At 63.3% G+C, this 199,480-nt stretch carries 195 protein-coding genes, 2 tRNA genes, 2 pseudogenes and 1 riboswitch (1 of these 200 cut by a window edge); of the genes and pseudogenes, 109 read left to right on the forward strand and 90 right to left on the reverse strand.

The genetic code is table 11. The features are described from left to right. The 7 genes from AC1DX6_RS24080 to phoB all read left to right on the forward strand — a co-directional run. Window positions 1-995 carry the 3' portion of a PAS domain-containing protein gene (locus tag AC1DX6_RS24080; RefSeq protein ID WP_477317954.1) on the forward strand. The gene continues 3,586 nt to the left of window position 1, outside the view, so 995 of the gene's 4,581 nt are visible here — the last part of the coding sequence; its start codon lies off the left edge, out of view; its stop codon occupies window positions 993-995. A gap of 513 nt (window positions 996-1,508) precedes the next feature. Then, window positions 1,509-2,537: a PstS family phosphate ABC transporter substrate-binding protein gene (locus AC1DX6_RS24085; protein ID WP_477317956.1), complete on the forward strand. Its 1,029-nt coding sequence runs from the start codon at window positions 1,509-1,511 to the stop codon at window positions 2,535-2,537. Between the two features lie 96 nt (window positions 2,538-2,633). Beyond that, window positions 2,634-4,100 (forward strand): phosphate ABC transporter permease subunit PstC, encoded by a 1,467-nt coding sequence (gene pstC, locus AC1DX6_RS24090; RefSeq protein WP_477317958.1) that lies wholly within the window; start codon window positions 2,634-2,636, stop codon window positions 4,098-4,100. Then, entirely contained in the window at window positions 4,097-5,413 is a 1,317-nt protein-coding gene (pstA, locus tag AC1DX6_RS24095; RefSeq protein ID WP_477317960.1) for a phosphate ABC transporter permease PstA, read from the forward strand. Before pstC ends, pstA begins: the two co-directional genes overlap by 4 nt. A gap of 17 nt (window positions 5,414-5,430) precedes the next feature. Continuing rightward, window positions 5,431-6,255 (forward strand): phosphate ABC transporter ATP-binding protein PstB, encoded by an 825-nt coding sequence (gene pstB / locus AC1DX6_RS24100; RefSeq protein WP_202299037.1) that lies wholly within the window; start codon window positions 5,431-5,433, stop codon window positions 6,253-6,255. A gap of 41 nt (window positions 6,256-6,296) precedes the next feature. Further along, on the forward strand, window positions 6,297-7,004 hold the full coding sequence (phoU, locus tag AC1DX6_RS24105; protein WP_477317962.1) for a phosphate signaling complex protein PhoU: 708 nt from the start codon (window positions 6,297-6,299) through the stop codon (window positions 7,002-7,004). A 19-nt stretch (window positions 7,005-7,023) separates the two neighbouring features. Further along, entirely contained in the window at window positions 7,024-7,713 is a 690-nt protein-coding gene (phoB, locus tag AC1DX6_RS24110) for a phosphate regulon transcriptional regulator PhoB (RefSeq protein ID WP_010911896.1), read from the forward strand. A 147-nt stretch (window positions 7,714-7,860) separates the two neighbouring features. Here phoB and AC1DX6_RS24115 read toward each other — a convergent pair whose 3' ends face one another. Then, window positions 7,861-8,334 (reverse strand): hypothetical protein, encoded by a 474-nt coding sequence (locus tag AC1DX6_RS24115; RefSeq protein ID WP_477317964.1) that lies wholly within the window; start codon window positions 8,332-8,334, stop codon window positions 7,861-7,863. Window positions 8,335-8,539: 205 nt separating this feature from the next. After that, window positions 8,540-9,787, reverse strand: a complete 1,248-nt coding sequence (locus AC1DX6_RS24120; RefSeq protein ID WP_477317966.1) for an ROK family protein — start codon at window positions 9,785-9,787, stop codon at window positions 8,540-8,542. 270 nt (window positions 9,788-10,057) lie between these two features. On the opposite strand from AC1DX6_RS24120, the gene xylF reads away from it, so the two are divergent. The 4 genes from xylF to AC1DX6_RS24140 all read left to right on the forward strand — a co-directional run bounded on the left by xylF (window position 10,058) and on the right by AC1DX6_RS24140 (window position 15,199). Next, on the forward strand, window positions 10,058-11,098 hold the full coding sequence (gene xylF / locus AC1DX6_RS24125; RefSeq protein ID WP_477317968.1) for a D-xylose ABC transporter substrate-binding protein: 1,041 nt from the start codon (window positions 10,058-10,060) through the stop codon (window positions 11,096-11,098). Window positions 11,099-11,248: 150 nt separating this feature from the next. Next, window positions 11,249-12,580, forward strand: a complete 1,332-nt coding sequence (locus AC1DX6_RS24130) for a sugar ABC transporter permease (RefSeq protein ID WP_477317970.1) — start codon at window positions 11,249-11,251, stop codon at window positions 12,578-12,580. Between the two features lie 12 nt (window positions 12,581-12,592). Further along, on the forward strand, window positions 12,593-13,393 hold the full coding sequence (locus AC1DX6_RS24135; RefSeq protein WP_477317972.1) for an ATP-binding cassette domain-containing protein: 801 nt from the start codon (window positions 12,593-12,595) through the stop codon (window positions 13,391-13,393). Window positions 13,394-13,576: 183 nt separating this feature from the next. After that, window positions 13,577-15,199 (forward strand): CHASE domain-containing protein, encoded by a 1,623-nt coding sequence (locus AC1DX6_RS24140; RefSeq protein WP_477317974.1) that lies wholly within the window; start codon window positions 13,577-13,579, stop codon window positions 15,197-15,199. A 69-nt stretch (window positions 15,200-15,268) separates the two neighbouring features. On the opposite strand, the gene AC1DX6_RS24145 is transcribed toward AC1DX6_RS24140, so the two are convergent. From AC1DX6_RS24145 to AC1DX6_RS24170, 6 genes are all read right to left on the reverse strand, one after another. After that, the gene (locus AC1DX6_RS24145) at window positions 15,269-15,511 is read right to left on the reverse strand and encodes a YMGG-like glycine zipper-containing protein (protein WP_477317976.1); all 243 of its coding nucleotides are present in this window, start codon (window positions 15,509-15,511) and stop codon (window positions 15,269-15,271) included. A gap of 83 nt (window positions 15,512-15,594) precedes the next feature. Then, a complete protein-coding gene (locus AC1DX6_RS24150; protein ID WP_477317978.1) occupies window positions 15,595-15,921 on the reverse strand; it encodes a hypothetical protein in 327 nt (108 codons plus the stop codon). Between the two features lie 113 nt (window positions 15,922-16,034). Then, window positions 16,035-16,217, reverse strand: a complete 183-nt coding sequence (locus AC1DX6_RS24155; RefSeq protein ID WP_477317980.1) for a hypothetical protein — start codon at window positions 16,215-16,217, stop codon at window positions 16,035-16,037. Between the two features lie 136 nt (window positions 16,218-16,353). Continuing rightward, complete coding sequence (locus tag AC1DX6_RS24160; RefSeq protein ID WP_477317982.1) at window positions 16,354-17,388, reverse strand: sensor histidine kinase; 1,035 nt, start codon at window positions 17,386-17,388, stop codon at window positions 16,354-16,356. A 188-nt stretch (window positions 17,389-17,576) separates the two neighbouring features. Further along, complete coding sequence (locus tag AC1DX6_RS24165) at window positions 17,577-17,744, reverse strand: DUF1328 domain-containing protein (RefSeq protein ID WP_013529282.1); 168 nt, start codon at window positions 17,742-17,744, stop codon at window positions 17,577-17,579. 199 nt (window positions 17,745-17,943) lie between these two features. Next, the gene (locus AC1DX6_RS24170) at window positions 17,944-18,738 is read right to left on the reverse strand and encodes a response regulator (protein WP_477317984.1); all 795 of its coding nucleotides are present in this window, start codon (window positions 18,736-18,738) and stop codon (window positions 17,944-17,946) included. Window positions 18,739-18,960: 222 nt separating this feature from the next. Here AC1DX6_RS24170 and AC1DX6_RS24175 point away from each other — a divergent pair, with 222 nt between their 5' ends. Together AC1DX6_RS24175 and AC1DX6_RS24180 are read left to right on the forward strand one after the other, a co-directional pair. Continuing rightward, window positions 18,961-19,164 carry a NepR family anti-sigma factor gene (locus tag AC1DX6_RS24175; protein WP_477271483.1) on the forward strand — a complete coding sequence of 68 codons (204 nt, stop codon included), beginning with the start codon at window positions 18,961-18,963 and terminating at the stop codon, window positions 19,162-19,164. 3 nt (window positions 19,165-19,167) lie between these two features. Continuing rightward, entirely contained in the window at window positions 19,168-19,719 is a 552-nt protein-coding gene (locus tag AC1DX6_RS24180; protein ID WP_258607097.1) for a sigma-70 family RNA polymerase sigma factor, read from the forward strand. A 32-nt stretch (window positions 19,720-19,751) separates the two neighbouring features. Here the strand turns inward: AC1DX6_RS24180 and AC1DX6_RS24185 are convergent, their stop codons facing one another. Further along, window positions 19,752-20,072 carry a response regulator gene (locus AC1DX6_RS24185; RefSeq protein WP_477318299.1) on the reverse strand — a complete coding sequence of 107 codons (321 nt, stop codon included), beginning with the start codon at window positions 20,070-20,072 and terminating at the stop codon, window positions 19,752-19,754. Window positions 20,073-20,280: 208 nt separating this feature from the next. Here AC1DX6_RS24185 and AC1DX6_RS24190 point away from each other — a divergent pair, with 208 nt between their 5' ends. From AC1DX6_RS24190 to AC1DX6_RS24200, 3 genes are all read left to right on the forward strand, one after another. Beyond that, entirely contained in the window at window positions 20,281-21,042 is a 762-nt protein-coding gene (locus tag AC1DX6_RS24190) for a Crp/Fnr family transcriptional regulator (protein ID WP_477317986.1), read from the forward strand. Between the two features lie 132 nt (window positions 21,043-21,174). Further along, complete coding sequence (locus AC1DX6_RS24195; RefSeq protein ID WP_477317988.1) at window positions 21,175-21,501, forward strand: ElaB/YgaM/YqjD family protein; 327 nt, start codon at window positions 21,175-21,177, stop codon at window positions 21,499-21,501. A gap of 11 nt (window positions 21,502-21,512) precedes the next feature. Next, the gene (locus AC1DX6_RS24200; protein ID WP_477317990.1) at window positions 21,513-21,977 is read left to right on the forward strand and encodes a hypothetical protein; all 465 of its coding nucleotides are present in this window, start codon (window positions 21,513-21,515) and stop codon (window positions 21,975-21,977) included. 4 nt (window positions 21,978-21,981) lie between these two features. On the opposite strand, the gene AC1DX6_RS24205 is transcribed toward AC1DX6_RS24200, so the two are convergent. Beyond that, window positions 21,982-23,514 (reverse strand): sensor histidine kinase, encoded by a 1,533-nt coding sequence (locus tag AC1DX6_RS24205; protein WP_477317992.1) that lies wholly within the window; start codon window positions 23,512-23,514, stop codon window positions 21,982-21,984. A 151-nt stretch (window positions 23,515-23,665) separates the two neighbouring features. On the opposite strand from AC1DX6_RS24205, the gene AC1DX6_RS24210 reads away from it, so the two are divergent. Continuing rightward, window positions 23,666-23,875: a hypothetical protein gene (locus AC1DX6_RS24210; protein ID WP_477317994.1), complete on the forward strand. Its 210-nt coding sequence runs from the start codon at window positions 23,666-23,668 to the stop codon at window positions 23,873-23,875. On the opposite strand, the gene AC1DX6_RS24215 is transcribed toward AC1DX6_RS24210, so the two are convergent. Both AC1DX6_RS24215 and AC1DX6_RS24220 read right to left on the reverse strand, forming a co-directional pair. Then, window positions 23,857-24,777: a diacylglycerol/lipid kinase family protein gene (locus AC1DX6_RS24215; protein ID WP_477317996.1), complete on the reverse strand. Its 921-nt coding sequence runs from the start codon at window positions 24,775-24,777 to the stop codon at window positions 23,857-23,859. The genes AC1DX6_RS24210 and AC1DX6_RS24215 overlap by 19 nt on opposite strands. 110 nt (window positions 24,778-24,887) lie before the next feature. Then, entirely contained in the window at window positions 24,888-26,465 is a 1,578-nt protein-coding gene (locus tag AC1DX6_RS24220; RefSeq protein ID WP_477317998.1) for an alkaline phosphatase family protein, read from the reverse strand. A gap of 234 nt (window positions 26,466-26,699) precedes the next feature. Here AC1DX6_RS24220 and AC1DX6_RS24225 point away from each other — a divergent pair, with 234 nt between their 5' ends. From AC1DX6_RS24225 to AC1DX6_RS24245, 5 genes are all read left to right on the forward strand, one after another. Continuing rightward, window positions 26,700-27,632: a VOC family protein gene (locus tag AC1DX6_RS24225; protein ID WP_477318000.1), complete on the forward strand. Its 933-nt coding sequence runs from the start codon at window positions 26,700-26,702 to the stop codon at window positions 27,630-27,632. Between the two features lie 4 nt (window positions 27,633-27,636). Beyond that, window positions 27,637-28,269, forward strand: a complete 633-nt coding sequence (locus AC1DX6_RS24230; RefSeq protein WP_477318002.1) for an alpha/beta hydrolase — start codon at window positions 27,637-27,639, stop codon at window positions 28,267-28,269. Further along, entirely contained in the window at window positions 28,262-28,561 is a 300-nt protein-coding gene (locus AC1DX6_RS24235) for a GNAT family N-acetyltransferase (protein WP_477318004.1), read from the forward strand. Before AC1DX6_RS24230 ends, AC1DX6_RS24235 begins: the two co-directional genes overlap by 8 nt. Window positions 28,562-28,719: 158 nt before the next feature. Continuing rightward, on the forward strand, window positions 28,720-29,778 hold the full coding sequence (locus tag AC1DX6_RS24240; protein WP_477318006.1) for a dipeptidase: 1,059 nt from the start codon (window positions 28,720-28,722) through the stop codon (window positions 29,776-29,778). A 57-nt stretch (window positions 29,779-29,835) separates the two neighbouring features. Then, on the forward strand, window positions 29,836-30,252 hold the full coding sequence (locus AC1DX6_RS24245) for a VOC family protein (protein ID WP_477318008.1): 417 nt from the start codon (window positions 29,836-29,838) through the stop codon (window positions 30,250-30,252). Window positions 30,253-30,262: 10 nt separating this feature from the next. Here the strand turns inward: AC1DX6_RS24245 and AC1DX6_RS24250 are convergent, their stop codons facing one another. The 4 genes from AC1DX6_RS24250 to AC1DX6_RS24265 are packed head-to-tail and all read right to left on the reverse strand — an operon-like array spanning window position 30,263 to window position 34,960. Next, window positions 30,263-30,523: a hypothetical protein gene (locus tag AC1DX6_RS24250; protein ID WP_477318010.1), complete on the reverse strand. Its 261-nt coding sequence runs from the start codon at window positions 30,521-30,523 to the stop codon at window positions 30,263-30,265. Between the two features lie 2 nt (window positions 30,524-30,525). Continuing rightward, window positions 30,526-31,785 carry an aminomethyl transferase family protein gene (locus tag AC1DX6_RS24255; RefSeq protein WP_477318012.1) on the reverse strand — a complete coding sequence of 420 codons (1,260 nt, stop codon included), beginning with the start codon at window positions 31,783-31,785 and terminating at the stop codon, window positions 30,526-30,528. Window positions 31,786-31,788: 3 nt separating this feature from the next. Further along, a complete protein-coding gene (locus AC1DX6_RS24260) occupies window positions 31,789-33,354 on the reverse strand; it encodes a phytoene desaturase family protein (protein WP_477318014.1) in 1,566 nt (521 codons plus the stop codon). Continuing rightward, a complete protein-coding gene (locus tag AC1DX6_RS24265) occupies window positions 33,341-34,960 on the reverse strand; it encodes a phytoene desaturase family protein (RefSeq protein ID WP_477318016.1) in 1,620 nt (539 codons plus the stop codon). The genes AC1DX6_RS24260 and AC1DX6_RS24265 overlap by 14 nt, the downstream gene beginning before the upstream one ends. A 200-nt stretch (window positions 34,961-35,160) precedes the next feature. Between AC1DX6_RS24265 and AC1DX6_RS24270 the strand changes: the two genes are divergently transcribed. The 5 genes from AC1DX6_RS24270 (at window position 35,161) to AC1DX6_RS24290 (ending at window position 40,257) form a co-directional block, all read left to right on the forward strand. Next, window positions 35,161-35,961, forward strand: a complete 801-nt coding sequence (locus AC1DX6_RS24270) for a class I SAM-dependent methyltransferase (RefSeq protein WP_477318018.1) — start codon at window positions 35,161-35,163, stop codon at window positions 35,959-35,961. Window positions 35,962-35,976: 15 nt separating this feature from the next. After that, window positions 35,977-36,654, forward strand: coding sequence for a transcriptional regulator BetI (gene betI / locus AC1DX6_RS24275; RefSeq protein ID WP_477318301.1), 678 nt, complete (start codon window positions 35,977-35,979; stop codon window positions 36,652-36,654). 45 nt (window positions 36,655-36,699) lie between these two features. Next, on the forward strand, window positions 36,700-37,782 hold the full coding sequence (locus AC1DX6_RS24280; protein ID WP_477318020.1) for an ABC transporter substrate-binding protein: 1,083 nt from the start codon (window positions 36,700-36,702) through the stop codon (window positions 37,780-37,782). A gap of 112 nt (window positions 37,783-37,894) precedes the next feature. Further along, window positions 37,895-38,971 (forward strand): extracellular solute-binding protein, encoded by a 1,077-nt coding sequence (locus AC1DX6_RS24285; protein ID WP_477318022.1) that lies wholly within the window; start codon window positions 37,895-37,897, stop codon window positions 38,969-38,971. Continuing rightward, window positions 38,968-40,257: a flavin monoamine oxidase family protein gene (locus AC1DX6_RS24290; RefSeq protein WP_477318024.1), complete on the forward strand. Its 1,290-nt coding sequence runs from the start codon at window positions 38,968-38,970 to the stop codon at window positions 40,255-40,257. The genes AC1DX6_RS24285 and AC1DX6_RS24290 overlap by 4 nt, the downstream gene beginning before the upstream one ends. Before the next feature lie 39 nt (window positions 40,258-40,296). Here the strand turns inward: AC1DX6_RS24290 and AC1DX6_RS24295 are convergent, their stop codons facing one another. The 3 genes from AC1DX6_RS24295 to AC1DX6_RS24305 are packed head-to-tail and all read right to left on the reverse strand — an operon-like array spanning window position 40,297 to window position 43,146. Next, entirely contained in the window at window positions 40,297-41,370 is a 1,074-nt protein-coding gene (locus AC1DX6_RS24295; RefSeq protein ID WP_477318303.1) for an ABC transporter ATP-binding protein, read from the reverse strand. Window positions 41,371-41,407: 37 nt separating this feature from the next. Continuing rightward, window positions 41,408-42,232, reverse strand: a complete 825-nt coding sequence (locus AC1DX6_RS24300; RefSeq protein ID WP_477246416.1) for an ABC transporter permease — start codon at window positions 42,230-42,232, stop codon at window positions 41,408-41,410. Continuing rightward, a complete protein-coding gene (locus tag AC1DX6_RS24305) occupies window positions 42,229-43,146 on the reverse strand; it encodes an ABC transporter permease (RefSeq protein WP_477318026.1) in 918 nt (305 codons plus the stop codon). Before AC1DX6_RS24305 ends, AC1DX6_RS24300 begins: the two co-directional genes overlap by 4 nt. A 272-nt stretch (window positions 43,147-43,418) precedes the next feature. On the opposite strand from AC1DX6_RS24305, the gene AC1DX6_RS24310 reads away from it, so the two are divergent. Continuing rightward, on the forward strand, window positions 43,419-44,834 hold the full coding sequence (locus AC1DX6_RS24310; RefSeq protein ID WP_477318028.1) for an aminotransferase: 1,416 nt from the start codon (window positions 43,419-43,421) through the stop codon (window positions 44,832-44,834). 210 nt (window positions 44,835-45,044) lie between these two features. Here the strand turns inward: AC1DX6_RS24310 and AC1DX6_RS24315 are convergent, their stop codons facing one another. Next, entirely contained in the window at window positions 45,045-46,247 is a 1,203-nt protein-coding gene (locus tag AC1DX6_RS24315; RefSeq protein WP_477318030.1) for an aromatic ring-hydroxylating oxygenase subunit alpha, read from the reverse strand. Window positions 46,248-46,689: 442 nt separating this feature from the next. On the opposite strand from AC1DX6_RS24315, the gene AC1DX6_RS24320 reads away from it, so the two are divergent. After that, the gene (locus AC1DX6_RS24320; RefSeq protein WP_477318032.1) at window positions 46,690-47,100 is read left to right on the forward strand and encodes a hypothetical protein; all 411 of its coding nucleotides are present in this window, start codon (window positions 46,690-46,692) and stop codon (window positions 47,098-47,100) included. A gap of 189 nt (window positions 47,101-47,289) precedes the next feature. Here AC1DX6_RS24320 and AC1DX6_RS24325 read toward each other — a convergent pair whose 3' ends face one another. Together AC1DX6_RS24325 and AC1DX6_RS24330 are read right to left on the reverse strand one after the other, a co-directional pair. Beyond that, entirely contained in the window at window positions 47,290-49,323 is a 2,034-nt protein-coding gene (locus AC1DX6_RS24325; protein ID WP_477318034.1) for a GAF domain-containing sensor histidine kinase, read from the reverse strand. A 115-nt stretch (window positions 49,324-49,438) separates the two neighbouring features. Beyond that, window positions 49,439-50,167, reverse strand: a complete 729-nt coding sequence (locus AC1DX6_RS24330; protein ID WP_477318036.1) for a response regulator — start codon at window positions 50,165-50,167, stop codon at window positions 49,439-49,441. A 97-nt stretch (window positions 50,168-50,264) separates the two neighbouring features. On the opposite strand from AC1DX6_RS24330, the gene AC1DX6_RS24335 reads away from it, so the two are divergent. Continuing rightward, window positions 50,265-50,966, forward strand: a complete 702-nt coding sequence (locus AC1DX6_RS24335) for a winged helix-turn-helix domain-containing protein (protein WP_477318038.1) — start codon at window positions 50,265-50,267, stop codon at window positions 50,964-50,966. 77 nt (window positions 50,967-51,043) lie between these two features. On the opposite strand, the gene AC1DX6_RS24340 is transcribed toward AC1DX6_RS24335, so the two are convergent. Beyond that, a complete protein-coding gene (locus tag AC1DX6_RS24340; RefSeq protein WP_477318040.1) occupies window positions 51,044-51,211 on the reverse strand; it encodes a hypothetical protein in 168 nt (55 codons plus the stop codon). Between the two features lie 34 nt (window positions 51,212-51,245). Beyond that, window positions 51,246-51,578, reverse strand: a complete 333-nt coding sequence (locus AC1DX6_RS24345; protein WP_477318042.1) for a hypothetical protein — start codon at window positions 51,576-51,578, stop codon at window positions 51,246-51,248. Between the two features lie 355 nt (window positions 51,579-51,933). Here AC1DX6_RS24345 and AC1DX6_RS24350 point away from each other — a divergent pair, with 355 nt between their 5' ends. Further along, window positions 51,934-52,398, forward strand: coding sequence for a L,D-transpeptidase (locus tag AC1DX6_RS24350; protein ID WP_477318044.1), 465 nt, complete (start codon window positions 51,934-51,936; stop codon window positions 52,396-52,398). 159 nt (window positions 52,399-52,557) lie between these two features. Here AC1DX6_RS24350 and AC1DX6_RS24355 read toward each other — a convergent pair whose 3' ends face one another. After that, entirely contained in the window at window positions 52,558-55,641 is a 3,084-nt protein-coding gene (locus AC1DX6_RS24355; RefSeq protein WP_477318046.1) for an efflux RND transporter permease subunit, read from the reverse strand. Next, window positions 55,641-56,906 carry an efflux RND transporter periplasmic adaptor subunit gene (locus tag AC1DX6_RS24360; protein WP_477318048.1) on the reverse strand — a complete coding sequence of 422 codons (1,266 nt, stop codon included), beginning with the start codon at window positions 56,904-56,906 and terminating at the stop codon, window positions 55,641-55,643. Before AC1DX6_RS24360 ends, AC1DX6_RS24355 begins: the two co-directional genes overlap by 1 nt. Window positions 56,907-57,055: 149 nt before the next feature. Here AC1DX6_RS24360 and AC1DX6_RS24365 point away from each other — a divergent pair, with 149 nt between their 5' ends. The 10 genes from AC1DX6_RS24365 (at window position 57,056) to AC1DX6_RS24410 (ending at window position 65,890) form a co-directional block, all read left to right on the forward strand. Beyond that, a complete protein-coding gene (locus AC1DX6_RS24365) occupies window positions 57,056-57,592 on the forward strand; it encodes a TetR/AcrR family transcriptional regulator (RefSeq protein WP_477318050.1) in 537 nt (178 codons plus the stop codon). Window positions 57,593-57,827: 235 nt separating this feature from the next. Beyond that, the gene (locus AC1DX6_RS24370) at window positions 57,828-58,616 is read left to right on the forward strand and encodes a 3-hydroxybutyrate dehydrogenase (RefSeq protein ID WP_477318052.1); all 789 of its coding nucleotides are present in this window, start codon (window positions 57,828-57,830) and stop codon (window positions 58,614-58,616) included. A gap of 156 nt (window positions 58,617-58,772) precedes the next feature. After that, window positions 58,773-59,591 (forward strand): chromate resistance protein ChrB domain-containing protein, encoded by an 819-nt coding sequence (locus AC1DX6_RS24375; RefSeq protein WP_477318054.1) that lies wholly within the window; start codon window positions 58,773-58,775, stop codon window positions 59,589-59,591. Continuing rightward, the gene (gene chrA, locus AC1DX6_RS24380; protein ID WP_477318056.1) at window positions 59,588-60,973 is read left to right on the forward strand and encodes a chromate efflux transporter; all 1,386 of its coding nucleotides are present in this window, start codon (window positions 59,588-59,590) and stop codon (window positions 60,971-60,973) included. Before AC1DX6_RS24375 ends, chrA begins: the two co-directional genes overlap by 4 nt. 108 nt (window positions 60,974-61,081) lie before the next feature. After that, window positions 61,082-62,044: a metallophosphoesterase family protein gene (locus AC1DX6_RS24385; protein ID WP_477318058.1), complete on the forward strand. Its 963-nt coding sequence runs from the start codon at window positions 61,082-61,084 to the stop codon at window positions 62,042-62,044. Window positions 62,045-62,070: 26 nt separating this feature from the next. Beyond that, window positions 62,071-62,409 (forward strand): cupredoxin domain-containing protein, encoded by a 339-nt coding sequence (locus AC1DX6_RS24390; RefSeq protein ID WP_477318060.1) that lies wholly within the window; start codon window positions 62,071-62,073, stop codon window positions 62,407-62,409. Between the two features lie 76 nt (window positions 62,410-62,485). Further along, window positions 62,486-62,980, forward strand: coding sequence for a sigma-70 family RNA polymerase sigma factor (locus AC1DX6_RS24395; protein ID WP_477318062.1), 495 nt, complete (start codon window positions 62,486-62,488; stop codon window positions 62,978-62,980). Next, window positions 62,977-63,804, forward strand: coding sequence for an anti-sigma factor family protein (locus AC1DX6_RS24400; RefSeq protein ID WP_477318064.1), 828 nt, complete (start codon window positions 62,977-62,979; stop codon window positions 63,802-63,804). The genes AC1DX6_RS24395 and AC1DX6_RS24400 overlap by 4 nt, the downstream gene beginning before the upstream one ends. Before the next feature lie 152 nt (window positions 63,805-63,956). Continuing rightward, entirely contained in the window at window positions 63,957-64,778 is an 822-nt protein-coding gene (locus AC1DX6_RS24405) for a M15 family metallopeptidase (RefSeq protein WP_477318066.1), read from the forward strand. A gap of 125 nt (window positions 64,779-64,903) precedes the next feature. Beyond that, on the forward strand, window positions 64,904-65,890 hold the full coding sequence (locus AC1DX6_RS24410; protein ID WP_477318068.1) for a methyltransferase: 987 nt from the start codon (window positions 64,904-64,906) through the stop codon (window positions 65,888-65,890). A 21-nt stretch (window positions 65,891-65,911) separates the two neighbouring features. On the opposite strand, the gene AC1DX6_RS24415 is transcribed toward AC1DX6_RS24410, so the two are convergent. From AC1DX6_RS24415 to AC1DX6_RS24425, 3 genes are all read right to left on the reverse strand, one after another. Beyond that, window positions 65,912-66,799 (reverse strand): metal-dependent phosphohydrolase, encoded by an 888-nt coding sequence (locus AC1DX6_RS24415; protein ID WP_477318070.1) that lies wholly within the window; start codon window positions 66,797-66,799, stop codon window positions 65,912-65,914. Between the two features lie 301 nt (window positions 66,800-67,100). Continuing rightward, window positions 67,101-67,177 (reverse strand) — tRNA-Arg (locus tag AC1DX6_RS24420). A gap of 186 nt (window positions 67,178-67,363) precedes the next feature. Then, complete coding sequence (locus AC1DX6_RS24425; protein ID WP_477318072.1) at window positions 67,364-68,527, reverse strand: M20 aminoacylase family protein; 1,164 nt, start codon at window positions 68,525-68,527, stop codon at window positions 67,364-67,366. 217 nt (window positions 68,528-68,744) lie between these two features. Between AC1DX6_RS24425 and AC1DX6_RS24430 the strand changes: the two genes are divergently transcribed. Both AC1DX6_RS24430 and AC1DX6_RS24435 read left to right on the forward strand, forming a co-directional pair. Then, window positions 68,745-69,926, forward strand: coding sequence for a D-alanyl-D-alanine carboxypeptidase family protein (locus AC1DX6_RS24430; RefSeq protein WP_477318074.1), 1,182 nt, complete (start codon window positions 68,745-68,747; stop codon window positions 69,924-69,926). Window positions 69,927-69,930: 4 nt separating this feature from the next. Then, window positions 69,931-71,037, forward strand: coding sequence for a CobW family GTP-binding protein (locus AC1DX6_RS24435; protein ID WP_477318076.1), 1,107 nt, complete (start codon window positions 69,931-69,933; stop codon window positions 71,035-71,037). Between the two features lie 9 nt (window positions 71,038-71,046). On the opposite strand, the gene AC1DX6_RS24440 is transcribed toward AC1DX6_RS24435, so the two are convergent. The 5 genes from AC1DX6_RS24440 to AC1DX6_RS24460 all read right to left on the reverse strand — a co-directional run bounded on the left by AC1DX6_RS24440 (window position 71,047) and on the right by AC1DX6_RS24460 (window position 75,295). Beyond that, window positions 71,047-71,283 carry a sulfurtransferase TusA family protein gene (locus tag AC1DX6_RS24440; RefSeq protein WP_477318078.1) on the reverse strand — a complete coding sequence of 79 codons (237 nt, stop codon included), beginning with the start codon at window positions 71,281-71,283 and terminating at the stop codon, window positions 71,047-71,049. 9 nt (window positions 71,284-71,292) lie between these two features. Continuing rightward, the gene (locus tag AC1DX6_RS24445; protein ID WP_477318080.1) at window positions 71,293-72,573 is read right to left on the reverse strand and encodes a L,D-transpeptidase family protein; all 1,281 of its coding nucleotides are present in this window, start codon (window positions 72,571-72,573) and stop codon (window positions 71,293-71,295) included. A gap of 597 nt (window positions 72,574-73,170) precedes the next feature. Continuing rightward, complete coding sequence (locus AC1DX6_RS24450) at window positions 73,171-74,121, reverse strand: acetyl-CoA carboxylase carboxyltransferase subunit alpha (RefSeq protein ID WP_477318082.1); 951 nt, start codon at window positions 74,119-74,121, stop codon at window positions 73,171-73,173. 99 nt (window positions 74,122-74,220) lie between these two features. Continuing rightward, window positions 74,221-75,138, reverse strand: coding sequence for a site-specific tyrosine recombinase XerD (locus AC1DX6_RS24455; RefSeq protein ID WP_477318084.1), 918 nt, complete (start codon window positions 75,136-75,138; stop codon window positions 74,221-74,223). 4 nt (window positions 75,139-75,142) lie between these two features. Beyond that, a complete protein-coding gene (locus AC1DX6_RS24460) occupies window positions 75,143-75,295 on the reverse strand; it encodes a histidine kinase (RefSeq protein WP_477246470.1) in 153 nt (50 codons plus the stop codon). A gap of 147 nt (window positions 75,296-75,442) precedes the next feature. Between AC1DX6_RS24460 and AC1DX6_RS24465 the strand changes: the two genes are divergently transcribed. From AC1DX6_RS24465 to AC1DX6_RS24480, 4 genes are all read left to right on the forward strand, one after another. Beyond that, a complete protein-coding gene (locus tag AC1DX6_RS24465; protein WP_477318086.1) occupies window positions 75,443-76,054 on the forward strand; it encodes a shikimate kinase in 612 nt (203 codons plus the stop codon). Then, the gene (gene aroB, locus AC1DX6_RS24470) at window positions 76,051-77,187 is read left to right on the forward strand and encodes a 3-dehydroquinate synthase (RefSeq protein ID WP_477318088.1); all 1,137 of its coding nucleotides are present in this window, start codon (window positions 76,051-76,053) and stop codon (window positions 77,185-77,187) included. The genes AC1DX6_RS24465 and aroB overlap by 4 nt, the downstream gene beginning before the upstream one ends. 1 nt (window position 77,188) lies before the next feature. Continuing rightward, a complete protein-coding gene (locus AC1DX6_RS24475) occupies window positions 77,189-78,079 on the forward strand; it encodes an HlyC/CorC family transporter (protein WP_477318090.1) in 891 nt (296 codons plus the stop codon). A gap of 116 nt (window positions 78,080-78,195) precedes the next feature. Further along, window positions 78,196-79,743 carry an acetolactate synthase large subunit gene (locus AC1DX6_RS24480; RefSeq protein WP_477318092.1) on the forward strand — a complete coding sequence of 516 codons (1,548 nt, stop codon included), beginning with the start codon at window positions 78,196-78,198 and terminating at the stop codon, window positions 79,741-79,743. Window positions 79,744-79,775: 32 nt separating this feature from the next. Here the strand turns inward: AC1DX6_RS24480 and AC1DX6_RS24485 are convergent, their stop codons facing one another. Next, window positions 79,776-80,078 carry a BolA family protein gene (locus AC1DX6_RS24485; RefSeq protein WP_477318094.1) on the reverse strand — a complete coding sequence of 101 codons (303 nt, stop codon included), beginning with the start codon at window positions 80,076-80,078 and terminating at the stop codon, window positions 79,776-79,778. 135 nt (window positions 80,079-80,213) lie between these two features. Between AC1DX6_RS24485 and AC1DX6_RS24490 the strand changes: the two genes are divergently transcribed. The 6 genes from AC1DX6_RS24490 to AC1DX6_RS24515 all read left to right on the forward strand — a co-directional run bounded on the left by AC1DX6_RS24490 (window position 80,214) and on the right by AC1DX6_RS24515 (window position 86,061). Next, window positions 80,214-80,843: a J domain-containing protein gene (locus tag AC1DX6_RS24490; protein WP_477270937.1), complete on the forward strand. Its 630-nt coding sequence runs from the start codon at window positions 80,214-80,216 to the stop codon at window positions 80,841-80,843. 123 nt (window positions 80,844-80,966) lie between these two features. Then, complete coding sequence (gene cobS / locus AC1DX6_RS24495; RefSeq protein ID WP_379103471.1) at window positions 80,967-81,953, forward strand: cobaltochelatase subunit CobS; 987 nt, start codon at window positions 80,967-80,969, stop codon at window positions 81,951-81,953. A gap of 11 nt (window positions 81,954-81,964) precedes the next feature. Next, window positions 81,965-83,863, forward strand: a complete 1,899-nt coding sequence (gene cobT / locus AC1DX6_RS24500; protein WP_477318096.1) for a cobaltochelatase subunit CobT — start codon at window positions 81,965-81,967, stop codon at window positions 83,861-83,863. Next, complete coding sequence (locus AC1DX6_RS24505; protein WP_477318098.1) at window positions 83,860-84,885, forward strand: esterase-like activity of phytase family protein; 1,026 nt, start codon at window positions 83,860-83,862, stop codon at window positions 84,883-84,885. The genes cobT and AC1DX6_RS24505 overlap by 4 nt, the downstream gene beginning before the upstream one ends. A gap of 319 nt (window positions 84,886-85,204) precedes the next feature. Next, the gene (locus AC1DX6_RS24510; RefSeq protein WP_477318100.1) at window positions 85,205-85,576 is read left to right on the forward strand and encodes an ArsR/SmtB family transcription factor; all 372 of its coding nucleotides are present in this window, start codon (window positions 85,205-85,207) and stop codon (window positions 85,574-85,576) included. Further along, window positions 85,573-86,061, forward strand: a complete 489-nt coding sequence (locus tag AC1DX6_RS24515) for an SRPBCC family protein (RefSeq protein ID WP_477318102.1) — start codon at window positions 85,573-85,575, stop codon at window positions 86,059-86,061. The genes AC1DX6_RS24510 and AC1DX6_RS24515 overlap by 4 nt, the downstream gene beginning before the upstream one ends. A gap of 46 nt (window positions 86,062-86,107) precedes the next feature. Here AC1DX6_RS24515 and AC1DX6_RS24520 read toward each other — a convergent pair whose 3' ends face one another. From AC1DX6_RS24520 to rpmB, 3 genes are all read right to left on the reverse strand, one after another. Then, complete coding sequence (locus tag AC1DX6_RS24520) at window positions 86,108-86,788, reverse strand: spermidine synthase (protein ID WP_477318104.1); 681 nt, start codon at window positions 86,786-86,788, stop codon at window positions 86,108-86,110. A gap of 3 nt (window positions 86,789-86,791) precedes the next feature. After that, complete coding sequence (locus AC1DX6_RS24525) at window positions 86,792-87,472, reverse strand: queuosine precursor transporter (RefSeq protein WP_477318106.1); 681 nt, start codon at window positions 87,470-87,472, stop codon at window positions 86,792-86,794. A 90-nt stretch (window positions 87,473-87,562) separates the two neighbouring features. Further along, complete coding sequence (gene rpmB, locus AC1DX6_RS24530) at window positions 87,563-87,859, reverse strand: 50S ribosomal protein L28 (protein ID WP_477246495.1); 297 nt, start codon at window positions 87,857-87,859, stop codon at window positions 87,563-87,565. Between the two features lie 256 nt (window positions 87,860-88,115). Here rpmB and AC1DX6_RS24535 point away from each other — a divergent pair, with 256 nt between their 5' ends. The 3 genes and pseudogenes from AC1DX6_RS24535 to AC1DX6_RS24545 all read left to right on the forward strand — a co-directional run bounded on the left by AC1DX6_RS24535 (window position 88,116) and on the right by AC1DX6_RS24545 (window position 90,504). Next, window positions 88,116-88,922: a DUF3108 domain-containing protein gene (locus tag AC1DX6_RS24535; RefSeq protein ID WP_477318108.1), complete on the forward strand. Its 807-nt coding sequence runs from the start codon at window positions 88,116-88,118 to the stop codon at window positions 88,920-88,922. A gap of 28 nt (window positions 88,923-88,950) precedes the next feature. Next, window positions 88,951-89,839: pseudogene (yddG, locus tag AC1DX6_RS24540) on the forward strand (aromatic amino acid exporter YddG). Beyond that, on the forward strand, window positions 89,836-90,504 hold the full coding sequence (locus AC1DX6_RS24545) for a lysoplasmalogenase family protein (RefSeq protein ID WP_477318110.1): 669 nt from the start codon (window positions 89,836-89,838) through the stop codon (window positions 90,502-90,504). Before yddG ends, AC1DX6_RS24545 begins: the two are co-directional and overlap by 4 nt. Here AC1DX6_RS24545 and AC1DX6_RS24550 read toward each other — a convergent pair. Next, the gene (locus tag AC1DX6_RS24550; RefSeq protein WP_477318112.1) at window positions 90,501-90,941 is read right to left on the reverse strand and encodes a cupin domain-containing protein; all 441 of its coding nucleotides are present in this window, start codon (window positions 90,939-90,941) and stop codon (window positions 90,501-90,503) included. The genes AC1DX6_RS24545 and AC1DX6_RS24550 overlap by 4 nt on opposite strands. A 22-nt stretch (window positions 90,942-90,963) precedes the next feature. Further along, a complete protein-coding gene (gene gloB, locus AC1DX6_RS24555) occupies window positions 90,964-91,731 on the reverse strand; it encodes a hydroxyacylglutathione hydrolase (protein WP_477318114.1) in 768 nt (255 codons plus the stop codon). A 131-nt stretch (window positions 91,732-91,862) separates the two neighbouring features. Here gloB and AC1DX6_RS24560 point away from each other — a divergent pair, with 131 nt between their 5' ends. The 3 genes from AC1DX6_RS24560 (at window position 91,863) to AC1DX6_RS24570 (ending at window position 95,479) form a co-directional block, all read left to right on the forward strand. Then, complete coding sequence (locus tag AC1DX6_RS24560) at window positions 91,863-92,651, forward strand: class I SAM-dependent methyltransferase (RefSeq protein ID WP_477318305.1); 789 nt, start codon at window positions 91,863-91,865, stop codon at window positions 92,649-92,651. A 121-nt stretch (window positions 92,652-92,772) separates the two neighbouring features. Next, the gene (locus AC1DX6_RS24565) at window positions 92,773-94,599 is read left to right on the forward strand and encodes an ABC transporter ATP-binding protein/permease (RefSeq protein ID WP_477318116.1); all 1,827 of its coding nucleotides are present in this window, start codon (window positions 92,773-92,775) and stop codon (window positions 94,597-94,599) included. Window positions 94,600-94,684: 85 nt separating this feature from the next. Further along, the gene (locus AC1DX6_RS24570; RefSeq protein ID WP_477318118.1) at window positions 94,685-95,479 is read left to right on the forward strand and encodes a DUF1194 domain-containing protein; all 795 of its coding nucleotides are present in this window, start codon (window positions 94,685-94,687) and stop codon (window positions 95,477-95,479) included. Window positions 95,480-95,506: 27 nt separating this feature from the next. Here the strand turns inward: AC1DX6_RS24570 and AC1DX6_RS24575 are convergent, their stop codons facing one another. After that, entirely contained in the window at window positions 95,507-96,442 is a 936-nt protein-coding gene (locus AC1DX6_RS24575) for a glycosyltransferase family 2 protein (protein WP_477318120.1), read from the reverse strand. 59 nt (window positions 96,443-96,501) lie between these two features. Here AC1DX6_RS24575 and AC1DX6_RS24580 point away from each other — a divergent pair, with 59 nt between their 5' ends. Together AC1DX6_RS24580 and AC1DX6_RS24585 are read left to right on the forward strand one after the other, a co-directional pair. After that, the gene (locus tag AC1DX6_RS24580; protein ID WP_477318122.1) at window positions 96,502-96,699 is read left to right on the forward strand and encodes a hypothetical protein; all 198 of its coding nucleotides are present in this window, start codon (window positions 96,502-96,504) and stop codon (window positions 96,697-96,699) included. A 102-nt stretch (window positions 96,700-96,801) separates the two neighbouring features. Continuing rightward, complete coding sequence (locus AC1DX6_RS24585) at window positions 96,802-97,122, forward strand: DUF1330 domain-containing protein (protein ID WP_477318124.1); 321 nt, start codon at window positions 96,802-96,804, stop codon at window positions 97,120-97,122. Between the two features lie 10 nt (window positions 97,123-97,132). On the opposite strand, the gene metW is transcribed toward AC1DX6_RS24585, so the two are convergent. Further along, entirely contained in the window at window positions 97,133-97,747 is a 615-nt protein-coding gene (gene metW, locus AC1DX6_RS24590) for a methionine biosynthesis protein MetW (RefSeq protein WP_477318307.1), read from the reverse strand. A 58-nt stretch (window positions 97,748-97,805) separates the two neighbouring features. Continuing rightward, window positions 97,806-98,975 (reverse strand): homoserine O-acetyltransferase MetX, encoded by a 1,170-nt coding sequence (gene metX / locus AC1DX6_RS24595; RefSeq protein ID WP_477318126.1) that lies wholly within the window; start codon window positions 98,973-98,975, stop codon window positions 97,806-97,808. A 73-nt stretch (window positions 98,976-99,048) separates the two neighbouring features. Then, window positions 99,049-99,126: riboswitch (SAM riboswitch) on the reverse strand. A gap of 154 nt (window positions 99,127-99,280) precedes the next feature. Between metX and hisC the strand changes: the two genes are divergently transcribed. Continuing rightward, complete coding sequence (gene hisC, locus AC1DX6_RS24600) at window positions 99,281-100,390, forward strand: histidinol-phosphate transaminase (RefSeq protein ID WP_477318128.1); 1,110 nt, start codon at window positions 99,281-99,283, stop codon at window positions 100,388-100,390. A gap of 4 nt (window positions 100,391-100,394) precedes the next feature. Next, entirely contained in the window at window positions 100,395-101,330 is a 936-nt protein-coding gene (locus tag AC1DX6_RS24605; RefSeq protein ID WP_477318130.1) for a prephenate/arogenate dehydrogenase family protein, read from the forward strand. Window positions 101,331-101,459: 129 nt separating this feature from the next. Here the strand turns inward: AC1DX6_RS24605 and AC1DX6_RS24610 are convergent. Beyond that, window positions 101,460-102,388, reverse strand: a pseudogene (locus AC1DX6_RS24610) (sugar kinase). Between the two features lie 60 nt (window positions 102,389-102,448). After that, window positions 102,449-103,447: a DUF2125 domain-containing protein gene (locus AC1DX6_RS24615; protein ID WP_477318132.1), complete on the reverse strand. Its 999-nt coding sequence runs from the start codon at window positions 103,445-103,447 to the stop codon at window positions 102,449-102,451. Window positions 103,448-103,596: 149 nt separating this feature from the next. Here AC1DX6_RS24615 and AC1DX6_RS24620 point away from each other — a divergent pair, with 149 nt between their 5' ends. Beyond that, window positions 103,597-104,115 (forward strand): gamma-glutamylcyclotransferase, encoded by a 519-nt coding sequence (locus AC1DX6_RS24620; RefSeq protein WP_477318134.1) that lies wholly within the window; start codon window positions 103,597-103,599, stop codon window positions 104,113-104,115. A gap of 11 nt (window positions 104,116-104,126) precedes the next feature. Here the strand turns inward: AC1DX6_RS24620 and AC1DX6_RS24625 are convergent, their stop codons facing one another. After that, complete coding sequence (locus AC1DX6_RS24625) at window positions 104,127-105,107, reverse strand: quinone oxidoreductase family protein (RefSeq protein ID WP_477318136.1); 981 nt, start codon at window positions 105,105-105,107, stop codon at window positions 104,127-104,129. Between the two features lie 141 nt (window positions 105,108-105,248). Between AC1DX6_RS24625 and AC1DX6_RS24630 the strand changes: the two genes are divergently transcribed. The 3 genes from AC1DX6_RS24630 to AC1DX6_RS24640 all read left to right on the forward strand — a co-directional run bounded on the left by AC1DX6_RS24630 (window position 105,249) and on the right by AC1DX6_RS24640 (window position 108,029). Then, entirely contained in the window at window positions 105,249-106,217 is a 969-nt protein-coding gene (locus AC1DX6_RS24630) for a GlxA family transcriptional regulator (RefSeq protein WP_477318138.1), read from the forward strand. Between the two features lie 164 nt (window positions 106,218-106,381). Continuing rightward, the gene (locus tag AC1DX6_RS24635) at window positions 106,382-107,329 is read left to right on the forward strand and encodes an aldo/keto reductase (RefSeq protein WP_477318140.1); all 948 of its coding nucleotides are present in this window, start codon (window positions 106,382-106,384) and stop codon (window positions 107,327-107,329) included. An 82-nt stretch (window positions 107,330-107,411) separates the two neighbouring features. Next, on the forward strand, window positions 107,412-108,029 hold the full coding sequence (locus AC1DX6_RS24640; RefSeq protein WP_477318142.1) for a LysE family translocator: 618 nt from the start codon (window positions 107,412-107,414) through the stop codon (window positions 108,027-108,029). Window positions 108,030-108,038: 9 nt separating this feature from the next. On the opposite strand, the gene AC1DX6_RS24645 is transcribed toward AC1DX6_RS24640, so the two are convergent. Together AC1DX6_RS24645 and AC1DX6_RS24650 are read right to left on the reverse strand one after the other, a co-directional pair. After that, window positions 108,039-108,839 carry a lysophospholipid acyltransferase family protein gene (locus tag AC1DX6_RS24645; RefSeq protein ID WP_477318144.1) on the reverse strand — a complete coding sequence of 267 codons (801 nt, stop codon included), beginning with the start codon at window positions 108,837-108,839 and terminating at the stop codon, window positions 108,039-108,041. Between the two features lie 104 nt (window positions 108,840-108,943). Continuing rightward, complete coding sequence (locus tag AC1DX6_RS24650) at window positions 108,944-109,855, reverse strand: LysR family transcriptional regulator (protein WP_477318146.1); 912 nt, start codon at window positions 109,853-109,855, stop codon at window positions 108,944-108,946. A gap of 112 nt (window positions 109,856-109,967) precedes the next feature. On the opposite strand from AC1DX6_RS24650, the gene AC1DX6_RS24655 reads away from it, so the two are divergent. Beyond that, window positions 109,968-110,594: a pyridoxamine 5'-phosphate oxidase family protein gene (locus AC1DX6_RS24655; protein WP_477318147.1), complete on the forward strand. Its 627-nt coding sequence runs from the start codon at window positions 109,968-109,970 to the stop codon at window positions 110,592-110,594. A gap of 3 nt (window positions 110,595-110,597) precedes the next feature. On the opposite strand, the gene AC1DX6_RS24660 is transcribed toward AC1DX6_RS24655, so the two are convergent. From AC1DX6_RS24660 to ftsE, 3 genes are all read right to left on the reverse strand, one after another. After that, the gene (locus AC1DX6_RS24660; protein ID WP_477318149.1) at window positions 110,598-111,320 is read right to left on the reverse strand and encodes a YdcF family protein; all 723 of its coding nucleotides are present in this window, start codon (window positions 111,318-111,320) and stop codon (window positions 110,598-110,600) included. A 135-nt stretch (window positions 111,321-111,455) separates the two neighbouring features. Next, window positions 111,456-112,445 carry a cell division protein FtsX gene (locus AC1DX6_RS24665; RefSeq protein ID WP_477318151.1) on the reverse strand — a complete coding sequence of 330 codons (990 nt, stop codon included), beginning with the start codon at window positions 112,443-112,445 and terminating at the stop codon, window positions 111,456-111,458. Then, entirely contained in the window at window positions 112,438-113,097 is a 660-nt protein-coding gene (gene ftsE, locus AC1DX6_RS24670) for a cell division ATP-binding protein FtsE (protein WP_006200215.1), read from the reverse strand. Before ftsE ends, AC1DX6_RS24665 begins: the two co-directional genes overlap by 8 nt. A 190-nt stretch (window positions 113,098-113,287) precedes the next feature. Here ftsE and AC1DX6_RS24675 point away from each other — a divergent pair, with 190 nt between their 5' ends. The 3 genes from AC1DX6_RS24675 (at window position 113,288) to AC1DX6_RS24685 (ending at window position 115,143) form a co-directional block, all read left to right on the forward strand. Further along, the gene (locus tag AC1DX6_RS24675; protein WP_477318154.1) at window positions 113,288-113,935 is read left to right on the forward strand and encodes a hypothetical protein; all 648 of its coding nucleotides are present in this window, start codon (window positions 113,288-113,290) and stop codon (window positions 113,933-113,935) included. 95 nt (window positions 113,936-114,030) lie between these two features. After that, on the forward strand, window positions 114,031-114,573 hold the full coding sequence (gene hpt / locus AC1DX6_RS24680) for a hypoxanthine phosphoribosyltransferase (protein ID WP_477246541.1): 543 nt from the start codon (window positions 114,031-114,033) through the stop codon (window positions 114,571-114,573). 198 nt (window positions 114,574-114,771) lie between these two features. Further along, a complete protein-coding gene (locus tag AC1DX6_RS24685) occupies window positions 114,772-115,143 on the forward strand; it encodes a response regulator (RefSeq protein ID WP_477318156.1) in 372 nt (123 codons plus the stop codon). A 3-nt stretch (window positions 115,144-115,146) separates the two neighbouring features. Here AC1DX6_RS24685 and AC1DX6_RS24690 read toward each other — a convergent pair whose 3' ends face one another. Beyond that, entirely contained in the window at window positions 115,147-116,097 is a 951-nt protein-coding gene (locus AC1DX6_RS24690; RefSeq protein ID WP_477318158.1) for a DMT family transporter, read from the reverse strand. A 226-nt stretch (window positions 116,098-116,323) separates the two neighbouring features. Here AC1DX6_RS24690 and AC1DX6_RS24695 point away from each other — a divergent pair, with 226 nt between their 5' ends. Continuing rightward, window positions 116,324-117,205 (forward strand): LysR family transcriptional regulator, encoded by an 882-nt coding sequence (locus AC1DX6_RS24695; protein ID WP_477318160.1) that lies wholly within the window; start codon window positions 116,324-116,326, stop codon window positions 117,203-117,205. Here AC1DX6_RS24695 and AC1DX6_RS24700 read toward each other — a convergent pair. The 6 genes from AC1DX6_RS24700 to argH all read right to left on the reverse strand — a co-directional run bounded on the left by AC1DX6_RS24700 (window position 117,184) and on the right by argH (window position 124,255). Continuing rightward, on the reverse strand, window positions 117,184-117,555 hold the full coding sequence (locus AC1DX6_RS24700; RefSeq protein WP_477318162.1) for a glyoxalase superfamily protein: 372 nt from the start codon (window positions 117,553-117,555) through the stop codon (window positions 117,184-117,186). The two genes, AC1DX6_RS24695 and AC1DX6_RS24700, sit on opposite strands and share 22 nt — an antisense overlap. A 37-nt stretch (window positions 117,556-117,592) precedes the next feature. Then, entirely contained in the window at window positions 117,593-120,187 is a 2,595-nt protein-coding gene (locus AC1DX6_RS24705; RefSeq protein WP_477318164.1) for a TIGR02302 family protein, read from the reverse strand. Window positions 120,188-120,302: 115 nt separating this feature from the next. After that, window positions 120,303-121,238 (reverse strand): threonine/serine dehydratase, encoded by a 936-nt coding sequence (locus AC1DX6_RS24710; protein ID WP_477318166.1) that lies wholly within the window; start codon window positions 121,236-121,238, stop codon window positions 120,303-120,305. 54 nt (window positions 121,239-121,292) lie between these two features. Continuing rightward, entirely contained in the window at window positions 121,293-122,558 is a 1,266-nt protein-coding gene (lysA, locus tag AC1DX6_RS24715) for a diaminopimelate decarboxylase (RefSeq protein WP_477318168.1), read from the reverse strand. A gap of 19 nt (window positions 122,559-122,577) precedes the next feature. Then, window positions 122,578-122,784 (reverse strand): hypothetical protein, encoded by a 207-nt coding sequence (locus AC1DX6_RS24720; protein WP_477318170.1) that lies wholly within the window; start codon window positions 122,782-122,784, stop codon window positions 122,578-122,580. Window positions 122,785-122,854: 70 nt separating this feature from the next. Then, window positions 122,855-124,255: an argininosuccinate lyase gene (argH, locus tag AC1DX6_RS24725; RefSeq protein ID WP_477318172.1), complete on the reverse strand. Its 1,401-nt coding sequence runs from the start codon at window positions 124,253-124,255 to the stop codon at window positions 122,855-122,857. Between the two features lie 35 nt (window positions 124,256-124,290). Here argH and tlpA point away from each other — a divergent pair, with 35 nt between their 5' ends. Continuing rightward, window positions 124,291-124,974: a thiol:disulfide interchange protein TlpA gene (tlpA, locus tag AC1DX6_RS24730; RefSeq protein WP_477318174.1), complete on the forward strand. Its 684-nt coding sequence runs from the start codon at window positions 124,291-124,293 to the stop codon at window positions 124,972-124,974. On the opposite strand, the gene AC1DX6_RS24735 is transcribed toward tlpA, so the two are convergent. Continuing rightward, window positions 124,966-127,398 carry a putative bifunctional diguanylate cyclase/phosphodiesterase gene (locus AC1DX6_RS24735; protein ID WP_477318176.1) on the reverse strand — a complete coding sequence of 811 codons (2,433 nt, stop codon included), beginning with the start codon at window positions 127,396-127,398 and terminating at the stop codon, window positions 124,966-124,968. The genes tlpA and AC1DX6_RS24735 overlap by 9 nt on opposite strands. A 447-nt stretch (window positions 127,399-127,845) precedes the next feature. Between AC1DX6_RS24735 and AC1DX6_RS24740 the strand changes: the two genes are divergently transcribed. From AC1DX6_RS24740 to AC1DX6_RS24760, 5 genes are all read left to right on the forward strand, one after another. After that, window positions 127,846-129,198, forward strand: coding sequence for an extracellular solute-binding protein (locus AC1DX6_RS24740; protein ID WP_477318178.1), 1,353 nt, complete (start codon window positions 127,846-127,848; stop codon window positions 129,196-129,198). Between the two features lie 105 nt (window positions 129,199-129,303). Next, window positions 129,304-130,188, forward strand: coding sequence for a carbohydrate ABC transporter permease (locus AC1DX6_RS24745; protein WP_477318180.1), 885 nt, complete (start codon window positions 129,304-129,306; stop codon window positions 130,186-130,188). A 7-nt stretch (window positions 130,189-130,195) separates the two neighbouring features. Continuing rightward, window positions 130,196-131,110, forward strand: a complete 915-nt coding sequence (locus AC1DX6_RS24750) for an ABC transporter permease subunit (RefSeq protein ID WP_477318182.1) — start codon at window positions 130,196-130,198, stop codon at window positions 131,108-131,110. A 19-nt stretch (window positions 131,111-131,129) separates the two neighbouring features. Next, on the forward strand, window positions 131,130-132,230 hold the full coding sequence (gene ugpC / locus AC1DX6_RS24755; RefSeq protein WP_477318184.1) for a sn-glycerol-3-phosphate ABC transporter ATP-binding protein UgpC: 1,101 nt from the start codon (window positions 131,130-131,132) through the stop codon (window positions 132,228-132,230). Between the two features lie 44 nt (window positions 132,231-132,274). After that, window positions 132,275-133,078, forward strand: coding sequence for a phosphodiesterase (locus AC1DX6_RS24760; protein WP_477318186.1), 804 nt, complete (start codon window positions 132,275-132,277; stop codon window positions 133,076-133,078). Here AC1DX6_RS24760 and AC1DX6_RS24765 read toward each other — a convergent pair. The 3 genes from AC1DX6_RS24765 to AC1DX6_RS24775 all read right to left on the reverse strand — a co-directional run bounded on the left by AC1DX6_RS24765 (window position 133,075) and on the right by AC1DX6_RS24775 (window position 136,906). Next, the gene (locus AC1DX6_RS24765) at window positions 133,075-134,160 is read right to left on the reverse strand and encodes an ABC transporter ATP-binding protein (protein ID WP_477318188.1); all 1,086 of its coding nucleotides are present in this window, start codon (window positions 134,158-134,160) and stop codon (window positions 133,075-133,077) included. The two genes, AC1DX6_RS24760 and AC1DX6_RS24765, sit on opposite strands and share 4 nt — an antisense overlap. Further along, entirely contained in the window at window positions 134,157-135,665 is a 1,509-nt protein-coding gene (locus tag AC1DX6_RS24770; RefSeq protein WP_477318190.1) for an ABC transporter permease, read from the reverse strand. The genes AC1DX6_RS24765 and AC1DX6_RS24770 overlap by 4 nt, the downstream gene beginning before the upstream one ends. Window positions 135,666-135,901: 236 nt before the next feature. Next, window positions 135,902-136,906, reverse strand: a complete 1,005-nt coding sequence (locus tag AC1DX6_RS24775) for an iron ABC transporter substrate-binding protein (RefSeq protein ID WP_477318192.1) — start codon at window positions 136,904-136,906, stop codon at window positions 135,902-135,904. A 205-nt stretch (window positions 136,907-137,111) separates the two neighbouring features. On the opposite strand from AC1DX6_RS24775, the gene AC1DX6_RS24780 reads away from it, so the two are divergent. The 3 genes from AC1DX6_RS24780 (at window position 137,112) to AC1DX6_RS24790 (ending at window position 140,488) form a co-directional block, all read left to right on the forward strand. Then, window positions 137,112-137,648 carry a sigma-70 family RNA polymerase sigma factor gene (locus tag AC1DX6_RS24780; protein WP_477318194.1) on the forward strand — a complete coding sequence of 179 codons (537 nt, stop codon included), beginning with the start codon at window positions 137,112-137,114 and terminating at the stop codon, window positions 137,646-137,648. 1 nt (window position 137,649) lies between these two features. Then, window positions 137,650-138,288, forward strand: coding sequence for an NrsF family protein (locus tag AC1DX6_RS24785; protein ID WP_477318196.1), 639 nt, complete (start codon window positions 137,650-137,652; stop codon window positions 138,286-138,288). 142 nt (window positions 138,289-138,430) lie between these two features. Beyond that, window positions 138,431-140,488 (forward strand): PAS domain S-box protein, encoded by a 2,058-nt coding sequence (locus AC1DX6_RS24790; protein ID WP_477318198.1) that lies wholly within the window; start codon window positions 138,431-138,433, stop codon window positions 140,486-140,488. A gap of 29 nt (window positions 140,489-140,517) precedes the next feature. On the opposite strand, the gene AC1DX6_RS24795 is transcribed toward AC1DX6_RS24790, so the two are convergent. The 7 genes from AC1DX6_RS24795 to AC1DX6_RS24825 all read right to left on the reverse strand — a co-directional run bounded on the left by AC1DX6_RS24795 (window position 140,518) and on the right by AC1DX6_RS24825 (window position 145,896). Then, a complete protein-coding gene (locus AC1DX6_RS24795) occupies window positions 140,518-141,396 on the reverse strand; it encodes a 3-hydroxybutyryl-CoA dehydrogenase (RefSeq protein WP_477318200.1) in 879 nt (292 codons plus the stop codon). 116 nt (window positions 141,397-141,512) lie between these two features. Beyond that, entirely contained in the window at window positions 141,513-142,442 is a 930-nt protein-coding gene (locus AC1DX6_RS24800) for an electron transfer flavoprotein subunit alpha/FixB family protein (protein ID WP_477318202.1), read from the reverse strand. Window positions 142,443-142,466: 24 nt separating this feature from the next. Next, window positions 142,467-143,216 (reverse strand): electron transfer flavoprotein subunit beta/FixA family protein, encoded by a 750-nt coding sequence (locus tag AC1DX6_RS24805; RefSeq protein WP_477318204.1) that lies wholly within the window; start codon window positions 143,214-143,216, stop codon window positions 142,467-142,469. 161 nt (window positions 143,217-143,377) lie between these two features. After that, complete coding sequence (locus AC1DX6_RS24810) at window positions 143,378-144,175, reverse strand: rhomboid family intramembrane serine protease (protein WP_477318206.1); 798 nt, start codon at window positions 144,173-144,175, stop codon at window positions 143,378-143,380. Window positions 144,176-144,203: 28 nt separating this feature from the next. Then, window positions 144,204-144,785 (reverse strand): cob(I)yrinic acid a,c-diamide adenosyltransferase, encoded by a 582-nt coding sequence (locus tag AC1DX6_RS24815; RefSeq protein WP_477318208.1) that lies wholly within the window; start codon window positions 144,783-144,785, stop codon window positions 144,204-144,206. Window positions 144,786-144,813: 28 nt separating this feature from the next. Next, window positions 144,814-145,005: a twin transmembrane helix small protein gene (locus AC1DX6_RS24820; protein ID WP_477318210.1), complete on the reverse strand. Its 192-nt coding sequence runs from the start codon at window positions 145,003-145,005 to the stop codon at window positions 144,814-144,816. A 24-nt stretch (window positions 145,006-145,029) separates the two neighbouring features. Then, on the reverse strand, window positions 145,030-145,896 hold the full coding sequence (locus tag AC1DX6_RS24825) for an SDR family oxidoreductase (RefSeq protein ID WP_477318212.1): 867 nt from the start codon (window positions 145,894-145,896) through the stop codon (window positions 145,030-145,032). A 60-nt stretch (window positions 145,897-145,956) separates the two neighbouring features. On the opposite strand from AC1DX6_RS24825, the gene AC1DX6_RS24830 reads away from it, so the two are divergent. Then, entirely contained in the window at window positions 145,957-146,805 is an 849-nt protein-coding gene (locus AC1DX6_RS24830) for a YihY/virulence factor BrkB family protein (RefSeq protein WP_477318214.1), read from the forward strand. 114 nt (window positions 146,806-146,919) lie between these two features. On the opposite strand, the gene AC1DX6_RS24835 is transcribed toward AC1DX6_RS24830, so the two are convergent. After that, window positions 146,920-147,816: a DMT family transporter gene (locus tag AC1DX6_RS24835; RefSeq protein WP_477318216.1), complete on the reverse strand. Its 897-nt coding sequence runs from the start codon at window positions 147,814-147,816 to the stop codon at window positions 146,920-146,922. Window positions 147,817-148,003: 187 nt separating this feature from the next. Here AC1DX6_RS24835 and AC1DX6_RS24840 point away from each other — a divergent pair, with 187 nt between their 5' ends. Beyond that, complete coding sequence (locus AC1DX6_RS24840) at window positions 148,004-148,291, forward strand: hypothetical protein (RefSeq protein WP_477271037.1); 288 nt, start codon at window positions 148,004-148,006, stop codon at window positions 148,289-148,291. A gap of 67 nt (window positions 148,292-148,358) precedes the next feature. Here AC1DX6_RS24840 and gluQRS read toward each other — a convergent pair whose 3' ends face one another. After that, on the reverse strand, window positions 148,359-149,237 hold the full coding sequence (gene gluQRS, locus AC1DX6_RS24845) for a tRNA glutamyl-Q(34) synthetase GluQRS (protein WP_477318218.1): 879 nt from the start codon (window positions 149,235-149,237) through the stop codon (window positions 148,359-148,361). 74 nt (window positions 149,238-149,311) lie between these two features. Between gluQRS and AC1DX6_RS24850 the strand changes: the two genes are divergently transcribed. Continuing rightward, on the forward strand, window positions 149,312-149,953 hold the full coding sequence (locus tag AC1DX6_RS24850; protein ID WP_477318220.1) for a DNA-3-methyladenine glycosylase family protein: 642 nt from the start codon (window positions 149,312-149,314) through the stop codon (window positions 149,951-149,953). A 128-nt stretch (window positions 149,954-150,081) separates the two neighbouring features. Next, complete coding sequence (locus tag AC1DX6_RS24855; RefSeq protein ID WP_113192368.1) at window positions 150,082-150,639, forward strand: HNH endonuclease; 558 nt, start codon at window positions 150,082-150,084, stop codon at window positions 150,637-150,639. A 152-nt stretch (window positions 150,640-150,791) separates the two neighbouring features. Here AC1DX6_RS24855 and AC1DX6_RS24860 read toward each other — a convergent pair whose 3' ends face one another. Both AC1DX6_RS24860 and AC1DX6_RS24865 read right to left on the reverse strand, forming a co-directional pair. Beyond that, entirely contained in the window at window positions 150,792-151,310 is a 519-nt protein-coding gene (locus AC1DX6_RS24860) for a disulfide bond formation protein B (RefSeq protein ID WP_477318309.1), read from the reverse strand. Between the two features lie 47 nt (window positions 151,311-151,357). Continuing rightward, entirely contained in the window at window positions 151,358-151,945 is a 588-nt protein-coding gene (locus AC1DX6_RS24865) for a YqaA family protein (RefSeq protein WP_477318222.1), read from the reverse strand. Window positions 151,946-152,125: 180 nt separating this feature from the next. Between AC1DX6_RS24865 and AC1DX6_RS24870 the strand changes: the two genes are divergently transcribed. Together AC1DX6_RS24870 and AC1DX6_RS24875 are read left to right on the forward strand one after the other, a co-directional pair. Next, window positions 152,126-152,210, forward strand: a tRNA-Leu gene (locus AC1DX6_RS24870). A 536-nt stretch (window positions 152,211-152,746) separates the two neighbouring features. Continuing rightward, window positions 152,747-154,492 (forward strand): adenylate/guanylate cyclase domain-containing protein, encoded by a 1,746-nt coding sequence (locus AC1DX6_RS24875; protein ID WP_477318224.1) that lies wholly within the window; start codon window positions 152,747-152,749, stop codon window positions 154,490-154,492. Window positions 154,493-154,600: 108 nt separating this feature from the next. Here AC1DX6_RS24875 and AC1DX6_RS24880 read toward each other — a convergent pair whose 3' ends face one another. From AC1DX6_RS24880 to AC1DX6_RS24905, 6 genes are all read right to left on the reverse strand, one after another. Continuing rightward, the gene (locus AC1DX6_RS24880; RefSeq protein ID WP_477318226.1) at window positions 154,601-155,758 is read right to left on the reverse strand and encodes a YncE family protein; all 1,158 of its coding nucleotides are present in this window, start codon (window positions 155,756-155,758) and stop codon (window positions 154,601-154,603) included. A gap of 140 nt (window positions 155,759-155,898) precedes the next feature. Further along, window positions 155,899-157,179, reverse strand: coding sequence for a GNAT family N-acetyltransferase (locus AC1DX6_RS24885; protein ID WP_477318228.1), 1,281 nt, complete (start codon window positions 157,177-157,179; stop codon window positions 155,899-155,901). Next, a complete protein-coding gene (locus tag AC1DX6_RS24890; RefSeq protein ID WP_477318230.1) occupies window positions 157,179-158,591 on the reverse strand; it encodes a lipopolysaccharide biosynthesis protein in 1,413 nt (470 codons plus the stop codon). Before AC1DX6_RS24890 ends, AC1DX6_RS24885 begins: the two co-directional genes overlap by 1 nt. A 327-nt stretch (window positions 158,592-158,918) precedes the next feature. Continuing rightward, a complete protein-coding gene (locus AC1DX6_RS24895; RefSeq protein ID WP_477318232.1) occupies window positions 158,919-159,419 on the reverse strand; it encodes a hypothetical protein in 501 nt (166 codons plus the stop codon). 177 nt (window positions 159,420-159,596) lie between these two features. After that, window positions 159,597-159,932 carry a hypothetical protein gene (locus tag AC1DX6_RS24900; RefSeq protein WP_477318234.1) on the reverse strand — a complete coding sequence of 112 codons (336 nt, stop codon included), beginning with the start codon at window positions 159,930-159,932 and terminating at the stop codon, window positions 159,597-159,599. Beyond that, window positions 159,910-160,182, reverse strand: coding sequence for a DUF4242 domain-containing protein (locus AC1DX6_RS24905; RefSeq protein WP_477271053.1), 273 nt, complete (start codon window positions 160,180-160,182; stop codon window positions 159,910-159,912). Before AC1DX6_RS24905 ends, AC1DX6_RS24900 begins: the two co-directional genes overlap by 23 nt. Before the next feature lie 237 nt (window positions 160,183-160,419). Between AC1DX6_RS24905 and AC1DX6_RS24910 the strand changes: the two genes are divergently transcribed. Further along, window positions 160,420-163,008, forward strand: a complete 2,589-nt coding sequence (locus tag AC1DX6_RS24910) for an ATP-binding protein (protein WP_477318311.1) — start codon at window positions 160,420-160,422, stop codon at window positions 163,006-163,008. A gap of 98 nt (window positions 163,009-163,106) precedes the next feature. On the opposite strand, the gene secA is transcribed toward AC1DX6_RS24910, so the two are convergent. Then, entirely contained in the window at window positions 163,107-165,839 is a 2,733-nt protein-coding gene (gene secA / locus AC1DX6_RS24915) for a preprotein translocase subunit SecA (protein WP_477318236.1), read from the reverse strand. Window positions 165,840-166,090: 251 nt separating this feature from the next. Between secA and AC1DX6_RS24920 the strand changes: the two genes are divergently transcribed. Beyond that, window positions 166,091-167,008: a peptidylprolyl isomerase gene (locus AC1DX6_RS24920; RefSeq protein WP_477271057.1), complete on the forward strand. Its 918-nt coding sequence runs from the start codon at window positions 166,091-166,093 to the stop codon at window positions 167,006-167,008. Window positions 167,009-167,066: 58 nt separating this feature from the next. Here AC1DX6_RS24920 and AC1DX6_RS24925 read toward each other — a convergent pair whose 3' ends face one another. Together AC1DX6_RS24925 and AC1DX6_RS24930 are read right to left on the reverse strand one after the other, a co-directional pair. Continuing rightward, complete coding sequence (locus AC1DX6_RS24925) at window positions 167,067-167,660, reverse strand: TetR/AcrR family transcriptional regulator (RefSeq protein ID WP_477318238.1); 594 nt, start codon at window positions 167,658-167,660, stop codon at window positions 167,067-167,069. Window positions 167,661-167,746: 86 nt separating this feature from the next. Then, window positions 167,747-168,949 (reverse strand): caspase family protein, encoded by a 1,203-nt coding sequence (locus AC1DX6_RS24930; protein WP_477318239.1) that lies wholly within the window; start codon window positions 168,947-168,949, stop codon window positions 167,747-167,749. Window positions 168,950-169,138: 189 nt separating this feature from the next. Between AC1DX6_RS24930 and argJ the strand changes: the two genes are divergently transcribed. From argJ to AC1DX6_RS24955, 5 genes are all read left to right on the forward strand, one after another. Then, window positions 169,139-170,380, forward strand: coding sequence for a bifunctional glutamate N-acetyltransferase/amino-acid acetyltransferase ArgJ (argJ, locus tag AC1DX6_RS24935; RefSeq protein WP_477318241.1), 1,242 nt, complete (start codon window positions 169,139-169,141; stop codon window positions 170,378-170,380). Further along, on the forward strand, window positions 170,380-171,159 hold the full coding sequence (locus AC1DX6_RS24940) for a GNAT family N-acetyltransferase (RefSeq protein WP_477318243.1): 780 nt from the start codon (window positions 170,380-170,382) through the stop codon (window positions 171,157-171,159). The genes argJ and AC1DX6_RS24940 overlap by 1 nt, the downstream gene beginning before the upstream one ends. Then, window positions 171,156-171,578: a (deoxy)nucleoside triphosphate pyrophosphohydrolase gene (locus AC1DX6_RS24945; RefSeq protein WP_477318245.1), complete on the forward strand. Its 423-nt coding sequence runs from the start codon at window positions 171,156-171,158 to the stop codon at window positions 171,576-171,578. The genes AC1DX6_RS24940 and AC1DX6_RS24945 overlap by 4 nt, the downstream gene beginning before the upstream one ends. 111 nt (window positions 171,579-171,689) lie before the next feature. After that, entirely contained in the window at window positions 171,690-172,001 is a 312-nt protein-coding gene (locus tag AC1DX6_RS24950; protein ID WP_477318247.1) for a hypothetical protein, read from the forward strand. A 126-nt stretch (window positions 172,002-172,127) separates the two neighbouring features. Beyond that, window positions 172,128-172,310, forward strand: a complete 183-nt coding sequence (locus tag AC1DX6_RS24955; protein ID WP_477318249.1) for a Flp family type IVb pilin — start codon at window positions 172,128-172,130, stop codon at window positions 172,308-172,310. A 31-nt stretch (window positions 172,311-172,341) separates the two neighbouring features. Here AC1DX6_RS24955 and AC1DX6_RS24960 read toward each other — a convergent pair whose 3' ends face one another. Beyond that, complete coding sequence (locus AC1DX6_RS24960) at window positions 172,342-173,214, reverse strand: methyltransferase domain-containing protein (protein ID WP_477318251.1); 873 nt, start codon at window positions 173,212-173,214, stop codon at window positions 172,342-172,344. A 63-nt stretch (window positions 173,215-173,277) separates the two neighbouring features. Here AC1DX6_RS24960 and AC1DX6_RS24965 point away from each other — a divergent pair, with 63 nt between their 5' ends. From AC1DX6_RS24965 to AC1DX6_RS24980, 4 genes are read left to right on the forward strand one after another with little or no spacing between them, the layout of a single operon-like run. Continuing rightward, a complete protein-coding gene (locus AC1DX6_RS24965) occupies window positions 173,278-174,063 on the forward strand; it encodes a ComF family protein (protein ID WP_477318253.1) in 786 nt (261 codons plus the stop codon). 28 nt (window positions 174,064-174,091) lie between these two features. Continuing rightward, window positions 174,092-174,361 (forward strand): glutaredoxin 3, encoded by a 270-nt coding sequence (gene grxC, locus AC1DX6_RS24970; RefSeq protein ID WP_477318255.1) that lies wholly within the window; start codon window positions 174,092-174,094, stop codon window positions 174,359-174,361. A 10-nt stretch (window positions 174,362-174,371) separates the two neighbouring features. Beyond that, on the forward strand, window positions 174,372-175,238 hold the full coding sequence (locus AC1DX6_RS24975; RefSeq protein ID WP_477318257.1) for a carbon-nitrogen hydrolase family protein: 867 nt from the start codon (window positions 174,372-174,374) through the stop codon (window positions 175,236-175,238). Further along, window positions 175,235-175,660, forward strand: a complete 426-nt coding sequence (locus tag AC1DX6_RS24980; protein ID WP_477318259.1) for a DUF1178 family protein — start codon at window positions 175,235-175,237, stop codon at window positions 175,658-175,660. The genes AC1DX6_RS24975 and AC1DX6_RS24980 overlap by 4 nt, the downstream gene beginning before the upstream one ends. Before the next feature lie 4 nt (window positions 175,661-175,664). Here the strand turns inward: AC1DX6_RS24980 and AC1DX6_RS24985 are convergent, their stop codons facing one another. Then, window positions 175,665-176,150: a MarR family winged helix-turn-helix transcriptional regulator gene (locus AC1DX6_RS24985; RefSeq protein WP_477318261.1), complete on the reverse strand. Its 486-nt coding sequence runs from the start codon at window positions 176,148-176,150 to the stop codon at window positions 175,665-175,667. A 117-nt stretch (window positions 176,151-176,267) separates the two neighbouring features. On the opposite strand from AC1DX6_RS24985, the gene AC1DX6_RS24990 reads away from it, so the two are divergent. After that, entirely contained in the window at window positions 176,268-177,200 is a 933-nt protein-coding gene (locus AC1DX6_RS24990) for a DMT family transporter (protein WP_477318263.1), read from the forward strand. On the opposite strand, the gene AC1DX6_RS24995 is transcribed toward AC1DX6_RS24990, so the two are convergent. Beyond that, on the reverse strand, window positions 177,169-177,510 hold the full coding sequence (locus AC1DX6_RS24995) for an MmcQ/YjbR family DNA-binding protein (RefSeq protein WP_477318265.1): 342 nt from the start codon (window positions 177,508-177,510) through the stop codon (window positions 177,169-177,171). The two genes, AC1DX6_RS24990 and AC1DX6_RS24995, sit on opposite strands and share 32 nt — an antisense overlap. A 26-nt stretch (window positions 177,511-177,536) precedes the next feature. Then, window positions 177,537-178,286 carry a bifunctional 2-polyprenyl-6-hydroxyphenol methylase/3-demethylubiquinol 3-O-methyltransferase UbiG gene (gene ubiG, locus AC1DX6_RS25000; RefSeq protein WP_477318267.1) on the reverse strand — a complete coding sequence of 250 codons (750 nt, stop codon included), beginning with the start codon at window positions 178,284-178,286 and terminating at the stop codon, window positions 177,537-177,539. A 223-nt stretch (window positions 178,287-178,509) separates the two neighbouring features. Between ubiG and AC1DX6_RS25005 the strand changes: the two genes are divergently transcribed. The 7 genes from AC1DX6_RS25005 (at window position 178,510) to clpB (ending at window position 190,566) form a co-directional block, all read left to right on the forward strand. After that, window positions 178,510-180,741, forward strand: a complete 2,232-nt coding sequence (locus AC1DX6_RS25005; protein WP_477318269.1) for a diguanylate cyclase — start codon at window positions 178,510-178,512, stop codon at window positions 180,739-180,741. Between the two features lie 152 nt (window positions 180,742-180,893). Further along, the gene (locus AC1DX6_RS25010) at window positions 180,894-182,147 is read left to right on the forward strand and encodes an aspartate kinase (protein WP_477250053.1); all 1,254 of its coding nucleotides are present in this window, start codon (window positions 180,894-180,896) and stop codon (window positions 182,145-182,147) included. Between the two features lie 81 nt (window positions 182,148-182,228). Further along, window positions 182,229-184,499, forward strand: coding sequence for a phosphoenolpyruvate--protein phosphotransferase (ptsP, locus tag AC1DX6_RS25015; RefSeq protein WP_477318271.1), 2,271 nt, complete (start codon window positions 182,229-182,231; stop codon window positions 184,497-184,499). 9 nt (window positions 184,500-184,508) lie between these two features. Beyond that, on the forward strand, window positions 184,509-185,588 hold the full coding sequence (gene prfA / locus AC1DX6_RS25020) for a peptide chain release factor 1 (RefSeq protein ID WP_477318273.1): 1,080 nt from the start codon (window positions 184,509-184,511) through the stop codon (window positions 185,586-185,588). Then, on the forward strand, window positions 185,581-186,450 hold the full coding sequence (gene prmC / locus AC1DX6_RS25025) for a peptide chain release factor N(5)-glutamine methyltransferase (protein WP_477318275.1): 870 nt from the start codon (window positions 185,581-185,583) through the stop codon (window positions 186,448-186,450). The genes prfA and prmC overlap by 8 nt, the downstream gene beginning before the upstream one ends. Before the next feature lie 349 nt (window positions 186,451-186,799). Then, the gene (locus AC1DX6_RS25030) at window positions 186,800-187,735 is read left to right on the forward strand and encodes a DUF4167 domain-containing protein (protein ID WP_477318277.1); all 936 of its coding nucleotides are present in this window, start codon (window positions 186,800-186,802) and stop codon (window positions 187,733-187,735) included. 224 nt (window positions 187,736-187,959) lie between these two features. Then, window positions 187,960-190,566, forward strand: a complete 2,607-nt coding sequence (clpB, locus tag AC1DX6_RS25035; protein WP_477318279.1) for an ATP-dependent chaperone ClpB — start codon at window positions 187,960-187,962, stop codon at window positions 190,564-190,566. Between the two features lie 190 nt (window positions 190,567-190,756). Here the strand turns inward: clpB and AC1DX6_RS25040 are convergent, their stop codons facing one another. Both AC1DX6_RS25040 and AC1DX6_RS25045 read right to left on the reverse strand, forming a co-directional pair. Further along, window positions 190,757-191,401 carry a glycoside hydrolase family 25 protein gene (locus tag AC1DX6_RS25040; RefSeq protein WP_477318281.1) on the reverse strand — a complete coding sequence of 215 codons (645 nt, stop codon included), beginning with the start codon at window positions 191,399-191,401 and terminating at the stop codon, window positions 190,757-190,759. Between the two features lie 25 nt (window positions 191,402-191,426). Further along, window positions 191,427-192,020, reverse strand: coding sequence for a hypothetical protein (locus AC1DX6_RS25045; protein ID WP_477318283.1), 594 nt, complete (start codon window positions 192,018-192,020; stop codon window positions 191,427-191,429). Window positions 192,021-192,510: 490 nt separating this feature from the next. On the opposite strand from AC1DX6_RS25045, the gene AC1DX6_RS25050 reads away from it, so the two are divergent. Continuing rightward, the gene (locus AC1DX6_RS25050; protein ID WP_477318285.1) at window positions 192,511-192,867 is read left to right on the forward strand and encodes an MmcQ/YjbR family DNA-binding protein; all 357 of its coding nucleotides are present in this window, start codon (window positions 192,511-192,513) and stop codon (window positions 192,865-192,867) included. Window positions 192,868-193,002: 135 nt separating this feature from the next. Beyond that, window positions 193,003-194,538 carry a L,D-transpeptidase gene (locus tag AC1DX6_RS25055; RefSeq protein ID WP_477318287.1) on the forward strand — a complete coding sequence of 512 codons (1,536 nt, stop codon included), beginning with the start codon at window positions 193,003-193,005 and terminating at the stop codon, window positions 194,536-194,538. Here AC1DX6_RS25055 and AC1DX6_RS25060 read toward each other — a convergent pair. Continuing rightward, complete coding sequence (locus AC1DX6_RS25060) at window positions 194,512-195,144, reverse strand: TMEM175 family protein (RefSeq protein WP_477318289.1); 633 nt, start codon at window positions 195,142-195,144, stop codon at window positions 194,512-194,514. The two genes, AC1DX6_RS25055 and AC1DX6_RS25060, sit on opposite strands and share 27 nt — an antisense overlap. Window positions 195,145-195,305: 161 nt before the next feature. On the opposite strand from AC1DX6_RS25060, the gene AC1DX6_RS25065 reads away from it, so the two are divergent. Further along, window positions 195,306-196,865, forward strand: coding sequence for an MFS transporter (locus tag AC1DX6_RS25065; protein ID WP_477318291.1), 1,560 nt, complete (start codon window positions 195,306-195,308; stop codon window positions 196,863-196,865). Between the two features lie 45 nt (window positions 196,866-196,910). Here AC1DX6_RS25065 and AC1DX6_RS25070 read toward each other — a convergent pair whose 3' ends face one another. Further along, window positions 196,911-198,878, reverse strand: a complete 1,968-nt coding sequence (locus tag AC1DX6_RS25070) for a M23 family metallopeptidase (RefSeq protein WP_477318293.1) — start codon at window positions 198,876-198,878, stop codon at window positions 196,911-196,913. Window positions 198,879-199,480: the final 602 nt, after the last annotated feature.

Genomic DNA, 199,480 nt, shown 5'->3' on the forward strand with positions numbered 1-199,480 from the left:
TGCCGAGGGCCGGGGACCAGGGCGGGCGACGGATCATGCCGGTCGACGTGACCGGCGCACGGGTGCTGATCGTCGACGACAATACCGTCAACCGGTCCATTCTGAGCGAGCAGATGGCGTCATGGACCTTCGATGCCTGTGCAGCGGAAAGCGGCGCCGAGGGGTTGAAGGTGCTCGTTGCCGCAGCTGCCTATGGGGTGCCGGTCGACTGTGTCGTGCTCGACTACCAGATGCCGGGAATGAGTGGCGCCGAAATGGCGCGGATCGTGCGCAACACTGCGGGTCTCGCCGATACGCCGATCATCATGCTGACGTCGGTCGACCAGTCGCTTGCCAACACCAGCTATCGCGATCTCGGCATCGATGCGCAGCTGATCAAGCCGGCGCGGTCTTCGGTGCTTTTGGAAACGCTGGTCGCCACAATCCAGCGTCACCATCACCATACGACGGACGGTAGCGTGCTGCCGGCAGCACGCAGCGGTTCCGGCGGCATTGCCGAACCATCATCCGCAAAGCCGCCGCTCGCCGCATCCGAGCGGGCCTTGCTGCAGCCACCGCCGGTTCGTGCCCGCGCCCGGGCCACGGGCGATGAACGCAGGCTCGACATCCTTGTTGCCGAGGACAATGAGGTGAACCAGATGGTGTTCACCCAGATCATCGGCGAAACCGGCTACAGTTTTGAAATCGTCGGCAACGGCCGCAAGGCGCTCGACGCCTTCGGCAGGCTCAATCCGCGCATGATCCTGATGGATGTCTCGATGCCGGAGATGAGCGGGCTCGAAGCGACCGCCGCCATCCGCCGGCTGGAAGAGGAGACGGGCACGCATATCCCGATCGTCGGCGTCACCGCGCATGCGCTGAAAGGCGATCGCGAACGTTGTCTGGAAGCGGGCATGGACGATTACCTGCCCAAGCCGATCAGCCCAAGGGCCCTGCTTGAAAAGGTCGAGCGCTGGGTCGGCGCCGGCGGCGAGGTCCTGCGCAGCGCAGGATAGGCGCGCCATCGAGGCAGCTTTCGCAACGAGCGGAGAAAGATCGCCGAAGATTCGGCGCCGCCCTTGCGCGAAACACTATGGTGCGATCGCACCATACCAAAACAAGCCCGCAGCCGGGACAATGGTCGCATGGAAATCCGCTCCGGTTACGGGCGGGAGCAAGCGACCGCCGGCGAGAAACAGCGTCAATTCTACCCCAACGGACCCTGTTTTCGGCGATGGCTCGGCCAAGACACACTCTGGCCATAGGCAACGCGCTCCCGCCCGGATTTTCTTTCTCGGCGCCTGTCGCCGAGGAAGAAGCCGCCCGCAATCTCGCAAGTCCCTGATTCCGGCAGCAAACCGCGGCCACATTGCCAAGGCTGGCCGGCCGCCATTTTCGGCACGCCCGTTCGACGTTACCGGGCTGACACGAAACTGTCATGCGACTGTAATAATCGGGGGCTATTGGCCTCAGAGGGCGCCGAAAGACACTGGCGCCGAGAGACCATCTTCCGAACAGGAGCAGGCCACATGAAGAAATTCCTCCTCACGGCGTCGGCCGCGGCGCTTGCGCTCGCCGCGTCGTCCGGCTTCGCCGCCGCGCGCGACCAGATCCAGGTCGCCGGGTCGTCGACCGTGCTACCCTATGCCAAGATCGTCGCCGAGCAGTTCGGCGAAACCTTTACCAACTTCAAGACCCCGGTTGTCGAGTCCGGCGGCAGCGGCGCCGGCATCAAGGAATTCTGCAAGGGCGTCGGCGAAGACACGATCGATATCGCCAACTCCTCGCGCCCGATCAAGCCGGACGAGATCAAGTCCTGCGCCGACGCCGGCGTGAAGGAAATCCAGGAAGTCCGCATCGGCTATGACGGCATCGTCTTCGCCACCGACATCAAGGGCCCGGACTGGGCGCTGGTTCCCGCCGACATCTACAAGGCGCTGGCCGCCAAGCTGGTTGTCGACGGCAAGCTCGTCGACAATCCGAACACCAAGTGGAGCCAGGTCAATCCGAAGCTGCCCGACTGGGACATCGCCGCCTACATTCCGGGCGAAAAGCACGGCACGCGTGAAGTGTTCGAGAGCAAGCTTCTCGACGCCGGCTGCGACAAGGCCGCCATCAAGGCGACCGGCATCAGCGACGACAAGGAAGTCGGCAAGACCTGCATCGCCATCCGCAAGGACGGCAAGGCCGTCGACATCGACGGCGACTATACCGAGACCCTCGCCCGCATCGACTCCAACAAGACCGGCGTCGGCGTGTTCGGCCTAGCCTTCTACGAAAACAACGCCGACAAGCTGAAGGTTGCTACCGTCAAGGGCATCGTGCCTTCGACCGCGACCATCGCCAGCGGCGAGTATCCGGTGTCGCGCCCGCTGTTCTTCTACGTGAAGAAGGCGCATCTCGGCGTCGTTCCCGGCCTCAAGGAATATGTCGAGTTCTTCCTTGACGACCAGATGGTCGGCCCGGAAAGCCCGCTCGCCGAATACGGCCTCGTTGCGGCTCCCGACGCAGAGCGTCAGGCCCAGCGTGACGCGTTCGCCGCCGGAAAGACGATGTAATCAGTCTACCGAACCAGGGCGCGGGCCAAGTCCGCGCCCTGGTTTCGTCGCCTGCCGCAATGGCGGCGGCGCTTTGAATTTTCCTTGGGGTGGGTGATGTCGTCCTTGCTCGTACTCGCCATTATCGTTGCCATCGGCCTGGTTGCGTTCTTTATCGGCCGGCAGCGTGCTTCAGCGCAGGACAATGGCACGGTGAAGCCGCATTCACGCGCCCACTATCACGGCTGGTGGGCGTTCCTGCTCGCCGTTCTGCCCGCTCTTTTGCTGCTTGCCGTCTGGAACGTCGGCTCTTCGGTCTATCTCGACCGTCACATTCACGCCGCCTTGCCCGAGCGGACCGCCGACAGCAAGGTTGCCAGCGAAGCGCTGGACATCAGCCTGGTGAAGAGCCTTGCCAAAGGGCTGCGCCAGCTCGACGCGAACACGCTGGCCGCGCTGCCAGCCACTTTCGCTGAACTGCAGCCGATGCTCGCCGCCAAGGGCGTGGCGCTGGCGACCGACACCCAGGATTACATGATCCCGATCGCCGTCGAGGCGAACGCGGTGCAGAACCGGCTTGGCCTGTTTGGCGCAATTGTCACCTTCGCCTTGTCCATCGCCGGCGCCTTCTATGCGCTGAGGCAAATCGCGCCGCGCGCCAGGGCGCGCAACAATGTCGAGAGGCTGATGCTGTGGGGCCTGCTTGCCGCCTCCACCATCGCCATCCTGACCACGGTCGGCATCGTGCTTTCCATGCTGTTCCAGACGATCACCTTTTTCGAAAGCGTGTCGCCGACGAGTTTCTTCTTCGGCACGGTCTGGGACCCGCGTTTCTCCGCTGCCGGTTCGGGCGGCAGCCAGGGCCAGTTCGGCCTGATCCCGCTGCTTGCCGGCACGCTCTATATCGCCGCGGTCGCGCTCGTGGTCGCAGTGCCGATCGGGCTGATGTCGGCGGTCTACATGGCCGAATACGCAACGCCCCGGCTGCGCTCGGTGGTCAAGCCCGCGCTGGAACTGCTCGCCGGCATACCGACCATCGTCTACGGCATCTTCGCCGTCGTCACGCTCGGGCCGTTCCTGCGCGATCTCTCTGCTGCGCTGACCGGCGGCTCGCCCTTCATCCAGGGCCAGAGCATCTTCACCGCCGGCCTGGTCATGGGCGTCATGCTGATCCCGGTCGTGTCTTCGCTATCCGATGACATCATCACCGCGGTGCCGCGCGCCATGCGCGACGGCTCGCTCGGCCTCGGCGCGACCCGCTCCGAGACGATCAAGCGCGTCATCCTGCCGGCGGCACTTCCCGGCATCGTCGGCGCCATCCTGTTGACCGCCTCGCGCGCCATAGGCGAGACGATGATCGTCGTGCTGGCGGCAGGCGTCGCTGCCAATCTCACCATCAACCCATTCGAGGCGATGACGACCATCACCGTCAAGATCGTCAACCAGCTGACCGGCGATCTCGAGTTCAATTCGCCGCAGACGCTGGTCGCCTTCGCGCTCGGCCTGACGTTGTTCGCGCTGACGCTGGTGATGAACATCGTCGCGCTGTACATCGTGCGCAAATACCGGGAGCAGTACGAATGACCGACATTCCCATGGACTCAATGGTCCGGGCCGCCGCTCATCCGCGCCGCGACATTGGCCTGAAGGCCCGCTATGCCGCCGAACGCCGCTTCCGCATCTATGGCATGCTGGCGATTTCCGTCGGCCTCGCCTTCCTGGCCATCATCCTCGTCACCATCGTCTCGAAGGGCTACACCGCCTTCTGGCAGACGACGGTGTCGCTGCCGATCAGCTTCGACGCGAAGGTGATCGATCCTTCCAACAAACGCGCCACCGATCCGAATGTGCTGATCAAGGCGAACTATCCCAAGCTTGCCGAAAACGCGCTGATCGCCAAGCTGGGCATTTCTCCCGACGACAAGCCTTCGATCCAGAAGCTCAAGGGTTTCCTGTCCGAAGGCGCCCGTGTCCAGCTGCGCGACATTGTCGCCGCCGACCCGTCGGTCATCGGCACGACGCGCGACGTCAACATCCTTGCCGCCGCCAATCTCGACTCGGCCTTCAAGGGGCAGATCGACCTCAGCGTCGAAGAAGCACGCCGCAAAGTTTCCGACCAGCAGATCGCCTGGATGAACAAGCTCAAGGCGGACGGCGTGATGGCCGAGCACTTCAACACCGGCCTGTTCACCTACGGCGCTTCCAGCCGTCCGGAAACCTCCGGCATGGGCGTGGCGATTATCGGTTCGCTGTACATGATGGTGATCGTGCTTTTGCTAGCGCTGCCGATCGGCGTCGCCGCCTCCATCTATCTCGAGGAATTCGCCAAGAAGAACCGCTTCACCGACCTGATCGAGGTCAACATCAACAATCTGGCCGCGGTGCCGTCGATCGTCTTCGGCCTGCTCGGCCTTGCCGTCTTCATCAATTTCCTCGGCATGCCGCGTTCCGCCGCTTTTGTCGGCGGCCTGGTGCTGACGCTGATGACGCTGCCGACGATCATCATCGCGACGCGCGCGGCTCTTGCCGCCGTGCCGCCCTCGATCCGCGCGGCAGCACTTGGTCTCGGCGCTTCCAAGATGCAGATGGTGTTCCAGCATATCCTGCCGCTTGCCGCCCCCGGCATTCTCACCGGGACCATCATCGGCCTGGCGCGCGCGCTCGGCGAAACCGCGCCGCTGCTTTTGATCGGCATGGTCGCCTTCGTCGCCGACTATCCGAAGACACCTTTCGATCCGTCGACGGCGCTGCCGGTGCAGATCTACCTGTGGGCGAACGAGGCTGAACGCGCCTTCGTCGAGCGCATGTCCGGCGCCATTATCATCCTGCTGGTCTTTCTCATGGCCATGAACATCACCGCGATCGTGCTTCGGCGTCGGTTCGAGCGGCGCTGGTAGAAAAAAGGCATTTTGGTATGAACATCATGACCGAACAGTCCCTTGAAAACGCTGTGGGCGATAAAATGAACGCCAAGTCGAACGAAGTGATCAAAATGCGCGGCGACAAGGTCGGCGTGTTCTACGGCGAGAAGCAGGCGTTGTTCGACGTCAATCTCGACGTTCGCCTCAACCAGGTGACGGCACTGATCGGCCCCTCGGGCTGCGGCAAATCCACCTTCCTGCGCTGCCTCAACCGCATGAACGACACCATCGATTCGGCGCGGGTGACCGGCAAGATCACGCTGGATGAAGAAGATATCTACGACAAGAGCATCGACGTCGTCGAACTGAGGGCGCGCGTCGGCATGGTGTTCCAGAAGCCCAATCCGTTCCCGAAGTCGATCTACGAGAACGTCGCCTATGGCCCGCGCATCCACGGACTGGCCAAGCGCAAGGCCGACATGGATCAGATCGTCGAGTCGAGCCTGAAGAAGGCGGCGATCTGGAACGAGGTCAAGGACCGTCTGCAGGAACCCGGCACCGGCCTCTCCGGCGGCCAGCAGCAGCGTCTGTGCATCGCGCGCGCCATTGCCGTGTCGCCCGAGGTGATCCTGATGGACGAGCCCTGTTCGGCGCTCGATCCGATCGCCACCGCACGTGTCGAGGAATTGATCGACGAGCTGCGCCAGAACTACACGATCGTCATCGTCACCCATTCGATGCAGCAGGCGGCGCGCGTGTCGCAGCGCACGGCGATGTTCCATCTCGGCTATCTCGTCGAGGAGGGCGCAACCGACAAGATGTTCACCAACCCCGACGACAAGCGCACCCAGGACTATATCACCGGCCGGTTCGGCTGAGCGGTTCCGACAGCGAAGTTTCAGGCACGAGGACTAGGATCATGGGTGAACATACCGTCGCATCTTTCGATGAAGAGCTGGGACAGATCAGCAAGCTGATCCGCGACATGGGCGATCTCGCCGGCTCGATGGTCAGCGGCTCGACCAAGGCGCTGCTCACTTCGGACAATGCCCTGGCACAGCGCGTCGTCTCCGACGACGCCATCATGGATGCGCGCCAGCGTGAGCTGGACGACCGCGCCATCACGCTGATCGCCAAGCGCCAGCCGATGGCCAACGATCTGCGTGCAGTGGTCGGCTCGATCCGCATGGCCGGCGACCTTGAGCGCATCGGCGACCTCGCCAAGAACATCGCCAAGCGCGTCGGCACCGTCGGCCTCAGCGTCACGCCGCGTGACCTGTCGCATTCCATCGATGCGATGGCTCAGCTGGTGCTCATCCAGGTGCAAGGGGTGGTCGAGGAATATGCCGCCGCCGATGCGGCAGCGCTCGCCAAGCTCAGAAACGACGACGAGCGCATCGACGTCAAATACACCTCGGTGTTTCGCGAGCTGTTGACCTACATGATGGAAGACCCGCGCAACATCACCGCGTGCACGCATCTGTTGTTCTGCGCCAAGAACCTCGAACGCATCGGCGACCACGTGACCAACATCGCCGAAAATGCGTACTATGTTTTGACCGGCTCGCAATTGCCCGCCAATCGTCCAAAGCAGGACGAGACGGCGATGTCCGCGCCGGCGGCATGACGACAAAGGTGACCAGTCGATGATCGCGCCACGCATCATGGTGGTGGAGGACGAGGAGCCGCTAGGCGTGCTCCTCCGCTACAATCTCGAATCCGAAGGTTACCAGGTCGAGGTGGTGACGCGCGGCGACGAGGCCGAGATTAGGCTGCAGGAAAACGTGCCCGATCTTCTGGTGCTGGACTGGATGGTGCCGGCGGTTTCCGGCATCGAGCTGTGCCGGCGCCTCAGGATGCGGCCCGAAACAGAGCGGCTGCCGATCATCATGCTGACCGCGCGCGGCGAGGAGAGCGACCGCGTGCGCGGCCTGTCGACCGGCGCCGACGATTATCTGGTCAAGCCGTTTTCGACGCCAGAGTTCATGGCCAGGGTGAAGGCGCTGCTGCGCCGCGCCAAACCGGAAGTGCTGTCCAGCGTGCTCAAGGTCGGCGACATCGTGCTCGATCGCGAATCGCACCGCGTCTATCGCAAGAAGAGCGAAATCCGGCTCGGGCCGACCGAATTCCGGCTGCTCGAATTCATGATGCGTCATCCCGGCCGGGTGTTCTCGCGCAGCCAGCTGCTCGACAATGTCTGGGGCGAGACGATCTACATCGACGAACGTACGGTGGACGTGCATGTCGGGCGGCTGCGCAAGGCGGTCAACAATGGCCGCATGCCCGACGTCATCCGCACCATCCGCGGCGCTGGTTACGCTATTCGGGAAGACTGAAGCCCTTCAGTTTCGACGGAAGCATATCCAGTGTCGTTGAAGTGGTCAGCCCATTCGTCCGGCTTGATGTTGAATGACCAAAAAATGCGACCGATATCTGAGTGACTGAGAGGTGCAACTTGAGGATCGTCGGATCGTTTGTTCTCTCTATTCGCTCTCGGCGATAGCAAAAATGTCTATCAATCGTCCCTTTTCGATATGCGCTTCTATGGAGTGACGGCCTGGAGGAAAAAGCCAGTAGTAAACTCCACTGGGCACCCAAAGACCTTCGTCTTTCCTGAGTGGCATAAAGCTTGCTTGAATATTCGTGGTCGTTCCGCGGCCTGGACTAACGCGCACATCAAAACTCTGGCACGATAGCCATTTTGTGAACTCTTCCGCGCCAAGGGCCAGGAACTTACGTCTGGCAAATTCCGTCGCCTCATCATTGGAGGTGAATTTCCCCCATGCTTCTCTGGCATCTATCAATTGGCCAACCGGGCAGCCTGGACCAGGGTGTTGGGCGGCGGCGGTGCTGCCAAGCAATAGCCACACGGAAATCGAGAAAAGCGCCGGCAGATATCTGGTCCGGCTTTTGAGGAGGGGGCTGGTTGCTGCAGCCAACCGATATGCCGCCATCATGCGATTGAACATCCTGCCACGTTCTTTGATACGGCTATGGTGGCATGCAATCTAGCATTGCATTGCTCTTCGTCTATCGGATTGTAAAAAGCCCAAGGATGCGGATAATCATTTGCTAAGAAACGTTCGCGCGGGTCACTGTGGAATGGCCCCCGGACCAACCTGAATCTCAACCCATCCCCGGTTGCGATCTGATATTTCGATTTCAGGCCACGTCTTTCCCGATGGTGCCAGCTCGCGTCTGCCCGCCCGGCGCGAAAATCTCCTGGTCGACGAAGCTCAGTGCCCGCATCGCGCAGCCTTCGCGGATCAGCGGCAATTCGTTCGGCTCGGTGTCGAAGGAGATCGATTTCGAATGCTGGCCGCCGGCGGTCTGGGCGATGGCCTCGCGCAATGCCGGTTCTATCAGGTCGAAGGCGGCGGCGCTGACGCCGACCATGGCGACGGGTGCCGGATCGATCAGCGCAAACAGGCTGCCGAGGCCGAAGCCGAGGGCTTCGCCGGCCTTGCGGTAGGCCTCGCGCTCCGGCCCGTCCTTCTCGCGTGCCGCGGTGGCGAGCGCCCGCATGTCGGCGTCGCTGACATCAGCGACCGGCTCGGCGTCCTCGCCCAGTTGCCTGGCGTTGCGCCAGATGGCGTAGTTGCCGGCATAGGCCTCGACGCAGCCACGCCGCCCGCAGCGGCACAGCGCGCCGCCCGGCCGATGGATCATGTGGCCGAATTCGCCGCCCGAGGAATGGGTGCCGGTGAACAGCTCGCCCTTCAGCACCAGTCCCATGCCGATGCCGTGCGACAGCAGGATGGCGATGAAATCGTCGCGGTAGCGGACCGGATCGCGCCACTGCAGCGCCACCGCCATCATGTTGCAGTCGTTTTCCATGGTGGCGGGAATGCCGAATTCCGCTTCCAGTATGTCGGCAAAAGCGATGTCGGTCAGCGGCGTGATCGGCGACCACAGCATGGCGCGGGCGTGCGAATCGGTGATGCCCTGGATGCCCATGGCGATGCGGGCGACGCTGTGGGTGTCGAGGTCGGGATCCTCGAGCCGGCGCCGCACGATTGCCGTGCATTCGCCGATCAGCTCGTCGCGCGGCATGGTCAGCGTGTCCAGCCGGCGCTGTTCCTCGGCAACCACCTGGCCGGCATAGTCGATGACGGCGACGGAGAGGAAATTCAGCGACAGCACCACGGTCATCACCGCGGCGGCTTCCGGATTGAGCCCAAGACCGACTTGCGGCCGTCCACGTTTCAGCGAGACCGGTTCGCTGGCCTTGCTCTCGGCCAGGATGCCTTCCGCGATCAGGTCGGACGAGATCGCCGATATGGTCGAATGGCTGAGGCCGGTGGTCGCCGCGATCTCGGTCCGCGACGGCTGGCCGGCGCGGCGCACGGCCGAGAGCACCATCGCCCGGTTGCGGCGGCGCAAATCGTCGTGGCGGATACCAACCGACATCTTTCTGCTTTCCTCCCGGTCGTCCTCGCGGCCTCTCATGATATTGAAGGCAGTCGGTGACACCAGCCAAATATTGGCAGAAGCCGGCAGCGCTGTCATTATTTATTGCGAGCCTCGAAAAAAAGTCAGCGACACATCAAAATCAATCAGAATCGATGTTGACAGCGCTCCGGCGTTGGATCAGTATTTTTTCGAGGCTCGAAAAAATAGAGCCTTTGTGCCGGCCTTCGGGCCAGTTTGTCGCGCTGCGCGCGATTTAGGGAGGATATCATGAAGAAATTTGCAGTCGCCATGCTGGCGGGTGTCGCCATGTCGTTGACGTTGGCGTCGGTCGCACAGGCGAAGGACAAGGTGATTGGCGTTTCGTGGTCGAATTTCCAGGAAGAGCGTTGGAAGACCGATGAAGCGGCGATGAAGACGGCGATCGAGGCCGCCGGCGACAAGTACATCTCCGCCGACGCGCAGTCCAATCCCGGCAAGCAGCTTACCGATGTCGAGAGCCTGATTTCGCAGGGCGCCAACGCGCTGATCATCCTTGCGCAGGATGCATCGGCAATCGGCCCGGCGGTGCAGAAGGCGCTGGACGAAGGCATTCCGGTCGTCGGCTATGACCGTCTGATCGAGAACAAGGATGTCTTCTACCTGACCTTCGACAACAAGGAAGTCGGCCGCATGCAGGCCCGCGAAGTGTTCAAGGCCAAGCCGGAAGGCAACTACGTCTTCATCAAGGGCTCGGGTGCCGATCCGAACGCCGATTTCCTGTTCGCCGGCTCCATGGAAGTGCTCAAGGAAGCCATCGACGGCGGCAAGATCAAGAATGTCGGTGAGGCCTACACGGACGGCTGGCTGCCCGCCAACGCCCAGAAGAACATGGAACAGTTCCTGACCGCCAACGACAACAAGGTCGATGCGGTGGTTGCAGCCAATGACGGCACCGCCGGCGGCGTCGTCGCCGCGCTGACGGCGCAGGGTCTGGCCGGAACCGTGCCGGTGTCGGGCCAAGACGGCGACCACGCCGCGCTGAACCGCATCGCACTCGGCACGCAGACCGTGTCGGTGTGGAAGGACGCGCGCGAACTCGGCAAGAACGCCGCCGAGATCGCCTCGCAGCTGGCCGACGGCAAGAAGACCGGCGACATTGCCGGCGCCAAGGACTTCACGACGCCTGGCGGCAACACCGTCAAGTCGCTGTTCCTGACCCCGGTCGCCATCACCAAGGACAACCTCAACGTCGTCATCGACGCCGGCTGGATCAAGAAGGACGAAGTCTGCGCCGGCGTCACTGCCGGCAGCGTTGCGGCCTGCAACTAAAATCGAACCGCTACCGGTTCCAAATCTCGGCGCCGCGGCCCAAAAGCCGCGGCGTTTCTCAAGGGGCTTTCCGCTTCAAATGACCGCGGAAAGCAAATAGCATCCATGTTCCGGCATCCGCGCCAGACGGCAAACCGGTGGGAGGATAGCATGACCGACACGACCTCTAATCAGCCGGTCGCCAGCACTGCAGCGGACCGGGCGCGTGCATCCGAACTCAGCGCGATCGGGCGGTTCCTCAAGGCGACCGAACTCGACACGCGCATGCTCGGCATGGTCGGTGCGCTGCTGGTCATCTGGGTCGGCATACACATCCTGTCGGGCGGGCTTTTCCTGACGCCGCGCAATCTGTGGAACCTGTCGGTGCAGACCTCCTCGGTCGCGATCATGGCGACCGGCATGGTGCTGGTCATCGTCATGCGCAACATCGACCTTTCGGTTGGTTCCGTCGAAGGCGTGATCGGCATGATCATGGGCGTGGCGCAGGCCGAATTCCTCATTCGCGTCATCGGCTTCCAGCTCGGAAATCCCTGGCTCTGGATCATCGCGCTGGCCGTCGGCGTGGTGCTTGGTCTGCTGATCGGCGCGTTCCAAGGCTTCATCATCGCCTATATGGAGGTTCCGGCCTTCATCGTGACGCTGGGCGGCCTGCTGGTCTGGCGCGGCATGGCATGGCTCATCACCAGCGGCCGCACTGTCGCGCCACTCGACGCCACCTTCCAGCTGATGGGCGGCGGACCACGCGGCTCGATCGGCGCCACCGCCAGCTGGGTCGTCGGCATCGTCGCCTGTGCGGCGGTTGCCTTCGCGCTGCTCAACGGCCGGTCGCAGCGCAAGCGGTTCGCCTTTCCGCTGCGCCCCGTCTGGGCTGAGACCCTGCTTGGCGTGGTCGCTTGCGCCGCCATCCTCGGCGCCGTCTGGATCGCCAATTCCTATCCATGGCCGATCGGCATCGTGCGCCAGTATGCCCAGCAGAACGGCATCACCCTTCCCGAAGGCGGGCTGTTCATCGCGCATGGCATAGCCATACCGGTGCTGATGGCGGTGACTGTCGGCATCATCATGACCTTCATCACCAAGCGCACCCGTTTCGGCCGCTATGTCTTCGCCATCGGCGGCAATCCGGAGGCAGCCGAACTCGCCGGCATCAATACGCGCTGGGTGACCATGAAGGTGTTCATGATCATGGGCGTGCTGGCGGCGATCAGCGCGGCGATCTCGTCGGCCCGCCTCAACGCGTCGACCAACGCCCTGGGCACGCTGGACGAGTTGCTGGTCATCGCCGCCGCCGTCATCGGCGGCACGTCGCTGGCCGGCGGCGCCGGAACGGTGTTGGGCGCCATGCTCGGCGCGCTTCTGATGCAGTCGCTGCAATCCGGCATGGTGTTGCTCGGCATCGACTCGCCGCTGCAGAGCATCGTCGTCGGCGCCGTGCTGGTCATCGCCGTCTGGCTCGACACCGTTTATCGCAAGCGCGTCTAGGGAGGAACGATCATGGCTGACAAAACCGCCCCTACGGACACCGCGCTGATCGACATGCGCAACATCTCGATCGCCTTCGGCGGCATCCGCGCCGTCGACGATGCGTCCATCGATCTTTTCCCGGGCGAGGTCGTGGCGCTGCTCGGCCACAACGGCGCCGGCAAGTCGACGCTGATCAAGATCCTGTCCGGCGCCTACAAGCGCGACGCAGGCCAGATCTTCGTCAATGGTCAGGAGGCTGCGATCTCCAACCCGCGCGACGCCAAGAAATACGGCATCGAGACGATCTACCAGACGCTGGCGCTGGCCGACAATGTCGACGCCGCCGCCAATTTGTTCCTCGGCCGTGAGCTGATGACCGGCTGGGGCACGCTCGATGACGTCGCCATGGAGGCTGAGGCGCGCAAGGTGATGGGCCGGCTCAATCCGCGCTTCCAGCGCTTCAAGGAGCCGGTGGTCAAGCTGTCGGGCGGCCAGCGTCAGTCGGTGGCGATCGCGCGAGCCATCCTGTTCAACGCCCGCATCCTGATCATGGACGAACCGACGGCGGCACTCGGACCGCAGGAAACGGCGCAGGTCGGCGAGCTGGTCAAGCAGCTCAAGGCCGACGGCATCGGCATCTTCCTCATCAGCCACGACATCCATGACGTGTTCGAACTCGCCGACCGGGTCTGCGTGATGAAAAACGGCCAGGTCGTCGGTACCGCGCGCACCACCGACGTTACCCAGGACGAGGTGCTCGGAATGATCATCCTGGGCAAATGCCCGCCCGGGGCCATTCCCGGGCCAGGCGCGCTGAAGATCGCAGCATAGGCTATTATTTGGTTCGACCATGATCTCTTCCGAGAACCGGTTTCCACTTTTCGGGATCATGGTCTGATAAGCCGGCTAACTATAGGTAATCGATAGGCCAGCTTTCACGATGGTTTGGCCTCGCCATTGTGTTGGCGCGGTGACATGCCATAAAGGTCCCGAATCCATGGGCCGCAGCATCCGTTGAAGAAGTTTTTCCCGATTGTCGCCTTTATCGCCGTCGCGCTGATCAGCCTGACGATGGCGGGATTTGCCTATTTCGCCACGCAGGAGGCGGCGCGCATCAAATTCGAGGCGACGGCGGACGATGCGCTGAACCGCATCGAGAGCCGCATCGATCTGCATCTGTCGCTGCTGCGCTCAACCCAGGCGCTGTTCGACGCCCGCAATGGCGACATTTCGCAAGCTGAGTTCAAGGCGTTCTTCAACGCACTCGACGTCGACAACAATTTCGCCGGCCTGCGCGGCATCGGTTTTCTCAGATTGGCGAAGGCGGGTGACGAGGCGGCGGTGGAGCGCGATATCCTGCGCGATCATGGCGTCGCCCACGCGGTCTATCCTGATACGACGCAGGCGTGGCGCACGCCCATCTTCATGTTCGAGCCGCTGGACCCGTCCAACCAGGGCAGCATCGGCTATGACATGTTCACCGAACCGGTGCGCCGGGCGGCGATCGAAAAGGCGATGGCCGACGACCAGCAGCACGCGAGCGGGCTTATCCAGCTCGGCCAGGGCACGGGCGCGGCGCAGACCTTTCCCGGCTTCCTGGTTTTCGTGCGGCTCAATGTCGAAACCGCGCCCGAGGTCATCAATGCATCGAGATCGTCAACGTCCGGCTTCCTCTATGCGGCCTTTCGCGCTGGCGATCTGTTCCAGACCGCGCTCAGCCGCACACCGCTGCTGCCGGTCAATACCGAAATCTATGACGGCAAGCCGGAGGCCGGCGGCCTTTTGTTCCGATCGGAAACGCCGCCGGTCGCAACCCTGGGCGACAGGCTGCTGGTGACGCGCCAGATCACTGTGGCCGGCCGGCCATGGACCGTCCTGTTCAGGCCGACAAGCGCCTTCTCGCAGCCTTCCTCGCGTGCCATTCCGGTGATGCTCGGCCTGTTCGGCCTGCTGCTGGCAGGCGCCATTGCGCTGGTGGCGCGCTATCAGGAGCGGGCCTATGACGCCAAGTCGGCTCTGCACGAAACGACCGAGAAGAGCTTGCTCGAGAAGGACCTGATGCTGCAGGAGATGAAGCATCGCATCAAGAACTCGATCACGCGGGTGCTGGCGATCGCACGTCAGACGGCGTCGCGCGCCACCGACGTCAACGAATTCTCGGCATCCTTTTCGGCCCGGCTGCAGGCGATGGCGGCGTCCCAGGACATGCTGACGCGCTCGCGCTGGCAGAAGGCCGATCTTGGCGACCTGCTGCGCATCGAACTTGGCCAGGTGTTCGGCAAGGAGCTTCCGCAGGGCGTCTTGTCGGGGCCGCAGGTCCTGCTCGACGAGACGACGACACAGGCGCTTGGCCTGACTTTTCATGAACTGGCAACGAACGCGCTGAAATACGGCGAGGCCGGCAATTCGGTTGGTGCGCTCAAGGTCGACTGGTCGGTCGAAGGGCGCGGACGCGACAGGACACTGGCGCTCAACTGGCGCGAGGCCGGGCAAAAGAAGCTGGAAGCGCCTGTTGAGACCGGCTTTGGCACAAAACTAATCGATCTCAATGTCACGCGCGAATTGCGGGGCACAATCACGCGCGATTTTCGTGCTGACGGATTGAAAGTCGAAATCAGGATTCCGCTGTCGGATTGAAGCACGCAAGCAAACGGAGACCGGACCAGCCGGTCTCCGCCTTGATTGCTTGAAGCGCTTGGAAGCGGATCAGCAGCGAGCCGTGTAGAGATGGCCGCGGTTGTCGCGATACTGGCAGTAACCATTGCGCAGGTTGCGGACCAGCAGGCCGGAACCGGCACCGACGGCCGCGCCGATGAGCGCGCCCTTGGTGCCGCCAATCAGGCCGCCGGCCACAGCGCCGACACCGGCGCCGACGCCGACATCCCGCTCGGTCGTGCTGCAACCGCTGACCGCGACCACGGCAACCATGGCAATAATCATCTTCCGCATAGAGTCTCTCCTCACTTGTGTCCTCACTTTAGTAAGCTCCAGCCGCCATTTAGCATGAAATAACGGCCTTTGCCCGCTCGAATTTATTGTTGGCGAACAGAGTCTTTTTCGGGGCGCACGCCGTTCGATGCAACCATAAGGTTGGAAATCTCCAACGAAGCGTCGAGCGTTCCGTCCGGACGCACGTTCCAGACAATTTGATCGTAGTCGTCTTCCAGCGCCGGATCGACGGCAAGACATTTGGCGACGATGTGCTGGGCTTGACCCTGGACATCGCCCAGGGCGAAGGGCCGCTCGGCGGTGCATTGGTCAGCCGTCTCGAAGACGCTGACCGGCACGGGCAGTTCGCGGCATTCGGTCATGGTGTTCGAACAGCCGATGACAAGCAGCAAGGCGGCAATGTGTTCCATGGCGACAATCCTCTCGCCATAGCAACGGCCCACACCGGTCAAAGTTCCTGCGCGCGCAGCCAAGTGCATGAATAATTGGAAGGGAGCGGGCTTGGGGTCAGGTCAACTGGGGGTCAGGTGATCTGGAGTGCCGCGACCAGCACGACGACCGCGACCAGTGCGATAATGGCGAGGCGAAGCGCCGTATGGGAAACATGGGTCGAGGGCGCGGCCGATGGGTCAAGATCCTGAAACCCACTCATCGAGACACGGGCGGCCTGCTCCAGCCTGTTCATATCGGCAACCGTCAACATCATTCCTCCCATACTGCGCTGCAAGCCGTAGCCGAAGCGTTCAAGGCATCGGTAAGTTTCAGCGGTACCTGGGAAGCACAGCATCGGACTTTATGGTGAACAGTCGGTTAAGGGACGACGGCGGTGCCGTTGGCTGTGCTCACTCGGTCTCGAAATTGCCATGCGGAACCACCAGCCGGTATTCGAGACGGCCGCCACTGATTTCAAGCGTCGCGGTGCCGTTCAGCGATGTCGGCACGACGCGCTCGAGCGCAACGCTGCCAAAGCGCTTTTCGTTGCGTCGATTGTCGTTAGCGCCGATGGCTTCAGCCCAGGTCAGCGACAAGGCCGGCCTGTCAGCGGAAGCGGCCGTCAGGCTGGCCGTCACCTCGACGAAGCCGTCCGGTCGCGACAGGGCGCCGTAACTGACCGAATTGACGGCGAGTTCATGCATCGCCAAACCGATATGCAAGGCGGCGTTGGGGTTGAGATAGGGGTTTTCGCCCCGGAAACGCAGGCTGCGGGCCGGATCGGCGCCGTAGCGGCCAACCTGGCCGGAGACGAGTTCGCGAAGGGCGGCACCGCGCCAGTTGGACGACGTCACCAGATCCTGCGATGAGGCCAGCGACTGCAGCCGGCCGCGAAAGCGCGTCAGAAAATCGCCAAGCGTCTCGGAGTAGCGGCCGGTCTGGCTGGCGATGCTCTGAATGATGGCCAACAGGTTTTTCGAACGGTGGCTGACCTCGCGCAGCAGCGTCTTCAGCGTTTGCTCGCGGCGTTTCTGCTCGGTCGTTTCAACCATGGTGGTGACGACGCCCTGCACGTCACCGCCGTCGCCATGATCGGCATCGACCCACACCTGAAACCAGCGGACACCATCGTCGGCGGGAATGCTGAGCTCGAGCCGTTCAGGATTGCCGGATGCGATGACGTTGCGTTTGGCGGCGCCGATGCGCTCGGCCTGAGCTGGCGGCAATATACCATTGCTGTCGGCGGTATCGGCGGCCCATGGCGCGCGCATGTTGCGCGCCCATACCGTCTTCATTTCGCGATCCTGATACAGAACCGAAATGCCGGCATTGTGCAGCGCATGGAGAAGAGCCCGGCCAAGCTGCATGCCGCTTTCGGCGGGGTGCAAAGCGATGATCTCATCACTCTGACCACCGTCGCTTCGGTCTCCGACCCGGGAATGCATCAATCACCTGTCCAGCTAAGGTCTGAACGGTTGACTGCGCAATGGGTTCCCTGTCGGCGTGCACGATGCTCGAAGCCAAGCTGTCCGCGGACCCAAAAAGGTCCGCCGGGCGGCGTCCTTTGAGGGACACCGTCCGGCGGTGGCTGGAAACCGTTTGAGGGGTGCGGCTTCCAGTGTCAGGTCGCGCCTTACGACGCCCGTTTGAACAGGCCGGCGAGAAGCGAAATGACCAGGAAGGCGAGAAAGATGAAGAACAATATCTGCGCGATACCGGCCGAGGTGCCGGCGATACCGCCGAAACCAAGCGCGCCGGCTATGATCGCGACAACGAGGAATACGAGCGCCCAGTAAAGCATGATTCATCTCCATCAAATGGTATGAGAAAAACGTGGTTGGTTGCCGTTTGTTCCACCATTTGCCGAAAAAGACGGCTGCTGGAAAGAGCCGTCTGCGGCGCGATGAGTTGGCTACGCCTGACGGCTCACCCGGCGATTGCGTCGGGTGAGCGTCTCTTGGCAGGCAACATGCGGGAAGGCGAGGCAGGCCGCGCCAGTTTTATGCTGCGGCTTTCGCTTGCCGGTCGAAGAACAGGGCCTGGCTGATCAGGGCCTTGACCATGTCCGGATTGAACGGCTTGGTGACCAGGAAGGCCGGTTCCGGCCGCTCGCCGGTCAACAGGCGCTCGGGAAAAGCGGTGATGAAAATCACCGGCACCGATGTCGACGCCAGAATCTCGTTGACCGCATCGATGCCCGAACTGCCGTCGGCAAGCTGTATGTCGGCCAGCACCATCCGTGGCCGCGTCTTGCCGAACATCATCACCGCCTCAGCGTGTGTGCGGGCTGTTCCAACGACACGGTGGCCGAGGCTCTCGACCATCTCCTCGATGTCCATGGCGATCAGCGGCTCGTCCTCGATGATCAGCACATCGGTTGCCACCTGCCGGGAAATCTCGTTGCTGGCCTGCGCGAGGAGTTCGGAGAATTCCCTGTCGCCGACATCGAGAATCTCCGCCGCCTCGTCTTCGCTGAAGCCTTCGACGGCGACCAGCAGGAAGGCCTGGCGGGGGCGAGGTGCGATCGCATTCAGATTGGCCGCGGCGCGCTGTTCCCACGCCGATTGTGCCTGCTCCTGCGGAACGCGGATGGCGACTGAGGTGAAGAGCTTGGCGAAAATCTTGTAAAGCGCGATGCGGTCGTTCGATGCGTCGGGAAAGATATCGACATCGGCGATGATGGCTTCGAGCATCGCGGCGACCAGTGCGTCGCCGCTTTCCTGCGATCCGGAAACGGCGCGCGAGAAGCGGCGCAGGAACGGCAGGTGCGGGGCGATGGTTGCAGATAGGCTCATGGTAGACGTCTCCCTCAGATGACGTGATTGCACAAGTTGCAGGTCAAGCTGATTGCAAGCCCCGGAGACACAAACGCCGTTTTTCGCAAAAAGTTCCGATGCTTGTGGAACTAATATACCGGGGCGGCGTTTCAGGGTCGGGATGGGCAACCAGACGAGGGGGCCGCTCGCCTAGCGTATGTAGTTCAAAAGAGCGGCTCGGGTGCTGGAAATAAGGGCGACATGAAGGATATGACGAAAGATACAATGGCTGGCGCCGCAGACAGGCGCCGGGCTGCTTCCGGTGACCCGCTCGGGCCGAACTCGGAAATCGGCCGCAAACTCAAACAATATTACGACGAGCTCGTCTCCGACAATGTGCCGGATCGCTTCGCCCAGCTGCTCAGCCAGTTGGAACAGGCTGAACCCGCACAGAAAAAGGACTGAGACATGGCGGCCGTCTCTCAGGGCTTCAAGACCGATCTGCTCGGCTCGATCCCGAGCCTGCGCGCCTTTGCCGTGTCGTTGACACAGAACGCGGACAAGGCCGACGACCTGGTGCAGGAAACGCTGGTCAAGGCCTGGGACAAGCATGAAAGCTTCCAGCCGGGCACCAACCTCAAGGCGTGGCTGTTCACCATCCTGCGCAATGAGTTCTATTCGCAGATGCGCAAGCGCGGCCGCGAGGTGCAGGACAGCGACGGCATCATGACGGCCAGGCTTGCCGTTCATCCGGCCCAGCATGGCCAGCTCGACCTCAAGGATTTTCGCGGCGCGCTCGAGCAATTGCCCGAGGATCAGCGCGAAGCCATCATCCTCATCGGCGCGTCGGGCTTCTCCTATGAGGAAGCCGCCGAGATTTGCGGCTGCGCGGTCGGAACGATCAAGAGCCGCGTCAGCCGTGCCCGCACGCGATTGCAGGAAATCCTGAAGATTTCCGGCGAGGACGAGTATGGCCCGGATGCGATTTCGGCTCAGGTCACGGGGTCAAACGCCGCTTAGGGCGTGACGGCTTGAACGGTCTGCGAGCAGGATTACGCCGCAGACCGTCGTCCGCAGGCCGCCGCCACCGCCTCGACCAGATCGTCTCCCGAATAGGGCTTGGTGACCAGTTTGATGCCCGGAAAGGCCGCCTTGATCTCGTCGGCATCCGAGTAGCCCGAGGCGAAGATGAAGGGCACGCCCGAGTGGAGCAGTTGCAAGGCAAAATCACGCGTCGAGGTCCCGCCAAGCATCAAGTCGACGATGGCTGCGTCGAATTGCATGGCCACCTTGTGCTGATCGATTTCGGACAGATCGCGGGCAATGACCACCTCGCCGGCGCCATAATCGCGGCAAAGCTGCTCGACATCCATGGCGATCAGGAACTCGTCCTCCAGGACCAGTATCCGCAATCCGTTGAGCAATGGGGGCACTTCGCAATGTCTCCTTGAAACAAAGCGATTCATGATCGCTATTTGGCAGCCTGTCATTTAAAAAAGACATGCCCGATGCCGGAACTCCGATCCCTGCAAGACGTTTGCATTCAGCCTGTCTCAAACAGGCTTTCGAAGAGGGGTCGAAATGTCTGGCCAGAACGGTCGTTCTTTCTCCAGCCGCCAGTATCCGTGCGAGAAATGTCCGCTGCGGCCACTCCCGGTGTTCCGGGAGTTCGAAAAGCAGGAACTCGCCTTCCTCAGCACGTTCAAGAAAGGCGAGCTCGCCGTCGACAAGGGCGCCACGGTTCTGGTCGAGGGCAGCCACAGCGCCCATCTCTACACGGTGCTGTCGGGTTGGGCCTTCCGCTACAAATTGCTGCCTGACGGCCGGCGCCAGATCCTCAACTATCTCATGCCCGGCGATCTCATCGGCCTGCAAGGCAGTGTGATGGGAGAGATGCAGCATTCGGTCGAGGCGCTGTCGCCGATGCTGCTGTGCGTCTTCGAGCGCGAATATCTGCACGACCTATACCGCAACCATCCGGGTCTGGCCTACGACATCACCTGGATCGCCTCGCGGGAAGAGCGGATGCTGGATGAGAACCTGCTCAGTATCGGCCGCCGCAGCGCGATCGAGCGCTTGGCCTATCTTATCGCTTTCATCGGCAGCCGGGCCAAGGTGGTCGGTCTCAACGGCAAGCACTCGGTCCAGATTCCGATCACGCAGCAACATGTCGCTGATACGCTCGGCCTGTCGCTGGTCCATACCAACAAGACGATTCGCAAGCTGATGGACCGCAAATTGATCGTCTGGCGCGACGGTGGTTGCGAGGTGGTCGACAATGACGGTCTGCAGACGCTCGCCCGCTGGGAGGGATTGAGCGAGGGACGCAGGCCGCTGATCTGATGAGGGACAAGACCGTGCCCGGCAGCGGGCTGGACTCATCTCGTGAAACATCTTTTGATGGCGCTTGTTCCGATTTCGGAACCTTGGCCTGTATCGAGCGTTTGAAACCAAGCAAACGCAAGGAGTTAAGCAATGGCAACTGCCGCAGGAAAAACCGCTGGTGACAGCCGGGCGAATTCGGACCTCGAAGCCGACATCAAGCAATTGAAGGCCGATATCGAAAAACTCACCAAGCAGTTGGCCAAGACCGGCGAACATGGCTATGGCACCGCCCGGCGCGCCGCCACCGAAGGTGTCGAGCAATTGCGCGCCCAGGGCGAGGCAACCTTCGACAATCTGCGCGGCAGCGCCAAGGACATTGAAGCGCAGATGATGGCAAGCGTGCGTGAGAAGCCGGTAACGTCGCTGGCGATCGCAGCCGGCGTCGGTTTTCTCTTCGCGCTTCTGGCGCGGCGCTAGTTCCTGTCCAGATGGGAATGCTGGCATCGTTGATCTCGGCTTTCGCCTCGGGCGAAACCGTTGCCGCCATGCGCCGCGCGCGCACGGCGGCAATTGTCTATGGGCTCGCAGCAATTACGGCGCTCTGCGGTCTCGGCTTCCTGCTCGGAGCTGCCTATATCTGGGCTGCCGATCGCTATGGCTCGCTGGCAGCCTGCCTCGGCTTCGGGGCCGGCTTCCTGGTGATCACCGGGCTCATCCTGCTTATTCACCAGATATCGGCCGGTTCGCGCGCACGGCGCCGCGCCAGACGGCGCAACGCCGATATGAAGGCGATCGGCATCACAGCGGCCCTCGCCGTGCTGCCGGCGCTGCTCAAGGGCAAAGGCGGGTTGGGTGTGATACTCGGCCCGGCGGTGGCGCTCGCCGCCTACGCCATCTATCGCGAGAACGTAAAGCCCGATCCTGACGATCCGGATGGCGGAGACGATAGCTAGTCCGTCACTTCGACAGGTCCTCGAGCGGCATAGATATCTCGGCGAACACGCCCTCCGGGCGGAATTCGTGGGTCACCTCGCTGGAGATGACCTTGGCTAGGCTGCGGCGGATCAGGATCGAGCCGAAGCCATGGCGCTCGGGAACGGAGACTGGCGGGCCGCCGCTTTCGCGCCAGGTCAATATCAGGCGCTGTGCCCCCTTCTTGCCCTGTGTCTTCCAGTCGAGCTGAACCTTTCCCGAAGCCACCGACAGTGACCCGTATTGCAGCGCGTTACTGGCCAGCTCGTGCAGGATCAGGCCGAGCCCAACGGCCTGATCGGGTGAAAGCAGGAGGTCGGCGCCGGAGATCGCCATGCGCGGCTGCGAGACGCTGTCGAACGGTTTCACTTCGATCTGCACCAGTTCGGCAATGCCGATGCCGCGCCATTCGCGATCCGACAACAGATTGTGGGCGGCACCCAGGGCCTGCAGCCTGGCGCCGAAAGCCTCGAGAAATTCGCTCGGCTGACGGGCATGGCGGACGGTCTGCGTCGCCAGCGCTTGCACGGTCGCCAACGTATTCTTGACGCGGTGGTTCAACTCGCGCAGCAAGAGCCTTTGCCGCTCGTCGCCGAGCTTGCGCTCAGTGATGTCGTAGTTGACGCCGAAGATCAGCGTCGGCTTGCCGTCGTCGTCGCGCTCGATGACACGGCCGCGCGTGGCGATCCATCGCGGTGGATTGAAGCCTTTCACACGGTACTCGCCGAAATAGTCGTCACTGCCGGTCAGAGCGTCGCGAAAGCGCGTCTCGGTCTGGTAGACATCGCGCGGGTCGATGGCGCCAAGAATGTCGCGTGCCTTCAGCCGGTTCGAACGCGGCAGGTTGAACAGCTCCGACAAAAGCACGTCGCATTCGATCATGTCGGTGCGGATGTCCCACGCCCAGCTGGCAAGCGAAGCGGCATCGAGCGCGATGGCGCGGCGCTTTTCCTCGCGCACCAGTGCTGCTTCGGCCAGCGCGCCGTTGCGGGTGGCGTCCTTCAAGGTGAACAGGCTGGCGGCAAGCGCGGCCAGGTTCTTGAGCTGGTCGAGCTTGGCGGCGGAAGGATGTGCGTGCGGCTTTCGGTCGAGCACGCAGAGCGTACCGATCCGCGCGCCTGCCACCACCATCGGTGCGCCGGCATAGAAGCGGACATGGTGCTCTCCAGTGACCAGCGGATTGTTTGAAAAACGTGGATCGATTGTGGCATCCGGCACCACCATCGGCTCGTCGCCGGCGGCGATCGCATGGGCGCAAAACGAGATGTTGGTTGCCGTTTCGGTCTCGTCCAGGCCGAAGCAGGCCTTGAACCATTGCCGCTCGACATCGAGCAGCGTGACCAGTGCAATCGGCGTTTGCATCACAGCGGCGGCCAGCCGGCTGATGCGATCGAAGTCGGGATCGGCCGCGGTGTCGAGCGCATCGAGGCTGTGCAACACGGCAAGCCGGTCCTCGGCGTTTACCGCGCGGCGGACATCGGCCGGCAGACCCGGCGGCTTCTGTACCTTGCTATCCACCAAGCCCCCAATAACTTGCCTGCAGCCTGCATGTGCCGCACCGACGGCTGGCCGCTGGCTTCAGTATCCGGAACTTTTGTAGCGGAGAATCGTTACCCGACCATGCTTTGCCAGACACGCCTGTCGGCGCCAGACGATATGGAGGCCGGCCTTGGTCAAGATCATTCCTGAAAACAAAGCCCGTCAGGGAGGCTGGGGGCGACATGGCTTGCGCATCCTGATTGCCGCGCTGCTTCTGGTGTTCGTCGGCTGGGGCATCGCCGAAATCTATGGCGAGATGATCGGTACGCCCGCCAACCAGGGGCAGACGCCCAACGGCCAGGGTTCGCGGCTTGATGGACATCAGGCGGCCTTGGCCTGAGCCGCGCGTCGCGGCACCAGCACCTTCAGCACGCCGGGATGAATTTCGATCGTCGTCTCGCGGTCAAGTTTGACCAGTTCGCCATCGATGACGGCGCGGAATTTCTTGACTGGCGAATGGATATTCAGGATCGCCCGCTCGGCCTGGTGGATCTCGACATGCTCGTTGTCGCGCCATTTGCCGCGCGCCACGTCGAACAAGAACTTGGCCAGTTCGCGGCGCTGCCTAGCCACGGTGACGTAGATGCCAAGCACGCCGCCCGCCGGGTTGTCGGCGTAGGGCAAGTGGCCCTCGCCAAACAGATTGTTGGTGACGCCGATGCCGGTGATGCGCGTCACGATCTCGGCTTTGCCGACGGTCAGGGTCACCTTCATCGCCGGTGGGTCGTTGATTGTCGACCAGGCGGCTTTTGCCGAGGCGCGGATCTTTCCCAGCCGCGAGCCGAATTCCATGTTCTGGCGCAGCTGCACCATCCTGGCATGCATGCCGATCGAGAATTGATGCACGAAAGGCCTGCCATTGGCACTTGCGATGTCGACGGCGATGACCTCGCCGTCGGCGAATGATTTCAGTGCCGCGTCGAGGGTCTGCGGGATGCCGAGCCCGCGGGCAAACAGGTTCATGGTGCCCGCCGGCAATATCGCCAAGGCCTTCTTGCCATTCATCAGCCGAGCTGCCGCGGCCGAAATGGTGCCGTCGCCGCCGCCCGCCAGCACAATGTCAATGCCGCGCCGTGCGACAGTCTTTGCGAGCGCTGCCTCAACGTCTTTGCCGGCGACGATGTCGATATCGATGAAGTGGCTAGCCGCCTCCAGCGTCTGACGCATCCGGTCGGAAAAGGCTAGAAGATCGGTCGTCCGCAAGGTGCCGCCGTCCCGGTTCAGCACCGCCGCAAATCGCATGCCCCACTCCGTATGCCTGCAATCATTGAGCTGGCAAAAGTCCCAGCCAAAGGCTGAAACGGAGCGGCGGACGAAAGGTTCCGCCTGACGAGGGGAAATCTGTGCGAGCTCTACCGCGTTCCGGAAAGCGGCAGGCCGGCGACATGACCGGCAACGCCAGCTTCTGTCAGTTCGGCAAGCGCCAGCGACTGGTCGAGATGCTCGGCCCGCCAGGCGAGCAGCCGTTCGGCAAACTCCAGCCGCACAGCGACATAGGCCGGATCGGTGGCGACATTGTTCAGCTCTCCGGGACCCTTCTTCAGGTCGAACAGCAGCGGCGGCAGGCCGCCACCGAAATGCACATATTTGAACTCCTTCGTGCGGATGACGGCTAGGTTGCACTGGCGCGGGCCGATGCCGAAATGCCGCTCCGCCTCACCCTCGGCAATCGAGCGGAAATCGAATTCCCAATGCGCGGCGTCACGCCAGTCCTCAGGCGTCTCGTTCGCCAGGAATGGCTTCAGCGAACGGCCGTCGAGATGTGGCGGCGGAGCCTCGCCGAGCAGGTCGAGCAGCGTCGGCGCGATGTCGACCGCCTCGGTGAAGCGGTCGATGCTCGTACCGGCCGCCTTGCCATAGCGCGGGTCACGGATGATCAGCGGGATGTGAAAGCTGCCGTCGAAGAAGCCGCCCTTGCCGAGCATGAAATGGTCGCCCATCATCTCGGCATGGTCGGAGGTCAGCACGATGATGGTGTCATCCCAGGCGCCCGCCGCCTTGACCGCTTGCCAGATGCGGCCAAGCTGCGCGTCCACCTCCGAGATCATGCCGTAGTAGAGCGCGCGGATGCGGCGGAAATTGTCGTCGCCCCAGTCGCGCACCATGCCCTCGGCGCCAGGACGGAAATTCGCCCGCTGCTGCCGGCCCATGCCGTAAGCGAGATAGGGGTGGCTCCCGGCTTCGGTCTGCCAGCTTGCGGCGCGGCGGAAGGCTGGACCGTCGGTCGGATCATATAGGGTGTTGTAGGGCCCCGGCACGATGAAGGGCGGATGCGGGCTGAGGAAAGAGACATGCGCGAACCAGTCGCGCTGCTGTTCGCCAAGCCAGCGGACGAATTCGCCGGTCAGGAAAGCCGCCGGTGTTTCGTCCTTCGAATAGATCGGGGGAGCATTGGTGACCGGCTCGTCGATCTTGTTGCCCGAGGCCTCGCCCGCGGGGCGGTGGATGTCGGGAAAGCCGGCGCCGGCATCGACGCCGCGCAGTGCCAGCCAGGACAACCAGGGCTTCTGGTGCTCGGGCAGAAGTTGGCGCACGGAAAAGCCGGGCAGCACGCCTTCATAGGTTTTCAGCCTGGGGTCGCCGGGCGCCAATGTGCGCGGATCGAGCGAGACGTCGGTGTAGCCGAACAGCGTCGGATCGTAACCCAGGCTGCGCGCCGAAAGCGCGATGTTGCCGTGGCGGGCGTCGAGCGGCGTGCCATTGCGGCAGACACGGTTGTTCATTTGATAGAGCCCGGTGTAGAGGCAGGCGCGTGCCGGCGAACAGGGTGCGGCGCCGCCAAAATGCTGCCGAAACAGCACGCCCTCGGCGGCCAGTGCGTCGGCGTTCGGCGTCTTCACCACCGGATGGCCGACCGCCGACAGGCAGTCGCCGCGCCACTGGTCGCAAGAGATCAGGAGAACATTCGGGCGTCTGTTTTTGTCGGCCAATCGCAGTATCCTCATCCCCATCCGGCGCCTAAAAGAGCGCCGCTCATGGAACCGAAATTTCGCGATGAAGCAAGCCTGACGGATTTGCCAAAGTGTGAACAAAGGAAATGCCACTGTTCACCATTAGCGCACAGTCCATTCTGTGTTTGTTGCCTTTGATCCGGACGGGCGGGTCCTCATATTGGCGTGGACAGCGGCATGGGCCGCACAGATACCAAGGGAAGGAGCAGGAAAATGCTCGACCAGATCAAAGGGCTGCACCACGTCACCTCGATGGCCAGGGATGCGCGCCAGAACAATGAGTTCTTCACCAAGAAGCTCGGCCTGCGGCGGGTCAAGAAGACCGTCAATTTCGACGCGCCGGATGTCTACCATCTCTACTACGCGGACGAACTCGGCACGCCGGGGTCGGTGATGACCTATTTTCCGTTCCCGAACATCGGCAAGGGCCGCCACGGCGTCGGCGAAGTCGGCAGCACGGTCTATTCGGTGCCTGAGGGCACGCTCGGCTATTGGGAAAAGCGGTTTGCCGATGAGGGAGTCAGCGGGCTCTCGCGCGACGAAACATTCGGCGAGAAGCGTCTCGCCTTCGCCGGTCCCGATGGCGACGGTTTCGCGCTGGTCGAAGACAAGGCTGACACCAGGGCGCCATGGGCCAAGGGCGGCGTTCCCACTGATGAGGCGATCCGTGGCTTTCACTCGGTGTCGCTCCGGCTGAAAGATGGCGGCGCCACCGAGGAGCTGCTGAAGTTCATGGGCTACGAGGAGATCGACAGGTCAGGAAATGTCAGCCGGCTGGCTGTGAAGAACGGCAACGGCGCCGATGTCGTCGACATCGAATCGCTGCCGGGTGCCGGTTTCGCCAATCTTGGCGCCGGTTCGGTCCACCATGTCGCCTTCGCCGTCGAGAACCGCGCCAAACAGCTCGAAGTGCGCAAGGCGCTGATGGACACCGGTTACCAGGTGACGCCGGTGATCGACCGCGATTATTTCTGGGCGATCTATTTCCGCACGCCGGGCGGCGTGCTGTTCGAGGTCGCCACCAACGAGCCGGGTTTCGACCGCGACGAGGATACCGCTCATCTCGGCGAAGCGCTGAAGCTGCCGTCGCAGCACCAGCACCTCAGGCCCTATCTCGAAGAACATCTGCAGAAGCTGGAAGGCTGAGGTCATGAGCAAGGACGCTTACATCCACAAGGTGCTGCCCGGTTCGCCTGACGGCCCGCTGCTGTTCGTCTTCCACGGCACCGGGGCGGACGAGAACCAGCTGCTGTCGCTGGGGCACGATCTGGCGCCGCAAGCCACCATCATCTCGGCGCGCGGCGATGTCTCCGAACAAGGTGCGGCGCGCTTCTTCCGCCGCACCGGCGAGGGCGTCTACGACATGGACGACCTGGCGCGGGCGACGCAGAAGATGGCCGGCTTCGTCAAGGCGCATATCGAGGCGGCGAAACCGTCCTCGGTGCTTGGCCTCGGTTATTCCAACGGCGCCAACATATTGGCGTCGGTGGTGTTCGCGGCACCGTCGCTGTTCAATGCGGCGGTGCTGATGCATCCGCTGATCCCGTTCGAGCCTGAGGTGAAGGGCAGTCTCGCCGGCCGCCGCATCCTGGTCAGCGCCGGCAAGCGCGACCCGATCTGCCCGCCGAACCTGACGTCGCGGCTCGAGGCGTATTTGCGCGCCGATGGCGCCGATGTCACAGTGGAATGGCATGAGGGCGGCCACGAGGTGCGGCCAAACGAGATCGAAGCGGCGCGGCGGTTCTTCGCTGCCGTGCCGGTTGAAGGAGCAAACAATGCCTGACCAACTGCCTGAGATCGAACTGGAGGATCGCGGCTCCAAGGGCCGCTATGTCCTACGCGGTCCTGATGGTGCCGAGGCGGAGATGACCTTCACCAAGATCGGCGAACACATCATCATCATCGATCACACCGAGGTGCCGGATGCATTTCGTGGCCAGGGTGCGGGGCTTCGCCTCGTCACCCGAGCCGTCGAGGATGCGCGGGCAGTGGGAAAGAAGATCATCCCGCTCTGCCCGTTCGCCAACGCCCAGTTTCGGCGTCATCCGGAGTGGGCCGACGTGCTGAAACAGTAGGTTCGTTCGCCGGCTTGGCGGGCGGCAAGATGGTCGAGAGCGGACAGCCACAAGGAGATAACCTTCTCTGGCATTTGCGCCGCCCGGCCATCTTGCCTAAGTAGACGGTTCGCCTGCAGACTGGCGCTCCGTCTCCCCTTGAACCGAATGGCTCCTTGATGTCCGAACTCGATCTCGTCCCCGTCTTCGACGGCCACAACGACACGTTGCTCAGGCTCTATCAGTCGAAAGACACCGATGTCGAAAAGCTGTTCATCGAGGGGACGCCGGGCGGCCATATCGACCTGCCGCGCGCTAAAAAGGGCGGCTTTGCCGGCGGCATGTTCGCCATTTTCCCGCCGCCGGTCGAGAAATCCAAGCGCGCCTCGGTGCCGCCAGCACCCAGCGACAATGAGCCGTTGCCGCCCGAACTGCCGCGCACTGACGCGCTGACGTCCACCATCGCCATGGCCTCGATCCTGTTTCGGCTGGAGCGGGCCGGAGCGCTCTCTGTCTGCCGCAGCGCCGATGACGTGCGCAATGCGATGGCCAAAGGCTCAATCGCAGCGGTGTTCCACATCGAAGGGGTCGAGGCGATCGATCCCGAGCTCACCATGCTCGACGTGCTGCATGAAGCCGGCCTGCGCTCGCTCGGCATCGTCTGGAGCCGTCCGAATGCCTTCGGCAATGGCGTGCCGTTCCGCTTTCCCTCGTCGCCCGACACCGGCCCGGGCCTGACCGATGCCGGCAAGGCGCTGGTCAAGGCCTGCAACCAGCTCAAGATCATGATCGATCTCTCGCATCTCAACGAGAAAGGCTTTCGCGATGTCGCCGCGCTCAGCGATGCGCCGCTGGTCGCCACCCACTCCAACGTGCATGCGCTCTGCACCCATTCGCGCAACCTCACCGATTGGCAGCTTGGCGCGATCCGTGAGTCCGGCGGCATGGTCGGACTGAACTTCGCCACCGGCTTCCTGCGCGAAGACGGCCGGATGAATGCCGACACCAGCCTCGACATCATGGTGCGCCATGTCGATTCGCTGCTGCAGGCGCTGGGCGAAGACGGCGTCGGCCTGGGTTCCGATTTCGACGGCGCCATGATCCCCGCGCCGATCGGCGATGTCGCCGGCCTGCCGAAACTGATCGATGCACTGGCCGCGCGCGGCTTCGGCCGCGCATTGATCGAGAAGATCGCTTACCGGAACTGGTTAAACGTGCTGGAAAGAACCATAGGGTGAAGTGGACCAGCCGTCTTTCGCAAACGGTCCATGCCCTTTGTTGGACAATCGTGCGCCATGCTCACATATGTCTACTTCGGAACAAATGACCTGAAGCGAGCCACAGTGTTCTATGATGCCGCGCTAGCGCCGCTGGGCATGGAACGCTGCATCACCGGCGATCCTGCCTGGGACAGCACTTCTGCTGGATGGGGCACCTACGAGGACGGCGGTGTGCGCGAACTGGCATTCTGGATCGGAAAGCCATTCGACCAACAGGCTGCGACAACAGGAAATGGCAGCATGGTCGCGTTCAGAGCGCGATCATGGAAAGAGGTCGACGACTTTTATGCCGCGGCCCTCGCCAATGGAGGAAGTTGCGAAGGTGCCCCGGGCCTGCGATTGCACTACAGCCCGGACTTCTATGCAGCTTATGTGCGCGATCCAGACGGCAATAAGCTCGCCGCTGTCTGCCGCGGCGTGCAGGCGCCCTAACGCGCGGTGCTTATTCGAAACCCATGCGCTGCAGCCAATCCTGGCCGATGCCGCGATCGCGGATGATGGGCAGTGGATCGGTGGAATCCAGCCGGGCGCAGATGCGGTAGACCTCGAGCGTCTCGGCGCTCAGCTCGCCGCGCTTGTAGAAGAACATGGCGGCGGCATAGCGGGTGCGGCCCGACCATTTTTCGCCGAGCGGCGTGTTGACCAGCTCCCACTGTTCGGCGACTTCCCCGTCATCATCCGGCTTGTCGGCCTCGTCGGTCATGCTCAGAAATCCGCAGGCGGGTTGGCGGTGCGGCGGTCGAGCTTGATGAACGGCCGCGCCACCACCTTGGCCCGCTTCATCAGCTTTTGGTACTGCAGCTCGCGCATGGCGTAGATCTCGACCCAGAGGTCCTCGACCATCGTATCACCATAGGGACGCGCCAGTGAGGCGATGGCGATGTTGCGCTTGGCCATCGGCGACCACATGGCGGCACTGACCAGCCCGACCTCCTGCGACTTCTTGTAGTAGACGACGGCGTGTTCTGCCGGGATGTTGCCTTCGATCTCCAGCCCGACCAGTACATGGCGCAGCTTGTGCTCGGCGCGGGCTTCGAGGATGGCGCGGTGGCCGTTGAAGTGACCTTTTTCGAGGTCGATCATGAAGCCGAGGCCGATCTCGTCCGGCATGCGCAAGCGGTCGGCGCGGATGGCATGCTCCGAGGTGGTGAAATCCGCGTTGGCGACGATCAGGCCGGCTTCGAGGCGGGCGCGGTTCAAGGCGGTGTAGCCCATGGCACGGATGCCGCGCAGTTCGCCCGCCATCATCAGCCGGTCCCACAGACTGAGCGCATTGTCCGCGGACACGAACAGTTCGTAGCCGAGATCGCCGGTGAAGCCGGTGCGCGAGATGGTGACGGTGCCACCCTCGTGCGGGAAATCGGCGAGGTCGAAAACCTTCAGCTTTTCGACGCCGGCAAAACCGGCATCGCGCAGCACGGCAAACGAGGTCGGGCCCTGCAGGGCCAGACCGGCGACGGCCTCAGTCTCTTCTTCGACCGTCACATCGAAGCCGATGGCGCTGTCGAGCAGCCAGGGCAGATGCCGCTCCTGCGAGCACAGCCGGAAGCGCGTCGGCGACAGCCGGAACAGGGTGCCGTCGTCGAGGACAAAACCCTCATCATCGCACCAGGCGGTGTAGTGGACGCGACCGGTTTTGAGCTTGGCCACATCGCGCAGCGTGACGCGGTTGAGCAAGGCTTCGGCGTCCGGCCCTTCGATGCGGTATTTCGTCATCGGCGAGATGTCGAACAGCGCGGCCTGGCTGCGGATGGCGAAATATTCGAGCTCCTCGTCCCACAGCGAATGCGGAGCGCGGTAGCCGGCCCAATTGTACCAGTCCTGCGTCCTGGCCAGCGCATCGATGCGTGGCTGGAACGGGGTGCCGAGACGAAGCGTGCGGAAATGCGATTGCGCCGCGATGCGGGCCGGGATGAGCGGGCTCGTCTTTGCCGGGCTGGGCTTCTTTTTTGTCGCTTGTGCCATGGCCTAGCCTTTCATCGCGATAATGCGCTTCGCCGCATTCAAGCCGGGTGCGCCGGAGACACCGCCACCCGGATGCGAGCCGGCGCCGGCAAGGAACAGTCCTTCGACCGGCGTGTCGTAGCCCGACCAGCCGGACACCGGTCGCGACATCAGCATCTGGTCGGCCTGCAGTTCGCCATGATGCCAGTGGCCGCCCGGCATCCGGTAGCGCGTCTCGATGTCGGCCGGCGTCAAAAGCTCAGCGTGCTGCACGGATTTGCCGATCCCCGGCGCATAGGCTTCGAGCTGCGCCATGATCGCCGTGAGGAATTTCGGCTTGCCGGCGCTCCAGCCCTCTTTCAGCGCATACGGCGCATACTGCACCACCGCCGACAGCACACAGGCGCCAGCGGGCGCGAGCGACGGATCGGCAAGGCTGGGCAGCGTGATCTCCATCACCGGCTCGGGCGAGAACTCGCCGTATTTCGAGGGATTGAAGGCGCGTTCGACATGGTCGGGCGAGGGCGCGATAACCAGACGACCTTTGTGGCCGGCTGCATCGACGCCGGTGAATTGCGGCGGCCGGTCTAGCGCCAGATGGAGCTTCGCTGCATCGCCCTTCATGCGGATTTTCTTCACCTTGCGCGCGAAGCCGGTATCGACGTCGCGCGGCCCGACGAGATCGAGGACAGTGGTCGCCGGGTTGATGGCGGAAACGATTGTTTTCGCCTGAAGCACTTCGCCGCTGTCGAGCGCAACGCCGACGGCGCGGCCTTTCTCGACGATGATTTTCGCCACCGACGACGCGGTGCGGATGGTGACACCGGCCTGTTCCGCCGCTGCGCGGATGGCGGTGACGACCGCGCCCACGCCGCCTTTGGGCACCACCTGCGCGCCGGCCTTGCCGCCGGTCTCACCGGCCAGCCGATAGTAGAGACCAAGCAGCGAGGTCGGCGAGCGGGGGCCGAGATGGCTGCCCAGCGTCGCATCGAAGGCGAGCAGGCCCTTCAACCTGATATCGGCAAGCTGCTCGTCGAGCAGGTCGGCGACGTTCATCAGCAGCACGCGCAGGAAATCGCGCATGTCTTCCTTGCCGAGTTTCTTCAGCGCCAGAGCCGTCTGGCCAAGTGCTGCCGTTTCAAGCAGCGACATGCCGCCAAGATCGGGTGGCCGGCGTGACAGGAACGGTTTCAGGATGGCGGCATAGCGCAGCAGCTGGGCCCGCAATTCCTTCCACGCTGTCTGCTCAGAGGCGCTGGAGCCGGTCAGCACTTCGCCATAGGCGCCATGCAGGACAAGCGGCGGGCCGTCCTTCGACAGTGCCATCGACGGCACGAAATCGCTGCGTTCGATCTGCAATCCGTGTTTTTCCAGCTGCAGCGTCTTCACCACTTCGGGATGCAAGCGGTTCAGCACATGGGCGATGGAGGAGACGCGAAAGCCGGGTGCGAATTCCTCGGTTCGCGCGGCGCCGCCGACGTCGCCGGCGGCTTCCAGCACCAGCACCTTGCGGCCGCTCTTCGCCAGAACGGCGGCGGCGACGAGGCCGTTGTGGCCGCCGCCGATGATGATCGTATCAAATGACGTCATGGGCCGGGCTCATATGCGAGGTGGATTTGGCGAGGTCGCGCAGGATTTCGGCCGCGGCATTGCGGCCCGGCGCACCCATGACGCCGCCGCCGGGATGGGTCGAGGAGCCGCACATATAGAGGCCGCCGACCGGCGAACGGTATTGCGCGTAGCCCGGCACCGGACGGTTGAACAAAAGCTGGTCGAAGGTCAGTTCGCCCTGGAAGATGTTGCCTTCGGTGAGGCCGACTTCGGCCTCGATCTCGCGCGGCGTGCGCACTTCCATATGGACGATGCGGTCGCGGAAGCCGGGCGAATAATCTGATATCTGCGCAATCACACTTTCGGCGAAACCATCGCGATCGGCATCGGTCCAGTCGCGACCGCCAATCTTGGGCGGGGCGTATTGCACGAAGCAACTCATGAAATGCTTGCCTGACGGAGCCATGGTCGGGTCGAGCGTCGTCGGGATGACCATGTCGAGGAACGGATCGGCCGACCAACGCCCGGCCTTCCAGTCGTCATAGGCGCGCTCCATGCGCTCCATCGAATCGGTGAAATGCATGTCGCCGCGATAGACCGGCGAATCCTTCGGCAGCGCCGGGAATTCGGGCAGCGAATCGAGCGCGATGTTGACCTTGCCCGAGGAGCCGCGAATCTTGAAGTTCTTCACCCGGCGCAGGAAGATGTCGGGCAGTTCCTTCTCCTCGACCAGCTTGAGGAAGGTGCGTTTCACGTCGGCGTTGGAGACGACAAGCTTGCCGTAGATCTCCTCGCCGCCGGCCAGAACGACACCTTTGGCTTTGCCCTTGCTGACCAGCACATGGTCGACCTCGGCGCCGGTGCGGATGGTGCCGCCCGAAGCCTGGAAGGACGCGGCGAGCGCCTTGGTCACCGCACCCATGCCGCCGCGCGCATAGCCCCACGCGCCGACCGAACCATCGACCTCGCCCATATAGTGGTGCAGAAGCACATAGGCGGTGCCCGGTGACATCGGCCCAAGCGCGGTGCCGATAATGCCGGACAAAGCGAAGTTGGCCTTGATCACATCGGTCTCGAAATATTCGTCGAGGAACTCCGAGATCGACATGGTCCAGAAGCGCAATGTCAGTGCCATTTCCTCGGCCGAGAGCCCCGCGAATTTCTTGCCGAGATAGAGCAACTCGCCGATGTCGCGCGGCCGAAAACTGGTCGGGTCGGGTGCGGTGCGCATCAGCAGCGGCTGGATGAAGCGGCACTGGCGCGTCACGTCGCGCGAATAGCGGTCATAGGCCTCGGCATCGCGCTTGGAAAAGCGGGCGAATTCGCGCCGGTGCGCATCGTGGTCGCGGTAGTTGGCGAGGTAGTCGCCGTCGCGGGTGAACACAGCGCCGCCCTCATAGGAGATCACCTGCAGGCCGAAGCGGGGCAGTTCGAGGTCGCGCATGATCTCGGGGCGAAACAGCGAGCAGACATAGGAGCAGTTGGAATAGAGGAAGCCTGGTGTCAGCTCGCGGCTGGTGGCGGCGCCGCCGACCCAGCCGTTCTTCTCGACCACCAGCACATCGAGCCCGGCGCGCTGCAGGTAGCAGGCGTTGACCAGCCCGTTGTGACCGCCGCCGATAATGATCGCATCCCAAGCCTTCATTCGCGCCCAGCCTTCATTGTGCTCGACCCTTCATTTTTGCGTGATCTGTCCCCGAATGCGCGGAATTTGGCACGGCAGCGGCCATTCTGTCCAGTCATTCTGAATGAATGTTCAACAAATGATGTTGCGTTTTCCCGTTAATGCGCTACGCTTTGCCGGCATTCGAACCTGCGCAATTCGGCCGACGGGACTGAGGTCTGATGATCGAAACGGCAGATGCCGAGCCGGAATATGACGACACCGCGATCCGCTTTCTCGAGGCGCTTTGGGGCGACGGCTATCTGTCGCCGGGCGGGCCGGACGAGGTCGACCGGGTGATCGAAGGGCTCTCGCTGAAGGGCAAGACCATCCTCGATATTGGCTGCGGCTCAGGCGGCATCGCGTTGCATCTGATCGAGCGCCACGGCGCTGCGCACGCCACCGGCTTCGATATCGAGCGTCCGGTGATCGAGGCGGCCAGGAAGCGTGCCTCTGCGCATGGGCTTTCGGACCGCGCCAGCTTTGTCCAGGCACCGCCCGGACCGCTGCCTTTCACCGACGGCGCTTTCGATGTCGTGTTCTCCAAGGACGCGCTTTTGCATGTGCCGGACAAGGACGCGCTGTTTGTCGAGATATTCCGCGTGCTGAAGCCGGGTGGCGTCTTTGCGGCATCGAACTGGATGATCTCGCATGACGGCGAACCGTCGCCTCAGATGAAGGCCTATGTCGCGGCGGAGGGGCTGTCCTTCACCATGGCTTCGCCGGCGCGCTATGCGCAGGCGATGCGCCTCGCCGGCTTTGCCGATGTCACCGTGCGCGACCGCAATCCCTGGTATCGCGATGTTGCGCGCGGCGAGCTCGAGAGGCTCAAAGGCCCGCTCTATCCGACGGTCGCGGCGGCGGTCGGAGCAGCCTATGTCGACAAGAACATACGAACCTGGGAAGCCATGCAGAAGGTGCTTGACAGTGGTGAGCACCGTCCCACTCATCTTCGCGGGTGGAAGCCGGCTATGGTGGGATAGCCGGCAATGTGGAGCATGACGGCACCGATGAAAGCTGCAGCGCGCGACGAGCGATCTCTGGACATTTCCGGAAAGGGCGAACCGGAGAAACGCGGCCGTAAGGCATCGAAGGAAGTCAGGCAGCTGCAGCTGATCGAGGCGACCATCGATTCGCTGGCCAAGCGCGGCTACGCGGAGACGACGATGGCCGATGTCGCCGATGGCGCCGGCCTGTCGCGCGGCATCGTCAACTTTCATTTCGAGAGCAAGGAAAAGCTGCTGATCGCGACGCTGCAGCACATGTATGACGAGTATTCGGCGCATTGGCGTGCTTCTCTGCAGAAAGCCGGTGATGATCCGGCCCGCCAATTGCAGGTGCTGGTTTGGGCCGACTTCGACCGCTCGATCTGCAACAAGCGCAAGCTCGCCGCCTGGCTCGCCTTCTGGGGCGAGGCCAAGTCGCGGCCGGTTTATCAGGCGCTGAGCAGTTCCCGCGACGCGTACTACCAGCAGGTCTTCATCGATCTCTGCACGACGCTCAAACAGAGCGGCGGCTATGCCTATGAGCCGCAGGTGATGGCGCTGGCGCTGTCGGCCATGCTGGAAGGGTTGTGGCTGCGGCTGATGATGGGAACGGAAGACACCACACGCGAAACCGCCCTGCAAGCGGCGAACGTATTCCTCGCCGCGGCCTTTCCCAAGCACTACCGATAACCAGAAGCCAGCCAATCGAGCCGGCGACAAAGAGGAGGAACTGTAATGAGAAAAATAACCAGACGCCTGACACTGACTTTAGCACTCGCCGGAACCCTCGCCGCTTCGGCGGCGGCGATTGCGGTGGCCGCCGACAAGGACCTGATCGTGTTCGACTGGTCCGGCTACGAGGACCCAAGCTTCCATCCGAAATATGTCGAGAAGAACGGCGACTCGCCGACCTTCGCCTTCTTCGGCGATGAGGATGAGGCGTTCGAAAAGGTCCGCTCCGGCTTCAAGGCTGATCTCGGTCATCCCTGTTCGCAAAGCGTGACCAAATGGCGTGAGGCAGGACTGCTGCAGCCGCTCGACACCTCGAAAATAACCGGCTGGAAAGACCTCAATCCCGGCATCATGGCGATGAAGAACCTCGCCACCACCGACGACGGCAAGGCCTGGTTCATGCCTTGGGACTGGGGCAACACGCAGGTCACCTTCAACACCTCCAAGATCGACGAAAAGGAGGTGCAGTCGCTGAAGGCCTTCGCCGATCCGAAGTTCAAGGGCCGGGTTTCGATCGGCGACAATGTCGATGACGCCTACGCGCTGGCCAGCCTCGCCATCGGCCTCAAGGACTGGACCAAGATGACCGACGACCAGTTCAAGCAGGCGTCGGACTTCCTGCGCCAGGTGCACAAGAATGTTCGCTCCTACTGGACCGACACCACTGACGTCGTCCAGCTGTTGAGCGGCGGCGAGGTTGACCTCGCCTGGGCGTGGAATGACGCCACGGTGCAGTCGGTCGCCGCCGGCGTGCCGATCAAGTCCAAGAAGGACACCGACGAAGGCATTTCGACCTGGGTCTGCGGCTATGTGCTGTTCAAGGATGCGCCGGGCAATATCGACAAGGCCTATGACTATCTGAACGCCATCAATGATCCGGAGACTGCCAAGGTGCTGGTCAAGGACTGGGGTTATGGCCAGGCCAACGCCAAGGGCATGGCCGGCGTCGACCAGGCCGTCTTGAAGGAAAAGGGCTATGACGACGTCGGGAAATTCGTCGACAAGACGCTGTTCCAGTCGCCGGTCCCGTCGGAACTCAAGCTCAAGATGATCGCCGAGTTCGAGAAGATCAAAGCCGGCTATTGAGCTCTGTTTTGCGCCTCTCGTCTGCCTGCCGATATGGCGGGCAGACAGGCTCGCCAAAGCCGCGGAATTTTCCTAACCTCGCCTCGGTTCTCGCGATGAGGAGTTTCGCGCCATGAATTCCATGCTTCGCCGCCTTGTCCTTGCCGCCGTCTGCACCATTGGTGCCGGCGCGGCCTACGCGCTTGCCGAAGGCGGCGGCGACCTCGTCGTGTTCGACTGGTCGGGCTATGAGGATCCGCTGCTGCATCCCGCCTATGCCGCCAAACATGGTGCCGAGCCAACCTTCGCTTTCTTCGGCGACGAGGACGAAGCGTTCCAGAAGATGCGGGCCGGCTTCAAGGCCGATATTGCGCACCCCTGCTCGCAAAGCGTGGTGAGGTGGCGCGAGGCCGGCATGCTGCAGCCGCTCGACACCAGCCGCATCGCCGGCTGGAAGGACCTCAATGCCGGCATCATGGCGATGAAGGATCTCGCCACCACGGCCGACGGCAAGGCCTGGTTCATGCCCTTCGACTGGGGCAATACCTCGCTGCTCTATCGCACCGACAAGGTGACGGCGGATGAGGCGCAGTCGCTCAGGATCTTTGCCGATCCGAAGTTCAAGGGGCGCGTCACCATCGGCGACAATGTCGACGACGCCTATGCGCTGGCCAGCCTGGTCATCGGCCTGAAAGACTGGACCAAGATGACCGACGCGCAGTTCAAGGAGGCGTCGGCTTTCCTGCGCGACGTGCACAAGAACGTCCGCTTCTACTGGACCGACGACACCGACCTCAACCAGGCCTTTATCGGCAATGAGGTCGATCTTGTCTGGGGCTGGAACGAAACCTTCGTGACGCTGAAGGGGCAGGGACTGCCGATCACCATGAACCGCGGCACGAAAGAAGGCATATCCACCTGGGTGTGCGGCTATGTGCTGATGAAGGACGCGCCCGGCAATCTCGACCAGGCCTATGATTTCCTCAGCGCCGTCAATGCGCCTGGCGTGTCGGACTATTTGGTCAAGACCTTCGGCTACGGCCATGGCAACGGCGCCGGCATGGCGGCGATCGACGCCAAGATCCTAAGCGATCGCGGGTTCGACAATCTCGACAAGTTCCTCGACAAGACATTGTTCCAGCAGCCTGTGGCGCCGGAGCTGAAGCAGCGGATGATCGACGAGTTCGAGAAGATCAAGGCCGGCTATTGAAGAGCGGGATTGAAAGAACCAATGTCGTCATCATTGGCGCCGGCTTCACCGGCCTGTCGGCGGCGCTTGAACTGAAGAAAGCCGGCATCGATTTCATCCTGCTCGAAGCGCGCGATCGCGTCGGCGGTCGCGTCGAGTCCAAACAAAACGGGCTTGGTGAGCGCATCGACAGCGGCGGCCAGTTCCTGTGCGAGGACATGCCGGAATTGATGGCGCTGGTCGGGACCCGCGCCAAGACATTGGTCGAGACTCATGTCGATGGCGACTTCATCGCCCAGCCGTCGATGTCGGCACGGGAAGCGGAACGCGCCTATGCTGGGTCGATGGCGATCCGTGATCGCATGAATGCGATCGAACCCGACAACCCTGAGATCGTCGGGCTGACCGTCGCCGCATGGCTCGAACAGCAGAATGATCCCGCCCAAGCCAAGGCCGCCTTCCGGTCGATGATCGAGGGCCTGTGGTGCCAGGCGCTGGAAAAGATGCCGCTGTGGCATCTGATCGACAATGATCGCCGCATCACCAACGAGGTTTCGGAGCTGCAATATTTCGTGCGCGAAACCATGCATTCGCTGACTGATGATCTGGCCAGCGATCTCGGCAACAGGCTGCGCTTGAACACGCCCGTAACACTCATCGAACACGGACCGGAGGGGGTTCGTCTGGCTTCAGCGACCGGCGCGATCGAGGCGCGAACGGCCCTGATCGCCGTACCGCCGGTGATGGCCTCAAAACTGGCGTTCACGCCGCCGCTTCCGGCTGCGCTCGGACGAGCCCTCGGCGTCTGGCAGAGCGGCGATGTGATCAAGGTGCTGGTGCGCTATGACAGGGCCTTCTGGCGCGACAAAGGCCTGAGCGGCATGGTGATGTGGCGCGATCTGCCGGGCCTGTTCGCCTGCGATGTCAGCAAGGACGATGACCATGCCGCGCTGGTTGTCTTCATTGGCGGCCCGCTGGCCCTGCGCTGGCGCACGCTGGGCGATGCGGCGCTGCGCGCCGAAGTGACGGCACGGTTGCGGGACGCTCTCGGCGACGAAGCAAGCAAGATGCTCGATCTCAGCTATCGTGACTGGATGGACGATCGCTGGAGCGGTGGCGCCTATGGCGACCTGATCATGGACGTGACGGCGACTGATGCCGAGCGAACAATCCTGGCCGGTGCGCCGCCACTGTATTTTGCCGCGTCGGAACTGTCGCCGTCATTTCCGGGCTATGTCGAAGGGGCGATCGTTGCCGGACGCATCGCGGCGCGCAAGATCATCGCCGACTTTCTTGGCGGAGCATGATCTTTTCCGAAAACCGGTTTCCAATTTTCGGGATCATGCTCAGTCGGCCATCGCCACCAGCGCTTCGGGGTCGTAAGCGAGGCGGATCGAGGTGCCGACCGGGATGTCGTCGGCGCCGAAATCATTGGTCTCGGTCACCGACAGCGGCTTTTCCAATCCCGGGATTTCAACGATCAGATGGGTGATCTCGCCGAAATAGTGGCGTTCGACCACCTTGCCTGCCACCTCGAATTTCGCGGTGGCATTGTCCCACAGGACACGCAGGCGTTCCGGACGGATGCCCAGCGTGGCAGCGCCGCCATTGCGCACGAATGCCTTCGGCTTGTCGGTCTTGACGCGGCCGAAGCCGAGCGTGTCGACGACCAGTGAGGCGCCGTTTTCCTCGACGATCTGAGCCTTGACGAAATTCATGCCGCCGAGGAAGTCGGCGACTTGGCGGTTGACCGGCCGCTGGTAGATCTCCTTGGGCGAGGCGATCTGCGCGATCCTGCCGCCGAACATCACCGCGATGCGGTCCGACATGGCCAGCGCCTCATACTGGTCGTGGGTGACCAGCACGAAGGTGATGCCGACGGCCTGTTGCAGGCGACGCAGTTCGACCTGCATCTGCTCGCGCAGTTTCTTGTCCAGCGCCGACAGCGGCTCGTCGAGCAGCAGCACTTTTGGCCGCATCACCAGCGCGCGGGCGAGCGCCACGCGCTGCCGCTGGCCGCCAGACAGTTCGGTGGCGAGACGCTTGCCGAGGCCGGTCAGCGACACCTGAGCCAGCGCTTCCTCGACGCGGCGCTTTTCCTCCGAGCCTTCCAGCTTTAACCGCTTCAGCCCATAGGCGACATTCTGCTCGACATTGAGATGCGGGAAGATGGCATAGCTCTGGAACACCATGTTGGTGGGGCGGCGATTGGCCGGGATGCCTTCCATCGCCTGACCGTCGACCGAGATCGTACCGCTGGTCGGATTGTCGAAGCCGGCGATCATGCGCAGCAGTGTGGTCTTGCCGCAGCCGGAGGGGCCGAGCAGCGAGAAGAATTCGCCTTCCTTGATGGTCAGCGAGGAGTCGTCGAGTGCCTTGAACGACCCATAGCTGCGGGTGACGTTCTTGATCTCGATCATCGGCCGTTCGGCCTGCGATCGTTCGGCTTGCGGCCGCTCAGGCATAGAGGCCTCCCTCGTTCTGGGTGCGTTTTGCCGCGCGGCGGCGCAGGATTTCGGCGACGGTCATCAAAAGGAAAGAGGCCACCAGCAGCAGCGTGCCCAGCGCCAGCACGCCCGGCAGTTTGGCGGCAAAGCGCAGCTGGCCCCAGATGTAGATCGGCAGCGTCGCCTCGGTGCCGGTCAGGAAGAAGGCGATGATGAATTCGTCGAGCGAAATGGTGAAGCAGACCAACAGGCTGGAAATGATCGCCGGCGCCACCATCGGTAGCGTCACCCGCCGAAAGGTGCCAAAGGCGCTCTCGCCGAGATCGGCGGAGGCTTCTTCCAGGCTGCGGTCGAAACCTTCGAAGCCGGAGGTCAGCACCGTCATCGAATAGGGGATGCAGACCAGGACATGGCCGAGCACGACGGTGAACAGCGACAGGCTTAAGCCCAGCTGCAGCATTACCAGCAGCATCGAGATGGCGACGATGACTTCCGGCAGCACCAGCGGCGCCATGATCAGGCCGTTGATCGTGCGGCGGCCGGGGTAGCGGTAGCGGGTGATGGAGCGTGCCGCGAGGATGCCGAGCACTGTCGAGAGGATGGAGGCCGAGACGCCGACGACCAGGCTGTTCCAGGCGGCGTCGAGCAGTGCCGGCGTGCGCGGCAGATCCTCGTACCAATGCAAGGTGAGACCGGTAAGCGGGAATTTCGGCGTCGCCGCCGTGTTCACCGAAAAGATCGGCAGGAAGATAACCGGCAGATAGAGGAAGACGACGTAGAGAAACGCATAGGTCGACAGCCAGCCATTGGCCAGGAAGCGCCGCACCGCCGTCATCGTGCCAGCCTCTGGATGGCGCGGATGATCAGCACGGTGGCGCCTGCCATCAAGGTTACGATCAGCATTGTGGTCACCGAAAGGGCCGCGCCCAGCGGCCAGTTGGACGCCTTGCCGAACTGCGCCTGGATGGCGTTGGCGATCATGACGCCGTCCTTGCCGCCGACAAGTTTCGGCGTGACGTAGTCGCCGACCGTCGGGATCATGACAATGAGTGCCGCCGAAATGACCCCGGGCGCTGACAGTGGCAGCGTCACGCGCAGGAAGGAGCGCAGCGGGCCGTCACCGAGGTCCTTGGCCGCCTCGACCAAGGTGCGGTCGACTTTTTCCAGCGAGACGAAGATCGGCAGGATGGCAAAGGCCGCCCAGGCGTGGGTCAGCGTGATGATGACGGCGGTCGAGTTGTAGAGCAGCGCGGTCGATGGCTCGTCGATGATGCCAAGGCCCATCAGCCCGGAATTCAAGACGCCATTGTAGCCGAGGATGACCTTCCACGACATCACGCGCAGCAGGTAGCTGGTCCAGAACGGGATGGTGATCAAGAACAGCCACAGGCTCTTGTGGCGGCCGCCATGGAACGAGATGAAGTAGGCGATCGGATAAGCAAGGATGACCGTGAAGAAACTGACCGTCAGCGAGATGTAGAGCGAGCGCCAGAGCAGGTCGCGATAGATCGGCTCGGTCAGCGCGATGCGGTAGTTTTCCAGCGTGAAGGTGTGGTCGATGGTGAGGTAGTTCTGCGTCCAGAAAGAGTGGGCGATGACCACCAGGATCGGCCCGACCAAAAGGACCAGTGCATAGAGAAGGGTCGGGCTGATCAGGACAAAGCCCTGGACGGGTTCGGACTGCAGAAGGGCGTTTCGCCTGGCCCGCGTCATGCGCAGCGGGGGCGATCCCTCGGCAGCCGCAGTCATTGCCGGGCCCCCGGCGCGATCACGGTTTCTGGCTCGGACTGTTCCGCCATGCGGCTCCCATTGTCTAACAGGTCCTGGCGCCGGCTGCCTGTTCCCCATGCTTGCCGGCTTTCTTTCATCATGCGCGCATCCGTGGATTGAAATCAAGCGCTAATTCTGTAATATTGATTGAACGGACATTCAAAATGAAGTGAAGAAAGCCGATAATTCCAACGCTTGGCGCTTCGTTTCGTGTTCGGCGGATATCTGCGATCAAACAAGGCGAGGCGACTATGGCGGCTGCAAGAGACCTGAGGGGAACTGAAACGGCAGGGCCTGCCGACGATGCCGTCGAACTGGCCAAGCGCCATCTCGTCCAGCCCTGGCCGTTCGCCGGCTCGGTCGGCGCCGAGGCGCGGGCGCTGATCGGCGAGGGCAACGGCATCTACATTACCGACGCTTCCGGCAAAAGGCTGATCGACGGGCCGGCCGGCATGTGGTGCATCAATGTCGGCCACCGCCGCGAGGAGTTGGCGAAGGTGATGTACGACCAGGCGATGATGCTGTCCTACAACACGCCGTGGTACACGATGAACGCGCCGTCGGCGGAACTGGCCATGCGCATCGCGGGCGATGCGCCGGGCGATCTCAGCCATGTCTTCTTCACCACCGGCGGTTCCTCCGCGGTCGAGACGGCGCTGCGCTTCATGCAGTTTTACAACAATGTGCGCGGCCGGCCGGAAAAGAAGCTGATCCTGAGCCGCGGCGGTGCCTATCACGGCTCGACCTATCTGTCGGCCTCGCTCAACGGCCGCCCGCGCGACCGCGACTGGATGGACGGCGCCGACGATCTGGTGGTCAAACTGTCGTCGCCCGATCCGTTCCGGCGCCCGAAAGGCATGGACATTGCCGCCTTCACCGATTTCCTGGTCGATCAGTTCCGCGATACAGTGGCCCGTGTCGGCGCCGACAAGATCGGCGCTTTCGTCGGCGAGCCGGTGCAGGCATCAGGCGGCGTCGTCGTGCCGCCGGACGGCTATCTCAAGCGCATCCGCGAGATCTGCCGCGACAACGATATCCTCTACATCTCCGACGAGGTGGTGACCGCTTTCGGCCGGCTCGGCCATGTCTTTGCCTCCGGCGAGGTGTTCGGCATCGATCCTGACATGATCACTTTTGCCAAGGGCGTGACCTCGGGTTATTTCCCGCTTGGCGGCGTCATCATCTCGGAACGGCTGCTGCAGGAATTGCGCCGTTCGAACCATCCGGACGCCATGTTCGGCCACGGCCTGACCTACACCAGTCATCCCGTCGGCTGCGCGGTGGCGCTGAAGAACCTCGATATCCTCGAGGACAGCGTGCTTGCCCACACGCGCGAGGTCGCGCCCTATTTCCAGGCGCAGCTGAAGACGCTCGAGGAATTGCCGCTTGTCGGCGAAGTCCGCGGCATGGGGCTGATGGGTTGCGTCGAATGCGTCGCCGATCGCGAAAGCAAAGACCCGCTGCAGCTCGACAAGGATGTCGGCAAGCGCATCGATGCGCATTGCCACGAACTCGGCCTGTTGGTGCGGCCGCTGATCAACATGTGCGTGATGTCGCCACCGCTGATCATTTCGCGCGAGCAGATCGACGACATGGTGGCGATCTTGCGTGAGGGCATTTCGCGCACGATGGACGATTTGAGGAAGGAAGGGGTCTGGCAGGGGTGAAGTGACAGCCGATCTCCCCCCTCGTGGGGGAGATGCCCGGCAGGGCAGAGGGGGGCGCTGTCCCGCCGGCCTATCAGTCCTTGCGCCAGTACGCTTCTCGTCGATTTGTGGATTCGTGTAAGTGACGGAGAGGTCGCGTTCCTTCGCGCCCCCCTCTGTCCTGCCGGACATCTCCCCCACGAGGGGGGAGATTGGCAGCCTCGCCGTCCCTTACACCTGCGACCGCATGGCCTCGTTCAAATTCCACATGTCCTTCTCGTCCGGCGCCGTCTCCAGCCCGAGCACGGGGATCTGCTTGCGCAGATGGTCGTGGTGGGTGCGCACGCCATATTCGAGGTCGGAGAGGTAAAAGCCCTCGAACGCTTCCGACAACATGGATTCGTTCGACCACACCGAAAGCTGCACGTCCTCGTTCATGGTGTCGCGATCGATGCGGTAGGCGAGGTAGCGTGCCGCGGCCTGCTCCCGGGTTTCGTTGGGATAGCGGTAGATGGCGCCGCGCAGCAGCGTCTCACCGGTCGTCAGCGGGAACTCCTGATAGAACTGCACGGATTCCGGCATGATCGACAGCGCGTTGTTGGGGAACATGCCGTAGTAGATCCAGGCCTTGCGCAGATGCTCCGGCAGGTGCTCCGCCGCCGGCGCGTGCTTGATGTATTGCGCGACACTCCAGCGCCGTCCGGCATGAGGGTTGTAGGTGGCGAAGGAACGCGACACGCCGTTGATGAACGGCTCGTCGAAATAGGTGGCGCCATAGAGATCCTGCAGCGCCGGATGCGCCATGGCGACGTGGTAGCCTTCATTGTCGACGTCGCGCACCGACTTCCAGTTGACCGGGGTCTTCTGAGTCCAGATGCCCCAGGACGGCACCATGTCGGCGACGCCGTAATGAGCCATCTCGGCTTCGATCGGCTTCAGCAGTTCGGCCACCGACGGCTGCGGCCCGCCCCTGCGGAAACGGATGAAGATAAAACCCATCCATATCTCGAGGTCGAGCGGCATCAGGCCGAATTCGGTCTTGTCGAGATCGGGGAAGGAGCGCGGACGGGCCGCACCGCGCAGCGTGCCGTCGAGATTGTAGACCCAGCCATGGAACGGGCAGACCAGGGCGTTCTTGCAGTTGCCCTGGCTGTCGGCGACGACTCGGCTGCCGCGATGACGGCACATATTGTTGAAGGCGCGCACGACGCCGTCCTTGCCACGCACGATCAGCGCCCGCTCGCCGACGACGTCCATGGTCATGTAGTCGCCGGCATTGGGCACGTCGGAGACATGGCCGGCGATCTGCCAATGGTTGCGGAAGACGTATTCTTTCTCGAGTTCGAGAAGGGCGTCGGAATGATAACTCCAGCCCGGCAAGCCCCGCCGGTCCCAATCGTTGGGGATCGCCACGTCACGGAGGTGCGGGTTCATGGGGAGCTCTTCTTTTTGTTGAATACTCATTCAATATAATCATATTTTGCATTGAAATGCAATGGCTTGTGGAAATCGTAGCGTTTTCGCCTGGCCAATTCGAGTGGGTTCGACGCCCGTGCCGCCGCGAAAAATCCGGGGATTTCCGAGCGTTAACTAGGGTTGTGAAGCGGGCATGTTGCGTCGGGATTGGCACGCGCCGTGTCGGCAAAATCGGGCCGGGAAATGGCCGCCGTTCGCGATTTATTTCGGGAGTGTGAGATTGGTCATAGTTGGATAGAGCAGATGGGCGCTCTGTTGCCTGACCGAATATGCCCGGTAGCGCCCGAATTATCTGTTTCGCCGCTGTTACACGGGCAGACGAGATGCATCATTCGTCGGTTACACAGCGCGATTAAGTTCGCTTCATAGCAAAAGAAACAAGAAACGAAGGGGAATGACGATGTACACGAAGGTTGAGACTGCCGACAGCGACATCCGCTTCCAGGCTCCCGCACGCAACGACCGGCGCCCGAAGCTGGCACTGCGCCAACGCGCCAGCGACCATCCGATGGCGATGTTCATGACGGTGAGCGCTGTTGCGTTTGTCGGCATGATGTTCACGCCGACGATTGGTCCGGCCTTCGCGTCACTCAATCCGCCCACCAACGTCGTCGACGGTGCGCCGACCACCATCAAGACCGCGCGCCTGCCGATGCCGGAGATCGATTTTGCCTGCAAAGGCCAGGCCTGGGGCGCCGAGAGCGCGGAATGCCTGCGCGTCATCGCCGCGCAGTCGGGCAAGCACAGGGATCGCGCCGTTCGCATGATCGCCAATGCCGCGCCGCTGACCAATACGCCCAACGTCTTTTGATTTCGTTGAACGTGATCTGCGAAACATTTCCCTGCTTCGCGATCATGCTTTGACCTCCCCGAGCGCTCCTCCTGCGCTCAGTCAGGCTCCCGCCGCACTGTCGGTCGGGAGCCTCTTTTTTGTTTTGGCCCTGTCGATATCGGGTGAGACCGGCCTGACCTGAATCTCAACCGGCCCTCGGCTCGAATCTCAGATCCCCGCTGCCGCCTGCTCGGCAATTGCCGAGAGGACGCCGCGGACGTCCAGCGTGCTGAAAGGCTTTTCCAGGATCTGCGGCCGCTGCGCTGCCGGCAGGGCCTCGATCTCGGCCTTCGCACCGATCAGGTCGCCGGTGACCAGCACGAAGCGCCGCGCCAAATCGGGTTTTTCGGCGAGCAGTTCGCGATAGATTGATATGCCGCTTATGCCGGGCATGCGCAGGTCGGAAAAGACGATGTCGGGTGGCATGTGGCCGGTCAAGGTCGCAGCCGCCGATGTCCAGGCCGGCACGATCCGCGACTTGATGCCCATCAGCTCCAGAATGTCGGAGAGCGAGCCGGCGACGTCCGGCTCGTCGTCGATGATCAGGGCATGGCGCAGTCCGCTCGACCTTGTCTGGCTGTCGCCGGCGGCGGCGACGCCGGCGGTGATCGCCGGCAGCTGGACGACGAACCGCGCGCCTCTCGGCAACACCTCCTCGAACCAGACATTGCCATTGTGCCGCTCGATGATCGATTTCGAGATCGACAGGCCGATGCCGGTGCCGACACCGACCGGTTTGGTGGTGAAATAGGATTCGAAGATGCGCGAGCGGATCGCCTCCGGCACGCCCGGTCCGTTGTCCTCGACCGAAAATCCGGGATTGCCGCGGTCACTGCGAAATGTCCGCACCTTGATCAACCGGTCGCCGGCAACGCCGGCCAGCGCGTGCTGGCTGTTGATGAGGAAGTTGGCGGCGACCTGCGTTACATGGTCGGCATCGGCCATGGCCAGCAACGGGCCGCTGGCGAAATCGGTGTCGATGATGATGCCGCTCGATCTGGCGCCGTAGGCAGTCACTTCGAGTGCAGCGCGGATCACCTGGTTGAGATCGGTCTCGGCCTGCGCCGTGGGATGCAGGCGGACCATCGACAGGAAGCTCTTGACGATACGGCCGCAGCGTTCGGCGGCGGCGCGCACCTTTTCGGCGCGCACCTTGGTCTGTGGGTCGGAGGCGAATTCGTGCAGCAGCGTCGACTGCGCGACGACGACGGCGAGCGGATTGTTCAACTCATGTGAGACGCCGGCCAACAGCGAGCCCATCGCCGCCATCTTCTCGTTCTGGTGCAGCTTTTCGCGCTGGCGGCCGATCTCTTCCTCGGCACGCAGCTTGTCGCGCAGATCGCGGATCGAGCCGAAGATGAGGCAGCGATCGGCAACCCGCATCTCGGTCGCCGTCAGTTCGATCGGGAACACTTCGCCGGCCGCGTTCTGGGTGACGGTTTCGAGCCGCTGGCCGACCATCGGGGCGCCGCGGCCGGTCATGTATTCGGCCCCCGACGCATAGCCCTTGCGGTAATAGATCGGTACGATGGTGTCGAGAAGGTCCTTGCCGAGTATGTCGGCGCGCTGGAAACCGAACATCTTTTCGGCGGCCGGATTGAATTCGATGATCGAGCCGGTCTCGTCGATGACGACGATGGCGTCGAGAGAGGCCTGCAGCATGGTGCGGCGGATGACTTCGCTGGCATGAGCCTCGGACGGCGATCGTTCGATGGCGTCGCCGATGGCGAGCGCGACGATGTGCAGTGTCGCCTCTTCCTCGTCGCTCCATTCGCGTTCGTTGACACAGTCGTTGACGGCGAGCGTGCCCCACAAATGGCCGTGCGCGAAGACAGACACTGACAGGAACGACTTGATGTTCTGCTTCTCGAAGTCGGTTCTGAGGAAGCCGTCGAGGTCGCGTGTGTGGCCGGCGAAGACCTTGCCTTGCCGCTCATCCTCCGCCAAGCGCTCCAGCAACGGGTCCGAGTTGACGATCGACTGCATGATGACGGTTGGCGACGCCAGTTCGGTACCGAAGCGGGGGGCGATCCAGTAGGCTGCGACAGACTGGGCGAAGCCCTGGCCGGGCAGTTCGCGCAGCCTGAACAGGATGCCGCGCTGGCAATCCATGGCAACGCAGAGCGTCTCGAGGATGCCCACCATCTCACGTTGCCAGTCGCCGGCCTCGCGGAGCCGGCGCACGACGCGGACAGCCGCCATTGCGGCGCCCTGACGGGAGCCTTGCATGTCCGTGCGTGCCGGTTCAGCAGTCATGGTCGGTCGTTACCCAGGTCGCGCCGGTGTGGTTAGTGCCCACAGCAGCCTATCGCGCCGCTCAATGTCCTTCGCTCGGCAGCGAGAAGATATAGCCTTCGCCGCGCACCGTGCGCAGGAATTTCGGATTGGCCGGATCAGCCTCGATCTTCTTTCGCAGCCGCATGATGCGGATGTCGACGGCGCGGGACGATTCAGGATCCTCCACGAACCCGATCGCTTCGGAGATCGCGGCGCGCGTCAACAGCCGGTTGGCGCGGGTCAGGAAAACCTCGAGCACGTCGAACTCGCTCTTGGCCATGTCGATGACCGCGCCATTGGCGCCGGTGACCAGCCTGCCGTCGAGATCGGCCTGGAACGAGCCGAAGCTCATGAAGCGGCGGCCGGCGCCTGTCTCAACCTTGGCGGCTTGCGGCGCGGTCGGCTGCGGCACGCGGCGCAGCACGCTGCGAACCCGCGCCAGCACTTCGCGCAGTTCGTAAGGCTTGACGATATAGTCGTCGGCGCCGAGCTCCAGTCCGACGATGCGGTCGAGCGCGGTCCCGGCGGCCGTGGCATAGATGATGCCGATCGGCATTTTCGAGCGCAGCCAGCGGCCGAACGACAGGCCGTCCTCACCAGGCATGGCGATGTCGAGGATGGCCAGATGGAACGATTGTGTTTCCAGCAAGCTGCGGGCTTCCGCAGCACTTTCGGCTGTGGTCATCTCGTAACCATTGGCGCCGAGATATTCGGCGACTGCGTCCCTCAGATCGGGCTCGTCCTCGACGATGATAATTCGTGCCCGCACTATGATGCTCTCGCTCCCGCTTTCAGCGGAAAGTAGATTGGGTATAAACATGATGTCCAGCACTCATCTCGGGTTGCGAAGGGAACGGTAAGAAAACATGGCCGCACGATCCGTCATCGCGCTTGTTTCGGTCGCCGAAGTGGTGGCGACCGATCTCGCCGACCACCTCGAGCGGCGTGGCCATGATGTGCGCGAGGCGCGCCAGCCCTGGGAGGCCGAATCGTTGCTTTCGGCCAAGGGCATCGACATCGTCATTGTCGGCGACAGCCTCAGCCAGGCGGAGGGGCGCGACCTGCTCAGGCGGTATGGCGGCCAAGGCGGGGGCGGCGAGGGAGGGCCGGATTTCATCCTGATCTGCCGGCCGGCCGATCTGGTCGACAAGGTGCTGGCGCTCGAGCTCGGCGCCGCAGATGTCATCGAAAGTCCGCTCAATGTAAGGGAGCTTGCCGCTCGCATTGGCGGCCTTCTGGCACGGCGTGGCCGCAACACCCAGGAACTGATCGTGCTGGAGAATGCGACGGTCGACTTGAGGTCGGCCATGGTCATGCATCGCTCGGGTACGGAAGAACAGCTGTCGCCGGGCCAGGTGGCGCTGCTCAGGCTGTTTCTGGCCAGTCCGCGCAAGGTGCTGACGCGCGATGACATCATTGCCGCCGCACCCGCCGAAAATGCCGATGCGTTCGATCGCTCGATCGATTCGCGTATCGTGCGGCTGCGCCGCAAGCTCGACACCGAAACCATCACCACGATACGGGGCGCCGGCTATCGGTTCGATCCGCCGACACAGCGCGCCGATTGAGGGCAAGACACCGTCTCTTTGCTTGAGCATGTCGTTGTCCCAAAACCGCTGCGCACTTTTGGGCGACATGCACTCGCTCAGCGCACCACCAGCAGCGATGGTCCCGATGGCATTTCGCTGGCCACGACAATTTCGTTGGCGTGAGCGCGTTCCTTCAGCAGCACGGTGGCGAGACCGGCAAAGCCGAGCAGGCCTTGTGTGTAGAGCAGTGCGGAAAGCACCGAAGCTGCAAATTTCGTGTTCATCTGTCTCTTCCTCAATTTCAGAATTGTCGGTGCTTCAGGAAACCCCCGAAGCGCCCGCGCCGCCCACGGAGCCCCCCGTCGCGGCGCGGGCCTTCGGTCCTCTCGGCAGCAAGTTGCCGGAGGGGCCGCGCATCCCCATCAGTCCAAAGCCGACCCGCCAGAGGGCTTTCAACCGGTTGATGCGCAGACTGGAAACAATCCAGACCAAGGCAATGAACAGCGCAGCATGCAGCGTCGAAACCTCGCCCGAATTCATCGCCGCAAGCGTCGTCATCGGGCTGCCGGCGACTGTGCCGACGCCGCCGACGATGACCGCGGCAATGCTTATCCTGAGAACCCAGGACAGGGAGTGCGATTTGATGCTCATTTTCGTTTGCGCCGGCTGTTTTCGTTGCGTCAACTGTGCCGTCGGCCCGTATCCAGATCATGCCGCCCAGGCCGCGCTTTGTTGCAGATTGGTTTCGAACCAGGTGAGATGTCTTTCACATACGGGGCATTCGCACGTTCGTATGGTGATAACCTGGGCATTTTGATCGTGCGAGGCAGAGCAGAGGCCAACTATGTTATGCCTCATTCCCCTCTATGGCCCGTCACTCTCGTTAACCTGAGGAAACAGATTCGAAACACAAACGAGCATCAAGCGAAGTCAGCTTGAAACATGACCTTGGGATAAGCCGGTCATCGAATTGGAACCGGCCCGACCGGCAAAACAGGGGAACATCATGTACGCTGCCATTTCCGCCAAGCTCATCAATATCACCGCCGCCGCCCTGACCGGTGCGGCTCTTCTCATCGGTGCCGGCAATGGCGCTGCCTACGCCGCCACAAGTCAGATCGTGGCCCGTGTCTCGCTGTCGCAGCAGACCATGGAAGTTCTGGTCGACGGCCGCCCGACCTTCGCCTGGAAGGTTTCGACCGGCGACAAGGCACACGTCACGCCGACCGGTTCGTTCAAGCCGACCCGCATGCATGAGATGTGGTATTCGAAGAAGTACGACAACGCGCCGATGGCGCACTCGGTGTTCTTCAGTGGCGGCTACGCCGTGCATGCGACCAACGCCATCAAGCGCCTGGGACAACCGGCTTCGCATGGCTGCGTGCGGCTGCATCCGGACGCTGCCGCCGACTTCTATCAGCTGGTCGAGGTGTTCGGCCCCGCCAACACCAGCATCGTCATCGTCAAGTAGCAGGCTGCGGTTGGAGCGGTCCTGCAGCGCCGCCAGACGGCGGTGCCGCACAGCAAGCTCCCGTCTGAAGCTCTCCTGAGCTTCGCGGTAATCAATCCAGTCAAAAAAGAGGCCGGAATTTCCGGCCTCTTTTTGTTTGTGCGGGGGTGTCTGCGTCGTTCAGTCGACGGGCACCGGCATCAGCTTCGGGTCCGGCTTCTCGGCGTGGTGCGGCAGGTCCCTGCTGGCGATGAAGGTGTAGAACATCGGAACCACGAACAGCGTGAACATGGTTCCGACCAGAATGCCGGTGAAGATCACCAGGCCCATCGAATAGCGCGCCGCGGCACCAGCACCGCTGGAGATGATCAGCGGCACCACGCCGAGCGCCATCGCCGCCGTGGTCATCAGGATCGGCCGCAGCCGCACCTTGGCCGAGGCGATGATCGCCTCGCGGCGCGACATCTGGTGCTTCTCGCGCTGCTGGTTGGCGAATTCGACCAGCAGGATGCCGTGCTTGGTGATCAGGCCGATCAGCGTGATCAGGCCGACCTGCGTGTAGATGTTGAGTGTTCCCAGCCCCAGATTGAGCGGCACGATGGCGCCGAAGATCGACAGCGGCACCGCCATCATGATGATCAGCGGATCGCGGAAGCTTTCGAACTGCGCCGCCAGCACCAGGTAGATGACCAGGATGGCGGCCGCGAAGGCGATCAGGATTGTGCTGCCTTGCTCCTTTTCCTGCCGCGACTGGCCGGAATAGTCGATGAAGAATGTGTCGGGCAGGCTTTCCTTGGCGATGTCCTCGATGGCCTTGAGCCCGTCGCCGGTGGTGACGCCGGGCAGCGGCAGCGCGGAAATCGTTGCCGAGTTCAGCTGGTTGAACTGCTCGATCGCGGCCGGCGAGGCGTTGGTCGAGATCTTGACCACGGCCGAGAGCGGCACCATCTGGCCCGAGACGCTGCGCACGAAATACTCAGCCAGCTTTTCGGGATTGTCGCGGAATTCCTGCGGCACCTGCGGGATGATGTCGTAGCTGTTGGAATCGCGGTCGAACTGCGCCACTTCGGCGCCGCCGACCAGCAAGGTCAGCGTGCGGCCGATATCGGCGATCGGCAGGTTGAGGGCGGCGGCGCGGTCACGGTCGATTGTCACAGTCACCTGTGGCGCGTCATAGGCCATCGAGTTCTGCACGACAATGAAACGGCCGGAAGCCTGCGCCTTGTTCTTGATCTGCTCGGCTGCTTCGAAAACGTCGGAAGCATTGCCGGTCGAACGCACCACCATGGTGATCGGCAGACCGCCGCCCGAGCCAGGCAGCGTTGGCGGCGCGAAGACGAAAGCCTCGACGCCGGCCACCTTGGCGAGGCGTCCCTGGATGTCGGCCTGGATCTCCTTCGAGCTGCGCGTGCGTTCGGCCCAGTCCTTGAAGGCAAAGCCGACGAAGGCACCGCTGGTCTGGCCGCCGAACGCGACTGCCGAGAACTGCGCCCGCGTTTCCGGTATGTCCTTGACCAGGCCAAGCATCTGGTTGACGTAGAGTTCAGTATAGTCCGACGTCGCATAGCGCGGCGCGTTGACGATCGACAGCAGGAAGCCCTGATCTTCTTCCGGCGCCAGTTCGCTCGAGGTCTTGGTGAACGCAAAACCGGTGACGGCGACCAGCGCAATGACGATTATCAGCGTCAGTGGGCGATAGTTCAGCGATCCGGTGACCGCCTTCTCATAGACGCGTTCGACGCGCCCGAAAGTGCCGTCGACAATGCGCTGGAAGCGGCCGGGTGACCCGGCTTTCAGCAGGCGCGCCGACATCATCGGCGTGATGGTGACGGCGATGACACCCGAAAGCACCACCGAGCCGGCAAGGGTGACGGCAAATTCGCGGAACAGGGCGCCGGTCAGGCCGCCGGTGAAAGCCAGCGGTGCGAACACGGCGGCCAATGTCACCGTCATGGCGACGATGGCGGAAAAGATTTCCCGCATGCCGTTGAAGGCCGCCTGCATCGGCGACATATGGTCTTCTTCCATGTGGCGATGGATGTTTTCCACCACCACAATGGCGTCGTCGACGACGAGACCGATCGCCAGCACCATGGCCAGCAACGACAACAGGTTGATCGAGTAGCCCACCGAATACAGCAGGAAGCAGACGCCGATCAGCGACAGCGGAATGGTGACGATCGGCATCATCACCGAGCGGAACGAGCCGAGGAAGAGCAGGATGACGACGATGACGATGGCGACGGCCTCGGCAATGGTCTTGAACACCTCGTAAATCGAGGCGCTGATCTGCTCGGTTGAATCGTAGACGATCTCGATCGTCATGCCTTGCGGCAGCGTGTCCTGGATCAGTGGCACGATCTTGTGGATCGCCGCCGCCGTCGTCAGCGGGTTCGCCGCCGGTGTCGGGAAGATGGCGAGGAAGGTGCCTGGCTTGCCGTTGAAACTGACCCTGGTGTCGGTGCTCGCCGCGGCAAGTTCCACACGCGCCACGTCGCGCAACCGCACCACATTGCCGTCCGTCGAACGCAGCGGGAGTTCGGCGAAGGCCTCAGGCGTCTGCAGTGTCGAGCGAACCGTTATCGAGGAGACGACATATTCGTTCTGGGTGTTACCGGGTGCCGAAAGGAAATTGGAATTGTTGATCGCGGCCAGCACTTCGGCTGCGGTCACGCCACGTGCGGCGAGCTTGACCGGGTCGATCCAGACGCGCATCGAATATTCCTGGGCGCCGAAGATCTGCACCTCGGCGACGCCTTCCACCGTCGACATGCGCGGCCGGATGACGCGCTCGATATACTCGGTCAACTGCTCCTTCGTCATGTTCGGATTCTGCATCGAGATGTACATCATCGCGAACTGATCGCCGGTGCCCTTGACGATCACCGGGTCCTTCGATGCGTCGGGCAAGGTGCCACGCACCCCTTGCACCTTCGACAGCACTTCGGTCAGCGCGACATCGGGATTGGAACCGAGCTTCATCTGCACCGTCACGGTGCTCGAAGAGGGCCGGCTCGACGAGGTGACGTAGTCGATGTTCTCGGTCGAAGCGACGGCGCGCGCGATCGGCGCCGAAATGAAGCCCTGGATCAGGTCGGCGCTGGCGCCCGGATAGGCCGTCGTGATCGTGATGGCCGTTTCATCGATCTTCGGGTATTGCCGGATCGACAGGTTGAAAATGCCCTGGAAGCCCAGGAGCAGGATCATACAGGCCAGGACCGTCGACAGAACCGGGCGGCGGATAAAGATGTCGGAGACGTTCATTACCGGGCGGCCTGCTTGTTTGCCGATTGGGTCGGGTCGATGGTGTTGTCGATAGCAACGGACATGCCATTGAAGAGCCGGTTCTGACCGGCGGTGACAACCTCGTCGCCGGCCGTCAGGCCTTCAAGGATCTCGACCATGCCGGCGTTGCGGCGGCCGGGCTTGACGAACACCTGTGACAGGACGAGCTCAGGCTTTTGTTCTTCCGCCGCCGGTTTGGCCGGGTCGGCAGCCGCGTTGTCAGCGGGTTTCGCGGCGTCGGCTGGTTTGACCGCATCGGCGGGCTTGGCGGCATCGGCTGGTTTGGTTGCGTCGGCGGGCTGGCCTTCCGGCGCCTTGGCTGGACGCACAACGTAGATGAAGTCGCCGTAAAGGCTGGACGTCAGCGCTGTTTGCGGCAGGGACAGGACATTGTTTTCCTCAGGCAGCTCGACACGCACCTGTACAAACTGGCCGGGGGTGAGCTTGCCTTCGGTGTTGGCGACCTCCGCCCGGATGGTGACAAGCCGGCTGGTGGGGTCGATCTTGGGATCAATGCCGCGGATCTTGCCGGCGTAGGGCAAGTCGCCGCCGCCAATGCCCAGCCGCACCTTCTGCTCGATCTTCAGCAGCGGGAGTTGCTGTTCGGGAACGGAGAAGTCGACCCGCATCGTGTCCAGGTCCTGCAAGGTCACCACCGCCGTGCCCGGCGTCAGATACTGGCCAAGGTCGATTTTCGGAATGCCCACCGTGCCGCTGAAAGGCGCGGTCAATTGCTTCTGGTCGAGCACCGCCTGCAGCTTGTTCACCTGCGAGGCGGAGACCGATGCCGCTGCCCGCGCCGCGTCGAGCGTGGCGTCTGTGCCGACGCCGCGCCGCTGCAGTTCAAGGGCGCGCTGCAGCGTCGTCTGGTCGGATGCGGCCTGCGCCTTGGTCGCCTCGAGATCAGCGCGCTCGACGGCGTCGTCGAGCTGCAGCAAGGTTGCGCCGTCGGCAACCTTCTGGTTGGCGTGAAACAGGATTTCCTTGACGATGCCGGCGGTTTCGACAGTGAGGTCGACGCCGCGCACCGCGCTGACCGTACCGATTGCCTCGACGCCCGGGGTCCAGTCAGACGGTTTGACGACAACCGTCGAGACAGTTGCAGCAGGCGGCTTCATCGTGGCGAAATACTGTTTGATGCCGTTGTCGCGAAGAAAATTGAAGCCGACGATCCCGCCAACCACGACCGTGAGCACGAGCAAAACCAAGGCGATGACGATTATCTGGATTATGCGCTTGAACACAAACAGTCCCCTCGAACGGCGACCCACATAGCGGTCGGTCGCGGGACACTAGCCCATGGCAGGTCCCGGTTTCAAATGACGGCGATCTTACTGTACCGTCTGGACGGTCTTGTCAATTCCGCATAGGCTAATGTATGGGGGACGGATCGATGAAAGCACGCAGAACAAATTCGCGCGACAGGATACTTGCCGCAGCCGCCGAGGTGGCGCGCGTGACCGGTCCCGGCAGCCTGTCGCTGGACGCAGTCGCCAGCCGGGCCGGCGTGTCGAAAGGCGGCCTGCTGTACAATTTCCCGACCAAGGCGAAGTTGCTGCAGGCGCTGGTGCAAGACTATCTGGATGAGTTCGCCGCGGCGCTGGAAACCACCGCCAAGGCCGGCGTCAGTGGCGAAAGCCTGCTTTCCGTCTATATCAGGCTGTCGGCCAAGGAGTGGGAGGAACCCCAGCCATCGGCCTCCTGGATTTTTTCGGCGATCGCCGAGGATCCCGATTTCCTGACGCCGATCAAAACCTTCAAGCGGCAGCTGTTCGAGCGGCTGAAGGGGGATACGCCGGATCTCAAGGCGCTGCTGGTCTGCTATCTCGCAATCGAGGGGCTGCGCAGCATGAATCTGTTCGATTCGGATGTTCTCACGGCTGACGAACGCCGGTTGCTGGTATCGTCCTTGCTGCAGATCGCGGGATAGCCCGTGAACCTGCCGTGCCGGCGCCGGCAACGCGAGACGGACCGCAACCGTAAGACGTGGTTTGCCGGCCGTCACATCAGCTTCATCGTCTCCAAGGCCCAAGTATCCGCTCGACCGGCCGAGCCATGCCGGCGTCGTCGTCTGGCTGTATTCGCATCGACATGTGGCTCTGGCATTGTCATGCTGCGATGCACAAATATGTCGTCATGTCCCTCCCACCTCTTGCGAGATCATCATGGGTTCTCTGTCTTCGAAGAACGCGCTCGTCACCGGTTCGACCAGCGGTATCGGCCTGGCAATCGCCCGCGCCTTTGCCGCCGAAGGCGCCAACGTCACCATCAATGGGCTCGGCGATGCCGCTGGAATAGAGCAGGAGCGCGCGGGCATCGAGACGGATTTCGGCGTCAAGTGTCGCTATTCCGATGCCAACATGATGGATGGTGCTGCGGTAAGCACCATGGTGCGCGAGGCCGAGGAGGCCTTCGGCAGTCTCGATATCCTCGTCAACAATGCCGGCATCCAGCATGTCGCGCCGATCGAGGAGTTTCCCGACGATAAATGGGAAGCCATCATCCGCATCAATCTGCTGGCTGCCTTCTATGCGATCAAGGCGGCGCTGCCCGGCATGAAGGCGCGCAAATGGGGCCGCATCATCAACACCGCTTCGGCGCATGCGCTGGTCGCTTCGCCGTTCAAGTCCGCCTATGTGTCGGCCAAGCACGGCATTTCAGGCCTGACCAAGACTGTGGCGCTGGAGGCGGCGCAGGATGGCGTTACCGTCAACGCGATCGCGCCCGGCTATGTCTGGACGCCGCTGGTCGAAAAGCAGATCCCCGACACGATGAAAGCGCGCGGCATGACCGAAGAGCAGGTCAAGCATGATGTGCTGCTTGCCGCACAGCCGACCAAGGAGTTCGTTACCGTCGACGAGCTTGCGGCGCTGACGCTGTTCCTGTGCTCGGACGCGGCCAAGCAGATCACTGGCACGACCTTGCCGATGGATGGCGGCTGGACGGCGCAGTAAGCGCCGTTTGGGTGGTGCCAGGCGCCACTCAAACGCTCCTTCCTTGACAATCGCCGCCGATCGATCCAGCATCATGGCAAGGGGTTCTTCGCGACGACCCCGTGAGGCGTCAGCCCAACGATCGCGTCCAAACTCTCATCTCTGGAGGTGGACGCCATGCCGTCAACAACCGCAATCACTGTATCGCAGCTCTCTCGTCTCGTCGGCCTGCCGGATGCGCCGATACTTGTCGATGTGCGCATCGACGATGACTATGATGCCGACCCGCGCCTGCTGCCGGCGTCATGCCGGCGCGACTTCAAGACCGTATCTGACTGGGCGGCCGAGTTCGCCGGGTCTCAGGTCGTCGTCATCTGCCAGAAAGGGCAAAAGCTGTCGCAAGGCGTCGCCGCATGGCTGCGCCATGAAGGCATCGCGGCGGAATCGCTGGAAGGCGGCTTCGAGGCCTGGCTGGCGGCCAAAGGGCTTCTGGTCAAGGCCGACAAGATACCCCGCCGCGACGGCAAGGGCCGCACGGTCTGGGTGACGCGTGCCCGCCCCAAGGTCGACCGCATCGCCTGCCCCTGGCTGATCCGCCGTTTTATCGACCCTTCGGCGGTGTTCCTGTTCGTCGAGCCGGCCGAAGTGCCGGCCGCCGCCGATCGTTTCACAGCGGTCCCCTTCGACATCGACGATGTGTTCTGGAGCCATCGCGGCGAGCGCTGCACTTTCGACACGATGATCGAAGAGTTCGGGCTTCATTCCGAAGCGCTCGACCGCCTCGCCCTGATCGTGCGCGCGGCCGACACCGCGCGCCTCGATCTCGTGCCGCAGGCAGCGGGGTTCCTTGCCGCTTCGCTCGGCCTGTCGCGCATGTTCCGCGACGATCTCGAACAGCTCGAGGCCGGCATGCTGCTCTATGATGCGTTCTTCAGGTGGTGCCGCGACGCCACTGACGAAAGCCACAACTGGCCAAGCGGGGGCAAAGCACCATGAGCGCCCTTGCCGCCGACAACAACGCGCATGCCGTCGATATTCCGGAAGCGCCGACCTTCAAGGAAGCAGCAAAACTTTGGGCCAAGATCGGTCTGCTCTCCTTCGGCGGGCCGGCCGGACAGATCGCGCTGATGCATAAGGAACTGGTCGAGGAGCGCCGCTGGATCGGCGAGCAGCGATTTCTGCATGCGCTCAACTATTGCATGCTGCTGCCCGGTCCGGAGGCGCAGCAGCTCGCCATCTATGTCGGCTGGCTCTTGCACCGGACCGCCGGTGGTCTCGTCGCCGGCACTCTGTTCGTGCTGCCGGGTGCTCTGGTCATGCTGGGCCTGAGCACATTCTACATGCTCTACAACGATGCACCGGTCATCGAAGCGCTGTTCTTCGGCGTCAAGGCGGCGGTGCTTGCCGTCGTCGTCGAAGCGGTCATCCGTATTGGCCGGCGGGCACTCAAGAACCGGGTGATGATGGCGATCGCGGTGGTTGCCTTCCTCGCCATCTATGTCGTCAAGCTGCCGTTTCCGCTGATCATACTGGCGGCAGGGCTGACCGGCTGGATCGGTAACCGTTTTGCGCCGGTGCCTTTTTCCGGAGCCGCGCACGGCAAGGCCAACGCGCCAGATGTTCGGGGCGCCGTCGACCTGATGTTCGAACGCGGCGAACTCGCCCACACCAGGCCGACGAGATGGCATGCGCCGCGCACCATTGCGACGTGGCTGCCGATCTGGCTCGGGCCGGTCGCGCTGATCTGGATGCTGACCGGCTCTGCCAGCGTCTGGACGCAGCTTGGCGGCTTCTTCAGCCTCATGGCGGTGGTCACTTTCGGCGGCGCCTACGCCGCGCTCTCCTATGTTGCGCAAGCGGCCGTGGCGTCGTTCGGCTGGCTGGCGCCTGGCGAAATGGTCGATGGCCTCGGCCTTGCCGAGACGACACCGGGACCGCTCATCCTGGTGCTGCAGTTCGTCGGCTTTGTCGCCGCCTATCGGCATGCCGGCACTATGAGCCCGCTCGCTGCCGGATCGCTCGGCGCGCTGCTGACAATCTGGGTGACATTTGTGCCCTGCTTCTTCTGGATTTTTCTCGGCGCCCCCTACATCGAAGCGTTGCGCGAGAACAAGGCGCTCTCGGCAGCCCTGAGCGCGATCACGGCGGCTGTCGTCGGCGTGGTGATGAACCTTGCTTTGTGGTTCGCGCTGCATGTCATCTTCGGCAAGGTGCAGAGCGTCGGCCTTGGCACCGAGGTCCCGGTGCTGTCCTCCATAGACTGGCGTGCCGCGCTGCTGTCGGCCGCCGCGATGATTGCCATGCTGAAATTGAAGATCGGCATGCTGCCGACGCTGGCGGGATCGGCATTGGCGGGACTGGTGTTGCTGGCGCTGTGACAATCATCACGTCACCGTGATCGGCCAAGAGCGATCGACGCGGAATAAACCGCGATGTTCGCGGGTCTCCTAGGCAGACGCCATTTTCGGGCGCCGCAGGAGATAGAGATGACCCATCACCACGACAGTGAAGACATCAGCGGCGACGGCATCAGCCGCCGTCATGCTCTGGAATGCATGATCTGGGCCGGTACCGGCGTGCTGTGGACGATATCGGGTGGTGTGCCGACATCGCTCAACCTGCTCGGCGCCGCGCAGGCTGCCGAGGCGATGACCTCCGGCTTCACCTTCCTGCAGATATCGGACAGCCATATCGGCTTCGACAAGGCCGCCAACCCGCATGCCATCGATACGCTGAAGGAGGCGATGGGCAAGATCCAGGCGATGCCGCAAAAGCCCTCCTTCCTGATCCACACCGGCGACATCACCCATCTTTCCAAGGCCGCGCAGTTCGACAATGCGGCACAGATCATCGGCGGCGCCGGCTTCGACGTGCACTATGTGCCCGGCGAACACGACCTTATCGACGACGGCAACGGGCAGGCCTATCTCGAGCGCTACGGCAAGGGCACGAAGGGCGCCGGCTGGTATTCATTCGACCAGAACGGCGTGCATTTCATAGGCCTGGTCAATGTGGTGAACCTGAAGGCCGGCGGCCTTGGCAATCTTGGCGCCGAGCAACTGGCATGGCTCGCCGACGATCTTAAAGCGCTCAGCGCTTCGACGCCGATCGTCGTCTTCGCCCATATCCCGCTGTGGGCGGTCTATCCTGAGTGGGGCTGGGGCACCGACGATGCCGCGCAGGCCCTGGCCCTGCTCAAGGGTTTCGGCTCGGTCACCGTGCTCAACGGCCATATCCACCAGATCATGCAGAAGGTGGAAGGCAACGTCACCTTCCACACCGCCCGCTCGACCGCCTTCCCGCAGCCGGCGCCTGGAACGGCGGCTTCGCCCGGGCCGATGACCGTGCCCGCCGGCCAGTTGCGCAGCCTGCTCGGCATCAGCAGCGTTGCGGTCAAGCAAGGCAAAGAGGAGCTGGCGATCATCGACAGCACGCTCGCCGATGCCTGATCCCAACAGCACAGAAGGAACCACCCATGATCCGCATACGCCTCCCCACCCAACTGCTCGCCGCGACTCTTGCCGGACTGGCTGCAATGGCCTCTGCGCCGCTTCATGCGGCGGATGCCCCGCAGGTCAAGATCGAAAACTTCGCCTTCACGCCAAAGACCTTGACCGTGAAGGTGGGAACCACCGTTACTTTCGAGAATGACGATGACATCCCGCATCTGGTGGTCGCCAACGACGCTTCGTTCCGCTCCAAGGCGCTCGACACCGGCGACAGCTATGCCTTCACCTTCACAAAGGCCGGCGACTTCGCCTATTTCTGTGGGCTTCATCCCCACATGCAAGGTACCATTAGCGTCGCGCCATGAGCATAATGGGCGACTGGGAGACGCGCACGATGTTGCGGTGCTGAGCGGCAAGGCGAGGTCGGAGCGGTTCGGCGAGGTGGTCATACCCCACCTCGCTGATGCGCTTTCGCTTGCCCGCTGGCTGACCGGCAATGCCGACGATGCCGAGGATGTGGTGCAGGAGGCCTGCCTCAAGGCGCATGCCGGCATCGCCACTTATCAAGGCGGCAATGCGCGTGCCTGGTTGCTGGCCATCGTGCGCAATGCCTCCTACAGCTGGCTGGCACGCAACCGGCCGCGCGCTGTCATTGCCGTCGGCGACCTTGCCGACCTCGACGAGGTGGCTTCTCCACCCGAGACCGGCCTCGACAGTCCGGAGGCAGCCTTGATCGCCAAGGCCGACACGGCGGCGGTGGAGGCGGCCATCGCCACCCTGCCGCAGGCGTTTCGCGAGGTTCTGGTGCTGCGCGACATCAATGGCCTCAGCTACAAGGAGATCTCGGCCATGCTCGACGTGCCGCTCGGCACCGTGATGTCGCGCCTGTCCAGGGCGCGCGGGCTGCTGATGTCTGAACTGGGGGACAAGCGATGAGCGACACCAGCGGACTGCCGACAAACCCCGCCGATCTCAGCCTTCTGCTGCACGCCCTTGTCGACGGCGAACTTGACGCCGCCACCAGCCTGGCGCTGGAGCGGCGGCTGGTCAGCGATCCAGGGCTCGCCGCGGAACATGCCCGCATCGTGGCCTTGCAAGCTGCCGTTCGCAACCTGCCGCGGCCCGAGGCCAGCGAAGCCTTCCAGGCCCGTATCGCGGCCATTGGCGCCTCCGACATGGCTGGAGCTTCACCGGCTCAAGCGCGGCGGCCGGCCGTGCGGTCAATTCACAGGTTTGGCTCCTTCGACTGGCGCGCCATGGCGGCGTCGATCCTGGTCAGCGCCGTGCTGGCCAGCGGGGCGACGCAATGGCTGATGCTGCGTGGCGCAACCGACGACTTTGCAGTGGCCATCGCCAGTGGCCATCGCCGCAGCCTGCTTGCCACCAGCCCGGTGGACGTCGTCTCGTCGGACCGGCACACGGTCAAGCCCTGGCTGGACGCCCGCATTGGCGTGTCTCCACCGGCGCCGGACCTCGCCAAGGACGGTTTTGCGCTGCTCGGCGGGCGGATCGAAGTGATCGGCGACAGGCCGGTGCCGGCGCTCGTTTACCGGCATCGCGAGCATCTGATCACCCTGGTCGCCGCGCCGCAGGAAGCCGGCACTACATCCGTGCCAGTGGCGACGGATCTTTCGGCCGGCGGGTTCTCGCTGGTGCATTGGACCGACGGGGCTTTTTCCTATTGGGCCATTTCGGACACGGAGCGGCCTGAACTTGACGACTTCGTCGTCCGGTTCCGGGCAGCGATCGCCGCAGGATGATTTTCTCCACCTGACGCGTTGCCGCTCCGCCCGGGGCCCGAAGGAAAATAGTCATTTTGACATCAATCAAATCGGATTTGGAAGAGTATAACCGGCGCACCAGTCAGTCTTCAGCAGCACTGTCGCGATTGGCTACCCCGGGAGGCAGGACAATGATCGACCATCCAGGACGCATGCTGTTGCCGCTGGTGGTTGTGTTGGCGATCTGCGGCCATGGGCGCCTCGCATATGCTGCCGATACCGGCGACGGCGTGGACCAGCCTGCCGCCAAGGCGGCCTTGCTCAAGGCCTATCCGGGACTTTTCACCATATCGGGCAATACACTGACCTGGACCGACGGCACTTCGATGGTGTGGGATGACGGCAAGACGCGCGACGCCGATGCGCTGCTGGACTCTCCCGATATCGAAGACATGTTTCACTTCGTCTATCCCTTGGCCAGTGCGGGAGCCCTGGTCCCGGCGGATGATTTCGATCCCGGTCGTATCCGCAACCAGGCCTTCTTCGAAAAGCTCTACGGCGGCAGCGCTGCCGCGGTGGGCAAGCATATCGCGGATGTCAAATGGCTGCCAAAACTTGGCAAGAAGGTCGTGCAGGTTAGCAGGCTTTTTGGCATCAATGACCGGCTGGGCAAGGTCTCCGACGCGCTTGAGGCCATGCCCCCACAGCTAAGCCGCTACGGGCTTATGCCAGGCGGCGGTTTTGTATGGCGGACCATCGCCGGCACCGATCGATTGAGCGTTCACTCTTTCGGGGCGGCTTTCGATATCAATGTCGGTTTCTCCGACTATTGGTACAACAACAGAAACAAGAAAAATCCGAAGGCACACATCCCATTCAAGAACCGTATCCCACTGCCGGTTGTGGAACTGTTTGAGAAAAACGGCTTCATCTGGGGCGGGCGCTGGTATCACTACGATACGATGCACTTCGAGTACCGCCCGGAATTGCTGTTGTACAAGAAATCCGGCTGACCGGGATTGAGGGTCGGCGTTTCCGGTCGCGTATCTCTGCACGCGTGAGGAAAGCGCCGCCCCGGTTGAATCCGATCTTCCGAACTGCTTCAAAGTCGGTCCTGGATCGCGGGAGGGGATGTGACATGGTGGATTCTGATCGGATCGACAAGCTGATCGCGGCTGTGCCCCCCGCCTTGGCGCTTCGCGCCGGGCTGGACCTTGGCATCTTCACCCGGCTCGGCGGCGATGCTGCGACTGCTGACAGCCTTGGGGCCGCGCTCAAAGTCGAGCCCGATCGTCTGTCGCGGCTCCTCTACGCGCTCGCCAGCATCGGTCTCCTCGAAGTCAAGGATGGTCAATTTCGCAACGGCGCCGAAGCGTCGGAGTTTCTCGACGCGTCCAAGCCGACCTATCGCGGTGGCGATCATGCGCTCCTGCGCGAGCTCTGGGGAGCTGACCTTTTGACCGCAGAGTCGCTGCGGCAGAACCGGCCGGCTGCGCTGCACGACTTTTCCGAAGCGGGGCCTGAGTCCGCGGCAGCCTTCAGCCGCATGCTGGCACCGGGCGGGGTGATCTTCGGCCGAAATCTGGCCCGCGAGATGGACCTCTCGGCGATCGGTTCGGTGATCGACATCGGCGGGGGCGCCGGCACCATTCTGGTCGGACTGCGCGAGCGGTGGCCGCATATTGCGGCGACGCTGATGGAGCTCCCAACGGTCGCAGCCGTCGCGCCAGCCATCCTGTCAGAATACGGTGCCGACGACGTGGTTGTCGAAGAGGGCGACATAACTGTCGCGCCATCGATCGGTCGGCACGATCTGGCGATCCTGAAGGCCGTCGTCCAGGTCCTTCCGCCGGAGCAGGCGCGCAGTTCGATCCTGAACGCGGCGCGTTGCCTTACACCAGGAGGCGAGATCGCAATTGCCGGGTGGGGTGTCGTCGATGACGACCGCCTCGGCCCGTCTGAGGGTGTCTTTCTGAATCTCACCTTCTTGAACCTTTATCGCCACGGCGAATCGTACACAGAAGGTCAGTATCGCGCGTGGATGACCGAGGCTGGGTTCCGGGATATCTCCAGGTCGCGCCTGACGGACCGTTGCACGTTGTTTCGTGCGCGCCTCGCGGGCTGATCGTGGCTGAAATCCCGGCTCTTAAGTTACCACCGAAAGGCTCGCCGGGGCCGGCTGCAACAGACCGGGGAACGGCCCGATCCTGGCCGGGCGATGCCCGGACTGGAAGAGGTTGCTGTGGAGGTTGGCGACCCACTGCTTGCCTTCCGTCGTCAGCTCCAGATAGCGGATCGCGTCGCCGATATAGGGCTCGACCTTCAGCGTGAAGAAATCGGTGAAGATGGCGCCGAGATCGGCGGCGGTCTTGCAGCCGAGCTTTTCCACCATCCCGGTCTCAGAGAACTCGGCAAACAGCGCCGGCAGCTTGCGGTGGTAGAAGGGATCAGCGAGCTGGCCGATCAGGTCCGCGGCCCTGACCAGCGCTGGCTCGGAGTTGGTGACCTGGTAGGCCGGATCGTTCGGCACCGGAAAGCGCGTCATCTCGATCGCCTCGACAATGCGCTCCTCGTTGATGAACTTCGAGGAAGCAAAACGTTGGCGCGCATAGATCTTGGAGCGCTCGATATGATAGGGCGCAAGCACCGCGTCGGAGGCGCCGCGCTGTGGCGTATGGCGGTCGCCGGCCTCGTTAATGACGAAGCTGTCCTCGGTGTCGCCCTGGCACACGCCGTGCACCATGCCAATGTCGTGGACAAGCAGCGCGCAGGTATAATGCAGCCAGTCATCGGGGGTCAGGGATTCCGAGAGCAGCCGGCCGCGGATGATCTGCTGGCCAGCGAGCGTAACCATCAGCGTGTGCTCGATGTTGTGATAGAGGGCGTTCGAATTGCCGATGCGCTCCAAGACAAGGCGGGCCGCCCCGCCTATGTAGCTCGCATATTCCGGATTGCGATGCGAGAAATACTGGAGATAGAGTTCTGACAGATGGTCGCCGAGCCGGTCGGCCATGATGGAGATTGGATTGAGCATGACAATCGCTCCTGACCGCGTTGAAGTACGACAAGTCGCGCGGCAGCGGCCATCCTAGCACGGTTCCGGCGTAGATTTTATCTTAGGACCAACGCCCCAACGCAGCGGCGACTACCGAATGTTACCGCGGTCGCAATAGGGCGCGGAAAGCCGGTCACAGAGACGGACTTTCAAAACTCGGCGGAAACAGAGAGGGGTTGCCCGGGTCAGCCCGACCGTTCGGAGACTACTGCGGCTGACCTGTGGATAAGTCGACCGAATTTTGAGCCAGCGGATACGGTCTATATCTACCGTGACTGAGTGGTGATCCCGACAGGAATCGAACCTGTGACCTACAGATTAGGAATCTGCCGCTCTATCCTACTGAGCTACGGGACCACGCGGCCCGACACATAGCCGCTTCGAACCGTTTCGCCAAGAGGCAGGTTGATGCTGGCAACGCGGCTCTTTTACACCGTGGCGCGGCCTTGAGTTCCAGGCCTGTGTCGTTGCGGTCGGCCCTCGATCCGCTAGCTCCAAGGGCCAAAACGCCGGTGCCGCTTGTGCGACCCGGCGTTAAAATTGTCAGGCGGCCAGCGCGGTTTCCGCCAGCTTCACCCAATAGCTCATGCCATGCGGGATGACCTCGTCGTTGAAGTCGTAGGCCGGGTGGTGGAGACCCGCGCTGTCGCCATTGCCGATGAAGATGAAGGCGCCGGGCCGCGCTTCCAGCATGTAGGAGAAATCCTCGCCGCCCATTACCGGCTGGATGGCGCGGTGCACCTGGGCGTCGCCGGCGACGTTGGCCGCGATATCGCCGGCAAAGACCGTCTCTTCCGCATGGTTGAAGGTTACGGGATAGTTGGCGTCGTAATCGACCTCGATCGTCACCCCGAAGGCCGTCGCCAGCCCGTCGCAGATGGTGCGGATGCGCTCCTCCGCCTTCCTGGCGATGTCCTTCTTCAGCGTGCGCACCGTGCCGGCGATCTCGGCGGTCTCGGGAATGACGTTGTAGGCGTCGCCGGCGTGGAACTTGGTCACCGACACCACCACGGCCTCGACCGGATCGATGCTGCGCGAGGCAATGGTCTGCAAGGCGCCGACAAGCTGACTGGTGATGACGATCGGGTCGATCGTGCCATGCGGCATCGCCGCATGGCCGCCGCGGCCCCTGACGGTGATGGTGAACTCGGCGGTCGCCGCCATGATCGGACCCGGCCTGATGGCGAACTCGCCGACCGCCAGGCCCGGCATGTTGTGCATGCCGAACACCCGGGAGATGCCGAAGCGATCCATCATGCCGTCCTTGACCATCTCGTTGCCGCCGCCGCCACCTTCCTCGGCCGGCTGGAAGATAACCGCCACCGAGCCGGCGAAATTGCGCGTCTCCGCCAGATATTTGGCGGCCCCCAGCAGCATCGCCGTGTGACCATCATGGCCGCAGGCGTGCATCTTGCCGGGAACCGTGGAGGCGTAAGGCTTGCCGGTGATCTCGTTGATCGGCAGCGCGTCCATGTCGGCGCGCAGGCCGACGGTCGTGCCTTGTCCCTTGCGGCCGTGGATGATGCCGACGATGCCGGTTTTGCCGAGCCCGGTCACCACGTCGTCGCAGCCGAATTCCTTCAGTTTCTCGGCGACGAAGGCGGCGGTCTTGAAGACGTCGAAATTCAGTTCTGGCGTCTGATGCAAATGGCGTCGCCAGCCGGCGACCTCATCCTGCATCTCGGCGGCGCGGTTCAGGATCGGCATACGGGTTCCATCTCGCTGTTGGAGCAGACGGCTGTGGCCTGCTGCATTGCAATTGTGATTGTCAGGCACTTTGCCATGTTGACGTCACATAGGGTAAATAGCACCGCAAACAATATGGTTCGAGGATGAGGGTCGGACCGCATTGTGCTGGCCATCGCGTAATGAAACCTTACGGAGCCAGAGGCGACTACGGCAAGAGGCGATTTCGGATTCGATCATGCGGCACAGGCATTTCCTCACATTATTGCTGGCGGGCGCCGTGGCGCTGCCCGCGCTGGCCGGACCGGCTCTGGCCAATCCGTCGATCCTGTTCGACCTGAAAAGCGGCAAGATTCTTCAGCATCAGGATGCTTTCAGGCGCTGGTATCCGGCTTCCTTGACCAAGCTGATGACCGCCTATGTAGCCTTCCGCGCCATCGCGGCCGGTGAGGTCCAGCTCGATTCGCCGATCAAGGTGACAAAACATTCAGCCGGCGAACCACCGAGCAAGATGGGCTTCAAGCCCGGCTCGGTGATGCGACTCGACAATGCGCTGAAGATGATGCTGGTCAAATCGGCCAATGACATCGCCATGGCTGTCGGCGAGAATATCGGCGGTTCGCAGGACGCGTTTGCCGCACGCATGAATGCCGAGGCGCAACGGCTCGGCATGACCGGGACGCATTTCGTCAATCCGAACGGGCTCTATTCGCCGGACCAGTACACGACGGCGCGCGATCTTGCCCTGCTGGTGATGGCGATCCGCAGCGAATTCCCGCAATACGCCCCCTGGTTCTCGATCGAGGGTCTTGCCGTCGGCAAGAAGACACTGCCGAACTACAATCTTTTGATCGGCCGCTACCCGGGCGCCGACGGCATGAAGACGGGTTTCGTCTGCTCTTCCGGCTTCAACATGATCGGCTCGGCAACGCGCGACGGGCGCACGCTGGTCGCCGTGGTGCTTGGCGAAAAATCAGCGGTGAGCCGTGCGGAGACCGCGGCCAAACTGCTCGATCAGGGCTTTGCCACGCCGGCACCGAACTTGGTCACGGTCGCGGCTCTGCCTTCCTATGGCGATGCCGTGTCAGCCAACGACCTGCACGACGAAATCTGCAAGAAGAAGGCGCCCAAGGAACAGTCCGAGGCTGCACCGCCGCCAGTAGCCGAAAAAGACAAGGACGTGCCCAAATCGCCCTATCAGGAAAAGCTCGACCATGTGCCGACGCTGGTTGCCGTCGGCCTTGGCGGCGCCACCGGACCGGCGCCGAAGGCCATGCTCGACCAGGGCGGTCAGGAATTCGCCGATGTGCCGCTGCCGAGCTGGCGGCCCGATTTGCCGGCGCCAAAGGGCGCCGAGCCGACAGCGTCGGGTGCCGCCGCCGCGGCCCAAGGCGACCAGCCCGTCAAGGCGCTGAATTAGCCCGATGAGCAGCGGCTTTCCCATTCCCGTCTCGGTGCTGACCGGTTTCCTCGGCGCCGGCAAGACAACGCTGCTCAACCGGCTGCTCAAAGATCCCGCACTCACTGATACCGCGGTCATCATCAACGAGTTCGGCGAGGTGGCGATCGACCATCTTCTGGTCGAGCAGGCCTCCGACGGCATCATCCAGCTGTCAGACGGCTGCCTGTGCTGCACGGTGCGCGGCGAACTGGTCGACACGCTGGCCGATCTTGTCGACCGGCTGCAGACCGGGCGCATCGCCAGACTTGCCCGCGTCGTCGTCGAAACCACCGGGCTCGCCGATCCGGCGCCGGTGCTGCAGTCGATCATGGCGCATCCAGCCCTGGCCCAGGCTTTCCGGCTCGACGGCGTCATCACGCTGGTCGACGCTGTCAACGGCAACGCGACGCTCGATGGCCATGTCGAGGCGGTCAAGCAGGTGGCCGTCGCCGACCGCATCGTTTTGACCAAGGCCGATCTGGCCACCGATGCGGGCGATGTCGAGGCGTTGCGAGCCCGGCTGCGGCAGATCAATCCCGGAGCAATGGTGCTCGAGGCCGGCGACAAAAAAACCGGCGTGGCGGCGCTGTTTGACTGCGGTCTCTACAATCCGGCCACCAAATCCGCCGATGTCCGGCGCTGGCTGGGCGAGGAAGCCGGCCACGACCATGGCGACCACCATCACCATCACGGCGATCATGACGACGATCACCATCGGCATGATTCGCGCGTGCGCTCCTATTCGCTCGTCCATGACGGACCGGTGCCGTTTTCGACGATCGAGATGTTCCTCGACCTGTTGCGCTCGGCGCATGGCGAACGCCTGCTGCGCATGAAGGGCGTCATCGAGCTCGCAGAAGATCCGTCGCGGCCGCTGGTCATCCATGGCGTGCAGAAAATCCTGCATCCGCCGGTGCAACTGGCATCCTGGCCGGACGGCCAGCGTGGCACAAGGCTGGTGCTGATCACGCTCGACATGCCGGAAGACTATGTCCGCCGGCTGTTTGCCGCTTTCACCAATAGGCCGTCGATCGATACGCCGGACCGAGCAGCGCTGGAAAACAACCCACTGGCCATCGCCGGGCGTTGATCCTTAAATTTACGGTTCGCCGCGCTCGACCAGAAAGCGATGGCCGCCGGACATCGCCGCCGTTTCAATCAGCTGGTGGCCGTCATCCGAGCAGAAGGCCGGAATGTCGATGACGGCGAGCGGGTCGGTGGTCTCCAACCAGAGTCGGCTGCCCGGTTTCATGGCAGCCAGCCGTTTCTTGGCCTTGAGCACGGGCAGGGGACAGTTGAGACCCTTGAGATCGTAAATTGCGGTGCGTCCGGCCAAGACGAAGACTCAGCCGCCGAACATGCCGAGCAGCTTCTTCTTCAATTTGCTCACCGTGCCTTCGTCGGCGCTCGCGGCCTGCGTTTCGGCTGCCGGCTCGACGCCCGCGGTGGTGACCGGCTGCTGGGCAGCCTGCTTGGCGGCTTCCGCTTCGGCCAGTGCCTGCGCCTTGGCTGCCGCTTTTGCAGCCTTGGCCTCTTCTATGGCCGCGAACCTTTGCTCCTCGGCCTTCTGCTTGGCGGCCTTTTCGGCGTCGAGTGCCGCCATCTTGCGGCCGGCCGGCGAATCGATGCGGCCCATGCGCGCCGTCTCCGTCACCGAACCGTCGGAGTTGAGCGACGGCGGGTCGATCGGTACGCGTTCACCACGCGCCCGGCGCTTCGACCAGTCGGAAACGATGCTGGCTTCCTTGACGCCGGCGATGGTCGGCTTGGGCGCCGGCACCGAGGCCTTGACCGCGCCGGTAAAGGCTGCGTCGTAGGTGCTCTGGTAGGCGTTGTAGGCGCTCTTCAGCGAATCCGGCTGCGTGGTGGCGGGACAGGCACCGGTCGGATCGAACGTCGCGCCGTCAGCGGCGACCTGGTTGAAGACATAGCGCTTCTCGCAGACGTCGACCTTAGGCGGCACCTTGGTGATCTCGAAATTGTCGTAGCCGACCTTCAGCATCTTCCAGAAGTCGTAGTTCGGATCGTTGCGGTAGCGCGCCATGTTGGCGGCGGTCATGCGGAACGGAAAGGCCTGGATCTGGAACTCGGTCTGCCCACCCTGGAAGGCGTCGCGGCCGAAGGCATAGATCTGTTCGATCTGCGCGTCGGTCATCGAATAGCAGCCCGACGACGAGCAGGCGCCATGCACCATCAGATTGGCGCCGGTGCGGCCGTTGGCGCGGTCATAGGCATTGGGATAGCCGATGTTGAAGGACAGATGATAGTGCGAGCGCGGATTCATCTGCGAGGGACGAACCGTATAGAAACCTTCCGGCGCCTGGCGGTCGCCCTCTGTGTATTTCGGCCCGAGCTTGCCCGACCATTTGCAGATGTCGTAGCTGGCGACCATCTCGTAACGGCCGTTGGTCTTGGCCTTCCAGATTTCGAGCTTGCCCTCTTCCTTGAAGATGCGGGCCATCACCGACGAGGTGCGGACCATGCCCTTGGCCTGCATGTCGGCCAGGATCTTGTCCGGCAGCGGCTTGTTGGCCTCCGGGGCAAAATCCTTCATCGAGGAATCATTGCAGCCGGCAACGCCAAGGGCGGCGATCAGAAGTCCGGTGCGGGCAAGCTTGGCATACATGGGTACGGCTATGTCTTTTTCTCTCGGGCCCCGGCTTCGGCACTGCCGGGTCCGCGCGCTGATCAGTAACGGAGCCTAAGCCCGTTAACCTTGAAAATTCCTTACCGCAAGCTTTGGCCAGCTTCCCTCACGGCAATTTCATTGAGCCGAATGCAGCGGCATTTTTGTGGCGGAATCGTGCCCGGCCGCCACTTTGCCGCGTGGTGACCGGGGCAATTCCAGGGCGATCAAACGTTTTGACAGATCCGGATTGGTCGGGGACTAGTTAATGCTGCCGCCCTCGTTATTGCCATTGCTATTGTTCCCTGGCGGCTTGGAGCTTACCTGAGCCGTTAGGGCTTGCAGGCGGGCCGCTTTGACCAGGGTAGGTTTCTCGTATTTTTTCATCTCAAGTCCCCTAAAAACGCAAAGCATAGTTAGCAGCCGTTAAAGCAAAGTGTCCATGGCGACCCAGTCCCGAACCACAGGATAGTCTACTTTGAACCCGCTGAAGGCGGTAGCGTCTATTGCCACCTGCGGAAATGCGCACAGGGTTCAGGCCGTCACTGTGAAATCAACGAACTGGTCTGCAGTCGGCGTTTCCTTGAAACGATGAAACTAGAGGCTGCGGCCCATCGCCAGGTATTTTTCGCGCCGATGTTCGCGGAAATCCGTATTGGCGCCCGCAAAGTCCTTCATTGTCCTGGCGATGAGGTCGCCGGTGGCGGCAATCACCGTTTCAGCACCTCGATGGGCGCCGCCGAGCGGTTCGGGAATGATGGCGTCGATGATCTTCAGCTCCAGAAGATCCTGGGCGGTGATCTTCATATTGGTCGCCGCATCCTTCGAGCGGGTGGTGTCGCGCCACAGGATCGAGGCGGCGCCCTCGGGCGAGATCACCGAATAGATGGCGTGTTCGAGCATGTAGACACGGTTGGCGGTGGCAATGGCAATGGCGCCGCCGGAGCCGCCTTCGCCGATGACCACCGAGATCGACGGCACCTTCAGGCCAAGACAGGCCGAGGTCGAGCGGGCGATGGCTTCGGCCTGGCCGCGTTCTTCGGCGCCGACGCCGGGATAGGCGCCGGCGGTGTCGACCAGCGTCAGCAGCGGGATCTTGAAGCGGTCGGCGAGTTCCATCAGGCGCACCGCCTTGCGATAGCCCTCCGGCCGCACCGAGCCGAAATTATGCTTGAGCCGGCTGGTCGTGTCGGAACCCTTTTCCTGGCCGATGATCGCCACCGGCTCGCCACGGAAACGGGCGAAACCGCCGACGATCGCCTGGTCCTCGCCAAAATTGCGGTCGCCGGAGAGCGGCGTGAAATCGTTGAACAGGCCCTTGATGTAGTCGACGCAATGCGGCCTGTCGGGATGGCGGGCGACCTGAACCTTCTGCCAAGGCGTCAGCGCCTTGTAGGCATCGCGCAGCGCGTCGCGCGAGCGTTTCTCGAGACGGCTGATCTCATCGCCGACATCGACGGCCTCGCCATTCTCGGCGAGCTTCTTCAGTTCGAGGATCTTGCCTTCGAGATCCTGCACCGGCTTTTCGAAATCGAGGTAATTGTACATTCTTGAGCGGACCGATACGTCGGAAGGCAATGACTGATGGAACCCTGAAATCCTAGGCTCCGCGCGGGGGAACGTTGTCCTCACATAGCGATATGAGGCCTAGTCGGCAAGCGGATGATGATCGTTGACCAGTCGCACCAGCCGCTCTTCCAGCACATGGGTGTAAATCTGCGTGGTCGAGATGTCGGCATGGCCGAGCAGTTGCTGCACGGCCCGTAGATCGGCGCCGTTCTGCAACAGATGGCTGGCAAAAGCATGGCGCAGCACGTGCGGCGATATTTTCGCGGCTGATATGCCGGCCCGGGCGGCAAGGCCTTTGAGGTCGCGGGCAAAGACCTGCCTGGAGAGATAGCCGCTGTCGGAGGCCGCCGGAAACAGGAACGAGCTGTCGGCAAAGGCCGGCACCGTCGCCCGCGCGGCCAGCCATGCCCGCATCGCGGTGCGCGCCTTGGCCGAGAGCGGCACCATGCGCTCCTTGTCGCCCTTGCCGCGCACCATGAAGAAGCGATCGTCGCGCTGGGCCACGGTCACCGGCAGGCCGACCAGTTCGGAAACCCGCAAGCCGGTGGCGTAGAGCACCTCGACCAGCGCGTGCAAGCGCAGCGCCGCCATTCCGTCACCATCGGCCAGGGAGGCATCCAGCGCTTCCTGCGCCGCACGGTCGATCAGCCGGCCGGTATCGGCCTCGCTCATCGTCTTGGGCAGCGGTCGGCCCTTTTTCGGGCTGTCCAGCGTTCCTGTCGGGTCGTCGCCGCGCAGGCCTTCGGCATAGAGGAATTTGAAGAACTGGCGGATCGCCGAGAGTTTGCGCGCCTGCGACGTGGCGGCAAAGCCGCGCGCGGCGACGTCGTCGAGATAGGCGCGGATATCGGCGGCGGCGGCACCGGCAAGCCCACCGCTGATTTCAGCCGAGGCGTCTTCGAGGTCGCGGCGATAGGAGGACAGCGTGTTCTCGGCCGCACCCCGCTCGGCGCTCATCATTTCGAGAAAGGCTTCGATGCGGGCGGCGCTGTTCATCGGTTTAGTTTTTCTTGGGGTTCAGCTTTTCCAAGGGGATGCGCACGCTCATCTCCGCCTTCTTTGGTTCGACGAACATCACCAACGCGAACATCGTGCCATAGGCAATGCCAGCCAGAATCGTGAGCGTCACGACAAAGCGGAACAGTGTCGGCATCAATTTTCGCCCGTCTTCTTGTTCTGCGTTTCCAAACCCAGTGCCCTTATGGGACGCCAATCCGGCCAATTCAAGGACGAAGCTCGCCTGCTGCCTGCTTGACGCAAACTGGCTTTTGATGTCGATACGCCGGCAAAGAGGGTCGTTATGAACGCGCCACCAGCAAATCCTCCCGGCGAGAGCCATGCCGCGCTGCTTGGCCAGCTGGGCAACCGTTCGATTGTCTTTGTCGGTCTGATGGGCGCCGGCAAGACGGCGATCGGTCGCAAGGTGGCAGCGATGCTGGCGCTGCCCTTCGTCGACAGCGACCAGGAGATCGAAAGCGTCTCGCGCATGACGGTTCCAGAACTGTTCGAGCGCTATGGCGAAACCGAATTCCGGGCGCTGGAGCAGCGCGTGATCCTGCGCGTGCTGGAGAATGGGCCGCAAGTGCTGTCGACGGGTGGCGGCGCCTTCATGAACGCACAGACGCGGGAAGCGATCGCCAGCCATGGCGTTTCGGTGTGGCTGAAGGCCGAGATCGAGCTGTTGATGGACCGGGTGTCCAAGAAGCAGAACCGGCCGCTTTTGAAAAGTGCTGATCCCCGCGCCGTGCTCGAGCGGCTGATGGCCGAGCGCTATCCGGTCTATGCCGAAGCAAACGTCACCGTACCGACCCGCGACGACCGCAAGGAGGTCATTGCGGCCGAGGTGGTGAACGCGCTTTGCCGGCATTTCGGTGTTGCCGAGGTTGCAGCAACAGGCGAGGTGCAGTCGTGAGCGTTGGTGAATCAGTCACCGTCGAGGTCGGGCTTGGCGATCGCGCCTACGACATATTGATCGGTCCCGGCCTGCTGTCGCGCGCCGGCGCCGAGATCGCGCACCGCCTGCCCGGCACTCGGGCGGCCGTGGTCACCGACGACAATGTCGCTGCCGCACATCTCGAGACGCTGATGGCCGGCCTCGAAAAAGGCGGCATCCAGCCTGCCGTGATCACGCTGCCGGCCGGTGAGAAGACCAAGAGTTTTGCCCATCTCGAAGAGGTGGTTGACGGCGTGCTGGCGGCGAAGCTGGAGCGCGGCGACGTCGTCATCGCGCTCGGTGGCGGTGTCATCGGCGACCTCACCGGCTTTGCCGCCGGCATCGTGCGCCGCGGCATGAATTTCGTGCAGATCCCGACCTCGCTCCTAGCGCAGGTCGATTCCTCGGTCGGCGGCAAGACCGGCATCAACAGCGCGCGCGGCAAGAATTTGGTCGGCGTCTTTCATCAGCCGAAACTGGTGCTGGCCGACACCGAGGTGCTCGACACGCTGCCGATCCGGGAGTTTCGCGCCGGTTATGCCGAGCTGGCCAAATACGGGCTCATCGACCGCCCGGAGTTGTTCGCCTGGCTGGAACAGAACTGGAAGCAGGTGTTTGCCGGCGGTCCGGAGCGGGCTGAAGCAATCGCCGAGGCTTGCCGCGCCAAGGCCGATGTCGTCGCCCGCGACGAGTTCGAGACCGGCGATCGTGCCTTGCTCAATCTCGGCCACACGTTCGGCCATGCGCTCGAAGCCGCCACCCGCTATGACGGCGCCCGGCTCGTGCATGGTGAAGGCGTCGCCGTCGGCATGGCGCTGGCGCACCGCTTTTCCTCGCGACTCAATCTGGCTAGCCCTGACGATGCGGCGCGCGTCGAGACGCATCTGCGCGCCGTCGGCCTGCCGTGGCGGATGGCCGACATTCCCGGCGAATTGCCGGATGCCGAGGCGCTGCTGGCCTTCATCACCCAGGACAAGAAGGTGTCGCGCGGCGCGCTCACCTTCATCCTGACGCGCGGCGTCGGCCAGGCCTTCATTGCCAAGGATGTGCCGGCGTCCGAAGTGCTGTCGTTCCTTAGGGATAATCACCCGGCGAACAGGAAAGCCGGCTGAGATGGGCACCGGCTGGACCGTCGTCGCCGTCCTTGCCATCTTGATCCTGCTGGTCGTTGCCGTACGCACGCGGCTGCTTGCCATGTTCGGCTACGAGTTGTCACGCATCGAGCCGCAACGCTCGACCCATGACGAATTGCGCGGCGCCGTCGATGATTTTCGTCGCGACGGCCAGGTGGTGCGCGAGGATCGCGACCGCATTGGCGGCCTGTTCGACCTTGCCGAGCTCGAAGTTTCCGACATCATGGTCCACCGCACCAACATGCGTTCGGTCAATGCCGACAATGCGCCGGAAGCGGTGGTGCGCGAGATCCTGCAGAGCCCGCACACCCGCATGCCTTTGTGGAAGGGCTCGCTCGACAACATCGTCGGCGTGCTGCACGCCAAGGATCTGCTGCGGGCGCTGAACGATGTCGGCAACGACTTTTCCAGGATCGACGTGATGAAGATCGCGTCGAAGCCGTGGTTCGTGCCCGACACCACGACGCTGCAGGAGCAGCTCAACGCCTTTCTGCGCCGCAAGGCGCATTTTGCCATCGTCGTCGACGAATATGGCGAGGTCGAAGGGCTGGTGACGCTGGAGGATATCATCGAGGAGATCGTCGGCGAGATCGCCGACGAGCACGATGTCGAGATCCAGGGCGTCAAGCAGGAGGCCGACGGCTCCGTCGTCGTCGACGGCAACGTGCCGATCCGCGACCTCAACCGGGCGCTCGACTGGAACCTGCCGGACGAGGAAGCCACCACAATTGCCGGCCTTGTCATCCACGAGACGCAGTCGATCCCGGAGGAGAAGCAGGCTTTTACGTTTCACGGCAAGCGCTTCACCGTGATGAAGCGAGACAAGAACCGCATTGCAAGGCTGAGGATAAGGCCGGCGGGCGACGCCTAGGGTGTCGGTACAGGCGTCAGCGGAACTGGATCAGACCAAAAGTGCTGGCGGGATATTGCCGCGCGTGCTGCCGCCGGTGCAATGCTCTCTTCGATCGTCAGACGGGAGAGAATTGCATGAATGGCGCCGATGTCCTGTGTGACGTGCTTCTGGCCAACGATGTGACCGTCTGCTTCGCCAATCCCGGCACATCCGAAATGCATTTCGTTGCAGCGCTTGACCGCAAGCCTGAGATGCGTTGCGTGCTCGGACTTTTCGAAGGCGTGGTGACGGGTGCTGCCGATGGCTATGCACGCATGACCGACCGCCCCGCCGCAACGCTGCTGCATACCGGGCCGGGCTTGGCCAACGGCCTGGCCAATATGCACAATGCCCGGCGAGCGCTCAGCCCGATGATCGTCGGCGACCACGCCTCCTACCATCTGCCGCTGGACGCTCCACTCACCAGCGATATCGAAGGCCTGGCGGCGCCGATGTCGAACTGGGTCCGCCGCGTCGATGGCCCGGGCGATGTCGCGCCGGCCGCTCAAGCTGCCTTCCGTGCCTCGCTGACGCCGCCAGGCATCGCCACGCTGATCCTGCCGGCGGATGCGGCCTGGGGCGAAGTTGGCGCGGCCCCCATCGGCAAGGTGAAGCTGGCACCGTCGCCCGCCGTCGACATGAATGCGGTGCGCAAGGTTGCCGCAGCGATCCGCGCCGCGCCTGGGCGTGCCGGCATCATCGTTCGTGGGCGAGCGGCGAGAGCCGACGCGCTTGCGATCGCCGGCCAGATCTCGGCAGCCAGGGACGTCCGTCTGTTCAGTGACGTCCTCGTGGCCCGGATGCAACGCGGCCGTGGGCGCGTCGCACCGACCCGCATCCCCTATCCTATCGATGCGGCAACGGCGCTGCTTGGCGACATCGACGTTCTGGTGCTGGTCGGAACCAGGGAGCCGGTTGCCTTCTTCGCCTATCCGGGAAAGCCGGGACGGCTTGTTCGCGAAGGCTGCCAGGTGCTGACGCTGGCCGCTCATGGCGACGATCTGCATGCGGCGCTGGAAGCGCTGCGCGACGAACTGGGGGTAAAGCCGTGGCAGCAACCGGCCCACGCAGCCGCCTTCCCCGACGAGCCAACGCCGGACGGCAGGCTGACCGACGATGCCATCGCGCTCTCGGTGGCACGGAAGCTGCCCGCCGATGCCATCGTCTGCGACGAAGCGGTCACCTCGGCACGGCTTTTCTTCGCCTTGTCCGCCTTCGCCGCGCCGCACGATTACATGATGGGCACAGGCGGATCGATCGGCGGCGGCATTCCGATGGCAACCGGGGCGGCAATCGCCTGTCCCGACCGCAAGGTGATCAATCTGGAGGCCGATGGCAGCGGCATGTACACGGTGCAGGGGCTATGGACCCAGGCCAGGGAAAAGCTCGACGTGGTGACGATCGTCTTTGCCAACCGGACCTATGCGATCCTGCATGGCGAGATGAAGAATGTCGGGGTGGGCGCGATCGGCGAGAATGCCAGGCGAATGCTGGATCTTAACCAACCCGCGCTGGACTGGGTCTCGCTGGCGAAAGGCATGGGCGTCGAGGCGGCGCGCGCCGACACATGCGAGCGGTTCGATGCGCTGCTGGACAGCGCCCTGTCGCGGCGGGGGCCGTTCCTCATCGAAGCGGTGATCTGAGGTCGCTGCGAAAGGCGAGGGCCGATCCGGTCCTACCAGCGGGTCTTTTCGCCGGGAGCCGCCGGTTCGATCGCCAGCGCATGCACGCCGGCCTTCAATTCGTCGGCAAGCAGTTCGTTGACGGCACGGTGGCGGTCGATGCGGCTCATGCCGGCAAAATTCGGCGAGACGATGCGGACGCGGAAATGCGTCTCGCCGGTGCCGTCATAGGCGCCGTGATGGTCGGAGCCGTGGTGATGATGGCCGGCATGGAGATGGCTTTCATTGACGATCACCAGCCGCTCCGGCGAAAACGCCTTGTTCAGCTTGTCTTCCATCGTTGCCTGTATGGACATCGCCGCTTCTCCTCACCACATCCAGGGTCGCCGCCACTAAATTCGCCATTCGCCGGTTTTATGCCGCGATTCAGCGGTTAGGGCGATCATCGCGAAAATGTCAATTCTTGTTTCGCAGTAGCGAACAGCCCATAAATGGGTGAGATGAAACCGTATCCCAAATATTTCGAGAAGATTCGTGTCCGCCCCGACAAGGATGCGGAACTGAAGTCGCGCTCGCCGATCTGCCAGTGGGATGGCTGCAAGGAGGCCGGCACCCATCGCGCGCCTGTGGGACGCATGAAGGAAGGCGAGTATTTTCAGTTCTGCTTCGATCATGTGCGCGAGTACAACAAGGGCTTCAATTACTTCTCCGGCGTGCCGGACACCGAGATCGCGCGCTTCCAGAAGGAAGCGATGACCGGCCACCGGCCGACCTGGAAGATGGGCGTCAACGGCGCCTCGACGCGTTCGTCGCCTGATATGGCCCAGATGCGTTCCGGCCGCGCCGGCTACTACAATCGCATGCGCGACCCGTTCGACCTGTTCAAAGGGCCGAAGGATCCGCGCGAGGCGCGCGCGCGCAAAGCCAAGCCGCTTGAGGCCAAGGCGCTGGAAACGCTTGGCCTTGATACAAAGGCGACTGGCACAGAGATCAAGGCGCGCTATAAGGAACTGGTGAAACTCCACCATCCGGATGCGAATGGTGGTGACAGAGGTTCGGAAGACCGGTTCCGCGATGTGCTGCAGGCCTATCGCGTGCTCAAGCAAGCAGGTTTGTGCTGAGCGACCTTACGGTTCGTGTCGTTTTCCAACTTTCATAAGGTTGGAAAAGGCTCTAAGACCGCCCCCGAACAAAATAGATTGCCGGCGAAATCAGGCATTTCGCCCGTGGAGACGTTGATAGATATGAACAAGGTCGATCGCGATATCGCCAACCTGCCCGACACGACGGTGTCGGTGAAGGAGAAATTCGGTTTTGAGTCCAAGATGGTGGTGCCGGCGTATTCGGTGACATCAGAGCATGTCCCAGACATCGACCCGGACTATCTGTTCGACAAGAACACGACGATGGCGATCCTGGCGGGCTTCGCCTACAACCGCCGCGTCATGGTGTCGGGCTATCACGGCACCGGCAAGTCGACCCATATCGAACAGGTCGCCGCCCGCCTCAACTGGCCCTGCGTGCGCGTCAACCTCGACAGCCATGTCAGCCGTATCGACCTCGTCGGCAAGGACGCGATCGTCGTCAAAGACGGCTTGCAGATCACCGAATTCCGCGACGGAATCCTGCCCTGGGCCTACCAGCACAATGTCGCGCTGTGCTTCGACGAGTATGATGCCGGCCGTCCGGATGTGATGTTCGTCATCCAGCGCGTGCTGGAATCCTCGGGCCGGCTGACGCTGCTCGACCAAAGCCGGGTCATTCGCCCGCATCCGGCGTTCCGCCTGTTTTCGACCGCCAACACCGTTGGTCTTGGCGATACGACCGGCCTCTATCACGGCACGCAGCAGATCAACCAGGCGCAGATGGACCGCTGGTCGATCGTCACCACGCTGAACTATTTGCCGCACGACAATGAGGTGAACATCGTGCTGGCCAAGGCCAAGCACTATCGCGACGCCAAGGGCAAGGACATCGTCAACAAGATGGTGCGTGTCGCCGACATGACGCGCTCGGCCTTCATCAATGGCGACCTGTCGACCGTGATGAGCCCGCGTACCGTCATCACCTGGGCCGAGAATGCCGAGATCTTCGGCAATATCGGCATGGCGTTCCGGCTGACCTTCCTCAACAAATGCGACGAGCTGGAACGCTCGGTGGTGGCCGAGTTCTACCAGCGTGCCTTTGGCGAGGATTTGCCCGAGAGCGCCGCCAACGTGGTGCTGGGCTAAGCAGAGTCTCGATGGCGGGTCCGGGCGACAACACGCGCAACAAGTCGAAGACGGGGTCTGAAGCCGACAGCTTCAAGCGTGCCGTCACGGTCTGCATGCGCGCCATCGCCGGCGACAAGGAGCTTGAAGTCGGTTTCGCCAAGGACAGGCCGGCGCTCGCCGGCAACCGCGCCCGGCTGCCGGAATTGCCGAAGAAGGCGTCGAAGGACGACATCGCCATCACGCGCGGTCTCGGCGATTCCATGGCGCTGAAGCGCGCCTGCCACGACACCCGCATCCACAACAAGCTTGCGCCGGAAGGCAAGGCCGCCCGCGCCATCTATGACGCGGTCGAGCAGGCCCGCGTCGAGGCCATCGGTTCGCGCGCCATGCAAGGCGTCGCCGACAATATCGGCTCGATGCTCGAGGACAAATACGCCAGGGCCAACCTCATCGACGTCAAGGACAAGGCCGACGCGCCGATCGAGGAAGCGCTGGCGCTGATGGTGCGCGAAAAGCTGACCGGGCGCGCGGTGCCGAAGAGCGGCGAGCGGCTGGTCGATCTCTGGCGCCCCTGGGTCGAGGAAAAGGCCAGTGCCGATCTCGAGGGTCTCTCGGCCAAGCTCGACGACCAGCAGGCCTTCGCCCGTGTCGTGCGCGACATGCTGGCCTCCATGGAAATGGCCGAGGAACTCGGCGACGACCAGGAGACCGAAGACTCGGAAGACAATGACGACAACCAGCCGCAAGGCGAGGAGCAGAGCGAGGAGGGCGGTGAAGACGATTCCGGCTCCGAGCAGTCGCAGTCCGACGATACCGAGGCGTCCGCCGACGATGAGCAGTCGGCCGAGACGGAGGCGTCCGACGCCACCGCCGACGATCTGTCCGACGATGACGACGCCGATGCCGAAACCCCCGGCGAGGCGCGCCGCAACGACAATCCCTTCACCAATCTGCCGAAAGAGATCGACTACAAGGTTTTTACCACCGCCTTCGACGAGACGGTTGGTGCGGAAGAACTTTGCGAGGAAGAGGAACTGGACCGGCTGCGCGCCTTCCTCGACAAGCAGCTCGCCAATTTGTCCGGTGTCGTCGGCCGGCTGGCCAACCGGCTGCAGCGCCGGCTGATGGCGCAGCAGAACCGCTCCTGGGACTTCGATCTCGAAGAGGGCTATCTCGATCCGGCGCGGTTGGTGCGCATCGTCATCGATCCGATGCAGCCGCTGTCTTTCAAGCAGGAACGCGACACAAAATTCCGCGACACGGTGGTGACGCTGGTGCTCGACAATTCGGGTTCGATGCGCGGCCGGCCGATTACCGTCGCCGCCACCTGCGCCGACATCCTGGCGCGCACGCTGGAGCGCTGCGGCGTCTCGGTCGAGATCCTCGGCTTCACCACCCGCGCCTGGAAGGGCGGGCAGGCGCGCGAGAAATGGCTGAAGGATGGCAAGCCGCCGAATCCCGGCCGGCTCAACGACCTGCGCCATATCATCTACAAATCTGCCGACCATCCGTGGCGCCGCGCGCGGCGCAATCTCGGGCTGATGATGCGCGAGGGCCTGCTCAAGGAAAACATCGACGGCGAAGCGCTGTTGTGGGCGCACAACCGCCTGATCGCCCGGCCGGAGCAGAGAAAAATCCTGATGATGATCTCGGACGGCGCGCCGGTCGACGATTCGACGCTGTCGGTCAATCCGGGCAATTATCTCGAACGGCATCTGCGCGCCGTCATCGAGCTGATCGAGACGCGTTCGCCGGTCGAGCTGCTCGCCATCGGCATCGGCCATGACGTCACCCGCTACTACCGCCGCGCCGTCACCATCGTCGATGCCGAGGAACTGGCCGGCGCTATGACCGAGCAATTGGCCTCGCTGTTTGGTGAGGAAAGCGCGCGCGACACACGGCGTGGCGGCCTGCGGCGCGCCGGATGATCTTTTCGCGCGGCGGCTTTCGGCACACGCTTTTCGCCGCCACTGCCTTGTTCGGCATGGCTCTGTCACCGGCCATCGCCGCCGGCCCGGCTTCGGTCGAGCCGCTTGAGATTTCGGCGCGGCCGATCAGCGAATTCCAGATCGGCCACGCCGAGAAACAGTTCGGGCCGCTCGAATTCGTCGGTGGCCTGGAAATGACCTCGCCGTCGCGCGATTTCGGCGCGCTGTCGGCCTTCCGCTTCCTCAAACCGGGCAGCGACTTCGTCGGCGTCGCCGACACCGGTTTCTGGTTTTTCGGCAACGTGGCTCACGATGCCGACAAGCGCCCCTCGGGCATCCAGAATTTCAAGATGCAGCAGATGGTCGACACATCAGGCCGGCCGATCGACAAGAAATGGGAGGTCGACGCCGAAGGCCTCGCGGTCAAGGACGGCATCGCCACCGTCGGTTTCGAGCGCAACCAACGCATCGCCCAGTTCAAAATCGACCCTGACAATATGAAGGCGCCGTTCAAGCAACTGGATTTTCTGGTTCCGGCCCGGGAGATCCGGCAGAACCGCGGCTTCGAGACCGTCACCCACGCCAATCCTTATGGCCAGCATGAAGGCGGGCTGGTGGTGGTGTCGGAAAAGAGCCTGGACAAGGCCGGCAACATCTATGCGGCAATCATCGAGGGGCCGCACAAGGGCGTCTTCACCGTCAAGCGCAATGGCGAGTTCGACATCACCGACGGCGCCTTCCTGCCGGATGGCGATCTTTTGCTGCTCGAGCGCAGTTTTTCGATGGCGAGAGGCGTCAAGATGCGGCTGCGCCGCATCTATGGCGAAAGCGTCGAGAAGGGCGCCGTTGCCGATGGGCCGGTGCTGATGGAAGCCGACATGGGCTACCAGATCGACAATATGGAAGGGCTCGACGTCTGGACCCGCGATGACGGCGCGCTGATGGTGTCGCTGATCTCGGACGACAACCACTCGATCCTGCAGCGCAACCTCTATCTGGAATTCATCCTGCACCAGGATTGAGCGGCGCTCCAACCGCGAACCTGAAGTTGAGGGTTTTCAACGGTGGGTTCGATTGGGTCGAACGCCTCCCCCACTCCGTCGCGGCTTCGCAGCGCCACCTCTCCCCCCTCCGGAGGGAGAGGAAGGGAGTCTGGTTTGGCGAATGCATGCCCTTCCTTCACCCGTCGATGGGAAACGCCCTTCCTCTACCCCGTCGATCGGGGGGAGGTGGCGAGCGTAGCTTGACGGAGTGGGGGTCGACTGTTCAGCAACGATCTACGATCGCGAAAATACTTTAGTCGTGACTTGACAATTTTCCAGCGTCGGAATACTCAAGTCTATGCTTGACCATTCCGAGATCGACAGCATCCTGCGGGCCCTTGTCGAGCCCACGCGCCGCCAGATCCTGGAAAGGTTGAGCCGCGGACCGGCGACCGTCAGCCAGCTGGCGGAGCCGTTCGGCATGACGTTTGCCGCCGTGCTGCAGCATCTGCAGGCGCTGGAAGCCTGCGGGCTGATCCGCAGTGAAAAGATCGGGCGGGTGCGCACCTGCCGGATCGAACCGGGCGGGCTCGCTCCGCTCGCCGACTGGATCGCGGAACGCCGCATACCGGCGGAACGCCACCTCGATCGTCTTGGCCAGATCCTGGCCGAGACCGACGCATCCCCCAAAAGCCCCAAGAAAAATCAGGACAAGGATGAAGAGCGATGAACCAGATAGCACCAGTGAAAGACGAGCACTCCGTCATCCACTCCACCTTCACCATCGAGCGGACCTATCCGCAATCACCCGAGCGTGTCTTCCATGCCTTTGCCGACAAGGCGACAGTGCAACGTTGGCGGATCCAGGGTGATGGCTTTGCGATCGCCGAATTCACGTTCGACTTCCGCGTCGGCGGCGGCGAGGTTTCGCGCTTCAGCTACCAGGGCGGCCCGGAGGTCCGGCTCGACGCGCAATTCCAGGACATCGTTGCCGACCAGCGCATCGTGTTTTCGTACCGCATGGCGATCGGGCCGCAGCCGCTGTCGGCGTCGCTGACCACCATCGAGCTGACGCCCTCAGGCGAGGGCACCCGCCTGACCTATACCGAACAAGGCGTCTTCTTCGACGGCGTCGACTCGGCGCAAGGACGCGAAGAAGGCACACGCGGACTGCTGGAGGCTCTTGGAGCCGAGCTTCAGAAAGCAGCGAAGTAGGATTTTCGGCGCCGGAACGATTGGCCATCCTGCGTGAGCAGGGTGGCTATCGCACGGTCCCGGCTGTCGCGATCCAGATGACATGGCGCGCGCCACGCTTGCCGTTGGCCCGCACCTTGACCTCCTCGACCGTGAAACCCGCCTGCTTCAGCCGCCGCGTGAAGCCTGTGTCCGGCCCTTGCGACCAGACTGCCAGCACACCTTGCGGTTTGAGCGCGGCGCGGGCGGCGTTGAGGCCGGTCACGCCGTAGAGGGCATCATTGGCCTTGAAGACAATGCCTTCCGGGCCATTGTCGACATCGAGCAGGATAGCGTCATAGGTCGACGTCTCCGAGCGGATGATCTGCCCGACATCGGTCTCGCGGATGCTGACGCGAGGGTCGTCGAGGCAGCCGCTGAACACCTCGGCCATCGGACCGCGCGCCCAGGCGACGACCGCCGGCACCAGTTCCGCGACGACGATGCCGGCATCATCGCCAAGTTCGGCGAGGGCGGCACGCAGCGTAAAGCCCATGCCGAGGCCACCGATCAGAATTTTTGGTTGTCTGCGGCCGGCAATCCTGTCGCAGGACAGTTTGGCAAGCGCTTCCTCGGAGCCGCTGAGGCGGCTGTTCATCAGCTCGTTGGTGCCGAGCATGATCGAGAATTCGCTGCCGCGCTGCTTCAGACGCAGTTCCTGGCCGCCATCCGGGGTTTTAGCTGAGTCGAGCTGAACCCAGGGGATCACGGCCTAAACCGCGACCGCCGGCTGGCTCCAGCGCGCGGCAAGCAGCCGGTAGGGGATCAGCGCCACCACAGCGATGATCAGCTTCACCGAGAGGTCGCCGAGCGCCCAGGATACCCAGCGCATGGTCTCTGCCGGCAGCACGCCCATCAGCGGCGCCGTTTCCAGCGCAAAGCTGTCGTTCGGCCCTGCAAAGGCGAAGGCCGCCGAAAAGGCGACGGTGAAGAACACCAGCGTGTCGAACACCGAGCCGACCAGCGTGCCGACGATCGGCGCGCGCCACCAGCTCTGCCGGCGCAGCCGGTTGAAGACGGTGACGTCGAGCAATTGCGCGCTCAGGAACGCCGCGCCGGACGCCGCCGCGATGCGCACCAGCCGGTCGGCGGCGGTCTCGAACTCGATCAGGCCGTGCCGGAACAGGAAGGGCGGCACGAGGATCGAGCAGACCACCGCCGTCATGAAGCCGACAAAAACGATCCGGCGCGCCACGGCGGGGCCGTAGCGGCGGTTGGCTAGGTCGGTGACCAGGAAGGAGAAGGGATAGGTGAAGGCGCCCCAGGTGAGCAGGTCGGCCAGCGATAGGCCGCCGATCTGGCCCTGCATGGGGAACTGCACAAGAATGTTCGACGCCACGACGACAAGCGCCATCGCGGCCACGAAGGGCAGGTATCGCGAAAAGAAAGTCATTTTTTTATCCTGGGTAATGGAACCAGCGAAGCGCGACCCGAAATGCGGACCACGCCCCTTGGAAGGCGGTTGTCCCCCGCCTGAAAAATATTAAGCGGCGGGCTGCTCGGCCAGCTTCTTGGCGATCTGCTTCTTCAGCAGGCGGGCGCGCTGGGACAGCTCCTTGGCGTCTGCCTTGACCAGGAATGCATCGAGGCCGCCGCGATGCTCGACCGAACGCAGTGCGTTGGCCGAAATGCGCAGGCGCACATTCTGGTTCAGCGTCTCGGAGATCAGCGTCACATTGACGAGATTCGGCAGGAAGCGACGCTTGGTCTTGTTGTTGGCGTGGCTCACATTGTTGCCGGACATGACTGCCTTGGCCGTGAGTTCGCAGGTGCGGGACATGATTCTAACCTTCAGTTCTCGGTCTGGCCAAACCTTTGTACCCGCGCCGGGTGGCGCGCGGTTTCGGTCAGGCGGCCTTTTGGAAAAGTTGGCGTTCCATAGTTGCATTTCGCCCATGCGTCAAGCTCCGGCTTGCCTGCAAGGCGGCGGCATAGTCCACATAAAGGCCGGAATTCGGCCTATAAGCGGTCGCACAGGGACATACCAGGCCTGAGTTGCCCATCTCCGGCCGAAAAATCGAGGATCGATCCCCGCCATGTTTCGCTCGTCACGTGCTCTTGTTGCCTTGCTTGCCGCTGCCTTGCCGACGGCAACGTCCGCCGCCACGCCCAATTCCGCCGCCGCGCCGCAGTCCTTCAAGGGCGAGTACACCGTATCGTTCCTTGGCCTTTCGATCGCCAGGTCGACGTTTTCCAGCCGCTATCAGGACGGCACCTATTCGATCGACGGCACCGTTTCCGCCGCCGGCCTCGCGAAGCTGTTCGACGATACGCGCGGCACGGTCTCGTCCAAAGGCACCATTTCGGGCAAGAAGATGGTGCCGCAAGTGTTTCGTGCCGACTATACGTCCGGCAAGAAGGCGTCGGTGGTCGATATCCGCTTTGCCAATGGCGCCGTCACCTCGACGCAAGTTATCCCGGCTCCGGGCAAGCGCGACCCGAAGAGCTGGGTGCCGCTGGGCGCCAGCGACCTGGCAGCCGTGCTCGATCCGATGGCGGCCACCGTCGTTCATGCCGACAGTCTCGATCAGGTCTGCGGGCGCACGGTGAAGTTCTACGACGGCGAGATGCGCGCCAATCTGACGCTGACCTATGCTTCGAAAGGGTCGATCTCGGTGCCCGGCTACAAGGGCGATACGGTCACCTGCAGAATGGGTTTTGAGCCGGTGGCCGGCTACCGCAAAGGCCGCAAGGCGCTGAACTATCTGAAGAACCGCAGCCGCATGATGGTGACGTTTGCACCGCTCGGCCAAACCGGGATATATGCGCCGATCCACGCCACGGTCGGCACGCAGATTGGCACCCTGACCGTCAGCGCCGGGCGTTTCGAAGCAATCAACTAGGCGCCGTAGCGCGCCGCCGGAGACGGGCATGGGGCGCGCAACACTGATCGGCTTCTCGGCGGTTGCTATGTGGGCGCTGCTGGCCCTGCTGACGGACGCGTCCGGCGCAGTGCCGCCGTTCCTGCTGTCGGCAATCACCTTCACCATCGGCACCGCGGTCGGACTGGTCGCCCGGCTGTTCATGCCTGCGGCCGATAAAGGCCAGAAAATCCCTCGTCAGGTCTGGGTGATCGGCATTGCCGGCCTGTTTCGGCTACCACTTTTTCTACTTCACCGCCTTGCGCAACGCGCCGGCGGTGGAGGCGAGCCTGATCGCCTATCTGTGGCCGCTGCTGATCGTGCTCGGCTCGGCGCTGATGCCGGGCGATAAGCTGGCCTGGAACCATGTCGTCGGCGCCTTGCTCGGCCTCGCCGGCACGGTCTTGATCGTCACCAAGGGCGGCGGGCTCGCCTTCGACGCGCGCTACACTTTCGGCTATGCGATGGCCGGCGTCTGCGCGGTGCTATGGTCGTCCTATTCGCTGTTGTCGCGGCGCTTCCCCTCGGTGCCGACCAGCATCGTTACCTGGTTCTGCGCGGCGACGGCGGCGCTTTCGCTCGTCTGCCATCTACTGCTCGAGCAGACGGTGCTGCCCGTTGGCGCCGGCCAGTGGCTGGCCGTGCTCGGCCTTGGGCTGATGCCGGTGGGCGCGGCCTTCTACGCCTGGGACATCGGCGTCAAGCGCGGCAACATCCAGGTGCTGGGCGCGGCGAGCTATGCTGCGCCGCTGCTATCGACGCTGGTGTTGATCGCCGCCGGCGTCGCCGAGCCGTCGCTGCGCATTCTTGCCGCTTGCGTGCTGATCACCGGCGGGGCGGCGCTGGCGGCGAAATCGCTGTTCCTGCGCAAGCCAGCAACGAGCGGGGCACAGGCATGATGCCGTTTCCCGGTGGCATCGATGCCAACGCCAATGCGACGCTGGTGTTTTCGCTGGTGGCGGCAGTGATCTACGCCTTCACGCTGGGCATGCAGCCGACGCTTGCCCGCTCCGCGGTCAAGACGCTGGCCGTGGCAATGCTTGCCGTACTGGCGCTGCTGCAAGGCGCGCCCCTGCTGCTGGTTGCGGCGCTGGCGCTCAGCGCCATCGGCGACGCCTTCCTGTCGCGTGATGGCGAAACGGCCTTTCTCGGCGGATTGGCCAGCTTTCTCGCCGCCCACGTCGCCTATGTCGCCCTGTTCCTGCGCTCTGGCGGCGGGACGGGATTGCTTGGTGAACCGTGGCGGGGAGCGATTGCGCTGGCGCTGGCGGTGTTCGCGCTTGCCATGCTGGCCGCACTTTGGCGTCGCGTCGGCCCCAGCCTGCGCCTTCCGGTCAGCGTCTATGTCGTCGCCATCCTTGCCATGGGCATGTCAGCACTGACCACGAGCAGTTTCTGGGTCATCGCCGGCGCCGTGCTGTTCATGGTGTCCGACGGGCTGCTCGCGGCGGAAAAGTTCCTGGTGTCCGCCATCTCGCCGCATCGCGCCTGGATGCGCTTTGCGGTCTGGGCGCTTTATTACGCCGCCCAATTGGGGATCGCCCTGGGTTTCCTGCTCGGCTAAGTCCTTTTCGGCTGCCAGCCGGGTGCCGCCATCTCGAATGCGGCGAAGTCAAAGCCAGGCGCCACGGTGCAGCCGACCAGCGTCCATTCACCCAGGCTGCGCGCCGATTGCCACCAGCCGGCCGGCACGACGATCTGCGGCCGTTCGCCAGCGGCGAGTGCCGGGCCGAGCACCTGTTCGATCACCGGCTCGGCTGCGAGGCTGTCCTCCCCATGCACCGACAATGCCAGCGGCGCGCCGGCGTAGAAATGCCAGACCTCAGCCGCGTCCTTGACCCGGTGCCAGGCCGAAATCTGATCCTGTTCCAGGAGAAAATAAATCGCCGTCGAATGGCCGCGCGCGCCGCCGGCGCCATCGCGAAAAGTCTCGGCATACCAGCCGCCTTCCGGATGCGGCTTCAGGCCGAGGATGGCGATGATTTCAGCGGAACTGGTCATGGTTTCAAAACCATCATCAGGCTTAGAAATTGTCCTTGCGCTTGCGGATCTCGGCGAACACCTCGGCGTCGGAGGCGTTCTCCATGCCGAGATGCTTGCGGATTGCCGGATCGTGCCAGCGCAGGAACGGGTTGGTCGACAGCTCCTCGCCGATCGTGGTCGGCAGTGTCGGCTTGTTGTCGGCGCGCAAGCTTTCGATCTTCGCTGCCCGTTCCTTCAAGGCCGAATTGGTCGGGTCGACGGTCAGCGCGAAGCGGGCGTTGGACAGCGTATATTCGTGGCCGCAATAGATGACCGTCTCGGCCGGCAGGGCTGCGAGCTTTTGCAACGAATCATACATCACCGGCGGCTTGCACTCGAACAGCCGGCCGCAGCCGAGCGCGAACAGCGTGTCGGCGGTGAAGGCGACTTTCGACGCCGGCAGGTGGTAGGAGACATGGCCCGCCGTGTGCCCGGGCGTGGCAATGACGTCGATCCTTTCCTCGCCGAGGTAGACGACCGAACCTTGCTCGACCGTCTCGTCTATGCCGGGAATCTTGGCCTGTTCCGCCTCCGGCCCGACGATGCGCAGCTTGAAGCGCTCTTTCAGCGCCAGATTGGCCTCGACATGATCGATATGGTGGTGGGTGGTCAGGATCATCGTCGGCGTCCAGCCGGTGCGCTTGATCGCGGCCAGGATCGGCGCCTCCTCGGGCGCGTCGATGATCGCGGTCTGACCGCTTTTGGGGTCATGCACGAGCACGCCAAAATTGTCGCTGCGGCACATGAACTGTTCGATTTCGACCGGCATCGTCTCTCTCCATTGTCGCCGCAGACATAGGGCGCTTGCCCGCCGATGTCATCCGGCTTTCTTGAACTTGGCTTTTGTTGAGGTGGGCGCCTTTGTTGAACTTGGACGGCATCGAAGCTACCGTCGCGCGCATGCATTCCGATATTGTCGATCTCCGCTCCTTCTACTCAACCACGCTCGGGCGCCTGGCCGAACGCTCGATCGCCATGGCGCTGTCGTCGATATGGGCTGCCGTGCCCAACGAGCGGCTGGTCGGCCTTGGCTATACCTTGCCGTGGCTGGAGCGCTTCGGCAGCGATGCCGAGCGCGTCTTTGCCTTCATGCCCGCGACGCAAGGCGCGGTCGTCTGGCCGGCGACCGGCCCAACCGCCACCGCGCTGGTTTTTGACGAGGAACTGCCGCTGGTCGATTCCTGCATCGATCGCATGCTGCTCGTCCATTCGCTCGAGCATGTTGAGAACCCGCGCGAGACGCTGAACGAGATCTGGCGGGTGCTGTCGCCGGCCGGCCGCGTCGTCATCGTCGTGCCTAACCGGCGCGGCGTCTGGGCCCGTTTCGAGCATACGCCGTTCGGCAATGGCCGGCCGTTCTCGCGCGGCCAGCTTACCGAGCTGCTGCGTGAGGCGAATTTCACGCCGGCGGCCTGGTCCGACGCGCTGTTGTTCCCGCCATCGCGGCGACGTTTCATGATGCGCTTCCATAATGTGCTGGAACGTGTGGGACGGCGCTTCTGGCCGATCTTTTCCGGCGTCATCGTCGTCGAAGCGCAGAAGCGGCTCTATCAGGGCGTGCCGGTGGCCCAGCGCGGCTCCCGCCGCGTCTTCATGCCGGTTCTGTCGCCGCAAGGCGCCACCAGGCTCGGCCGGCTATCGCAAGCCGGAGATGGTCCGTCTTCGGCTGGGCGAGTGACGCGTTCGTGATCGGCGTTGCACTGTCTCGCACCCTATCTGTCGGGGGCAAATTCGCCGCCCGATCGAAGGGCATATGTCGGCAGCGCCGGGATCGGTTTCAGCGCCGCCTTTGAACGCAAGGATTTCATCCATGGCTGATCACCCGGACGACAAGGCCAGCGCCGTGCCTGTTGCTGCGCCGGTCGAGACCAGCCTTGGCGAGCAGATTGCAACAATCAGGCTGGCGCTGACGGCTTCGCCGGTGCGCAAACAATTGCTCTGGGCCTGCCTCGGCATCGTTGCCGTCATTGTCGCAACCTCGGTCGGGCAAGTTCTGCTCAACCGCTGGAACCAGCCCTTCTATGATGCGCTGGCGCGGCGCGACATGCAGGACTTCCTGCACCAGCTTATGGTGTTTGCGGCAATAGCCGGCGGGCTCCTGGTGCTCAATGTCGGCCAGACCTGGCTCAACCAGATGATCCGGCTGAAACTGCGCGAGGCGCTGACGCTCGACCTGATCGATGAGTGGCTGCGGCCGGCGCGTGCCTTCCGGCTGGCGCATGCCGGGGCCATCGGCGTCAATCCCGACCAGCGCATGCAGCAGGACGCCGGTCACCTTGCCGACCTTTCGACCGATCTCGGCGTCGGCCTGCTGCAGTCGTTCATCCTGCTTGCCTCCTTCATCGGCGTGCTGTGGTCACTGTCTTCGGGCTTCATCTTCCACTTCGGCGATCATGCGGTGGCGATACCCGGCTACATGGTCTGGGCTGCGATCCTTTATGCCGGCATTGCCTCCTGGCTGAGCTGGCTTGTCGGCCGGCCGCTCATCCGCCTGAACAGCGATCGCTACACGCGTGAAGCGGAGCTGCGTTCGTCGATGGTCCGCGTCAACGAGAATGTCGACGCCATTGCGCTTGCCCATGGCGAAACCGATGCCAAACGGCAGCTTCAGCTCGACCTTGGTACGGTGCTGGGCGCCATGCGGCGCATCTACAACGCCCAGATCAACCTTGCCTGGGTGACGGACACCTATGGCTGGATCACCGTCGTGGCGCCGATCCTTGTCGCTTCGCCGGTCTATTTCGCCGGCGATATCAGCTTCGGCGGGCTGATGATGGCGGTCGGCGCCTTCAACCAGGTGCATTCGTCGCTGCGCTGGTTCGTCAACAATATCGGCGGCATCGCCGACTGGCGCGCGACGCTGATGCGCGTTGCCGACTTCCGCATCGCGCTGGCTGAAACGGATGTGCTGCACGACACGGAAAAGCGTATCGCCTTCGGTGAAAACCCGGACGGCAGCCTGACATTCGAGGCGCTGCAGGTGGCGTCGCCCGACGGCTGTGCGAAACTCGCCGAGTCGCATGTCGAAATCCGCCTCGGCGAGCGCATCATGATCACCGGAGAGCCGGGTGCCGGCAAGACGTTGTTCTTTCGCGCCATTGCCGGTCTGTGGCCGTGGGGAAGTGGGCGCATCGGCATGCCGGCTGCAGAAGTGCCGGTCTTCGTTCCGCGCACCCCCTATTTCCCGCTTGGCACGCTGCGCGAGGTGCTCAACCACGCCGGTGGCGTCATCACGGCGGATGCCGATATCTCGGCGGTGCTGGCCGAGGTCGGTCTCGCGCGGCTCTCATCCTCACTCGACCGCTCGGCGCGCTGGGAGCATGAACTCAGCGATGATGAGCAGCGCCTGCTGGCCTTTGCCAGGCTTGCGCTGCTGCGGCCGAAATGGGTGATCATCGACGAAGCGCTTGATACCTTCGACGGAGCGACGCTGCGGCAGGTGCTGGCGATGCTCGAGAAGCGTCTCACTGGTGCCGCGATCCTCAACATCGGTCGCGGCCAGCACAACAGCCAGTTTTTCCCGCGTTCGCTGACGATCGTGAAGGATGCAGCCGGATCGGCGCTCAAACCCGCGCGTGTCCGGGCCGGCGCGATCGAGCCACCGCCGCCGACCGCTGCACGCGGCAAGAAGAAGTAGGTTCGCCGACGGAAGTGGCCGGGCAAGCTTTATTTCGCCGCGATCACAGGAAAAACTGCCGGCATCGTTCGGAAAGCCTGTGGCCATGCTTGACGCACTCAGCCTGCTTGCTTGCCTTGCCTGCGCCCCAGCCTCACCGCAGGCCGCGCCGGCCAAACCAGTGGATGTCGAGCTGGTGCTGGCGGTCGACATCTCGCAGTCGATGGACGAAAGGGAATTCGCCCTGCAGCGCGCCGGCTATGTCGCGGCGCTACGCCACCCCGATTTCATCAAGGCCGTGCGTTCAGGCAGCACAGGCCGTGTCGCGCTGGCCTATTTCGAATGGGCAGGCGTCGTCCGCGCTGATGGTGTCATTGCCTGGCAGGTCATCGACAGCGCCGAGAGCGCCAACGCTTTCGCCGACAAGATCGCAGCCCGCCCCTTCCGTAGCTTTCGCGGCACCTCGATTTCCGGCGCGCTGGCTTTCGGCGCCGGGTTGTTCGAGGGAACCGCATTCGAAGGCGAACGCAGCGTCATCGACATTTCCGGCGATGGTCCCAACAACACCGGGCTGCCCGTGACGTCGACACGCGACGCGGCGGTGGCAAAGGGCATCGTCATCAATGGTCTGCCGATCCTGATCAGCCCGTCGCCGACCTTCAGCCATCTCGACCAGTATTATGCCGAGTGCGTCACCGGCGGCCCCGGCTCCTTCGTACTGCCGATCTATGCAGCCTCCGAGTTCGCGACCGCCATACGCCGCAAGCTGATCCTCGAGGTGAGTGGCCTCTCCGATCCGAGGACGATCCGGATCGACGCGGCAGCACCGATCGACTGTCTGCAGGGCGAGCGCGACCGGCGGTTCTATTCCGACCCGTATTTTCCGGAGCTAGATCGCTGAAGCTGCGATGCTGCTCGGGGTGACAATTCAGGCCGGCCGCGTGCCATATTTGTCGCGGAACTCAACGTAGACATCGCGGCGCCAGCGCCGGCCGCCGACGTAACCGCGCAACAGCTGCGGCAGCGAGTAGCCAAGCGACTTCGCCGCCCGGTTGGCCAGATAGCCGGCAAAGGCCTGCGAAACCCGGCCCTTTATGGCGTCGGCGATGATCTGCCGCGCGATCATGTAAGGGGGAATGTCGGGATAGCGGTCAACGATATAGGGGTGTTTGCCCATCAGGTTTGCGTAGGCTTCGACATAGCCGTCACGCCGTCCGGAAATCGAATTCTCCGAATTGTACTTTTTCCAGTCGATGTCCTCGGACAGCAGCGCCCCATTGCGGCGGGCAAAGCGCAGCAGCAATTCGCGATCCTGCATGCGTGCGATATCGCTGTCGTAGCCGCCGATCGCCAGCAGGGATTCGCGCGTGGCCGTTATCGCGGAGCCGGCGATGAAGATGGTCTGCGCGACCAAGGCTCTTTCGAACGCGTTTCGAGCCAGGAAGGCTTCGCGGTTGACGCATTTGGTGCTGCGGCCACCCTTCACCGACACGAAAGAACTGATCAGCACTTCGAGCGATGGGTTTTCCTCGAAACGCGCCAGCGTTCGCTGCAGCCGGTCCGGCAAGTAGACATCGTCGGAATCAAGGAAGGTCACGATCGGCGCTTGCGCGCGCTCGATGCCGGCATTGCGGGCGGCATTGGCGCCCCGCCATTTGGCGCCAACATAGATGAGGCGCGGATCGTGAATGCGGGCCAGCGCCGCTTCCGTCCCATCGGTCGAGCCGTCGTCGACAACAATATGCTCGAAGCGGGTGAGGTTCTGCGCCAGCACGCTCTCCACGGCGCGCACGACCTGATCGCGCCGGTTGTGCGTCGGCGTGATCACCGTGATAAGAGGCGCTTGATCTATCGTTCTGGGCATGTCGCTTCCGCTATGCCCCGGGTTCTGCGAGGGTTGGATCGATTTGATGCTCGCCTTCCATGCCCGCCCCGGAATCGCGTTCGATTCGAGGCTACGAGAACGAAGCGGTGGTGTCATCACAAAGTGTTGAGGCAGAGCCTGTCCGCAACGGCGAATTCGCAAGCCAGCGTCTCAATTGCAACACCGCCTGCGGCCCAGGAAATCCCGAAACCGTGGCGTTTGGCGAGATGGAATTGCCTGTCGCCGACGAGATGTAGGCAATCCTATTACTTCAGACGTAATCGACTGGCGTTCGAACGCCCTGCAAACTGCCTGCATGAAGCCGGCCGTTCGGCTTCGATCCAGCAGGGAGTTCAGCCATGACCGCCTACGCCGTTGCCCATATGCGCCAAGCCACGATGGGCCCGCAGATTGTCGAATATCTTGAGAAGATCGATGCGACTCTGGAACCTTTCGGAGGCCGGTTTCTGGTCCATGGCGGCGATGTGGAGGTGATCGAAAACGACTGGGCCGGGCATCTGATCGTCATCGAATTCCCCGACAGGGAGCATGTGCGCAGATGGTACCGCTCGCCCGCCTATCAGCAGATCCTGGCGCTGCGCACCGGCAATTCGGAGTCCGCCGTGGTTTTTGTTGACGGCGTCGACCATCCGCACAAAGCTACGGACGTTCTGGGATAGGCGGCGAAGCTTATCGCTTCAGCAGGAACACCGCTTGCTGGCCGAAGAAATTCCAGAACCACCATGGCATCGACAGGCCGATCTTCTGGCCGTTGGCATCGAGCGCGGTCGCTTTTTCGACCGTCGCGCCGAGTTCGTCGCACAGATTGACGAAGTCGCGGATGGTGCAGAAATGGATGTTGGGCGTGTCGTACCAGGAGTAGGGCAGGTCCTTGGTCACCGGCATGCGGCCATTGAGGAACAGCGACAGCCGCACCCGCCAATGGCCGAAATTGGGGAAGGAGACGATGGCGCGGTTGCCGATCCTCAGCAGTTCGTCGAGCACCAGTTTCGGGTTGCGGGTCGCCTGCAAGGTCTGCGACAGGACGACGAAATCAAAGCCCTTGTCGGGATAGAATTCGAGGTCCTTGTCGGCATCGCCCTGGATGACCGAGAGGCCGCGCGCCACGCATTCATTGACGCCACGCTGCGACAGCTCCAGGCCGCGACCGTCGACCTGCTTGGTCTCCTGCAGCAATTCCAGCAGCAGGCCGTCGCCGGAGCCGACGTCGAGCACCCGTGACAGCGGCGGGATGAGATCGGCGACGACTTCGAGGTCGACGCGCTGGGCGTGGTTGACGCTCATGGCTTCGCCTCTTGCCTGACGCATGATCCCTGTCCGAAAAGTCTGCAACTTTTCGGGGTCATGCGCTGAGCCCCCTGGCCCGCGCGGCCGAGCCGATGAAGCCGTTGATGGCGGCGAACAGCTCCGGCTCGTCGAGCAGGAAGGCGTCGTGGCCGCGGTCGGTGTCGATCTCGACGAAGGATACCGATGCGCCGGCCGCGTTCAGCGCGTGCACGATCGAGCGGCTCTCCTCGGTCGGGAACAGCCAGTCGCTGGTGAAGGACACCAGGCAGAAGCGGGTTTTGGTGCCGGCAAAGGCATCGGCCAGCCGCCCGCCATGGTCGGCGGCGAGGTCGAAATAGTCCATGGACCGGGTCATGTAGAGATAGGAATTGGCGTCGAAGCGGTCGACAAAGGTCTGGCCCTGATGGCGCAGATAGCTCTCGATCTGGAAGTCGGCGTCGAAACCGAAGGTCAGCGCCTCGCGGTCCTGCAGATTGCGGCCGAACTTCCTATGAAGTGCCGCTTCCGACAGATAGGTGATGTGGGCGGCCATGCGCGCCACCGCCAGCCCTTTTTCGGGGCGCGCGCCAAAGTCGAGATATTTGCCGCCATGCCAGTCGGGGTCGGCCATCACCGCTTGCCGGCCAACCTCGTGGAAGGCGATGTTCTGCGAGGAATGACGGGCGCCGGTGGCGATCGGCAGCGCCGAGAAGACCCGCTCCGGATAGCTCGATGCCCATTCCAGCACCTGCATGCCGCCCATCGAGCCGCCAAGGACGGAAAACAGCTTTTCGATGCCGAAATGGTCGACCAGCATCAGTTGCGCGCGCACCATGTCGCGGATGGTGATGATCGGCAGGTCGAGCCCGTAGGGCTTGCCTGTGGCGGGATTGGTCGAGGCGGGGCCGGTGGAACCGAGGCAGCCGCCGATGACGTTGGAGCAGATGACGAAAAAGCGGTTGGTGTCGATGATCTTGCCCGGGCCGATCAGCACTTCCCACCAGCCGGGCTTGCCGGTCACCGGGTTGGTGCTGGCGACATGCTGGTCGCCGGTCAGCGCGTGGCAGACCAAGATCGCGTTGGAGCGGGCATCATTGAGTGTGCCGTAGGTCTGGTAGGCGATCTGGAACGGCGACAAAAGCGTGCCGGCGTCGAGCTTGAGCGGCTTGTCGGCGCCGAAACGCAACACCGGGCTCGACGGTGCGTCGGCCTCGTTATTGGTTTTTCCTGCGCGCAGAGCGGCCATCACATCTCTCATACATCGGTCGTCCGGCCGGCCGCGGACAACAAAAAACCGGCATTGCCGTCGCAAAGCCGGTTACAGGATGCAAACGGCCCTTTAGCAAGTTGTTTAACGTGGCTGCAAGCCGACCGGCCAAATCACCACGGAACTGTTGCGTTCTTCTAGAACTCGCGCGGCCCGCCGTCAACGGCCAGCCGTGCGCGCCACTGCCACCTCTCGACATTCCGGGCCACGGCTTGTATTTCCGCTGCGGCTTTCCGGCGGAAGTGTTCTCGCCAGCGGAAGCATTCTCGACGGATTTTGCGAAGATGAACCAGAGACCGGATCAGCTACGGCCAACACCCCGCGCGGGCATAATGGACATCGAAGCCTATGTGCCGGGCAAGAGCACGGCGCCGGCCGGTGTCGCCAAGGTCCACAAGCTGTCGTCGAACGAGAACCCGCTCGGGCCATCGCCGAAGGCGATCGAGGCGGCGCGGGAAATCGCCGGAAAGCTCGACATCTATCCCGACGGCACCGCCAGGCGGCTGCGCGAGGCGATCGCCGAAGTGCATGGCCTCAATCCAGCAAACATCATCTGCTCCAACGGTTCCGACGAGATCCTGGGCCTGCTGGCGCAGACCTATCTGGCACCCGGCGATGAAGCGGTGATCACCGAACACGCCTTCATGGTCTACAAGATCTACATCCAGTCGGCCGGCGCCGTCCCGGTTGTGGTCAAGGAGACCGACGACCGCGCCGACATCGACGCGATCCTGGCGGCGGTGACGCCGCGCACAAAGATCGTTTTCCTCGCCAATCCCAACAACCCGACCGGCACCTATGTGCCGTTCCAGGAGGTGCGCCGCCTGCATGCCGGCCTGCCCAGGCATGTGCTTCTGGTGCTGGACGCGGCTTACGCGGAATATGTCCGCCGCAATGACTACGAAGCCGGCATCGAACTGGTCGGCAGCGCCGAGAACGTTGTGATGACCCGCACCTTCTCCAAGATCGGTCTTGGCGGTGCCAGGATCGGCTGGATGTACGCGCCGATGCACATCGTCGACGCGATCAACCGCATACGCGGCCCCTTCAACGTCAACGCCACGGCGATCGAGGCCGGCATTGCCGCGATCCGTGACCGCGACCACGTTCAGCGCAGCGTGGCGCACAATGAAACCTGGCTGGCCTGGCTGAGCGAGGAATTGACCAGGCTTGGGCTGCGGGTGACGCCGAGCGTCGGCAATTTCGTCCTCATCCACTTTCCCGAGGACAAGGCGCATTCGGCAGCAATGGCGGACGACTATCTGACCGCACGCGGCTATATTCTGCGCCGCGTTTCCGGCTACGGCTTTCCCAACGCGCTGCGCATGTCCATCGGCACCGAAGAGGCCAATCGCGGCGTCATTGCCGCCCTTTCGACGTTTCTGAAAAGTTAGAAAAATGACAGCACCGATGTTCGAAAAGATCGCGCTGGTCGGCATCGGCCTGATCGGCTCGTCGCTGGCCCGCGTCATCCGCCGCGAAGGCCTTGCCCGTCACGTCTCTATCTCGACCCGCAGCGCCGCGACGCTGGCGCGGGCGCAAGAGCTTGGTCTTGGCGATTCCTACAGCACGGATGCGAAGGAAGCGGTCCGCGATGCCGATCTGGTCATCGTTTCGGTGCCGGTCGGCTCGTCAGGCAAGGTAGCCGCCGAAATCGCACCGGCGCTGAAGCCGGGCGCCATCCTCACCGATGTTGGCTCGACCAAGGCATCGGTGATCGCGCAGATGCAGCCGCACGTGCCTGCCGGCGTGCATTTCATTCCCGGCCATCCGCTGGCGGGTACCGAAAAGTCGGGACCGGATGCGGGCTTCGCCGATCTGTTCGAGAACCGCTGGTGCATTTTCACGCCGCTCCCCGACACCGATCCGGCGGCGTTGGAAAAGCTTTCGGAATTCTGGCGGCGCTGCGGCTCCAACATCGACACGATGGACCCGCAGCATCACGACATGACGCTGGCCATCGTCTCGCATCTGCCGCACATTATCGCCTACAACATCGTCGGCACGGCCGATGATTTGCAGTCGGTGACCAAGTCCGAAGTCATCAAATATTCGGCCTCGGGCTTTCGCGATTTTACCCGTCTCGCCGCCTCCGACCCGACCATGTGGCGCGATGTCTGCCTGCACAACAAGGATGCCATCCTCGAAATGCTGGCACGGTTCTCGGAAGACCTCGCCTCGCTGCAGCGGGCGATCCGCTGGGGCGACGGCGACAAGCTGTTCGACCTGTTCACCCGCACCCGTGCCGTGCGCCGCTCGATCATCGAGGCCGGCCAGGACATCGACGCACCGGACTTTGGCCGCCAGGCGGTAGAACATCCTAAAGGGAGCTGATATTCAGGTGAGGCCGGCCTGCAAATGGCTGATACCTGCGCTTCCGGTGCTCACGTACGAAAAGTACGCTCCGCTCCGGTTCTCGGAATCCACCATTTTCGGCTCGGCCTGACCTGAATCTCAGTTCCCTTAGCCTTGTTGGGAAGTCGGCCAGGTCGCTGCGACCATCGCCAGCGTCTCGGCCCTGTCGGGTGCGCCGAGCCTGCCGCCGAAGCGCAGGCATTTGAGCGCCGCGGCGGCGCTGGCAAAGCGCAAAGCCTGCTCGACCGGCATGGCTTCCGCCAACGCGACAGCAAAGGCGCCGTGAAACACGTCGCCGGCGGCCAGCGTGTCGACCGCCTTGATTTTTGGCGCCGCCACATGGCGGGATGATCCCCGATCGAACCACCAGGTGCCAGCCGCGCCGCCGGTGACGGCAACGAATGCGTCGGTGCGGGAGGCGAGGTCGGTGCAAGCGGACTGCAGGTCCAGCGCTTGGCCGCATATGATGCGGACTGCCGCTCGGAAGCGACGATGTGCGATGCCAGCGGCAACAGGCGCTCCAGCACGTCGAGCGGCGCCGTATCGGCATCCAGGATCGCCGGACGACCGGCGCGGCGTGCGGCCGTCAGGGCAAGGGCTGCCGCACCCGGCCAACGCACATCGACCAGCACGGCGTCAAAGCTGGAAAGATCGGCGAGGGGCAGCGTCTCGGGATCGGCTTGCGCCTTGGGGTCGTAGAAGGGCACGATGATGCGCTCGCCATGGGCGTCGACCAGGATCGAGGCCAACGCCGAGCGCGCGCCTTGAACGCGGCGGACAAAGCTGCAATCGACGCCCTCGGCCTCGATGCCGCCCACTAGCTGGTCGCCAACGGCATCGTCACCCGCACTTGCCCACAGAAGCACTTCGGCGCCGAGACGGCGTGCGGCGCAGGCCGCACTTGTCGCCATGCCGGCAGCAATCTGGACGCCGTCGGAGGCGATGAACTTGCCCTGATGCAAAGGCAGCATGTCCACGCGAAGGATGGTGTCGAGTGTCAGCGCGCCAACGCTGAGTAGTCTCACCGGCTGGTTCATGCGTTGGCTTGCTTGAGCATGATCTTCCCCCAAAGCCGGTTCCTGCTTCTGAGATATGCTCTAATCGACCGGCTTGATCTTGCCCAGCGGGATAAAGCCGAACGAAGCCTTGCCCTTGATGACCTTCAGCGGCATCGACGGTTCGTTGCCGAGCACAGCGAGTGCGGCAAAACCCTGTTCGATCTGGCTCTTCTGCTCGGGAATGGCGGTGGCGAGGATTGCCGCCACGGCTTTCGGGTCCTTCAGCCTGATCGTCAGGTCGGCGTTGACAAGGCCGTCGGCATCGACCGACACCGGGCCCGAAACCGTGACGCGCGCGGTTCCCGACGACAGATCGAGCTTGCGGATGTCGACCGCCTGGCCGCGCAGGCTCTTTGCCTGGGTCTTGATCAGCGCCACGCCGTTCTTCAGCGTCGCGTCGCCGCTGCCGTCGAGCGGCGGCAGCACGCGCCCGCCGATCGCGTCGGCATCGATCTCAAGGTCGGTGAACCTTCCAACATAACCAATGTCCTGGCCATCGGGCTGCAGCTCTCCCGCCGCGGTCCCGGCGCTGAACAACGAAACCGGGTCGGTATCGTCGGCCGGGTCGGTCTGGCCGGACAGGCCCTCGGCCTGCAACGATACGCGCTGCGGCAGCGGATACCATAATTTGGCGTTGGCCTGCAGGTTGTCCCAGTCGATCCACAACGGCATCATGCCCGGTACGGAGGTTCTGAGCGGACCGCGCAGATTGGCAACCGGTGACAACGGCTGGACGATCTGGGCAATAGCATTGAAACTGCCGGCCGACGCCGCGATGTTCCTGGCATCATCCTCGTAGGCAAGGTTGTCGCAGGAAATGACAAAGCTCAACGGGTAGCCACTGACCTGGAGGTTGGCGCAATCAGCCTCGACGCCATTCTTGTTGAGTGCGGCAACGGCCTTGTCGGTCCCGGCTCTGACCTGGTCAGCCAGATAGAACCAGCCGCCGCTATAGATCGCAAACAGCACAACGACAAACGCCACGAGCCAGAACAGGCCGCGTCGGGACTTTGGTTGGCGTTCGTCACTTGACGTCATGCTTTGGCTCTCATTAACGCATGGGTATTGTGGACGGATCTTCGATTCCGACACCAATAGATACACAGAGACGAATAAGTAGACGGGAACGGGCGAAAAAAACCGGTTCCCTGCGGTGTTGGCATTCTTTTGCAATCAGGCGCGGCGATATGGGCGATTTTTGGGTGTTTGGCTACGGGTCGCTGATCTGGCGACCGGGGTTCGCGCATGTCGAGACACGGCGCGCGCGCCTGTACGGCTACCGCCGCTCGCTCTGCGTCTATTCCTTCGTGCATCGCGGTACGCGCGAGCGGCCGGGGCTGGTGCTCGGCCTCGACCATGGCGGATCCTGCATCGGGCTGGCCTTTCGCGTGCCCGGTGATTTGCGCGACGAGGTCATCGCCTATTTGCGCGAGCGCGAACTGGTCACCCGCGTGTATCTCGAACGCACGCTCAAGGTTCGCCTCGACGGCGGCGGCACGGTCGAGGCAGTCGCCTACATCGTCGATCGCCAGCATGAGCAATATGCCGGCGGGCTCGACGCGCCGCATGCGGCGAGCGTCGTTCGCGGCGCCGCCGGCCAGTCCGGTAACAACGAGGATTATGTGCTGAGCACGCTCGAACACCTCGAGGCGCTGGGCATTCGCGACCATTGGCTGGAAGAGGTGGCCAAACGGATCGGGCCGTGACCTTCGTCCGGCTACATGCTGAACATCTGCTTTCCCAGATCGGCACGATCCAGGCTGTTTGTCACAGCAAGCGTGAACTTGCTCAGCGGATGGATGCCGCCGACAGGGACATGGAAGCCGGGCTGGCTGAAGATGTCGACAATCTCGCGCAACATCGGCCGGTCGGCGTCGACGGGTGGCGAAAAGAAATAGCGATAGACGTTTGCCCTGATCGCTGCGCCGCTCAGCAGCACGTCGAAATTGTGCAGTTCGAAGCGCTCGGCGCTCATCCCGCCATTGATGACCATCTGTCCGCCAAGAGCGAGGCTGCGGATCAATTCGCCGCTGGCCGGCCCGCCGACATTGTCGATTATGCCATTCAGCCCGGCGCCGCCGGTTATGTCCATAACCGCTTCCCTGATGCCGGCCCGCACGTCCGAGAGGTCGAGGATGGCGGCGGCGCCAAGCGCCGTCAGATCCAGGCTCTGACGCTTGCGCCGCACCATCGCGATGACGTTGATGCCGCGCCGCCGAGCGAATTGCGTCACCATCGTCGAAATCGACGAGTAGCCGGCGGTGACGGCCAGCCACTGGCCGGACTGCACCCGGGAATCCGCCAACAGGTCCCAGGCCGTGATCGGGTTCATCAATTGCCCGGCGCGTTCCTTGGGGTAGCCGGCGGGCAGCGGGATCAACCATTCGGCGGGGATGACCGCGTATTCGGCCCAGCTGTTGTAGTAGCTGAACGCGACCAGCGTGCCGGGTTCCAGGGCGACGCCTGCCCCTGCCGCCTCGATGATGCCGGCGCCATGGTTTCCGGCGATCTGCCGGGGAAAATGCGGCTTCTTCGGTTCGGGATAGAGGTTCTGGATGAACAGAAAGTCACCCGGGTTGACCGAGGCCGAGACCATCCTGACCAGCACTTCGCCTTCGCCAACTTGAGGAATGGCAATTTCGTCCAAATAGAGCACGTCGCGCGGCGAGCCGATCTCGTCGAATACAATTGCTTTCATGTCGATCTCCAATGGGCGAGCAGCGGATGACCCGACCGCACGCCGATCCCGAAACCTATGGTCGGGCCGCAAAAACCAGAATTGGCAGATTTGACAATCTATGTGCTAGACTTGCCATACTGTCTGCTCGCAGGATGCATCTTGGACAACCGCCCCGTTCACGCCGTAGTCTGGCTGCCGTCGACCTTCTATTCGGCGGTCGCCGCGACGCTCGTCGAAATGTTCGACCTGGTGAACACCATTCGTGGCGCGCCGACGATTTCCTTCGAGTTCGTGGCGCGGCAGGCGGATGCCACGACGACGCCGGGAATTTCCTTTCATACGAAACGCGAACCTTCACAGCGCATGGACTTGCTGATCCTGCTTGCCATGCCTGGCATGCAGGTGCCGGATCTTGTTGCCGCACTGGAGGAAGAGAGCCGCCATGCCGCGCCGCTTATCGCCAGGGCACGGCGCGACGGCGCCATCATCGCCGCGCATTGCGGCGCCAGCTATTTCCTGGCCGATGCCGGCCTTCTCGACCGAAAGCGCGCGACGATCTCCTGGTGGCTGAAGGCCGATGCCCAGCGCCGCTTTCCGAAGGTGCGCTGGGACGCCTCACGTGTCCTGATCGGGAATGGGCGGATCTACACCTGCGGCGGCGGGTTTTCAGGTCTCGAGCTCGGCAAGGCGCTGCTGAAGGATCTTGGCTTCGCCAGCGAGGAACGGCTGGTTCGCAAACTGATGGTGCTGCCGCCATCACGCCAAGTGCAGACGCCCTACGAGTTTCCGCTGACCGATTTGCTGCCCTTGCGCGAGCCGTTCCGCGACAAGGTTGAAGCGCTGTCCAGAAAACAGCTGCGGACGCTCGACCTTGCCTTGCTCGGGGCGCAGCTCGGCCTGTCGCCGCGAACGCTGGCGCGCCGGTTTGCCGATGAGTTGCAGACCACTCCCGGCCGATGGATTCAGGAGCAACGCCTCGAGGCCGCGAAGACGCTTCTTGAGGGCAGCAAGCTCGGCATTTCCGAAATATGCTACCAGGTCGGCTACCAGGATACGGCCTCTTTCAGCCGGCTTTTCAACCGCGTCGTTGGGCTGCCGCCTGGCGAATATCGGCGCCAAAGCCAGTAAGCTGTGGCGAGCGCACAAGACGGGGCGATATGCCAGGGGTCGCGCCTTTGTGAAGCGCTGGCCCGTTGGAAAAGGCGAGCAGGCCTTTGACCTCGCCGCTGCAAGGCCTAGGTAAGGCCGTCCGGGCTTTGCCCCGATCCATCCCCGTACCACGGAGATCCGTCTTGCAGAAACGCCGTCTCGGTCAAACCGACCTTTCCATCGCGCCGCTGGTTCTGGGCGGCAACGTCTTCGGCTGGACCGCCGACGAGAAAACCTCTCTCGACCTGCTCGACCGGTTTTTCGATGCCGGCCTCAACGCCATCGACACGGCGGACGCCTATTCGCGCTGGGTTTCCGGCCACAAGGGCGGCGAGTCCGAAACCATCATCGGCAAGTGGATGAAAAGCCGCGGCAACCGCGACAAGGTCGTCGTCATCACCAAGGTCGGCTCGGATATGGGCCAAGGCAAGAAGGACCTCTCCGCTGCCCACATCGAAACGGCCATCGATGCGTCGCTGAAGCGGCTGCAGACCGATGTCGTCGACCTCTATCTGTCGCATTGGCCGGACCCGACCACGCCTTACGAGGAAACGCTCGGCGCCTATGAAAAGCTGCTCGCCAAGGGCAAGGTCCGCCACGTCGGCGCCTCTAACCTCGACGCCGGCCAGTTGCGTGCCGCGCTGGATGTCGCAAGTCTGCGCAGCCTGCCGCGCTACGCCGTGCTGCAGCCTGCCTACAATCTTTACGACCGCTCATCCTTCGAAGGTCCGCTGCGCGATATCTGCCTCGCGGAGGACATTGGCGTCATCAGCTATTACGGTCTCGCCAAGGGGTTTTTGAGCGGCAAGTACCGCAGCGAAGCCGATCTCGGCAAAAGTGCGCGTGGTGGCGGCGTAAAGGACTATCTCAATGCCCGCGGCATGCGCATCCTCGCCGCGCTCGACGCCGTCTCGGCGCGGCTTTCGGCCAGCCAGGCGGAAGTGGCGCTGGCCTGGGTGATGGCGCGGCCCGGAATCACCGCGCCGATCGCCAGCGCCACGACGCTCGACCAGGTCGACAGCCTCGTCCGGGCCGCGTCATTGAAGCTCGGTGCGGAGGACATGGCCGCTCTGGATAAGGCCAGCGCGTAGCCGGACTGCACAATCGTTCAAGACGTCTGGCGCCGCCTGGCCCTACCGTCGTCCGCATCCAGGTTGGTTGCGGACAAAGAAGATGGCCGGACAGGTTCTTTCCCAGACGTCGCAGCAATTGCTGGCCCTGGTGCTTGCGGCTGCCGTCGTCATGGGCAGTCCCGGGCCGGCGACGATCAGCGTCACCGCCATCGGCGCGGCTTTCGGCCTGCGCGATTCGCTCCGCTACACCTCGGGGATCATTGTCGGCACGATCGCCGTGCTGCTGGTCGTGGCGGCGGGCGTCATGGCCGTTCTCGCCTCGCTGCCCAGGCTGGCACCGCTGCTGGCTGTCGCTTCGGCTGCCTACATCCTCTATCTCGCGTTCAAGATAGCGACGGCGCCGCCGCTGGCGGAGCGCGCCGGCGGGGGCAAGCTCCCGACTTTCCTCGGTGGGTTTCTTCTCGCCGTCGCCAACCCCAAAGCCTATGTGGCGATCGCCGCCGTACTCGGCACGTCTTCGGGCGCGAATGGCGGCGATCTCGGTACTTCCGCCAGGCTGGCGATGCTCGCCTTAATGATCGTCGCCATTCATGTCCTGTGGCTTCTGGCCGGGGCGGCGTTTGCGCGCTTCCTGCGTCAACCGCTGGCCTCGCGCATCATCAATCTGGTGTTTGCGGCGACGCTGGTTTTGACCACCGCGCTGGCGGCGTGGCCATGAGCGCGCGGTTCAGGCTTTCGCTTTGGCGGCCGCGCCAAGTTCTGCCAACCGCTTCACCGCCGTTGGCGGCATAGGCGGCGCGTTCGGTGCCTGCGACGCCTCGATGAGCATCTGGTCGCAGGCGGCTTCGGTGTCACCGATCAGCCGTTGCATGAACTCGTCCTTGGCCAAGCCAGGCGGGATCGGCGGCAGGAAGCGCGCCTTGACCGTGCCGGGAAAGCGCAGGAACTTCCGGCGCGGCCAATAGAGGCCGGCGACATGGGCAACCGGCACCACCGGAACGCCAAGCTGCGCATAGATTTCGACGATGCCGTATTTGTAGGCCGGTTCGTCGCCCGGCGCCCGGCGCGTGCCCTCGGGATAGATGATCAGCTGGCGCGGATTGCGCGCCAACTCCTCTTTGGTCGCGGTGAGCACCGCCTTCAGCGCCTTGGAGCGGCTGCCGCGATCGACCGGGATCATGCGCATCTTCATGATGTACCAGCCGAAGAACGGGATCCAGGTCAGTTCCCGCTTCAGGATGTAGAGCGGGTCCTGAAGGAAAGGAAAGAAGGCGATCGCATCCCAGAACGACTGGTGCTTCGGGGCCAGGATGAAGGAACCCTCTGGCAGGTTCTCCAGGCCGGTGATCTCGCTCCTCGTGCCGGCGATCTTGTCGTAGAGCCACAGGCAGGTGCCCGACCAGAATTTCGGCACGAACCATGCACGGTGGCGCGGCGACAGGAAGTAATACGGCGTCCAGAGGATCATCTGGACGATCAGGTTGACGTAGAAGACGAGGTTGAACGCCAGCGAGCGGATATAGAGCATGCGGGAAAGGCCCGGTGAGGAGGTGTGCGTTGGTTACACCAAGCGCGGGCAAAAAGGAAACAGGGCAATTGCCGGGGTCAATTTCGTCCTGCGATGAAGCGCCGTCAGCTCCGCCACGCCGCCTGTGCCAGCCGTTGCTTCAGGCGCGGTGCGGCGAAATCGAGGAAGGCGCGCAGCTTCACCGGCAGCAGGCCCTGGCCGGCATGCACCAGGCTCGCCGGCCACGGCTCGGGCTCGAACGCCTCCAGCACGGGATGGAGCGCGCCCGACCGCACCGCGGCCGATATCTGGTAGGAAAGCACCCGTGTCACGCCAACGCCGGCAATCGCGGCGTCGATCGCCGCTTCCGCGGTGTTGACCTGAAGCCGGGAGCGGATTGGAACCATCAGTTCCGCCTTGTCGGCGAGGAAGGTCCATGTGGCGAGTGAGGCAAGCCCTTCGAAGGTGATGCAGCTGTGTGCCGCAAGCTCGTTCGGGCTCTTCGGCGTGCCGTGCTCGGCCAGATAGGCCGGGCTTGCGCAAACAACATGGCGGATCGAACCGACACGGATGGCGACCATGCTGGAATCGGCAAGCGGGCCGATGCGGATGGCGAGATCGATATGCTCTTCGATCAACTGACTTATGCGGTCGCCAAGCGTCAGTCGCACATTCACATCGGGATAGGCGGCGAGGAATTCGGTGACCACCGGCAGCACATGCAGGCGACCAAAGACGATCGGCGCGGTGATGATCAGCTCGCCTGTCGGGGCGCTGTATTCGCCGGCGGCACTGCGCTCGGCCTCGCCGACCTCAGCCAGAATACGACGGCAGGCGACAAGATAGGCGTGACCGGCGTCGGTCAGCGTCAGCTGCCGCGTCGAGCGGTTCAGCAGGCGTGTCTTCAGATGCCGCTCGAGGTCGGAGACCTTGCGGCTGACCGTCGCCAGCGGAACGCCGAAACGGCGCCCGGCGGCGGACAGGCTGCCGGCCTCCACCGCGGCGACGAAAAGCGACATGGCCTCGAGACGATCCATAGTTCTCCCGAAAAATGGAAGGATAGGTTGCAGATATGCCATCTACATCCGAAAGATGGAAGGCTCTATCTCTAGGGTATCGGCCGGCAGTTCGGCCTTGAAGGAGGCTTCCATGAACGCTCATGCTTTCACCAGCGACGTCGCCTTTACGCCGACCATCAAGGCGATCCAGACCCGCAAGGGCTCGCGCCAGGCCTATGCCCGCGTCGAGGAGCGCGGCGGCTGGCAAGCTCACATCACACCGGACATCGCCACCTTCATCGAGGCGCAGACCAGCATCTTCCTGTCGACCGCCAACGCCGACGGCCAGCCCTACATCCAGCACCGCGGCGGGCCCGCAGGGTTCCTCAAGGTGTTGGACGCGCACACGATCGGCTTCGCGGATTTTTCCGGCAACAAGCAATTCATCACCCAGGGCAATCTGAACGACAATCCGCAGGCCTTCCTGTTCCTGATCGACTATGCCCACCAGCAGCGCATCAAGATCTGGGGCACGGCGCGCGTCGTCGAGGATGATGCCGAGCTGCTGGCGAGACTGATGCCGCAAGACTACAAGGCGCGCCCCGAGCAGGTCATCCTGTTTACGGTTTCGGCCTGGGATTCCAATTGCCCGCAGCACATTCCGCAGCGTTTCGAGGCCGCCGACGTGGCGGCAGCACTTGCCGAACGCGACAAGCGGATCGAACGTCTCGAACAGGAGATCGCGCGCCTGCGTGGCGCGACCAGCGCCATGGGGTGATGCTCAGTCCTTGGCCGTTGAAACCTCGGCCAGCGCGATGCCGTCAGCAGTCTGGCGAAGCGGTACGATGCCGCGCGCCAGCGCCAGAAGATATTTGCTGTATTCGGTCAAGAGCACGCGCAGCGCTTCAGGCTTGGTCAGCCAGCCGCCATTGTCGAGGTTGCTGTTGACCACCGGATAGGGTTCGAGCTTGGCGCCGTGCAGCAGCCGGCTCATTTCCAGCAGGCTGCGTGGCATGTGGTAGTTGTTGGTGACCAGGATGACGGTGCCGTAGGCGTGGCTCTCCACCCATTTGGCGCTCTCCTCGGCATTGCCGATGGTGTCGAGCGCGGCACGGTCGATGTCGACACAGCAGGAAAACAGCGCCTTGTCGCCACCGGTCGCGGCCTGCAGCTGACGGCGGCTGGCGGAGGGATGAACGCCGCTGATCAGCAGCCGCGCGCCCTTGCCTGAAGCGAGCAACTCCATCGCCGCGTCGAGGCGTGACTGGCCGCCGGTGAGCACGATGATGGCGTCGGCCTTTGCCGGATTGGCCGGGGTCGTCAGATGGCTGACGGTGTTGGCGAACCAGCCGAAGCCGCCGGCAAACAAGGCTACCAGCAGAAGCAGGGTGAGAACGGAAATACGCAACGCGGCCATCAAACGGCTCGGCCTGCCGCGTTCATGCGAACGGGCAACCACCACTGGCATCTGTCCAACCGTCCCGGTCGAATCCGCGTCCATCATCCTATGGTTAATCCTGAAATGCGGCCTTTGGTAGGAAAAAAAGCGCACATTGCGTTACGGCAGTCTTCATCCGTGATCCTTTCCCGGATGCATGTCGTTGCCACAAACGCGGTTCCCACTCTTGGGCGACACGCATCAGCCTCCATCCGGTTGGCGAACATCGATGTCGCTGAGATAGGCGACGACGGTGGCGTGCGACGTTGCCGCCGTCAGCGCACCGATCACCAGCACCATCAGGCCGACACCGAGATAGCCGGCCGAGCCGATGGCGAAATTGCCGAACAAAGCAGTCGCCTGGTCGGCCTGCGGCGTTGCCATGTTGCGAGACGACCACCAGGAAAAGACGATGAAGACGAGGATCGCGGCGGCGCCGCCGGCGGCTGCACCCTTCATACCGGTGACGAGAAAGTGCCGGCGGAACTCGCGCGCGATGAAGCGTGCCTCGGCGCCGACGAAATGCAGCACTTCGATGATGTGGCCGTTGCCGGCCATGGCGCCGCGCGTCGCGAACACCACCGTCAGCACGGTTGCCGACAGCATCAGCGCCAGCACGGCGATGCCGATGGTCACGGTCGTGCGGGCCATGGCGACCAGCCGGTCGACCCAGGTGCGATGATCGTCGAGCGAGGCGCTCGGCAGTTTGGGGGTGATCGCCGCGCGCATGGCGGCGAAGTCGGGCGGGCTGTTCTCATCGATGGTGACGATGATCAGACGCGGCACCGGCAGCTCGTCGATGTTCAGGCCTGAGCCCAGCCACGGCTCCAGCAGGCGGGCCGTTGCCTCGCGGTCGATGATCTGGGTGGCCTTCACGCCGGGGAATTCGCCGGCGATCTGCGAGGCCTGGGCAAGGGCTGCCTCCATGTCGAGGCCGTCGACCGGTTTGATCTGGATCGTCGCCTCGCGCGAAATCTGGTTCTCCCATACCGAAGCCGTGTCGCGCACCAGCGTCACCGCGCCGAAGGTCAGGCACGACAGGAAGGTCATGATGGCGATGACCAGCACCAGCGCCCGGCCGGCAATGTTCTGCGCCGGCACGATCGGCGCCATCTTGCGCTGCGCGCGTTCCGCCACGCCGGCCGTCTCGGCGGGCTGCTCATGAAGATGTTCGGCGGACAACTCAGTCATAGACGTCCAGCCTTCCGCCGGCCAGGATCATGCGCCTCGCGTCGACCTGTTCCATCAGGCCGAGGTCGTGGGTTGCGATCACCACAGCGGTGCCCAGCCGGTTGAGCTCGATGAACAGCCGCAAAAGCCGGCGCGCCAGCGGCGGATCGACATTGCCGGTCGGTTCGTCAGCAAGCAGGATCTCGGGCTGTTCGATGAGTGCGCGGGCGATCGCGGCGCGCTGTTTTTCGCCGCCGGACAGCACCGGCGGCAGCACATGCATACGCTCGCCAAGCCCGACCCATTTCAACAGCTCGGTGACGTCGGTGCGGTAGCTTGCTTCCTCGCGCCCGCGCACGCGCAGCGGCAGCGCCACATTCTCATAGGTGGTCATGTGGTCGAGCAGGCGAAAATCCTGGAACACCACGCCGATGCGGCGCCTCAGATGCGGCAGCTCGCTGCGCGAGATGCGCGAACGGTCCTTGCCGAAGATGGTGATCAGCCCGCGTGTCGGCTTCAGCGACATGAACAAAAGGCGCAGCAGCGTCGTCTTGCCGGCGCCCGAAGGCCCGCTCAGGAACTGGAAGGAGCGCTCCGGAATGTGCAGTGAGATGTCGCGGAGGATTTCCGGACCCATGCCATAGCGGAGGCCGACATTTTCGAAGCGGATCACGTTCGACGACCTGAAACTCTCGGCGGCAACGAGCCAGCCATTTCTGTAAAAAGACCATCGGCCGGCATGGTTAACCCTTGGTTAATTTTGGGGCTTTTTCGGGTCGGCACTGAGGTTCCGGTGGGGAAGCGTTAACCATTTCCGTTTACGCAAAAGAAACGAAGAGCGAACGTGTAGCAATACTGGGGCCATGATGGCTGAAGATCGAACGGCGCGCCCGGTTTCCGGCGAAATCATGACCGGTTCGGCTCCCGCACCGGAACACATCATGCGTGGACCGGCGGCTGACATCATCGATGCCGACTATGAGGTGCTGCCGCGCTTTGCCGCGACGGCGGAAGCCTCGCCGTCGCCGCAGCCGCGCAGCATTGCCGCGCCGTCGATCGAAGGCATGGATATGCTGCGCAAGCCGGAGACAGCGCCGGGCCGGCTACCGGCGGCGCGCGGCGGGCCGATCTTCTGGATTGCCGGTGTCGGCGCGGCACTGGGCGCCTTCTGGGTCTCGGGCGGCCACGCGCTGGTGCGTCAGACGCCGTTCTGGGCTGCCGCACAGCCGGCTGGTGCCACACTTCGCCTTTCAGGCGTCACCTCGCGCGTCGACGCATCCGGGCCCACGCCAATCCTGTTCGTCGATGGCGAAGCTGCCAATGACGGGGCCAGGCCCGCGCAATTGCCGGCGCTGGAAATCCGCGTCACCGGCAATGACAGCCACATCACCCGCTATAGGTTGGGGACATCCGACCGTTCGCTGGCGCCGGGCGAAAGATTTGGCTTTGCCAGCCGCCTCGACCTGCCTAGAAGCGGGGTAAGGACCGTGTCGGTCGCCTTCGCCGACTAGGGTGGATTGATATTCAGGTGATGCCGGCCTGACCTGAATCTCAACCCACCCTGGCGCGACGGGTGTCATGGGCGAACCATCTTGGAGGGCAAAAAATGCCAGTCGTGCGCGGCAAGGACATCGAAGTCCTGTTCTCAGCGTCCGCCATCGCGCGGCGCAATCTGGAGCTCGCCAAGGAGATCGCCGAACACGATTACCATGATCTCCTGGTGATCTCGGTGCTGAAAGGCTCGTTCATCTTCGCCGCCGATCTCATTCGCGCTATGCACGATGTCGGCCTGTCGCCCGAGGTCGAGTTCATCTTCATTTCCAGCTACGGCGCCGGCACCACCAGCGGCGAGGTGAGGGTGTTGCGCGACATCGACAACGAGGTCGCCGGCCGCGACGTGCTTTTGATCGACGACATTCTCGAATCCGGCAAGACGCTGAGCTTCACCCGCGAGCTGATGCTGTCGCGCGGCGCCAAGAGCTGCGCCATTGCCGTTCTGCTCGACAAGCGCATGCGCCGCCAGACCGCGCTCAATGCCGACTATGTCGGCTTCGACTGCCCGGACTATTTCGTCGTCGGCTACGGCATGGATGTCGCCCACGCCTTTCGCGAATTGCCATTCGTCGGCATCGTCAAAGGCGACGCCTGAGACCTTTTGATAATTCTACTCCGGCGGCCACCTGGCGCGGTTTTCTGCGCTTCCGGTGCTCACGGACTTGAATGTCCGCTGCGCTCCGGTTCTCGAAAAACCACGCCATCTGACTCACCGGAGCGAATTCTGGAAAGGTCTCAAGGACCCTCGGCGCCTTCAGGAAAAGTCAACTTTTCCCCGGCAAGTATCCTGCCCATGGCAAAGCTTCTGATCGTCGAGGACGATGAATCCGTCCGCACCCTCGCCGCCCGCGCGCTTGAACGCGCCGGGCATTCGGTCACCGTTGCCGCCGATGGCGCGCAAGGGCTTGGCCTGATCCGTGCGGCCCGTGGCGGCTACGACCTCGTCGTCTCCGACATCCGCATGCCGGAGATGGACGGCATCGAGATGGCCAAGGCGGCGGCCGCACTTTTCCCGACGATGAAGATCCTGCTGATGACCGGCTATGCCGACCAGCGTGAGCGCGCCGAGGAGCTGAACGGCATCATTCTCGACGTCGTGCAGAAGCCGTTCACGCTGGCCGAAATCCGTGCCCGCGTCGAAAAGGCGCTCGCCTGCTTCGCTTGATGGTCATGCCGTGTCGCTGGTTGCAACAAGCGCTGGCGCTGTGCCCTTGCTCCGTTCGGCGTTGAGCGCCAGCAGACCGGCGCCGACGATCAGGGCCGCGCCGATCGCAGTTGTCGATCGCGGCACTTCGGCAAAGAACAGGAAACCCCACAGCGGCGACCAGATGATGCCGGTGTATTCGAAGGTGGCGACGCGGTTGGCAGGCGCCAGCCGATAGCCTTGTGACAAAAGGATCATGCCGGCCGAGGCGACGAAACCGCAGGCGGCCATCTTCAGAAAATCCGGGGTCGCCGGCCAGATCCATGGCCGCACCAGGAATTCGAGGCTGGGATGGACGGCGTGGGTGATGCCGGCCAGCCGGAACATGCCGGCGACCACCGCGGCGCCGACCAGATAAGCGCCGTTTTGATAGAACGCCATCACCGTTGAGGATTCAGTATCGCCGATCTTGCGCGCCATCAGCTGCGAAAAGCCGTAGAGAACCGCAGAGCCGAGCGACAGCAGCGCCGCCCAGTCGAACAGCCCGGCGCCGGGCTGCAACATCACGAGAACGCCGAGCATGCCGATCAGGACGGTGGCGAGTGTCTTCCAGGAGACGCGTTCGCCAAGATAAGGCCCGGCCAGCGCCATGATGCACAACGGCGCCATGAAGTAGAGCGCCACCGCGTCGGCCAGTGGCAAGGCAGCGATGGCCAGATAGTAGATCGTGTAGGATGAGAACTGGATGAAGGCGCGCGTCGTCAGCATGCCAAACCGCTTTGACAGGATCGCCGGCAAGCCGACATCGATGTGGACGAGAAAGATCAGGATCGGCAGCGCGACGATCGAGCGGATGGCCATCACTTCGGTCACCGGATAGGTGCCCGACACGGCCTTGACCAGCGGATCCTGGAGCGAGAACACCAGCACGCCAAGGCAGAGGCTTATGATGCCAAGGACGATCCGGTTCTGCATGTCGTTCCAACCGTTCGCGTGCCGCCCGAAAAGCCGGCCTGCCTTGAGGTAAAAAGAACCCGCCACCGTTTCGGGCAGCGGGTACGAGTGAGGACTCTTTCATATTGGTCCGCGGCCGATTTCGCAGTCGCATATCCAATGGGTAAGCTGACTATCGTCCGACGTTTGACATGTTGCAAACGAATTGGAATGATGCCAGCAATCAGATTTTCTTATGGCGGCAATCATGAAACCGACGCTAGACAGCGATCTCCTGCGCACCTTCGTCGCGGTGGCGGAGACCGGCAATTTTACCAAGGCGGCCGAGCAGGCAGGCCGCACCCAGTCGGCGGTTTCGATGCAGATGAAGAAGCTCGAAGGCATGGTCGGCGACAGCTTGTTCGAGCGCGGCTCGCGCGGCGTGGCGCTGACGCGGCGTGGCGGTGAGCTCATCGCCAACGCCCGCCGCATCGTCTCCCTGCTCGATGAGACAGCGGCGTCGATGGCTGCGGCGCCGCTTGGCGGGCCGGTGCGCATTGGCATTCCCGAGGAGTATGGCCACGCCATCCTGTCACGCGCGCTCGGCGCATTTTCGAAACGTCACACCAAGGTCGAGGTGACAGTGCGCTACGCCCATTCGGGAGCGCAGATGACGGCGCTCGCCGCCGGCGAACTCGATCTCTGTGTGGTGTTCGAATGGCAGGACCCTTCCGGCGGCGAGGTGCTGATGCACGACCCGACGGTGTGGGTGACATCGAACCTGCATCACATGCATGAGGAGCGGCCGGTGCCGATCGCCCTCTACAACCGTGCAGGCTGGTGCAAGGACTTCGCCATCAAATCGCTGGAGCAGCGCGGCCTTGCCTATCGTGTCGCTTACACCAGCGACACCACTGGCGGTCTGAAACTCGCTGTCACCTCAGGGCTGGCAATCGCGCCGATTTCGCGCAGCAACATTCCGGACGGCTGCCGTGAACTGACGTCCGCCGATGGGTTCGGCGATATCGATTCCTCGAACGTGGTTATGCATCGCAACCCGAATGCTTTCGGCGAGGCGATCGACGGCATGGAGGAGGCGATCCGCGAGGCGTTCGTCAACGGGCAGGGTCAGCCAGCCGCTTCCTCGTAGAAATGCAGCCGGTTGCCGAACGGATCGGCAACCGATATCTCGCGGCTCTTCCACGGCGTGTCTTCGAGACCGGGCCGCGCAAAGCGGTATTTCTTGCCGATCAACTCGCGATGCAGTGCCGCGATGTCCTCGACTTGAATGCGCAAGGCCGCGCCCGGCGCACCGTCACCGTGATGTTCGCTGAGATGCAGGATGCAGCCGTCGCGACGGACCGCCATGTAGAGTGGCGCGTTGTCGTCGAAGCGGTGCTCCCATTGGATTTCGAAGCCAAGAAAACCGACATAGAATTCCTGAGCCTTGGCGATGTCGAAGATGCGCAGGATGGGGGTTATCGCGCCGACTTTCGGCATGGCGTTGCAACCGTTCGATAGACTGGGACAGGGGTGGTTACTTCAGCTCCAGCAGCCGCTCGAGATAGCTGCGCTCGATATCGGGGCTGAGCGCGTTGCCCAGCCGCTTGCGGATCGCTTCGAGGATCTGGCGCGCGCGCTGCACGTCGATTTCGTCCGGCACCCTCACCGAGCTGCCGTCGTCAGGACCGTTGGTGGCGCGCGGCCGGCCGAGCGGATCGCGGTCGGCGTCCTGCTGGCGGCCGCCTTGCTCGCTGCCGCCCTGGTCGCCCTGCATGGCCTGCAACTGCTTCATCATGTCCTTGGCGCCCTTGCGCAGCGCCTCCAGCGCGCGGCCCTGATGGCCGACTGCCTGGTCGCCCTGGCCCTCGCCAAGCGCCTGTTCGGCATTGCCCATCGATTTGCCGGCCTCTCCAAATCCTTCATTGGGCTCCATGCCCAGGCCTTCAAGACCCTTCTTCAGCTGATCGAGGTCACTTTGCAGCTTGCCCTGGCCTTCCTGCAACTGCTTCAGCGCGTCGGCGAACTCTTGCGGCGTCATCGGCTTCTGCCGGGCGAGCGGGTCGCGGTCGTCACCCTGGCCGGGCTTGTCCTGATCCTGTCCACCACCGCCATTTTCGCCGAGCTGCTCGTCGCGGTTCTGGCCGCGCTGGCGCTGGCCGCGCTGCATCTGGTCCATGCGGAAAGTGTCGTTCATCATCTCCTGCTGGCGCCGCATGATCTCGCCCAACTTGTCCATCTGCTGGCGCATCTCGCTGTCTTGCTGGTCGCCCTGCTGCTGGCGTCCGGCCTGCAGATTGTTCATCATGTCCTGCAGTTGCGACAGCAGCTCCTGCGCCTTGTCGCGATCGCCTGATTTCGCCAGATTCTCGATCTGGTCCATCATGCGGTCGATATCGCTCTGGCGCAGTTCCTGGCCGTTCTGCTGCATCTGCGGCGCGTTCGGATTCTGCTGCGCGCGCTGCGCGAATTCCTGCAGGAACTCGTTCATCGCCTCGCGCAGTTCCTTCATCGCCTTTTCGATTTCCGCATCGCTGGCGCCGTTCTTGATGGCGTCCTGCAGCGCCTGCTGCGCCTGGCGCAGCCGCTTCTCGGCCGCCGACAAATTGCCTTCCTCGATGCCGAGCGCGATTTCCCAGAGATAGGACACCTCGTTGCGCAGCTGGTCATCGCTGTCGGCCATCTTGAGCCGGCTGCGGGCGCTCATGATGGCGAGGTAGTGCGCCATGTTGTCGAAGGTGTCTTCGGGGCGGATGGTGATCGCGTCCATCAGGTCGAGCGCATGGCTCTTAGCGTTGGCGTCGAGCGCCAGCAGGCGGCGCTGCTCGATCACCGCCCTTGCCAACGGATTGGAGAACGGCCGCTCCGGCATCACCAGCGTCTTGGTCTCGCTGGTTGCGGTATGTCCGGCATCGTCGGTGGCGACCAGCGTCAGCTTGATGCTGTCGCCGGCCCAGACGTGCTCGGTCAGGTCCTTGGTGGTCTTGGCAATGTTGGTCTTACCGCCGCGGCGCGGCAGCGACAGCGGTAGTTCGGGCGGGCCATAGAGCGGATGGGCGTTGGGCGCCTGCGGGTCGGCCAGCGCGAAAACCGCCTTGCCGGTGGCCGCGCCATAATCGTCGTCGATCTGGTAGCTGAGTTCGAAGGCGCCGTTGGCGGCACGCTTTGGTTCACCGACGAAGTGGATCTGCGGTGGCTTGTCCGGGATCACTGTGAAAGCCCAGTGGCCGAGGTCGGCCTCGCCCGATTTCAGCGTCAGCGTGCCGTCGGTCGTCAGCTTGCCGGTAAACTGGCGCAGCTTGGGCGTAGCCGCCGCCGCCGGCTTGGCGGTGGTGGCTTTCGGTCCGGCCGGGTCGATGGTGCGGGCGTTGCCGCTGGCGTCGGCGTAGCTCAGTGTTTCCTCGCCCGAACCGCCGGTGACACGCAGCGAGACGTCGCTGCCTTGCGGAACGTTGAAGGTCAAGGCGGCCTGGTTGGCGTCAGCGGTGAGGAACACCGGTGGCTTGCCGGTATAGGCCGGCGGCGTCACCCAGGCATCGATGCGCGGCGGCACCGTGTCGCGTGCCGCATGGGCATTGAAGCCGTCGCTTATCCGGCCGCCCGACGGTCCGTAGGAAAAGGCAAAGGCGGTGACCAACAAAAGGGCTGCCACGGCGCGCAGCCCCCATGGGTCGCGCTCCGGCACGCGCGTGCGCGGCAGGTCGGCCCCGAGGCTGCCGAGCTGGTCGGCCATGCGTTTCTGATGCTCGCGCCACAGCGCTTGCGAAAAGCCGCTTTCCTTGCCGCTCGGCCGGTCGGTCTGCACCAGCACCGGGCTGTGCAGCAAATTGTTGGCCGCCTCGATGCGGCGGTCGATCTCGGCAGCGGACGGCAGCTTGAAGAAACGCAGCGGATAGAGCGCGGCAAGGCCGGCGATGGCGAATGCCGCGACCAGGCCGATGCGCACCATATCGGGCAAGCGGGGGAAAAGACCGAGCCAGGAGATGCTGAGGAACAGGCTGGCGACGATGACCAGCGGCAGCAGCAACGGCCAGCCACGCTCGACCATCATCGAGACCCGCGTCGCCAGCCGGCTCAAGGCAAGGCGCCCGGCCAGGCCGCGATCGCTGCTGGAAGTGGGTCGTTGCGTCATCGGCCCTTCCTGTCCGGGCGGGATAGCCCGAACCTCACGACTCGAAGAATACCAGCAAACACGGCAAAGGCGAGGCGGGTCGTTAAAACGTGAACAGGTCTTGTGGTCGCTGCGGCTAGAAATTCGCCGGATTTGCGTTGGCGCCGCAGACCAGCACGGCGACACGCTCGCCCACCGACGGTTGGTAGCGGCCGGACAGAATCGCCGCGAAGGCGGCCGCACCACCCGGCTCGGAGATGATCCGTACCCGATCCCACAGGGCTTTTTGCGAGGCGATGATGTCGTCGTCGCTGACCAGGATCGAGCGCTCGACGAAGGCCTCGGCGATCGGGAACATCATTTCGCCGACGCGTTTTGGGGCCAGCGAATCGGCGGCGATGCCTTCCGCCGGTGCGTCGACAGGCTTGCCGGCCGCCAAGGCGAGATGAAGTGTCGGCGCCCCCTCGGGCTCGACAGCGATGATGCGGATGCGGCCGGCGAACCAGGCGGCGATGCCGCCGATCAGGCCGCCGCCGCCGACCGCGACCAGCAACGTGTCGAGTTCAGGCAGCTCGGCCTCGATTTCGAGCCCGAGCGTGCCTTGGCCGACCAGCGTTTCCTCCTGGTTGAAGGCATGGATCTGCAACGCACCGGACTTTTGCGCAAAGCTTTCGCTGGCGGCCAGCGCCTCGGCATAGCGGGCGCCGCCGACAACCAGTTCGGCGCCATAGCCGCGGATGCGGTCCAGCTTGGCCTGAGGGCTGACTTCGGGAACGAAGATCGTCGCCTTGTGGCCAAGTCGCATGGCGGCATAGGCGACCGCCGCACCATGGTTGCCGCCCGATGCGGCGACGACGCCGGCCTTGGGCACCGGACGTTCGAGAAGGTTGGTGAAGGCGCCTCGCGCCTTGAACGAGCCGGAATGCTGCAGGCATTCGAGCTTCAGGTCGACGGCATGGGCCGGACGGCCGAAATCGGCCATGTCGACGCGCAGCACCGGCGTCTGGCGCACGAAGGGCCGGATACGCGGCTCCATCGCGGCGATGCGTTCGCGGGTGATCGTGGTCGGCATGGTCTGCTCCTTCAGACGGTTGAAGCACCGGCCCTGGAATTCAGCGTCGGTGCCCTATTCCAGCCAGTCGGGCACTGAATCCAGTCCGATCAGCTCTTCATAAGTCTGGCGCGGACGCACGACGTGGAATCGGTCGCCGTCGACCAGAACCTCAGGCACCAGCAAGCGGGTGTTGTAGGTGCCGGCCTGTACCGCGCCATAGGCGCCGGCGGTGGAAATGGCGATGAGGTCGCCCGACTTCAGCCGGGGCAGGTCACGGTCGAGGCCGACATAGTCGCCGGTCTCGCAGACCGGTCCGACCACGTCGACCGTCATGCGCGCCGCCGCCGGCTGCTGCACCACCGGCCTGATCTCGTGGAAGGCGTCATAGAGCGTCGGCCGGATCAAATCGTTCATGGCGGCGTCGACGACAAGGAAATTCTTGGCGTCGCCCTCCTTCACGAAGATAACCTCCGAGACGAGGATGCCGGCATTGCCAACGATCAGCCGGCCCGGCTCGAACATCACCTTCAGTTCGAGCCTGGTGACATGCTTCCTGACGATCTGCGCGTAGGCGTCGGGCAGCGGCGGCGGGCTGTTGTCGACGCGGTAGGGAATGCCGAGGCCGCCGCCGAGATCGACATGCTCGATGGCGTGCCCGTCGGCGCGCAAGGCGCCGACCAGTTCGACCAGCAGGGCGAAGGCATCATCGAAAGGCTGCAGCTCGGTGATCTGGCTACCGATATGGGTGTCGATGCCGGTGATCCTGATGCCCGGCAGCTGCGCTGCGCGGGCATAGATCTGCCGCGCCTTCTGCCAGGGAACGCCGAACTTGTTCTCGGCCTTGCCGGTGGAGATCTTCTTGTGGGTCTTGGCGTCGACGTCTGGATTGATGCGCAGCGAGATCGGCGCCACCTTGCCAAGGGCTGCGGCGCGCGCCGACAGCAAGTCGAGCTCGGGTTCGGATTCGACGTTGAAGCAGAGGATGCCGGCCTCGAGCGCGAAGTCCATCTCGCGGGCGGTCTTGCCGACGCCTGAAAACAGGATCTTGTTGGCCGGAATGCCGGCGGCCAAGGCACGGCGCAATTCGCCTTCCGAGACCACGTCGGCGCCGGCGCCGAGTCTTGCCAGAGTGCGCAGCACCGCCTGGTTGGAATTCGCCTTCATGGCGTAGCAGACCAGCGTGTCGAGCCCGGCAAAGGCTTGCGCAAAGACGCGGAAATGCCTGGTCAGCGTTGCTGTCGAATAGCAGTAGAACGGCGTGCCGACGTTTGCGGCGATATCTGGTATCGCCACGTCCTCGGCATGCAGCACGCCGTCGCGGTAGTCGAAATGGTTCACGAGAGTGGTTCCGGAAAGGTCAGAGAAGCGGGTCGAGAATGAACTTCTTGTCCTCGACCGGTTTTTCCGGCTCGGGCGGCACAGGCTGCTTGGCCCGCTCGGCATCCTTGCGTGCCTGCACGGCCGCTTCGTAAGGCGTGTCGAGACCGGCCTTCCTGCCGCAGGCCGTAACGGCGGTAAGCGCCGCAAGCACCGTCAGCGTCACCAAAATCCTGCTTCCGGTCATCGATCCATCCGTCCGAAACTCTTTGTCCGCCGCTGCTTTTAGCCGAGTTTTCGGCGCATTGCACCCCGGCCTATGCTTTCGCCAGCCGCTTTTTCCAGGTGCGGATCTGCTTCCTCACTTCAGACGGCGCGGTGCCGCCGAAGCTCACGCGGCTTTTCACGGAATTCTGTACGGCAAGCACCGAGAAGATGTCGGCGGTGATGCCGGGGTTTATGGACTGCAAGTCCTCCAGCGACAGCCTGTCCAGGCCGATTTTTTTCTCTTCGGCCAGCGCCACGGCGCGGCCGGTGACGTGATGCGCCTCGCGGAACGGCAGGCCGAGCGTGCGCACCAGCCAGTCGGCAAGGTCGGTCGCAGTGGAATAGCCGGCGCCGGCGGCCTTTTTCATCGCGGCCGCATTGACCGTCATGTCGCGCACCATGCCGGTCATCGCCGCCAGCATCAGGTCGAGTGTCTCGGCGGCGTCGAATACGGATTCCTTGTCTTCCTGCATGTCCTTGCCATAGGTCAGCGGCATGCCCTTCATCACCGTCAAAAGGCCGACCAGATGGCCGGTGACGCGGCCGGTCTTACCGCGCACCAGTTCGGCGGCGTCGGGGTTCTTCTTCTGCGGCATGATCGAGGAGCCGGTGGAAAAGCTATCCGACAGCCTGACGAAGCCGAATTGCGGCGTCGACCAGATGATGATCTCTTCGGCCAGCCGCGACAGATGCGTGGCGCAGATCGCCGCCATGGCGAGGAACTCCAGCGCGAAATCGCGGTCCGAAACACTGTCCAGCGAATTGCGCATAGGCTCGCGGAAACCGAGGCTTTTTGCCGTCTGGTGGCGGTCGATCGGAAAGCTGGTGCCGGCAAGGGCGGCGGCGCCTAGCGGGCTTTCGTCCATCCGCTCGATGGCGTCGCGGACGCGCGACAGGTCGCGCGCAAACATCTCGACATAGGCCATGCAATGATGGCCGAAGGTCACCGGCTGCGCCGCCTGCATGTGGGTGAAGCCCGGCATTACCGTTGCCGCATGCTCTTCGGCCCGTTCCAGGAAGGCCGCGATCAGGCCCTTCAACGCCTCGGCAACGCGAAAGCATTCGTCCTTGACCCATAGCCTGAGGTCGACCGCCACTTGGTCGTTGCGCGAGCGGGCGGTGTGCAGGCGGCCGGCGGCCGGGCCGATCAGATCGGCAAGCCGGGCCTCGACATTCATGTGGATGTCTTCCAGCCGGGTCGAGAATTCGAATGTGCCGGCCTCGATCTCTTTCAGAATCGTGTTCAGCCCGTGAGCGATTTTTTCTTGATCGGCCGCCGAAATAATGCCCGTTTGCGCCAGCATCTGGCTGTGGGCGATCGAGCCTCTGATATCTTGAGCATAGAGTTTGCGGTCGAACGAAATCGACGCGTTGATCGCTTCCATGATCGCGGCCGGACCCGAGGCAAAACGTCCGCCCCACATCTGGTTGCTGGCCTTCTTGTCGCTCATCGCTATAACCCGTGCTCCGGAGCAGTTTTTAGAAAATGGCAGACGGCAATAGATTCTTCCCAGCCCCGCGCCTGATCCTCGCCGCTTTGGTGGCAGGCGTGCTGGCTGGCGCGGTCGCGGTATATGTCAGCGAGAGCGGTTCTGGCAACAACGCTCCGGCACAGATCGCTGTCGGCGACAGCAAGGACGATGTCGCCTGCGCCGCCAAGAGCGAGCGCGCCAAGAAGGTTGCCGCGGCGGCCACCGGCCAGGTTGCCGCGCTTTTGCCGGCCGATCCGCCGCAGTCGCTGAAAAGCCTCGCCTTCAACGGTCCGGACGGCAAGCCGATGACGATCGCCGACCATGCCGGCAAGACGGTGCTGCTCAATCTGTGGGCGACATGGTGCGCGCCTTGCCGCGCCGAAATGCCGGCGCTGGATGCGCTGCAGAAGGAAAAGGGCAGCGACGTCTTCCAGGTCGTCGCGGTCAATGTCGATGCCGGCGACGACGTCAAGCCGAAGAAGTTCCTCAAAGAGACTGGTGTCGAAGCACTCGGCTACTATCGCGATGCGACGATGGGGCTGTTCAACGAGGTCAAGACACGCGGCCTGGCACTCGGCTTGCCGGTCACCATGCTGATCGACGGTGAAGGTTGCCTGATCGCGCATATGAACGGCCCGGCCGAATGGTCGGGGCCGGACGCCAGGCGGCTGGTCGAGACGGCACTTGGATCAGACTGAGCGCAACAGCGGGACAGGTTCCAGCATCACGAGGCTTCGGTCGCCTTGGCTGTGGTCATCAACCACCGGAGCCGTCACTCCCGTGAGGTCGCCGAACGCCTCGATCGGGCTTGGCCGGCCGAGATAGTAGCCCTGCCCGATCTCGCACGCCTCAGCGTCGAGGAAATTCAATTCGCCCAGCGTCTCGACACCTTCCGCCAGAACCGGCAGGCCGAGACCGCGCCCGAGCCCGAGCACCGCGCGCACGATGGCCGCAACCTGGCCGTTCTTGTCGACCGATTTGATGAAGGAGCCATCGATCTTGATCTTGTCGAAAGGGAAGGCGCGGAGGTTGGAAAGCGACGAGTAGCCTGTGCCGAAATCGTCCATGGCCACGCGCACGCCAAGCGCCTTGACCTGTCGCAAGGTCGCTAATGCGCGCGGCATGTCCTTGACCAGCGCCGTTTCGGTGATTTCGATTTCGAGCCTGCCCGGCGCAAGGCCGGAGCGAAGCAGGACCTCATGGACCTTGCGGCTGAAATTCGGATTGTGAAGCTGCACCGCCGAGACATTGACCGCGACCGTCAGCGGGTTCTTCCAGCGAACGGCTTCCTCGCAGGCCGTTGCCAATACCCATTCGCCGATCTGCATGATGGTTCCACTGTCCTCGGCCACCGGAATGAACATTGCCGGGGACACGTCACCGTGTTGCGGATGCCGCCACCGGATCAAGGCTTCGAACCCTAGCATCCTGCCACTGCTGATCTCCATCTGTGGCTGGTAGACGAGACGAAACTCGTCGCGTGCGATCGCCTGGCGCAGCTCATGCTCCATCACCCGCCGGTCGCGCGCCTCGGCGCCCATCGAGGCCTCGAAATACCGGTAAGTATCCTTGCCCTCGGCCTTGGCGCGGTAGAGTGCGGTGTCGGCATGGCTGATGAGGCTGGCCGGTTCATCTGCGTCCAGCGGGTAGAGGGCGATGCCGATGCTGGCCGACACGAGACCGCCACCGACCGAAAGCCTGTTTTCCTCACGCATCGCGGCAAGCACGCTGTCGGCGATCCGCCCGGCCGCCTGGGGGTCGGCGAGATTAGGAGCAATGATGGCGAATTCGTCGCCGCCGAGGCGCGCCAGCATCTGCCCGTGGCGAAGGAGGCCGGAAACACAGTGTGCAACCTTTTGCAGCATGGCGTCGCCGGCGGCATGCCCGAAAAGGTCGTTCACCTCCTTGAACCGATCGAGATCGAGCAACAGAAGCGCAAGGTACCCGCTTTTCCCGCCCCGGCTCGCCGCGGCGATTTCCGCTTCGAGCCGGCTGGAAAAGCTGCGGCGATTGGCAAGCCCGGTCAGCGGATCGAAATGAGCGAGGCGAAGGATCTCCTGTTCCGCCTTCTTGCGTTCGCGAATATCGCGAACCGCAACCACGCTATGCGGCTTGCCGCAATAGTCGATACTTCTGGCGATCAACTCCACGGGAATGCTGGTTCCGTCATGGCTTCTCAACTCGGCTTCCTGAGCCTGTCGGTCGGCCATGCTCGATGCGGCACGCTCGCCGAACAGATCGCCGAGCAGCATCGTGTTCAGCGTGCCGGCCGCGATGCCGGTCAGTGCCGCGATGCTGTCGTTGGCGCTGACGATGCGGGCGCCGTCGCAGACGATAAGACCCTCGACGGCGGCGTTTGCCAGGCCGTGCATGCGATCGGCTTCGACCTTGTGGCGACGGAAACGCAGGTCGATCCAAAGGGCTGCGGCCGAAAGCACGAGGATCACCAGGCTGGCCGCCGCGGCGGCGAAGGCCTGCGACATCGGCTCGACCGTATATTGGGATATTTCTATCGAGCTATCCGGATAGATCGACACCGCGGCCATGGCGATGAAATGCAGGGTGCAGATCGCCAGCGTCAAAAGCACGGCGGCGCCGATTGTCCCTGATGTCGACGGCCGGCGCAGCACGACGAGAAGCGAGAGCGCGGCGAGCGTGACGCCGGCCATCAGCGAGATGGCGACCAGGAGCTGATCCCAGACGATCCGGCCCTGGACCTCGAACGCCGCCATGCCGGTGTAGTGCATAGTGGCGATGCCGGCGCCGAGCACGGCACCGCCGACAAGATAGTGATCGATGCCGCCGCGCAAGGTGGCAATCCACATGCCGGCGGCGGTCAGGATGACCGCGGCGGCAAGCGAAAGCACTGACAGTTCCGCATTGTAAGCGTTCGGTATTCCCGGCGAGAACGCAATCATCGCGATGAAGTGGGTCGCCCAGATGCCGAATCCTGTCGACGTAGCGGCAATCATCAGCCAGGCAAACCGGTTTTTATTGGTCGACCGATCGACATGGCGGAGGAGGTTTATCGCGGAAAATGAGGATATTGCGCAAATGAGTGCGGCAAGTGCAACCAGTCTCAAATCGTGCTCGTTCACGATACAATTGTAGACCGTCAACATCTTGCTTCACCTGATCTTCATGCAACAATCAAGGTTGTGGTATTGATTAACGCCTTATCATTGAAGAATCGGTTAAGTACATCTGCAACCGCAGCGTGCCTTCCCGGGTTGTGGCGGAGTCAGATTGTCCCGCGTTGTTCATGCCGGAAGCCGGTTCGGCGTCGGCCGACGCACGGAAACGAACCGCGCTCGAGGCAACGGCTGAGCGCACCGGACCGCAGAAACATTGTCGTGTTGCTGCTGCGGCACCCGCACAGCGCCCTGGCTAGAAAATGCGCCGATACGACGGGCCCGTTTCGTCGCGGCGCAAGCCGTCCAGGGAGGAGAGAAATGCCTGTCCACAGGTCGAAAAGGGCACAACAGAACTGTCACATACATTCTCTAAGAGACGGTCAGGGAGCCGCGCGACGATCCTTGAAACGAACCACTCAACAGGGAATGAGATTCATGTCGATGATCAAAAAGAGCCTGGCGGCTGTGGCCGCCGGCGCAATCAGCGTTTCCATGGCGCTGCCCGCTGCCGCGGAACCGACCAAGTTCGATTTCTGGTTCGGCCTTTCGGGCGATCTGGCGCGCGTCGTCGATACGATGTGCAAGAACTTCAATGCCTCGCAAACCGACTATGAAGTCGTCTGCACCAGCCAGGGCAACTACGACGCCACGCTGCAGAACACCATCGCAGCCTTCCGTGCCGGCAAGCAGCCCGCCATCGTCCAGGTCTATGATGTCGGCACCGCCACCATGATGCTGTCGGGCGCCTACAAGCCGGCCGACAAGCTGATGGAAGAGAATGGCTACAAGATCGACTACGCCGACTATTTCCCCGGCATTGCGCGCTACTACGCCACGTCGAAGGGCGAGATGCTGTCGTTCCCGTTCAATTCCTCGACGGCGCTGATGTACTGGAACAAGGATGCCTTCGCCAAGATCGGCAAGACCGAGGCGCCGAAGACCTGGGAAGAGGTCGGCACCGACCTGCAGGCGATGAAGGACGCCGGCTATGAATGCCCGATGGCGATCAACATCTCCGCCAACGAAAGCTGGCAATTGATGGAGCAGTTCTCGGCCATCCACAACCAACCGATCGCCACCAAGAACAATGGCTATGACGGCCTCGACGCCCGCCTCGAAGTCAACAAGACCAAGTTCGTGCAGTACGTCACTGATTTGAAAAAGTGGTATGATGCCGGCCTCATCAAAATCAAGTCCAAGGATCTTGGCCAGGATATGGTGCAGGCCTTCGCGTCCGGTACTTGTGAGGTCATCATGAGCTCGGTCGGCGACCACGGCACGGTCGGCAAGACGCAGAAGGCAGGCATGAACTGGGATGTCGCCGAACTGCCGGTCTATGCCGGTACCGAGCGCAAGAATTCGCTCGTCGGCGGCGCCTCGCTGTGGGTTCTCTCCGGCAAGTCTGATGCGGAATACAAGGGCGCTGCGGCGTTCCTCAACTTTATCCACGACCCCAAGACCGCGTTGTTCTGGTCGACCAACACCGGCTACATTCCGGTGACGAAGTCAGGCTTCGAGTACATGAAGGCCGACGGCTTCTACGACAAGGCGCCCTACAAGGGTCGCGAAACCGCGATCGCCAGCCTGACCGCGTCGGAGCCGACCGAAATCACCCGCGGCATCCGGCTTGGCAATTTCACCCAGATCCGCGCCGAGTTCGGTACCGAGATGCAAGCGATCTTCGCCAACAAGGTCAGTGTCCAGGAAGGTCTCGACACGCTGGTCAAGAATGGCGACGCCATCCTCGACCGGTTCCAGCAGACCTATCCGGGCAAGACGCTGCCCTGATCGTCAGCATTTCCAGGGCCGCCCGCCGACAAACCGCCGGGCGGCCGTTTCATATTCCGGAATCCTAGAAAACGAGCTGGCCGTTTCAACGGTGTCGACGGATCAATGGAAAAACGCGTTACTTTCAGCAGATGGACGATCGGCATCCTTTTTGCGGTGCCGCAGCTGCTGTTGATCTTCACCTTCTTCTACTGGCCAGCGGGCCAGGCCGTGTACTGGTCGCTGACGCTGCAGCAGCCATGGGGCGGTGGCAACATCTGGGTCGGGCTGGACAATTTCCGCGCGATCCTGTCCAGCGCCGACTACTGGAATTCGATCGCCGCCAGCCTGGTCTTTGCCGGTATCAGCACCGGGCTTGCCATGTTCATCGCGCTGGTACTGGCCGCGCTGACCGACCGGCAGCTTGCCGGCTCACGCTTCTATCGCGTCGTGCTGATCTGGCCCTATGGTATCGCAGCGCCGGCGCTGGCACTCGCCTTCCGCTTCATCCTGGCGCCGGAAGCCGGCTTCATGGCCGTCGTCAACAAGATGTGGCCCGGATTCTGGGATCCCGGCCTCGACGGCGTTGACGCCATGGCCTCGATCATCGCCGCCTTCTCGTGGAAATATGTCGGTTACAACTTCATCTTCTTCCTGGCCGCGTTCCAGGCCATTCCGCGCTCGTTGATCGAGGCATCAGCCATGGATGGCGCCGGTGTCGTCAGGCGGTTCTGGGACATCCAGTTTCCGCTGATCACACCGACGATCTTCTTCCTGCTGGTCATCAACATCACCGAGAGCTTTCAGGATTCCTTCGGCATCGTCGACATCATGACATCAGGCGGACCGGCGAACGCCACCAATCTGATGGTCTACAAGATCTATTCTGACGGCTTCAAAGGCCTCGATTATTCAGGCGCCGCCGCACAAAGCATCATCCTTATGCTGCTCATCATCGTGCTCACCATCTTCCAGTTCCGCTTCATCGAGCGGCGCGTGCACTACAGGTGATGTCGATATGGTAGAGCGCACACCGTTCCTGAATTTCTTCACCCATGTGATCCTGTTCGTCGGCTTCGTGTTTTGCGTGGCGCCGTTCGCGATTGTGGCCATCGCGGCGTCGCACAACCTCAAAGACGTCAACGACGTGCCGATGTCGCTGCTGCCGGGCAGCGATTTCTGGGTCAACATCAAGACGGCATGGACGACGGCCGACCTTGGCCCCAAGCTTTTGAACAGCTTCATCATGGCGGCCGGCGTTGCCGCCGGCAAAGTGATCATCTCGGCGCTTACCGCCTTCTCGATTGTCTATTTCCGCTACCCCGGCCGCACCTTCATTTTCTGGCTGATTTTCGTCACGCTGATGCTGCCGCTGGAAGTGCGCATCGTGCCGACCTACGCGGTCGTCGCCAACGTGCTGTCGCCCTATCAGGCGATCCTCGACGTGACCGGCCTGAGCTGGCTGATTGAAAAGGTCTCGGGCGTCCAGGTTTCGCTCAGCCTCGGGCTGCTCAATTCCTATTCCGGACTTATCCTGCCGCTGATCGCCACGGCCACCGGCACCTTCCTCTACCGGCAGTTCTTTCTGACCGTGCCCGACGAATTGACCGAAGCCGCGCGGATGGACGGCGCCGGCCCGTTGCGCTTCTTCATCGACATCCTGCTGCCGCTGTCGCGCAACAACATGGCGGCGCTCGGAACGATCATGTTCCTGTGGGCGTGGAACCAGTATCTGTGGCCGCTGCTGATCACCACCGACCAGTCGCACGCGACGGCGGTCACCGAGCTCAAGCAGCTCATTCCCAACGTCGGCGGCATTCCGGAATGGAACATCGCCATGGCCGGCACGCTCATCGTCATGCTGCCGCCGCTGATCGTCGTCGTCGCCATGCAGCGCTGGTTCGTGCGTGGCCTGATCGCCACCGAAAAGTGACTTCAAAAGGAGATAGCTGATGGCCTCCATCACCATTCGCGGCGTCACGAAAAGCTATGCCAAATCGCAGGTCGTGCACGGCGTCGATCTCGACATCGCGTCGGGAGAATTCGTCGTCATCCTCGGGCCCTCCGGCTGCGGCAAGTCCACGCTGCTCAGGATGATCGCCGGCCTGGAAGAGATTTCGGGTGGCGAGATCGCCATCGATGGCACCGTCGTCAACAAGCTTGAGCCGCGCGAGCGCGGCTGCGCCATGGTGTTCCAGAATTACGCGCTCTATCCGCATATGAGCGTGGCGCAGAACATCGGTTACTCGCTCAAGGTGGCCGGCGTTCCCGCCGCCGAGCGCCAGCAGCGCATCCAGGCGGTGGCCCGCACGCTGGAACTCGAACAGCTGCTCGATCGCAAGCCGATGGCGCTTTCCGGCGGCCAAAGGCAGCGTGTCGCCATGGGGCGCGCCATGATCCGCGAACCAAAGGTGTTCCTGTTCGACGAGCCGCTCTCCAACCTCGATGCCAAGCTGCGCGTCCAGATGCGCTCGGAGATCCGCAAGCTGCACCGCCGGCTGAACGCAACCTCGGTGTTCGTCACCCATGACCAGGTCGAAGCGATGACGCTCGCCGACCGGCTGGTGGTGATGAATGGCGGCCGTGTCGAACAGGTCGGCACGCCGGGCGAAATCTACAAACGTCCGGCGAGCCGTTTCGTGGCCACCTTTGTCGGCGCCCCGGCGATGAACATCCTCGAGGGAGCGGTCACGCTCGAGGGGCTGTCGCTGCTCGGCGGCAGCCGCAAGCTCAACGTTTCCCGCGCTGGCCTGCAGGTCGGCACCGAGGTCGCGGTCGGCATCCGTCCGGAAGCCGTGAGGCTGGTCGCGCCCGGCACGCCGGGCGCGCTCGACGCAACCGTCGACCTCGTCGAGGAACTGGGCGCCGGCCGGGTCATCTATGTCGATCTCGACGGCGCGCCGTTTTCCGTGGTCACCTCCGAGGCCGTCCACCCGCAACCCGGCACTGCGGTCGGCGTGCTGTTCTCGCAGGCCGACATGCATCTCTTCTCGTCGCAGACGGGCAAACGTCTCGATGACATCAGGATGCCGACACCGGTTCCGGCACTTTGAACGGACAGCGCAGTCTTCTTCTGAAGCCATGAACGGGTTGTCGAATGAAAATCATCCAGGTCTCGGATCTTCATCTTGGCCGACGCGGCGAGCTTCATTTTGGAGTGGATCTACATGAGCGGCTTGACCGGTGCCTTGCGCACATCAATGCGCATCATGCCGACGCCGCGCTTTGCGTCTTCACCGGCGATCTGACCGACGCCGGCGAGCCCGGCGCCTACGCCGATCTCAAGGCGGCCCTGAACTCGCTTTCGGTGCCGTACCGGCTATTGCCGGGAAACCACGACCAGCGGGCCAACCTTGTTGCCGCTTTTCCCGAGCAGCCGCTCGACGGCAACGGTTTCGTGCAGTCGGACTACGACACGGCTGAAGGATCGTTGCTGTTCCTCGACAGCCTGGCTGAAGGACGCGTCACCGGCGAACTCTGCGACATCAGGCTTGCCTGGCTCGACGCTCGGCTCGGTGAGGCGGCGGGGCGGCAGGCCTACATATTTCTGCATCATCCGCCGGTCGAGCTCGGCCTGCCGCTGCTCGACCCACTCGGACTTGAACAGAAGCAGCGCTTCCTCGACCTTTTGACGCGTCACGGCAATGTCGGCCATATCTTCTTCGGCCACGTCCATCGCGACATTGCCGGCACGGTCGCCGGCATCCCGTTCACCGCGCAGCGCGGCCTGCATGCCCGCTTCATGCTCGACCTGGTCGGCGAGGAGGTGGTCGAGCAGGCGCCGCCGACCTACGGGATCGTTCTCATCGATGCTGCCGCCCGACGGCTCGTCGTGCACAACAACGACTTCCTCGAAAATTGGCCGCTCTGGTCACCGGCGACTGGCGAAAGGGTTTCCTAAGCGCCAAACACGTGCGCCTTGCCCGTCACGGTCAGGCGGACGATCTCGCCGACGGAAGGCGCGTCCATGCCGGGCTTGCGCAGGATCAATGGCGTGTTGCCGATGGCGGCGGCGTCCGGCGGGTCGGGACTGTTGAGCAACCGCACCGCGATGGTGCACATCGAGCCGGCGAATTCGGAGTCCGTTACCTCGCCGAACAGCATGTCCGGCGTGCCCGACATGCCTTCGCGTGACGTTCTTTTCACCTGTATCTGCTCCGGCCGCAGCATGATGCGGGCAAGATCGCGCCGCTCGGTGGTGTCGACGGCGATGCGGCCAAGCGGCGAGTTGGCGAAGCCATCTGATATCTTGGCCGGCAGGATGATGGCCTCGCCGAGGAACTCGGCGATCATCCGGTCTTTCGGCTTGAGATAAAGCTCGCGTGGCGTGCCGATCTGCGAAAACTTGCCGTCGCGCATCACCGCCACCTGGCTGGCGAAGGACAGCGCCTCGGCCTGGTCGTGCGTTACCAGGATGGTGGTGATGCCGGCCGTCTCCAGCAGTTCGGCCACCGCCTTGCGCATCGAGGCGCGCAAGCCGGTATCCAATGCCGAGAACGGCTCGTCGAGCAGCATCAGCCGCGGCTTCATGGCCATGGCGCGGGCCAGGGCGACACGCTGCTGCTGGCCGCCGGAGAGCTCGTGCGGCCGGCGTTTCAGGATCGCCTTGTCGAGCCCGACGATATAGGCGAGCTCGACGATGCGCTCGCTGCGCTTGTCCGCATGGCGGTCCATGCCGAAGCCGATATTGTCGGCGATGGTCAGATGCGGGAACAAGGCTCCGTCCTGCGCCACCACGCCGATGCCGCGGCGATGCGCCGGCACGGCAGCGCCGCCATTGGCCAGCAGCTGGCCGTCGAGCACGATGCGGCCCCGGTCCGGCGCTTCAAAGCCGGCGATCAGCCGCAGCAACGTTGTCTTGCCGCAGCCCGAGGGGCCGACGATCGCGGTGCGGCTGCCGCTGACGACGCTGAGGTCGACGCCGGCCAGTGCGGCCACCGGGCCGTAGTGCTTGTGCACGCCCTCGAGTTCGAGAAAGCTCATCGCCCGGCCATCCGTTTCGACTGGATATAGAGCAGCCAGGTGAGCGGCAGCGACATCGCCACCATGATGAAGGCATACGGTGCGGCCGATGCATAGTCGATCTCGCCGCTGTAGGACCAGAACGCCATCGCCAGCGTACGGGTGCCGTTGGGCGCCAGCATCTGGGTTGCGGTCAGTTCGTTCATGATGCCGAGCGCGACCAGCGCCATGCCGGCCGCCGCCCCCGGCGCCGACAGCCGGATCGTTGTCGACCACAGCGCCTTGAGCGGCGATCGGCCGAGGCTTGATGCGGCGCGTTCGAGCTCGACCGGCGCCTGTGCGATCGAGGCCCGCAGACTGACCAAAGCGCGCGGCAGGAACATCAGGGCATAGGCGACAAGGATGGTGAACAGGGACTGATAGAGCGGCATGGCGATGCGCACGGTGATGGTGACCAGCGCCAGCGCCACGACGACGCCGGGCAGCGAGCCGACGATGTAGTTGCAACCTTCCAGAAGGCGCTGCAGCGGTCCCGGCGCGCGGATCGAGATCCACGCCATCGGCATGGCGGCTATCGTTGCGAGCAGCGCACCGGCGAGCGCCAGGAACAGCGTCTGGCCGAGGGCCAGTCCGATCTCGTCGAGGCGCCAGACTTCGGCGCCACCCGCCGCAAGCCAGCGGCCAATGGTGACGAAAGGCACACCGATCGCCAGCAGCGAAGTGATGATAGGCAGCGCCAGGCAAGGGATGGTGTAGCTGCCGAGGTTGGTGCGTTGCTGGTGGCGCGCGGCGCCCGAGCCGACGCGGGCATAGCGTTCCTCGCCGCGCACCAGCACCTCCAGGCCGAGCAGCACGAAGCAGCACGTCACCAGAACGCCGGCCAGCATGTTGGCGGCGGGACCGTTGAAGGTCGACTGGAACTGGTCGACGATCGCCGTGGTGAAGGTGTCGAAGCGGATGAAGACGTAGAGCCCATATTCGGCCAGCAAATGCAGGCCGACCAGCAGCGAACCGCCACACAAAGCAAGCCTGAGCTGCGGCAGCACGACTCGGGCGAACACGCGCCATGGGCCGAGGCCGAGCGCTGCCGCGGCGTCCTCAAGAGCGGGATCGAGACGCCGCAGCGCCGCCGCCACCGGCAGATAGAGGAACGGGAAATAGGCGATGACGGAAACCAGGACGCCGGCCCACAGGCCGTGCAATCCCGGCACCAGGCTGATCCAGGCGTAGGAGTGCACGAAGGCTGGGATGGCGAGCGGCGCGACCGCCAGCCAGGCCCACAGGCGGGCACCCGGCAGATCGCTGCGCTCGGTCAGCCAGGCCAGCGCCACCGACAGCACGATGGCGATCGGCACGGCCAGTGCCACCAGCAGCACGGTGTTGACCAGAAGTTCGCCGACGCGCGGCCGAAAGACCAGCCCGGCTACCGTTTCCCAGCCGGTCTGCACCGCGATCCAGATGATGAAGGCAAGCGGCATCAGGGAGAACAGCGAGATCAGAATGGCGACGAGCACTATCCAGGACATCGACTGCCGCCGCGTCGATCGCCCCGCGCCCCTGTCGGCCGGTGAACGTGCAAGATCGGCAGCAGCCATCAGCTCAGACGCCGCGCCGTTGCCGCCCGGTGGCGGGAGCGACTGAGGGACCGCGGGCGCGGCCGAAAACGCAGCGTGTCGTCATGAACCAATGCCATCTCGAAAACAGAGCGCTCCTGTGGATTGCCGCAGGAGCGCAGTCGTTGCCCTTTTAGGACGAACGCGGACTAAAGCAAGCCGGCTGCCGTCATCAGATCGGTCACCTTCTTCGAGTTCAGCGTCGTCGGATCGATCTTCGGCGCTTGCAGATCGGCCAGCGGCACCAGTTTCGGATTGGACTGCGCACCCTTGCCGACGGCGTATTCGAAGGAATTGCCGGTCTTCAGCACCTCCTGGCCACCCTTGCCGGTCACCCATTTCAGGAAGGCCTGGGCTTCCTTCTGGTGCTTGCTCGAGGCCAGCACGCCACCGCCGGAAATCGAGACGAAAGCGCCCGGATCCTGGTTCTTGAAATAGTGCAGCGCGACGTTCTTGCTGTTCTCGCCGGTCTTGGCCTGATCGCCGAAATAGTAATAGTGATAGATCACGCCGCCTTCGATCTCGCCGGCATTGACTGCCTTCATCACCGTGCTGTTGCCCTTGTAGGCGGTGAAGTTCTCCTTCATTGCCTTCAGCCAGTCCGCCGTGGCGGGCTCGCCCTTGAGCTGCAAAAGTGCGCTGACGATCGCCTGGAAATCGGCGCCCGAGGGCGAAGCGGCCCAGCGGCCTTTCCAGGCGGGATCGGCGAGATCAAGCATCGATTTGGGCAATTGGTCGGCGGTCAGCTTGGTCTTGTTGTAGGCAAAGACGGTGCTGCGCGCGGCGACGCCGACCCATTTGCCGCTGGCCGGCTGGAAATCCTGGGGAACCTGCGCCAGCGTGTCGGCATCGACCGGCGCAAACAGGCCTGACGTCTCGACCAGCACCATGGCCGGTGAGTTTTCGGTCAGGAACACGTCTGCCGGCGAAGCGGCGCCTTCGGCGACGATCTGGTTGGAGAAATCGCTGTCGCCGCCATTGCGGACGGTGACCTTGATGCCGGTTTCCTTGGTGAAGCCTTCCGCCCAGGCCTTGGTCAGGCTCTCATGCTGGGCGTTGTAGACGACGATGCCGTCCTGCGCGGTCGCCGGACCGGCGATCAGGCTGATTGCCAGCGCGGTGGCACCGGCAAGGGTGGAAAGGGCATATTTCATGGGCATCGTCCTCGATCTCGATGGTCTTTGGTTTGGCACGGCTGCACCTATCAATACCTGATTATCATAGTCAACATTGATGGGCTGCTTCAATCGGTCGCCGGGCGCAACCTTTCGTGATTTCCCAACAGTTTGGCTTGGACATTATTTCGCCGGCCACGTAACAAATCAGCGCCGAGGCGCGAACATCGGGGAGTGAACTCTTGTGACCGGCAAGGACGAGGCCGAACTCTCCCGGCTGCTACGGGCCGCGATTGCGGGAGACGAAAGGGCTTACGCCGACTTTCTGCACCGGATCGCTGCTCTCGTTCGCGGCTTCGCCCGGCGCAAGATCGTACAGGGCGGAGTCGACCCCGAGGATGTCGTGCAGGAAACCTTGCTGGCCATTCATGTGAAACGGCATACTTGGCGCGATGACGCGCCGGTCCTGCCGTGGGTCTACGCCATAGCGCGTTTCAAACTGATCGATGCTTTCCGGCGGCGCGGGCGGCGCGTCGAGATCGAGATCGACGACATCGCCGAAACCTTTGCCGAGCCGGAAGCGGAGACCGTCAGCGAGCGCGACATCAACCGGGCGCTGGACGGCCTGCCGCCGGCGCAACGCTCGGTGGTCTCGGCCGTATCGGTCGAAGGCCGTTCCATCGGCGAGACGGCGGCGAAATTCGGCATCACCGAGACGGCGGTGCGTGTGTCGCTGCATCGCGGGCTTGCCGCCATTGCCAAGCGATTCGGGCGGGAATGACATGAGGACCGACGATCTCATCAAGGCGCTCGACGCCGATGCAAGCAGCAAGGCGATGCCGTTGCGCTCGGCCTGGTGGGTGGCTGCCGGTGCGGCAGTGGTGATCGCGGCAGTGGTTTTCTGGCTGACCATCGGCCCGCGTCACGATATCGCGACGGCCATGCATACGATGCGCTTCCTCGCCAAATTCGTCTTCACCATCACGCTTGCCATCAGCGCCTTTGTCTTCATTCGCAGGCTCTCGACACCCGGCGCCTCGACAGGTCGGGCGGCGGCCTGGATGATCGCCGCACCACTGCTTGTGGTCGTGGCCGTCATTCTGGAACTTTTCGCGGTGCCGCAGGCGGAGTGGGGCACGCGCATGGTCGGCTCCAATATGATGATCTGCATGGCGTTCATCCCGCTGATCGGCATCGGCCCGCTCGCCGTCTTCCTGTGGATGCTGCGCTATGGCGCGCCGACACGACCGGTGCTTGCCGGCGCAGTGGCCGGCCTGCTTGCCGGCGGGCTGTCGGCGACCTTCTATGCCGCGCATTGTTTCGACGATTCGCCGCTTTTCGTCGCCACCTGGTACACGATCGCGATCGTCATCCTTGCCGGGCTCGGTGGACTCGGCGGGCGGCTCTTCGTGCGCTGGTAAGAGGCCGCGATCGGCGCCGACAGACACCGATCCTTAATCATGCCGGCAATTGTTTGCGGGCAAACCATACCAGCGGAACCGCCGGCGCAACCTTTCCTTAAAATCGATCATTCAGGGTTTTTGCGGGGACATGCGACTATGCATGGGGATCGCACACATCGTGACATGGCAGGAATTGAAGGGCTTGAGATCTGACCGGCACGCAGTTCTGGCGTTGCTGGTGGTCATTTTTTTCGCGACGGCAGCATCGATCCTGTTGTCGCGGCTGAACGTCAGTGCCGAAGCCTTGAGGCTCTGCCTGCAGATAGCGGTCGCCATAGCCGCGGGCGCGGTTTTCCTTCTGGCCCTGTTCATCCGCCGGGTCAGGGACGATCACCGGCAGATCGCCGAGAGCGAGCAGCGCTTCCGCCGCGCCATGGAAGATTCGGCGATCGGCGTTGTCATCGTCGGCCTCGATGGGCGCATTGTGCAGACCAATCCCGCCTTTGCCGCCATGCTCGGCTATACCCGCGAGGAGATCGAGGCGCTGACCTTCTTCCAGATCACGCATCCTGACGATCTGCAGATCGGCAAGGAAACGATGGAGAAAATGAGAGAGGGCAAGGTCGATTCCTACCACTTCGAAAAGCGCTACCTCAAGAAGGACGGAACGCCGGTGTGGGCCCACCTCGCCGGCTCCGTCATCCGCGAAGAAGGCAGCGGCCGTCCGCTCTACCTCGTTTCCCAGATCGAGGACATCGATGCGCGCAAGCAATCGGAGGCGCGCATAGCCGAGGCCGAGACGCGCTGGAATTTCGCGCTGGCCAGCGCCGGCCAGGGCGTCTGGGACCTCGACATGCGCAAAGGCGGCACGACCTATTCCTCGACCTGGGTGAGCATGCTGGGTTACGCGGACGGCGAGCTGGATGGCGACCCTGATCTCTGGCTGACGATGATCCATCCGGACGATCGCGAAACCGTCGCCAAGGCCGACAGCGCCCATCTGGAAGGCAAGACGCAGTATTTCGAAGCTGAATTCAGGATGCGCCACAAGGACGGCCACTGGATCTGGATCCTCGATCGGGGCAAGGCGCTGGAGCGCGACGATGAAGGGCACCTGATCCGGGCCATCGGCAGCCTGACCGACATCACCCAGCGCAAGGAAGCTGAAGAGCGCCTCATCGTCTCGGCGGCGATGCTGGCCGATGAAAAGGAGCGGCTGCGGGTAACGCTGCAATCGATCGGCGACGCCGTCATTTGCACGGATGCGGCAAACCGCGTCACCTTCATGAATCCGATTGCCGAAAAGCTGACCGGCGTTGAAGGCCGCGAGGCACTCGGCAAGACGCTCGGCCATGTCTATTGGGCGGTCGACGAGGAAACCGGGCAACGGATCGGCGTGGCGCGGCCTGCGATCAACAGCCCCGGCCCGGCCGACCAGAACAGCCGCGCCGTGCTCATCCGCCGCGACGACACGCGCTGCAGCATCCGCCAGGTCGTGTCGCCGATCATGAACGAGCGCAATGAGTTTTGCGGACTGGTGATCGTCTTTCAGGATTTTACCGATGCGCGCGCCTTGCAGCGCCAGCTCGCCTACGCCGCAGCCCATGACGCGCTCACCGGCCTTGCCAACCGCTCGAGCTTCATCCGCACGATGGAGGAACTGGTCGATCAGAGTCGTAAGGCCGGTGCGGCAGACACGACAGGGTCGGTCGGGGGCACGACAAACCCGGCCCGGGGCACGACAAACTCGGCCCGGGGCAGCGAGCATCAGTTCATGTTCATCGATCTCGACCATTTCAAGCTGGTCAACGACACCGGCGGTCACGCCGCGGGCGATGCCTTGCTCAAGCGGGTTGCCGATGCCATCCGCGGTGCCCTTGGTCCCGAAGACATTGTTGCCCGCCTCGGCGGCGACGAATTCGCGGTGATCCTGAAGTCGGGTTCGTCGATCCGCGCAAAGACTGCCGCGCGATCGATCATCGATGCGATCCGCGGCTTGAGTTTTGCCTGGGACGGCCGCCACCATTCGATCGGCGCCAGCATCGGGCTGGCCCCGATCCGCGCCGGCTACGGCGAAGTCGACGAAATCATCGCGCGGGCCGATGCCGCTTGCTATGCAGCCAAGGCTGCGGGCCGCGGATGTGTTTCCATGGCGCCGGACGAGAACGGCACGAGCGACAAGACAGAGGCGCCGACGCCGCTCGCCGTGGCATCGTAGGCGACGCGCGGCTTCCTGTTTTTGATGTTTCAGCGCGTCGGGACGGGATGCTCGCCGCGATAGTCGTAAAAGCCGCGCCCGGTCTTACGGCCGAGCCAGCCGGCCTCAACATATTTCACCAGCAGCGGGCAGGGGCGGTATTTCGAATCCGACAGGCCGTCATGCAGCACCTGCATGATCGACAGGCAGGTGTCGAGTCCGATGAAATCGGCAAGCTGCAGCGGTCCCATCGGATGGTTGGCGCCAAGCCGCATGGCGGTGTCGATGGCGTCGACCGAGCCGACACCCTCGTAGAGCGTGTAGATCGCCTCGTTGATCATCGGCAACAGGATGCGGTTGACGATGAAGGCCGGGAAATCCTCCGAGACCGTGATCGTCTTGTCGAGCTGCTTTACATAGGTCTTGGCCGCCTCGAAGGTCTGGTCCTCCGTGGCAATGCCGCGCACCAGTTCGACCAGTTTCATCAGCGGCACCGGATTCATGAAATGTATGCCGATGAAGCGTTCCGGCCGGTCGGTCTGCGCGGCGAGCCGGGTGATCGAGATCGACGAGGTGTTCGTCGCCAGGATGGCTTCCGGGTTGAGCTGCGGACAGAGCTGGGCGTAGATCTTGCGCTTGACCGTCTCGTCTTCGGTCGCCGCCTCGATCACCAGATCGGCACCGGCAAGATCAGCCATGGCCGGCGCTGCCGAAATGCGCGCCATCGCATCATTTCGGACCTTTTCGTCAAGCTTGCCGGAGCCAACCTGACGCGCCATGTTGCCACTGACGGTAGCAATGCCCTTTTCGATGCGGTCGGGCGAAATGTCGTAGATCAGCACCTTGAATCCGGAGAGCGCGGAGACATGGGCGATGCCACCGCCCATCTGGCCCGCGCCGATGATGCCGATCGTCTCGATCTTGCCCATTACACCGATCCCGTCATATGGCCTTTGCGGCCTGCTTTTGTGCGGTGCAAACTAAAAGGGCGGGGCGACTTCGTCTACCCCGCCCCTCACTATTTAATACGCTTTGCCAGAAAGCGTCAAAGCGCCTTTTGCAGTTCCGGCAGAATGACGAAAAGGTCGCCGACGAGGCCGTAGTCGGCAACCTGGAAGATCGGCGCCTCCTCGTCCTTGTTGATGGCGACGATGACCTTGGAGTCCTTCATACCGGCAAGGTGCTGGATGGCGCCGGAGATGCCGACGGCGATGTAGAGGTCGGGAGCGACCACCTTGCCGGTCTGGCCGACCTGCCAGTCGTTGGGCGCATAGCCGGCGTCGACTGCGGCGCGCGAGGCGCCGACGGCGGCACCGAGCTTGTCGGCGACGGGCAGGATGACTTCCTGGAATTTCTCCGCCGAACCCAGCGCACGGCCACCCGAGATGATGATCTTGGCCGAGGTCAGCTCCGGACGGTCAGTGTCGGAGAGCTTGTTCTCGACGAAGGAGGACAGGCCGGGATTGGCGGCCGCCTTGACGGTCTCGACCGCGGCCGAGCCGCCCTCGGGCGCCGCCTGGAAGGAGGCGGTGCGCACCGTGATCACCTTCTTGGCGTCGGTCGACTGCACCGTCTGGATGGCATTGCCGGCATAGATCGGCCGCTTGAAGGTGTCGGGCGACACGATCTCGATAATCTCGGACACCTGCGCCACATCAAGCAGGGCCGCGACGCGCGGCGCGACATTCTTGCCCGACGAGGTCGCCGGGGCGATGATGGTGTCGTAGGCGCCGGCCAGCGAAACAACGAGTGCCGCCGTCGGTTCGGCGAGGCGCTCGGCAAGCTCATCGGCTTCAGCGAGCAGCACCTTGGTCACGCCCTTGAGCTTGGCCGCTGCGTCAGCGGCGCCCTTGGCGCCCTTGCCGGCCACCAGCACGTGGACGTCCGAACCGATCTGCAGGGCTGCAGAGAGCGCCTTGGCGGTTTGGTCGGAAAGGGTTGCGTTGTCGTGTTCGGCAATCAGAAGAATAGCCATGTTCTTGTCTCCTTTTCCGATCGCTTACAGCACGCCGGCTTCGTTCTTGAGCTTGTCGACCAGTTCGGCGACGCTCTTGACCTTGACGCCCGCCTTGCGGCCGCTCGGCTCCTCGGTCTTGATCACTTTCAGCCGCGGCTTGACGTCGGCGCCGTAGTCGGCCGGGGTCTTCTCGTCGAGCTGCTTCTTCTTGGCCTTCATGATGTTGGGCAAGGAGGCATAGCGCGGCTGGTTGAGGCGAAGGTCGGCGGTCACGATCGCCGGCATCTTCAATTCCACCGTCTGCAGGCCGCCGTCGACTTCGCGCGTCACCTTGGCCTTGTCGCCGTCGATCACGACTTTGGAAGCGAAAGTGCCCTGCGCCCAGCCCAGAAGGGCTGCCAGCATCTGGCCGGTCTGGTTCGAATCGTCGTCGATCGCCTGTTTGCCGAGGATGACGAGGCCGGGCTGTTCGGCGTCGACGACGCCCTTCAGCACCTTGGCGACGCCGAGCGGCTCGGTCTGCTCATCGGTCTTGACCAGAATGGCGCGGTCGGCGCCCATGGCGAGCGCGGTGCGCAAGGTTTCCTGCGCCTGCTGCGGTCCGATCGAGACGACGATGATCTCCTCAGCCTTGCCGGCCTCCTTCAGCCGGATCGCCTCTTCAACCGCGATTTCGTCGAACGGGTTCATCGCCATCTTGACGTTGGCCAGTTCCACCGCCGAACCGTCGGCCTTGACGCGAACCTTAACATTCGCATCCACAACCCGCTTCACGGGCACAAGGATCTTCATTTCCTGTCACCTCTTTCAAGATAGTTGGGCGCGCTATAGCAGCGTGGACCCCTTCAGAGTTGTCGAAAGCCGACATTCCAGACGGAATTCTTGCCGGATGGTGGCGCTTCCGTAGTTGCGCCAACCCTGCTCGTCAATATCCGAACCCTACTCAAATCGGTTCAGTCCGGGCCGGAAGCGCTGCCTCGACCCCAGCGTGGCGCCGGCTGAGCAGCGGGCGGCTGGCTTGCGGCCGGCTCGACGGCAACGGGCTGGTCCGCGGCTACAGTGGGCTCGTCGTCACCGGCAAGCAACGGCACGCCGCGGCTGCGCATAATGAGCACCAGCACGCCGCCGGCAATGATGCCGCCGATATGGCAGGCCCAGGAAATCTGGTTTTCGCCGCCGGCTGCAAACATCACCACCTGGAACCCGATCCACAGGATGAGCGGGATGAAGGCCGGGATGCGCAGCGGAATGCGGGCAAAGACCAGCACCCATACTTTCACCCTGGGATAGAGGATCAGATAGGCGGCGACCACGCCGGCGATGGCGCCCGAGGCGCCGATCAGCGGCACTTGCGAGTCCCACGCCACCAGACCCTGGAAAGCGGCTCCCGCGATGGCGCACAGGAGGTAGAAGATGAGGTAGCGGATATGGCCGAGCGCGTCCTCGACATTGTCGCCGAACACCCACAGGAACAGCATGTTGCCGCCGAGGTGGAAAATGTCGGCATGCAGGAAGGCATAGGTGAGGTAGCTCAGGCTTTCGGGAATGACGACGAATTGCGGCGCCAGTTCCACCTTGTCGTGAACGACGGACGGAATGAAACCGAGACCGAGCACGGCGGCATTGTTGAAATCCTCACCGCCGAGGGCGGTGACGAGATAAATGAGCGTGTTGAGCGCGATCAGGCCGATCGTCACATATTGCAGCCTGATATGGCGCAGCCTGTTGGTGTCGTAGAGCGGGATGAACATTCAGGGACCCCTCCCGCCTCGGCAAAATTCAGCGGTTCTTGCCGGGAATCCATAACACGTCGGCGTTTCCATTGTCATTGACCGCACGTGCGGCGACAAACAGAAAGTCCGATACGCGGTTGATGTATTTGATGCCCTCGCGGTTGACATGCTCGCGCGGGTCCTGCGCCAGCGCCACCATGATGCGTTCGGCCCGTCGCGCCACTGTGCGGGCGAGGTGGAGGGCGGCGGCCGCCGGCGTGCCGCCGTTCAGCACGAAGGATTTGAGCGGCTCAAGGTCCTTGTTGAGGAGGTCGATGTCCTTTTCGATGCGGTCGGTCTGCGAGGCGATGATACGCAGCGGCTCGTAGCCGAGCGGCTTGCCGTCGTCGGGCACGGCGAGATCGGCGCCGAGGTCGAAAAGGTCGTTCTGGATGCGGCCGAGCATCGCGTCGATCGACGGATGGCTTGTCGCGGTGTGGACGCGGGCCATGCCGATGCAGGCATTGGTTTCATCGACCGTGCCATAGGCGTCGATGCGTGGATCGGATTTCAGCCGCCGTTCACCGCTGCCGAGACCGGTGGTGCCGTCGTCGCCGGTGCGGGTGTAGATCTTGTTGAGCTTGACCATGCTCTGCCTCCCGAGTCGGCTGGTGCCGTCATTTGCGGGTGAAATACACCGCCAGCAGGATCAGCGCCAATGCCACGGCCTGCAGCAGCACGCGCGCCTGCATCAGCTTGTTCGAGGTCACGCCGGAGCCGCCGCGCATCATGTTAATGAGACCGCGTATAAGCACGATCACCACGGCGACCATGACGAGGACGGCGAGGACATTGAAGACGGTTGCCATAGTCTGTTTCCAGTTTGATTGCGTTCAGGCGCGTTTGGCAAGCATGCGGTAGAGCGCCGATGCCGGCAGAAGGCGTTTGAGCATGACGCCGATTTTAGCCGGCACTGTTACCACATAGTGCGGGTGCGGGCGCCGCGACAGAAGCGCATGGCGCAAGGCCACCTGAACCACCTCCGGTCCGGGTTTTAGCCGCGATATGCTGCCGCCGGCCCGCAGCCGGGCCAGCTGAGCCTCGTAGGCGACGCGGTGAACGGAGTTTTCGTGGTCGATGTTTTTCAGGAACCACAACAATCCATTGCTGGCGATTTTCGACGTCACCGGTCCCGGTTCGATCAGCGAGACATGGATGCCGCTGCCCTGTAGCTCCTGATACATGCACAGCATCAAGCCTTCGATCGCGTGCTTCGAGGCCGAATAGGCGCCGCGAAAGGGTAGAGGCGTCAGCCCGAGGATCGAGGAACAGTGGACAAGGCGGCCATGGCCCTGGCGGCGCATGACCGGCACGATACGGCGGGTGAGGTCATGCCAGCCGAAGACATTGGCCTCGAATTGTTCTCTCAGTGCTGCAACCGGCAGGTCTTCGACCGCGCCGGGTTGCGCATAGGCGCCATTGTTGAAAAGCGCATCGAGCCGTCCGCCCGTCCGCTCCAGTACGGACGCCACCAGTGCCTCGATGGATCTGGGCTCGCGGTAGTCGAGATAAAACGCCTCGATGCCGTCGGTTTCGAGGGCGGCGATATCACCCGGCCGGCGCGCCGTGGCGAACACGCGCCAGCCTTCCGCCTTGAGCGCCCGGGCGCAATACGCCCCTATCCCGGAAGAGGCGCCGGTGACGATGATGGTGCGCAACTCCTGCGCCGGAGAAATCGTGGTTTGACCAAGGGTTGCCATTTGCCACAATCACTTCCCATATTCGCGGCGTCGAGACAATCGAAGGGAACGCGGCTGTTGATGCGGAAGATCGTCGTGCTGCGCCGCGTGCTCTATGACGCGCTCGGCCATTTCAACACCGACGACGGCTGGGCGATGGCCAGTCATCTGGCGATCACCTCGCTGATGGCGCTGTTCCCGTTCCTGATCTTCGCCACGACGCTGGCGAGCTTCCTGGGTGCGCAGGCGTTTTCCGACACGGCCGTGCACCTGGTCTTCGACACCTGGCCCGAGCAGATCGCCAAGCCGATCGCGCGCGAAGTGCTCAACGTGCTGACCGTCAGGCGCACCGACCTTTTGACCTACGGCGTGGTGCTTGCCGCCTATTTTGCCTCCAACGGTATCGAGGCGCTGCGCACCTCGCTCAACCGCGCCTATCGCGTCTCGGAAACGCGCGGCATCATCTATCGCCGGGTGCAGAGCATCATCTTCGTGCTGATCGCCACGGCGGGGTTCCTGGCGATCAGCGTGCTTTTGGTGTTCGCGCCGCTGCTGGCACGGCTCGCCGAAGCCCATATCGAAGGGATCAAGCCCTATATGGGGACCATCACGCTATGGCGTTTCGTCATCGCCTCGGTGGTCATTGTCGGCGGGCTGTTTGCCGTGCATTTCTGGCTGCCGGCGGGCAAGCGTCGCCTTGTCTCGATCGTGCCCGGCATCATCTTCACGCTGGCGGCATGGCTTGTCGGTTCGACCGTCTTTGCCAGTTATCTCGATCACTTCTCGTCCTATGTGACGACCTATGCCGGCCTTGCCTCGATCATGATCGCGGTGGTGTTCCTGTATATGCTCTCTGCCATCTTCATCCTCGGCGGCGAGCTCAACGCCGCGATCAGCCGCTATCTGGAAGCGCGTGCACGGGTCGGGTGAGTCGGTAGCGGATGGGTTGAGGAATTGGAGAATTGAGGAACTGAGGAACTGAGGAACTGAGGGCCTTATCTGGCGCTGTGTGATTTTTCTCCAATTCTCCAATTCTCCAATTCGTCAATTCTGCAATTCCTCAGTTCTCCCCTTGGCCGGCCGAGCCGTGGCCAGGCCGACGCCGAGCGTTGCGATCGCCATGCCGACAAGCTGCACCCGGTTGAGTTGTTCGCCGAACAGCGCCCAGGCGATGACAGCGGTGACGGCCGGAACCAGATAGAACAGCGACGCGACTTTCGACATCTCGCCGTCGCGGATCATCACCATCAAAAGGAAGATGGCGCCGATCGACAGCACCAGCACCAGCCAGGCCATGGCAAAGATCAGTTCGCCGTTGATGATGACCGTGTGTGTCTCGAAGGCGAGCGAGGCCAGGGCCATCAGCGCGGCGCCGCCGACATATTGCCACATGGTCGCGGCCACCAGGTCGCCACCGGAGGCGAAGCGCTTCTGCCAGACGGTGCCGGCACTCATGCCCAGAACCGAAACAATCGAGGCGACCAGGGTTTCGGCCGTCACGCCGCCGCCGAGAGCGCCAAGCTTCGGCCAAAGCACAATGATCACCCCGAGCAGGCCGACAGCGAGGCCGACCCAATGGCGCGGCAGGATGGCTTCGCCGAGAAACCTGCCGGCGAGCACCGCCGTGATCAGCGGCTGCAAGCCGACGATCAGCGCCGAAAGCCCGGCCGGCATCCCCCTGTGGATCGCCCAGAACACGGCGCCGAGATAGATGCCATGCATCAGGACACCGGCAACCGTGGCGTGGAGCGCTTCCGTGGGTGTCGCTCGCTTGGAGCCAAGCACGATCATCAGGCCGGCCAGCAGGACGGTTGCCAGGACGAAACGCACCGCCAGGAAGGTGAAGGGTTCGGCCCATGGCATGGCATAGCGCGCACCGATGAAGCCGGTTGCCCACAGGACGACAAAGGACGCGGGGATGAGCCGCTTGAGACTGTGCATTTTAAGGGGGCGCCCGTGTTCGGTGAAAATGTGTTCGGTAAAGAGTCGACTACCGCGATTGCTCTAATGCTGTTCATTGCGGCAAGCAAAACGAAACAATTGATTTATAAGCTCATTCGAATTTAACCGGTGGCGTCAGGACTGCCGGTTGATCCCGGCGTTTCGGCTTCGACAGGAGCGGGCAGGCATGCTGTTGCATCTCGACACAAGCTGGTTGCTGATGACGGTCGCGTCCGTCGCTGTTTTCGGTTTCTTCTTCGGCGCGGCGCTCGATGCCATCATGAAGGAAGACGGTTTCGGCTCCAGCGGCAACACGCTGTTGTTCACCTTCGGCTTCTTCTTCGCAATCATGGTCGCGAATGAACATGGCATCAGCCTGAAAGATCTCAAGCTCGCGGTGGCGTGGGGCCTGGGCGGCGCCTTCACCTTCATCAGCGTGCTGGCGCTGGTCAAGGCGGGGCTGGCCCGCTGGTAACGGGTATGTCGATATTCAGGTGATGCCGGCCTGCGAATGGCTGATACCCGCGCTTCCACCGAAACAGCTAGAGAAGTCCGACCAGTCGCCTGACATCGTCAGGCGATGCACCTGCCTCGCGTTGCGCGGCAAGTCCGGCATCGCCAAGGCTCTTCGACAGCTTTCGTCCGTCCGGTCCGAGGATGAGGCGATGGTGAAAATATCTTGGCTGCGGCAGGCCGAGAATGTTCTGCAGCAGGCGCTGCACGCCGGTGGCGGAAAACAGGTCCTGGCCGCGCACGACGTGGCTGATGCCTTGCAGCGCGTCGTCGACGACGACGGCGAGATGGTAGCTGGTCGGGATCTCGCGGCGCGCCACGATCACGTCGCCCCAGTCCCGCGGCCGGGCTTCTATCGTTCGGGTTGAAGAAAGCGTCGCGTCGGAAAACTCGGTCCATGACAAGTCCTCGCCGACGCGCGCCAACGCTGCCTCGACGTCCAGCCGCCAGGCGAAGGGCGCATTTTCGGCGATCCGCCGCTTGCGCTCCTTGATCGGCAACGCCTTGTCCGCGGCGGGATAATGCGGCACGCCATCCGGGTCGCGCGGCCAGCCACGACCGCGGCTTTCGCTGTCGGCGATGAAGGCCCTGATGTCGCCCCGGCTCATGAAGGCGGGGTAGACGAGCTCTTCCTGGATCAACCGGTCGAGCACCGCCTCATACTCGGCGAAATGATCGGACTGACGACGCACCGGTTCTTCCCAGCCGAGGCCGAGCCATTTGAGGTCGCGAAAGATGCCAGCTTCGAATGCCGGGGTGCAGCGCGTCGTGTCGATGTCCTCGATGCGCAGCAACAGGCGTCCGCCCGCCGCCGTTGCCAATTTTTGATTGAGCAGCGCCGAATAGGCGTGGCCGAGATGCAGTTCGCCATTCGGGCTTGGTGCGAAGCGGAATGTCAGGAGCGTCATCTCTCAAGCAGCAATCGGATTGTGCAGCAGTTTCGCCAATTGCTACGCTGGGCTCAGTGCAGGAACAAGCAAACATGCAACGCATCGCCAACCTCGACGACGTCGCGCGAGGCCTGGACGCGCTTTGCCTCATCGACCCGCGCCTGGAAAAAGTGCGTGGCATGGCCGGCGAGGTGCCGCTGCGGCTCTCGGAGCCGGGATTTCGAAGTCTGGCGTCAATCATCGTCTCGCAGCAAGTGTCCCGCGCGAGCGCCGATGCCATTTTCGGCCGACTGACGAAACTCGTCGATCCGCTGACGCCGCAAGCCATCCTTGCCGCCGATGAAGCGATGTTTCGCGAGGCCGGGCTGTCGCGGCCGAAGCAGCGCGGCTTGATCGCCATTGCCCAGGCCGTGGTCGACGGCCTCGACCTCGATCACCTCTGCCGGCTCGACGCCGGCGAGGCGATTGCGGCGATGACCGCAGTGCCGGGCATCGGCCCATGGACGGCGGAAGTCTATCTTCTGTTTGCCGCCGGACACCCCGATGTTTTCCCCGCGCGGGACGTCGCACTACAAACGGCGGTCGGTCACGCGCTCGGCATCGAGCCGCGTCCGCCGGAGAAAACACTGATCGCATTGGCCGAATCATGGAGCCCGTGGCGAGGTGTCGCATCGCGACTTTTCTGGGCCTATTATCGTGAGCTGAAGGGCAGGGACGCCGCGCCTCCCGCCTGAATCCGCAAAAAAGCTTTGAAATCATGCGTTTTTGAGGCTTCGGACGAGCGACAATCCGCTTCACATCCCTGTCATGTCGGGCTTACAGTATCCGCGCCGATCGGTTCTTGAACTAGGAGGTCAACAAGGTGACGGTTGCCGTATCTCCGGATGGGCTCCCAGCGCTGGTGCTGAATGCGGATTACCGTCCGCTCAGCTATTACCCCCTGTCGCTCTGGTCGTGGCAGGACGCCATCAAGGCGGTGTTCCTCGACCGGGTCAACATCGTCGCCGAATACGAGCACGCGGTGTCCTCGCCGACCTTCTCGATGAGGTTGCCGAGCGTCGTTAGCTTGAAGGCCTATGTGAAGCCGTCCAGGCATCCGGCCTTCACCCGCTTCAACGTCTTCCTGCGCGATCGTTTCCAGTGCCAGTATTGCGGCACGCCCGAAGACCTGACCTTCGACCACGTCATTCCCCGCCATCGTGGCGGTGCCACGACGTGGGAGAATGTCGTTGCTGCCTGCTCGCCCTGCAATCTGAGGAAGGGCGGCATGATGCCGGCGCACGCCAAGATGTGGCCACTGCAAAAGCCCTATCAGCCGACGGTGCACGATCTGCACAATAACGGCCGCCTGTTCCCGCCCAACCATCTGCATGAAAGCTGGATGGATTATCTCTACTGGGATGTCGAACTGGAACCGTAGAGTTCGGCAGAAATCCGCGAGCCCGGTCGTCTGGCGCAGCTTTCTGCGCTTCCGGTGCTCACGTACTTAAGTACGCTCCGCTCCGGTTCTCGAAAGCCGCGCCAGCCGTTCCGGGCTGGCGAATTTCTGGACGAACTCTGCGTCGCGCCTGATCAGTCCCGAGAGAAGGCGCCGCGGAAGGCGACGGCGGCGAGGATGAAGCTGGCGATGGCGTTCCAGCCGGCCAGCGACAGGCCGAGGATGCGCAGCGCCGCCTTGTCGCAGGAAGGCGGAACGAATTTGTCGAGCGCGTCGAGCACGCCCTTGCCGCCGGTGTCCACCGGTCCAGCGCCCGCGGTACAATCGGTCGGACCTGCCCACCACGCCCATTCGACACCCGAGTGATAGACGCCGAGATAGAGGCCGTAGAGCATCAGCAGGCCGCCAATGCCGAGCAGCACGCGGGTCAGCCATGCGGGCGCGTGCAGCACCGAGGCAACCACGGCCAGCAGCATCAGCGGCGCGCCGATATAATAGGGGGTGCGTTGCTCCAGGCAGAGATGGCAGGGGATGTAGCCGCCAGTATGCTGGAAGGCCAGTGCCGAGCCGACTGTCGCGGCCATGGCGACGGCGAGAAACAAGGCTGTTCGTGTCCGCTGGCGTCCGGCGTCGGCATCCATGGTCGCTGTCATTGTTTGTTCGTCCATTGAGTTCGCCGCCCGCCCAAAAGCATCCTTGCTCAGAAAGCGTATTTGACGAGGATATAGAGCAAAATCAGGGCAGCGGCCGCGGCGCCCGCGATCAAACCGAGGCGCTTTTCGATGAATTCGCGGATCGGCTCGCCATAGTGGCGCAGCAGCCAGGCCAAAAGCAGGAAGCGGCCGCCGCGGGCGACGATGGCCAGCAGGATGAACAGAAGTAACGGCACGCCGATGACGCCGGACAGGATCGTCACAACCTTGATCGGCGGCAAATGGGCGGCACCCGAGGTGATCAGCATCAGGATGATGAAGCCTGTGCCCGCCCCCGCGCGCAACGCTTCGAACTCGTCATACTTGCCGTAGAATTCCAGGATCGGTCGGGCGACGGCATCATAGGCATAGTGGCCGATGAACCAGCCGGCGATGCCGCCGAGAACCGAAGCGACGGTGGCGATCAGCGCATAGCGGTAGGCGCGATCCGGCCGCGACAGCGCCATCGGCAAGAACAGCACATCGGCCGGCACCAGGAAGACGGAGCTTTCGACGAAAGCGATGAAGGCCAGCCACCATTCGGCGGATTTTCTTGCCGCCAGCGACAAGGTCCAGTCGTAAAGTCCGCGAAGCATCGGCACTCCCTGTGGCATGCGCCGTTTGTCTAGAAAGATTTTCCGCGCTGCACAATGGCCGCGACCTCACGAAAGCGAAAGGTGAGGTTTTGACGCAAGCCCGCATCGATGGAGAATTGGCCAGTTGACGAACAGGCCTCCAACCGTATAGTCCGCGCCCATCCAGGCCTTGCAGCCTGAGCCCCTATGGCGGAATTGGTAGACGCGCTCGACTCAAAATCGAGTTCCGCAAGGAGTGCTGGTTCGATTCCGGCTAGGGGCACCAATTCTCTACTGGAAATGGCCTATTTCCAGTAGGATAAAGGAACACGGTGGATCTTGATCCACCCAGAAATCCACCTTGGACTGCCTCGTTGGCACCCTCTATGACGGGTCGCGTCCAGCCTGGACCTTGGCCGACAAGGCGAAGGCATCCGTCATCAGATTGACCAATCCCGCTTACCCCATTTGCCGGCCTCACCACCTCTAAGCGCGAACGTCTGGTGTGATGCCTGATACAAAAGCACCGCCACGGTGGCGTCAGCCGGTTACACAGGGCAGGAAATATCTCCGACCTTCTGGGAGTGGCGTATCAGTGTCCCCAGAGGCTGCGTGGGCGTGTCGTCGGTTGGCTGTTGGCGCGGCGACTGGAACGCTCCACGCCTGGCAAGCGCGATAGCGAAATATCGTGAGGGCGAGGTCAAGCTGCGTTCTCCGTTCCGTATCGGCGACCGGCAGAGACTGGGAGAGATGGATACCATGCACGTGAGGCGTCTGGAAGTTGGCCGGACATGGACGCGGGGCGGCCCGCTGAGCGGTGCAATGACCACGCAGCGCCACCTCGCAGCGATCCTGGCTTGCGACGTGGTCGGCTATTCGCGCCTGACGGAGCGCGACGAACGCGGCACGCTCGAGCGGCTGAAGATCTACCGCAAGGACCTCCTCGAACCGCTGATCTCCGAGCACCAGGGTCGGATCGTCAAGCTCACCGGCGACGGCATGCTGTGCGAGTTCGCGAGCGTCGTTAACGCGGTGACCTCGGCGATGGCGATCCAGCAGGCCCTGGCAGAACACGAGGCGGAGACGCCCGAGGAAGAGCGGATTCGCTTCCGCATCGGAATCAATCTCGGCGACGTGGTCTGCGAGGAGGACGGCGACCTCTACGGCGACGGGGTTAACATCGCCGCCCGTCTCGAAAGCATCGCCGATCCCGGCACCGTGGTCGTCTCGGGCACCGCCTACGACCACCTTCAGGGCAAGCTCGACTGCGGCTTCACGCCGCTCGGCGACCTGCGCCTCAAGAACATCGAGCGACCTGTGCGCGCCTACCGCGTCGAGACCGATGCCAGCGCCTCGGTGGGCGCACCGCCTCCCCTGCCCGAAAAACCCTCGATCGCGGTTCTGCCTTTCACCAACATGAGCGGCGACCCCGACCAGGAATACTTCGCCGACGGGCTGGTGGAGGACATCATCACGGGATTGAGCCGGGTGAACTCCTTCTTCGTAATCGCCCGCAACTCGTCCTTCACCTACAAGGGCCGGGCGGTGGACCTGCGCCAGGTCGGGCGCGAGCTGGGCGTCCGCTACGTGCTCGAAGGCAGCATCCGCAAAGCAGGATCGCGGGTGCGCATCAGTGGGCAGTTGGTGGACGCGATCAGCGGACACCATATCTGGGCCGACCGCTTCGAGGGCGACGTGAGCGACATCTTCGACCTGCAGGACAAGGTGACCGAGAGCGTCGTCGGCGCTGTCGAGCCGAGCATCCGGCTGGAGCAGATCAAGCAGGCGCGCATGAAGCCGACCGACTACATCAGCGCCTACGACCTTTACCTTCGCGCGCTGCCCCGCTTCTACAGCATGACGCGCGAAGGCTTTGCCGACGTGCGCCGGCTCACCAACGAGGCGCTCAGCATCGACCCTGGCTTCAACCTGGCAAAGGGGCTTGGCGCCTATATCCGCAGCGTATCCGTGAGCCAGTGCTGGCATGAGCCCGACGATGTCCGGGTCGCCGTGCGCATGGCGCGCGAGGTACTGGCGGAAGCGCGCGACGACCCCACGAGCCTACGCTTCGCCGCGCAGGTGCTCGCCTACAGCGCGAAGGACTACGAGATGGCGTTGGGCACGATAGAACGATCCTTGCTGCTCAACCCCAATTCGGCGCAGGGCCATACGAGCAGCGGCTGGGTGAACGCACATTCCAGCCGCCCGCTCGTCGCGATCGAGCACTTTCACAGGGCAATGCGGCTGAGCCCGGTCGACCCAGAGAAGGGCATCGCGCTCTCCGGCATCGGGATGAGCTACCTGATGCTCGAGCGCTATGAGGAAGCGCTGGCATGGGGAGCACGCGCGCTGCAGGAGATGCCGAACTACGGCACCTCGCACCGGGTGGTGATCATGGCGCTGGTCAAACTCAACCGGCTGGACGAGGCGCAGGCGGCGGCGCGGCGTCTGATGGAGGCGTTCCCGATCTACACGCTCACCCTGCAGAGACAGATCAACCCGTGGCGGGACAAGGTGTTCGCCGAGCGTTACGTCGAGGCGCTGGGCATCGCCGGCGTGCCGGCGTGATCGTCGCGGTTGCAACGAAGCCCTCTCCTGCGCGTCGCGTCAGGCTAGGCGACGTCCCGAAGATCGCGGGTGATCCGGCTAAGAGCACCTTTTTCCCGTAGTGGCACCCTACCGCATATTCCCCGTATGACCTTGCGAGTACCGTCCCGGCTGCGGCCAGACTGTGAGGCCGTGCGGTTCGACGCCGACGCGGATCTTGGTTACGGCGCCTGAGGTCGTGTCGATCATGTAGACATCGCTGTCGAAGCGGCCGGCCAGCCATAGCTGTTTGCCGTCGGCGCTGACATTGCCCATGTCGGGGCTGCCGCCGCCAGGGATCGGCCATTGCGCGACGACCGAGCGGGTGGCGAAGTCGATCACCGTCACGCTACCCGGTCCGTTTGCCTTGCCCTGCTCCATCCTGTGCGAGCCGCGGTTCGAGACGTAGAGCCGCTTGCCGTCGCGGCTGACGACAAAGCCATGGGTGCCGATGCCGGTCGGGATGAAGCCGATTTCCTTGAAACTGTCACCGTCGACGAGGAAGACGCCGTCATTCATCATGTCGGCGATGTAGAAGACCTTGCCGTCGGGCGAGAGGCGGATGTCCTGCGGCATGCCCATTTTCGAGAAGTCGAGATGGCCGAGCACCTTCTGGTTCTTCAGGTCGATCTTGGCCAGCCCGCCATTGCCGTATTCGCAGGTGAAGATCGCGTAGGCGCCGTCGACCGAGAAATCGGCGTGGTTGATGCCGGGGCAGGTGGGCGTCGGCAGGCTCGACTTCAGCGCCATGGTGTGGGGATCGCGGAAATCGAGCTGCTCCAGGGCTTCATCGACGATGATGGCCGCGCTGCCGTCCGGCATGAAGTAGACGTTGTAGGGATCGTCCACGAAAATCTGCGGGCCGGGCTTGCCAGTCATCGGGTCGATCGGCGTCAGGCTGCCGTTCTTGCCGGTGCCATTGTTGGCAACCCAGAGCGTCATCAGGTCCCAGGATGGCACGACGTGCTGCGGTTTGCTGCCGACCGAGAACCTGTCGACTTCCTTCAGGGTCATGGTGTCGATCACCGTGACGCTGTTGGAGGAGCGGTTGGGCACATAGACGCGCGGCAGCGCGCCCAGTGTGGCCGGGCCGAGATGGCCGGCGGCGGTGTGGCGGTAGATGTTGACGGGCGGCGGGGGCTCGCTGCAATCCTCGGGACAGGTATCGGCCCAGGCTCTAACGGGCAGCAGTGCAAGCAGCAGGAAGGCCGCACGGGGACCGGCGCTATGAAAAAAGGTTCTGATCATCAGGATGGCTTGTCGTGGAGGCCGGCCGAAATTGCCGGCGCGACCCATAGCTTGTGTCTTGCCGCTGATCCAGCGCCTTTTCAGCGGCCTCCGTGTATGGTTGAGAGCCGAATTGCCTGGGTTGGAAGACCACTTCTGGCCTACCGCCGCCCGAGCAGGCTCTTCATGCGGTTGCGCAGGATGCGCGCCATGTTGCGGGTCTCGCGGTAGAGATGCAGCTGCGAGGCCGCCTGGCGGGCGAGGCGGTCGGCGTCCGGCGTCAACCCGATGACCAGCGAGCCGACCGGCCTGCGCTCGCTCCATAGCCGGCTCATCACCGGATGGTCGGGCACGGCGCAGGAATCGGTCATCATGATGTTGGGATCGTCGAGATGCTGCCGGGTCACCTCGATCATCAAGAGCGTGCCCGGCGAATAGGCGGAAAGCGTCTCGTCATAGGCGGTCTTCCAGGTGTAGGCGACGCCGGCTTCGACCAAGACGATCAGGCAAGCGATGGTGCGGCCGTCGAGCGTCAGCGAATGGATGCGGCACAGATCGTGTTCGGCCAGCCGGTGCACGGCCTCGCGGGCGAAGGCGGCGCGGTAGCGGTCGATGGCCATGGCGGTGCGCTCGCGGCCTTTCCAGCCGGCGGCCTCGAGCGTCAGGAAGCTTTCGATGGCGTGGCGGATCTCGTCCGGTCCGCGCGCCACCACATGCTCCAGTTTGCCAAGATCGGCGAGGCGCCGCTTCAGCCGGCGGAACTCGCGGTAATGGTGCGAACGTAATGAGGCCTTGAGGTAGGCGTCGCCATCGAGCTCGCTTTCAAGGAACGGGCGGTCGGCCTTGCCGGTGGTGACCATCGTCAGGCCGCGCGTCTCGGCGACGCTGGCGAGCAGGCTTGCCACGGCGCCGTCGAGCCGCATGTCGGGCAGCACGAAGACCTTCGGCAGCTTCAGATGCGGCCGCGACAGCATCGCGAAGAAATCCTCGACGACGCCGACCGGATCGTCGCGGTCGATCAGCGGCGTGCCGATCGGACCGAACGGGCTCGACCAGGTGCGCATGACCGGGACGCCGAGCGGCACCGCCGGCTTTTCCACCGAGAACGGCACCAGCAGGCGCAGGCGGTTGCGGTATTCGTCGCCGTCGCGGATGACGGCCAGCCGCACTTCGCGGTCTTCCAGCCGGGGCATTGCCGGCGCCAGGAAGCGCGGGTTGAAGAAGACGTTGGGCTCGATGGTGCGGGTGCAGAGATAGTCCAGTTCCTCGACCAGGTCGAAGCCGGCGGAGGCCGGATAGATCGCCAACTTCCGCTGCGGCCGGTTGTTGGCCAGGATTTCGAGATGGGCAGGATCGGCGTCGCGCTGCAGCCCGGCAAGGCCGGACACCATGGCGCCGGCCGGGCCGCCGCTGGTTTCCTCGAGCAGGGGGGTGGCGGCCATCAGGCGTCTCCCCTGGCGGCCGGCACGGCGGGCACGAAGATGAGCATGACGATGCCGAGCTTGCGCCAGACCGTGAAGGACAGCGCGCTGGCCTCGAAGATCATGGCGAAGCTGGTGGCGATCGCCGCGCCCCACAGGCCAAACAGCGGGATCAGCACGACGTTGAGGCCGATGTTGAGGGCGAGCGTCATGGCATAGACGGCGGCGCAGATGTTCTGGTTGCCGCTCATTGTCAGCAGGCTTTCGCAGGGGCCGACGGCGGCGCGGGCGACGACGCCGAAGACCAGCAGGAACAGCAGCGGATAGCCTGCGGTGAATTCAGGGCCGAACAGCACCAGCATCGGCCAGCCCAGCGCCAGCACTAACAGCGCCATCAGCAGCGACGGCCAGAAGGTCCACGACACCGTCTCGCGCGCGAAGGCGGCGAGCTTGTCGGGGTCGCCATGGGTGAACTGCGCGTAGCGCTGGGCGACGCCGGCCTTGACGGCGAAGTAGACGAAATGCACCAGCGCCAGCGTCTTGACGGTGGCGAAGTAGACGGCGACGTCGTTGGGGTCGAGGTAGGCGCCGACCATCAGCACGTCCGCATTGGTGAGCAGGAAGAAGAAGCTCTCGACCAGGAAGATCGGCAGCGAGACGATGAACCATTGCGCGAAATGCACCTTCATCGGCCCGGCCGGGATTTTCTTGTCCATGCGCGTGGTGACGCCGATCAGCTGCGCCAGCGTGGTGGCGTAGGTGGCGGCGATCGAGGCGAAGATCGCGGTCCTGGCGTCGGGGGCGTAGCCGACCATCAGCATCAGCGCCATCAGCGCCAGGATGAGAACGGGCCGCACCAGATAGGTCGGCGACAACGCAAACAGCGCCCATGAATTGGCCCGCGACAGCCCCTGCAAAAGGTCGCCCATGGCGATCATCGGCAGGCAGATGACGCCGAGGATGAACGGCACGACATAGTAGTTTTCGATAAACGGCGAAAACAGCCAGACGCCAAGCGCGCCGAGACCTGCGAACAGCGTCGAGGCGACCAGCACGAACAGGCGGCTGGCCACCACGATGCCGCGCAATTCGTCCATCATGCCGCGCTCGCGGTATTCGGGGATGAAGCGGATGACAGAGGTGTGAAAGCCGAGGCAGGCGAGGTTGCCGACGATGACCATCGTCACCCAGACGAGGACGAAAATGCCGTATTCGAACGAGCCCATCCAGCGCGCCATCAGCACCTGGCTGACGAAAGCGATGACAGCGCTGATGATGCGGATTGAAAAGGCGATGATCGACATGCGGCCGGCTTCGCCGCGTTCGTCGGCGGTGAACAGCACGGCATCGATGCGGCCAAGCAGCGGCCTTATGCGCAGCGCCAAGCGCTGCGGCAAAAACCGGCCGGCTGTCGTCGCCGCGGAAAAGCGCACCCCGATTTCACTCCGTTTTCCGCCTCTTTTCTGGGTTTGGTGTAGCCAAAACACATTAAGAAAGCGTGGGCGGAGAGAGCCCTTCTCCCCGTCGCTATACGGGGAGAAGGTGCCGGCAGGCGGATGAGGGGCAGCGCAAGCTTTCGGGGATTTGCGCTGATACCCTCAAGTCAGGGAAATGATTCAGAGAGGGGGGCATTTGTGGGGGGTATGGCAGTAAAGCCGCGGGAGATCGGCCAATGGCCAACCCCCGGCGCCGCCCCTCATCCGGCCCTTCGGGCCACCTTCTCCCCGTATAGTGACGGGGAGAAGGAAGAAGCGCTCGCCTTACATCCCCTTCATCGCCTCGCAGGACACGTTCGGGTTCATGTCGGCGAAAGTACCGGTCGGGTTCGGTTTCCAGGCCCAGACATGCAGTTCGTAGAACGGGCCGAGGCCATAGCGGTTGGGGGCGCTGTTGAAGTTGAACAGCTGTCCGCCAAGCGAGGCCGGGCCTTTCGAGGTGATGTATTCGACCGCTACCAGCTTCAGTGTTCCGTCGGCCATCGGCTCGTACATCACCGCCTCGGGCTTGGCGACATCGACCGCGTCGTCCTTGAGGTAAGTGGGATTGACGTAATGGATGCCCATGGCGCCGCCGGTGATGCCGCTGGCGCAAGGGATCGGCGCGTAGCCTTCGGCGGTCGCCGCCGACACGTTTGCGAAGCGGTCGTTGGCTGTGCGCACCATTTCGGCCAGCATGTTGGCGTCGTGGGCGTGGGCGGCTGTGGCCGCCATTGACAGGACTGCGAGGGCGGCGAAGCGCCCGGTCCAAAGCGTTTTGGTCATGATCTTTCCGTTCATTGTTGATGACGCGACAGGACGACCGGCGGTCAGGCCGGGCGTGTTGCAACCTTGCGGCGTCTGGTTTGCAATCCGGAACGGACCGCCCGTCCGGTTTGTTCAGGCCAGGCGGCCTTTGCGGTTTTCAGAAATGTCTTTGCCGTTCAAAATGGCTTTGCGAAATCAGTGGTCCCACCAGTAATATTGCCAGTATTCCCGCTGGATATCGCGCTCCGACAGGCCGACGTCGCGCCTCAGATAATCGTCTTCCGGGGGCAATCGCCGCCTGCCAAACAGATGCGAAGGCAGGTTCGTCGCGAACCGCCATAGACGGCCGAGCAGGGAGGTTGCCTGGTCTCCCACGACAGGCGCGGCTTCACCGACCGGCAGGCCAGCAAGCAGGTCGCCATCGCCGCGAAGGGCAGTTTGATGCTCATTGATTTGCCGATCATTTGGGATTTGCCGATCGTTCGGGATTTGCCGGGCGTTTTGGGATTCAACGGTAAAAGTAAGGGTCAAGAACCCGCACCTCCATGATCTTGTCGACCGGCAGCGAATTCTTGTGGGCGGCGCTGCGGATCGCCTCGGGCGAGGGGCCGTCATAGATGCAGAAGCTGTGCTTCTTGTCGGGTGTCACGAAGGACTGCACCCAGGTGACACCTTTTTCGGCGTTGCGCATGACGACGCCGCCGAGCGCATCGGCGCCGATTTCGGTCATCGGCACGTTGAGCCCGTCCGGAAATGTACGTTCCACCACATAGCGAGGCATGGGAAGTTCCTCTTCTCGTCAATTCACGCTCGGTCCGAGCGCGGCAGGACAATGATCACGTCCGGCAAGAGCGCACATCGGAGCCATTCCCTATTTTTGGCGGGACGATTCCCTATGTTGGCGACGTTATTTGTGGAGAGAGTCACTGGAATGTGTGCAAAGTCACATTGCAGCGCTTTCGCCCAGGGCTATCGTGGCGGCAGCCGCGACGGTGGCCGATCTCACGAGAGAATGACAATGCTTCTGGAACGGCAGACACAGCTGGAGCAACTGGACGGCCTTCTCATGGAGGCTGGCCGTGGCCGTGGCCGGGTGGCGGCGCTGGCGGGCGAGGCGGGCGCCGGCAAGACGTCGCTGGTCGAGGCCTTCATCGAACGCGCGGGGCAAGGCACACGCATCCTGCGCAGCGCCTGCGAGGATCTGTCGATACCCGATCCGCTGGGGCCGCTCTATGATCTTGCCCGGGAGGCGCATTGGGCGCTGCCGCAGGCGATCGACCACCGGCAAGGACAGAGGCTGCCGCTGTTTTCCGATGCGCTGGAGATCTTCGAGACCAGGACGCAGCCAAGCCTGCTGGTGATCGAGGATTTGCACTGGGCCGACGACGCGACGCTGGATTTCGTCCGCTTTCTCGGCCGGCGCATTGTCAACACCCACATCCTGCTTCTGGTGACGGCGCGCAACGACCGCAGCGAGGCGCAGATGCGCGTGCGGCGGGCGCTGGGCGAAATCCCGGCGGGCAATGTCGCGCGCATCGACGTGCCGCTGCTCAGCGAGGCGGCCGTGCTGTCGCTGGCCGATGCGGCGGGCCGCGATGGCGACGCCATTTATCGGGCGACAGCCGGCAATGCGTTTTTCGTTACCGAACTGCTGTGCGCCGAAAATGCAACGACGCCGCCGGCCAGCGTGCGCGACGCCGTGCTGGCGCGGGCCGAGCGGCTGTCGGCCGGCGCTCGCTCGATGCTCGACGCGGTGTCGGTCTTTCCAAGGCGCGCCGATGCGTGGGCATTGCAGGGCCTGTGCGGCGTCGCCAGCGCCGGGCAGTTGGCGGAATGCGTCTCCGCCGGCCTGCTGGACGATATGGGCGACGGCTATGCCTTCCGCCACGAGATCGCCCGCCGGGCCGTCGAAATGATGCTGACGACGAGCCACAGGCGGCAATTCAACCAGCGCGCTCTGGCTGCGCTGCTCGAAAACAGCGAGGTCTCCGCCGGCCGCCTCGTGCATCACGCGGTGGAGGCGCACAATCTGGAGGCTGTGCGCGAACTGGCGCCGATCGCCGCGCGCGAGGCCTCCCGCGTCGGCGCGCATCGCGATGCCGCCGGCTACTATGAGGTCGCCCTGCGCCATGCCGACAACCTGCCGGCAATGGAGCGCGCAGTGCTCTACGAGAAACATGCCTTCGAGTGCCATCTCATCGGCCAGATCGAAGAGGCCATCGAGGCGCAGGGCCAGGCGCGCCTCCTGCATCAGGCTCAAGGCAACAGAGCGAAGGAAGGCGATAGCCTGAGATGGCTGTCACGCTTTGCCTATCTGATGGGCGACCGCAAGGCTGCCGACGTCTTCGGCGAGCAGGCGGTGGCATTGCTGGAAACCGTGCCGGCCGGCGCCGAACTCGCCATGGCCTACTCCAACCTGTCGCAACTGGCGATGCTGGCCGAGAGGCTGGACGAGGCGCTGCGGCTGGGCGAAAAGGCGGTGACGCTTGCCGAGCGCATGAACCGGCCCGACATCGTCTGCCACGCGCTCAACAATCTCGGCAGCGCCGGGCAGTGGCTGGATCTGGCGGCGGGGCGGCTGCACCTTGCCCGCAGCCTGGAGATCGCGCTCGAACAGAATTTTCAGGAGCATGCGGCGCGCGCCTTCACCAACAGCGCCTGCAGCGAGATGAACCAGCTTGGCTTCGATGCGGCGCAGTCCTTCCTCGATCGCGGCATCAACTATTGCGTCGAAAACGATCTCGTCACCTGGCGCGACTATATGCGCGGCGTGCTGGCGCAATTGCTGCTGCGCCAGGGCCAGTGGGAAGAGGCCGCCGCCGAGGCGCTCGATGTGCTGTCCAACGACCATGCGACCATGCTGGTGCGCTATCCCGCACTGATTGCACTGGTGAAACTCAGGATCCGGCGCGGCGATCCCTCGGCCGAACCGCTGTTCCAGGAGATGAAACAGTTCCTGGAAAAGGGCACCGAGCTGCAGCGGCTGGCGCCCTATGCTTGTGTGATGGCCGAGCAGGCATGGCTCGGGCAAGGCGACAGAGATGAGGCGCTGCGGCTAATCGATCTTGCCGACAGCCTGTCGCCGACACGGGCGGTTTTCAGCGAGCTGGCGACATGGCGCCAGAAGCTGGCTCCGCATAGTCACCCCGGCGATACGTCAGGCATGGCCGCGCCCTACCAGCTGCTTCTGGCCGGCGACTGGCAAGCGGCGGCGGCGCTTTGGGCCGAGCTCAACGCGCCCTATGAACGCGGGCTTGCACTCGCCCAGGGCGACGAGGAGGCGCAGCGCGCGGCGCTGGAGATTTTCGAAAACCTTGGCGCCAGACCTGTGGCCCAGCATGTGCGCGAAACGATGCGGCGCAACGGCGTCAATCATATCGCCAGGGGGCCTCGCCGCACGACGCGCGAAAACCAGGCCGGTCTCACCCAGCGCCAAATGGAAGTGCTGCAGCTGATCGAGCGCGGTTTTTCCAACAAGCGGATTGCCGAGCAGCTGACCATTTCACCGAAAACTGTCGATCACCATGTCTCGGCGGTGTTGGGCAAGCTGGAGGCCGTTTCGCGCGGCGAGGCGACCGCGGCGGCGCGCGATTCGGGGCTGCTTTGAGGTCAACGAGCCAGAGTTAGCGAGGGGCAGCGCTGCCCCTCATCCGCCCTTCGGGCACCTTCTCCCCGTATAGGGACGGGGAGAAGGAAAGAGTGCGCCTAAGCGAACGCCCCGTGGCAATGCTTGTATTTCTTGCCGGAGCCGCAGGGGCAGGCTTCGTTGCGACCGACCTTGCCCCAAGTCGCCTGGTTGTTGGGATCGCGATCTTCGGGGGCGACGATGGCGTTCTGTTCCTGACGGACCAGAAGCGCGGTCTCGCCGCCTTCGAAGTCGTTCTCGCCGGTGGTGCCGTCGATGTGGGTGCCGAACATCTCCGGCGCTTCCGGCGGCGGGGCTTCGGCGGCTTGGCGGACCAGTTCGACGCGCATCAACTGCGCGGTGACGGCTTGGCGCAGATTGCCCAGCATCGCCTGGAACAGTTCGAACGCCTCGCCCTTGTATTCCTGCAGCGGGTCGCGCTGGGCGTAGCCGCGGAAGCCGACGACCGAGCGCAGGTGGTCGAGATTGACGATGTGTTCGCGCCACAGGTGGTCGAGCGTCTGCAGCACCACCGAGCGCTCGACATAGGTCATCACGTCCGGACCAAAACGGTCGGCGCGTTCCTTGGCGGCGGTGTCGGCGGCCTCGGTGATGCGCTCGCGGATGTCGTCTTCGGCGATGCCCTCTTCCTTGACCCAGTCCTCGATCGGCAAGTCGAGGTTGAGGAATTCGGCGACCTCGGCCTTGAGGCCGGCGGCATTCCACTGCTCGGCATAGGCGTTTTCAGGGATGGCCTTGGCGACGATCTCGTCGATGACGCCTTCGCGCATCTCGGCGATGATTTCGGTCAGGCCCTCGCCGTCCATGAGTTCGATGCGCTGCTCGAACACCACCTTGCGCTGGTCGTTCGACACGTCGTCGTACTTCAGGAGATTCTTGCGGATGTCGAAGTTGCGGGCTTCGACCTTCTTTTGCGCCTTTTCCAGCGCCTTGTTGATCCATGGATGGATAATCGCCTCGTCTTCCTTGAGGCCAAGCTTCTGCAGCATGCCGTCCATGCGCTCGGAACCGAAGATGCGCATCAGATCATCCTGCAGCGACAGGAAGAACTTCGAGCGGCCGGGATCGCCCTGGCGACCGGAGCGGCCGCGCAGCTGGTTGTCGATGCGGCGTGATTCGTGACGTTCGGTGGCCAGCACATAGAGGCCGCCGGCGGCAAGCGCCTTTTCCTTGAGACGGGCGATATCCTCGCGGATTGCCTTTTCCATGGCCTCGCGCTCGGGGCCTTCCGGCATGTCGCCAAGCTCGTCGGCGATGCGCATCTCGGCGTTGCCGCCGAGCTGGATGTCGGTGCCGCGGCCGGCCATGTTGGTGGCGATGGTGATGACGCCGGGCTTGCCGGCCTGGGCGACAATCGCCGCCTCGCGCTCGTGGTGGCGGGCGTTCAGCACTTCGAAATTCTTGAAGCCTTCCTTGCGCAGGCGCTCGGCCAGCTGCTCGGATTTCTCGATGGACGTCGTGCCGACCAGCGTCGGCTGGCCCTTGGCACTGGCTTCGCGGATCTCCTTGACGATCGCCTTGTATTTTTCCTCGACCGTCCGGTAGACCTCGTCGTCCTCGTCCTTGCGGATGACCGGTAAATTGGTCGGGATCTCGGTGACGTCGAGGTTGTAAATGTTGCCGAATTCCTCGGCCTCGGTCAGCGCCGTGCCGGTCATGCCGGCGAGCTTCTTGTAGAGGCGGAAATAGTTCTGGAAGGTGACGGAGGCCAGCGTCTGGTTCTCCGGCTGGATCGCCACATGCTCCTTGGCTTCGAGCGCCTGGTGCAGGCCTTCCGAATAGCGGCGGCCCGGCATCATGCGGCCGGTGAACTCGTCGATGATGACGATCTCGCCGTTGCGGACGATGTAATCCTTGTCCCTCTGGAACAGCCGGTGCGCCTTCAGCGCATTGTTGACGTGGTGGACGATGGCGACGTTCTCGACGTCGTAGAGCGACTCGCCCTTGAGCAGGTCGGCATCGCGCAGCAGGTTCTCCAGCTTCTCGGTGCCTTCCTCGGTGAAGATCGAGGTCTTCTGCTTCTCGTCGATCTCATAATCCTGCGGCTGCAGCTGGATGATGAAGGTGTCGATGGTGTTGTACATTTCCGAACGGTCCTCGAGCGGACCGGAAATGATCAGCGGTGTGCGCGCCTCGTCGACCAGGATGGAATCGACTTCGTCGACGATCGCGTAATTGTGTCCGCGCTGCACCATCTGGGCGCGCTCGTACTTCATATTATCGCGCAGATAGTCGAAGCCGAGCTCGTTGTTGGTGGCGTAGGTGACGTCGGCGGCGTAGGCGACGCGGCGCTCCTCGTCGGAGAGGCCGTGGACGATGACGCCGACCGAGAGGCCGAGGAATTTGTAGACGCGGCCCATCCATTCGGAGTCGCGGGTGGCCAGGTAGTCGTTGACGGTAACGACGTGGACGCCGTTGCCGGCCAGCGCATTGAGGTAGACGGGCAGCGTGGCGACCAGGGTCTTGCCCTCGCCGGTGCGCATCTCGGCAATGCCGCCATTGTGCAGCACCATGCCGCCGATCAACTGCACGTCGAACGGGCGCATGCCGAGCACGCGGCGTGCCGCCTCACGCGCGGTGGCGAAGGCTGGCACCAAAAGGTCATCGAGGCTGGCGCCGTTGGCGATGTCCTGGCGGAATTTGTCGGTGCGCCCGACAAGCTCGGCGTCGGAGAGCGCCCGCATCTCGTTTTCCATGGCGTTGATCGCCTCGACACGGGGCCGGGTCGCCTTGACACGGCGATCGTTTGAGGAGCCGAAAACCTTACGGGCGAGACCGCCGAGACTGACCATCCAATGGTCCTTTCGATAGAATTCTCAATCTTGAGACGGGTGCCGGCCGGCCCCATCACATCCGCGTGATACGCAGACGAACACAAAAAGCGCCCGGAAAACGGTTCTGGACGCAAAGTCGTTGGACAGATAAGAGGGGGCTCAACTGATGTCAACGCCGCGCTCGCCCTGCGGGTCGCGCCAAATTCCGCCACAATCAGGCTGATCTGCAAGCCCTTCCCGCTCTCGCAATCCCCATTGGAGTTATCTTGATGTCCTTATTGTTCCGCCGCGCGTCGCTCGCCAGCCTTGGTCTGGCTTTCGGCCTGTCGGCTCTCTCCGTGTCGCCGCTGATGGCGGAAGATGCCGCCCCGGCGCAGCCGGCAGCCGCAGCACCCGCGGCCGCGCCGGTCGATCCGAACGCCGTTGTCGCCACCATCAACGGCCAGACGCTGACCGAGGCGGACCTTGTGCTTGCTGAAGGCGAGCTGTCGCAGCAATTCGCCCAGCTTCCGCCCGAACAGCGCCGCGCCGCTGCCCTTTCGGCGGCCATCGAGATCCGCGTCATGGCCGCCCAGGCGGTCACCACCGGCCTCGACAAGGACCCGGATTTCCAGCGCCGCATGGCCTTCCTGCAGCAGCGTGCCTTGCATGGCGAGCTGGTCGAGAAGGGCGTCGTCAACAAGGTCACCGACGCCGAGGTTCGCGCCCGCTACGACCAGGAAATCGCCAACACCCCGCCGGTCAATGAGGTCCATGCCCGTCACATCCTCGTGAAGACGAAGGAAGAGGCCGAGGCGATCATCAAGCAGCTCGACGGCGGGGCCGATTTCCAGAAGCTTGCCAACGAGCACACCAGCGACCCCTCGGGCAAGACCAGCGGCGGCGATCTCGGTTGGTTCGGACCTGGCCAGATGGTGCCGGAGTTCGACAAGGCCGCCTTCGCGCTCGAGGTCGGCAAATACACCAAGGAGCCGGTGCAGTCGCAGTTCGGCTGGCACGTCATCAAGGTCGAGGACAAGCGCGTCAAGCAGCCGCCGGCGTTCGACGACGTCAAGGATCAGGCCAAGCAGGCGGTCATCCGCGACAAGTATTTTGCGCTGGTCAAGACGCTGCGCGCCGCGGCCAAGGTCGAGATTCCCGACGCGAACCTGAAAAAGGCGGTCGATACGCTGGAAAGCGCCAAGTAGGCCTGAAAGACTTTGTAGTGGGGCGCGGCAGTCAAGGGTTGCCGCGCCCTTTTGCTTTCTAGCGGACGGCTATGCCGTGCATCACGTAGCGGACCGCCTTGCGTATCGTGGCTTCGTCTTCGTCAAGGCGATCGGTCAAAAGATGCGTCCAGGCGAACGAGGCGATCAGGTCGGCGACGAGCTCGGCATTGACATCGGCCGCAACCTCGCCGCGCGCCTTGGCGCGTTCGATCATCTGGCCGGTATGGGCGCGGCGCCCTTTCGCATAGTCGGCAAGGGCCACGGCCGCGGTTGGATCCGACTGCGCTTCGGCGACAAGCGACCTGAACACGCTGCCCGACGATGTCTGGCGCCAGTGCGAGAACAGGTTTTTCAGGAAACCGACTAGGTCTTCCTCCAGATTGCCGGTGTCGGGAGTGTCGACGCGCTTGCCCCGCTGGTAGACTTCGAGCAGCAAGGCGGCCTTGCTCGGCCACCACCGGTAGATCGTGGGTTTTCCCGCACGCGCCCGCCGCGCCACGGCCTCGATCGAAAAGCCGGCATAGCCGGCCTCGACCAGCACCGCTTCGGCGGCATCGAGAATGGCGCCGGCGCTGTCCGGGTTGCGCCGCGCGCCGATCGATTTGCGGCCGGGATACGCATCTTCACCCATCTGTCTGTTTCCCGAGGACCATTCTGCGGGGATCATACAGAGACTCTTGATGGAACGAAACGATCCGTTCTATCCCCAGCCTGCGCCTATTTCATCGCTTCGGATGTTTCCGATGCGATGCGCCATTGCCCATCGGCCTTGACGAGTCCGAGCGTAACCCGCGCCTTGCCTGTCAGCCGCGCTGCCGCTTTGTCCTTCGGCACATAGCCGTAAGTCATGGCGAAAACCGCGTCGGCGCTGTCTTCGCCATGCGGCGTCACCTCGAGGCTGCCGGGCTCGAGATCGAACGACCATGATGCAAATTGCGCGAACCAGTCGGTCTTGACCTTGATGAGGGCGTCCGTGTCATAGCGGGTGCCGAAAATGGTGGCGGAGGGACTGTAGAGCCGCTTGACGGTTTCGCTCATCGCTTTGGTATCGGGCGCCAGATAGTCATGGCGCAGGAAAGCCTCGATCGAGCCCTTGTCGCCGACAGAACGCTCCAGCGCCGCAACCTTGGTTTCGGGCGCGGGGCCGACAGCCGGCTTTATGTCCGCGATAGGTTCTCCGCCGGGCACGAATTCGAAGCGTTCGAGCAGCGAGCCTTGCTCCCAGGGGCGCTGGCCCTCGCGTGTTTCGGAGACCACGTCGCGGCGCACCGCGATCATCATGTCGTTGATGCTTTGGCCGGGTTCGGCGATGTGCCGCAGGAGTGCCGCGGCGAAGGGCGAATTGCGCCCGGTGCCGTCCATGGCGACGGCGCCGGGCGCGGTCGAGAAGGCGATGAACGAGCCGCGCGTCGAATCGAACTGCGCCAGGCCGGCAAGGGCCGTTGCCGATCGCGTGGTGGCCGTGCGGCTCAGGCTGCGCGCAAACGGATTGTTGCGGCAGGCATCGAGGAACACCAGGCTGACCTTGGTCTGCTGTTCCATGATGTCGAGAACTTCGTCGATCGGCACGGCTTCGAGTTGAAGCTTGACCGGCATGTCGAGCCTGGCGTCGACCGGGACGATGTAGTTGCGCCCTTCGACCTGCAGGCCATGGCCGGCATAGTAGAAAAGCCCGACACCGGCGCCTTCCAGCGCGTCGGAAAATTCGCCGATCTTGCGTTCAAGGTCGCGCTTGCCGAGATCGTTGCCTTCGATGACCTCGAAACCGATTGAGCGCAGCTTGCCGGCAATGTCGAGAGCGTCGTTGACCGGATTGGTCAAGGTGCCGGCCTCGGCATAGGTGCCGTTGCCGATGACCAGCGCCACGCGCTTTTCCGGCTGCGCATCGGCGCTCAGGAGCAGAAGCCCCAGAAACGCCATCGCTAAAATCACCAACCTGCCCATGGCCGATCATAACGTGAGAGGCCTCGCCGACGCCAACGGATTTGAAATGCAAGCTTAATTCGCAGTGGGTGCCACCCCGGCAGGCGCGGCGAAAACGCCCTTGCGCCCGCGCGCCGTATCGGGCAAACCGGCCTTCCCCTTGCGAATTTCCCGCCCGAGGTCCCCATGTCCGCAACGATTTCGCCGCTTGCGCCGAAGAAATATCCCAAAATGCCTGCCATCGAGGGCGTGCGCATCGCCACTGCCGAGGCGGGGATAAAGTACAAGAACCGCACCGACCTGCTGGCCATGGTCTTCGACGCCGGCACCACGGTTGCCGGCGTGTTCACCAAGTCGAAATGTCCATCGGCGCCGGTCGATTTCTGCCGGCAGAACCTTGCCGCCGGCAAGGCGCGCGTGCTGGTCGTCAACTCCGGCAACGCCAATGCCTTCACCGGCAAGAAGGGCCGCGCCTCCACGGCATTGACCGGCGAGGCGGCTGGCAAGGCTGCGGGCTGCTCGCCGGGCGAGGTGTTTCTGGCCTCCACCGGGGTCATCGGCGAGCCGCTCGATACAGCGAAGTTCAGCCATCTGCTGGCCGGACTGGTCAAGGACGGCAGGCCGGACCAGTGGACCGAGGCGGCAAGAGCCATCATGACCACCGACACCTATCCGAAAGTGGCGACCGCGACGATCAAGCTCGGCGACACCGACGTCACCATCAACGGCATCGCCAAGGGCGCCGGCATGATCGCGCCCGACATGGCGACGATGCTCTCCTTCATCGCCACCGACGCACCGATCGCCGCACCCGTGCTGCAGGATCTTTTGTCGCGCGGCACGGCCAAGACCTTCAACGCGGTCACCGTCGACAGCGACACCTCGACCAGCGACACGCTGCTGATCTTCGCCACTGGTGCTGCCGGCAAGCGCGGCGCGCCCGCGATAAGCGACCCTCGGGATGCCCGCCTCGGCGCGTTCCGCCGGGCGCTGGGCAAGGTGCTGAAATCGCTGGCGCTGCAGGTGGTGCGCGACGGCGAGGGCGCCCGCAAGCAGGTCGAAGTCACCGTCACCGGCGCGAAATCGGCCCGCTCGGCCAAGCGCATCGCGCTGTCGATCGCCAACTCGCCGCTGGTCAAGACGGCGGTTGCTGGCGAGGACGCCAATTGGGGCCGCGTCGTCATGGCCGTCGGCAAGGCCGGCGAACCCGCCGACCGCGACCTTCTGTCGATCTGGTTCGGCGACAACCGGCTGGCGCATGAGGGCGAACGCGACGCCGGCTATTCCGAGGCGGCGACATCGGCCTACATGAAGCGCGACGAGATACGCATCCGCGCCGATATCGGCATCGGCCGCGGCAAGGCAACGGTGTGGACTTGCGATCTCACCAAGGAGTATGTCGCCATCAATGGCGATTATCGGAGCTGATGGTGGTGGTCCCCAGGCATCCGGCAAGCGTGCTGGCGACCGTGCGCCGCTACGAGGCGGCGGGCTTTCGTGCCTGGCCGGCGGCGGCCGTCCACTATGACGGCACCTGGGTGGTGCGGCTGACGGCCGGCCATCCAGCCAAGCGGCTGAACTCGGTCAATCCGCTCGATCCCGGCGATATCCAGCACATTGCCGAGCGCATCGGTCGCGCCAGCCGTCGCTTCGAGGCCTATGGCAGGCCGTTGACCTTCCGCATCTCGCCGCTGTCGGGGCCCGATCTTTCCAACCATCTCGACAGCGAAGGCTGGAGTACCTTTGACGAATCGCTGGTGATGCGGCTGCCGCTGGCGGACGCCCAGCTCGACGCCGCCATGGACCAGATCCCGTTGAAGGACATCAGCCGCTTCATCGGCGCGTCGCTCAAGGTCAGCGGTTCGGATGTGTCGCTGCGGCCAGGTCTGTCGGAGATCATCGGCGCCATTCAGCCGGAGGCCGGGCTGTTCGCGCTCGAAGAGGGGACCGAGCCGCTGGCGACGCTGATCTGCGTTCATGACGGCGATCTCGCCGGACTGTTCGAGATCGCCACCGACAGGTCGGTGCGCAACCGGGGCCATGGCCGCCACCTCATCCTGTCGGCGCTGAAATGGGCGCGGCTGCGCGGCGCGCGCGAGGCCTGGCTGCAGGTCGAGGCCGTCAATGTGCCGGCGCTTGGGCTTTATCATTCGCTCGGCTTCAACGAAGTCTATCGCTATCACTATCGCCGGCCGCCCGGGGCATGAGCGGCGCGAACCCCGCCGGCAAGCGCCTGCTGCTGGTCGCCGCCTGTGCGCTGGTCGATACCGACGGCCGTGTGCTGCTGGCGCAGCGGCCTGAAGGCAAGCAACTCGCCGGCCTGTGGGAGTTTCCCGGCGGCAAGGTCGAACCCGGCGAGACGCCGGAACAATGTCTTGTCCGCGAACTGCATGAGGAGCTCGGCATCGAAACCGAGATCCCGTGCCTGGCGCCGCTCACCTTTGCCAGCCATTCCTATGATGATTTTCATCTGCTGATGCCGCTGTTCGTCTGCCGTCGCTTCCGAGGCATTGCGCATCCAAAAGAAGGGCAGGCGCTGAAATGGGTGCGGCCAAAGCAGATGCGCGATTACCCGATGCCGCCGGCCGATGCGCCGCTTATCCCGTTCCTCATCGACCTTTTGTGATCCGCGGCTACTGTCCTGATTCAGGCAGCGTTAATGGAAGATTTATCTTGCCGTGAAAAATTGAGGGAAGGCCATGTCTGGCCGCGCCTTTGATTCGCTGGGAGCGATTGCATGAGCCTCGACAAGGACTGGGACTCGATCCGGCCCGATCGCAGCCGCGCCGCCGAAGCAGGCATGGGCATCTTGCGCGTCACGCTGCTGTTCGGCTCAGCCGCGGTGGCACTGGCCTTGATCGCGACCCCCTTCCTCGACGGCCTGCGGTCGCAATCCGACCGTGATGGTCTTGCCGGTGGCTTCGACATGACGAGCACCGGTTCGATCGGCCGTCGCGACACCTATACGCTGCGCAGAAGTGTGTTGCAGCCAATGCCAAGTTCGATCTGCGTGATCCGCGCAAACGGCAAGCGCAGCGGCGATTGCTGAAACATAGTCAACAAAGTCTTGGGGCCATCCCCGTTGAAGGCCCTGTTTCACCGCCTGTTAAGCTTGTGCCGTTAACCTTTCTTAACAGGTCCGCGTTAGGGTTCCTGATATAAGGGATCGACGAACATGAAACCACTACTGCTACGTTTTTTGGAAGATGAAACTGGCGCCACCGCCATCGAATATGGCCTGATCGTCGCCGTCCTGTCGCTCGTCATAGTTGGCGGCGTCGGTAGGGTTGGCAATGCGATCCAGTTCCTGTTCAGCGATGCCGACAGCAAGCTTGCCAACGCCTTCGCTCACCACTGATCTCATACGGCTGTGCAATCGGGGAACCCCGTCAGCGCCGGTCGGGGTTTTCCAGTATCGTCTTCAACGATAGCTTCGCCGAGCCCGGCTTCAGCGGCTTTTGTTGTGAAGCATCGGGCGCCCAGCCGGACATCCAGACGATCGAGAAGCTCGCCCTTACGCGGCCGTCGGCGTCCGAAAACCGCTCGGCATAGATTTCGGCGGCGCGCGCAAACAGTTTTCGCGTGCCCGGCCGCCGGCTGCGATCGACAAGCGGGCTGGTTTCGCCCATGGCCCTGAGATCGGCGATCAAACCAAACAGGCTGTCGTAGCGCACCGTCACCGTCTCGACATCGGTGACTGGCAGAGCCAGGCCGGCGCGTTGCAAAAGCGCGCCGGCGTTGCGGACATCGGTGAACGGAATGACGCGCGGACTGGCGCCGCCATACAGTTCGGTCTCCGCGGCGAGCAGGCTTTCGCGCAATTCGAACAGCGTGCCGGCGCCGGCAAAGGCACCGAGGAAAAGCCCGTCCGGGCGCAAGGCGCGGCGGATCTGCACCAGCATGCCAGGAATGTCGTTCATCGCATGCAGCGACAAAAGCGAGACGACGAGGTCGAGGCTTTCCGGCGCGAAAGGCACGGTTTCCAGCGGCGCCAGCAGGCCTTGCCCGCCATCCAGGAAAGCCGGGTCCGCCTCGACGCGCACGATGTCCGTCACCTTGCCGCTTTCGGCGACCACACCGGTTGCAGTCGGCGTCTGGCAAAACAGTATTGCCGCTTTGGCGAATTTACGCTCGACGGCCCCCAGCCGGTCGGCAAGATCTTCCGCCGCCCGCCGCATCAGGAAATCGGCGCCGCCCACCGGGCGCGCCAAAGCCCGGCGCTTGCGCGCCAGCCAGAGCGGGGTGTCGATTATCGGCTGCAACGGATGGGTTCCTGTTTTTCCGCACCGATGATGTGGTGTTATAATGGTGCGGAGACCAACCACGTGGCCGATCCCATGCCAGAGATCAAGAGTATTGCTCGAAAGGCATTGGACTGGCCGGCGCGCATCCTGTTTCCGCCGGTCTGTGCCGGCTGCCGCCGCCATGTCTCGCAGCCTGGCGTGTTGTGCGGCGCCTGCTGGCCGAAGCTCAGGCTGCTGGAACGGCCATGGTGCGCGGTGATGGGCACGCCGTTCACCCACGATATGGGCGAAGGGTTCCTGTCGGCCGAAGCGATCGCCGATCCGCCGCCCTTCGAGCGGGCGCGGGCCGCCGTCGCCTATTCGGGTGTCGCCCGTCAGATGGTGCAAGGGCTGAAGTACCAGGATCGCACCGATCTGGCGCCGTGGATGGCCCTCTGGATGCTGCGTGCCGGTTCCGAACTGATCGCAGACGCCGATGTGGTCGTGCCGGTGCCGCTGCACTGGCGGCGTTTTTTCAAGCGCCAGTTCAACCAGTCGGCGGAACTCGCCAGGGCGGTATCGCAGCTCAGCGGCCTGCCGTTTTCACCCTCGGCAATTCGCCGCGTCAAACTCACCCGCCAGCAGGTCGGGCTGGAGCGGCACGAGCGCGAGGAGAACGTGCGTGCCGCCTTCCGCGTGCCCGGCGAGGCGGAAATCCAGGTCGCCGGCCGCCGGGTGCTGTTGATCGACGATGTCTACACCACCGGCGCGACCGTGCGCGCCGTTGCCAAGGCGCTGAAGAAGGGCGGCGCCGGTGCGGTCGACGTGCTGACCTTTGCGCGTGTGCTGCCAGGGGACTTTCGGGCCGACGAGTCCGCGACTATATAACGTTGGTACAAGGCAGGATTGCTGAGTGATGCTCGATGTGACGATCTACACGCGGATGATGTGCGGCTATTGCGTGGCGGCCAAGCGGCTGCTCGAGCGCAAGGGCGTCGCTTACACCGAGCACGACGCTTCCTTCTCGCCGGAACTGCGCCAGGAAATGATTTCCCGCGCGAATGGCCGCTCGACCTTCCCGCAGATTTTCATCGGCGACACGCATGTCGGCGGCTCCGACGATCTCCACGCGTTGGAGGCCCAAGGGCGGCTGGATAAACTGCTCGCCAACGGTTCGACCAGGTAGGGACATGACGATGGGTGCTTTCAAGGCGGCGGCGATCCAGATGCGTTCGGGCGAGAGCCCGGAGCGCAACGCGGTCGATCTCGAGCGAATGGTGCGTGACGCCGCGGGTCAGGGCGCGACCTACATCCAGACACCGGAAATGACCGGTGCGCTGATCCGCGACAAGGAGGCGCGCGCTGCCTCCTTCACCTCAGAGGACAAGGACATCATCGTCTCGACGTCGCGGAAGCTGGCCAAGGAGCTCGGCATCTTCCTGCATATCGGCTCAACCGCCATCCTGCGTGCCGACGGCAAGCTGGCCAACCGTGCGCTGCTGTTTGGGCCGGACGGCGCGACGATTGCCGTCTACGACAAGATCCACATGTTCGACGTCGATCTCGACAATGGCGAGAGCTGGCGCGAATCCGCCGCCTATGAGCCGGGCACCGAGGCCGTCGTCACCGAGATCGACGGCGCCCGGCTCGGCTTTGCCGTTTGCTACGATCTCCGCTTTCCGCAATTGTTCCGCGCCGAGGCGCTGGCCGGCGCCGATGTGCTTTCGGTGCCCGCCGCCTTCACCCGCCAGACGGGCGAAGCGCACTGGCATGTGCTGCTCAGGGCGCGCGCCATCGAGAACGGCGCCTACGTCGTCGCCGCCGCGCAAGGCGGACTGCACGAGGACGGCCGCGAGACCTACGGCCATTCGCTGATCGTCGATCCGTGGGGCCGCATCATCACTGAGGCCGCGCATGACGAGCCGGCGGTGATCGTCGCCGAGATCGATCCGGCGCAGTCGCTGGCCGCGCGCAAGAAGATTCCCAACCTTAAAAACGCGCGCGGTTTTGCCGTCAATGCCGGCGCAGTGGAAGCGCCGCGTCTCAGAGGTGCGGCCTCGTGATCCGCTTTTCCCTGATCTGCGAGCATGAGCACGGATTCGAGGGCTGGTTTCGCAGTAATGACGATTTCGACACGCAGAAGAAGCGTGGGTTCGTCGATTGCCCGGTCTGCGGCTCGCACAAGGTCGAGAAGGCGCTGATGGCGCCTGCCGTCTCCACTGGGCGCAAGCAGGAAAAAATCGCGCTGGCCATGGGCGAGGCGCAGAAGCAGGCATTGGCGCAGTTGAAGGCGATGGCCGAGAAGGTGCGCGAGAATGCCGACTATGTCGGTGACAAGTTTGCCGAGGAAGCGCGCAAGATCCATTTCGGCGAAAGCGATGCGCGCGGCATTTATGGCGAGGCGACGCTGGACGAAGCCAAGAGTCTGGCCGAGGACGGCGTCGAGTTCATGCCGATCCCGAGTTTTCCCGACGAACGGAACTGATTGGTCAGCTCACGCTGCCTATCAATTTCTCGAGCAATTGAGCCAGCGTCTCTCGCTCGGCGCCGGTGAGGCCGGCGAGGATTTCGTGCTCGTTGGCGACGTGGGCCGCGAGCGCCTCGTTTATCAGGGCGAGCCCTTTTTCAGTGAGTTGCACGACAATGCCGCGCCGGTCGTTGGGATGCGGGCCGCGCAAGGTCAATCCGGCCTTTTCCAGCCGGTCGAGCCGGTTGGTCATGGCGCCCGATGTCACCATCGTCGCCTCGTATAGAGCCGTCGGCGTCAGCGCATAAGGCTGGCCGGAACGCCGCAACGTCGCCAGCACGTCGAATTCGCCGGCTTGCAGTCCGAAGCGGGCAAAAAGCGGGGCGAGGCGTTCGCGGGCAATCAGCGACGAGGCTTCGTTCAGCCGCCCAAGCACCAACATCGGTGAAACGTCCAGGTCCGGCCGTTCCCGCTTCCATTGCTCGACCGCCTTTGCCGCGCGATCCATTTGTCTCACCGTTAAATATCTTGACGTTAAGAATCTTTGCATTATCTTATCTCAAGATACAACACCGGCCGAGTGCCGCAAGTGCCAAACTTCGCAATTGAGTGACGGAACCATCCGATGAAATTTCTCTGGGATTCGGCGCTCGGCCTGCTGATCGTTACCGGCGGGCTGCTCGGCCTGACATTGCCGTTCGGCAAGCTGGCAACAGTGGCAGGCGTTCCCGCCATGGTCTGGGCCTTCGTTATTTCGCTTGGCGCCGGCGGCGTGCTTCTGTGCTCATTGTTGTTGCGCGGTCAGCGCATCCGGCTGACCCCGCACAAATTGCGCTACTTCTTCATCACCGCGGCAGTGTCTTATGCCGCGCCCAATCTGTTGATGTTCTCGGCCATCCCGCATCTTGGCGCCGGCTATACCGGCATCATGTTCACGCTGTCACCGGTGATCACGCTGGTGTTCTCGATCCTGCTGCGTGTCAGGCGCCCGAACATGTTAGGTATTGTCGGCATTGCCGTTGGCTTCGTCGGCGCGGTGATGGTGGCGGTGACGCGCGGCGAGGCCGGCCAGCCGGCTGAATTCTTCTGGGTGGCGATGGGGCTGCTCATTCCGGTCAGCCTAGCCGCCGGCAACATCTACCGCACGGTCGACTGGCCCGAGGGGACCGGCCCGATCGAGCTTGCCGTCGGCAGCCACTTAGCGTCGGCCGCGATTCTGCTCACTGGGATTCTGGTTTTGCTGGGGGGCAGTGCGTTCGGCCCGCTCGCTGGCGTGCCGCTGGTGGTCGTCGGGCAGGTCGCGTCGGCTTCGGCGATGTTCGTGTTCTTCTTCCGCCTGCAGGCGGTCGGCGGTCCGGTCTATCTCAGCCAGATCGGCTATGTGGCGGCGGCGGTCGGGCTGTTTGCCGGGACGATCTTTCTCGGCGAGCACTATCAGCTGCTGACCTGGGCCGGCGCCGCCATCATCACCGCGGGCGTGTTCATCACCACGAAGGCGCAGAGCCGGAAGGCAGAACCGCAATCTATCAAAGCGGGCTTGCGTCAAAGATTTTCCTGAGAGCCGGCGGCGCAACATTTCGCCAGGACGTACGCACTGCGCTGCGGAACGTCAGCTCGTTGCAAGCATCGAGCATGATCGACGTCCAGCCTTTTTGTCCCCAGCCGCCCGGCACAGGCTTGAAAACCAACGGTTCGGCCGCAGTCATCATCTCCTGCTGGTCGCGGTCGAGCTTGATCACGGCGCGATCGTTTTCGGGCAGCGACACAAAGATGCGATTGCGCACCCGGAAGTCGGCCTTGCCGAAATGCGATTTCTCGACGGCTTCGGGAAGTTCAAGCGCCAGCTGTCGGGCTCTGCCACTGTCCACGGCCTGACAAATCTCCAGATCAACCCTCAGACCGAGCCTTTTTCCGCCAGCACCATGTAGTTGACGTCCATATCCTTCGAGCGCTGCCAGCGGTCGGCCAGCGGATTGTAGGTGACGCCGGTACGGTCGATGATGGTGAGGCCGGCGCCGCCAAGCGCCCTTTCAAGCTCTTCCGGACGCACCAGCTTGCCGAACTGGTGGGTGCCGCGCGGCAGCCAGCGCAGCACATATTCGGCGCCGATAATAGCCAGGCCCAGCGCCTTCAACGTGCGGTTGATGGTGGCCACGAACATGATGCCGCCGGGTCGGACCATCTCGCCGCATTTGCCGACGAACAGGTCGATGTCGGCGACATGCTCGACCACTTCCATGTTGAGGATGACATCGAATTTTTCACCGGCGTCGGCCAGATCCTCGGCGGTGGTGGCGCGATAGTCGACGCTCACGCCGGCCTCCGCCGCATGCAGTTTGGCCACTTCGATGTTGGTGACCGAGGCGTCGGCACCGACCACTTCGGCGCCGAGCCGCGCCATCGGCTCGCACAAAAGCCCGCCGCCGCAACCGATGTCGAGGAAGCGCAGGCCTTCGAACGGTCTAGCTGCGCGCGGGTCGCGGCCGAAGCGTGCCGCCACCTGGTCGCGGATATAGGATAGCCGGACCGGATTGAACTTGTGCAGCGGGCGGAACTTGCCGTTCGGGTTCCACCATTCGGCGGCTAAAGCGGAGAAGCGTTCCACTTCTCCGGCATCGATCGTCGATCGTCGGGGCTCTGGCATATAGCGGGTCTCCTCGGACGCTAGGAAGTCGGGCGTCGGGCGGCGAAAGTCAAGGCAGCTTTTTTCGCCTGCTGACAGCGCGGTGCTCATGACGCTGCGGATGGCATGCCACCGAGCAAGGCGACAGCGCCGCCTTAACGTCAAATTTACGAGGGTGATGTTTTCCCGGCGCGCGATCGGGGTTTGGCGTGTACATTGCTGACCCGAGTGATTGGATGGCTTGGTGCGAATCAAGACCCAGATCATCGCTACACTGTTGAGCGCCGCGGCCTTGATTGGCCTGGTTGGCGGCATTGCGATATTCTCTCAGATAAGGCTGACCAAGTCCGTTGCGCTGGCCGAGGCGACAAGCGTTGGACGCCAGTTGGCCGAGACGATTGCCTTCACGGCATCCGATGCGCCGCATTCCTTGTTGGAGAGAGCTGAGGCGCTCCGCGAATTCGTGAAGGCGCAGCACAGTCGTTCAAAACGCGATCTCGTCGTCGTCGATCACAACAAGGTCATCCTTGCCGATGTCCCGGGCGAGGAAGCAAATATCGGGACGCCTTACGGCCACGACGCAGGCAATGAAGTCGGCCGCACGATCGAGGATGGCGTGCCGCGCGACTTCGTGGAAAACAGCAGCGACGTCAGCGAAGCGATCAACCTGGTCGCGGTGCCGATCGAGAATGCTCCCGGCAAGACCGTCGGTGCCGTGCTGTTCGAATACACGCCTCTGTTGCGGGCCGCCCAACACCGTACCAACGACATGCTTTGGCTCGTCGGGCTGTGCACGGTGGCGGCCGTACTGATTGCCGCTGTCTCCGGCTTTCTGCTGCTGCGGGGCTTTGGCGCCGGTCTATCAGGCCTCAATCGCGGTATTGAATCGCTGGCGCGCGGCGAGGCGGGAGCCCGTATCGGCCGTACCTCCAACGATGAGTTCGGACAATTGGCGCAAGGGTTCGACACAATGGCGTCCGAACTCGAATCCTCGCGTGAGCAGCTTGTCGCGCAAAAGGCCTACATAGAGGACATCGTCCGCACGGTCGCCGAAGGCATTGCGGTCATCGACGGCAAGGGACAGATAGTTTCCGTCAATCCGGCGGCCGCCGACATCGTCGGACGGCGCAGCGACAAGATCGAGGGACAGGAATGGCGTTCGGTGCTGGATATGCGCGGGCTGTCGGCAGACAACCATGCGCCGGGAACATCCCCGGTCGAACTGGCGCTGACCACGGGCCGCGGGCACCAGGCAGAGGTCCGGCTGGCAAGACCGGACGGTTCGCTGTTGCCGGTGGTTGTGAGCTGCAATCCGCTCAATCGCGCCGATGGCGGCATCGTGCTGACGCTGAGCGACATCAGCGAGTTGCGCAGCGCCGAGCGTGCGGTCAATGACCGCGCCGAGGAATTGGCAACGCTCAACCGCGAACTGAAGGAGACGTCGGAAGCCACGACCCGTCTGGTCAAGCTCGGCGAGCTGCTGCAGGCCTGCGTCACCTTCCAGGAGGCTTTCTCCGTTGTCGGTTCGGCCATGCCAGACTTCTTCGGCGGATTGAGCGGAACCGTCCACCTGACCAGCGCTTCGCGCAACCTGGTCGAGGAGATGGCGTATTGGGGCGCCGTTCGCTCGAGCGTCGGCCAGTTTGCCCCGGAAGATTGCTGGGCGCTGCGGCGCGGGCAGGAACATGTCGCCGGCCCGGGCATGCTGACGCCGCGCTGCAACCACATCACCGAAAATGGCGGCCGCGGCTATGTCTGCATGCCGCTGGCGGCGCAAGGAGAGACGCTCGGCGTCCTGCACCTGTGCGAACCGAACGCCGCCGACAAGCCGGAATGGCTGACGGAACGGCAACAGATTCTGCGTGGCGTCGTCGACACGCTGGCGCTGGCGCTGGCCAATCTGCGGCTGCGCGAAACCCTGCGGCAGCAATCGATCCGTGATCCGAACACCGGCCTCTACAATCGCCGCTATCTCGAGGAAACAAGCAGTCGCGAACTGAGGCGCATGGAACGTTCCGAGCAGCCATTGGCGATGATCATGCTCGACGTCGATCATTTCAAGCAATTCAACGACACGTTCGGCCATGAAGCCGGAGATCTCGTCCTCAAGCAGGTTGCCGCCACGCTGCTCGACCATGCCAGGGAAAGCGACGTGGTGTCGCGCTATGGCGGCGAGGAATTCGCCTTGATGATGCCGGGGACCTCGCTGGCCGACGGCGCCGAGCGCGCCGAGGCGCTGCGAAAGGCCATCAAACAACTTCATCTCGCGCATCGCGGCCGCACGCTTGGCACTATCACCGCATCCTTCGGGGTCGCCGCCTTTCCGGAACTTGGCGCCTCATGGGCGGAGATCGTCAACGCCGCGGATCGGGCGCTGTATCAGGCAAAGGCGGACGGGCGCGACCGCGTTGTCGCCGGACCGGGCAAGGCCGCCGCCAGCCAAAAGCTGTCCAAAGTCAGCAAAAGCGTGGCTTGAAACACGCGGCGCGTCCCGGAAATCCTCGCAGCCTTGCGGAACCGCGATCATTTGGCTAAGGAGGCCGCGCATCCAGCGGCTCGGCCTGACTGGGCGCGTTCTTTCCGCTTTCGGCCCTCGGTCCGGCATTCAGTCAAAGGCATTTCGCTTCCATGGCGCGCATCGTGATGAAATTCGGCGGAACCTCCGTCGCCGACATCGCCCGCATCCGCAATGTGGCGCGCCATGTCAAACGCGAGGTCGATGCCGGCCATGAAGTGGCGGTGGTGGTCTCGGCGATGGCCGGCAAGACCAACGAACTGGTCGGCTGGACGCGCGAAGCCTCGCCGATGCATGATGCGCGCGAATATGACGCCGTCGTCGCCTCAGGTGAGCAGGTCACTGCTGGCCTGTTGGCGATCACCTTGCAGAATATGGGCGTTCACGCCCGTTCCTGGCAGGGCTGGCAAATCCCGATCAAGACCGACAACGCGCATGGCGCAGCGCGCATTCTCGACATCGACGGCGCGTTTTTGATCAAGCGCTTCGGCGAGGGCCAGGTGGCCGTAGTCGCTGGTTTCCAGGGTATCGGTCCGGACAACCGCATCGCCACGCTCGGCCGCGGCGGCTCCGACACCAGCGCGGTGGCGATCGCAGCGGCGGTCAAGGCCGACCGCTGCGACATCTACACCGATGTCGACGGGGTCTACACCACCGATCCGCGCATCGAGCCGAAGGCCCGGCGGCTGGCCAAGATTTCGTTCGAAGAGATGCTCGAAATGGCCTCACTCGGCGCCAAGGTGCTGCAGGTGCGCTCGGTCGAGCTTGCCATGGTGCACAGGGTGCGTACTTTCGTGCGGTCGTCCTTCGACGATCCCGATGCGCCCGGAATGGGGGATTTGCTCAATCCGCCGGGAACGCTCATTTGCGACGAGGAAGAGATCGTGGAACAGCAGGTCGTCACCGGAATTGCCTACGCCAAGGATGAGGCGCAGATTTCGCTGCGCCGTGTCGGCGACCGCCCGGGCGTTGCCGCCGGCATCTTCGGGCCGCTGGCCGAGGCCAACATCAATGTCGACATGATCGTCCAGAACATCTCCGAGGACGGCAAGTTTACCGACATGACCTTCACCGTGCCGTCCGGCGACGTCGACAAGGCGCTTGCCGTGCTCGAACGGCTCAAGGCCACGATCGGCTACGATGTCGTGCAGTCGGAAGCCGGCATGTCGAAGGTCTCGGTCATCGGCATCGGCATGCGCAGCCATGCCGGCGTCGCCGCCACCGCTTTCAAGGCGCTGGCCGACAAGTCGATCAACATCCGCGCCATCACCACCTCCGAAATCAAGATTTCCATCCTGATTGACGGTCCCTATACCGAACTTGCGGTTCGCACTTTGCATTCCGTCTACGGTCTGGATAAGCAGTAACGAGACAGAGTCGGTTGTTGCGTTTGTGCCGGCGCGCGAGGAAGCTGCGCTGGCCAAGAAGCCATTGGAGAACAAGCCGCGATGCGTGATACGGCCAGTGGCCCGCGCGTTTTGCTGAAACGGCTCCGCGAGCTCATGCAGGAGCCGCTGGAGCCGCAGGAGCGGCTTGACCGGATCGTGCGCGACATCGCCTCCAACATGGTCGCCGAAGTCTGCTCGCTCTATGTGCTGCGCTCCGATTCGGTGCTCGAACTCTATGCCACCGAAGGTCTGAACCCGAACGCCGTCCATTTGGCGCAGTTGCGGCTAGGGCAAGGCCTGGTCGGTACGATCGCGGCCAGCGCGCGGCCGCTCAACCTCTCCAACGCGCAGGAACATCCGGCCTTCGCCTACCTGCCGGAGACCGGCGAGGAGATCTACAATTCCTTCCTCGGCGTGCCGGTGCTGAGGGCAGGGCGCACGCTCGGCGTGCTGGTGGTGCAAAACAAGACCATGCGCCACTACCGCGACGACGAGGTCGAGGCGCTGGAAACGACGGCGATGGTCATCGCCGAGATGATCGCCACCGGCGACCTCGCCCGGTTGACCCGGCCCGGGCTGGAACTCGATTTGCGCCGTCCCGTCAGCTTCACGGGCCTGTCCTTCAATGACGGCGTCGGCCTTGGCCATGTCGTGCTGCACGAGCCGCGTATCGTCGTCACCAATTTGTTCAACGAGGACAGCGAGGAAGAAGTCCGCCGGCTCGAGACGTCGCTGGGCTCGCTCAGGCTCTCCATCGACGACATGCTGGAGCGCCGCGATGTCGCCTTCGAGGGGGAGCATCGCGAGGTGCTCGAAGCCTATCGCATGTTCGCCAACGACCGCGGCTGGGTGCGCCGGCTGGAGGAGGCGATCCGCAACGGCCTGACCGCGGAAGCGGCGGTCGAAAAAGTGCAAAGCGACATGCGCGCCCGCATGCTGCACATGACCGATCCCTATCTGCGCGAGCGGATGAGCGACTTCGACGATCTCGCCAATCGGCTGCTGCGCCAGCTGATGGGCCGCGGGCCGGACGACGTCGCGGCTTCGCTGCCGAAGGACGCCATCATCGTCGCCCGCTCGATGGGTGCTGCCGAACTGCTCGACTATCCCCGCGACAAGCTGCGCGGCGTGGTGCTCGAGGATGGTGCTGCAACCAGCCACGTCGTCATCGTGGCGCGCGCCATGGGCATTCCGGTCGCCGGCCAGATGAAGGGCGCCGTTTCCATGGCGGAAAACGGCGATGCGATCATCGTCGACGGCGAGGAAGGCACCATCCATCTGCGCCCGCAGCCCGACCTCGAAGCCGCCTATGCCGAAAAGGTCCGCTTCCGGGCGCGGCGGCAGGAAGTCTACCGCGAATTGCGCAAGAAGCCGTCGGTGACCAAGGATGGCGTGCAGGTCGACCTGTTGATGAATGCGGGTCTCGCCGTCGACCTGCCGCAGCTGGCCGAGGCAGGTGCCGCCGGCATCGGCCTGTTTCGCACCGAACTGCAATTCATGGTCGCCTCGACCTTTCCTCGTGCGGAAGCCCAGGAACGGCTTTACCGCGACGTGCTCGAGGCGGCTCGCGGCAAGCCGGTCACGTTCCGCACCATCGATATCGGTGGTGACAAGGTGCTGCCTTACTTCAAGGGCGCGATCCAGGAAGAAAACCCGGCGCTTGGCTGGCGCGCCATCCGCCTGACGCTCGATCGGCCGGGTCTGCTCAGAACCCAGATCCGTGCCTTGCTGAAGGCGTGCGGCGGCCGCGAACTGAAGCTGATGCTGCCGATGGTGACCGAACTCGGCGAAATCGCGCAGGCGCGTGAGATCATCGACCGCGAGGTGCGGCATCTCTCCCGCTTTGCCCATCATTTGCCGACCAGCCTCAAGCTCGGCGCCATGCTGGAAGTGCCGTCGCTGCTGTTCCAGCTCGACGAATTGATGAAGGCGGTCGATTTCGTCTCGGTCGGCTCCAACGATCTGTTCCAGTTCGTGATGGCGGTCGATCGCGGCAATACGCAACTGTCCGACCGCTTCGATACGCTGTCGGCGCCTTTCCTCAGGGTTTTGAAGCAGATCGCCGATGCCGGGGTTCGCAACAACACGCCGGTGACCTTGTGCGGCGAGCTTGCTGGAAAACCCATATCCGCCATGGCGCTGATCGGCCTCGGCTACCGGTCGATCTCGATGTCGCCGGCCTCGATCGGTCCGGTCAAGGCGATGCTGACCGAACTGCCGCTGGACGAGTTGCAAGCCTTCTTCGACGACAATCTGATGGCCCCGGCACAAGGGCTGCCGATGCGGGCGCTGCTGCAGGCCTTTGCCGACGACCGCTCGATTCCGCTATAGCATCCCGCCATGATCAACCTGCCCCGCGACCGTATGGATCAAGTCGTCAAGCGTTTCGAGATGCTCGAAGCGCAGATGTCGGCCGGGCCGGCCGCCGACGCCTATGTGAAAATGGCTTCGGAATACGCAGAGATCCAGGACATGGTGGCCAAGGTCCGGGCGCTGCGCGCGGCCGAGCATGAGCAAGCCGATCTCGAGGCGATGCTGGCCGACAAGGGCACCGACGCCGAGATGCGGGCATTGGCCGAGGCCGATCTGCCCGGCGTCGAGGAGCGCATCGAAGAGCTGCAGAAGGACATCCAGATCCTGCTACTGCCCAGGGATGCCGCCGACGACAAGAACGCCATCCTCGAAATTCGCGCCGGTACCGGCGGCGACGAGGCGGCGCTTTTCGCCGGTGACCTGTTTCGCATGTATGAGCGCTATGCCGCCGAACGCGGCTGGCGCTTCGAGACCGTGTCAGCCAGCGACGGCGATGCCGGCGGCTTCAAGGAAATCATCGCCACCATCTCCGGCCGCGGGGTCTTTGCCCATCTGAAATTCGAATCCGGCGTGCACCGCGTGCAGCGCGTGCCGGCGACCGAGGCCAGCGGGCGTATCCATACCTCGGCGGCGACGGTTGCGGTGCTGCCGGAGGCTGAAGAGGTCGACATCGACATCAGGGCCGAAGACATCCGCATCGATACGATGCGCGCCTCGGGTTCTGGCGGCCAGCACGTCAACACCACCGATTCGGCGGTGCGCATCACCCATTTGCCGACCGGCATCATGGTGGTGCAGGCGGAAAAGTCGCAGCACCAGAACCGGGCGAAGGCCATGCAGATCCTGCGCGCGCGGCTCTATGACATGGAGCGCAGCAAAGCCGACGAAGAGCGCTCCGAGGCCCGCAAATCACAAGTTGGGTCGGGTGATCGTTCCGAGCGCATCCGCACCTACAATTTTCCGCAGGGACGCCTTACCGACCATCGCATCAACCTGACGCTCTACAAGCTGGAGCGGGTGATGATGGGTGAGCTCGATGAGGTCATCAATGCGCTGATCGCCGACCACCAGTCGAAGCTGCTTGCCGATATCGGCCTCGATGGCTGACAGCCTGCCCGGCATGCTCGGGCCGCTGCTCAAGGTGGCAAGGGAGCGGCTTGCCGTGGCCGGCGTCGCCGATCCAGCGCTCGATGCCAGGCTGATCGTCGAGCATTTTTCCGGCACGAGCCGCACGCAGGCCATCGCGAATCCTGAGCAAGCGGTCGATGCCGGCACGGTCGCGACAATCGATGCTGCCTTACGCCGGCGTATCCTGGGCGAGCCGGTGCATCGCATCCTCGGATTTCGCGAGTTCTACGGCTTGCGGCTGTCGCTGTCGCCGGAAACACTGGAGCCACGGCCGGATACCGAAACGCTGGTCGAGGCGATCCTGCCCTTCGTCAAGACGACAGTGGAGCGGCAAGGCGAATGCCGCATCCTCGATCTTGGCACCGGCACAGGCGCCATTGCGCTCGCCTTGCTCAGCGTCATACCGGCGGCAACCGCCACCGGGGTGGATATTTCAGAAGATGCCTTGGCGACTGCGACGCGCAATGCCGCGCAACTCGGCCTTGCCGGCCGGTTCGAGGCGCTGCAGTCCGACTGGTTCGAAAAAGTTTGTGGCCGATACCATGTAATTGCCGCAAACCCTCCCTATATAAGGTCTCAAGACATTGGAAATCTGCAGGACGAAGTCCGCGATTTTGATCCGCATAAGGCCCTTGATGGCGGCGCGGACGGTCTTGGCCCCTACAGGATCATCGCCGCCGAGGCGGCAAGGTTTCTGGAAGCTGAAGGCAGGATAGCGGTCGAGATCGGCCATACGCAGCGCCAAGAGGTTACAGATATATTCGCAGCGGCTGGCTATGTGCTGGCCGGGGCGTTTGGCGATCTTGGTGGAAACGACAGGGTTCTGATCTTTGAACTGTGAGAACTGTGAATGCCTTGATGCAGTGCGAAAAAAGCGCTTGGCAATGCCGGGGAATGCGGCTAGGGTCGCCATAACCGGATGAGACGAAGCAGGCAGTGCTCTTAGCGATTCGGTTTTCCTTGGAAATAGCTGCCTTCTTGCGCAAACGACGCCCAAGCTTCGTGCGGGAATCGTCCGGCAAGTGATGTAACCGGAACAGGATGGCACGTGGCGCCAACGCAATTGATGCGGGCGAACGCCGGTGAAGAAACGAAACGGCTGGCTGCATGAGCGCCTCCGTTCGTGAAGAGTTTTTCGAAAATTTCAAAATGAAGAGAGTCTAATGAGGCCACAACAGCAGAACAGGCGCATGCGCGGTCGCAACAATAATGGCGGCGGCGGTGGCAACAACAATAACAACAACAACAACCGCAAGGGGCCAAACCCCCTGACGCGCAACTACGAGAGCAACGGCCCGGACGTGAAGATCCGCGGATCGGCTCAGCAGATCGCCGAAAAGTACGCCACCCTTGCCCGTGACGCGCAAAGCTCCGGCGACCGGGTTATGGCGGAAAACTATCTCCAGCATGCCGAGCACTACAACCGCATCATCGCCGCCGCACAGGCGCAGCTGCCAATCCAGAACGCGCAGCAGAACCGCGACGATTTCGACGATGACGGCGACGACGATCGCGATGATTTCGACAATTCCGGCAACAACAACGGCAATGAGACGCAGGCTCCGGCGGTCAATCACGGTGCCGGTCCGCAGCCGGTCATCGAAGGCACGCCGGCCGAATTGGCATTCAACCAGGAAAACGGCCGCGACAATCGCAACAACCGTGACAATAATGGCCGCGACAACAATGGCCGGGACAACAATGGCGGGCGCCATCGCGACCGCCGGCCCAATGGTGGCTATGGCCAGAACGGCCAGCGTGGCGACAATTCGCGCAATGAGCAGGGTGGCCAACGCTTCGACCAGAGCCGACCCAATGAAACGCCTGTGCAGGCAGAAACCGTTTCGCAGGCCGAAACGGGTTTCGTGTCCCAGGCAGAACCTGTTTTCGTGGCCGAGCCCGCGCCAATGTTTGATAGTTTTTCGCCGGCGGCTCTTGCCGCTCAGGCTGAACTCAACGAAGCCGCCGCTGAAAGCGGTGCCGCACGCCGGCCGAAGCGTCCGCGCCGTCCGCGCCTGAACGCCGATCAGGTCGATGGCAGCAATGACACTGCAGCCGCAGGCGTGGATGCGGCGCCGGCTGAAGACAATGGTGGCGAACCGGCCGCCGTTGTCGTCGACAACTGATCGATCAAGGCTTTCGGATAGCGTTAGACGGCGGAGAGAAATCTCCGCCGTTTTTGTTTTACCCGCCTGTGGAATATTATGCGTTGACCGATATCAAGGCGTCTTGAGAGACCGCAGCCTATGCACCATATCTCGCGTGAACAGGACCCGGCTCGAATGAGCGGGTTCGTCACCGCAATCTGATCCGGTGCCGCAAAGCGGGCCGGTGATGGAAGGAGACAGATATGAACCTTGAAAAATACTCCGAGCGCGTGCGCGGTTTTATCCAGTCCGCGCAGACCATGGCGCTCTCGCGCAATCACCAGCAGTTCACCCCCGAACATATGCTCAAAGTCCTCGTCGACGACGATGAGGGGCTGGCGGCGTCGTTGATCGAGCGTGCCGGCGGCACCATCCGCGACGTCAAGCTCGGCGTCGAGACAGCACTCGAGGCGATGCCCAAGGTGGAAGGTGGCAATGGCCAGCTCTATCTGGCGCAGCCGCTGGCCAAAGTGTTCTCGACCGCCGAAGAACTGGCCAAGAAGGCCGGCGACAGCTTCGTCACCGTCGAGCGGCTTTTGCAGGCGCTTGCCATGGAGAAGTCGGCCAAATCAGCCGATATTCTCTCCAAGGCCGGTGTCACCGCGCAAACGCTCAACCAGGTCATCAACGATGTTCGCAAGGGCCGCACCGCCGATTCGGCGAGCGCCGAGCAGGGCTATGACGCGTTGAAGAAATACGCCCGCGACCTCACCGCGGATGCCCGCGCCGGCAAGCTCGATCCGGTCATCGGCCGTGACGACGAGATCCGCCGCACCATCCAGGTGCTGTCGCGCCGCACCAAGAACAATCCGGTGCTGATCGGCGAGCCCGGCGTCGGCAAGACGGCGATCGCCGAAGGGCTGGCGCTGCGCATCGTCAATGGCGACGTGCCGGAATCGCTCAAGGACAAGCAACTGATGTCGCTTGATCTTGGCGCGCTGATCGCCGGCGCCAAATATCGCGGTGAGTTCGAGGAGCGGCTGAAGGCCGTGCTGTCCGAAGTCACCTCCGCCAACGGCAACATCATCCTGTTCATCGACGAGATGCACACGCTGGTCGGCGCCGGCAAGGCGGACGGCGCCATGGATGCGTCGAACCTTTTGAAGCCGGCATTGGCGCGTGGCGAGCTGCATTGCGTCGGCGCGACCACGCTCGACGAATACAGGAAGCATGTCGAGAAGGACGCAGCCCTTGCCCGCCGCTTCCAGCCGGTGTTCGTCGACGAACCCACGGTGGAAGACACGGTGTCGATCCTGCGTGGCCTGAAGGAGAAGTACGAGCAGCACCACAAGGTGCGCATCTCGGATTCGGCGCTGGTTGCGGCGGCGACGCTGTCCAACCGCTACATCGCCGACCGCTTCCTGCCCGACAAGGCGATCGACCTCGTCGACGAAGCCGCGTCGCGGCTGCGGATGCAGGTCGATTCGAAGCCCGAGGCGCTGGACGAGATCGACCGCCGCATCATGCAGCTCAAGATCGAGCGTGAGGCGCTGAAGGTCGAAAAGGACGACGCGTCGAAGGACCGGCTTGCCCGCCTCGAAAAGGAACTCTCCGGCCTTGAGGAAGAATCGACCGAGATCACCACCAAGTGGCAGGCCGAGAAGCAGAAGCTCGGCCTTGCCGCCGATCTCAAGAAGCAGCTCGACGAGGCCCGCAACGAACTTGCCATTGCCCAGCGCAAGGGTGAATTCCAGCGCGCCGGCGAGCTTGCCTATGGCCGCATCCCGGAACTGGAAAAGCAGCTGAAGCAAGCCGAAGCCCAGGACGGCAAGGCCGGCATGGTCGAGGAAGTGGTCACGCCCGACCATGTCGCCCATATCGTGTCGCGCTGGACCGGCATTCCGGTCGACAAGATGCTGCAAGGCGAGCGCGACAAGCTGCTGCGCATGGAAGACGAGATCGGCAAGCGCGTCATCGGCCAGGGCGAAGCGGTGCAGGCGGTGTCGAAGGCCGTGCGGCGTGCGCGTGCGGGTCTGCAGGATCCGAACCGGCCGATCGGCTCGTTCATGTTCCTCGGGCCGACAGGCGTCGGCAAGACTGAACTGACCAAGGCGCTGGCCAATTTCCTGTTCGACGACGAGAGCGCCATGGTGCGCATCGACATGTCGGAGTTCATGGAGAAGCACTCCGTCGCCCGGCTGATCGGCGCCCCTCCCGGCTATGTCGGCTATGAGGAAGGCGGCGCGCTGACCGAAGCGGTTCGGCGCCGGCCCTATCAGGTCGTGCTGTTCGACGAGATCGAGAAGGCGCACCCGGATGTGTTCAACGTGCTGCTGCAAGTGCTCGATGACGGCCGCCTGACCGACGGCCAGGGCCGCACAGTCGACTTCCGCAACACGCTGATCATCATGACCTCGAACCTCGGCGCCGAATATCTGGTCAATCTCGGCGAAGACCAGGATGTCGATGTCGTGCGCGATGAGGTGATGAATGTCGTCAAGGCGTCGTTCCGGCCGGAATTCCTCAACCGCGTCGACGAGGTGATCCTGTTCCACCGGCTGCGCCGGCAGGATATGGGCAGCATTGTCGAGATCCAGCTCAAGCGGCTGGAAAGCCTGCTCGTCGACCGCAAGATCACGCTGTCGCTCGCCCAGGAGGCCATCGACTGGCTGGCGGCCAAGGGCTACGACCCGGCCTATGGCGCGCGGCCGTTGAAGCGGGTGATGCAGAAGGAACTGCAGGATCCGCTGGCTGAGAAGATCCTGCTTGGCGAGATCCTCGACGGTTCGTCCGTCAAGGTCACCGCCGGTTCCGACCGCCTGAATTTCCGGGCGAAACCGGCGGTCGTGAAGGACGCCGAAGCGGCGTGAGCCGGGCTATTGCGAAGACAGAGCGCCTCGCGGTATCGCGGGGCGCTTCCGATCCGGCCTGACCAGTTGCGTGGCCGGGGCCGGCATCGCCGACAAGCCATCCTTAAAGCGGCACGCTTTAATCAGTCTATCGACGGCCGCCTGACTTTATCAGTTAGGCATGCCGAGGCATTTGGCCGCCTGACGGACTCTACGATGCCCAGTCCTGCGCGAGTTGCGCCGCCGTGCCATCATAGTGATCGCAGTCGAGCTGACCGGCGCTGTTGCCCGGGATGCCGGGCACGGTCTTCGGGGCTGGGCCGTTGGGGCCGCCGTCGGTATATTGCCAGAGCCAATAGTTGTTCCAGCTCGCCTGCGGCACCGGAGTGGCGCTGTAGTGCGCGAGCCAGAGCCGATGGCTGCCGAGGAACGCGTCCTTCGTATGGCCGAGTTGCTCCTTCAGCAGGCCGCCGCAGTAGAGCACCGGCTTGCGGCCGAGGCGCTGGGCCAGCTTGTGCAGGAAATCGCGCGCCTGGTTGAGCGTCATCTGGTTGCCGGAGGTCTTCTCGTAGTCGAGCGCTATCAGCGTGCTGTCGTCCGGCTCTGCCCAGCCAAGGAAATTGTCGATCTGCTTGTCGACATCTACCGCAGTTCCCCAGTGATAGGCGCCCCAGAGCAGTCCGGCGGCTTTCGCGGCTGTCCGGCGGCCTTTGTACATCGGGTCCTTGCCGGTTCGTCCGGTCGTGGCTTTGTGGATCACGCCGATAAGTCCGTTCGCCTTGGCAGTGGCGAAGCTGGTCACGTTGTCGCCGCGATAGATGTCCGTCACGCGTACAGGATTGCTTGGCGCAGGCATGGCATTCCTCCCTCAAAGTCAGGTTTCAGGTCGGCTCGCCCTCGACGACTGCGTGGGCATTCGGAATCTTCTGGTTGTTCGACGTTGGAAACTGGTTGCCGAGGAACTGCTTCATGTCGTCGAGCAGGGCGATGACGCGGGTGCGGCTGTCACCCCATTTTAGGTTGTCGTCGGCTGAATCGAGCGTCGTTCCCGGGTTGAAGCAGCCGATGCTGTAGAGATATCCGGCGCCCGGATGCAGCAGGATGCCGCTGCGGGCGCCCGTGCCGAGAAACCGGAAGCAGGGCCGCGGCAGCGCAGCCAGTCCGGGGTCCGTCGAGTAGCCGATGGTCTTGTATTTGTTGTTGGATGCACCGTCGTGGGTCGACAGTTCGTAGGTGCCCGCGGCGATCCGGCGGTGATTGGTGACGCCGCTCTGAGTATTGTCGCCCGGACCCTGCCTTTCGGCGAGCATGCCGCTGAGCGCTGCGACCTTGGTTCCGTTGTGGAACACTTGGTAGTCTCCGACGGTTCGCGCGTAGCTCTTGTTCGCTCTCTTGTGCTGCTTCTTGCGGGTTATGAGAATTTCCCAACCGTTCCCTGAAATAGGCAATCGAACCTCCCCAATCTTCTCAACCAACACTGTCATGTCATGCCGCCCTGCCGCCAGGCTGACAATGCAAACCGGCACCGTACGAGCATTGCGCTCCTACGAAGTTCATTCCCCAACATCTGGAAATAGGTCTGCGAGGTGGCCACTATCGTTGCGGCGCCAGCTTGTCGCTTCTATGAGCCATTTCACAGTATTGGCATATTTTTACTGCGTAAATTCTGTGGTGCGCCCCAGAAGCTGATAGGTCGATGCATATCTACAGCGACACGCTCCAGCAGTCGGCAGGCCATCAGACTTGGACCGCTCTTTCATCGCCGAGGACTGCCGTGATAGACGATGCAGAAGGAACTGCAGGATCCGTTGGCGGAGAAGATCCTGCTGGGCGAGATCCTCGACGGTTCGACCGTCAAGGTCACCGCCGTTCCGACCGGTTGAATTTTCGGTCGAAGCCCACTGTGGTGGCGACCGAGGCTGCAGCCTGAATTCAGGCTGCCTTTGACAAAATGGGTGGGCGTGGATGACGCTGGACGATTACAACGGCTTCTGCGCCTCCTTGCCTTCGGCAAACCATGTCGTCCAATGGGGCGGCGCCCATGTCTGGAAGGTGGGGCCCAAGGTTTTTGCCATTGGCGGCTGGGACGAGGGGAGTGAACCCTTCGTCACCTTCAAATGCTCCGATATCGCCTATGACATACTGAAGGAGCAGCCCGGCTTGCGGCCGGCGCCCTATCTTGCCTCGCGCGGCATGAAATGGATCCAGCGTCAGACAAGCCAGAGCATGGATGATGATGCGCTGAAGGACTATTTGCGCGAAAGCCATCGCCTTGTCGTCCTCAAGCTGACGAAGCAGGTACGCAAGGAATTGGGCCTGTAGCCGCCGGAATCCGCCATCTTCATGCCCGGTTCATGTTGGAACCTTATGGTGGGGTAACTGGTTTGCTGGCGAAGGGGTTCGCCTTGCAGGACACTGCCGGGCGGCGGCAATTACGGACCGGAGAGTTTGGCCACCATGTTCCGCACGATCTTCACCCTCTCGGTGTTCGCCGCTGGGCTCGTATCTTCCGGCGCGCTTGCCGCGCCGACGCAGGACACCGCGCCACGGGCCGTTCGCGCTGACGACGCCGGTGGCGTACTTGTCGCCCAGAACGGCGATTTCGATGTCTACTACGATGCCAGGGGAAACCGTGTCATTGTCGATGCGGAGTCCGGCAAGGTCATCGCCATCCAGCCGCCGCAAACCCGGCTCGACCGCCGCGCCTTGCGCCGCCAGTTGCGGGCGCGCGAACTCGGACGCGCACCCGTCCAAGATGACGACCGCTACTATCTCGACAATCCCGAGGACATGGCGCGCTACCGCCGCAAGCGGCTGGACGAGGATGGCAGCATCATCATCGAGCCGCAGGTCGAAGAGACCGATCCTTATGGCGACAATTCGGCGCAAACCTTTCCGGATGCACCGCAGGACGACAGCAGCTATGACAACAATTATCCGGACGCGCCGCAGCCGGCCAAGCCGGGCACCGTCAAGCGCCAGCCGCTGAACGAGGCCGCCATAGATCCCGCCGAGCCGGAAACGCCGACGGAGCAAGGTGCGCTGCCGCCGAAGACCGACGGCAAGGCATCGGTCGATCCGTCCCTTTCGCTTGGCGCACGCCAGGATGTGGCCAACCTGCAGGTTTTGCTTGACCGCGCCGGCGCCTCGCCCGGCGTCATCGACGCACGCTTCGGCTCCAATGTCGACAAGGCACTCGCTGCCTACAACGAGATCACCGGCAGCAATCTGCGCTCGACCGATGCGGTCGGCATCCAGGCAGCCCTGGCGCAATCCGGCGGCGATGCATTCGCCTCCTATACGATCACCCCGGAAGACGCCGCCGGCCCCTATGTCGCCTCGATACCGGAAGATTACAGCAAGAAGGCGCAGCTCGATCGCATGAGCTACACCTCCGTCACCGAAGCGCTGGCCGAGCGCTTCCATATGGATGAGGCCTACCTGAAATCGCTGAACCCGCAGGCCGATTTCAACCGCCCCGGAACGATCATCAAGGTCGCCAATTTCGGCAGGCTGGTGGCGACGCCGGTTGCCCGCATTGTCGCCGACAAGGGCAAGAAGGAAGTTTTTGCCTATGATGCGGCGGACAAGCTGATCGCGGCCTACCCTGCAACCATCGGCTCTTCGGACACGCCGTCACCCACCGGCACCCATACGGTGTCGCGGATCGCGCTCGATCCGAACTACACCTATAACCCAAACATCAATTTCAAGCAGGGCGAGAACGACAAGGTGCTGACCATTCCGCCCGGCCCGAACGGTCCGGTCGGCTCGGTGTGGATCGCGCTGGACAAGCCGACCTACGGCATTCACGGCACGCCGGAACCCTCCAAGATAGGCAAGACGGAAAGCCATGGCTGCGTGCGCCTGACCAACTGGGACGCGCGCGAACTGGCCAAGATCGTCTCGCCGGGCGTCACGGTGGAATTCGTCGGCGGACCAACAATCGCGGATGTCGGCGGGACCTCAACCGATGAGTTTACGCAGCAGTGAGGCGCGCGGCGCGGCGGCATAGATCAGCTGCACCAGCAGGATGAAGCCGACGCTGAGCAAGGGGCTGACCAGAGAGAGAGCGGCGCCGACCGCCCATAGGATCTGCGCCTTGACGATGCGCATATAGACGGTGCGCCTGGTTTCCGCATCGACATCCTCGGCGACAAGGCCGTTCTTCTCCGCATACCACCAGCTGGCGAACAGCGTCACGCCCAACATCAGCAAATTGAGCCAGTAGACCAGCACCGCCGTCCTGAATTCGAGGAAATCGGCCAAAAGGTCGGTCGAGAACGGCAGCAAGGCGATGAAGGCGAGAAAACACAGGTTAAGCGTCGCAAGCCGCCGGTCGGACCGGGCGATCAGCCCATGCTGCGCCTGCTGGCCGAACCAGAAGATGGTCAGCGTCAGGAAGCTGAGCGCATAGGTGAGAAAGCGCGGCGCCAGGGCCGCGACCGCCGAAAGCAGCTCGCCCTCCGAATGGACCATTTCATGCGCCGGCACCCTGATTTCGAGAACGATCAAGGTGAGCGCGATAGCGAAGACGCCATCGGTGATGCCGACGACGCGCCCGCGCGACTCCGCAGATGGTTCGAGCGGTCGTTTCATGCGGTTTTTCCCCTTTGGATTGCTACGAAAACCTAGCACGAGATTCGCGGTTTGCACCCGTGCGATCCTACCCATGCAGACAGGCCGCTGCCGATCTGGTTTCAATGTGGGTCAATCGCTGGCCGGTTGTTGCCGGCACATTGGGGGTCTAAGCAGGCTGCATGAAATCTCCAAGCGAAGCTGCCGCCATCCCCCTGACCGATTCTCTTCCAAGCGATTCGTTTTGTCCGCCAGCGCAGCGCCGCTTCGTGCTGATCGCCGCGATCCTGGCTTCAGCGCTCGGTTTTATCGACGGTTCGATCCTGGCCATCGCCATGCCGGCGATCCGCGTCAATCTCGGCGCCAGCCTTGCCGAAGCGCAGTGGATTTCCAACGCCTACGCACTGACGCTGTCGGCGCTCATCCTCGCCGGAGGCGCGGCCGGGGACCGATTCGGCCTGCGGCGTGCCTTCGTCGCCGGCATCGCCCTGTTCATCGTGTCTTCGCTCGCCTGCGCGGTGGCGCCGAATGCGGGTGTACTCATTGCCTTTCGCGCCATCCAGGGCATCGGCGCCGCCGTCATGGTGCCGGGCAGCCTCGCCATCATCGCCAAGGCCTATCCGAAGAAGGAACGCGGCAGGGCGATCGGCATCTGGGCAGCGGCCTCGGCGCTGACCACCGCACTCGGACCGGTGCTGGGTGGCCTCGTCCTGTCGGCTTTCGGCGATGGCATCTGGCGGGCGATTTTCGCCGTCAACCTGCCGCTCGGCCTGCTCTCAATCTATCTGCTGCTGGCCAAGATCCCCGCCGATGCGCCAACGGAAAAGCGCAGCCTCGATCTCGGCGGTGCGGCATTGGCCACACTGGCGTTCGGGGCGCTGGCCTACGGCCTGACCTCGATGAGCGCCAAGGGCGAGGGACTTATGTCAGGGCCGAGCATTGCCGCCGGCGTGGTGCTGCTCATCCTCTTCATTGCCTTCGAGCGCCGGCAGCGCGAGCCGATGATCGATCTGTCGCTGTTTCGCATTCGCGCGTTCGCCGGGGCCAATGTGGCGACTTTCTTCCTCTATTTCGCGCTGTCGGCCAACCTGTTCTACCTGCCGATGCTGCTGATCGCCGGATGGGGGCTAAGCACGGCTGAGGTCGGCTTCATCTTCGTGCCGCTGTCGGCGTCGATCGCGCTGCTGTCGGGTCCGGTCGGACAATGGTCCGATCGCATCGGGCCGCGGTTTCCGATCGCCACAGGCAGTCTGGTCGTTGCCTGCGCCTTTGTCGGACTTGCCTGGCTCAGCCATGCCGGCATGCACAGTTTCTGGACCGGGGTTTTTCCACTGATGGCGGTGATGGGGCTTGGCATGGCGCTGGTCGTGTCGCCGCTGTCGACGGCGATCATGACAGCGGTCGAGGACAAGGATACCGGTGCCGCCTCAGGCATCAACAATGCGGTGTCGCGCATTGGCGGCCTGATCGCGGTGGCGGCGATGGGGTCGCTGGCCGCCCGGGTTTATTCGACAGTGCTGGATATCAGCGTCAGATCAGGCATTCCGGGTTTTGGCGAACCGGCAATGGCCGGCATCCCGCCCGAACTCGACGCAACGCGGCTCGCCGCCAGCGATGCGGCCTTCTCGGCCATCGCCTGGGTCACCGCGCTGCTTTGCCTGCTTTCGGCGGTTATTGCCTGGACGACCGTTTCCGGCGAGCGGATGCCATGGTCGCTCCGCGCAGAAAAACCGCAGAGCTGATTCGTTTGGATTGATTCGGGGGCACTGATTCGGAGGCGCGAAGGTTTAGCCTTCGATCTTGGCGCTCGCGACCTTCAGCGAATTGCTGTCTTCCTGCTTGAGCAGGTCGTCGATACGCTCGCGCTCGCGCTTGAAGGCAACCAGGTCGTCGCCCTTCAGAACCTTGCCGACCGGTAGGCGCACGCGCATCGAATCGACCTTGGTGCCGTTGACGATCAGCTCGTAGTGAAGATGCGGACCGGTGGAGAGGCCGGTCTGGCCGAGAAAGCCGATGATCTGGCCCTGGCGAACATGAACGCCCGGCTCGATGCCTTTGGCAAAGGCGCTCTGGTGATTGTACGAGGTCTCGTAGCCATTGGCGTGGCGCAGGATGATCTGCTTGCCATAGCCGCCGGCCCAGCCGGCCTTTTCGACGACGCCGTTGCCGGCGGCGATGATCGGCGATCCGATGGGAGCGGCCCAATCGGTGCCGGTATGCATGCGGACATAACCGAGGATCGGATGCTTGCGGGCTCCAAACCCGGATGTAAATCTACCGTTGGGCAGCGGGTTGCGCAGCAGGAACTGCTCGGCGCTCGAGCCGTTTTCGTCGAAATAGTCGGTGCCGCCGTCCTGCATCTGGAAGCGGTAGAAATTCCGCGTCTGCCCGCCGAACGTCGACGAGACATAGAGCAGCTCGGAATCGTCGGAGGCCTGGTCGTCGCCGTCGGGCTGCGAGAACAGCACTTCGAGGCGATCCGCCGGATTGAGCCTGGACTGGAAGTCGACGCCGGAGGCCAGCAACTTGACCAGTTGCTGGGTCAGCTTCTTGGACATGCCGTATGAATAGGCGGTGCGGTAGATGCCGTCATAGATGTTCGGCAGATTGCCGCGCACCACCACCGGCGGCGAATCGTCGAAGGCGGTCAGCAATTCGGGATTGGGTTCCGGCTCCTGCGCCGGCACATACTGGCCGCGATCGTCGAGCGCGATGGTCACGATATGCGTTGTCTTGTCGTAGACGCTGGTGCGAACCACTTTGGCGGCGTCGCCATGCACTTCAAGCCCGACGCGCAGCACGGTTCCCGCCTTGAGCGCCGGTGCGTTGAGCAATTTGGCGATCGCCTCGGCCATGCCGGTGGCGTCATCGCCCGTATAGCCCGAATCAGCGAAGGCCTCGGTGATGTCGAGGTCCTTGGTGAAGGGAATGATTTCTTCTGCGAAAGCCGGCGTCTGATCGTCGGTAACGGCGCGCGGCGATACCGAGACGTTTTCCGGCACGATCTTGACGTCGTAGGAGCCGGCCATGCTTTCGGCAAAAGCTTCGCCGAATCGCTGCGGATCAACATAGTGCAGCGACGCCACCTGCACGGCGCCATCGCTGAGATCCGTACCCGCCTCGCGCACCACCTTTTCCACCTCATCGGCGGAAAGATCGCTCTTCTCATCGAAGGCCGCCGTCTCCAACGGGAAATCGACGGTCTTCAGGCTCATCTCGGTTTCGACCTTGGCGCCATAGATCTGGCCTGCTGTGGCCGCGGCCGTTGCGGGCTGGCCCGCATTGTCGTCGCCGTCATTGCCAAACACCTGCATCGGGTCGAAAGGCGGATAGGGGCGGTTGGTCGTGTGCCCGGCGGCAAGCGCCATCTTGATCTGCACGAAGGGCATGGTGTGGATGACGTCGCGGTCGCCGACCTTGGTCACCATCGACACTTCCATGCGCCGGCGGTCCTTGGCCTTGGCGATCTGGCGCGGTGCCACCAGCCTGGTGGTCTTGGCGACTTCACCGGAATCATCGCCATTGGCAATGCCGATCAGTTCGGCGATCTCGGGCGGCGTCGCCAGCTGCTGACGACCGTCGAGGGCGGCAAACAGCGCCACGCCCATCAGCACGCTTGAGGTCACGCCGGTAAGGAATGTGCCAGACAGCCAACGCGCAGAGACCTCACGCCGGTCGGGCGGGCCGCTGCGGCCGTCCGCGATCAGCGGCGGCTCATTGCCGAGTACGGCTATGACATCTTCCGTGTCTGGCATCCAGAAAGGCTGCTTCTTCCCCGGGCGGAACGGCTTGTCGGCTCTTGTTGGGCCATGACATTTGCCTGTCACGGCGAGTGAAGTCAACGAAGCGGCGAAAATCCCCACTCACACGCTCTGTTCTACAGTCTCTTATAGAGAGGCGTTTTTGCTCTCTTATAAGAGGTGCCGAACCGATGGTGCGCAGACCCCGCTTTGGTCTCTCATAAGAAGGCGCCGCGCGGGTCGCGCGGGCCTTCTTTGTTGGCCTTGGTGTCGAACCGCAATGCGGCGGCAATAGGGCTCCTTCTTGGCAACCCCAATGTTCCCCTGGGGCAGTCTGCGGACTCCAAAACTTCTGTCGCAAAAAGTTCAAAAACATGCGTGATCGGTGTTGACAGTTCTGGTTGGTGGCGACTATATACGCCTCACGAACGAGGGCGGTGCGCCGCTGGCGGCGAAGCAGTTTGCTTCTGAGAAAGCCCTTGTGAGAATTCAAGAGAGCCGCGTAAGCGACACTCGGACGGCCCCGAAGCCACAAGCGTAACGGGCCACGACATCGCGTCTGCGGCGTCTGTTCTTTGAAAATTGAATATTGAAGAAAGAGAAACGTGGGCGGCAGA

The sequence above is a fragment of the Mesorhizobium sp. P2_C4 genome (assembly GCF_056404575.1).

What these genes read in the sequence shown, in the direction of transcription:
- AC1DX6_RS24345 (WP_477318042.1), bottom strand. Translation starts at nt 51,578, where the DNA reads ATGAGCATCAAATCGCACTCCCTGTCCTGGGTTCTCAGGATAAGCATT.
- AC1DX6_RS25050 (WP_477318285.1), top strand. Translation starts at nt 192,511, where the DNA reads ATGACGCTGGACGATTACAACGGCTTCTGCGCCTCCTTGCCTTCGGCA.
- AC1DX6_RS24650 (WP_477318146.1), bottom strand. Translation starts at nt 109,855, where the DNA reads ATGGATCGTCTCGAGGCCATGTCGCTTTTCGTCGCCGCGGTGGAGGCC.
- AC1DX6_RS25070 (WP_477318293.1), bottom strand. Translation starts at nt 198,878, where the DNA reads ATGCCAGACACGGAAGATGTCATAGCCGTACTCGGCAATGAGCCGCCG.
- AC1DX6_RS24320 (WP_477318032.1), top strand. Translation starts at nt 46,690, where the DNA reads ATGTACACGAAGGTTGAGACTGCCGACAGCGACATCCGCTTCCAGGCT.
- AC1DX6_RS24830 (WP_477318214.1), top strand. Translation starts at nt 145,957, where the DNA reads ATGCGGAAGATCGTCGTGCTGCGCCGCGTGCTCTATGACGCGCTCGGC.
- AC1DX6_RS24260 (WP_477318014.1), bottom strand. Translation starts at nt 33,354, where the DNA reads ATGACGTCATTTGATACGATCATCATCGGCGGCGGCCACAACGGCCTC.
- AC1DX6_RS24235 (WP_477318004.1), top strand. Translation starts at nt 28,262, where the DNA reads ATGCCTGACCAACTGCCTGAGATCGAACTGGAGGATCGCGGCTCCAAG.
- AC1DX6_RS24340 (WP_477318040.1), bottom strand. Translation starts at nt 51,211, where the DNA reads ATGAACACGAAATTTGCAGCTTCGGTGCTTTCCGCACTGCTCTACACA.
- AC1DX6_RS24410 (WP_477318068.1), top strand. Translation starts at nt 64,904, where the DNA reads ATGGTGGATTCTGATCGGATCGACAAGCTGATCGCGGCTGTGCCCCCC.
- AC1DX6_RS24435 (WP_477318076.1), top strand. Translation starts at nt 69,931, where the DNA reads ATGAGCAGCGGCTTTCCCATTCCCGTCTCGGTGCTGACCGGTTTCCTC.
- AC1DX6_RS24615 (WP_477318132.1), bottom strand. Translation starts at nt 103,447, where the DNA reads ATGACGTCAAGTGACGAACGCCAACCAAAGTCCCGACGCGGCCTGTTC.
- AC1DX6_RS24335 (WP_477318038.1), top strand. Translation starts at nt 50,265, where the DNA reads ATGGCCGCACGATCCGTCATCGCGCTTGTTTCGGTCGCCGAAGTGGTG.
- AC1DX6_RS24355 (WP_477318046.1), bottom strand. Translation starts at nt 55,641, where the DNA reads ATGAACGTCTCCGACATCTTTATCCGCCGCCCGGTTCTGTCGACGGTC.
- AC1DX6_RS24485 (WP_477318094.1), bottom strand. Translation starts at nt 80,078, where the DNA reads ATGTCCATACAGGCAACGATGGAAGACAAGCTGAACAAGGCGTTTTCG.
- AC1DX6_RS24130 (WP_477317970.1), top strand. Translation starts at nt 11,249, where the DNA reads ATGACCGACACGACCTCTAATCAGCCGGTCGCCAGCACTGCAGCGGAC.
- AC1DX6_RS24255 (WP_477318012.1), bottom strand. Translation starts at nt 31,785, where the DNA reads ATGGCACAAGCGACAAAAAAGAAGCCCAGCCCGGCAAAGACGAGCCCG.
- clpB (WP_477318279.1), top strand. Translation starts at nt 187,960, where the DNA reads ATGAACCTTGAAAAATACTCCGAGCGCGTGCGCGGTTTTATCCAGTCC.
- AC1DX6_RS24170 (WP_477317984.1), bottom strand. Translation starts at nt 18,738, where the DNA reads ATGAGCCTATCTGCAACCATCGCCCCGCACCTGCCGTTCCTGCGCCGC.
- AC1DX6_RS24545 (WP_477318110.1), top strand. Translation starts at nt 89,836, where the DNA reads ATGATGCCGTTTCCCGGTGGCATCGATGCCAACGCCAATGCGACGCTG.
- AC1DX6_RS24190 (WP_477317986.1), top strand. Translation starts at nt 20,281, where the DNA reads ATGTCTGGCCAGAACGGTCGTTCTTTCTCCAGCCGCCAGTATCCGTGC.
- AC1DX6_RS24920 (WP_477271057.1), top strand. Translation starts at nt 166,091, where the DNA reads ATGTCCTTATTGTTCCGCCGCGCGTCGCTCGCCAGCCTTGGTCTGGCT.
- AC1DX6_RS24665 (WP_477318151.1), bottom strand. Translation starts at nt 112,445, where the DNA reads ATGACTGAGTTGTCCGCCGAACATCTTCATGAGCAGCCCGCCGAGACG.
- grxC (WP_477318255.1), top strand. Translation starts at nt 174,092, where the DNA reads ATGCTCGATGTGACGATCTACACGCGGATGATGTGCGGCTATTGCGTG.
- AC1DX6_RS24445 (WP_477318080.1), bottom strand. Translation starts at nt 72,573, where the DNA reads ATGTATGCCAAGCTTGCCCGCACCGGACTTCTGATCGCCGCCCTTGGC.
- hisC (WP_477318128.1), top strand. Translation starts at nt 99,281, where the DNA reads ATGAACCAGAGACCGGATCAGCTACGGCCAACACCCCGCGCGGGCATA.
- cobT (WP_477318096.1), top strand. Translation starts at nt 81,965, where the DNA reads ATGGCGGGTCCGGGCGACAACACGCGCAACAAGTCGAAGACGGGGTCT.
- AC1DX6_RS24085 (WP_477317956.1), top strand. Translation starts at nt 1,509, where the DNA reads ATGAAGAAATTCCTCCTCACGGCGTCGGCCGCGGCGCTTGCGCTCGCC.
- AC1DX6_RS24475 (WP_477318090.1), top strand. Translation starts at nt 77,189, where the DNA reads ATGGGCACCGGCTGGACCGTCGTCGCCGTCCTTGCCATCTTGATCCTG.
- AC1DX6_RS24720 (WP_477318170.1), bottom strand. Translation starts at nt 122,784, where the DNA reads ATGACCGGAAGCAGGATTTTGGTGACGCTGACGGTGCTTGCGGCGCTT.
- AC1DX6_RS24390 (WP_477318060.1), top strand. Translation starts at nt 62,071, where the DNA reads ATGATCCGCATACGCCTCCCCACCCAACTGCTCGCCGCGACTCTTGCC.
- AC1DX6_RS24415 (WP_477318070.1), bottom strand. Translation starts at nt 66,799, where the DNA reads ATGCTCAATCCAATCTCCATCATGGCCGACCGGCTCGGCGACCATCTG.
- AC1DX6_RS24760 (WP_477318186.1), top strand. Translation starts at nt 132,275, where the DNA reads ATGAAAATCATCCAGGTCTCGGATCTTCATCTTGGCCGACGCGGCGAG.
- AC1DX6_RS24430 (WP_477318074.1), top strand. Translation starts at nt 68,745, where the DNA reads ATGCGGCACAGGCATTTCCTCACATTATTGCTGGCGGGCGCCGTGGCG.
- AC1DX6_RS24955 (WP_477318249.1), top strand. Translation starts at nt 172,128, where the DNA reads ATGAAACCACTACTGCTACGTTTTTTGGAAGATGAAACTGGCGCCACC.
- AC1DX6_RS24245 (WP_477318008.1), top strand. Translation starts at nt 29,836, where the DNA reads ATGCTCACATATGTCTACTTCGGAACAAATGACCTGAAGCGAGCCACA.
- AC1DX6_RS24560 (WP_477318305.1), top strand. Translation starts at nt 91,863, where the DNA reads ATGCATTCCGATATTGTCGATCTCCGCTCCTTCTACTCAACCACGCTC.
- AC1DX6_RS24195 (WP_477317988.1), top strand. Translation starts at nt 21,175, where the DNA reads ATGGCAACTGCCGCAGGAAAAACCGCTGGTGACAGCCGGGCGAATTCG.
- AC1DX6_RS24675 (WP_477318154.1), top strand. Translation starts at nt 113,288, where the DNA reads ATGATGGCTGAAGATCGAACGGCGCGCCCGGTTTCCGGCGAAATCATG.
- AC1DX6_RS24180 (WP_258607097.1), top strand. Translation starts at nt 19,168, where the DNA reads ATGGCGGCCGTCTCTCAGGGCTTCAAGACCGATCTGCTCGGCTCGATC.
- AC1DX6_RS24925 (WP_477318238.1), bottom strand. Translation starts at nt 167,660, where the DNA reads ATGGGTGAAGATGCGTATCCCGGCCGCAAATCGATCGGCGCGCGGCGC.
- xylF (WP_477317968.1), top strand. Translation starts at nt 10,058, where the DNA reads ATGAAGAAATTTGCAGTCGCCATGCTGGCGGGTGTCGCCATGTCGTTG.
- pstB (WP_202299037.1), top strand. Translation starts at nt 5,431, where the DNA reads ATGAACATCATGACCGAACAGTCCCTTGAAAACGCTGTGGGCGATAAA.
- AC1DX6_RS24450 (WP_477318082.1), bottom strand. Translation starts at nt 74,121, where the DNA reads ATGTACAATTACCTCGATTTCGAAAAGCCGGTGCAGGATCTCGAAGGC.
- AC1DX6_RS24265 (WP_477318016.1), bottom strand. Translation starts at nt 34,960, where the DNA reads ATGAAGGCTTGGGATGCGATCATTATCGGCGGCGGTCACAACGGGCTG.
- AC1DX6_RS25010 (WP_477250053.1), top strand. Translation starts at nt 180,894, where the DNA reads ATGGCGCGCATCGTGATGAAATTCGGCGGAACCTCCGTCGCCGACATC.
- prfA (WP_477318273.1), top strand. Translation starts at nt 184,509, where the DNA reads ATGATCAACCTGCCCCGCGACCGTATGGATCAAGTCGTCAAGCGTTTC.
- AC1DX6_RS24175 (WP_477271483.1), top strand. Translation starts at nt 18,961, where the DNA reads ATGAAGGATATGACGAAAGATACAATGGCTGGCGCCGCAGACAGGCGC.
- AC1DX6_RS24515 (WP_477318102.1), top strand. Translation starts at nt 85,573, where the DNA reads ATGAACCAGATAGCACCAGTGAAAGACGAGCACTCCGTCATCCACTCC.
- hpt (WP_477246541.1), top strand. Translation starts at nt 114,031, where the DNA reads ATGCCAGTCGTGCGCGGCAAGGACATCGAAGTCCTGTTCTCAGCGTCC.
- AC1DX6_RS24800 (WP_477318202.1), bottom strand. Translation starts at nt 142,442, where the DNA reads ATGGCTATTCTTCTGATTGCCGAACACGACAACGCAACCCTTTCCGAC.
- AC1DX6_RS24505 (WP_477318098.1), top strand. Translation starts at nt 83,860, where the DNA reads ATGATCTTTTCGCGCGGCGGCTTTCGGCACACGCTTTTCGCCGCCACT.
- AC1DX6_RS25055 (WP_477318287.1), top strand. Translation starts at nt 193,003, where the DNA reads ATGTTCCGCACGATCTTCACCCTCTCGGTGTTCGCCGCTGGGCTCGTA.
- AC1DX6_RS24750 (WP_477318182.1), top strand. Translation starts at nt 130,196, where the DNA reads ATGGTAGAGCGCACACCGTTCCTGAATTTCTTCACCCATGTGATCCTG.
- AC1DX6_RS24525 (WP_477318106.1), bottom strand. Translation starts at nt 87,472, where the DNA reads ATGACTTTCTTTTCGCGATACCTGCCCTTCGTGGCCGCGATGGCGCTT.
- AC1DX6_RS25065 (WP_477318291.1), top strand. Translation starts at nt 195,306, where the DNA reads ATGAAATCTCCAAGCGAAGCTGCCGCCATCCCCCTGACCGATTCTCTT.
- phoU (WP_477317962.1), top strand. Translation starts at nt 6,297, where the DNA reads ATGGGTGAACATACCGTCGCATCTTTCGATGAAGAGCTGGGACAGATC.
- AC1DX6_RS24215 (WP_477317996.1), bottom strand. Translation starts at nt 24,777, where the DNA reads ATGCGATTTGCGGCGGTGCTGAACCGGGACGGCGGCACCTTGCGGACG.
- prmC (WP_477318275.1), top strand. Translation starts at nt 185,581, where the DNA reads ATGGCTGACAGCCTGCCCGGCATGCTCGGGCCGCTGCTCAAGGTGGCA.
- AC1DX6_RS24655 (WP_477318147.1), top strand. Translation starts at nt 109,968, where the DNA reads ATGAACGCTCATGCTTTCACCAGCGACGTCGCCTTTACGCCGACCATC.
- AC1DX6_RS24740 (WP_477318178.1), top strand. Translation starts at nt 127,846, where the DNA reads ATGTCGATGATCAAAAAGAGCCTGGCGGCTGTGGCCGCCGGCGCAATC.
- AC1DX6_RS24690 (WP_477318158.1), bottom strand. Translation starts at nt 116,097, where the DNA reads ATGCAGAACCGGATCGTCCTTGGCATCATAAGCCTCTGCCTTGGCGTG.
- AC1DX6_RS24375 (WP_477318054.1), top strand. Translation starts at nt 58,773, where the DNA reads ATGCCGTCAACAACCGCAATCACTGTATCGCAGCTCTCTCGTCTCGTC.
- AC1DX6_RS24250 (WP_477318010.1), bottom strand. Translation starts at nt 30,523, where the DNA reads ATGACCGACGAGGCCGACAAGCCGGATGATGACGGGGAAGTCGCCGAA.
- metX (WP_477318126.1), bottom strand. Translation starts at nt 98,975, where the DNA reads ATGGCCGCTCTGCGCGCAGGAAAAACCAATAACGAGGCCGACGCACCG.
- AC1DX6_RS24605 (WP_477318130.1), top strand. Translation starts at nt 100,395, where the DNA reads ATGACAGCACCGATGTTCGAAAAGATCGCGCTGGTCGGCATCGGCCTG.
- AC1DX6_RS24910 (WP_477318311.1), top strand. Translation starts at nt 160,420, where the DNA reads ATGCTTCTGGAACGGCAGACACAGCTGGAGCAACTGGACGGCCTTCTC.
- chrA (WP_477318056.1), top strand. Translation starts at nt 59,588, where the DNA reads ATGAGCGCCCTTGCCGCCGACAACAACGCGCATGCCGTCGATATTCCG.
- AC1DX6_RS24300 (WP_477246416.1), bottom strand. Translation starts at nt 42,232, where the DNA reads ATGACGGCGGTGCGGCGCTTCCTGGCCAATGGCTGGCTGTCGACCTAT.
- AC1DX6_RS24835 (WP_477318216.1), bottom strand. Translation starts at nt 147,816, where the DNA reads ATGCACAGTCTCAAGCGGCTCATCCCCGCGTCCTTTGTCGTCCTGTGG.
- AC1DX6_RS24850 (WP_477318220.1), top strand. Translation starts at nt 149,312, where the DNA reads ATGCAACGCATCGCCAACCTCGACGACGTCGCGCGAGGCCTGGACGCG.
- gloB (WP_477318114.1), bottom strand. Translation starts at nt 91,731, where the DNA reads ATGCCGGTCGAAATCGAACAGTTCATGTGCCGCAGCGACAATTTTGGC.
- AC1DX6_RS24815 (WP_477318208.1), bottom strand. Translation starts at nt 144,785, where the DNA reads ATGGTCAAGCTCAACAAGATCTACACCCGCACCGGCGACGACGGCACC.
- AC1DX6_RS24165 (WP_013529282.1), bottom strand. Translation starts at nt 17,744, where the DNA reads ATGCTTTACTGGGCGCTCGTATTCCTCGTTGTCGCGATCATAGCCGGC.
- AC1DX6_RS24200 (WP_477317990.1), top strand. Translation starts at nt 21,513, where the DNA reads ATGGGAATGCTGGCATCGTTGATCTCGGCTTTCGCCTCGGGCGAAACC.
- AC1DX6_RS24660 (WP_477318149.1), bottom strand. Translation starts at nt 111,320, where the DNA reads ATGATGGACGCGGATTCGACCGGGACGGTTGGACAGATGCCAGTGGTG.
- AC1DX6_RS24940 (WP_477318243.1), top strand. Translation starts at nt 170,380, where the DNA reads ATGGTGGTGGTCCCCAGGCATCCGGCAAGCGTGCTGGCGACCGTGCGC.
- phoB (WP_010911896.1), top strand. Translation starts at nt 7,024, where the DNA reads ATGATCGCGCCACGCATCATGGTGGTGGAGGACGAGGAGCCGCTAGGC.
- AC1DX6_RS24315 (WP_477318030.1), bottom strand. Translation starts at nt 46,247, where the DNA reads ATGAACCCGCACCTCCGTGACGTGGCGATCCCCAACGATTGGGACCGG.
- AC1DX6_RS24700 (WP_477318162.1), bottom strand. Translation starts at nt 117,555, where the DNA reads ATGCCGAAAGTCGGCGCGATAACCCCCATCCTGCGCATCTTCGACATC.
- ptsP (WP_477318271.1), top strand. Translation starts at nt 182,229, where the DNA reads ATGCGTGATACGGCCAGTGGCCCGCGCGTTTTGCTGAAACGGCTCCGC.
- AC1DX6_RS24480 (WP_477318092.1), top strand. Translation starts at nt 78,196, where the DNA reads ATGAATGGCGCCGATGTCCTGTGTGACGTGCTTCTGGCCAACGATGTG.
- AC1DX6_RS24310 (WP_477318028.1), top strand. Translation starts at nt 43,419, where the DNA reads ATGGCGGCTGCAAGAGACCTGAGGGGAACTGAAACGGCAGGGCCTGCC.
- pstC (WP_477317958.1), top strand. Translation starts at nt 2,634, where the DNA reads ATGTCGTCCTTGCTCGTACTCGCCATTATCGTTGCCATCGGCCTGGTT.
- gluQRS (WP_477318218.1), bottom strand. Translation starts at nt 149,237, where the DNA reads ATGACGCTCCTGACATTCCGCTTCGCACCAAGCCCGAATGGCGAACTG.
- AC1DX6_RS24775 (WP_477318192.1), bottom strand. Translation starts at nt 136,906, where the DNA reads ATGAAATATGCCCTTTCCACCCTTGCCGGTGCCACCGCGCTGGCAATC.
- AC1DX6_RS24285 (WP_477318022.1), top strand. Translation starts at nt 37,895, where the DNA reads ATGAATTCCATGCTTCGCCGCCTTGTCCTTGCCGCCGTCTGCACCATT.
- AC1DX6_RS24945 (WP_477318245.1), top strand. Translation starts at nt 171,156, where the DNA reads ATGAGCGGCGCGAACCCCGCCGGCAAGCGCCTGCTGCTGGTCGCCGCC.
- rpmB (WP_477246495.1), bottom strand. Translation starts at nt 87,859, where the DNA reads ATGTCCCGCACCTGCGAACTCACGGCCAAGGCAGTCATGTCCGGCAAC.
- AC1DX6_RS24575 (WP_477318120.1), bottom strand. Translation starts at nt 96,442, where the DNA reads ATGCCCAGAACGATAGATCAAGCGCCTCTTATCACGGTGATCACGCCG.
- AC1DX6_RS24160 (WP_477317982.1), bottom strand. Translation starts at nt 17,388, where the DNA reads ATGCATTCCCGGGTCGGAGACCGAAGCGACGGTGGTCAGAGTGATGAG.
- AC1DX6_RS24985 (WP_477318261.1), bottom strand. Translation starts at nt 176,150, where the DNA reads ATGGATCGCGCGGCAAAGGCGGTCGAGCAATGGAAGCGGGAACGGCCG.
- AC1DX6_RS24770 (WP_477318190.1), bottom strand. Translation starts at nt 135,665, where the DNA reads ATGTCCTGGATAGTGCTCGTCGCCATTCTGATCTCGCTGTTCTCCCTG.
- AC1DX6_RS24350 (WP_477318044.1), top strand. Translation starts at nt 51,934, where the DNA reads ATGTACGCTGCCATTTCCGCCAAGCTCATCAATATCACCGCCGCCGCC.
- AC1DX6_RS24805 (WP_477318204.1), bottom strand. Translation starts at nt 143,216, where the DNA reads ATGAAGATCCTTGTGCCCGTGAAGCGGGTTGTGGATGCGAATGTTAAG.
- AC1DX6_RS24825 (WP_477318212.1), bottom strand. Translation starts at nt 145,896, where the DNA reads ATGGCAACCCTTGGTCAAACCACGATTTCTCCGGCGCAGGAGTTGCGC.
- AC1DX6_RS24405 (WP_477318066.1), top strand. Translation starts at nt 63,957, where the DNA reads ATGATCGACCATCCAGGACGCATGCTGTTGCCGCTGGTGGTTGTGTTG.
- AC1DX6_RS24400 (WP_477318064.1), top strand. Translation starts at nt 62,977, where the DNA reads ATGAGCGACACCAGCGGACTGCCGACAAACCCCGCCGATCTCAGCCTT.
- AC1DX6_RS24510 (WP_477318100.1), top strand. Translation starts at nt 85,205, where the DNA reads ATGCTTGACCATTCCGAGATCGACAGCATCCTGCGGGCCCTTGTCGAG.
- AC1DX6_RS24795 (WP_477318200.1), bottom strand. Translation starts at nt 141,396, where the DNA reads ATGGGCAAGATCGAGACGATCGGCATCATCGGCGCGGGCCAGATGGGC.
- AC1DX6_RS24620 (WP_477318134.1), top strand. Translation starts at nt 103,597, where the DNA reads ATGGGCGATTTTTGGGTGTTTGGCTACGGGTCGCTGATCTGGCGACCG.
- betI (WP_477318301.1), top strand. Translation starts at nt 35,977, where the DNA reads ATGACGGCACCGATGAAAGCTGCAGCGCGCGACGAGCGATCTCTGGAC.
- AC1DX6_RS24640 (WP_477318142.1), top strand. Translation starts at nt 107,412, where the DNA reads ATGGCCGGACAGGTTCTTTCCCAGACGTCGCAGCAATTGCTGGCCCTG.
- AC1DX6_RS24570 (WP_477318118.1), top strand. Translation starts at nt 94,685, where the DNA reads ATGCTTGACGCACTCAGCCTGCTTGCTTGCCTTGCCTGCGCCCCAGCC.
- AC1DX6_RS24745 (WP_477318180.1), top strand. Translation starts at nt 129,304, where the DNA reads ATGGAAAAACGCGTTACTTTCAGCAGATGGACGATCGGCATCCTTTTT.
- AC1DX6_RS24785 (WP_477318196.1), top strand. Translation starts at nt 137,650, where the DNA reads ATGAGGACCGACGATCTCATCAAGGCGCTCGACGCCGATGCAAGCAGC.
- AC1DX6_RS24305 (WP_477318026.1), bottom strand. Translation starts at nt 43,146, where the DNA reads ATGACTGCGGCTGCCGAGGGATCGCCCCCGCTGCGCATGACGCGGGCC.
- AC1DX6_RS24425 (WP_477318072.1), bottom strand. Translation starts at nt 68,527, where the DNA reads ATGCCGATCCTGAACCGCGCCGCCGAGATGCAGGATGAGGTCGCCGGC.
- AC1DX6_RS24905 (WP_477271053.1), bottom strand. Translation starts at nt 160,182, where the DNA reads ATGCCTCGCTATGTGGTGGAACGTACATTTCCGGACGGGCTCAACGTG.
- AC1DX6_RS24325 (WP_477318034.1), bottom strand. Translation starts at nt 49,323, where the DNA reads ATGGCGGCTGTCCGCGTCGTGCGCCGGCTCCGCGAGGCCGGCGACTGG.
- AC1DX6_RS24240 (WP_477318006.1), top strand. Translation starts at nt 28,720, where the DNA reads ATGTCCGAACTCGATCTCGTCCCCGTCTTCGACGGCCACAACGACACG.
- argJ (WP_477318241.1), top strand. Translation starts at nt 169,139, where the DNA reads ATGTCCGCAACGATTTCGCCGCTTGCGCCGAAGAAATATCCCAAAATG.
- AC1DX6_RS25040 (WP_477318281.1), bottom strand. Translation starts at nt 191,401, where the DNA reads ATGCCTGCGCCAAGCAATCCTGTACGCGTGACGGACATCTATCGCGGC.
- AC1DX6_RS24710 (WP_477318166.1), bottom strand. Translation starts at nt 121,238, where the DNA reads ATGCCGACCACGATCACCCGCGAACGCATCGCCGCGATGGAGCCGCGT.
- AC1DX6_RS24150 (WP_477317978.1), bottom strand. Translation starts at nt 15,921, where the DNA reads ATGGAACACATTGCCGCCTTGCTGCTTGTCATCGGCTGTTCGAACACC.
- AC1DX6_RS24385 (WP_477318058.1), top strand. Translation starts at nt 61,082, where the DNA reads ATGACCCATCACCACGACAGTGAAGACATCAGCGGCGACGGCATCAGC.
- pstA (WP_477317960.1), top strand. Translation starts at nt 4,097, where the DNA reads ATGACCGACATTCCCATGGACTCAATGGTCCGGGCCGCCGCTCATCCG.
- AC1DX6_RS24790 (WP_477318198.1), top strand. Translation starts at nt 138,431, where the DNA reads ATGGGGATCGCACACATCGTGACATGGCAGGAATTGAAGGGCTTGAGA.
- AC1DX6_RS24465 (WP_477318086.1), top strand. Translation starts at nt 75,443, where the DNA reads ATGAACGCGCCACCAGCAAATCCTCCCGGCGAGAGCCATGCCGCGCTG.
- AC1DX6_RS24270 (WP_477318018.1), top strand. Translation starts at nt 35,161, where the DNA reads ATGATCGAAACGGCAGATGCCGAGCCGGAATATGACGACACCGCGATC.
- ugpC (WP_477318184.1), top strand. Translation starts at nt 131,130, where the DNA reads ATGGCCTCCATCACCATTCGCGGCGTCACGAAAAGCTATGCCAAATCG.
- AC1DX6_RS24975 (WP_477318257.1), top strand. Translation starts at nt 174,372, where the DNA reads ATGGGTGCTTTCAAGGCGGCGGCGATCCAGATGCGTTCGGGCGAGAGC.
- secA (WP_477318236.1), bottom strand. Translation starts at nt 165,839, where the DNA reads ATGGTCAGTCTCGGCGGTCTCGCCCGTAAGGTTTTCGGCTCCTCAAAC.
- AC1DX6_RS24295 (WP_477318303.1), bottom strand. Translation starts at nt 41,370, where the DNA reads ATGATCGAGATCAAGAACGTCACCCGCAGCTATGGGTCGTTCAAGGCA.
- AC1DX6_RS24810 (WP_477318206.1), bottom strand. Translation starts at nt 144,175, where the DNA reads ATGTTCATCCCGCTCTACGACACCAACAGGCTGCGCCATATCAGGCTG.
- AC1DX6_RS24990 (WP_477318263.1), top strand. Translation starts at nt 176,268, where the DNA reads ATGAAATTTCTCTGGGATTCGGCGCTCGGCCTGCTGATCGTTACCGGC.
- AC1DX6_RS24120 (WP_477317966.1), bottom strand. Translation starts at nt 9,787, where the DNA reads ATGTCGGTTGGTATCCGCCACGACGATTTGCGCCGCCGCAACCGGGCG.
- AC1DX6_RS24840 (WP_477271037.1), top strand. Translation starts at nt 148,004, where the DNA reads ATGCTGTTGCATCTCGACACAAGCTGGTTGCTGATGACGGTCGCGTCC.
- argH (WP_477318172.1), bottom strand. Translation starts at nt 124,255, where the DNA reads ATGAGCGACAAGAAGGCCAGCAACCAGATGTGGGGCGGACGTTTTGCC.
- AC1DX6_RS24875 (WP_477318224.1), top strand. Translation starts at nt 152,747, where the DNA reads ATGACCACGCAGCGCCACCTCGCAGCGATCCTGGCTTGCGACGTGGTC.
- AC1DX6_RS24565 (WP_477318116.1), top strand. Translation starts at nt 92,773, where the DNA reads ATGGCTGATCACCCGGACGACAAGGCCAGCGCCGTGCCTGTTGCTGCG.
- AC1DX6_RS24585 (WP_477318124.1), top strand. Translation starts at nt 96,802, where the DNA reads ATGACCGCCTACGCCGTTGCCCATATGCGCCAAGCCACGATGGGCCCG.
- AC1DX6_RS24490 (WP_477270937.1), top strand. Translation starts at nt 80,214, where the DNA reads ATGGGTGAGATGAAACCGTATCCCAAATATTTCGAGAAGATTCGTGTC.
- AC1DX6_RS24695 (WP_477318160.1), top strand. Translation starts at nt 116,324, where the DNA reads ATGAAACCGACGCTAGACAGCGATCTCCTGCGCACCTTCGTCGCGGTG.
- AC1DX6_RS24550 (WP_477318112.1), bottom strand. Translation starts at nt 90,941, where the DNA reads ATGACCAGTTCCGCTGAAATCATCGCCATCCTCGGCCTGAAGCCGCAT.
- AC1DX6_RS24580 (WP_477318122.1), top strand. Translation starts at nt 96,502, where the DNA reads ATGCCCGCCCCGGAATCGCGTTCGATTCGAGGCTACGAGAACGAAGCG.
- AC1DX6_RS24735 (WP_477318176.1), bottom strand. Translation starts at nt 127,398, where the DNA reads ATGTTGACGGTCTACAATTGTATCGTGAACGAGCACGATTTGAGACTG.
- AC1DX6_RS24280 (WP_477318020.1), top strand. Translation starts at nt 36,700, where the DNA reads ATGAGAAAAATAACCAGACGCCTGACACTGACTTTAGCACTCGCCGGA.
- AC1DX6_RS24455 (WP_477318084.1), bottom strand. Translation starts at nt 75,138, where the DNA reads ATGAACAGCGCCGCCCGCATCGAAGCCTTTCTCGAAATGATGAGCGCC.
- AC1DX6_RS24645 (WP_477318144.1), bottom strand. Translation starts at nt 108,839, where the DNA reads ATGCTCTATATCCGCTCGCTGGCGTTCAACCTCGTCTTCTACGTCAAC.
- ubiG (WP_477318267.1), bottom strand. Translation starts at nt 178,286, where the DNA reads ATGCCAGAGCCCCGACGATCGACGATCGATGCCGGAGAAGTGGAACGC.
- AC1DX6_RS24225 (WP_477318000.1), top strand. Translation starts at nt 26,700, where the DNA reads ATGCTCGACCAGATCAAAGGGCTGCACCACGTCACCTCGATGGCCAGG.
- AC1DX6_RS24365 (WP_477318050.1), top strand. Translation starts at nt 57,056, where the DNA reads ATGAAAGCACGCAGAACAAATTCGCGCGACAGGATACTTGCCGCAGCC.
- AC1DX6_RS24230 (WP_477318002.1), top strand. Translation starts at nt 27,637, where the DNA reads ATGAGCAAGGACGCTTACATCCACAAGGTGCTGCCCGGTTCGCCTGAC.
- AC1DX6_RS24950 (WP_477318247.1), top strand. Translation starts at nt 171,690, where the DNA reads ATGAGCCTCGACAAGGACTGGGACTCGATCCGGCCCGATCGCAGCCGC.
- AC1DX6_RS24460 (WP_477246470.1), bottom strand. Translation starts at nt 75,295, where the DNA reads ATGCCGACACTGTTCCGCTTTGTCGTGACGCTCACGATTCTGGCTGGC.
- AC1DX6_RS24370 (WP_477318052.1), top strand. Translation starts at nt 57,828, where the DNA reads ATGGGTTCTCTGTCTTCGAAGAACGCGCTCGTCACCGGTTCGACCAGC.
- AC1DX6_RS25030 (WP_477318277.1), top strand. Translation starts at nt 186,800, where the DNA reads ATGCGCGGTCGCAACAATAATGGCGGCGGCGGTGGCAACAACAATAAC.
- AC1DX6_RS24135 (WP_477317972.1), top strand. Translation starts at nt 12,593, where the DNA reads ATGGCTGACAAAACCGCCCCTACGGACACCGCGCTGATCGACATGCGC.
- AC1DX6_RS24625 (WP_477318136.1), bottom strand. Translation starts at nt 105,107, where the DNA reads ATGAAAGCAATTGTATTCGACGAGATCGGCTCGCCGCGCGACGTGCTC.
- metW (WP_477318307.1), bottom strand. Translation starts at nt 97,747, where the DNA reads ATGAGCGTCAACCACGCCCAGCGCGTCGACCTCGAAGTCGTCGCCGAT.
- AC1DX6_RS24185 (WP_477318299.1), bottom strand. Translation starts at nt 20,072, where the DNA reads ATGGATGTCGAGCAGCTTTGCCGCGATTATGGCGCCGGCGAGGTGGTC.
- tlpA (WP_477318174.1), top strand. Translation starts at nt 124,291, where the DNA reads ATGGCAGACGGCAATAGATTCTTCCCAGCCCCGCGCCTGATCCTCGCC.
- AC1DX6_RS24685 (WP_477318156.1), top strand. Translation starts at nt 114,772, where the DNA reads ATGGCAAAGCTTCTGATCGTCGAGGACGATGAATCCGTCCGCACCCTC.
- AC1DX6_RS24155 (WP_477317980.1), bottom strand. Translation starts at nt 16,217, where the DNA reads ATGATGTTGACGGTTGCCGATATGAACAGGCTGGAGCAGGCCGCCCGT.
- AC1DX6_RS24885 (WP_477318228.1), bottom strand. Translation starts at nt 157,179, where the DNA reads ATGGCCGCCACCCCCCTGCTCGAGGAAACCAGCGGCGGCCCGGCCGGC.
- AC1DX6_RS25060 (WP_477318289.1), bottom strand. Translation starts at nt 195,144, where the DNA reads ATGAAACGACCGCTCGAACCATCTGCGGAGTCGCGCGGGCGCGTCGTC.
- AC1DX6_RS24930 (WP_477318239.1), bottom strand. Translation starts at nt 168,949, where the DNA reads ATGGCGTTTCTGGGGCTTCTGCTCCTGAGCGCCGATGCGCAGCCGGAA.
- cobS (WP_379103471.1), top strand. Translation starts at nt 80,967, where the DNA reads ATGAACAAGGTCGATCGCGATATCGCCAACCTGCCCGACACGACGGTG.
- AC1DX6_RS24115 (WP_477317964.1), bottom strand. Translation starts at nt 8,334, where the DNA reads ATGATGGCGGCATATCGGTTGGCTGCAGCAACCAGCCCCCTCCTCAAA.
- AC1DX6_RS24765 (WP_477318188.1), bottom strand. Translation starts at nt 134,160, where the DNA reads ATGAGCTTTCTCGAACTCGAGGGCGTGCACAAGCACTACGGCCCGGTG.
- AC1DX6_RS24895 (WP_477318232.1), bottom strand. Translation starts at nt 159,419, where the DNA reads ATGACCAAAACGCTTTGGACCGGGCGCTTCGCCGCCCTCGCAGTCCTG.
- AC1DX6_RS24145 (WP_477317976.1), bottom strand. Translation starts at nt 15,511, where the DNA reads ATGCGGAAGATGATTATTGCCATGGTTGCCGTGGTCGCGGTCAGCGGT.
- AC1DX6_RS24705 (WP_477318164.1), bottom strand. Translation starts at nt 120,187, where the DNA reads ATGACGCAACGACCCACTTCCAGCAGCGATCGCGGCCTGGCCGGGCGC.
- AC1DX6_RS24820 (WP_477318210.1), bottom strand. Translation starts at nt 145,005, where the DNA reads ATGGCAACCGTCTTCAATGTCCTCGCCGTCCTCGTCATGGTCGCCGTG.
- AC1DX6_RS24865 (WP_477318222.1), bottom strand. Translation starts at nt 151,945, where the DNA reads ATGCTTCGCGGACTTTACGACTGGACCTTGTCGCTGGCGGCAAGAAAA.
- AC1DX6_RS24880 (WP_477318226.1), bottom strand. Translation starts at nt 155,758, where the DNA reads ATGATCAGAACCTTTTTTCATAGCGCCGGTCCCCGTGCGGCCTTCCTG.
- AC1DX6_RS24860 (WP_477318309.1), bottom strand. Translation starts at nt 151,310, where the DNA reads ATGACAGCGACCATGGATGCCGACGCCGGACGCCAGCGGACACGAACA.
- AC1DX6_RS24535 (WP_477318108.1), top strand. Translation starts at nt 88,116, where the DNA reads ATGTTTCGCTCGTCACGTGCTCTTGTTGCCTTGCTTGCCGCTGCCTTG.